At 53.4% G+C, this 230,686-nt stretch carries 178 protein-coding genes and 3 pseudogenes (2 of these 181 only partly in view); 88 read left to right on the top strand and 93 right to left on the bottom strand.

Annotated features, from left to right (window positions below; all coding sequences use genetic code 11):
- On the bottom strand, positions 1–269 hold the 5' end (the start) of the coding sequence (gene porT, locus RUDLU_RS0111295; protein WP_019988494.1) for a type IX secretion/gliding motility protein PorT/SprT. Its footprint begins 490 nt before the window's first position; only the first 269 of its 759 coding nucleotides appear in the window; its start codon is at positions 267–269; the stop codon falls past the left edge of the window.
- A 56-nt stretch (positions 270–325) separates the two neighbouring features.
- Positions 326–1,051, bottom strand: a complete 726-nt coding sequence (gene ubiE, locus RUDLU_RS0111290; RefSeq protein ID WP_019988493.1) for a bifunctional demethylmenaquinone methyltransferase/2-methoxy-6-polyprenyl-1,4-benzoquinol methylase UbiE — start codon at positions 1,049–1,051, stop codon at positions 326–328.
- A 184-nt stretch (positions 1,052–1,235) separates the two neighbouring features.
- On the opposite strand from ubiE, the gene RUDLU_RS0111285 reads away from it, so the two are divergent.
- Entirely contained in the window at positions 1,236–2,438 is a 1,203-nt protein-coding gene (locus tag RUDLU_RS0111285; RefSeq protein ID WP_019988492.1) for a dipeptidase, read from the top strand.
- Positions 2,439–2,527: 89 nt separating this feature from the next.
- Here the strand turns inward: RUDLU_RS0111285 and RUDLU_RS0111280 are convergent, their stop codons facing one another.
- The 4 genes from RUDLU_RS0111280 to RUDLU_RS0111265 form a co-directional block, all read right to left on the bottom strand.
- Complete coding sequence (locus RUDLU_RS0111280; RefSeq protein WP_019988491.1) at positions 2,528–3,574, bottom strand: adenylate/guanylate cyclase domain-containing protein; 1,047 nt, start codon at positions 3,572–3,574, stop codon at positions 2,528–2,530.
- A 15-nt stretch (positions 3,575–3,589) separates the two neighbouring features.
- Positions 3,590–3,967: a response regulator gene (locus RUDLU_RS0111275; RefSeq protein ID WP_019988490.1), complete on the bottom strand. Its 378-nt coding sequence runs from the start codon at positions 3,965–3,967 to the stop codon at positions 3,590–3,592.
- A 127-nt stretch (positions 3,968–4,094) separates the two neighbouring features.
- Entirely contained in the window at positions 4,095–6,218 is a 2,124-nt protein-coding gene (locus RUDLU_RS28750; protein WP_083940566.1) for a sensor histidine kinase, read from the bottom strand.
- A gap of 137 nt (positions 6,219–6,355) precedes the next feature.
- Positions 6,356–7,723, bottom strand: coding sequence for an ATP-binding protein (locus RUDLU_RS0111265; protein WP_019988488.1), 1,368 nt, complete (start codon positions 7,721–7,723; stop codon positions 6,356–6,358).
- A gap of 108 nt (positions 7,724–7,831) precedes the next feature.
- On the opposite strand from RUDLU_RS0111265, the gene RUDLU_RS0111260 reads away from it, so the two are divergent.
- Both RUDLU_RS0111260 and RUDLU_RS0111255 read left to right on the top strand, forming a co-directional pair.
- On the top strand, positions 7,832–10,957 hold the full coding sequence (locus RUDLU_RS0111260; RefSeq protein WP_019988487.1) for a cyclic nucleotide-binding domain-containing protein: 3,126 nt from the start codon (positions 7,832–7,834) through the stop codon (positions 10,955–10,957).
- A gap of 71 nt (positions 10,958–11,028) precedes the next feature.
- A complete protein-coding gene (locus RUDLU_RS0111255; RefSeq protein ID WP_019988486.1) occupies positions 11,029–15,117 on the top strand; it encodes a two-component regulator propeller domain-containing protein in 4,089 nt (1,362 codons plus the stop codon).
- Positions 15,118–15,169: 52 nt separating this feature from the next.
- Here the strand turns inward: RUDLU_RS0111255 and RUDLU_RS0111250 are convergent, their stop codons facing one another.
- Complete coding sequence (locus RUDLU_RS0111250) at positions 15,170–17,614, bottom strand: alpha-L-rhamnosidase-related protein (protein ID WP_019988485.1); 2,445 nt, start codon at positions 17,612–17,614, stop codon at positions 15,170–15,172.
- Between the two features lie 111 nt (positions 17,615–17,725).
- On the opposite strand from RUDLU_RS0111250, the gene RUDLU_RS0111245 reads away from it, so the two are divergent.
- The gene (locus tag RUDLU_RS0111245) at positions 17,726–19,387 is read left to right on the top strand and encodes a hypothetical protein (protein WP_245581664.1); all 1,662 of its coding nucleotides are present in this window, start codon (positions 17,726–17,728) and stop codon (positions 19,385–19,387) included.
- 83 nt (positions 19,388–19,470) lie between these two features.
- Here RUDLU_RS0111245 and RUDLU_RS0111240 read toward each other — a convergent pair whose 3' ends face one another.
- Both RUDLU_RS0111240 and RUDLU_RS27335 read right to left on the bottom strand, forming a co-directional pair.
- A complete protein-coding gene (locus tag RUDLU_RS0111240) occupies positions 19,471–20,475 on the bottom strand; it encodes a YpdA family putative bacillithiol disulfide reductase (RefSeq protein WP_019988483.1) in 1,005 nt (334 codons plus the stop codon).
- A 78-nt stretch (positions 20,476–20,553) separates the two neighbouring features.
- On the bottom strand, positions 20,554–24,198 hold the full coding sequence (locus RUDLU_RS27335) for an SdrD B-like domain-containing protein (RefSeq protein ID WP_083940565.1): 3,645 nt from the start codon (positions 24,196–24,198) through the stop codon (positions 20,554–20,556).
- A 238-nt stretch (positions 24,199–24,436) separates the two neighbouring features.
- Here RUDLU_RS27335 and priA point away from each other — a divergent pair, with 238 nt between their 5' ends.
- The 3 genes from priA (at position 24,437) to RUDLU_RS0111220 (ending at position 28,599) form a co-directional block, all read left to right on the top strand.
- A complete protein-coding gene (gene priA, locus RUDLU_RS0111230; protein ID WP_044130247.1) occupies positions 24,437–26,950 on the top strand; it encodes a replication restart helicase PriA in 2,514 nt (837 codons plus the stop codon).
- Between the two features lie 453 nt (positions 26,951–27,403).
- Positions 27,404–28,021, top strand: coding sequence for a glycine zipper domain-containing protein (locus RUDLU_RS0111225; protein WP_044130245.1), 618 nt, complete (start codon positions 27,404–27,406; stop codon positions 28,019–28,021).
- Positions 28,022–28,122: 101 nt separating this feature from the next.
- A complete protein-coding gene (locus RUDLU_RS0111220; RefSeq protein ID WP_019988480.1) occupies positions 28,123–28,599 on the top strand; it encodes a YybH family protein in 477 nt (158 codons plus the stop codon).
- 59 nt (positions 28,600–28,658) lie between these two features.
- Here RUDLU_RS0111220 and RUDLU_RS0111215 read toward each other — a convergent pair whose 3' ends face one another.
- Together RUDLU_RS0111215 and RUDLU_RS0111210 are read right to left on the bottom strand one after the other, a co-directional pair.
- Positions 28,659–29,237, bottom strand: a complete 579-nt coding sequence (locus RUDLU_RS0111215; protein WP_019988479.1) for an acyl-CoA thioesterase — start codon at positions 29,235–29,237, stop codon at positions 28,659–28,661.
- 156 nt (positions 29,238–29,393) lie between these two features.
- Positions 29,394–29,720: a HesB/IscA family protein gene (locus RUDLU_RS0111210; RefSeq protein ID WP_019988478.1), complete on the bottom strand. Its 327-nt coding sequence runs from the start codon at positions 29,718–29,720 to the stop codon at positions 29,394–29,396.
- Between the two features lie 149 nt (positions 29,721–29,869).
- Here RUDLU_RS0111210 and mce point away from each other — a divergent pair, with 149 nt between their 5' ends.
- Positions 29,870–30,271 (top strand): methylmalonyl-CoA epimerase, encoded by a 402-nt coding sequence (mce, locus tag RUDLU_RS0111205; protein WP_019988477.1) that lies wholly within the window; start codon positions 29,870–29,872, stop codon positions 30,269–30,271.
- A 98-nt stretch (positions 30,272–30,369) separates the two neighbouring features.
- Here the strand turns inward: mce and RUDLU_RS0111200 are convergent, their stop codons facing one another.
- The 7 genes from RUDLU_RS0111200 to galE all read right to left on the bottom strand — a co-directional run bounded on the left by RUDLU_RS0111200 (position 30,370) and on the right by galE (position 36,369).
- Positions 30,370–31,029, bottom strand: a complete 660-nt coding sequence (locus RUDLU_RS0111200; RefSeq protein ID WP_019988476.1) for a response regulator transcription factor — start codon at positions 31,027–31,029, stop codon at positions 30,370–30,372.
- Positions 31,030–31,042: 13 nt separating this feature from the next.
- A complete protein-coding gene (locus RUDLU_RS0111195; protein ID WP_019988475.1) occupies positions 31,043–31,852 on the bottom strand; it encodes a sensor histidine kinase in 810 nt (269 codons plus the stop codon).
- Between the two features lie 10 nt (positions 31,853–31,862).
- Positions 31,863–32,558: a hypothetical protein gene (locus tag RUDLU_RS0111190; RefSeq protein ID WP_019988474.1), complete on the bottom strand. Its 696-nt coding sequence runs from the start codon at positions 32,556–32,558 to the stop codon at positions 31,863–31,865.
- Positions 32,558–32,917, bottom strand: a complete 360-nt coding sequence (locus RUDLU_RS0111185; RefSeq protein ID WP_044129416.1) for a hypothetical protein — start codon at positions 32,915–32,917, stop codon at positions 32,558–32,560. Before RUDLU_RS0111185 ends, RUDLU_RS0111190 begins: the two co-directional genes overlap by 1 nt.
- Positions 32,918–33,239: 322 nt before the next feature.
- On the bottom strand, positions 33,240–34,097 hold the full coding sequence (gene rfbA / locus RUDLU_RS0111180; RefSeq protein ID WP_019988472.1) for a glucose-1-phosphate thymidylyltransferase RfbA: 858 nt from the start codon (positions 34,095–34,097) through the stop codon (positions 33,240–33,242).
- A 90-nt stretch (positions 34,098–34,187) separates the two neighbouring features.
- Entirely contained in the window at positions 34,188–35,252 is a 1,065-nt protein-coding gene (gene rfbB / locus RUDLU_RS0111175; RefSeq protein WP_019988471.1) for a dTDP-glucose 4,6-dehydratase, read from the bottom strand.
- Positions 35,253–35,334: 82 nt separating this feature from the next.
- A complete protein-coding gene (gene galE, locus RUDLU_RS0111170; RefSeq protein WP_027302965.1) occupies positions 35,335–36,369 on the bottom strand; it encodes a UDP-glucose 4-epimerase GalE in 1,035 nt (344 codons plus the stop codon).
- Between the two features lie 140 nt (positions 36,370–36,509).
- Here galE and RUDLU_RS0111165 point away from each other — a divergent pair, with 140 nt between their 5' ends.
- Positions 36,510–37,385, top strand: coding sequence for a transglutaminase-like domain-containing protein (locus tag RUDLU_RS0111165; protein WP_019988469.1), 876 nt, complete (start codon positions 36,510–36,512; stop codon positions 37,383–37,385).
- Positions 37,386–37,535: 150 nt separating this feature from the next.
- On the opposite strand, the gene RUDLU_RS0111160 is transcribed toward RUDLU_RS0111165, so the two are convergent.
- Entirely contained in the window at positions 37,536–38,315 is a 780-nt protein-coding gene (locus RUDLU_RS0111160; protein ID WP_019988468.1) for a 4'-phosphopantetheinyl transferase family protein, read from the bottom strand.
- Here RUDLU_RS0111160 and RUDLU_RS0111155 point away from each other — a divergent pair.
- The 3 genes from RUDLU_RS0111155 (at position 38,314) to folB (ending at position 40,630) form a co-directional block, all read left to right on the top strand.
- Entirely contained in the window at positions 38,314–39,216 is a 903-nt protein-coding gene (locus RUDLU_RS0111155; protein WP_019988467.1) for a WD40 repeat domain-containing protein, read from the top strand. The genes RUDLU_RS0111160 and RUDLU_RS0111155 overlap by 2 nt on opposite strands.
- A 151-nt stretch (positions 39,217–39,367) precedes the next feature.
- Positions 39,368–40,261, top strand: a complete 894-nt coding sequence (locus RUDLU_RS0111150; protein ID WP_019988466.1) for a DivIVA domain-containing protein — start codon at positions 39,368–39,370, stop codon at positions 40,259–40,261.
- Between the two features lie 18 nt (positions 40,262–40,279).
- Positions 40,280–40,630 (top strand): dihydroneopterin aldolase, encoded by a 351-nt coding sequence (gene folB / locus RUDLU_RS0111145; RefSeq protein ID WP_019988465.1) that lies wholly within the window; start codon positions 40,280–40,282, stop codon positions 40,628–40,630.
- A gap of 100 nt (positions 40,631–40,730) precedes the next feature.
- On the opposite strand, the gene ytxJ is transcribed toward folB, so the two are convergent.
- Positions 40,731–41,060, bottom strand: coding sequence for a bacillithiol system redox-active protein YtxJ (gene ytxJ / locus RUDLU_RS0111140; RefSeq protein WP_019988464.1), 330 nt, complete (start codon positions 41,058–41,060; stop codon positions 40,731–40,733).
- Between the two features lie 164 nt (positions 41,061–41,224).
- On the opposite strand from ytxJ, the gene RUDLU_RS0111135 reads away from it, so the two are divergent.
- Together RUDLU_RS0111135 and rsgA are read left to right on the top strand one after the other, a co-directional pair.
- The gene (locus RUDLU_RS0111135) at positions 41,225–42,502 is read left to right on the top strand and encodes a 3-deoxy-D-manno-octulosonic acid transferase (protein ID WP_019988463.1); all 1,278 of its coding nucleotides are present in this window, start codon (positions 41,225–41,227) and stop codon (positions 42,500–42,502) included.
- Positions 42,503–42,579: 77 nt separating this feature from the next.
- Positions 42,580–43,506 (top strand): ribosome small subunit-dependent GTPase A, encoded by a 927-nt coding sequence (gene rsgA, locus RUDLU_RS0111130; RefSeq protein ID WP_027302963.1) that lies wholly within the window; start codon positions 42,580–42,582, stop codon positions 43,504–43,506.
- Here the strand turns inward: rsgA and RUDLU_RS0111125 are convergent.
- From RUDLU_RS0111125 to RUDLU_RS0111110, 4 genes are read right to left on the bottom strand one after another with little or no spacing between them, the layout of a single operon-like run.
- On the bottom strand, positions 43,503–44,105 hold the full coding sequence (locus RUDLU_RS0111125) for a PDDEXK family nuclease (RefSeq protein ID WP_019988461.1): 603 nt from the start codon (positions 44,103–44,105) through the stop codon (positions 43,503–43,505). The two genes, rsgA and RUDLU_RS0111125, sit on opposite strands and share 4 nt — an antisense overlap.
- 39 nt (positions 44,106–44,144) lie before the next feature.
- Positions 44,145–45,521, bottom strand: a complete 1,377-nt coding sequence (locus RUDLU_RS0111120) for a cystathionine beta-synthase (protein ID WP_019988460.1) — start codon at positions 45,519–45,521, stop codon at positions 44,145–44,147.
- Positions 45,522–45,556: 35 nt separating this feature from the next.
- On the bottom strand, positions 45,557–46,129 hold the full coding sequence (locus RUDLU_RS0111115) for a hypothetical protein (RefSeq protein WP_019988459.1): 573 nt from the start codon (positions 46,127–46,129) through the stop codon (positions 45,557–45,559).
- Positions 46,126–47,211: an AAA family ATPase gene (locus RUDLU_RS0111110; protein ID WP_019988458.1), complete on the bottom strand. Its 1,086-nt coding sequence runs from the start codon at positions 47,209–47,211 to the stop codon at positions 46,126–46,128. The genes RUDLU_RS0111115 and RUDLU_RS0111110 overlap by 4 nt, the downstream gene beginning before the upstream one ends.
- Positions 47,212–47,799: 588 nt before the next feature.
- Here RUDLU_RS0111110 and RUDLU_RS0111105 point away from each other — a divergent pair.
- Complete coding sequence (locus tag RUDLU_RS0111105) at positions 47,800–48,198, top strand: response regulator (protein WP_019988457.1); 399 nt, start codon at positions 47,800–47,802, stop codon at positions 48,196–48,198.
- On the opposite strand, the gene RUDLU_RS27330 is transcribed toward RUDLU_RS0111105, so the two are convergent.
- From RUDLU_RS27330 to RUDLU_RS0111075, 6 genes are all read right to left on the bottom strand, one after another.
- A complete protein-coding gene (locus RUDLU_RS27330) occupies positions 48,195–49,166 on the bottom strand; it encodes a CPBP family intramembrane glutamic endopeptidase (protein ID WP_019988456.1) in 972 nt (323 codons plus the stop codon). The genes RUDLU_RS0111105 and RUDLU_RS27330 overlap by 4 nt on opposite strands.
- A gap of 133 nt (positions 49,167–49,299) precedes the next feature.
- On the bottom strand, positions 49,300–50,304 hold the full coding sequence (locus RUDLU_RS0111095) for a Hint domain-containing protein (protein WP_019988455.1): 1,005 nt from the start codon (positions 50,302–50,304) through the stop codon (positions 49,300–49,302).
- 57 nt (positions 50,305–50,361) lie between these two features.
- Positions 50,362–51,948: a flavin monoamine oxidase family protein gene (locus tag RUDLU_RS0111090; RefSeq protein ID WP_019988454.1), complete on the bottom strand. Its 1,587-nt coding sequence runs from the start codon at positions 51,946–51,948 to the stop codon at positions 50,362–50,364.
- A gap of 53 nt (positions 51,949–52,001) precedes the next feature.
- A complete protein-coding gene (locus RUDLU_RS0111085; protein ID WP_027302962.1) occupies positions 52,002–53,192 on the bottom strand; it encodes a pyridoxal phosphate-dependent aminotransferase in 1,191 nt (396 codons plus the stop codon).
- Positions 53,193–53,309: 117 nt separating this feature from the next.
- The gene (locus RUDLU_RS0111080) at positions 53,310–54,296 is read right to left on the bottom strand and encodes a glycosyltransferase family 9 protein (protein ID WP_019988452.1); all 987 of its coding nucleotides are present in this window, start codon (positions 54,294–54,296) and stop codon (positions 53,310–53,312) included.
- A gap of 169 nt (positions 54,297–54,465) precedes the next feature.
- On the bottom strand, positions 54,466–55,251 hold the full coding sequence (locus RUDLU_RS0111075) for an SDR family NAD(P)-dependent oxidoreductase (RefSeq protein ID WP_019988451.1): 786 nt from the start codon (positions 55,249–55,251) through the stop codon (positions 54,466–54,468).
- Positions 55,252–55,474: 223 nt separating this feature from the next.
- On the opposite strand from RUDLU_RS0111075, the gene RUDLU_RS0111070 reads away from it, so the two are divergent.
- The 4 genes from RUDLU_RS0111070 to RUDLU_RS0111055 all read left to right on the top strand — a co-directional run bounded on the left by RUDLU_RS0111070 (position 55,475) and on the right by RUDLU_RS0111055 (position 61,053).
- Entirely contained in the window at positions 55,475–57,316 is a 1,842-nt protein-coding gene (locus RUDLU_RS0111070) for a glycoside hydrolase family 2 protein (protein WP_019988450.1), read from the top strand.
- 151 nt (positions 57,317–57,467) lie between these two features.
- Positions 57,468–57,665 (top strand): DUF4177 domain-containing protein, encoded by a 198-nt coding sequence (locus RUDLU_RS0111065; protein ID WP_019988449.1) that lies wholly within the window; start codon positions 57,468–57,470, stop codon positions 57,663–57,665.
- A gap of 115 nt (positions 57,666–57,780) precedes the next feature.
- Positions 57,781–60,081, top strand: a complete 2,301-nt coding sequence (locus RUDLU_RS0111060; protein WP_019988448.1) for a S9 family peptidase — start codon at positions 57,781–57,783, stop codon at positions 60,079–60,081.
- Positions 60,082–60,165: 84 nt separating this feature from the next.
- The gene (locus RUDLU_RS0111055; RefSeq protein WP_019988447.1) at positions 60,166–61,053 is read left to right on the top strand and encodes a TolB family protein; all 888 of its coding nucleotides are present in this window, start codon (positions 60,166–60,168) and stop codon (positions 61,051–61,053) included.
- Between the two features lie 41 nt (positions 61,054–61,094).
- On the opposite strand, the pseudogene RUDLU_RS0111050 reads toward RUDLU_RS0111055, so the two are convergent.
- Positions 61,095–61,232 (bottom strand): annotated as a pseudogene (locus RUDLU_RS0111050) (transposase); the annotation flags it as partial.
- 137 nt (positions 61,233–61,369) lie between these two features.
- Between RUDLU_RS0111050 and RUDLU_RS29280 the strand changes: the two are divergent.
- Positions 61,370–61,483, top strand: a pseudogene (locus RUDLU_RS29280) (ATP-binding protein); the annotation flags it as partial.
- Positions 61,484–61,662: 179 nt separating this feature from the next.
- The gene (gene uvrB, locus RUDLU_RS0111045; RefSeq protein ID WP_019988445.1) at positions 61,663–63,684 is read left to right on the top strand and encodes an excinuclease ABC subunit UvrB; all 2,022 of its coding nucleotides are present in this window, start codon (positions 61,663–61,665) and stop codon (positions 63,682–63,684) included.
- Positions 63,685–63,929: 245 nt separating this feature from the next.
- Here the strand turns inward: uvrB and RUDLU_RS0111040 are convergent, their stop codons facing one another.
- The 3 genes from RUDLU_RS0111040 to RUDLU_RS0111030 form a co-directional block, all read right to left on the bottom strand.
- Positions 63,930–64,943 carry a zinc-binding dehydrogenase gene (locus RUDLU_RS0111040; RefSeq protein WP_019988444.1) on the bottom strand — a complete coding sequence of 338 codons (1,014 nt, stop codon included), beginning with the start codon at positions 64,941–64,943 and terminating at the stop codon, positions 63,930–63,932.
- Positions 64,944–65,025: 82 nt separating this feature from the next.
- Complete coding sequence (murQ, locus tag RUDLU_RS0111035; RefSeq protein WP_019988443.1) at positions 65,026–65,829, bottom strand: N-acetylmuramic acid 6-phosphate etherase; 804 nt, start codon at positions 65,827–65,829, stop codon at positions 65,026–65,028.
- A gap of 98 nt (positions 65,830–65,927) precedes the next feature.
- Positions 65,928–67,319 (bottom strand): Gfo/Idh/MocA family protein, encoded by a 1,392-nt coding sequence (locus tag RUDLU_RS0111030; protein ID WP_019988442.1) that lies wholly within the window; start codon positions 67,317–67,319, stop codon positions 65,928–65,930.
- A gap of 193 nt (positions 67,320–67,512) precedes the next feature.
- On the opposite strand from RUDLU_RS0111030, the gene RUDLU_RS0111025 reads away from it, so the two are divergent.
- From RUDLU_RS0111025 to RUDLU_RS29275, 3 genes and pseudogenes are all read left to right on the top strand, one after another.
- Positions 67,513–68,448: a PfkB family carbohydrate kinase gene (locus RUDLU_RS0111025; protein ID WP_019988441.1), complete on the top strand. Its 936-nt coding sequence runs from the start codon at positions 67,513–67,515 to the stop codon at positions 68,446–68,448.
- 116 nt (positions 68,449–68,564) lie between these two features.
- Positions 68,565–69,434: pseudogene (locus tag RUDLU_RS30610) on the top strand (fibronectin type III domain-containing protein); the annotation flags it as partial.
- A gap of 762 nt (positions 69,435–70,196) precedes the next feature.
- Positions 70,197–73,538 carry a fibronectin type III domain-containing protein gene (locus tag RUDLU_RS29275; RefSeq protein WP_245581663.1) on the top strand — a complete coding sequence of 1,114 codons (3,342 nt, stop codon included), beginning with the start codon at positions 70,197–70,199 and terminating at the stop codon, positions 73,536–73,538.
- Positions 73,539–73,639: 101 nt separating this feature from the next.
- Here the strand turns inward: RUDLU_RS29275 and RUDLU_RS0111010 are convergent, their stop codons facing one another.
- Positions 73,640–74,092 carry a hypothetical protein gene (locus RUDLU_RS0111010; RefSeq protein ID WP_019988438.1) on the bottom strand — a complete coding sequence of 151 codons (453 nt, stop codon included), beginning with the start codon at positions 74,090–74,092 and terminating at the stop codon, positions 73,640–73,642.
- A 96-nt stretch (positions 74,093–74,188) separates the two neighbouring features.
- A complete protein-coding gene (gene ffh / locus RUDLU_RS0111005) occupies positions 74,189–75,508 on the bottom strand; it encodes a signal recognition particle protein (RefSeq protein WP_019988437.1) in 1,320 nt (439 codons plus the stop codon).
- A gap of 186 nt (positions 75,509–75,694) precedes the next feature.
- Between ffh and RUDLU_RS0111000 the strand changes: the two genes are divergently transcribed.
- Positions 75,695–77,332, top strand: coding sequence for a hypothetical protein (locus tag RUDLU_RS0111000; RefSeq protein ID WP_019988436.1), 1,638 nt, complete (start codon positions 75,695–75,697; stop codon positions 77,330–77,332).
- Positions 77,333–77,581: 249 nt separating this feature from the next.
- Positions 77,582–78,355 (top strand): glycosyltransferase family 25 protein, encoded by a 774-nt coding sequence (locus RUDLU_RS27325; protein WP_019988435.1) that lies wholly within the window; start codon positions 77,582–77,584, stop codon positions 78,353–78,355.
- 92 nt (positions 78,356–78,447) lie between these two features.
- Here the strand turns inward: RUDLU_RS27325 and RUDLU_RS0110990 are convergent, their stop codons facing one another.
- The 3 genes from RUDLU_RS0110990 to bshA form a co-directional block, all read right to left on the bottom strand.
- Entirely contained in the window at positions 78,448–79,086 is a 639-nt protein-coding gene (locus RUDLU_RS0110990) for a sterol desaturase family protein (RefSeq protein WP_019988434.1), read from the bottom strand.
- 231 nt (positions 79,087–79,317) lie between these two features.
- On the bottom strand, positions 79,318–80,661 hold the full coding sequence (locus tag RUDLU_RS0110985) for an NAD(P)/FAD-dependent oxidoreductase (protein ID WP_019988433.1): 1,344 nt from the start codon (positions 80,659–80,661) through the stop codon (positions 79,318–79,320).
- Positions 80,662–80,819: 158 nt separating this feature from the next.
- A complete protein-coding gene (gene bshA, locus RUDLU_RS0110980; RefSeq protein ID WP_019988432.1) occupies positions 80,820–81,968 on the bottom strand; it encodes an N-acetyl-alpha-D-glucosaminyl L-malate synthase BshA in 1,149 nt (382 codons plus the stop codon).
- A gap of 170 nt (positions 81,969–82,138) precedes the next feature.
- On the opposite strand from bshA, the gene RUDLU_RS0110975 reads away from it, so the two are divergent.
- The 3 genes from RUDLU_RS0110975 to RUDLU_RS0110965 all read left to right on the top strand — a co-directional run bounded on the left by RUDLU_RS0110975 (position 82,139) and on the right by RUDLU_RS0110965 (position 84,254).
- A complete protein-coding gene (locus RUDLU_RS0110975; RefSeq protein ID WP_019988431.1) occupies positions 82,139–83,011 on the top strand; it encodes a geranylgeranylglycerol-phosphate geranylgeranyltransferase in 873 nt (290 codons plus the stop codon).
- Positions 83,012–83,091: 80 nt separating this feature from the next.
- The gene (locus RUDLU_RS0110970; protein ID WP_019988430.1) at positions 83,092–83,790 is read left to right on the top strand and encodes a TapB family protein; all 699 of its coding nucleotides are present in this window, start codon (positions 83,092–83,094) and stop codon (positions 83,788–83,790) included.
- Between the two features lie 86 nt (positions 83,791–83,876).
- Entirely contained in the window at positions 83,877–84,254 is a 378-nt protein-coding gene (locus RUDLU_RS0110965; protein ID WP_019988429.1) for a MerC domain-containing protein, read from the top strand.
- A gap of 79 nt (positions 84,255–84,333) precedes the next feature.
- Here the strand turns inward: RUDLU_RS0110965 and RUDLU_RS0110960 are convergent, their stop codons facing one another.
- Together RUDLU_RS0110960 and RUDLU_RS0110955 are read right to left on the bottom strand one after the other, a co-directional pair.
- Positions 84,334–84,735 carry a QcrA and Rieske domain-containing protein gene (locus RUDLU_RS0110960; RefSeq protein WP_019988428.1) on the bottom strand — a complete coding sequence of 134 codons (402 nt, stop codon included), beginning with the start codon at positions 84,733–84,735 and terminating at the stop codon, positions 84,334–84,336.
- 76 nt (positions 84,736–84,811) lie between these two features.
- Positions 84,812–85,588 (bottom strand): hypothetical protein, encoded by a 777-nt coding sequence (locus RUDLU_RS0110955; RefSeq protein ID WP_019988427.1) that lies wholly within the window; start codon positions 85,586–85,588, stop codon positions 84,812–84,814.
- Positions 85,589–85,883: 295 nt separating this feature from the next.
- Here RUDLU_RS0110955 and RUDLU_RS0110950 point away from each other — a divergent pair, with 295 nt between their 5' ends.
- The 3 genes from RUDLU_RS0110950 (at position 85,884) to RUDLU_RS0110940 (ending at position 88,734) form a co-directional block, all read left to right on the top strand.
- Complete coding sequence (locus tag RUDLU_RS0110950; protein ID WP_019988426.1) at positions 85,884–86,480, top strand: RNA polymerase sigma factor; 597 nt, start codon at positions 85,884–85,886, stop codon at positions 86,478–86,480.
- Entirely contained in the window at positions 86,467–88,029 is a 1,563-nt protein-coding gene (locus RUDLU_RS0110945; protein WP_019988425.1) for a hypothetical protein, read from the top strand. The genes RUDLU_RS0110950 and RUDLU_RS0110945 overlap by 14 nt, the downstream gene beginning before the upstream one ends.
- Positions 88,030–88,371: 342 nt before the next feature.
- On the top strand, positions 88,372–88,734 hold the full coding sequence (locus RUDLU_RS0110940) for a DUF2237 family protein (RefSeq protein ID WP_027302959.1): 363 nt from the start codon (positions 88,372–88,374) through the stop codon (positions 88,732–88,734).
- 311 nt (positions 88,735–89,045) lie between these two features.
- Here the strand turns inward: RUDLU_RS0110940 and RUDLU_RS0110935 are convergent, their stop codons facing one another.
- Complete coding sequence (locus RUDLU_RS0110935; protein WP_245581662.1) at positions 89,046–91,562, bottom strand: glutaminase family protein; 2,517 nt, start codon at positions 91,560–91,562, stop codon at positions 89,046–89,048.
- Positions 91,563–91,817: 255 nt separating this feature from the next.
- Between RUDLU_RS0110935 and RUDLU_RS0110930 the strand changes: the two genes are divergently transcribed.
- Positions 91,818–92,276, top strand: a complete 459-nt coding sequence (locus tag RUDLU_RS0110930) for a GNAT family N-acetyltransferase (RefSeq protein ID WP_019988422.1) — start codon at positions 91,818–91,820, stop codon at positions 92,274–92,276.
- A 5-nt stretch (positions 92,277–92,281) separates the two neighbouring features.
- Here RUDLU_RS0110930 and RUDLU_RS0110925 read toward each other — a convergent pair whose 3' ends face one another.
- Complete coding sequence (locus tag RUDLU_RS0110925) at positions 92,282–93,181, bottom strand: SdiA-regulated domain-containing protein (RefSeq protein ID WP_245581661.1); 900 nt, start codon at positions 93,179–93,181, stop codon at positions 92,282–92,284.
- Positions 93,182–93,223: 42 nt separating this feature from the next.
- Between RUDLU_RS0110925 and RUDLU_RS0110920 the strand changes: the two genes are divergently transcribed.
- The gene (locus RUDLU_RS0110920; RefSeq protein WP_019988420.1) at positions 93,224–94,129 is read left to right on the top strand and encodes a serine hydrolase; all 906 of its coding nucleotides are present in this window, start codon (positions 93,224–93,226) and stop codon (positions 94,127–94,129) included.
- A 3-nt stretch (positions 94,130–94,132) separates the two neighbouring features.
- Here RUDLU_RS0110920 and RUDLU_RS27320 read toward each other — a convergent pair whose 3' ends face one another.
- A complete protein-coding gene (locus RUDLU_RS27320; RefSeq protein ID WP_019988419.1) occupies positions 94,133–94,837 on the bottom strand; it encodes a hypothetical protein in 705 nt (234 codons plus the stop codon).
- Positions 94,838–94,931: 94 nt separating this feature from the next.
- Between RUDLU_RS27320 and RUDLU_RS27315 the strand changes: the two genes are divergently transcribed.
- The 6 genes from RUDLU_RS27315 to RUDLU_RS0110885 all read left to right on the top strand — a co-directional run bounded on the left by RUDLU_RS27315 (position 94,932) and on the right by RUDLU_RS0110885 (position 101,601).
- Positions 94,932–95,594 (top strand): acetoacetate decarboxylase family protein, encoded by a 663-nt coding sequence (locus RUDLU_RS27315; RefSeq protein ID WP_019988418.1) that lies wholly within the window; start codon positions 94,932–94,934, stop codon positions 95,592–95,594.
- Between the two features lie 251 nt (positions 95,595–95,845).
- The gene (locus tag RUDLU_RS0110905) at positions 95,846–97,573 is read left to right on the top strand and encodes a tetratricopeptide repeat protein (RefSeq protein WP_157580654.1); all 1,728 of its coding nucleotides are present in this window, start codon (positions 95,846–95,848) and stop codon (positions 97,571–97,573) included.
- Positions 97,566–98,471 (top strand): lipoprotein insertase outer membrane protein LolB1, encoded by a 906-nt coding sequence (lolB1, locus tag RUDLU_RS0110900; protein ID WP_019988416.1) that lies wholly within the window; start codon positions 97,566–97,568, stop codon positions 98,469–98,471. Before RUDLU_RS0110905 ends, lolB1 begins: the two co-directional genes overlap by 8 nt.
- Before the next feature lie 85 nt (positions 98,472–98,556).
- Positions 98,557–99,951: a peptidoglycan DD-metalloendopeptidase family protein gene (locus RUDLU_RS0110895; protein ID WP_019988415.1), complete on the top strand. Its 1,395-nt coding sequence runs from the start codon at positions 98,557–98,559 to the stop codon at positions 99,949–99,951.
- Positions 99,952–99,962: 11 nt separating this feature from the next.
- Complete coding sequence (gene panB / locus RUDLU_RS0110890; RefSeq protein ID WP_019988414.1) at positions 99,963–100,781, top strand: 3-methyl-2-oxobutanoate hydroxymethyltransferase; 819 nt, start codon at positions 99,963–99,965, stop codon at positions 100,779–100,781.
- Between the two features lie 82 nt (positions 100,782–100,863).
- A complete protein-coding gene (locus tag RUDLU_RS0110885; RefSeq protein ID WP_027302957.1) occupies positions 100,864–101,601 on the top strand; it encodes an RluA family pseudouridine synthase in 738 nt (245 codons plus the stop codon).
- Between the two features lie 96 nt (positions 101,602–101,697).
- Here the strand turns inward: RUDLU_RS0110885 and RUDLU_RS29675 are convergent, their stop codons facing one another.
- Entirely contained in the window at positions 101,698–101,880 is a 183-nt protein-coding gene (locus tag RUDLU_RS29675; protein WP_044129413.1) for a hypothetical protein, read from the bottom strand.
- Between the two features lie 283 nt (positions 101,881–102,163).
- Between RUDLU_RS29675 and RUDLU_RS0110875 the strand changes: the two genes are divergently transcribed.
- Positions 102,164–102,679 carry a guanyl-specific ribonuclease gene (locus RUDLU_RS0110875; RefSeq protein ID WP_019988411.1) on the top strand — a complete coding sequence of 172 codons (516 nt, stop codon included), beginning with the start codon at positions 102,164–102,166 and terminating at the stop codon, positions 102,677–102,679.
- Positions 102,680–102,797: 118 nt separating this feature from the next.
- On the top strand, positions 102,798–103,244 hold the full coding sequence (locus RUDLU_RS0110870; RefSeq protein ID WP_019988410.1) for a barstar family protein: 447 nt from the start codon (positions 102,798–102,800) through the stop codon (positions 103,242–103,244).
- 116 nt (positions 103,245–103,360) lie between these two features.
- Here the strand turns inward: RUDLU_RS0110870 and RUDLU_RS0110865 are convergent, their stop codons facing one another.
- The 3 genes from RUDLU_RS0110865 to RUDLU_RS0110855 all read right to left on the bottom strand — a co-directional run bounded on the left by RUDLU_RS0110865 (position 103,361) and on the right by RUDLU_RS0110855 (position 106,546).
- Positions 103,361–104,539: an acetyl-CoA C-acyltransferase gene (locus RUDLU_RS0110865; RefSeq protein WP_019988409.1), complete on the bottom strand. Its 1,179-nt coding sequence runs from the start codon at positions 104,537–104,539 to the stop codon at positions 103,361–103,363.
- Positions 104,540–104,641: 102 nt separating this feature from the next.
- A complete protein-coding gene (gene bioD / locus RUDLU_RS0110860; protein ID WP_019988408.1) occupies positions 104,642–105,268 on the bottom strand; it encodes a dethiobiotin synthase in 627 nt (208 codons plus the stop codon).
- Positions 105,269–105,397: 129 nt separating this feature from the next.
- Positions 105,398–106,546: an aminotransferase class I/II-fold pyridoxal phosphate-dependent enzyme gene (locus tag RUDLU_RS0110855; RefSeq protein WP_019988407.1), complete on the bottom strand. Its 1,149-nt coding sequence runs from the start codon at positions 106,544–106,546 to the stop codon at positions 105,398–105,400.
- A 125-nt stretch (positions 106,547–106,671) separates the two neighbouring features.
- On the opposite strand from RUDLU_RS0110855, the gene RUDLU_RS0110850 reads away from it, so the two are divergent.
- The 3 genes from RUDLU_RS0110850 to RUDLU_RS0110840 all read left to right on the top strand — a co-directional run bounded on the left by RUDLU_RS0110850 (position 106,672) and on the right by RUDLU_RS0110840 (position 109,878).
- Entirely contained in the window at positions 106,672–107,682 is a 1,011-nt protein-coding gene (locus RUDLU_RS0110850; RefSeq protein WP_027302956.1) for a WD40/YVTN/BNR-like repeat-containing protein, read from the top strand.
- A 52-nt stretch (positions 107,683–107,734) separates the two neighbouring features.
- Positions 107,735–108,913 (top strand): hypothetical protein, encoded by a 1,179-nt coding sequence (locus RUDLU_RS0110845; RefSeq protein WP_019988405.1) that lies wholly within the window; start codon positions 107,735–107,737, stop codon positions 108,911–108,913.
- A 62-nt stretch (positions 108,914–108,975) separates the two neighbouring features.
- Positions 108,976–109,878 carry an SMP-30/gluconolactonase/LRE family protein gene (locus RUDLU_RS0110840; protein WP_019988404.1) on the top strand — a complete coding sequence of 301 codons (903 nt, stop codon included), beginning with the start codon at positions 108,976–108,978 and terminating at the stop codon, positions 109,876–109,878.
- A gap of 86 nt (positions 109,879–109,964) precedes the next feature.
- Here RUDLU_RS0110840 and RUDLU_RS0110835 read toward each other — a convergent pair whose 3' ends face one another.
- Positions 109,965–111,158, bottom strand: coding sequence for a hypothetical protein (locus RUDLU_RS0110835; protein WP_019988403.1), 1,194 nt, complete (start codon positions 111,156–111,158; stop codon positions 109,965–109,967).
- 200 nt (positions 111,159–111,358) lie between these two features.
- On the opposite strand from RUDLU_RS0110835, the gene cysS reads away from it, so the two are divergent.
- From cysS to RUDLU_RS0110820, 3 genes are all read left to right on the top strand, one after another.
- A complete protein-coding gene (gene cysS, locus RUDLU_RS0110830; protein ID WP_019988402.1) occupies positions 111,359–112,849 on the top strand; it encodes a cysteine--tRNA ligase in 1,491 nt (496 codons plus the stop codon).
- 63 nt (positions 112,850–112,912) lie between these two features.
- On the top strand, positions 112,913–113,926 hold the full coding sequence (locus RUDLU_RS0110825; RefSeq protein WP_019988401.1) for a M28 family peptidase: 1,014 nt from the start codon (positions 112,913–112,915) through the stop codon (positions 113,924–113,926).
- A complete protein-coding gene (locus RUDLU_RS0110820; RefSeq protein WP_157580161.1) occupies positions 113,919–114,332 on the top strand; it encodes a hypothetical protein in 414 nt (137 codons plus the stop codon). The genes RUDLU_RS0110825 and RUDLU_RS0110820 overlap by 8 nt, the downstream gene beginning before the upstream one ends.
- 83 nt (positions 114,333–114,415) lie before the next feature.
- Here the strand turns inward: RUDLU_RS0110820 and nadD are convergent, their stop codons facing one another.
- The 5 genes from nadD to RUDLU_RS0110790 form a co-directional block, all read right to left on the bottom strand.
- Entirely contained in the window at positions 114,416–114,988 is a 573-nt protein-coding gene (gene nadD / locus RUDLU_RS0110815; RefSeq protein ID WP_019988399.1) for a nicotinate (nicotinamide) nucleotide adenylyltransferase, read from the bottom strand.
- Positions 114,989–115,262: 274 nt separating this feature from the next.
- Positions 115,263–115,502, bottom strand: a complete 240-nt coding sequence (locus RUDLU_RS0110805) for a hypothetical protein (protein ID WP_019988397.1) — start codon at positions 115,500–115,502, stop codon at positions 115,263–115,265.
- 27 nt (positions 115,503–115,529) lie between these two features.
- Positions 115,530–116,129: a guanylate kinase gene (gmk, locus tag RUDLU_RS0110800; protein WP_019988396.1), complete on the bottom strand. Its 600-nt coding sequence runs from the start codon at positions 116,127–116,129 to the stop codon at positions 115,530–115,532.
- A gap of 67 nt (positions 116,130–116,196) precedes the next feature.
- Positions 116,197–116,475 carry a hypothetical protein gene (locus tag RUDLU_RS0110795; protein ID WP_245581660.1) on the bottom strand — a complete coding sequence of 93 codons (279 nt, stop codon included), beginning with the start codon at positions 116,473–116,475 and terminating at the stop codon, positions 116,197–116,199.
- An 80-nt stretch (positions 116,476–116,555) separates the two neighbouring features.
- On the bottom strand, positions 116,556–117,266 hold the full coding sequence (locus RUDLU_RS0110790) for a sigma-70 family RNA polymerase sigma factor (protein ID WP_245581659.1): 711 nt from the start codon (positions 117,264–117,266) through the stop codon (positions 116,556–116,558).
- Between the two features lie 344 nt (positions 117,267–117,610).
- Between RUDLU_RS0110790 and RUDLU_RS0110785 the strand changes: the two genes are divergently transcribed.
- Positions 117,611–118,414 carry a Rossmann-like and DUF2520 domain-containing protein gene (locus RUDLU_RS0110785; protein WP_019988393.1) on the top strand — a complete coding sequence of 268 codons (804 nt, stop codon included), beginning with the start codon at positions 117,611–117,613 and terminating at the stop codon, positions 118,412–118,414.
- Between the two features lie 175 nt (positions 118,415–118,589).
- Here the strand turns inward: RUDLU_RS0110785 and RUDLU_RS0110780 are convergent, their stop codons facing one another.
- The 10 genes from RUDLU_RS0110780 to asnS form a co-directional block, all read right to left on the bottom strand.
- Positions 118,590–119,807: an AGE family epimerase/isomerase gene (locus RUDLU_RS0110780; protein ID WP_019988392.1), complete on the bottom strand. Its 1,218-nt coding sequence runs from the start codon at positions 119,805–119,807 to the stop codon at positions 118,590–118,592.
- Positions 119,808–119,861: 54 nt separating this feature from the next.
- Positions 119,862–122,477 carry an endopeptidase La gene (gene lon / locus RUDLU_RS0110775; protein WP_019988391.1) on the bottom strand — a complete coding sequence of 872 codons (2,616 nt, stop codon included), beginning with the start codon at positions 122,475–122,477 and terminating at the stop codon, positions 119,862–119,864.
- A 178-nt stretch (positions 122,478–122,655) separates the two neighbouring features.
- Positions 122,656–123,156: a DUF6702 family protein gene (locus RUDLU_RS0110770; protein ID WP_245581658.1), complete on the bottom strand. Its 501-nt coding sequence runs from the start codon at positions 123,154–123,156 to the stop codon at positions 122,656–122,658.
- A 64-nt stretch (positions 123,157–123,220) separates the two neighbouring features.
- The gene (rseP, locus tag RUDLU_RS0110765) at positions 123,221–124,537 is read right to left on the bottom strand and encodes an RIP metalloprotease RseP (protein ID WP_027302955.1); all 1,317 of its coding nucleotides are present in this window, start codon (positions 124,535–124,537) and stop codon (positions 123,221–123,223) included.
- 15 nt (positions 124,538–124,552) lie between these two features.
- Positions 124,553–124,801 carry a type II toxin-antitoxin system HicA family toxin gene (locus RUDLU_RS0110760; protein ID WP_019988388.1) on the bottom strand — a complete coding sequence of 83 codons (249 nt, stop codon included), beginning with the start codon at positions 124,799–124,801 and terminating at the stop codon, positions 124,553–124,555.
- Positions 124,802–125,017 carry a type II toxin-antitoxin system HicB family antitoxin gene (locus tag RUDLU_RS0110755; RefSeq protein WP_019988387.1) on the bottom strand — a complete coding sequence of 72 codons (216 nt, stop codon included), beginning with the start codon at positions 125,015–125,017 and terminating at the stop codon, positions 124,802–124,804.
- Positions 125,018–125,049: 32 nt separating this feature from the next.
- On the bottom strand, positions 125,050–126,225 hold the full coding sequence (locus RUDLU_RS0110750) for a 1-deoxy-D-xylulose-5-phosphate reductoisomerase (RefSeq protein WP_019988386.1): 1,176 nt from the start codon (positions 126,223–126,225) through the stop codon (positions 125,050–125,052).
- Positions 126,225–127,727, bottom strand: a complete 1,503-nt coding sequence (locus RUDLU_RS0110745; RefSeq protein ID WP_019988385.1) for a GH3 auxin-responsive promoter family protein — start codon at positions 127,725–127,727, stop codon at positions 126,225–126,227. The genes RUDLU_RS0110750 and RUDLU_RS0110745 overlap by 1 nt, the downstream gene beginning before the upstream one ends.
- 74 nt (positions 127,728–127,801) lie before the next feature.
- Entirely contained in the window at positions 127,802–128,881 is a 1,080-nt protein-coding gene (locus RUDLU_RS0110740) for a complex I subunit 1/NuoH family protein (RefSeq protein ID WP_019988384.1), read from the bottom strand.
- A 99-nt stretch (positions 128,882–128,980) separates the two neighbouring features.
- Positions 128,981–130,450, bottom strand: coding sequence for an asparagine--tRNA ligase (asnS, locus tag RUDLU_RS0110735; RefSeq protein WP_019988383.1), 1,470 nt, complete (start codon positions 130,448–130,450; stop codon positions 128,981–128,983).
- 217 nt (positions 130,451–130,667) lie between these two features.
- Here asnS and RUDLU_RS0110730 point away from each other — a divergent pair, with 217 nt between their 5' ends.
- Positions 130,668–131,357, top strand: a complete 690-nt coding sequence (locus RUDLU_RS0110730; RefSeq protein ID WP_019988382.1) for a murein L,D-transpeptidase catalytic domain family protein — start codon at positions 130,668–130,670, stop codon at positions 131,355–131,357.
- A gap of 138 nt (positions 131,358–131,495) precedes the next feature.
- Here RUDLU_RS0110730 and RUDLU_RS0110725 read toward each other — a convergent pair whose 3' ends face one another.
- Together RUDLU_RS0110725 and RUDLU_RS0110720 are read right to left on the bottom strand one after the other, a co-directional pair.
- Positions 131,496–132,587 (bottom strand): L,D-transpeptidase family protein, encoded by a 1,092-nt coding sequence (locus RUDLU_RS0110725; RefSeq protein WP_019988381.1) that lies wholly within the window; start codon positions 132,585–132,587, stop codon positions 131,496–131,498.
- 428 nt (positions 132,588–133,015) lie between these two features.
- On the bottom strand, positions 133,016–135,448 hold the full coding sequence (locus tag RUDLU_RS0110720; RefSeq protein WP_027302953.1) for a TonB-dependent receptor: 2,433 nt from the start codon (positions 135,446–135,448) through the stop codon (positions 133,016–133,018).
- A gap of 37 nt (positions 135,449–135,485) precedes the next feature.
- Between RUDLU_RS0110720 and RUDLU_RS0110715 the strand changes: the two genes are divergently transcribed.
- Together RUDLU_RS0110715 and RUDLU_RS0110710 are read left to right on the top strand one after the other, a co-directional pair.
- Positions 135,486–136,760, top strand: a complete 1,275-nt coding sequence (locus tag RUDLU_RS0110715; RefSeq protein ID WP_245581657.1) for a sensor histidine kinase — start codon at positions 135,486–135,488, stop codon at positions 136,758–136,760.
- A gap of 137 nt (positions 136,761–136,897) precedes the next feature.
- Positions 136,898–137,641 carry a LytR/AlgR family response regulator transcription factor gene (locus tag RUDLU_RS0110710; RefSeq protein ID WP_019988378.1) on the top strand — a complete coding sequence of 248 codons (744 nt, stop codon included), beginning with the start codon at positions 136,898–136,900 and terminating at the stop codon, positions 137,639–137,641.
- 13 nt (positions 137,642–137,654) lie between these two features.
- Here the strand turns inward: RUDLU_RS0110710 and RUDLU_RS0110705 are convergent, their stop codons facing one another.
- The 5 genes from RUDLU_RS0110705 to RUDLU_RS0110685 all read right to left on the bottom strand — a co-directional run bounded on the left by RUDLU_RS0110705 (position 137,655) and on the right by RUDLU_RS0110685 (position 152,631).
- The gene (locus RUDLU_RS0110705) at positions 137,655–141,032 is read right to left on the bottom strand and encodes a VCBS repeat-containing protein (RefSeq protein WP_019988377.1); all 3,378 of its coding nucleotides are present in this window, start codon (positions 141,030–141,032) and stop codon (positions 137,655–137,657) included.
- A gap of 11 nt (positions 141,033–141,043) precedes the next feature.
- Positions 141,044–144,484, bottom strand: a complete 3,441-nt coding sequence (locus RUDLU_RS0110700) for a VCBS repeat-containing protein (RefSeq protein ID WP_019988376.1) — start codon at positions 144,482–144,484, stop codon at positions 141,044–141,046.
- 5 nt (positions 144,485–144,489) lie between these two features.
- On the bottom strand, positions 144,490–147,735 hold the full coding sequence (locus tag RUDLU_RS27300) for a VCBS repeat-containing protein (RefSeq protein WP_044129412.1): 3,246 nt from the start codon (positions 147,733–147,735) through the stop codon (positions 144,490–144,492).
- A gap of 132 nt (positions 147,736–147,867) precedes the next feature.
- Positions 147,868–149,421 (bottom strand): RagB/SusD family nutrient uptake outer membrane protein, encoded by a 1,554-nt coding sequence (locus RUDLU_RS0110690; RefSeq protein ID WP_019988374.1) that lies wholly within the window; start codon positions 149,419–149,421, stop codon positions 147,868–147,870.
- Between the two features lie 126 nt (positions 149,422–149,547).
- Complete coding sequence (locus tag RUDLU_RS0110685) at positions 149,548–152,631, bottom strand: SusC/RagA family TonB-linked outer membrane protein (RefSeq protein ID WP_027302952.1); 3,084 nt, start codon at positions 152,629–152,631, stop codon at positions 149,548–149,550.
- A gap of 495 nt (positions 152,632–153,126) precedes the next feature.
- Between RUDLU_RS0110685 and RUDLU_RS0110680 the strand changes: the two genes are divergently transcribed.
- Complete coding sequence (locus RUDLU_RS0110680; RefSeq protein ID WP_019988372.1) at positions 153,127–156,114, top strand: FAD-binding and (Fe-S)-binding domain-containing protein; 2,988 nt, start codon at positions 153,127–153,129, stop codon at positions 156,112–156,114.
- Between the two features lie 164 nt (positions 156,115–156,278).
- Positions 156,279–158,243 (top strand): M1 family metallopeptidase, encoded by a 1,965-nt coding sequence (locus RUDLU_RS0110675; protein ID WP_019988371.1) that lies wholly within the window; start codon positions 156,279–156,281, stop codon positions 158,241–158,243.
- Between the two features lie 139 nt (positions 158,244–158,382).
- Here the strand turns inward: RUDLU_RS0110675 and RUDLU_RS0110670 are convergent, their stop codons facing one another.
- From RUDLU_RS0110670 to secA, 4 genes are all read right to left on the bottom strand, one after another.
- Entirely contained in the window at positions 158,383–159,321 is a 939-nt protein-coding gene (locus RUDLU_RS0110670; protein ID WP_019988370.1) for a 3-oxoacyl-ACP synthase III family protein, read from the bottom strand.
- A gap of 150 nt (positions 159,322–159,471) precedes the next feature.
- Complete coding sequence (locus RUDLU_RS0110665) at positions 159,472–160,608, bottom strand: glycosyltransferase (RefSeq protein ID WP_019988369.1); 1,137 nt, start codon at positions 160,606–160,608, stop codon at positions 159,472–159,474.
- Positions 160,592–161,686 (bottom strand): hypothetical protein, encoded by a 1,095-nt coding sequence (locus tag RUDLU_RS0110660; RefSeq protein WP_019988368.1) that lies wholly within the window; start codon positions 161,684–161,686, stop codon positions 160,592–160,594. Before RUDLU_RS0110660 ends, RUDLU_RS0110665 begins: the two co-directional genes overlap by 17 nt.
- 175 nt (positions 161,687–161,861) lie before the next feature.
- Positions 161,862–165,266: a preprotein translocase subunit SecA gene (gene secA, locus RUDLU_RS0110655; protein WP_019988367.1), complete on the bottom strand. Its 3,405-nt coding sequence runs from the start codon at positions 165,264–165,266 to the stop codon at positions 161,862–161,864.
- Positions 165,267–165,623: 357 nt separating this feature from the next.
- Between secA and RUDLU_RS0110650 the strand changes: the two genes are divergently transcribed.
- Genes RUDLU_RS0110650 through RUDLU_RS0110640 form a run of 3 tightly spaced genes read left to right on the top strand, consistent with a single transcriptional unit; the run spans position 165,624 to position 170,074 of the window.
- Entirely contained in the window at positions 165,624–168,041 is a 2,418-nt protein-coding gene (locus RUDLU_RS0110650; RefSeq protein WP_052316744.1) for an SLBB domain-containing protein, read from the top strand.
- A gap of 15 nt (positions 168,042–168,056) precedes the next feature.
- Entirely contained in the window at positions 168,057–169,115 is a 1,059-nt protein-coding gene (locus RUDLU_RS0110645; protein WP_019988365.1) for a GumC domain-containing protein, read from the top strand.
- Entirely contained in the window at positions 169,115–170,074 is a 960-nt protein-coding gene (locus tag RUDLU_RS0110640) for a GDP-mannose 4,6-dehydratase (RefSeq protein ID WP_019988364.1), read from the top strand. Before RUDLU_RS0110645 ends, RUDLU_RS0110640 begins: the two co-directional genes overlap by 1 nt.
- Here the strand turns inward: RUDLU_RS0110640 and RUDLU_RS0110635 are convergent.
- The 9 genes from RUDLU_RS0110635 to RUDLU_RS29265 all read right to left on the bottom strand — a co-directional run bounded on the left by RUDLU_RS0110635 (position 170,061) and on the right by RUDLU_RS29265 (position 182,441).
- Positions 170,061–171,215, bottom strand: a complete 1,155-nt coding sequence (locus RUDLU_RS0110635; protein ID WP_027302951.1) for a glycosyltransferase — start codon at positions 171,213–171,215, stop codon at positions 170,061–170,063. The genes RUDLU_RS0110640 and RUDLU_RS0110635 overlap by 14 nt on opposite strands.
- A 105-nt stretch (positions 171,216–171,320) precedes the next feature.
- A complete protein-coding gene (locus tag RUDLU_RS0110630) occupies positions 171,321–172,451 on the bottom strand; it encodes a glycosyltransferase family 4 protein (protein ID WP_019988362.1) in 1,131 nt (376 codons plus the stop codon).
- Positions 172,452–173,399: an O-antigen ligase family protein gene (locus RUDLU_RS0110625; RefSeq protein ID WP_211220205.1), complete on the bottom strand. Its 948-nt coding sequence runs from the start codon at positions 173,397–173,399 to the stop codon at positions 172,452–172,454. It lies immediately after the preceding gene.
- Positions 173,400–173,755: 356 nt separating this feature from the next.
- Positions 173,756–175,039 (bottom strand): hypothetical protein, encoded by a 1,284-nt coding sequence (locus RUDLU_RS28745; RefSeq protein ID WP_019988360.1) that lies wholly within the window; start codon positions 175,037–175,039, stop codon positions 173,756–173,758.
- An 82-nt stretch (positions 175,040–175,121) separates the two neighbouring features.
- Complete coding sequence (locus RUDLU_RS0110615) at positions 175,122–175,694, bottom strand: class I SAM-dependent methyltransferase (RefSeq protein ID WP_019988359.1); 573 nt, start codon at positions 175,692–175,694, stop codon at positions 175,122–175,124.
- A gap of 1 nt (position 175,695) precedes the next feature.
- Positions 175,696–176,250, bottom strand: coding sequence for an acyltransferase (locus RUDLU_RS29270; protein ID WP_083940560.1), 555 nt, complete (start codon positions 176,248–176,250; stop codon positions 175,696–175,698).
- 26 nt (positions 176,251–176,276) lie between these two features.
- Positions 176,277–177,521: an oligosaccharide flippase family protein gene (locus RUDLU_RS0110610; RefSeq protein ID WP_083940559.1), complete on the bottom strand. Its 1,245-nt coding sequence runs from the start codon at positions 177,519–177,521 to the stop codon at positions 176,277–176,279.
- A gap of 18 nt (positions 177,522–177,539) precedes the next feature.
- Positions 177,540–179,045 (bottom strand): glycosyl hydrolase family 28-related protein, encoded by a 1,506-nt coding sequence (locus RUDLU_RS0110605; protein WP_019988357.1) that lies wholly within the window; start codon positions 179,043–179,045, stop codon positions 177,540–177,542.
- Between the two features lie 57 nt (positions 179,046–179,102).
- Positions 179,103–182,441, bottom strand: a complete 3,339-nt coding sequence (locus RUDLU_RS29265) for a right-handed parallel beta-helix repeat-containing protein (RefSeq protein ID WP_083940558.1) — start codon at positions 182,439–182,441, stop codon at positions 179,103–179,105.
- Between the two features lie 244 nt (positions 182,442–182,685).
- On the opposite strand from RUDLU_RS29265, the gene RUDLU_RS27290 reads away from it, so the two are divergent.
- The 7 genes from RUDLU_RS27290 to RUDLU_RS0110565 all read left to right on the top strand — a co-directional run bounded on the left by RUDLU_RS27290 (position 182,686) and on the right by RUDLU_RS0110565 (position 192,840).
- Entirely contained in the window at positions 182,686–184,596 is a 1,911-nt protein-coding gene (locus RUDLU_RS27290; protein ID WP_245581655.1) for a bZIP transcription factor, read from the top strand.
- Between the two features lie 407 nt (positions 184,597–185,003).
- Complete coding sequence (locus RUDLU_RS0110590) at positions 185,004–186,362, top strand: bZIP transcription factor (protein WP_019988354.1); 1,359 nt, start codon at positions 185,004–185,006, stop codon at positions 186,360–186,362.
- A gap of 9 nt (positions 186,363–186,371) precedes the next feature.
- On the top strand, positions 186,372–186,926 hold the full coding sequence (locus RUDLU_RS0110585) for a T9SS type A sorting domain-containing protein (protein ID WP_019988353.1): 555 nt from the start codon (positions 186,372–186,374) through the stop codon (positions 186,924–186,926).
- A gap of 150 nt (positions 186,927–187,076) precedes the next feature.
- Positions 187,077–188,585: a capsule assembly Wzi family protein gene (locus tag RUDLU_RS0110580; protein WP_019988352.1), complete on the top strand. Its 1,509-nt coding sequence runs from the start codon at positions 187,077–187,079 to the stop codon at positions 188,583–188,585.
- Between the two features lie 210 nt (positions 188,586–188,795).
- The gene (locus tag RUDLU_RS0110575) at positions 188,796–190,175 is read left to right on the top strand and encodes an exopolysaccharide biosynthesis polyprenyl glycosylphosphotransferase (protein WP_027302949.1); all 1,380 of its coding nucleotides are present in this window, start codon (positions 188,796–188,798) and stop codon (positions 190,173–190,175) included.
- Between the two features lie 250 nt (positions 190,176–190,425).
- Complete coding sequence (locus RUDLU_RS0110570; protein ID WP_044130225.1) at positions 190,426–191,658, top strand: serine hydrolase domain-containing protein; 1,233 nt, start codon at positions 190,426–190,428, stop codon at positions 191,656–191,658.
- 231 nt (positions 191,659–191,889) lie between these two features.
- Entirely contained in the window at positions 191,890–192,840 is a 951-nt protein-coding gene (locus tag RUDLU_RS0110565) for an alpha/beta hydrolase (RefSeq protein ID WP_019988349.1), read from the top strand.
- 133 nt (positions 192,841–192,973) lie between these two features.
- Here RUDLU_RS0110565 and RUDLU_RS0110560 read toward each other — a convergent pair whose 3' ends face one another.
- On the bottom strand, positions 192,974–193,408 hold the full coding sequence (locus RUDLU_RS0110560; protein ID WP_019988348.1) for a DUF1573 domain-containing protein: 435 nt from the start codon (positions 193,406–193,408) through the stop codon (positions 192,974–192,976).
- A gap of 263 nt (positions 193,409–193,671) precedes the next feature.
- Here RUDLU_RS0110560 and RUDLU_RS0110555 point away from each other — a divergent pair, with 263 nt between their 5' ends.
- The 13 genes from RUDLU_RS0110555 to RUDLU_RS0110495 all read left to right on the top strand — a co-directional run bounded on the left by RUDLU_RS0110555 (position 193,672) and on the right by RUDLU_RS0110495 (position 206,569).
- The gene (locus tag RUDLU_RS0110555; RefSeq protein ID WP_157580159.1) at positions 193,672–196,047 is read left to right on the top strand and encodes an alpha-ketoacid dehydrogenase subunit alpha/beta; all 2,376 of its coding nucleotides are present in this window, start codon (positions 193,672–193,674) and stop codon (positions 196,045–196,047) included.
- A gap of 155 nt (positions 196,048–196,202) precedes the next feature.
- Positions 196,203–197,660: a 4Fe-4S dicluster domain-containing protein gene (locus RUDLU_RS0110550; protein ID WP_019988346.1), complete on the top strand. Its 1,458-nt coding sequence runs from the start codon at positions 196,203–196,205 to the stop codon at positions 197,658–197,660.
- Entirely contained in the window at positions 197,657–198,175 is a 519-nt protein-coding gene (locus RUDLU_RS0110545; RefSeq protein ID WP_044129410.1) for an NADH-quinone oxidoreductase subunit J family protein, read from the top strand. The genes RUDLU_RS0110550 and RUDLU_RS0110545 overlap by 4 nt, the downstream gene beginning before the upstream one ends.
- Positions 198,176–198,267: 92 nt before the next feature.
- Positions 198,268–198,570 (top strand): NADH-quinone oxidoreductase subunit NuoK, encoded by a 303-nt coding sequence (gene nuoK, locus RUDLU_RS0110540; RefSeq protein WP_019988344.1) that lies wholly within the window; start codon positions 198,268–198,270, stop codon positions 198,568–198,570.
- A 19-nt stretch (positions 198,571–198,589) separates the two neighbouring features.
- Positions 198,590–199,204: a 2OG-Fe(II) oxygenase gene (locus tag RUDLU_RS0110535; protein WP_019988343.1), complete on the top strand. Its 615-nt coding sequence runs from the start codon at positions 198,590–198,592 to the stop codon at positions 199,202–199,204.
- An 84-nt stretch (positions 199,205–199,288) separates the two neighbouring features.
- Positions 199,289–200,155 (top strand): SDR family oxidoreductase, encoded by an 867-nt coding sequence (locus RUDLU_RS0110530; RefSeq protein ID WP_019988342.1) that lies wholly within the window; start codon positions 199,289–199,291, stop codon positions 200,153–200,155.
- A 5-nt stretch (positions 200,156–200,160) separates the two neighbouring features.
- Positions 200,161–200,706 (top strand): gluconate 2-dehydrogenase subunit 3 family protein, encoded by a 546-nt coding sequence (locus tag RUDLU_RS27285; RefSeq protein ID WP_019988341.1) that lies wholly within the window; start codon positions 200,161–200,163, stop codon positions 200,704–200,706.
- Positions 200,703–202,298: a GMC family oxidoreductase gene (locus RUDLU_RS0110520; protein WP_019988340.1), complete on the top strand. Its 1,596-nt coding sequence runs from the start codon at positions 200,703–200,705 to the stop codon at positions 202,296–202,298. The genes RUDLU_RS27285 and RUDLU_RS0110520 overlap by 4 nt, the downstream gene beginning before the upstream one ends.
- A 43-nt stretch (positions 202,299–202,341) precedes the next feature.
- Complete coding sequence (locus tag RUDLU_RS0110515) at positions 202,342–203,676, top strand: family 1 glycosylhydrolase (protein ID WP_019988339.1); 1,335 nt, start codon at positions 202,342–202,344, stop codon at positions 203,674–203,676.
- 3 nt (positions 203,677–203,679) lie between these two features.
- Positions 203,680–204,492, top strand: a complete 813-nt coding sequence (locus tag RUDLU_RS0110510) for an alpha/beta fold hydrolase (RefSeq protein ID WP_019988338.1) — start codon at positions 203,680–203,682, stop codon at positions 204,490–204,492.
- Entirely contained in the window at positions 204,426–205,163 is a 738-nt protein-coding gene (locus RUDLU_RS0110505; protein ID WP_027302948.1) for an acyl-[acyl-carrier-protein] thioesterase, read from the top strand. Before RUDLU_RS0110510 ends, RUDLU_RS0110505 begins: the two co-directional genes overlap by 67 nt.
- Positions 205,164–205,214: 51 nt before the next feature.
- Positions 205,215–206,132 (top strand): DUF1338 domain-containing protein, encoded by a 918-nt coding sequence (locus RUDLU_RS0110500; RefSeq protein WP_019988336.1) that lies wholly within the window; start codon positions 205,215–205,217, stop codon positions 206,130–206,132.
- A 215-nt stretch (positions 206,133–206,347) separates the two neighbouring features.
- The gene (locus RUDLU_RS0110495) at positions 206,348–206,569 is read left to right on the top strand and encodes a Kazal-type serine protease inhibitor family protein (protein ID WP_019988335.1); all 222 of its coding nucleotides are present in this window, start codon (positions 206,348–206,350) and stop codon (positions 206,567–206,569) included.
- Between the two features lies 1 nt (position 206,570).
- Here the strand turns inward: RUDLU_RS0110495 and RUDLU_RS0110490 are convergent, their stop codons facing one another.
- The 4 genes from RUDLU_RS0110490 to RUDLU_RS0110475 form a co-directional block, all read right to left on the bottom strand.
- Positions 206,571–208,232 carry an acyl-CoA carboxylase subunit beta gene (locus RUDLU_RS0110490; RefSeq protein ID WP_019988334.1) on the bottom strand — a complete coding sequence of 554 codons (1,662 nt, stop codon included), beginning with the start codon at positions 208,230–208,232 and terminating at the stop codon, positions 206,571–206,573.
- A 148-nt stretch (positions 208,233–208,380) separates the two neighbouring features.
- Complete coding sequence (locus tag RUDLU_RS0110485; RefSeq protein ID WP_019988333.1) at positions 208,381–208,962, bottom strand: Uma2 family endonuclease; 582 nt, start codon at positions 208,960–208,962, stop codon at positions 208,381–208,383.
- Positions 208,963–209,028: 66 nt separating this feature from the next.
- Entirely contained in the window at positions 209,029–210,030 is a 1,002-nt protein-coding gene (locus tag RUDLU_RS0110480) for an MlaD family protein (RefSeq protein WP_027302947.1), read from the bottom strand.
- 345 nt (positions 210,031–210,375) lie between these two features.
- Positions 210,376–211,260 (bottom strand): N-acetylmuramoyl-L-alanine amidase family protein, encoded by an 885-nt coding sequence (locus RUDLU_RS0110475; protein WP_019988331.1) that lies wholly within the window; start codon positions 211,258–211,260, stop codon positions 210,376–210,378.
- Positions 211,261–211,481: 221 nt separating this feature from the next.
- On the opposite strand from RUDLU_RS0110475, the gene RUDLU_RS0110470 reads away from it, so the two are divergent.
- The 4 genes from RUDLU_RS0110470 to RUDLU_RS0110455 all read left to right on the top strand — a co-directional run bounded on the left by RUDLU_RS0110470 (position 211,482) and on the right by RUDLU_RS0110455 (position 217,244).
- Positions 211,482–214,328, top strand: coding sequence for a putative LPS assembly protein LptD (locus RUDLU_RS0110470; protein ID WP_019988330.1), 2,847 nt, complete (start codon positions 211,482–211,484; stop codon positions 214,326–214,328).
- A gap of 238 nt (positions 214,329–214,566) precedes the next feature.
- Entirely contained in the window at positions 214,567–215,055 is a 489-nt protein-coding gene (locus RUDLU_RS27280) for a response regulator (protein WP_019988329.1), read from the top strand.
- A 37-nt stretch (positions 215,056–215,092) separates the two neighbouring features.
- Entirely contained in the window at positions 215,093–215,887 is a 795-nt protein-coding gene (locus RUDLU_RS0110460; RefSeq protein WP_019988328.1) for a response regulator transcription factor, read from the top strand.
- An 82-nt stretch (positions 215,888–215,969) separates the two neighbouring features.
- On the top strand, positions 215,970–217,244 hold the full coding sequence (locus tag RUDLU_RS0110455; RefSeq protein WP_019988327.1) for a glycosyltransferase: 1,275 nt from the start codon (positions 215,970–215,972) through the stop codon (positions 217,242–217,244).
- Positions 217,245–217,549: 305 nt separating this feature from the next.
- On the opposite strand, the gene RUDLU_RS0110450 is transcribed toward RUDLU_RS0110455, so the two are convergent.
- Entirely contained in the window at positions 217,550–217,963 is a 414-nt protein-coding gene (locus RUDLU_RS0110450; RefSeq protein WP_245581653.1) for an SPW repeat domain-containing protein, read from the bottom strand.
- A gap of 592 nt (positions 217,964–218,555) precedes the next feature.
- On the opposite strand from RUDLU_RS0110450, the gene RUDLU_RS0110445 reads away from it, so the two are divergent.
- The 3 genes from RUDLU_RS0110445 to RUDLU_RS0110435 all read left to right on the top strand — a co-directional run bounded on the left by RUDLU_RS0110445 (position 218,556) and on the right by RUDLU_RS0110435 (position 221,957).
- The gene (locus RUDLU_RS0110445) at positions 218,556–219,245 is read left to right on the top strand and encodes a hypothetical protein (RefSeq protein ID WP_019988325.1); all 690 of its coding nucleotides are present in this window, start codon (positions 218,556–218,558) and stop codon (positions 219,243–219,245) included.
- Positions 219,246–219,580: 335 nt separating this feature from the next.
- A complete protein-coding gene (locus RUDLU_RS0110440; protein ID WP_157580157.1) occupies positions 219,581–220,129 on the top strand; it encodes a hypothetical protein in 549 nt (182 codons plus the stop codon).
- A gap of 598 nt (positions 220,130–220,727) precedes the next feature.
- Positions 220,728–221,957 carry an MFS transporter gene (locus RUDLU_RS0110435; protein WP_019988323.1) on the top strand — a complete coding sequence of 410 codons (1,230 nt, stop codon included), beginning with the start codon at positions 220,728–220,730 and terminating at the stop codon, positions 221,955–221,957.
- A gap of 140 nt (positions 221,958–222,097) precedes the next feature.
- Here RUDLU_RS0110435 and RUDLU_RS0110430 read toward each other — a convergent pair whose 3' ends face one another.
- Positions 222,098–223,387: a sensor histidine kinase gene (locus tag RUDLU_RS0110430; protein ID WP_019988322.1), complete on the bottom strand. Its 1,290-nt coding sequence runs from the start codon at positions 223,385–223,387 to the stop codon at positions 222,098–222,100.
- 491 nt (positions 223,388–223,878) lie between these two features.
- Between RUDLU_RS0110430 and RUDLU_RS0110425 the strand changes: the two genes are divergently transcribed.
- Both RUDLU_RS0110425 and RUDLU_RS0110420 read left to right on the top strand, forming a co-directional pair.
- Positions 223,879–224,367 carry a response regulator gene (locus RUDLU_RS0110425; RefSeq protein ID WP_027302944.1) on the top strand — a complete coding sequence of 163 codons (489 nt, stop codon included), beginning with the start codon at positions 223,879–223,881 and terminating at the stop codon, positions 224,365–224,367.
- Positions 224,368–224,462: 95 nt separating this feature from the next.
- Positions 224,463–225,431, top strand: coding sequence for a nitrilase family protein (locus RUDLU_RS0110420; RefSeq protein WP_019988320.1), 969 nt, complete (start codon positions 224,463–224,465; stop codon positions 225,429–225,431).
- A 50-nt stretch (positions 225,432–225,481) separates the two neighbouring features.
- Here the strand turns inward: RUDLU_RS0110420 and RUDLU_RS0110415 are convergent, their stop codons facing one another.
- Together RUDLU_RS0110415 and RUDLU_RS0110410 are read right to left on the bottom strand one after the other, a co-directional pair.
- The gene (locus RUDLU_RS0110415) at positions 225,482–227,893 is read right to left on the bottom strand and encodes a PAS domain-containing sensor histidine kinase (protein WP_019988319.1); all 2,412 of its coding nucleotides are present in this window, start codon (positions 227,891–227,893) and stop codon (positions 225,482–225,484) included.
- Positions 227,894–228,243: 350 nt separating this feature from the next.
- Positions 228,244–229,008: a M48 family metallopeptidase gene (locus tag RUDLU_RS0110410; RefSeq protein WP_019988318.1), complete on the bottom strand. Its 765-nt coding sequence runs from the start codon at positions 229,006–229,008 to the stop codon at positions 228,244–228,246.
- Between the two features lie 253 nt (positions 229,009–229,261).
- On the opposite strand from RUDLU_RS0110410, the gene RUDLU_RS0110405 reads away from it, so the two are divergent.
- Together RUDLU_RS0110405 and RUDLU_RS0110400 are read left to right on the top strand one after the other, a co-directional pair.
- Positions 229,262–229,582 (top strand): heavy metal-binding domain-containing protein, encoded by a 321-nt coding sequence (locus RUDLU_RS0110405; protein WP_027302943.1) that lies wholly within the window; start codon positions 229,262–229,264, stop codon positions 229,580–229,582.
- Between the two features lie 143 nt (positions 229,583–229,725).
- Positions 229,726–230,686: the 5' portion of an ABC transporter permease gene (locus RUDLU_RS0110400; RefSeq protein WP_027302942.1), read on the top strand. Its footprint extends 281 nt past the window's final position; 961 of the gene's 1,242 nt are visible here — the first part of the coding sequence; its start codon is at positions 229,726–229,728; its stop codon lies beyond the right edge, outside the window.

Below are 230,686 nucleotides of genomic sequence, written 5' to 3'. Positions count from 1 at the left end.
TTGGGCGAGTACAGCCGCTCAACCGTTGTGTTGTTCACATAGGCGGGGCTGTACTTCACATTGAACCGCGTAACGGGCATGGCGAAGAAAAACCCGTAGTGAATCGGCTTGTCGTCGTAAAATTCGAGATGCTTACGCTGATATCCGTAGCCCTGAGCGTGGGCACTGCTATTAATGAATAATGAACAATGAATAATGAACAGTGCACAGACAATGCTGTTGGTAGAAACCCGTAGCCCACGACCGCGGACCGATTTTTCATTATTCATTAAACATTGTAAACTGTACATTGTACACTCTTCATTATTCATTATCCATTTCAGAATCAGGCTTTTTGCCCAATGTAAATAGATGCAACGCCGAACGTCAGGGGTATCCATCGAGTTTTAGTAAATCCGGCCTGCTCAAAAATGCGGATAAAATCAGGACCATCGGGGAAAGCCTGCACCGACTCAGGGAGGTAGGTGTAGGCCGATTGATCGCGGCTGATAAGGCGCCCAATAAGCGGCAGAATGGTATTCGAATAAAAACCGTACAGTTGTTTGAACGGAAACGCGCGCGGATTCGAGAATTCGAGCACCACACAAACCCCTCCCTTGCGGGTTACGCGGTTCATGTCGGTGAGGCCTTTCAGCAGGTTTTCAAAGTTCCGTACGCCAAAAGAAACGATGACGGCATCGAATTCATTGTCTGTGAACGGCAATCCTTCCGAATCGCCGGACCGCATTTCGATCAGGTGATCCACACCCCGCTTCACCATTTTCTCCCGGCCAATCTTCAGCATTCCCTCCGAAATATCGACCCCAACAATTTTTTCGGGCTTCAGGGCGAGGGCTTCCAGAGCAAAGTCGCCGGTTCCGGTGGCAATGTCGAGGATTTTCTTCGGTGCATAAGGCTTCAATTCACGAATGGCTTTTTTGCGCCACAGAATATCAATACCTCCGCTGAGAACGTGGTTGAGCAGATCATACTTGGGCGAAATGTTGTCGAACATCTCGGCAACCTGCTCGCGCTTGCTGGTAGACTTGTCTTTGTAAGGAACGACGGGCATAACTAAAGAGCCAAAGAGTGATGGAGCGAAAGCGTTCTGGCATCGGGTAAAACCATCTTCTGGTGCCTACTTCCGCTCTTTCGTTCTTTATTTTTCTTTGCTAACGGTCTGATGAAACGGAAAGTTTGGCCGTCGGCGGGCAATTGATTAGTTTTCTGTGCCCCATCTAGGGTTCCTTTGTTGTATGAACGCTTCGTTTCTCCCGTTTACACTTCTGCTTTCGCTGTATTTTCAGCCTGCTACCGACGACCGGCTGGTAAAAAAAGCACTGGCTATCCATGCCCGTGTGCTTACACTCGACACCCATGCCGATGCACCCATTAACCTACAAAAAGACGGGTTTGACCTCGGTGTGGCGCATGAGGTAAAAAAGGGCGGTACCCAAATCGACTTTCCGCGTATGAAACAGGGCGGTATGGATGCTATGTTTTTTGCAGTGTACATGGCGCAGGGCCCGCGCACGCCCGAGGGACACGCCCGAGCGAAGGAAAAAGCGCTGGATATTTTCGACAGGATACACACCTCGTTGCGCAAATACCCGAACCTGGCCGAGTTGGCTACCTCACCCGCTGATGCCTACCGGATTGAAAAACTTGGCCGACGGGCGGTTTTTATCGGCATGGAAAACGGCTACCCGGTCGGGGAGGATCTGTCGTTGCTTAAAACGTACTATGACCTCGGGTGCCGGTACATCACACTGTCGCACTTTGCCAACAACGCTATTTGCGACTCGGCTACCGACCCCGATGGACCCGTGCACAATGGTCTTAGTGCTTTCGGGCGGGAGGTCGTGGCCGAGATGAACCGGCTGGGTATCATGATCGATGTGTCGCACGTGTCCGACAAAACGTTCTACGATGTACTGGCCCTTTCAAAAGCGCCCGTTATTGCCTCGCATTCCAACGCCCGCGCTCTGTGCGAGTTTCCCCGGAACATGTCCGACGAGATGATTCGGGCTCTGGCGGCTAAGGGTGGGGTCGTGCAGGTGAATTTTGTGAGCGATTACCTCCGTAAGCCCTCTGATGCGCATCGGCAGGCACTCAATAGCGTGCGTATGGCGGGGGTAGGCAAGGTGCTGACACCCGACGTAGAGGCCCGTATCGAAGCGAAAACGGATTCGATCAAGCGGGTATATGCCTCAGAGCGGGCGAGTGTGGCCGACGTAGTCAATCACATCGACCATATTGTAAAACTGGTGGGCATCGACCATGTCGGGATCGGTAGCGACTTCGACGGTGGGGGCGCGGTTAATGGAATGGAAGACGTCAGTCAGATTGAGAATCTGACGATTGAATTGGTTCGGCGGGGGTACTCCGAAGCCCATATTGCCAAAATCTGGGGTGGTAACCTGCTGCGGGTACTCGGGCAGGCGAAAACAAAAGAGTGAAAGAGCGAATGAGTGATTGGTGAGTGCCGAGATTGGTTCTTGCGTCAGCCAATTCGCTCAATCACTCAATCGCTAATTCGCTCATTAGATCAGGCAATAACCTGATACAGCACCACCGGAGCCGATTTGTTTTTGAGCTGGTAGGAGCCAACCTCTTCGCAACTGAATGACTCTTTGACGAGTTGGTATGATGCTTCGGTAATCAGAATTTGGCCGGCCTGAGCCGCTGACTGAAGGCGCTGCGCCGTATTGACCACGTCGCCAATAACGGTGTAGTCGAGACGCCGGAGCGTGGCTGACCCAATATTGCCCGAGACTACCTCGCCCGAATTGATACCAATAGAAACCTGCGGTTTATAATTGACATCGGCGCCGAGCGAATCGTGAATTTCTTTCATGCTGGCCCGAACACCCAGCGCGGCTTCGATGGCCCGATCGAGGTGGTAGTCGCCCTGGAAAACCGCCATTACGGCATCGCCCATAAACTTATCAACGTATCCCTGTTGGCTGATTACTTCCTTCACAATTACGTCGAAGTAGTTGTTGATCAACTGCACAACTGTGTCGGGCTTTTCTCGTTCGGCAATGGCCGTGAAGCCGCAGATGTCGACAAATAAAATCGACGCTTTAATCAGTTCATTGGCCGTAAGCGACTCTTCAAACTCAGAGCGGGTCATGAATTTGAGCACACTCTCGTCCACGTACATACGCAGGATGTTGTTCTCCTTTACAGCTTTGAGGGTTTCTCGAATCTGCTGCACATGCCGCAGGGTTTTTTGCATGGTCAGCTCAAGATCTTCGAAATTGACGGGCTTGCACACAAAATCGAAAGCCCCCCGGTTCATGGCCGTTCGGATGTTGTCCATATCGCCATAAGCCGAAACCATCACGGCCTTGATAACCGGGTTCAGGTCGGCGAGTTTCACGAGTAGGGTAAGCCCGTCCATTTCGGGCATATTAATATCACTCAGGACAATATCAATATCCGGAAATCGCTGTAATTGGCTGAGGGCTTCAAGGCCATTCTGGGCAAAATAGAACTCATACAAACCCTCACGAATCTGCCGCCGGAATTTCTGTTTAATGAGCAGTTCAAGATCTTGCTCATCATCAACAACTAATATCTTGGATTTCATGGAGGGATGGGCCCGCTATTGAAGCGTTTTAAGCTTGTTTTTCAGTTCGTTGAAATCGAGGGGTTTGGTCAGGAAGTCGTCGGCCCCCAGTTCCATCGCCTGATTGTAGCTTTGGGCATCGCCGTAGGCCGTAATCATCATGACCACAGGGGGCGGGGGCGATTGGTAGTCTGATTTGATTTGCCGCAGAAGTTCGAGCCCACTCATACCTGGCATATTGATGTCCGACAAAATCAAGACGGCTTCCGAGAGCAAATCTTTCAGGTATTCGAGGGCCTGCTCGCCCGATTCGGCAAACGTAAACCGAAACTCACCGTTTCGGATCTCGCGCCGGAAGCGCTGCTCGAACAGGGGTCGTACATCGGTTTCATCGTCAACTACGAGAATGTTCATGAGGATATGTTGGAGCAAGAAGTGGACGAGTAATTAGGTATCGGTTCAAACAAAAATAGGGAAAAAACAGCCTATAGACCGCTATTTGATTCTGTGGTGTACTCAAAGAGGCTTCCCGCGCAGGGGGCTAAGGTGGGGTAACTGGTAGCTCGACCACAAATTCGGTGCCTTCGCCTTCCTGACTGTCGACCGTAAGGGTGCCACCGTGCCCTTTGGTGATGATATCGTACGAGAGCGAAAGGCCCAGACCCGTACCCTCGCCCGTGGGCTTGGTGGTAAAAAAGGGTTGGAAGATCTTTTGACGAACGCTGTCGGGCATACCCAAACCGTTGTCGCGCACGCAGACCACCACCCGGCCTGGTTCCTGCCGGGTACTTACCCATAGCGTGGGTTTGAAGCCATCTAAACCGTGGAGTTTTTCAGAATTCGTGAAGTTTTTACCCTGTTCCTGTACGGCATAAAACCCATTGTTGAACAAATTCAGCAATACCCGGCCCACATCCTGAGCCGCTACATTGACCGTAGGTAAGTCGGTTGCGAAGTTTGTAATAAGCTGGCAGTTGAATGATTTATCCTTGGCCCGAAGCCCGTGGTAGGCCAGTCGAAGGTACTCATCGGCCAGGGTGTTGAGGTTGGTGGGCTGTTTCTCGCCGGTACTGGCTCGGGAGTGCTCCAGCATGCCTCGTACAATAGAACCGGCCCGTTTGCCGTGGTGGTTGATTTTTTGCAGGTTGAGTGTAAGATCGTCGGCAATAGCCAGCACATCCTCGGTGCGCCCGGCCTGGGCTTCTTCTTTCAGCTCGCTCACCAGCTCGGCGCTTACTTCGGCGAAGTTGTTGACAAAGTTCAACGGGTTCTGAATCTCGTGGGCGATGCCCGCCGTCAGTTCACCGAGGCTGGCCAGTTTTTCTTTTTGGATTAGTTGGGCCTGAGAAGCCTTCAACTCAGCCGTACGTTGTTCGACTTTTTCTTCCAGTACCCGGTTCTGGTTTTCAATGAGTTGCTGGTTTTCCTGCGTCAATCGAAGCTGTTCCTTGAGCGACTCTTCATGATTTTTTTTGAGCAGGTTTACTTTGTACGTAAGGCCCAAGATAAAAAAGACGGTCTGTATAAATCCGCCAACAACGGAACCGTTCCGATTCCAGAAAGTGAACGGAATAGCTCCGTACAAACTGGATACAAATAGGGCTGAACAAGACATAAATACGGCCTGTCCGATGGCATAGAACAAACCGGGTCGGTAGCCTCTTATAGCTACGGTGATACTTGCCAGTATAGAGAAAAGGCTGGAGGAAAAAGCAGACAGACCACCAAGCGCATTCTGTAATGATCGATCATCCTGACCCGATAAACGTACACCCGCTACGGCCAGTGATGCTACGGCAATAAGTACCCAGAGGCCTATCCCTATTCTGTACAGCCAGCGTGCCTGTTGCTTAAGTTGTAGAAGCGAAAAGGTAAACAGCAGATTGAGAAGACTATTGACTCCAACGTGAATGCCGTAATTATCCCTGAGAGTAATAGGCCAGTGACCAGGTACTTCGAGCAAGGCTCCTCGTGTACTCAGGCCAACCGACAAGCCAACGACAGTCGCGAGTGTAAACAGCAGGTTATCCCGGTCGCGTAACCGGACGCCCAGTATGAGACAATATATGGCAACGATAATCGCGAAACCATCGCCCAAACCGTTGAGCAGATCCTGATAGTGGATGTCTTTGGCCAGCCTTGGCGACGACATAGCCCCCATATGGAGCTTCGGAATACCCATACTGGGTACAAAAAAGTACAAGGTGTGGGTTTGTCCCTGTTGCACCTTCAGTGGCAAAATAGATTGGCTTCGCTGGAATAAGTTGTGTGTGGCAGCCCCGTGAAAGTCGACTTGCCCGGTATTGACGAGACTGTCTGCACCAACTTCGTACATCTCCACCAGCATGTCGCTGGCGTAGAAAAAACGCAGGAAGTAGTTGTCCGAAGTAGGGTTTTTCAATGCAACCTTGAACCAGTAGGCTTGTCCGACCTCCCCCTGAATCGGTGTTTGGGTAATTGGAACAAATGGGTACTTGTCGGGGCGAAGCAGCAAGGAATCAAGCGTGATTTTTTGCCCTGGATTAACACGTAGTGCTGCACAGCTCTCGAAAACAGGATATATTTTGTCTGAGTCGCTTAGTGTGACAGGCTGAGCATAAGTGGAAGAAAGAAACAAGCAGAAAAGGGTAGCCAGTAAGGCTACCGAGCGGTAATTGGCAGGCATAGGAATAGTGGCTAAAGAGGGTAGTTACCTTGTTGAAGGTCAGGCTCCCGCATTGCGCCACAATATACTGGTATCAGCCCGTCTGTGTGCACGTTCTATCCAATAAATACTCAGGTGTTTACTTGCTGACATAGGGGTTAGTTGGGTAGCTCGACCACAAATTCGGTGCCTTCGCCTTCCTGACTGTCGACCGTAAGGGTGCCACCGTGCCCTTTGGTGATGATATCGTACGAGAGCGAAAGGCCCAGACCCGTGCCCTCGCCCGTGGGCTTGGTGGTAAAAAAGGGTTGGAAGATCTTTTGCCGGACGCTGTCGGGCATACCCAGCCCGTTATCGCGTACCCGAATGCGCACCCGGTCGCCGACCCGTTCGGTCAGTACCGTCACCGTTGGCTGATACCCTGGCGTTCCCTGTTTTACGCGCTGTTGGGTTGCATAAAAAGCGTTGTTGTACAGGTTGAGCAACACCCGGCCAATATCCTGAGGAATTACACTGACAGTTCCCACCGCCGGATCGGTAAGGGCTTCAAATTTGGCGTTGAAGGTCTTGTCTTTGGCCCGGAGCCCGTGATAACTAAGCTTCAGGTACTCGTCGGCCAGGGCGTTGATGTCAACGGCTTCGCGTTGGCCGGTACTGGCGCGGCTATGTTGCAGCATACTGCGGATAATCCCCGACGCCCGGTGCCCGTGGTGCGCTATTTTCTGGAGATTCTGCGTCAGGTCGTCGAGGAGTTCGGCTTCCAGCCCTTCGTCGCGTTCGGGGCCACGTTGTCGTTCGTCGATCAGCTCTTTGACCAGTTCGGCGCTTACCTCGGAGAAATTATTGACAAAGTTGAGCGGATTCTGAATCTCATGGGCGATGCCCGCCGTCAGTTCGCCGAGGCTGGCCAGTTTTTCGCGCTGCACCAGCTGGTCCTGGGTTGCTTTCAGCTCGGCCAACGTCTGTTCGAGTTCTTCTTTCTGGCGGCTTATCTCGGCCGTACGTTCGGCAACCAGATGTTCGAGTTCGGCTTTGCGGACTTCGTCGAGCCGCCGACGTTCGGCTTCTTCGGCTCGTTCGGCTTCAATTCGGGCCCACTCTTTTTTCTGGCGGGAGGCAAAAATGAACGAAGCTGCCAGCCAAACGGTCATCACCGACGAAACGAGATCGAAAATATCGTCGTGCCGTTTGTAAAAACCCGGTGCTACTGCCTCAACAATTTTCGCGTTGACAATCACAAAGACATACGGCAGCAGCCCCTGAAACAGGGTTCGGGCGGGTTGCAGGTCGCGCAGGAGCCAGGCTGTGTAGGAGAGCGTAGGTATGGAGCATATCCAGAGTAATACAACCGGAAGTTCGCTTTTAAACGCGGTCGCCAGTCCGACCAGAATTCCAAACAGTCCCCAAAACAAGTTGAGACGCTTGTCCCAGAGCGGAATCCGTTTTTGAGTGTCGAGAAACCGACGGGTCCAGAAAACGATCAGGGCGCAGAATAAACCGGAAAGAACAGAATTGGTAACGTCCATACCAGAATAGGTGAGGGGGAATAGAGTTGGTAAAATACGGCCTTATGGCGTAAATCACCAACACGGCCTCAGTACAGAAACTGGCGGTTTTGTATTTTCTTTGCCAGTATGATTGGAAACCGCCCATCCGAACAGATCAACCGCTCACTTGGTATCCGTGCCGATGAAGGGCAAACCGTCCGGCTCTTTTTTCTGCATAACTTTTTGCTGGGCGTTGGCACCATGCTCGTTTATGTGGCCGCCAACGTCATTCTGCTCGAAAACCATCCCGAATCCAGCCTGCCCATTGCCTACGTGGCATCGGCGTTGGGGATGATGGCCATGGGCCGGGTCTACGCGCACTTTGAGCATCATCTGGCCCTCAGCCGACTGGTGGTGCGGGTTCTGTGGGCCGTTATTTTGCTCACGGCGATTATCGCGGCTCTGGTGGCCTTTGGGCACTCAGTGGCGGCAGCTGTAGCCATCATGGTTGGCTTCCGGGGAATTTATCTGCTCACCAATCTGGAGTTCTGGGCTATTTCGGCTCTGGTGTTTGATGTCCGGCAGAGTAAGCGTCTGTTTAGCATTATCAGTTCGGGCGATTTGCCGGCCAAGGCGTTGGGCGCTATTCTGGCCGCTCTTATCCATGGGCACAGCGATTTGCTGGCTCTGTTGCTGGTGGCCTTCGCCTTTTTCGGAGCAGCTCTGTACATCACGTCTCTCACCATACGGCTGCATAACGTACACGCCCCTCATGCGCCCACCCGCCCGATTAGGCGGGCACCTACGCGATGGGTGCAGCAGTTTTTTGGCGGTAGTGAACTAATCCGGGCGGTATGCCTGAGCCTGGTACCCGTTGCCATGATAGCCGCCGGTATTGAGTTCGCGTTTTTCATCAACGTAAAACACAAAGTACACCACCAGGAGGCCGTTATGACGTATCTGGGCTACGTGCTGGCGCTCACGTATCTGGTGGCTATGGTGGTGAAAGTGCTGGCGTCGCGCCGGACGCTGGAGCAATTTGGGATTCTCAATACACTGCGGCTTCTGCCGGGTGTAGCCCTGGCCTGGGTGGCGCTTTACAGCCTGATCTGGTTCTGGCCCGACGCTATTCTGGGCGATGCCGAAACAACCCTGATGGTCTACTATTGCGGCCTCTATCTGGTGTTTGAAGTGGTACGCCGGGCCTTGTTCGACCCGGTCGTGCTCGTTTTGTTTCAGCCGCTGCCCGCTCAGCAACGGCTCAAGGGACATACCCTGGCTAAAGGTTTTTTTGAACCATTGGGTATGGGACTGGCCGGGGTGCTGCTTTTCCTGCTCCGCAATGACCCGCCCTGGGCCGACCTGGCCCTGCTCACGGGCTTGGGTGTGGTTGGCCTGACCTTGTTGGGCTTGTTGGCCAAAACCTACCTGCAATACGTCAGTACGTTGCAGGATGCCTTGGGTCGGCGGTTTATTGCGACCGATGATCTGGCCATTCCGGCCGAAGGCACCGCTATTGTGCTCAAAAGTCTCCAAAGCAACCGGCCCGAGGAGGTGCTGGGCGCGTTGGAATACCTGCCCGATAATCAGCCCGGCCTGCTTGCCGACCGGGCCGAGGCATTGCTAAAACACGCCGATGGCCGGGTGCGGCTGCGGGTGCTGCAACTGGCCGCCGACCGTTCGGTACAGGTGCCCCCGGCTTTGTTGACCGAGCGGGTGCGGCAGGATACCGATGCGCCCGTTCGCCGAAAAGCAGCCGAGTTGCTGGCCGGGCAGTCGAAGGATGCCGTTGCGACGGGTTTGCTCAGTACGAGCGACCGGGCCGTGCGCGAGGGGGCTATTGTGGGTTTTTACCGCAATGGGTTCAGCCATGCGCCTGCGCTTGCCAGTCTGAACGCCCTGGCCCAAAGTTCCGACTCTACAGATCAGAAAATTGTGCTCAGTTGTGTGCGGGAGTTGCGGCTCACCGACCGGGCGGCTTTGGTAACGGCGGCTTTGAAAAGTACCGACGATAGCCTCGTATCGGCCGGTCTGCGGGCGGGTGGGGTACAAACCGACCCGGCCGTGTGGCAACAGATGCTTACGTTCCTGACCGACCGGCAACACGGCCGCACCGCCGTGCGGGCGTTGGCTACCGTTGGCGATCCGGTATTGAAAGTGTTGCCAACGCCCCTGGCCATGCTCGATAACCCGCTGCGGTTCCGCCGAACCATTGCGGTAGTTGATCAGCTACGCACCCGATCAGGCGGGCGCTGGCTACTGGAGCAGCTTCCTACCACGCCCATGCCCATGCGGGCGGCCTTGCTCCGAAGCCTGATGCACTACCCAGCTACCGACGCGGCCGAAAAACTGTACGAAAATCTGGTGGATGAGGAATTGCAGCTGGCACAGCGTCTGATTCACGGCCGGACTGAAACAACCGACCCGTTGCTGACCGAAGCGATTGCCTACGAGATGGATAGCGTAGTGGACCGGCTCCTGTTGTTATTGACGGGGTTGTACGACAAAGAGACCGTTAATAGCGTGCGGCAGAGCCTGGACCATCAGAGTGGTGAGCGCCGGGCCAATTCGCTCGAATTACTCGAAAACGTTATTCCCCGGCCGGTGTACAATACGTTGCTGGCTCTCACCGACGATCTGCCGCTGTACGACCGGTTGTCCCTCGTCGATGCTCATCTGGGGCCGCTCGATGCGCCGGTGCCGATCACGGCCTACATCAGTCAGTACGGTTTATCGCGTTTTACCCCCTGGACAATGCTCGTAGCCGGGCAGTTTCCGGGGGCTTCCCATACGACCGAGTCACATTCTTCTGTTATGGATCAACATTCAACATCATCCACGGGGGCCGCGTCCACGTCGGCCATCGAGCGGGTACTGGTACTGCGTAATAGCTCGCTGTTTGCCAGCACTCCCGCCAACGTACTGAGCAGCATTGCACCTATTATGCGGGAGGTTGCCTACACCGAGGGACAGGAGGTCGTTCGAAAAGGAGAAGTAGGTAACTGCATGTTCATAATCCACCGGGGCGAAGTAGGCGTGTACGATGGCGATCGTTTGTTGGCTACCCTGCGCGAAGGCGACGTGGTAGGTGAGCTGGCCCTGCTCGATGCTGAACCACGCTCGGCTACGGTAACGGCCCTGGTCGACACCGTCCTTTTCCGTATTGATCAGGCTGATTTTTACGATCTGATGGAAGAACGGGATGAGGTCATGCAGAATATCATTCGGATGCTGTGCCGGAAGATTCGGGTGCAGAATGAAAACGGAAAATGAGCACAAAATATCCATTCATGTAACTTAGTGTTACTGAAATCTGTGTAGTTTAGGTGCCGAAATTGCCTGCCATGCGCCTGCTATTCTTCCTCTTCCTTTATCCGTTCACCCTTTTGGCTCAACAGACCCAACAGCCTGCGAAAGGCTGGCAGGAGCTGACCATTTCGGACGGCCTTTCGCAGGGGATGATCTTCGACCTGGCGCAGGATCGGGCGGGCCTGATCTGGGTAGCTACCAAAGACGGCCTGAATCGTTTCGATGGGTATAATTTTACGGTTTTTACCCACGATCCCTACGACGAGTTCAGTGTATCGGATAATACCTGTAAAGCGTTGCTGCTCGATCGGAAGGGGCGGCTTTGGATTGGTACTCAGACCCAGGGCCTGAATTTGTACGACGACCGGACCGGGCGGTTTCACCACATTCATATCGGCGATCTGCTGAAACCGGCTTTCGGTAGTTATGAAATCAGTATTCTGGCCGAAGACCCCGATGGTAACATCTGGGCCGGAACGAGCATCGGTAAAGTGTTTAAGATCACTCTGCCTGCCTCGCTCAAAGAGCAGTTCCCGCAGGAGGCCGACTTCACGAATCAGATAAGCCTTACGCAGGTAGTACTGCCCGAAACCAAGGGCAACCTGCCCGCCTTTTATTTTAGCTTCATGCCCAACGGGCAGGCTTTTGTCTGTAACAGTTACGGCGCTTACGCGTTCAACTGGCGTCAGCCGAAGCCGGCTACCCGTTCGGAACTGCTAAGTCGGCAGTCGGCCGATTTCCACGCTATGTGCGCCGATGGGCGGCAAACGTACTGGTTTGCTGCTACTGATGAGCAGCTGGTAGCCTGGTACAACGGACAACGCAAGTCAATTGGGTTGCCCCAGAAGAAGTATCTACGGGTACAGGTGAAGGCCCTTGATGATAGCTTAATCACGGTTGCCACTACCGATTACCTCTGGATCATGTCGGCACGGGAGCTGTTTGCGCGCGATAGTCTTACGGTTCGGGATGCGTTTGCCCCGTTGCCGCCCTCGGTGTACTCAGTGCCCACCTTGCTCAAAGACAAAACCGGTAATATCTGGGTAGGTACGAGCGGGTACGGTTTGCGGAAGTTTAACCCGCGGGTACGGCAGTTTCGGTCGTACATTCCCAACACGACCCTGTCGAATCTATACGTTGATCGGCGGGGGCGTACCTACACCCGGGTTCAGTTTGCGTATGCGCAGCTCGACCGTTCGGGCAACCGCCTTCTACCGTTTCTGAATCCCGCCTTATCACCCGCCGATCGGCGGCAGCGCAATTTTATTCAGGCCCGGAATGGGCTGTTCTGGGTCTCAAACGTCAATTTTGAAACCCAGGCCAATACGCTTTTTAAATTCTCGGAAGAGTGGCAACTGCTCAAACGCTACCCGTTGCCAGCGCAGGTTGTTTTTGGCTTTACGGCTAATCAAACGGTTGAAGATAAAGACGGTAGCCTCTGGATTGGTGCGGCCAACGGTAAACTGCTCCGGTTCGACCCGGCAACCGAAGCGTTTCAGATATTCAGCTACGAAGATTTGTTGCCGGGCCGCGGGGCTGAGGCCGAAACCTACGCGCTCTTACAGGACAAAGGCAACACGCTTTGGATTGGTACCCAGAAGGGGCTCATAAAAGCGGAGGCCCTTCTGGGTACCAAACCCAAGTTTACGCTGTACACAAGTGATAAAGCAAACCGACAGAGCCTGAGCAGCAACTTTGTGTCGAGCATTATCCGTGACCCCAACCAGCCCGATCGGTACCTCTGGATCGGGACAAAAGGCGGGGGATTAGAGCGATTCGACAAGCAGTCGGGGCAGTTTGCCCATTTTACCGAAGCGCAGGGGCTTCCCAATAAAGTTGTGTACGGGATTCTGGTCGACGAGTTTCGAAACCTCTGGCTGAGTACCAACCGCGGTTTAGCCCAGTTTAACCCGAAGACCTACAAGTTTCGTAATTATACCAGGGCTGATGGACTGCAGGACGATGAGTTCAATACGGGCTCATTCGTCAAAGCGCCGTCGGGTGAGTTGCTGTTCGGTGGCGTCAATGGATTAACGGCATTTACCGCTGCCGAGATCGAGCGGCAACCGGGGCCAATCCCCGAGGTGCAGGTCATTGGCTTGCGCGTCAACAACGAACCCGTCAAGGTGGGTGGTCCCGACGGTATTTTGCCCGAGAGTTTGAACTACCTCAAAACGCTGGCTCTTTCGTACCGGCAGAATCAGTTGACACTGGAGTTTGGTTTGATGGATTACACCAATCCGGCCCAGAATCGGTTTCGGTATCGGCTCGAGGGTATTGATAAAAACTGGGTAGAGGCCGGTACCAACCGCTTTGCCAATTATGCCCAGTTACCAGCCGGTTCGTACACGTTGCAGGTAATGGGGTCGACGGATGGCGAGGTCTGGAGCAAACCCATTTCGCTCGAAATTGACGTTAATCCACCGTTTTATGCGTCATGGTGGGCCTACACGCTGTATGCGATTTTGCTGTTGTCTATTGCGTGGCAATTATACCGTTTCCAGACCCAGCGACTCTTACTTGAGCAGAAGCTGGTTTTTGAACAGAAAGAGGCCGGGCGGCTGGCGGAACTGGATGCGCTGAAAACCCAGTTCTTTACCAATATCTCCCATGAGATTCGGACGCCCCTTACCCTGATTCTGAGCCCGCTGAGCGATCTGCGAAAGCGTTTGCCGGCCGAAGGGACGCTCGAACTGATGGAGCGCAACGGGCAGCGGTTGCTTACGTTGATCAACCAGTTGCTGGACCTAAGTAAACTGGAAGCCGGGCAGCTAAAACCCGAACTCGAAGCGGGCGATGTGGCCGTGTTTTTTCGAACGCTGGCCAGTTCGTTCAGCTCGTTGGCCGAAAGCCGGGCTATTACCTTTCGGTTTCACCAGAACGAAGCGGGCCGGTGGGCTTGTTTTGATCGCGACAAGGTGGAGAAGATTGTGGTTAACCTGTTGTCGAATGCATTCAAGTTCACCCAGCCCGGTCATACCGTTGATATGGATGTGCAGTATGGATACCCCACCGCCGAGAGGTTGGTGGTTCGGGTGACCGATACCGGCATTGGCATTGCGCCCGCGCACCTGTCCCGGATTTTCAATCGGTTCTACCAGGTCGAGGGGCCCAAAGCCTACGAAGGAACGGGCATTGGTTTGGCGTTGGTGAAAGAACTGGTTCAGGTGCTGGGGGGAACCATCGAAGCCCGAAGCACCGAGGGGGCAGGCACCGAGTTTACAGTGACTTTACCCTTGATCGAAGCCAGGCAGGACTCTGAGCCAGAGTTTGCTCCGGTACCAACCTTGGTAAAACCGAACACCACACCGCCCGAACCAGCTTTGCCTGACGACGCTGCTCTCCCGGAAGCCGATTCCGAAAAGGTATTGCTCGTAATCGACGATAATGCCGATATCCGGGCCTACGTGCGGCATGTGTTTGCCACCCAGTACCGAATACTGGAGGCCGTTGACGGGCTCGACGGTCTGGAAAAGGCAGGTGACGCTATTCCCGACGTGGTGATTTGCGACCTCATGATGCCTCGTCTTGATGGCTTCGGGTTCTGCCAGCAGCTCAAAACGCAACCGGCTACCAGCCATATTCCGGTGGTAATGCTGACCGCCAAGGCCACCGTACAAGACCGAATTGGGGGATTTGAGGTAGGCGCCGACGATTACCTGACCAAGCCATTCAACGCCGATGAGCTGCAGGTGCGGGTGCGCAACCTGATCGAAAAGCAGACAAGATTGTACGCGTGGTTCAACGCGAAAACATCAACTCCTTCATCAGAAGCACCGATTGCCGGTTTACCCGTACCGGAGCAGGTATTTCTGAATCGATTGACGGAGGTTGTGACGGCCCAACTCGATAATGCGGCCTTTACTGTTGAGGATCTGGCCGAGACGCTCAACCTGAGCCGGGTGCAGCTCCACCGAAAGCTCAAAGCCATCACCAACAGCACCGCCACCCAGTTTATTCGGGATGTTCGGTTGGCCAAGGCTGCCGAACTACTGGTGCAGAGCGATCAGAACGTTACGCAGGTGGCCTATGCCGTGGGCTTCGATAACCTCTCGTATTTTGCCAAGGTATTTCAGGAGAAGTACGGCACGTTGCCCTCGCAATACGGAAAACCCGTTGCCTGATGGTGAGCGCACATGCTTACCGTCAGGCAACGGGTCAAAGCATACCAGCCTATTAAGGCAGAGTTAGCTCCTGACGGCCGCTTTTGAGGGGTAGGGTTTTTCCTTTCCAAACTAGCGATCCGGTAAGGCCGGCCGGCAGCACAACCATACTTTTCAGCCCCGTCGGGCCGCTTTTTTCAAACCGCACATTAATCTCGCCCGCGGGATGGGGCATCTGCCCTTCGGCAAACGCCAGCGAACCCAGAAAAGGCTCAATTCGAACTGTTCGGAAGCCGGGTTCGGCCGGGTTAATACCACACACCGTCGACAGAAATTCGTACACCGGCGAAGCACTCCAGGCGTGGCAGTCAGAGCGGGCCGAGGTACCATCGGGCCGGTCGGCTTCTTCGGCGAAGGTCGTCAGACCAAGGGCGAGCATATCGCGCCAGGGTTTGAGCTGCGGCACCAGCTGATCGCCCATCCCGGTTTTCTTCAAGGCCTGAAACAGATAGAATTTAAAGTAAAACGTCGCCTGCGTAAGGTCGGTACCAGCAATCGTTTTCTGGAGAACGTCGCGTTGCTGGGCAATGGGTACTGCATCGGTCAGAATCGCCAGAATATTGGCATGTTGGCTAAATGAGGTTTTAGACGGGCCCCGGCCGACCGGGGTGTCGGCCATGAGACCCCGGGTTGCGTCCCAGCAGGTTTCACGAACGGCTTTTTTGATTCGGGCTGCCAGTGCCTGGTACTGCGCGGCCCGGTCGTTCTGGCCGTAGTGGGCAAAAACCTCGGCCGCGCGCAGGTAGGTGTACGCCTGCTGGAGCGACAAAATCGACGACCCCTCACGGACGCCAGGCGTAGCGACGCCCGGAGGCACCCCGCCGATACGAGCCTCGGGGTTCCAGGGCCATGCCCAATCCACAAAGTTCCACCACTCCATCGGCCCATTCAGGTTGTTAGGAGCCAACCGCTGTTCGTGCCACCGCAACACGCTCTCTATACCGGGTAGCAGCGATTTGATGAAGGTATCGTCTTGGCGGTGCATCCAATAATCGTGTACCATGCAAACCCAAAACAGCGAAAAGGGTGGAATGACCTGGGGGTCGGCACTGGGGTAACGGCTCTGAGTGAGACCGTCGCTGATACGGCTCTGGTCAAATTCCTGGAGAGCTTTGCGCATGAGCCGGTCGTCGCCCGACACGTACAGCGAAATCATCGACTGCACCCGCGTATCGCCGATGTACTGAAGCTGCTCGTAGTAAGGGCAGTCATAATAGGTTTCGCCCGCGCAAAGTCGGGCCGTTCGCCAACCCACGTTCCAGATGTCGGTCAGGGTAGAATCGCTCGCGCGAAACCGGGCTTTCTCGGCTAACGGATACCCGGTGTACTCGCCCACAAGATCCTGCAAAATGAGGGGCTCGTCGGCTGTTTGTACTGTAATCTGTACGTACCGGTACGTACGGAACCAAAGCGGCCGAAACGTTCGGCGGCTTCCGTCGGCTACAAACTGATCTTCAAACCCAATCAACTGCCGCCCGTCAACCTCGTTGCGGTTGCCTTTTTGGAATTTATCGTTGACGAGTCCCTCAGCATAGGCCAGTGTCAGAGTTGCGCCCCGGCCCCGGTCTACCGTTAGTTCGGGATAGGCATTGGTCAGGTGGCTTTGGTCGAGCAAAAAGGTGGCTTTGGTCCGGGCCGGTATCTCGACCGGAGCCGTTCCGGCCAGAAACTCGTCGGTCATGCGGGCATTCTCGGCCCGGCGAACCGTTTTGAGTCGCTGCTTAAACGACTCCATGGCCGGAATCTGTCGGGGCACCAGCGCCCAGTTGCCATCGGTACCCAGCCCACGGGGCTTGGCCGCAAACCACAGTACCCGTGCCGACGGCCACCCGCTATCGTCGAACCCCGGTTGTTCCCAGCCCCAGGGGTAACGTTCGGCAAGCACCCGGTCGCCGTCGCCCACCACGATGTAGGCACGCAGGTTGGGCCCTTTGAAGGGTTCGTAGGCCTGATTTTGCGTCACCTTCCAGCTGGCGTCTGTATTTGCGATTTTCTCAATCTCACTATCGCCCTGGAGCAGGAACCCAACCTGATAGCTCATTTGGGCAAACGGGGCCGAGTCGCCCAGATACCATACCTGAGCCGCCAGCACATTGGAGCCAGCCTGTAAGTACGGGGCCAGGTCGACCGTTTCGTAGTTCCAGTGCATCAAATCGCTACGGGCCGGGCCGAAGGCTACAGGCTTACCATTGACAAAGAGCCGGTACCGGTTGTCGGCCGAGACATGGACAACGAAGCGGGATGGTTTCTGGGGTAGACTGATGGTTTTCCGGAAATGGTACACACCATACTGCCGTACGGGCGCGGTGGGGTGGGCCAGCCATCGGGCATCCCAAAACGTCGACTGCCAGCGGCTTACCGGCGCGCTGGTCGCGGTTGTGGTACTGGCGGGTGTCAGCTGGGCCTCTACAGACGCGGCCGAAACAACCAACAGGAACAGAAGAGCAAAACGAAACATGGGGTAAAACTACAAAGGATACGGCTATATAGCCCATTACTTACAAATGGCACAGATTTTGATAAATCACCTCCGCAGCCTCACTGTAACCACCACGTTTCACACAACCGTATGAACGCATTATACCGAATGCCCATTCGGGTATTGGTTTGTGTATTGCTCAGCGCTGCTACCATTCCACTAAAGGCTCAACCTCGGCCTAACCAAACAACCCTCACGCCCACGCCCCGGCAGTCGTTCGTGCCTACTCCGCAAGCAGTGCGGGGGTACTGGAATATTGATGTTGTAGGCGATTTCTACTTGCCCAAAACCAAATCGCTCACGTTTTGCGGAGCTGGGCGTAACCTTCACGTCAACGAAAGCTGGGACAAACTATTCCGGCGCGGGTTTTCGTCGATCGAGCGCGCCCGGATGACCGAAGATGAAATTGGGTTCGACCCAGACGCCTACAACCGGCACGACTATGAGGCTAAATACAACAAATCGGCAACCTGGAAGAGCCGGTTACGTCCCGATCAGCGGGCTCTGATTCTGTACCAAAGCTATTTTGCCGATCAGCCCTTCAACCTGCCCTGGGCCCGTAACAGCGAGTTGGCAAAAGATACGTACTTCACGCGCCCGGCCGGTGCGGCCAATGTGCGCGAGAGTATGGGTGTTGCCATGTCGGAGCTGGATGGCGGGTGTGTGGGGTTCAACGACTGCCCGCCGTCGGGCGAGATGAGCACCTATGGAAAAATATTCTTTGATATTGAGAATGAGGGTACAAGCTTCGAGAACCGGCAGGAGCACGCTAATCTGTACGTGTATAAAATCTGGAAGTTGCTGAAGGTGATCAGTCCCTTTACGGAAGTAGGCGGCATCGGCCCGGTGCCGCACAACAGCTATGGGTACTCGCGTTCGTCGGACTTTGCCAATATTAGTTCGCCCGACTGGCTCTGGGAAATGACCGCGCAGCACATCGAAGCTACCAACACCCGCGGCCGGGGTATGCCCGATACGATTGTTGGGAAGTCGTTTGGCGAACTGGTTCATTTTCAGATGCCCGGTACATACTATTTATCCTCCGACTTCGACTACGCGGCCCCGCACAATGGTGACGAAGACCGGCATTGGTTGGCCAGCCTGCTCGGCGAACAGGAGGTAAACATGAAACTCTCCCCTAAAAAGCGGATTGCCTGGCAGTGGCTGTTCAATACCCAAAGTTCGGAGCCGGGGCAGGCGAGTCGGGCGGAGTTTCCGGCACCACCCGCTATTGCCGAAGGAATGGCTATTTTTTACTGGTTTACGGGGGCGCACGGCGCTATTTTCTGGGACGATTGGAACCAGTTGACCCCTAATGCACCCGTGGTGCCGGGCCGCGAAAATCTCGATAATAACCGCAATTACAGCGTGTACGAACACTATCTTCACGGGCTTTGGCGGCTATTTAAGCACCACGGCGATCTGTTCAACGGAAAAGAGAAGTACCTGAACGAGAATACAGAGTGCTCGTACGACAACGGCCAAACCTGGGTTCGGATGAACTCAAACGCCCAGAAACGGAGTGGCAAGCCCTTTGCGCGGGCTATTGTCAATGGCGATCAGATTCTGATTGCGGCCACTCAGCCGTATGCATCGCCTGATAAAGAAAGCCAGATGATGGTTCGTTACACGGATGGGAATTACCAGTTCTACACAACGATCAATCTGAAAGGCGACGATATTTTCCTGGGCCGCGCCACCATGCCCAAGGTGTACACACTGGCGCTTGGCTGCAAAGGAAACTGTAAATAAAAACGGCGTAGGGCCCACGGTTTTGCCATGAGCCCTACGCCCGTTGTTTGGGTGAAAGCGCAACGTGCCCGCCTTGATTCGGTTTAGATCCGGTCGATGAGTTCTTTCACCGGCTGCACTTCTTTACCCATGATATGCTCCAGAATGGCACGGGCATGCTCACGACCATTCTCGATGAACACTTTCTCGGTGTAAATACCCGCGAGCACCGTTCCGCAAACGTATAGGCCCGGAACGTTCGTTTCGAATGTCTGTTTGTCGAAGGCAGGAATCTGGGTTTCGGGGTCCAGTTCAATGCCACACCGACGAAGCAGGCTGGCATCGGGTGTATAGCCCGACAGAATCAGCACAAAATCGGCCGGGAGCACTGATGTCTCGCCCGTTTCGACGTTTTCGAGGTGTACCTGATGCGGTTCAATCCGGGTCACCCGTGTGTTGAACTGCGTTTTTATCTTGCCCTCCTTCACCCGGTTCTTAACGTCGGGAATGAGCCAATACTTCACCGTCGGTTTGAAGTCTTCACGCCGGTGCACCACTGTCACGTCTACATCGTGCCGGTACAACTCCAGAGCCGCTTCTACGGCAGAGTTGGCCGCGCCCACAATCACGACCTTGGTAAACGAATACCGGAACGGTTCGTCGTAATAGTGCGATACGTGCGGGAGGTCTTCACCCGGAATGCCCAGTTGCCGGGGCTTGTCGAAATACCCCGTGGCCATAATCACCCGATGTGCCGAATAGGTATCGCCCGTGGTAGTAAACACGGTAAACAACTCGCCTTCTTTCTCAACCCGATCGACCTCCGTAAAGACCTTGGTGTTAAGCTTGTAATAGGCTGCTACTTTACGGTAATACTGGAGGGCTTCGTTGCGGGTGGCTTTTACGCCTGAGATCGGAAACGGGATGCCGCCAATTTCGATATTCTCGGCCGTTGAAAAGAAACGCATCAGTTTTGGATAGCGCCGAATTGATTCGGTAATGCTGCCCTTTTCCAGAATCAGGTGAGACAAACCATTTTTTGCGGCTTCGATACCCGCAGCCAGGCCGCAAGGGCCACCACCAATGATGATTACGTCGTAGAGTTGCATAGCCCCATAACACGAAAGAAGCCTTCCTTGGTTTGCACCGGGAAGGCTTTTTTGGAAGTTTAGCTGTCTGCAAATGGTCTACCGAATCCGGACCGAACTGATCGGTACACAAAGGGGATTATCGATCGACAATACAAACTGGCTAACCGGGCGGCAGGTAGGGTCGGCCGGGGTGGGCGACAGAACCGCGTACACGTACCGGCGTATCGTCTGCGTGGAGGTGTTAGTTGTCGGAACAGCCGTTGTGTTGAGCGTAGCTATCCCGTTGGTCGGTGTAACCGTATCCAGTAAGGTACCTGCGCCGTTGTAAGCGTCAGTCGGGTCGGTGAGTGGAGTGGCTGAGTAAACAAACGCGACCGAACTACCCGCATATATTCCCTCGGTAAGCACCGACACCGAGAGGGGCGGTACTGGATTCCCTGAGCAAAGTGTCAGTAATGAGCCACCCGTAAACACGGGGCAGGGCTCTTCGTTTAAGGGGGGCTGCACCTCGACCTCAGTGCTGGCTGTACAGCCGTTCGGGCCGGTTATGGTAAGTACGTAGAAGCCCGGCTCCGACACATCGACCGTTGCTTGGTTTGAAGTGAAACTGTTGGGGCCTTGCCAAAGCAGGGTTGAGTTGGCAGGCGTTACTGTTGCCGAAATCGTTACGGTACAGGTGGTACAATCTGGTACGCCCCCGTACGCATCGACAACAACCGGTTCTTCTTTGTCCTCTTCAACCAGGGCCGTAACCGTGGTAAAGGCGTCGGGGCAGGCTGCCGTTGCCGCATTGAGCGTGTACGTACCAGCTACTGTTACGACGGGATTCTGCTCGGTACTGGTGAAACCGTTAGGTCCGGTCCAGCGGTACACACCGTTAGCGATGGGCGTATTTTGGGCATCGGTCAGCGCGGCCGTGAGCGTCACCGATGGCTGAGTGCAGGTAATAAGGCCTCCTGTGGCCGTTGCCCGCGGTTTGGGCAGAATCGTAATCACAATGCCGTCGTAGGGTAAGCAGGTGCTCGGCATGGGCGATATCGGCTCCACAACCGCATACACATACTTGTAAGCAGTAACCGACGTGTTGAGATTAGTCTGGATGGCCGAGGCATCAATCGAAACCAGCACTCCACCGGCTACCGTCGACGATGAGCTGGGCGTAACAACACCGAGTACATTGGTGGCACTGTAAATAACCGTCGGGTCGGTTTGGGGAGTGTCGAAGCACACAAACTTTATCTTGTCGGTCAGGGCCAGCGATGCGGCTTTTACTGTCAGGTTGCCAACAGGTGCGCCCTGACAAACCGTAAGCCCGTTGGGTTGGGCCTCGATCGATGGACAGGCGTAGACCGAGAAATCGTAGTTCTGGTTATTCTCACCGGCATCGCCCGTCAGGACATTGATAAAGGCGGTGTTCCCGTCGAGCTGAGCGTCTGAATCCCGGATGCCGCTATCCGTACCGCTGCTTACCTGATAAGGTGAAATGAAGTAGGTCTGTGTGGCCGCCAGCCGCGCCCCGTTTCGAGTAACCGGCCGGATGGTCCGGGTGCTTGCCGTCAGGAGGTAGTTGGTCAGCTGCGTCATATCCATCCGAACCTGATAGTTGTATTTGAACTTCAGACCGCCGGGCACGTTGCTGTTGTTAAAATACCACTGTCCGCCGTTAGCGGTTGTTGTAGAGGCCACCTGGGTGTTGCCGTCGTACAGCATAACAACCAGCCCATCAATACCAGGTTCGTAGGCATCCTGAATACCATTACGGTTATCATCGAACCACACCCGGTTTCCAATTTCGACCGGAGCTACGTCGCAAATAGGTTTGTTATCGCCCAGACCGGACGCTTTACCAAACGAACCGGCATCATCAATGAAGACCACAAACCCCCGCTCGGCGGCACCGCTGGTGTTGTTATGCACCCGCCATCCGGCCGACTTGTAAATTTCGTTGATGGGGTCGTAGGCCGACGAGATAACCTCGTTTTTGCCGGGAATGAGGCTCAGGGCGCCATTATTAATTTCGTCGTGGGCCTTGTTGCCTAAAAATACCCAGGCATCGTCGCTGTAAAACTCACCACCACCGGGTCCCTGGTTATTGCCAACCCCGTTGAGGCTGGTCTGCGTGCCCACGGTGCCGTTGTTTTCGAGAGCAAATTGGTTATTGGTGACCGGAGCTGCGCGGAGTAGGTCACCTCCGGTGAAACCATCGTAATAGCCGTTGCCACTTGGGTCATGGTTAGCCACACCCGACAGGTGCCCGAACCGGTCGAGCATGCCGATAATCATGTGGCCGTTGACATCAAACTCAAGGTCGGTAACCATGGGCTGGGGCCACATCACAAAGTTGGCATTACAGGGCGCCGGAAACTGGTCGGTCCAGGGCTGCCAGTACTTAAAATTGATACAGTCGCCGGTAAGGTCGGCGGAGCCGCGTTCAAACGAAAGCGGGAACTCCAGTATGTGCTGGAACTGTCCGTTGGGCAGGCTGGGGTCGAGTTCGTACACATGTCCCGACAGCAGCGTGCTGCTGACCGCATTGGCGTAGGTAGAGGCATCGGTTGGGGCGTATTCGCCCGAACAAACTCCGCCTACATATACTTTGCCGTGGTGTACTTTGAGTGCCCAGGGCCGAAACTCACCCTGAGGGCAGCCGGGACCGTTGATAGCCCACGATTTGACGTCGGTAGCCGGATTGGGTTTCTGAGCAGGTACCCCAATTTTAACCCCGTACACCCGGCGGTCGAACAGGTTGACGACATAGAGGGTTTGGTCATCTTCCGACATATCGGTACCGCCAAAACCAACTCGCCCCATGGCCTGCATCGGGCCGGGGTCGTCGCTCGGAAATAGTTTATTGCCGGGCAGTCCGCTGTGCGGATCGGGGCCGGTCTGAATACCAAGATCGTTGGGGAAGCTTAAAAATGGGGTGGTCGGGTTTGGCGAGGTACTGGTAAGATCAGTCACATAAATACCGCCGGTGCCCAGTGGCCCAAAACCAGCGTGTCGTTTGACGACGGCCGTGCTGAATATGAGTTTAGTACGGCGTTGTAAAGCCAGCCCCCATACGCTGCCCGTTTGGCCTCCCAGGGCGAGATGATCGGCCGGGAACTGGGCTTTGTTACCTGAGCTGTTGCCGTCGCCTTTGACCGAAAACGCGTCGTAATCGAAAGCAACGATAGCATCAGCATTAGCCGATTGTAGTTCAGCCGGAATAGGTCCGTTGGCGTCGGTGGTTTTGAGCGGGTCGCCGTTGACAAAACAAGGCGTAACCAGGCGCACGGGGCCGGGTTGGCAGTAGTCACTTGGGTAATTGATGCCCGTATTGACGTCGGAAGCCGGAGCCCGCACAAACTGAACCGTAGTGCCACCGCCCTGTCCGTTGTGGGGGGCGGGGAAGTAGCCGCCTGGGTAATTGACAAATTCGAGACGCACCCGGCTGTTGGCTGGGATCTGAGCCGCCGAGAAGCTGTAAGCGCCGTTTGCGTCGGTAGTGGTTGTGATGGGAACTGTGCTTAGTTCGACATACGCCCGAACGGTAATGCCCCCAACCCCCAGTTCAACCGGGGCCGAGGTGCTCCGGGCACCGGTTAGGGTAGGGACCGAGGTACTCCGGGCACCGTCGTTGTCAAAGTCGCGGAATACACTTCCGCTAATCTGAGCAGACGCTAATGTGCCAGTCAGATAGAATATAATGCCGAAAAGCCAGACTCGGCCGGGCATCTTGAATACTATATTTTGTTTCATGAGGCTGTACGTTGGATTAAAAAGGAACGTTGAAAATCAGAGCATTCGGTCGGGGTTAAGAGGTTGAGGTATATCGTACGGGTTTCGGTCGGTAGCTAAGCGCCGGTATACCTATCGGTTTGTGCAGCTCTTACTTAGTTACATTTACGACAAGCAGTGACTTGCAAACATCTTGCCAAGCTATTTGCCCATATTTCGGTAACTTTACTTCGTGAGTGAGCCAGATAATCAACTTAGCCTGCCAGACTTGGTATTTTCCCATTCGCACGAAGAAGAGGTTACTTACTTCGCGGATTTAATATTGCCTTTGCCTATTCCAAACCTGTTTACATACAGGGTTCCGAGAACGATGGTCGAGGTCATCAAAATTGGTGCCAGAGTGATTGTCCCCTTTGGTAAAAAGGACGGTCGTGTACTAACGGCGATTGTCGCAAGGCTTCATAATACCCCTCCGCCCCGGTATCAGGCACGGTATATCCTTGAGCTTCTGGATGATTATCCGCTGATTACCAGCTATCAGCTCGAACTGTTTCGCTGGATGGCCGACTATTACATGTGCTGCATTGGCGAGGTGATGAATGTGGCTCTGCCTTCAGGGCTCAAGATTTCGAGCCAGTCGAAGGTGCAGTACAACCCCGATTTTGACTATCCGGAGTTGCTCAGCCCAGAAGAAGTCACCCTGCTCGAAGAGCTTAAAAAACACCCCGCCCTCACCTACGAAGAACTGGGGCGGCTGGTGGGCGAACTCAACGTGCCGACCGTGATTAAGGCGCTCGTTGGGAAGCGGGCGGTGATTGTTTTTGAGGAGGTGCGGGAGAAATACGTGCCGAAAATGATTCGGAAGGTAAGGCTTGGTGCCGCTTACGAAGATCGGGAAGCGTTGCTGGACCTGATTCGTAAACTGGACAAATCGCCCAAACAGCAGGAGGTGGTGATGCGCTACCTGCGCCACGTACCGGTGCTGCTCAATTCGGCACTCAACAGTCGGGGACTCGACAAAACGGTGCTGAATCAGGACGACGAAATCTCGCAGTCGTCGATGACTACTCTGATAAAAAACGGGATTTTTGAAACGTTCGAGGTCATTCAGCCTCGCTTTTCTGATAACCTCGCGCCCACCGTCGAAATTCGCCTGACCGAGGCTCAGCAACAGGCGTCTGAAGCCATTATGGCCAAGTTTGGTACGCAAAATATCGTGTTGCTGCACGGTATTACGGGTAGTGGCAAAACGGAGGTTTACATTAACCTGATTCAGCAGGCTCTCGAAAGTGGCTCGCAGGTGCTGTATCTGCTTCCCGAAATCGCCCTGACCACCCAGATTGTGGTGCGGCTTCAGCGCGTTTTTGGTGATAAAATGGGTATCTACCACTCTAAGTTTTCCGACAATGAGCGCGTAGAGGTCTGGAAAGGGGTGGTATCGGGGCAGTATCAGTTCGTGGTGGGGGTACGGTCGGCCGTGTTTCTGCCATTTGACAATCTTGGTCTGATTATCGTCGATGAAGAGCACGAAACCTCGTACAAACAGCATGACCCGGCTCCGCGCTATCACGCCCGCGATGTAGCCATGATGCTGGCCCAATGGCAGCAGGCCAAAGTATTGCTGGGATCGGCCACGCCCTCCCTGGAGAGTTATTATCAGGCTCAGCAGGGTCGTTATGGGCTGGTAGAGCTGTTTCAGCGGTTTGGAGATGCGACGCTACCCCAGATCACCCTCGTGGATACAAAGGTGGAGAAGAAGCAAAAGACGATGAAAAATGAATTTACATCGGCTTTGCTGACCGCCTTGGGCGATAATCTGGAGCGAAAAGAGCAGAGTATCCTGTTTCAGAACCGGCGTGGATACTCGCCCTATATGCAGTGCGAAGACTGCGACTGGACGGCCGAGTGCCCCAACTGCGATGTAAGTTTGACCTACCACATGAAGGTGGGCGAATTGCGCTGCCACTACTGCGGCTATAAAGAAGAGGTGCCCCGCACTTGCCCAGTTTGTGGCTCCACCAAAGTAAAAACAATTGGTTTTGGCACCGAAAAACTCGAAGACCAACTCCAGATTCTGTTTCCGGAAGCCCGGATTCTGCGCATGGACCTCGACACAACCCGGGCCAAAAATGCGTATCAGCAGATCATTGAGGAGTTTGAACAGGGTAACGTCGATATGCTTGTGGGCACGCAGATGATTACCAAAGGGCTCGATTTCGACAAGGTGAGTTTGGTGGGTATTTTTGATGCAGACCGAATCATCCATTTTCCTGAGTTCAGAGCGACGGAGCGGGCGTTTCAGATGCTTACTCAGGTGAGCGGGCGCGCGGGTCGGCGGGGTGGTCGGCAGGGGCGGGTACTGATTCAGACGAGCAACCCGCAGCAACTGATTCTCCAGAAAATTATCACCAACGACTACCGGGGGCTGTACGATGAAGAGATTCGCGAACGGCAGGATTTTAACTATCCGCCTTTCTCGCGGCTGATCAAACTGACGGTACGGCACCCGGAGCAGCACATCAGCAAGCAGGCGGCCGAACGACTGGCGGCCGAACTGACCGATACCCTCGGCAGTAGTCGGGTGCTGGGCCCCGAACAGCCGTTGGTGGAGCGAATCCGTAATCAGTTTCTGTACGATATTCTGATTAAGATTGAGCGCGGCCCGGTCAACATGAAGGCGGTGAAAGAATTTATCCGCGATCGGATCAACGATATTCTGACTGACAAAGGACTCCGGCAGGTATCTATCGTAGTCGATGTCGACTGTCTGTAAGGATCGGGGCCGGTAGATAATTATGACTGTCCGCCCGGGCGTGCAGAATTGTCGGCCCAACGAGTTCATTATTTGGCTACACATTGCCAGCTAAAACCAGCCCGAAATAGAGCCTGCCTTTTTAGATTATTCCGGGAAACGTAGACCGGGAAATGAATAAATTTTAAGGGAGATTATTATTTTTTTACCCCGTCGAGACTGGCCCGTTGGGTCGTTTTTGGCGGGGTTTCTATTTACGGCCCCTTGCCCCTAAAATGGGTAAATAGGGGTATTTTGGGCCAAAATCGCACGCTCAGATTGCCTAAGTACGGGCAATTCATGTCCAAACAAATTCGTTATTGCCGTGTTCAGATTAATTGACTTTCTCGGGTGATTAAATAAACCATTGGTCTGATTACCTGTCAAAGAGTCAAACAGTGACGCAGTACTCAATTGGACATGAACACTAGAGCCATGAATAACAAGCAACAAAAAATCGGTACCGGAACGACGTTCCGGACGATCTCGATACTGGCCTTATTAGCCATCGTTCTTTTCTCTTCATTTGCCGAAGCCCAGGTTATTCAGCCGCTACGGAGCCCCCGTCAGTGGAGCCCCCAGGCTAAGGGTGCCGTAATTGGTGGTGCCGCTGGTGCTGCAGCGGGTGCTATCATCCACAAGCGTAACCGCGTAGTGGGTGGGGTTGTAGGTGGTGCCGTAGGTGCCGGTGCCGGATATGCCATCGGTAAGCGGATCGACAACAAGCGCAAAGCGGCCGCTGCCCTCGCGGCTCGCCGGGCCGAAGAGGAGCGGATTGCAGCCGCCCGCCGTGCCGACAACGAATCGTACGGACAAGCCAACCGGGTGTTACTCGCTCGGGGTAAAAAAGCTCCCGCGCTGGCAGCAGCGGCTGGGGTAGGAGCGGGCGCTGCGGTGGCCGGGGCTGCGTACGCGGCCAATGGCACAACGCCCGCTACACTGGCACCGGCTCAGCCGACGTATATGACCAACACGGGCTACTTGCTCAACCCGACATTTGGCGACCCAACGTCGGCCTATCCCGACTCCGAAGTTCGTCGGAAGAGCTGGTAAGCCTCTCTATCGCAGGCAGAGCTGTCTGCATCCATTCTTAGTACGTTCACAAGGCTCGGCCCGACAGATGATCGGGCCGGGCTGCAAAACACACTGAAATCATGATACGGAATCTGAAATTTATAAAGGCATTTTTGCCGATCTGGGTGATGGTAGCCCTTTTGTCGGCCTGTACAAAATCAGGCGACGCCGTTGATGTAAAAGACCTAAACCGGCAGTTTATTGAGGCCTGGAATAGTAAAGACAGTGAGAAGATCACGAGTTTCTTGGCCGACGATGTTCACTTTTTGCAGGGCAATACCCACTTTACGGGTAAGGCCGAAGTGTCGCAGAAGTGGGTTCGTGAAACCCTCCCGACGCTGAGTGATCTGAAAACCTACGCGGTGACCTCAGCGGTAGACGTCCAAACGGCCTATGAAGCCGGTACGTACTCGGTCGATGTGCTACCCGATAGCCCGCAGGAACCGGGTGGTGTAGGCAAGGGTAATTTTATCCTGCTCTGGAAAAAAGCCGCCGACAACTCCTGGAAGCTAAGCTACGCGCAACTCGAAGGGTTGCCGGTGGTGGCTAAACGATAATAAGGCCATCAGGCCTGTACAGGGTCGGTCTTACTTCGGTAGGGCCGACCCTTTGTGTGTTATGGGTGTAGTAGCTGCTCCAGATCGGGCGATAACCGGCAGCGCTCGGTACTGAGGGCGTGTATATTTTCGGGGAGCAACATCCGGTTACGGGCGTTGTCGAAATGCTCGGCGAAGTCGGTCCGCATTTCGCGTCGTTTCAGGGCTTCCAGAAACCGGCGGGCGTCTTCGGCCGTTTCGAGCAGGAGCGGGGGCACTTCGGTCGGCTTGCCCGTTTCGTCTTTGGCCACCATCGTAAAATACGAGGTGTTGGTGTGTTTGCTAACGCCCGTTTTCACGTTTTCGGCTACCACCTTAATACCTACCACCAGCGAGGTGCGACCGACGTAATTAACCGACGCCATGAGCGAAACCAGCTCGCCCACCTCAACCGGTTGCCGAAAATTGACCCCATCGACCGAAACCGTCACGCAGTACTCGCCCGCGTGTTTAGCCGCACAGGCGTAGGCTACTTTGTCCATCAGCGACAGCAGGGTGCCGCCGTGGATTTTACCGCCAAAGTTGGCGTAGGCCGGGATCATGAGTTCGGTGAGGGTGGTCCGCGAATAACTCACGGGTTTGGCAGTCGATGCAGACATAGGTAGGAGCGTATAGGTAAACAGGATAGACAACGGGCGGCCGTTAGGGTGCATAATTACAAAATCCCGGCGCGATGGTCCATAAAGGCACAAAAAAAGACCGCGTCAGGGCGGTCTTTCATACCCGAAAACGGGCTTGTATGAGTTCGAAGTAGCCTACACCGAGAAGCTTTCGCCACAGCCGCAGGTACGCGAGGCATTGGGGTTTTTAAACTGAAAACCTTTGCCATTGAGCCCATCCGAAAAGTCGAGTTCGGTGCCTGCCAGATACAGCAGACTTTTCCGATCTACCAGAATCTTGATACCCTTATCCTCCACCAGATGGTCGGATGGCTGTTGCGTAGCGTCGAACTGAAGATCGTACATAAGGCCCGAGCAACCTCCGCCCTGTACACCTACCCGGATAGCGTGTTCGTCGGTCAACCCGTCTTTCTGACGGAGTTCAACAATCTTATTCTTAGCGCTTTCTGATACAGTTACCATCGCTGTGTCAATGAATTATGAAACGTGTAGACGGGATAAAGCTCCTGCCGGAATTCGTTATCCAGTCTCAAAATACTAACTTTTGCCCGGCTTGTAAAGTTCATTACCGAACGCACAGTCCGGTTTTATCTATTTTTTGAAAACGAAACATGCTGACCAACGTCGAACATATTGGCATTGCCGTCCGGAGTCTGACCCAGTCCAACGAACTCTTTCAGAAGTTGCTCAATGTAGCCCCCTACAAAGCAGAAACGGTAGAGTCAGAAAACGTAACGACTTCATTTTTTCGGGTCAACCAAACCAAGATAGAGCTGCTCGAAGCCACTGATCCCAGCAGTCCTATCGCCAGGTTTATCGAGAAAAAAGGCGAGGGAATTCATCACATCGCCTTTGAGGTCGATGATATTGTGGCTGAGATGGAACGGCTTCGGAACGAGGGCTTTACGCTGCTCAACGAAACCCCCAAGCTCGGAGCCGACAACAAGCTGGTTTGCTTTCTGCATCCCAAAGGCACCAACGGGGTGTTGGTTGAATTGTGTCAGGAAAGGTAGGAAGGGGGGAGGAAAGGAGGAAAGGGAGAAGGGAGGAAAGGGAGGAAGGGTTTGCCGCGCTTGCGTCCCTTTCCTCCCTTTCCCACTTTTCTCCCCCTTTAAACCAAATTATTCTTAAACGCGTAGGCAACCATACCGGCGGTGTTTTTGGTGCCTGTTTTTTCCAGAATGCGGAGCCGGTGCCCCTCAACGGTGCGGGGGCTGAGGAATATCTTTTCGCTGATTTCGGCGGTCGACAGGCCCTCGCAAATGAGCTTGAGAACCTCTTTTTCGCGTTCCGATAGGAGAATCTTGCTGTTGTACAGCGTAGAGGCTGGCTTGGCAGCAGCCGCTGCGTTGGTCATTTTGCGCAGCATAGCCCGCGACACAAACTCGTTCAGATAAACCCCTTCGTCGATCACCTTCCGAACAGCTTTCTCGACTTCTTCGGGGTCGGAGTCTTTCAGCAGGTAGCCGCTAACGCCCTTTTCGAGCAGGTGCAGCACCATCCGGTCTTCGTCGTGCATGGTAAGCACCACAATTTTAACCAGTGGGTGGTGTTCGCGCAGGTAATCGGCCGTAGCTGTACCGTCGAGAACAGGCATTTGCAGATCGAGCAGAACGACGTCGGGCATACGACGCGCAATCTTGTCGATCAGTTCCTGCCCGTTGGCGGCTTCCAGAATCAGGTCGAAGTCGGGGATTTGCGTCAAAATGGAAGCCATACCTACCCGAAACAGGTTATGGTCGTCGCAGAGCGCCAGTTTGATCTTACGCATTGGTTAAGGGTCGTTAAATAAGAAGGGAGGCCAATTTAGGATTTTCGAGCGGAACCTGTACAATGACACGGGAGCCCCGGCCGGGCGCCACATCAAACGTAACGTGCCCCTCAACTATGCTGAGCCGGCTTTCGATGTTACGTAGCCCAAGGCCCCGTTGCCGGTTTTGGAGCACCTCGTCGATGTCGAAGCCCCGGCCGTTGTCGAGTACAGCCACGCGTAGCTCATCATCGTGCCGGAAAAACTGAATCACAATCTGGCTGGCCCCCGAGTGCCGAATGGCGTTGGTGACCAACTCCTGCACAATACGGTACAGCATGACCTCCAGCGAGGGTGCTACAAACTCGAAGCTGTCGTGCCCTTCCAGCTGCACCCGCACCTGATCATTGGTGGCATTGCCGACCAATTCTTCCAGCGCGGCCAAAAGCCCGAAGCGTTCGAGCGTGGTAGGCACCAGGTCACGGCTGATCCGCCGGACATTCTTGAGGGTATCGTCGAGCAGTTGGCGGGTTTTGTAGGCTTGGGCGCGCTCGGGCGAGTACCGGTCGAGGCTGCGTTCGAGTTGGTTGAGGGTCATTTTGGCTACGGATAGCATCGTGCCAATGTCGTCGTGCAGATCCTGCGCCAGCCGTCGGCGTTCGGCTTCCTGCCCCCGAAACATGGCCGCCATCAGCTCCTGCCGGTGCCGCTCCAGCATTTCCTTCACGGTAAGCTGATGATGCGACTGCCGATGCTGATAGTAAGCCACGAAAATAACAATGAAGATAGCCATAATCAGCATAGCTATTGTCGCAATCAGCAGACCATCAGGGGGCGTTTCCATGGGTGGTTTGTTAAGGCGTTAAGCGTCGGGCATGAGACAGCGCAATGGCTAAACCAATATTTCGGGTAATTTCTACGCATTGTTCAATAATGACCATAACGGGAAGTTTGAAGGTGCCATTCCATACAAAGGTGTAGTGGATAAACGGGCTCAGAAAAACACTCCCGGCATGGGCAATCAGCAATCCGCAACAAATCCAGAATATGGGGTATTCCAGCAGATTGTCGACCGGTAACTCACGAACCAGATACAGAAAGAAACGCAATACCAGCGTGAGCATCAACACATTCTCGACCACGTACGAATACCGGTTGAGTCGGTGATTCTGCCAGTCGCTCAGAGCCGGATTTGACCAGACGAAATCAAATCCAAAAAATAGTGTAAACAGCACGCCAACAACAACAATTGCTCTCTTCTCATACGAGTACGGAAACGTGTGGTAAAACATCGCCAGCAACAACAACGCCCGTACGAGCAAGTCCGCGTTGAATAGCATCAGGTTATTGATGCGGTAACTGGAGGTCACAATGCTGGTGAGGTTACGAAACGTAGTCCAGCCAATAAAAATGACCACCCAGCGCAGGTAAGTCGGTTGACCTTTGTAGCCTCGCACAAATAGCAGAGGTAGCAAAATCGATAACTCGGTGGCTACCGTCAGCGGAAACTTCAGCGTATGTCGTAAAAGAGCTTCAACAAAACTCACCATTAATTCGATTGGTCACATTGATCGGGGCACCGGGCACCATCGCCGTATATTCCCGTTTGGGCGCCGTTGTCGGGCATATCATCCTTCAATCCTCTGGGGGCCCGATGTCTGTCGTTCCCCTGTTTGTTCATGCCCACCAGCAGAAGTCGGGGTTCGCCCTCGCAATGCCCATGGTAGATTCGGATACCCGTACAATCGTCGTCGGCTAATATTTTCAGCAGCAACTCTTTGCTGAAGGCTTCGGCATGAACGGGCTTCGTTTGTGTTTCGCATTGTTTCCGGTAGGCATCTACCCAAACCCGGGCTTCATCGTGGTTCATTTCTCGGCCACACTTCTCAAACGGAAACGGTTTTTTCATGAACAAATAGAGCAAGGTTCCAGATAGGCAAGTTAGCCTTTTTATAGGCTAGGCCGAATAGCCGATGCCCAAGAGATCCCCAAAATGGGGGCATCTACGGGCAAGAATACGTAGTTCTACGCTATCAGAATCCGCAACAATCCCCCATTTTTGCGATTGCGTAATTATGCGCTATTAACACTGGCTCACCTTGCAGACCTTTGTAAGGTCAATGCCTAACAGCACGACATTACGTTTTTCTCATCTCATAGGTTAGGTATGAAAAAGCCGGAGCATTGCCCCGGCTTTTCTTATTTTCACAAATAGTGGTGAGTAGTCGCCCTTAGGCAATCGAAAGCAGGTACTGACCGTACCCGCTTTTCACCAGAGGCTTGGCGATTTCGCAAAGCTGCTCCTTGTCAATAAACTTCATGCGGTAGGCAATCTCTTCGATGCAGCCGATCTTCAGGCCCTGCCGCTCTTCTATTACCTGCACAAACTGACCGGCTTGCATCAGCGAGGCAAACGTGCCGGTATCGAGCCAGGCGGTGCCGCGGTCCAATACGCCGACTTTCAGCTTACCGCGCTCCAGGTATACCCGGTTTACGTCGGTAATTTCCAGCTCACCCCGGGGCGAGGGCTGAATATTCTTGGCGATCTCGACCACGTCGTTGTCGTAGAAATACAGACCGGGTACGGCGTAGTTTGATTTGGGCTCGGTTGGCTTCTCTTCGATAGAGAGTACGTTAAACTGCTCATCGAACTCTACCACCCCGTAGCGTTCGGGGTCGTGCACCTGATAGGCGTACACCACGCCCCCGTCGGGGTCATTGTTAGCCTGCAATAACTTCGACAGGCCGGAGCCGTAGAAAATGTTATCGCCCAGAACCAGGGCCACTTTATCATCGCCAATAAACTCCTCGCCGATGATAAACGCCTGCGCCAGACCGTCGGGGCTGGGTTGTTCGGCGTAGCTGAACGAGCACCCAATCCGCGAGCCATCGCCCAGTAGTTTCTCGAAATGCGGCAGATCGTGCGGGGTCGAGATAATCAGGATTTCGCGAATGCCCGCCAGCATCAGAATCGAAAGCGGGTAGTAAATCATGGGCTTGTCGTACACAGGCATCAGCTGTTTCGAAACGGCAAGCGTCAGGGGGTGAAGGCGGGTGCCGGAGCCTCCGGCCAGGATGATTCCTTTCATCTTTAATTAAAGAGTGAAAGAGCGAAAGAGCGAACGAGTGAAAGTGCAAAATTCCAGTTGTGCACTTTCACTCGTTCGCTCTTTCGCTCTTTACCGGTTTGCGTACATGTCTTCGTAATACTTCTGATAATTCCCCGACGTAACGTTGTCGAGCCACTCCTGATTGGCCAGGAACCAATCCACTGTTTTTTCGAGGCCCTCTTCAAACTGAAGCGACGGTTTCCAGCCCAGTTCGTTCATAATCTTGCTGGCGTCGATAGCATAGCGCAGGTCGTGCCCGGCCCGGTCGGTGACGTAGGTAATCAGCTTGGCCGATGTGCCCTCTTCACGGCCCAGCTTGCGGTCCATGATGGAGCATAGCAGATGAACCAGATCAATGTTTTTCCACTCGTTGAAACCGCCAATGTTGTAGGTGTCTCCCAGCGTACCGTTGTGGAAAATGGTATCGATAGCCCGTGCATGATCCACCACGTACAGCCAGTCGCGCACGTTCTCGCCCTTGCCGTACACAGGCAGGGGTTTGTTCGTCTGAATGTTGTGGATCATGAGCGGAATCAGCTTCTCGGGGAAGTGATTGGGGCCGTAGTTGTTCGAGCAGTTGCTCAACACGACGGGCATTTTGTATGTATTGCCGTAGGCCCGCACAAAATGGTCCGATGCCGCTTTAGAGGCCGAATAGGGCGATTGGGGATCGTAGGGCGTTGTTTCGAGGAAAAAATCTTCGGGGTTGTGCAGTGAGCCGTACACCTCATCGGTCGAGACGTGGTAAAAACGCTTGCCTTCAAAGGCCGTTGCCGACTCTTTCCAGCAGTTTTTGGCCGCGTTGAGCAGATTCACCGTGCCCACCACGTTGGTCATCACAAACGACATAGGGTCGGTAATCGACCGGTCTACGTGCGACTCGGCCGCGAGGTGAATCACGCCATCCGGCTGAATTTCGGCGAACATGGCGTCGAGAAACGCAGCGTCCGTAATGTCGCCTTTGACGAATGTATAATTGGGCGCGTGCTCAATATCAGTAAGGTTGGCCAGATTGCCCGCGTACGTCAGCTTGTCGAGGTTGACAATGCGGTACTCAGGGTACTTGGTCACAAAAAGCCGGACTACGTGAGAGCCGATGAAGCCGGCACCGCCGGTAATTACAATTGTTTTCATGGTAGTAGTTTGTGGTTTATGGTGTATCGTTTGTGGTTTATTGGGCATAGGCTACCATAAACCACCAACAATGAACCATAAACTAACTCAAAGTTTGCTGCCAGCGCCAGGCATCCTGCAAGGCATTGGCCAATGATCGCTTGGCGGTCCAGCGGAGGCCTTCGGTGGCTTTACTGACGTCCGCATATATCTGCTCAATATCGCCCGGCCGACGGGGGCCCAGCGTGTATGGTAGCTTGATACCGTTGATTTCTTCAAAGGTATTGATCAACTCCAGTACCGAAGCACCCCGCCCCGTGCCGATGTTGAAAATGTCGTAGAACGAGTCGGTATTTTTCTGGCTGAGCAACTGCAGGGCACTCACGTGGGCATCGGCCAGGTCCATAACGTGAATATAGTCACGGATAGCCGTACCATCGGGCGTATTGTAGTCGTTACCGTGAATGGTCAGGCTTTCGCGCTGCCCGGCGGCAACCTGCAACAGGTAAGGGACCAGATTGGCCGGTACGCCCCGGGGTAGCTCCCCAATGAGGGCTGAAGGGTGCGCCCCGATCGGGTTGAAGTACCGCAGCGAAATGGCCTTAACAGGCATCACGGCCGCCACACAGTCGCGGATAATATCTTCGCACATGGCTTTGGTATTGCCGTAGGGCGACGATGCCGGTAGCCGGGGCGTAGCCTCGGTGACGGGGAGCCGCTCGGGTTGGCCATATACCGTGCACGACGATGAGAACACCAGATTGTGTACCTGATACTTGGGCATCAGTTCCAGCATAACCATCAGTGAGTTGAGGTTATTCCGGTAGTAGAGCAGGGGTTTCTGAACCGACTCACCCACGGCCTTGGAGGCCGCAAAGTGAATAATGCCGATGGGGCGCTCGCTGGCGAAGATCGTCTCCATCGCATCGGCGTCGTTGCAGTCGGCTTCGTAACAGGTAAGTCGGCGCCCCAAAATTTGTTCCAGGCCGTTGAGTATGTTCTTCTCGGAGTTCGAGAAATTATCAACGATAATTGGTTCAAAACCGGCTGCAACCAGGGAGACAGCTGTGTGCGAACCGATAAAGCCGGCACCGCCTGTCACCACAATTTTCGACACTGTATTGTCTGCGGGAGTCAAATCGTTTTTTGTAAAATTTTGTTCTTAATTTAGGGTAGCGCCCAGCAGAGCGACCCAAAAATCGGACAAAACTATAAAATTCAGTTTCTTTCTGAAAGGAGTATTTATCCTGTGTCAGACAGACTGAGTACCAAACGTATATGAACGACAGCGAGATTAAAGCGCTTATATCCCTTCTGGACGATGAGGACCGCGAAGTGGCCGATCATGTAGAGCAGCGAATTCGGGAGTTGGGCGGTCGGTTAATCCCGTATCTGGAATCGGAATGGGAAGGTAGCTTTAACCCGCATTTTCAAAAGAAGATTGAGGAGCTGATTCATGATCTTCAGTACCAATCGGTGCTTGAGCGCATCCGCGACTGGCGTAACGGGGGCGGTATGGACCTGCTCGAAGGTCTCTGGATTGTGGCTACGTATCAGTATCCTGATCTTTCGCTTGAAAAGTTGCGGCAAGACCTCAACCAACTGTATTACAAAGTGTGGCTCGACGTGGGTACGGATATGCACCCCGTGGATCAGGTAAAGGCCCTGAATAATGCCTTTTTTAATACCCTCGGGTTTGCACCCAACTCGAAGCATTTTCATTCGCCTGCCAACTCGATGATCAACCAGGTGCTGGAGTCGCGCCGGGGTAATCCTATCTCGTTGTGCGTGATTTACATGCTGATGGCCCGTAAAATTGGCATGCCCATTTACGGCGTAAACCTGCCCAACCTGTTTGTGCTGACTTACAAGCAGCCCAACGGGGTGCAGTTTTACATCAATGTGTTTACGCGGGGGCTGGTGTTTTCGAAAAACGACATCGATCACTACATAGGTCAGCTGAACCTGAAACCGAACGAGATTTTTTACCAGCCCTGTTCCAACATCGACATCGTCCGCCGGACGCTCCGCAACCTCATGCTGGCGTTTGAGAAAAAAGGCGATTCTGACCGGGTCAAAGAGGTCGAAGCTATTCTGGATGCCGTACAGGACGAGGGCGATGGTATGCCCCTGTCTGATTATTCGCAGCGGTAAACGTACGCCGTGCAACTTTAACCAAACGGGCCTACGTGAATGTACAATGTAAAATGCATGATTCAGGATTGTGTTATCTGTTGATAATCAGGGTTTTCATTATGCACTTTACACTGTTCATTGTACATTCATCTGGGCCCGTGCGTTGCTTTACGGACAGGCCACGGCCAGCAGGCCCGGCCCAATGGCCCAGCAGTGAATCTGTAAGGTTTCTTCATGGTCGGGCAGGCGCACATGTCCCGTCAGGCGCTCGGCCCCGTCGGCGAAGGGCTCAATGTGGAGATGCTCGCGGAAGGTAAGCTGCCGTTTCCCGTAGAGTTTGTAGAGGCACTCTTTGGCGCACCAGTACACCGCCAACCGGTCGGCGCGGCCGGCTGCGTGCTCAATTTCGGCTTCCGACAGTACGCGCGGCACTACCCGGGTAAACTGGGCCCGGATGGGCTCAATGTCGATACCCACGGGGCGGTTTTGGTGCCATACGGCAGCCGCCCAGCCGCCTGTATGCGAAATAGAAATATGCGCCGGGCTCCCCGCCGATTCGGGCTGGAGGAGGTGCGGCTTGCCGTATTCATCTTTAACCAGACCCCGGTACAGATAATGGTGTGCCTGTGCGAGCGTCTGAACTGCCACCCGGCAGGCAAGCCACTCGACCCGCTGATTGGGGTGGGTGATGCCGTCCAGATCGGCCTGTTCGGGGGCAGTAAGCACCAGATGAGCGCGCAGCGTGGGCTCATCTTCCTCAATGCGCCAGAGAACCACCCGGCAGTCGGGATTGAGGGCAAACGTTGTGTGGAGGGGCATGGGGCAAAAGTCGGAAGTCTGTATGGGAAAAAGAAAGGTTTGCCGACCTTTGTCGGGTAAGTCGTTCGGGAACGGTAGCAGAAAAAAGGAGAGAAGGCTCCGAACGACCGCATCGCGCAGATTACCCATGAACGTTCATAAACTTGATACATTTGGCGGCCACCGCGATGGGGTGTATGCCCTTGAAGCGGGACCAACGGCCGACAGTTTTTTTTCGGCGGGCGGAGACGGCATGGTGGTGCGCTGGCAGCTCGACCGGCCCGATCTGGGTAGCCTGGTTGCGCAGGTGCCCGCGTCGGTGTACGCCCTGCATTACGAGCAGGAGCGTAACCGGCTTTGGGTGGGGCAAAACTACGAGGGCCTGCACCTGATTGACCCCGCAAACCGCGTGGAGGTAGGATCGCTGAAGCTGACCAACGCAGCTATTTTCGATATAAAGCAGTATGCCGATACGGTTTTTGTGGCCCTGTCGGATGGGGTGGTGGTGGTGCTCGATGCCAATCAGCTGGCCGTGCGTCGGCATTTGAAGGCCTCCGACCAAAGTGCGCGTTGTATGGCCATCAATCCGGTCGAACGCGAATTGGCCGTGGGCTACAGCGACCATCAGGTCCGCATTTTCGATCTGCATACGCTGGCGCTCAAGCAAACACTATCGGCGCACGTCAACTCGGTGTTTACGGTGGCCTACACCCCCGATTTTCAGACACTTATCACGGGTAGCCGCGATGCCCGGCTCAAAAGCTGGGATGTGGAAAATGGGTACGCGCTTCGGCAGGAAGTCGTGGCCCATATGTTTGCCATCAATCATGTTGCCTTCAGCCCCGACGGTCAGCTGATGGCCACGGCAAGCATGGATAAATCGATTAAGATTTGGGATACGCCGACTCTGCGACTGCTGAAAGTGGTAGATCGGGCGCGCCATGCCGGCCACGGCACCTCGGTAAATCGGCTGCTGTGGAGTGCGTACCAGAATACGCTCCTTTCGGCAAGCGACGACCGGACGATTTCGGTCTGGCAGGTCGTAAAGTAAGGTAATCTGGATTTCAGGCCGACCGGCGGTCTTGTGGGCGGGCGCGTTCCTTTGGCACATTTTATGCCTAATACTTTTCAATTACGCGTAAAGAACTTTACTTTCACGCTGACACAATTGCTTTCGACCCTACATCAATTAGGCGCATCGTATGAAAATCACGCCCATAGAGATTCGGCAACACACCTTTGAAAAGGGTTTACGCGGCTACCGTACCGACGAGGTAGACGCTTTCCTGTCGTCGCTCTCGCAGGAATGGGAGCGGGTGGTTGGCGAGCAGAAGATGCTGAAAATGCAGCTTGAACTGGCTGAAAAAGAGCTCAATAAGTTAAAAGAGGTAGAGCTGACCCTGTTTAAGACGCTCAAAACCGCCGAAGATACCAGCAGTCAGATTACCGATCAGGCCACCAAGGCGGCCGAGCAGCATCTGGCCGAAGCCCGCCGAAAAGCCGACGATATGCTGGCCGATGCGAAGAAAAAATCATCCATGATGATTCAGGACGCGCAAAATCAGGCCCGGTATCTGAAAGACAACATTCTGAACGACCTCAAGGCTATGGAGCACGACTTCAAGGCCATGGAGCGCTACAAGGACACCCTGGTGGCGCAGATCAAAACGCTGTCGGCCAACGCCATGGATAGCGTTGATCGGTTTGAGAAGAAGTTTGCCAAGCAATCGTTTAAGGGTAAAATCGACGAGGTGGCTACGCAAATTAAGGAAGAACAGCGCGAAGCCGAAAAACAGGCGCAGGCTGCCGAGCCCCAACAAGCCGCTGACGGACTCGCTGCCGACACCGAATCAGGTACGCCGACCGCTGCCTCTGAAACCGGGCGGGAAGCTATTGCTGAAACGGCGGATATGCCTACCGGCGACGAGCTGGTAGAGCCGCCAACGTCGCGCGGGCCGGAGGTTGAGCCCTCTGCCGAGCTGGTGCAGCAGGTAGATGAAGCCGTACAGATCACCGCTGCCGAAGTGACACCCGAAACCACCCCGCAACCACCCGCCGAGACCAAACAGGGCGGATCATTTTTTGACCAGATTTAAGGCCTTTGGGCCACCCGCATGGGAACCATCGCGTTAGAAGGACTTGAGTTTTTTGCCTACCACGGCTTTTACGACGAGGAGCAGAAAATTGGAAATAAATACTCCGTCGACATTGTTGTTACCGTCGACTTTTCGGAAGCAGCCCGGCAAGACCGGCTCAGTGCAACCGTCAACTACGAGGAGTTGTACCGGATTACGACCCGGGTGATGCAACGCCCGGCCCGTTTGCTGGAGCATATTGCCCACAGTATCATTACCGAGATTCGGCAGGTGTACCCAACCGTGGCCGATGTGGAGGTGAGTGTCTCTAAATTCAACCCGCCGGTTGGGGGAGTCTGTCACCGCGCCCGAATTACCCTGAGGGGATAAAGGGAAAAAGGAGAAGGGAGAACAGGGAAAAGAGAGGAAAGGAACGTTGTATTACAAACCTTTTCTCCCTTTTCCCTGTTCTCCCTTCTCCTTTCAGATATTATACCGCCTGTTGCAGCGCCTGGAATGAAATAGCCATGTGCGAGGCATCGTACACGCATTCGCCGTTGTGGATCAGCAGCGCCTGGGGCGACTCGTGTTCGACCCCAAATTCACCCGCAATCTTGTTGGAGATGGCCCGGTACTGGAGCAAATCCAGATAGTACGGCTTAATACCGGCGGCATCGTTCCAGTTGCGTTCGAGCCGGCTGTAAGCCATGGCACTGATGGAGCAGGTTGTACTGTGCTTGAAAATCAGCACCGGCTGCTGAGCCGATTCTTCTTTGATAATGGCTAATTGACTTTCGTCGGTTAGTTTATTCCAGTTCATACGAACGTGATGCTTATTTGCACTAAAAAAGGTTTTCGGGCTTGAAAAGTTCGACGGTCGAGCCACCGGGCCAACTGGCTGTTATCGGTTTCGTTGGTGGGCGTACTGTCGGGGAGTCTGATTGGTGTACCTTTGTCGCTTCATTAACCAATCGGATTTGAGGCTTGTTTTCTCCTCTTTATAACACATCGATTCGGCTGTATGCCGGTTTGTTGCGGCTGGTGGCCCCCTTCAACCCCAAGGCCCGGCAGTGGGTAGTAGGTCGGCAGGACTGGCGGGCGCAACTCGCGCAAAAACTGGCCGGCAACACGGCTTCGCTGGTGTGGTTTCATGCGGCCTCGCTGGGTGAGTTTGAGCAGGGCCGCCCTGTAATTGAAGCTTTTCGGGCGCAGTATCCGGCCTACAAGGTTTTGCTTACCTTTTTTTCGCCTTCTGGCTACGAAGTGCGGAAAAACTACGCCGGGGCTGATTTTATCCTGTACCTGCCCGCCGATACGCCTGCAAACGCCCGCGATTTTGTGCGGTTTGTACAGCCCAAAATGGCGTTTTTTATCAAATACGAATTTTGGGCCAACTACCTGCACGAGTTGCGGACGGCTGGCGTACCCACGCTGTCGTTTTCGGCTATTTTCCGGCCGAGCCAGCTCTTCTTCAAATCATGGGGAGTGGAATCGGCGCAGCGATTTTACCAGAAGATTCTGACCTGTTTTGACCATATTCTGGTGCAGAATGAAGAGTCGGTGCAACTGCTCCGGCAAATCGGAATTACGAACGTGACACGGGCGGGCGACACCCGCTTCGACCGGGTAGCGCAGGTCGCGGCCGCCCGCAAAGCGATTCCGTTGGCGGCAACGTTTAAGGCTGGTCAGCCGCTGTTGGTGGTGGGGAGCGCGTGGCAGGCCGATATGCAGGTGCTGATTCCGTTTCTGAACGCGTTTGAACAGCCGCTGAAGGTGATTGTAGCCCCGCACGAAATCCACGAAGACGAGATTGAGCGGTGGCGGGTACAGCTCAAGCGGCCGTCGGTGCGGTACTCGGCTTTGCTGAATCAGACGGCCGATGCCGCCGACAACACCGTGCAAACGCTTTTTATCGACAACATCGGCTTGCTTTCGTCGCTGTACCAGTACGGCGAGTTTGCTTATATCGGCGGGGCATTCGGCAAGGGGCTGCATAACATTCTGGAAGCTGCCACCTTTGGCGTGCCCATCTTTTTTGGGCCTAATTACCGCAAGTTTCAGGAAGCTGTGGATCTGGTTGCCGAGGGCGGAGCATTTTCAGTGACAGACACCCCAACCCTGACCGAGGTCTTTGCCCGTCAATACGCCAATCCATCGCAGGCGGCTCAAATCAGCCGGGCCTACGTGGAGCGGAACATTGGCGCTACGGCGAAGGTTATGGAGGTGGTCGCTACCATAATGCGCAAACGGGCTAACGAGTAACACGCACCTTGCGGGCTATCTGTTCACGCTGTCGCTCGACGTTGGCGGCTTCATTTCACTTTTTTACTCTTTCGCACTTGCAAAAAGGATTAGTAATTCGCTCAACGGGCTCGTGGTATGACATCCGCAACGAGGATGGACATGTGTATCAGGGGCGGCTGAAAGGGAAGTTTAAGATCAAAGGTCTCAAAGTAACTAACCCCATTGCCGTGGGCGATCGGGTGCAGTTTGAGGTTGAAGATATAACTGAGAATACGGCCGTTATTCTGGACATCGACCCGCGCGAAAACTATATCATCCGGCAGTCGGTGCACAAAACGGCCCACGGGCATATTCTGGCGGCCAATATCGATCAGGCCGTTATGTTGGCCACGCTCACGCTGCCCCGCACCTCACTTGGTTTCATCGACCGGTTTCTGGTTACGGCCGAGGCTTTCCGCATTCCAACCACGGTGGTGTTTAACAAGACCGACATACTGAACGATGAGGGGCTGGCTTACCAGCAGGAAATCATGGATATGTACGAGTCGATTGGGTACCGTTGTATGGCCACCTCGGCCACGGAAGGAGATGGCGTAGAAGCTTTTCGGCAGTTGCTCGACCATAAAATCACGCTTCTGTCGGGGCATTCGGGGGTGGGTAAGTCGTCGCTTGTCAACGCTATTGCCCCGGACCTGAATCTGCGTACCAACGAGGTGTCAACGTTTGCCAACAAAGGGGTACACACAACCACCTTTGCCGAGATGTTTGAGCTGGCGCCCGACACGTTTATTATCGACACGCCGGGCATTAAAGAGCTGGGGCTGGTCGATATGGCGAAGGAAGAAATAAGCCATTATTTCCCCGAAATGCGCGACCGGCTCAATCAGTGCCGCTTTAATAATTGCCTGCACGTGAATGAGCCGGGTTGCGCGGTAAAAGAAGCGGTTGGCGAAGGCGACATTGCCGAATCGCGCTATATGAGCTACCTCAGTATGCTCGATGGCGGAGATAACCGGCGTTAAAGAATCCCTTCGTCGGTTAGTAATGCCAGAACGTTTAGCGTGAGGCCATCCATGACCGGAACCGTAGCATCCCAATTGAACGTGAGCCAGGGTTCGTTGGGGGTGGCCACCAGCACCTTGCGGGTTTTGGTAGTGATCCAGATAACGCGTTCGGTGCCAAAGGCCAGCATGGCTTCGGTTTTCTCGTAGATATACTCCTGTTCTTTGCCGGGGTAAGCCTCCGGGTCCACTTTGATGTCGACTTCCACAACAACTTTGGGGGCTACATCGAAAAACTTACCCCGGATGGTTACCTTCTCTTTTTCGTAAAAGGCAATGTCGTTGGCCAGATTATCGCCCAGTTTCAGGTGTAATCCCGGCTCATTTGTCACAACCCAGTAGACTTTTCGGTTGGTTTGATTGTACAAATACGCAAATAAGGCTGAGACAATAATGGCCTGAAGGTCGCTGCACCCCATAATCTCACTGGCGGTTTTTCGCTTGGCTAATACATCCTTATAGCCCTTCCGATACAGAGGGCGGCCGTTGAGTGTTTCGTAAACCAGGTAAGACGGTATCGACTCAGTCGGCGTGTCGAGCGCTTGCGTTTGGATGCTCATAACCGGGTTATTTTCAGACAAGATACGAAATTCTTCGGGTCAGTTGGTCATGGCTGCCAGCAAATCGGCCTGCGTAATGATGTGTACCTGCTGGGTTTCGTCGCGCACGAGCAGGGCCTTATTCTCGCGGTCGATAAGCGACGAAAGCACGTCGACCGTATTGTCGAGCCCCACAAATTTGAATGGCTTATCCATCACCTCGCTCACGGCTTTGTCTTTCACGGCCGGGTCGTCGATGAGCCGGTTCAAAATGGTCGAGTCGGTCAGGCTACCCACAATATGGCCCTCGGCGTCGGTAACCGGAATCTGCGAAATGCCCTGCCGGTTGAGCACCTGAATGGCCTGCGAAACGGTAACGTCGCGTCCCAGAGTGGTTAGTACGCCAGCTCCATTTTTACTCGTGATAATATCGCGGGCGGTTTTAAACTGGCGATTTTCCAGAAAACCGTGGTCGTTCATCCAAGTGTCGTTATAGATTTTGGCGAGGTAACGGGTGCCGTGGTCGGGCAGCAAAATAACCAGCACATCGTCGTCGGTCAGGTGCTCGCGGGCCCATTCGAGCGCGCCATGCACGGCTGTCCCGCACGACCATCCTACAAACAGACCTTCCTCCCGCGACAGTCTCCGGGCCATGATCGCAGCGTCTTTGTCGGTGACCTTGATAAACTGGTCGATCACGTCAAAATCGACGTTCTGGGGCAGAATATCCTCGCCGATGCCCTCGGTCAGGTAGGGATAAATTTCGCCCGTATCGAAAACGCCCGTTTCCTTATATTTTTTGAATACTGAGCCATACGTATCCAGGCCGAGTGTAAACAGCTGCGGGTTTTGCTCTTTCAGGAACCGCGATGTACCACTAATGGTACCGCCCGTGCCGACCGAGGCTGCAAAATGCGTAATGCGGCCGTCGGTATCGCGCCAGATTTCGGGGCCGGTGCCTACGTAATGCGCCTGGGTATTGGCTAAGTTGTCGTACTGATTGGGGTAGAGCGAGTTCGGAATTTCCTGATTGAGCCGTTTGGCCACGGAGTAGTAGGAGCGGGGATCGTCGGGGGCCACGTTGGTGGGGCACACAATGACCTCGGCACCTACAGCCCGCAGAATGTCCATTTTCTCTTTAGACTGTTTGTCGGCCATCGTGAAAATGCACTTGTAGCCTTTGCCGATAGCCGCCAGGGCAAGGCCCATGCCGGTGTTTCCGCTTGTGCCCTCAATAATGGTGCCGCCGGGCTTCAGGATGCCCCGCTGTTCGGCGTCTTCGATCATGCTCACGGCAATCCGGTCTTTGACGGAGTTGCCGGGGTTGAAGTATTCCACTTTGGCCAGCACGGTGCCCCGGATGCCTTTGGTTACTTTGTTGAGCTTAACCAGGGGCGTGTTGCCGATGGTGTCGACGATAGAATTGTAGTATTTCATTGGGGATGGTTGATGAAGGATTGGTTTTACATCACTCACGTTTTTGCGTACTCACTCAGAAACGCTTGTACTTGTTTATGAAAATGGTTGAAACTAGGAGAGCGGGTAGTTAGCCAGTTAACATCCAGATGTAGCAAAATGTCATTCGCTAACGCTATTTGTTTAGCTACCACTTTTGTGTTGTCGTAAACGGCCCGTTTGGCAGTTGCTCGAGTTTGCGATTCCAAAGGTGTATTTTTCCCCGGTTCCTCGTGGTGTCGCTTGATATACCAGAGCCAGTACTCAATACACTGAACGGGTAGCATTACAATAGCAGGGTGTCCCTGACAAGTTTTGGCAAAGTCTGCCTGTTTTTCTAAAATTTTGGGCGTTTGATCGGTGTCAATGTCCCGACTAATAAACAGAACATCCAGCTCGAGCAACCTGATTTGCCGTAATGCTTCTGGTAGAAGTTTATCTACCTGCTTATCGTTCGTTGCTTTGAAACGCCAACGCTCATTTTCGTCCTCAATGAACGTGTCGGGGAATTCCTGGTGCAGGTATTTTTCTAGAAAGTTGCGTTGAGCGTCGTCTTCTCCGAAAAAAGCGTAGGTAACAATCTGGCTCATTTTGGTACTCCCCCTAGAAAGCCAACCGTCCAGGCATCGCCAAGAGAGTCGGTGTAGTGCGGTGGTTCAATGCCTAACTCTTTACTTCTCTCTGTTTCCGGTTCGATTACATCATGTAATAAATTTTTGACGTGCGTTGCGCCTTCTTCATCCTTATCGAAGATAAAGACCGATTCCGGCATGTCTTTAAACATATCAACGATTGCGGGACTGTGCGTGGTCATAATGACCTGCACATCTTTCTCTTCAACCAGCGTCAGGATAAACTGCATTACCTCAAATAACCGGCGTGGGTGAATGCCCTTCTCGGGTTCCTCCAACAACAGCAGCTTGGGCGGGTTAGGCTGGTTGATGATACAGAGCAGAGCGAGGAAGTAAAGCGTACCCTCGGAGAGTTCGTCAGCCCAATACGTGATACCCTGTTTGCTATTGCTCAAGCCTAGGCGTTTGAAGGACTTATCGCCATACTGTTTTTTGAGTTCTTCAGTAGCCGGAGCATCGTCGAGGTTAATCTCGTCAAACTCAGGAATACAGGTGTGTAAATCATTTTCAGTACGATTGAAGACAGATTTTCTATACTTCCCGAGCATCAAATCCAAAAATCCGACAAGGTTCGAACCATCAGCGCTGACAATCTCCTCTCCAATCCCAACAGGGCCTGGTTGGGCTAACTTGTTCGGGTCGAGTTTATAAATTTTTAGAGAACTATATTGATAGCGTTGAAAATCAGGTATTGAGACTCGTCCCGTGATTATTTCATCTGGTAAATCATTTTTGAAATATCCGGTAGCACTTGTTAGTGTATTCAAATCATAATAGAGTTTGAATATCCGCCAGTCAAATTCCTCTCTGTCGGACGGCCACAGTAGGTTAACGCTGATTTCTTTTGAAAGGCGTTTCCCAAATGCTATTTCGTTCGGATTGTAATTTGGTTGATTCTCACCTTCTCGTATCAACTCCAGCGCCTTCAAAAAATTCGTTTTACCGGAGTTGTTTGGGCCAATGAGCAGGTTCACCTTCTGAAGATCGAGGGTGACGTCCTTAAGGCTCTTAAAATTCTGAATCGAAACACGCTTAAGCATGGCTGTTGGCAGTCGGTAATGGCGCAATACTACGGATTTTTGGTCGAGTACGGCTAATGGTATCGGGTGTACTGGGTAAACGGTATCCGGAAAGCCAGCGGTATGAAATGATTAGGAAAACGCGCCGGGTTTGGTTGGCAATTAAAACACGATTTAGATTCTATGTAACGTCAATCTGGATAGTTGTTGCTAACTACATGCCCGATATAAACAATCTCTATAGCGAAGGAGGGGTTGTTTTGTGCCTGATGCTGGCTGGTGGTCCAGATGGTAATTTTATAATACTTTGAAAGTCAATTGTTTGTGTTTTTTGTCGTGTAAATTATTTAAGATTTTAATAAATATGGAGCCTAATCAATACGATATTTAGCCCTGTAAAATACAGTGCCTACGTTCTAAAGTAGGATAGAGGTACCGGTCTGTTAAATAACTTTTGTACCCAAAAAGGCTTGTAACTATAGTTGAAATGTGCTGAATTTGTAGTAAGCTTGTCACCTTTCGCTATAAAGTCGTCTTAACCCATATGGCGCATTGTAGTATAGTTTAAAAGCCACCCAAACCTTATTGTTTGATAGACGTTTTACCTGAATGACAGCCCTAAAAACCACTGTATGGTTAGTCGATGACGATGACGATGATTTGATACTCCTTGAATCCGCCTTTCAACGGGTCGATGAGTCGGTTCGTTTGGAAACGATGCACGATGGCGAGGAATTAGTTGACCGACTCAACAACAGTCCCGAACGTCCGAGTTTTGTTGTCCTTGATCTCAACATGGATCGGCTTAGTGGTATGCAAGCCCTGCGGGAAATCCGCCAGCATTTTCCGCAGCGAGAACTCAAAATTGTGGTCCTCACTACTTCGTTTAACCCCGACGATCGGTTCCGCTCGGAGATTATGGGCGCCAATGAGTTCTACGTAAAACCGAGCGATTTTAAAGAAATGGTGGAGCTGGTGCGTGGTATGCTACAACGGTGGGCGCACTAAGGAGTTACTGCGGCCGGTTGTTGCACCCACTGTTGTACAAAAGCGGCCCCATCCATGAGCCAGGCTATGCTCAGATGAATCAGCAGACCACCCCAAATGCTCTGTGTGGAAAGGGCCAGTACACCCAATAGATAACCGCCTAGTATCGACGAGAGGGTTTCGCCCAGAGGCTTGCCAAAGTGAATGCTGGCATAGGCCACAACCATCGGCAAAATCACACCCGACTGGTTCTTGTCAGTGGCTGTAATTCGGCTTAGCCCAATGACCATAAATCCGCGAAACATCAGCTCCGTCGGTACAAAGTCCCAGCCGTAGCAAAGTTCGTAAACCAGGGCCGTGACCCATTCTGGCACCCCCAAAAACTCATTGGCCGTGGTGTCTTTGTAGGTTGGGTAAAAGTCGAGAAAATGGGGCTGAAACGACGCAAAGGCAATCAAAGGTACCATAACTAACAGCAACAGGGCGTACACCGCCAACCCGTCGCGCTTGGGTTTCAGGCCGTAAAAAGGTTCGGCCCCATTATCAAAGAATCGGTAGTACAGGTACAGAGGCAACACCAGCGTCACCAGTGAATGCAGGTTGCTGAGGCAGTAATAAGCGAACAGGTAAATTTGTCCATCGAGCAGTTGCTCGCTCCAGCGGTTGTACCCGTAAAATCCCGCATAAAACCCGTACGTTACCCAACCAACGCTCGTATGGAGCCAAAATCGGCGATTGCGCCAGAGGTCGGGCCGGTGGTGGTAGTACGTCCAGAGTCCCATAGCCACGTAATATACCGTTGTGTACAGAAGTATATACAGAACCGGTCGTTTCCAGCTACCCCGCAATGAGTCGATGTACACATCTTCGAAGTCGAGTGTGTAATTGAGTATAATCAGAAGCCCAAGCCACATGGCCGTAGCCAGATACAGACGGGGGTGAAAATCGGCACGGAGATACTCGCGCAGGCTCTGAATCAGTGACTTCATGGGTTTCGGGCAAAGGGCTGTGCTGTAGAGGGATAGTGAAGACAGTGCAAATAAGCAGGGTACTAAAAAGGCCCCAATGTACAAGGTAGTACACGGGGCCTGAAAAAGGATTCGGGAATAGTGAGGTCGGGTGCTATTTATCGAGCACCAGCGTATCGTCGATCAGAAAAGCACCCCGATCGGTAGAAAGCGTATATACAGTATCGGCAAACCGGGTGATTTTGCTCGTACGTACGACGCGGTAGGGAACCAGCGCACCTAATTCGTGGCGGTAGAGGGTCTCGCCGGTATGTACCTCGGCCAGGGGTTTACGACCCGTAGCTGTCAGGACCGGGTGGTTGGGCGTGGCTTCAAAAAGCATTGGCTCAGGAAGGGTGCGGGCGGCTGTGAGCCCTTCGGCCGGGGTAAGCCATACCCCGCTCAGGCCAATTTGCGTGGCCGGTGCTACGGGGGCATGGGCCTGCACGCCCGTAATGCGGGTAGGGACAAGGGTATGCGTGGGAGCGTCGTAACCCAAAATCACATCCCCCACGTTCAGCTCGGCAATGGCTTTGGTCGTGCCGTTGGGGAGTGTTACGGGCGCTTCGGGCGCAAAGCAGAAGTTATACTCCTCTTTCTTTTTACCGTCGTCGGTTTTGGCACCGGCTCCACCGGCCAGTAGTGTGGCCATTTCACGAGAGAGCACAAACCCCAGCGCCGACATCAGGCCGGGTTCTTTTTCGCCTACGTACTTCAGGTCGTCGATGTACAGATCCCAGGCTTTACGGTCGGCATTGGCACCCGGAATCACAAAGGGTTTCAGGTCGCCTGTTTTGCCGTTCTGGTAAACGGCCAGCAAACCCAGCTCCCTGGTGTCGGCAGCGGCATACACCTTGTAGAGGTATATTTTCCGACTGATACCGTCGCTGTAATTGAACACATAGGGCGGGCGTTCTTCGTACCGATCCAGAATAAAGTTGCCCGATTTGAAATACGTGTCTTTGTCGAGGTTGCCAATCTTGATCGATTTGATGGTGGCAACGTCGGTTGCCGTCATAACGCCCGGAGCCGGGGCCTGCGCCCACACGCGCTGCGCAAAAAAGTTGGTGGCTATGGCCGAAGCCAGCACAAACAAAAAGGAGAGAAAATGACGATTCATAGACATTCAGGTTTGCATGATTGGACGTAAAATATGGGAGGCCGCCGAAGCGTAGCCTTACTTTTGGGTATATTGGCCCACCCGGCTGTGAATAGCATCGACAGCGCGCCGGGCCGAGGTAAAGGCCCCTGCCATCCAGGCCGTGAGGTAGGTGGTGTGTTCGCCGGCAAAGTAAATGTTGCCGTCGGGTTCGAGCAGGGCGGGGTAGAACTTCCGGCGCGATGCATCGTCGTACAAGGCCCAGCCTCCTTCGCTGTACGGAATCCGGTGCCAGGCCAGCGAAAAACTGTTTTCAAACTCGGTAGGGTACTGCGGGTGGATTTTGGCTCCCTGCTCCAGCGCTATCTTTTGCCGCTCGGCAACAGACAAACTGGCTACGGCTTCGGCACGGCTATAAAAGTTGTAGTACCCGATCAGCACGCCTTTGCCCCCCATAAACCCAAACGACGGGTACCAGATCTGGTTGATGTCCATGTCGGTGCGCGAGATGCCGCCGTAAATGCCATCGTCTTCTTCCCAGAACCGGCGCTTAAACTGGAGCCCGATCTTGCCGGTTTTGATGTACGGTACAAAATCGGCGGCTCGCTTCACCGGCCCCGACAGGTCGGAGTCGATGTTTTTCAGTACGGGTAACGGAATGGTACATACGCAGAACTCGGCCGTTAGTTCGGTGGGTTTGCCGTCGCGTTCGTACACTACCCGCACGCCGGTTTCGGTTTTGCGCAACTGCTTCACGGGTGCATTGAACACCAGTTTGCCCGCCAGCTTCTTTTCGAGGGCTTTGGCTATGGCATCCATCCCCCCCACGGGTTGCAGCAGCGTCGTTTGCTGCTCGTAGGTGTACTCGCCCACGTTGTAAAACACGGGCTGCATAAAGCCCGACCGGAGCAGATCGGTAAGGCCGTAAGGGTCGGTGAGGGTTCCGGGGTTAGCACCGGCACCGGGGCCGCCGTCGGCATACACGGGGCGGCTGGGATCTATTTTGTAGCCGCGCCGGTTGGTGCCTTTGTACAGATGCGCTGTGTTGAGATCGCCCTCGTTCTTTAGGAAGTCGATCAGCTTTTCAATGTCCTCTTTCGTTAGCTTCTCATCCAGCGCCGACTGGTCAAGGGCTTTGGCCAGCAGCTCGGAAGTATAGCCGCGCATGTCATTGTGGTAATCCCGAATCCGCATCCGGCGGTTGTTGAGCGGGCCCTGTGCTTTTTCGTTGAACAGGTAAGCGGCTTCGTTGGCACCCACAAACACTTCGAGCGGCACCCCCAGCTCCCGGCAGTACTGGAGTGTGAGCTGGTGGTTGTGCGGAATGCGGGCTGCCCCTCCGTTGAAATAGAGGCCATTGGCAAACTGACTGGTTTGGGTAGGGCCACCCTGTTCGGTTTCGGTGGTGCCGCCCCGTACCGTCCAGACCCGGCCGCCCGAACGTGCGCGTGCTTCGAGTACGGTACAGTCGTAACCCAGTTTGCCGAGTTCGTAAGCGGCCGATAAGCCCGCCAGCCCGGCTCCCAAAATAAGCACTTTTCGCCCCTGTGCCGAGTCGAGGGGAGGAAGGTCGAACGCCTGAGCGGGTGCTGGTTGCAGCAGGCCCCAGGCCGACAGGCCCGCGTAGGCAGCGCTGGTCCGATTGATAAAGTCGCGTCGGGTCATAAAAAAGGGGTAGGGGTCTGACGCGAGCCCTAACGGCCCGCGTCGGACCGGGGTTAACCAACTACTTTCTTAAACTCTGCCAGAAAAGCCTCCATTTCGGCCTGTGTGCCAATGCTTACCCGGCACCAGGGTTGCCCGCCAAATTCGCGGGTTTGAATGCCAATACCGTTTGCCCACATCTGGTTCTCAAACGTTTTGGGCTTCATACGGATCGGGAATAACAGGAAGTTGGCGTACGATGGAATTACCTCGTATCCCATGCCTTTGAGGGCTTTGGTGGTGTAATCGCGCACTTTCGCGTTTTCGGTGCGGCAGTAGGTTTGCCATTCGCGGTCTTCGTAGGCGGCAATCCCGGCCATGAGGGTGGTGATGCTGACCCCAAAATTATTGTTGGTGTACTGGCGTAGGGCTTTGAGCACCTCGGGTTGGGCAAGGCCATATCCCAGTCGTAATCCCGCAAACGCGTGAATCTTGGAGAACGTCCGGGCTACAATCACGTTCAGGCCCTCGGCAACCAGCTTGCCGGTGTTTGGGCGTTCGGCCGGGGCCAGAAAATCAATGTACGCTTCGTCGAGAAAGACCGGCACTTTGGGCGCTACCTCCCGCACAAACGCTTCGAGTTTCTGCGGATTCACAATGGTGCCGGTTGGGTTGTTGGGGTTCACGATGTACACCATTTTGGTATTGGGTCCAATGCGGGCCTTCATGGCGTCGAGGTCGTACTCGTACTGAGGGGTAAGCGGAACGGCTTCAATGTTGGCCCCGAAGGCTTCAGACCGTTCCAGCAGATCGTCGTACGTAGGGCGGCAGGTCAGAATGGTTCCGGGTTTCGATGGGTCGCCGTTTTGGGTGTAGTATGCAGCCGCAGCCATCAGTATATCCGACGAGCCGGGGCTGAACAGGATGTTCTTGCGTGCCACCCCTTCCTGCTCGCCAATGCGGTTGGCCAGTTCGCCAAACTCCATCCAGGCGTAGCGGTTGCTCAGGTCTACGGCTTTTACCAGAGCTTCGCGGGCTTTGGGCGATATGCCGTAGGGATTTTCGTTGGCCATAAGCCGGGCTTTCAGCTTCGGCATGGTCTCGGGCGGAGCCGTCAGGTAGAACTCCCGCGCGAAGGCCTGCTGACTACCCGCGAGGGGGGCGGCCATGCTGAGTGGGGGCCTGCCGAAGCTGGTCAGACCGGCTGCCAGTAGGCCACTGGCGCGTAACCAGTCGCGCCGACTGATAGAAGATAGTTTTGTCATGGCGAATAATACTGGTACTATGTATGGTCAAAAGTCTCATACAAAGTATAAAATTTTACGCCACAACGTTTTTATCCGCCTGTATAAACGGTAAAATTGTTAGATGAATTCTATTCTCTATCGGTTAGAGGCTATTTCGATAGTAGTAGCACACCGGAAATGCCCCAGTGGGCAGGCTCGGTACCCGTGAAGGCCACACGGCCGGCAGTCGAGGGGTTCGGGGGTTTGCACAATCCGGGCATCGTCGGCGAGCGGCCCGAACCCAAAGGCCGGAATCGTGGAGCAGAAAACAGCCGTGGTGGGGGCATTGACGGCCGAGCAGAGGTGCATCGGGGCCGAATCGTTCACGTAATTCATAATGGCCCCCTGCATCAGTGCGGCCGACTGCAAAAACGAAAGTTTGCCCGCCAGGTTCTGCACATGGGGGTGGGTAGCAAGCACCTGCTGCCGAATATAGGCACAGGCGTCGATATCGGTCGGGGCGCCGAGGAGGTAGATGGTTGTATCGGCGGGGTTTTGCCGGATAAATTCAACCCATTTTTCGGCTGGGTATTGCTTGGTGAACCAGACCGAGGTAGGAGCAATGCAGAGGTAAGGCTTCTCCTGATACGGCGCAACGGCCTGCCGGTCGGCCGGGCTGGGGTACAGGCGGGGCCGGGGTGCCACAAACGTGCCGATACCCATGGGACCAAGCAGGGCGGCATTGCGGTCAACTTCGTGAATACCTGGCTCAATGCGGTGTTCGATGCGGTATTTGAAAAACCGGCTGAACGGATTTTTGTCGTACCCAATTGTTTGGCGCGCTCCTGAGAGGGCCGTAAGCAGGCCCGTTGCGCCAAACCGCTGCAGGTTAATTACCACATCGTACTCGTTTTGGCGAATTTGCCCCAGCAGGTTCCAGAGGTTTTTGTATTTGCCCCCTTTTTTGTCCCAGATCAGAACCGAGTGCAGAAACGGGTGATTGGCCAGCAGGCTTTCATTGCCTTTTCGCAGCAGCATGTCAATTTGAGCTTCGGGCCGTTGCTGCCTGATCTGTTCCAACAGGGCAGTGGCCAGAATTACATCACCAATAAAAGCGGTCTGAATTACCAGGATACGTGTCATTCGATAGTTTATGCCCGATCGTTTCTTGCTGAGGTTGTCGGTTTCTTTTGATGGAGTAGTTGGCGGTGCGTCATTAGTTATACGTAAATTGGGGCGCTCCGTCATCCTGCCGCCCCAAATAAACAACGAACAACGGGTCGGTTTCGGTAAATGGGCGTTGGGTTAGTGGCTAATACTGGCCTTCGCTGAGGTCCCAGCCGCCGTCGATGGTCAGAATCTGCCCCGTTGTAAACCGCGATTGATCGGAAAGAAAATACACGGCAGCCCCGTCGAGGTCGTCGGGTTGGCCAATGCGGCCCCCTTCCAGCGGCTGCTTGGTTTTTACGAAGGACATGATGGCGTCGTCGGTAGTGGCTCGCTGCGACATGGGGGTTTCGACCAGGGCGGGCAACAGGGCATTGACCCGAATATTGTCGGCGGCATAGTAGGCGGCTATGGACCGGGTGAAGCCAATAACAGCCGACTTGGCCGCTGCGTAGGAGTGTGTTACGAAGTGCTTGGGCGAAGGCGAGTAACCCAGCACAGAGCCCATGTTCAGAATAGCCCCCCCCTGACCCTGCTCCCGAAAGGCCCGCACGGCGGCCTGATTAGACAGCATGAGCGAGGTGATATTCAGTTGGATGGTGGCGTTCCAGCCCTCAATCGTCAGCTCGTGGAGGGGGCCGTCGCCGAAGCGCCGACCGCTGCCCCCGGCTACGTGGTACAGCCCATCGAACCCACCGAAGATATTCTGGCAGAGGTCGATAGCGGTAACGGCGGTTTTGGGGTCGGCGGCATCGCCCGACATGGCCAGTCCGTTGCCATCCAGTTGTGCTTCGGCGGCCGTGCAGCTTTCGGGGTTGCGCCCAACCACCACCACGCGGGCGCCTTCGCGCACAAAAGCCTGAGCGGCCGAAAGACCCATGCCGGTGGTGCCACCAATGATTACAATTCGTTTGTCAGTAAGCCAGTTCATACGGGAAAATAGGGTAGTGGTTGGGTGGCAGGCCGATTGACGCGCCACTCGTTCACCAAAACTAAAAACGATACCGTTCTTATCGGCTACCGGACCCCGAAAAGATTTGCCAGCCGAACGAGGTAACGGGGGCAAAAGCACATTCAATCAGTTTTTGGTCAATTGATAAACTGAGGCTCCGATAGGGCGTTAAACAAGGCATACTGCTCAACCAACTGAACCTATGCACCCGACCTATTGTAATTTCAACCTCACCGAAAGCCATACCGATGCCCATCGGGCGCAACCCATCAACCCGTTGCCCAGGGCGGTGCTGCGGCCCAATACCTATATGCTGCTCGATGGCGAGTGGCGGTTTGCGCTGGATATCGACGACCGGGGGCTGCGCGAAAACTGGCACCTTGGGCATACGTACGCGCACATGGCCCATTGGCCCGGTTCGGTGGAAGAGCATATCCGGCAGGCGCATGAGCAGGTGCAAACAACCTCCTGGCACGATAAGGTGGTGGTTTGGTACGAGCGGGATTTTACCCTGCCCGAGCGCGACCAGAACGGAACGGGCCTGGCCCAGACCCTGTTTCAGATCACCTTCGGGGCCTGTGGCTACGAAACCCGGGTATGGCTCAACGGACAGCTATTGCGAACAGTTGAAAACGAAGATATCCACTACGGCGAATACACCTCGTTTTCGTACGAGTTGGGCGACAATCTCCTGCGCACCAATAACCGGCTGACGGTGCGCATTGCCGATACGATGGATGCCGACATACCTCGAGGTAAGCAGGAGTCGCTGGTGTACAAGCGCGGGGGAATCTGGTACCAGACGTACACGGGTGCGGTGCGGTCGGTTTGGCTCGAAACCGTGGAGCGAAACCGGCTGCGGTCGCGGGTGGGGGTGGTGAGTATTGTGGAGGATGAACTGGTGCGGTTCAACCTGACCACCCGGATTCATGACCCCGGTTTGTACACCCTACGGCTTCGGGTGTTTGAAAAAAATGGTACCGATACCGACGCTCCGCTGGCCACCGAAGACTTCCCGTTACGGCTCGAAGCAGGCCAGAAAAACCAGCGCGTGGTGGTGGAGCTGCCCAAGGCCCGGCTTTGGTCGCCTGACGACCCGCACCTGTACCGGCTGGTAGCGCAACTGATCGACGAAGCGGGGCATACCTCACAGATCGAAGCGCATTTTGGCCTGCGCAAAGTGGAGGCTCGGGGTTGCTGCGTGTATCTCAATGGCAAGTCGGTGTATCTCGACGGGATTTTGTACCAGCCCGGCACCTCTACGTTTGAGGAGATCGAACGGCACTTTTACGCCATGCAAAAGCTGGGGTGTAACCTGGTCCGGGTGCATATTGCCGGTATCGACCCCCGCCTTTACAACCTCGCCGATGAGCTGGGCCTGCTATTGTGGGTAGAAGTACCGAGTCCGCACCGCTCCAATCCGCAAAGCCGGCAGAACCACCGCGCCGAACTCGACCGGATGCTGGCCCTGATCGAAACACACCCATCGGTGGTAATCTGGAGCCTGTACAACGAAGACTGGGGGGCCGAAGACATTGCCACTAATCCCGACACCCAGCGGTATATTATTGATACATACCACTACATGCACATTAACCACCCGCAGTTTCTGGTGGTCGATAACGATGGCTGGAAGCACATTTCGCTCGAAGGACGGCTGAAGTCAGACTTGCTCACGGCGCACCTTTACACGCCCGAAATCGACCATTGGCGTACCCTGCTCGACCGGCTCGAACGGGGCGACAATGAAGGCGTAGCCGTGCATCCGCTGGTAGTGGGCGACCCGTTCTTTTTTCGCAAACAGGTGCCCCTGATTGTGAGCGAGTGGGGCGGCTTTGGCTTTGCCGATTATGGCGGCCCAACCGATTCCGACGATCGGGCCGACCGAATCCGGCAGTTTAAAGAAGAGCTCCGGGCAAGGTCGATTGCGGGCGATGTGTACACGCAGGCCACCAATATCGAGGACGAACGCAATGGGCTCATTGACCCGCACACGGGCGAGCTGAGCGTACCCGAGGGGTTGTTGCGCTCGCGCCCCCGGTAGGATAATGGATAATTAGTAATGGATAGTGGATAATGAGGCATTTGCCTGATTACTCATTATCCACTGTTCATTGTTCACTGTTCATTGTTCACTGTTCGTTGTTCACTGTCCACTGTTCATTGTTACATTGGGTGTTCAAAACGATCGTACAATGAAAAAATTTGAGTACCGTATTCTGGACGTAAAAGCCGGTGGCTTTTGGGGTGGCCGGGTTGATGAGCAGGCGCTGACGAATAAACTCAATGAGTTGGGCCGTGAGGGCTGGGAACTGGTATCGACCGTTGATACCGAAATTTACGGGGGTGGGTCGCGTGGTTTGCTGCTGATGCTCAAGCGCGAGCTGGAGTAAGGAGGGCGTCGGTCGTTGGGGCGGCTGGTTGCCCGATAATGAACGGAACAAGGCGGAGTGAACCGGGTAAATTCTTACTTTGCCAGATGTTACGCAACTCTGCCTTGTTCCGGTTATGACACGTTTGTTTACTTGGCCCTTTCTGTACACGGGCTTACTCTGTTTATGGGTTGTTTCCATTGCTCTCGCGCAGGGTCGGCTGGTAGACTACGCGCGGGCCAACCGGCTCAGGGCCGCCATGAACAAGCTCTATTACGCACCGGCAACGGTAACCTGGTCGGAGAGTGGGCAGTTGGCCTGGTATTCGATGCAGACCCCACGCGGTATGGAGTTTATGGCGGTCAATCCGGCGCAGAAGACCAAAAAGCCCGCGTTTGATCAGGAGCAACTGGCCCGCCAACTCGCGCAGGCGATCAATAAACCGACGGAGCCTTATCAATTACCTTTTTCGACCTTTGTGTACGGCCCCGGCGACCGCAACATTCGGTTTCGGGCGTACGACTTCAATTGGTCGTTTGATCTGACCACGAATACCCTGACTAAAAACGACCCGGTGCCGGTTCTGCGGGAACGTTACTGGGGCGAACGAGGGGGCGACCAAACCGACCGACCAGTGCCGTCGCCGGATGGCAACTGGCAGGCATTTATCAAAAATCATAATCTCTACATCCGGTCGGTCAACACGAAGGAGGAAATACCCTTGAGTTTTGATGGGGCCGAGGGAGAGTACTACTCCGGGTACGTACAGTGGTCACCCGACTCGAAAAAGCTGGTAGCTAACAAAGTACGCCCTGGGCAGAAGCGACAGATTTATTTCGTGCGCTCCTCACCCGACGATCAGCTGCAACCCAAACTCGAAAGCCGGGAATACCTGAAACCGGGCGATGCCCTGCCCGTGCGAACACCCCATCTGTTTCTGATTTCGGAGCGGAAACACATCGTGGTCGATGATGCGCTGTTTAAGCAGCAATACGAACTGACCCGCCCCGAATGGCGGGCCGATAGCCGGGTGTTTACGTTCGAATACAACCAACGGGGGCATCAGGTGTACCGGGTGCTGGAGGTTGATGCCGTAACCGGCAAGGCCCGGGCTATTATCGACGAACAGCCCAAAACGTTTTTCTACTACCTGCCGGTGGGCAATGATGGCAAGCGGTTCCGGCAGGATCTGGCCGATGGGCGCGAGATTATCTGGATGTCGGAGCGCGATGGCTGGAATCATCTGTACCTCTACGACGGAACGACCGGTACGGTCAAAAATCAGATCACCAAAGGCGAATGGGTGGTGCGCAATGTGATTCAGGTGAATGAGCAGGCCCGCACCATTCTGTTTGCGGCCGGGGGCGTTGATCCGAAGCTGGACCCGTATTTCGTTCAGTATTACCGCATCAATTTCGACGGCACCGGCCTGACCGCCCTTACACCCGAAAACGCCAACCACATAGCTACCTTCTCACCCGACAGGCAGTATTTTATCGACAGCTACTCGCGGGTCGATATGGCCCCGGTTACCGTGCTACGCTCGGCGCGGGATGGCTCGGTTGTGATGAACCTGGAAAAAGCCGACATCACGGCCTATGCGCAGGCAGGCTGGCGGGCCCCGGAAGTATTCACGGCGAAAGCCCGCGATGGCAAAACCGATATTTGGGGGGTAATTGTTCGGCCCACCCATTTCAATCCCAAAAAGAAATACCCGGTCATTGAATACATCTATGCCGGTCCGCACAGCGCGTTTGCCCCAAAATCATTTATCACCGGCGAACGCGCCCGGGGTATGTTCGAACTGGCCGAGCTGGGCTTCATTGTGGTGCAGCTCGACGGTATGGGCACCTCGCACCGTTCCAAAGCCTTTCATGACGTTTGCTGGCAAAACCTGAAAGATGCCGGTTTCCCCGACCGGATTCGGTGGATGCAGGCTGCGGCCCGCAAAGACCCGGCCATGGACCTGAGCCGCGTGGGTATTTACGGCAACTCGGCGGGCGGGCAGAGTACAGTGGGGGGACTGCTGTTTCACCCGGAATTTTACAAAGTAGGGGTGTCGTCGAGCGGATGCCACGATAACCGGATGGACAAAATCTGGTGGAACGAACAGTGGATGGGCTACCCCATTGGTCCGCACTACGCCGAGTCGTCGAACGTGACTCATGCCGATAAGCTTCAGGGTAAACTATTGCTGATTCTGGGTGAAGTAGACGACAACGTGGATCCGGCCTCGACCATGCAGCTGGTCAATGCGCTTGTTAAGGCAAACAAAGACTTTGATTTTCTGATGGTGCCCAACATGGGGCATTCGATGGGCGGTGAGTACGGCGAACGCAAACGCCGGGATTTCTTCGTGCGGCATCTGCTGGGTGTGGAGCCGCCTGCCTGGTCGGCCCAGCTAGTGAGTACGAATGGGCAGTCAGGAGGCCGTTGAGGGCTACTTGATGGCGCTCTGCTCATTCGGACAATGCACGTAAACTGCCCTACCCTCGAAACCGCTAAACGTATCCCCCCGCTCATGCATAAACCGGTACTCACCTCTTTTCTTTGCTTACTGGCAGTGGCGGCTCTCGCCCAACCCGGCACCGACATTTATCTGCTCGACCTGAGCGAGCAGGCGGGTCGGGTTACCCTATCGAATCCGCGCAACATATCGGCGAAGCCCGGTTATGATAATCAGCCGTTTTTTCATCCGACGCAATCCCGGCTGTATTACACCTCGATGATGCCCGACGGGCAAACCGACATTTGGGCGTACGATGTGCCCACCAGCACCCGTACCCAAATCACCCGCACGCCCGATCTGGAGTATTCGCCTACGGTGGTGCCGGGGGGCACGTACCTGTCGTGCATTGTGCAGCGCAAAGCCAACGGCGATCAGGATCTGGTACGCTATACCCTCGCCGACCCGACCAAAGAGGCCCTTATTCTGGCGTCGCAGCAAACAGGTAAAATTGGGTATCAGGCCTGGCTGAGCCCAACCGAGGTGGCCCTGTTTGTGCTCGCAGCCCCGCGCCCTGGCGAACCAAACACGCTCCACTACAAAAATCTCAAAACCGGGCAAGATACCGTTCTGGCCACGCAAATTGGCCGTTCGCTGCACCCGGTGCCGGGCCGAAAAGCCCTGAGTTTTGTGCAGCAGGTGGGCCCGAAATGGCTGATCCGGCTGTACGATCCTACCCGCCGACAGGTGCGCGACCTGACCGAAAGCGACCCCGACTGCGAACACTACAACGCCTGGACAGCCACCGGCACCCTGCTCGAAAGCCGGGGCACCGAGCTCTGGTCGTTCGACGCTAAAACCAGGCAATGGCGCGAGGTACAACTCCCCGACAACCTGCCCCATCGGAAGGTATCACGCATGGCCGTAAAAGGCGGGCTGCTGGCTCTGGTAGTCGATGAGTGATGCTTTTACTTAAGTTTTATACCTTTAGAGTGTGTGGACAATCAGAGCAACAAAATCATACTTGAAGCCATATGAACAATCGCCAAGAAGCTGCCGGCTGTTTTTTCGTAGCGAGTTGCTACCCGGCGATACTGTTTTAAGCGGTTAAAATAGCGTTCAATCTTGTTGCGATCAGCGTACAAATTCTCATCGATTACCCGCTGCTCCAGCTGATTGCCCTGATTCTGTTCCGAAACAATCGACACAAACAAAAAGCGAATGGGTTGCTTCAGAAACAACGTGACGAGATCAGCGCGCAGCGGCAAAAAGCCGAAACGGCCTGGGCCTGAGTTTAAGCTATGATATTGTGACCAAAGGGCACGGAGGCACTATGGATGTAGAAAGCACCGCCGGGCAGGGGACCACCTTTACTATTTGTTTACCCGTCTGATGCCAATGCGCGTCGGCAGATGGGTTGGTTCGTCGAAAATAAGGTTTTGGTAAGGAAGCCAGGCCACTCGGTACGGTGCCCGTATTTCGAAAACCCCTTTGGCAAAAAAGGGGTTTTTTCGTAAATTAGCCAGATTCTCCCCGCGAACGAAAAGCGGGGCTGAACGACAACCAACGCTGATGAACTTTGAACTAACTTCTGAATTTCAACCCACCGGCGATCAGCCCAAAGCAATTAGCGAACTGATCAAAGGGATTCGGGAAGGTGAACCCGCTCAGGTATTGCTGGGGGTCACGGGGTCGGGCAAAACATTTACAGTAGCCAATGTGATCCAGCAATTAAATAGACCTACGCTCATACTGAGCCACAACAAAACCCTGGCGGCTCAGCTCTACGGCGAATTCAAACAGTTTTTTCCCAACAATGCCGTCGAGTACTTTATCTCATACTACGACTACTACCAGCCCGAAGCGTATATCGCGACCACCAATACGTACATCGAGAAGGACTTGGCCATTAACGAGGAAATCGACAAGCTGCGGTTGGCGGCTACGTCGGCTCTGATGAGTGGCCGGCGCGATGTGGTGGTGGTGGCGTCGGTGTCGTGCATTTACGGTATGGGCAACCCGGAAGAGTTTAAAAACAACGTGGTTCGGATCGGGGTGGGCGAGACCATGAGCCGCAACCAGTTTTTGCATAAGCTCGTCGAGATTCTGTATAGCCGTACCGAGGGCGAATTTCAACGGGGTAACTTTCGGGTCAAAGGCGATACCGTCGACGTATTTGTGGCCTACGCCGATTTTGCCTACCGCATTATCTTCTTCGGCGACGAAATCGAAACTATTCAGCGGATCGACCCGGCATCGGGTAAAAAAATCTCCGAAGAGCGGCTGGTGACCATTTTTCCGGCCAACCTGTTTGTGACCGGCCGCGACACGCTCAATGGGGCTATTCATGAAATTCAGGACGATTTGGTGGCGCAGATTCGGTATTTCGAGAGCGAGTTTCGCGAGCAGGAGGCTGAGCGTATCAAAGAGCGTACGGAGTTCGACCTCGAAATGATGCGCGAGTTGGGCTACTGCTCCGGCATCGAAAACTATTCGCGTTACTTTGACCGGCGCAAACCCGGCCAACGCCCGTTCTGTTTGCTCGATTATTTCCCCGACGATTTTCTGCTCGTGGTAGACGAGAGCCACGTGACCATCCCGCAGATCCGGGCCATGTGGGGGGGCGACCGCTCCCGCAAAACCGCCCTGGTCGACTACGGCTTCCGGCTGCCGAGCGCCATGGATAACCGACCGCTGACGTTTCAGGAGTTTGAAGATCTGGCCGGCCAAACCATTTACGTGTCGGCTACGCCATCGGACTACGAACTCCGCAAAAGTGAGGGTGTAGTGGTTGAGCAGCTCATTCGACCAACGGGACTGCTCGACCCCGAAATTCAGGTACGCCCCAGCCTGAACCAGATTGATGATCTGCTCGAAGAAATCGACGCCCGCATCAAACGGCAGGAGCGGGTGCTGGTGACCACGCTTACCAAGCGTATGGCCGAGGAGCTGAGTAAGTACCTGGAGCGGGTGGGTATCAAAACCCGCTACATTCACTCCGAGGTCAAAACCCTCGATCGGGTCGAGATTCTGCGCGACCTCCGGCTCGGTGCGTTCGATGTACTCGTGGGGGTAAACTTGTTGCGCGAGGGTCTCGACTTACCTGAGGTGTCGCTGGTAGCGATTATGGATGCCGACAAAGAAGGGTTCCTGCGCGACATCCGGTCGTTGATTCAGACTATCGGCCGGGCCGCCCGAAACGCCAACGGTAAGGTGCTCATGTATGCCGATACCATTACGGGCTCCATGCAGAAGGCCATCGACGAGACCAATCGGCGTCGGGCTATCCAGATGGCGTATAACGAGGAACACGGTATTACGCCGACTACGGTGCTCAAATCGCGCGAGTCGATTCTGGGTCAAACCAAAGTGGCCGATTCGAAGCCGAAGCAGTTTTATGTGGAGCCCGAAGAAATTCGGATTGCCGCCGACCCCGTGGTGCAGTACATGGGCAAAAGCGATTTGGAGCAGCTCATCCGCGAGACGCAAACCCGCATGGAGAAAGCCGCAAAGGAACTCGACTTCATGGAAGCGGCCCGCCTGCGCGACGAGTTGTTTCAGCTACGCGATAAGTTGAAGAAGGAGAAGGCCTGAGTCTGACTCAAGGTGTTAAAATGACAGCCGCCCGGCTCCTCAACAAAGGAGCCGGGCGGCTGTCTTGTATAGCAACGCGTTTGGCGGCAATATGTTTTGGCAGGGTTTGCTCCTACAAGTGTCCGTACCTTCATTGATGGTGCTTAATCTCCTCTATTTCCATAGAAAATGGCAGTTATCCACAGGGTTGATGTGGATAACTGCCCATTATGTGTACAACTCATACAAAAAAAGTAGGCAAAACCTTACTCGGTGGCCAGAATAATTTTGCCAAACTGCTTACCCGACTCCATTTTTCGGAGGGCTTGCTCGGCATCGGCTAGGGCAAACACCTCATCTACGGTAGGTTGTAGCCCATGTTGATTGACAAAGGCAAGCATGGCGGCAAACTCGGCGTCGCTGCCCATGGTGCTCCCGAAAATGTTCAGTTGTTTGAAGAAAAGCTTTGAAGGCGGCACGTTGGTAATGTTACCGGTGGTGCCGCCAAACACGGCAATGCGGCCGCCCGGCGTAGCGGTGTCGAGCAGCTTGGCGAAGTCGGGTCCTGAGGCACTGTCGATGGTCACGTCGAAGTAGCCTGTTTTGCCGCCCCCGGTGGTTTCCATCAGGGTTTTGTGCCAGTTGGCGTCGCGATAGTTAACGCCCCCCTTTGCACCCATAGATTGGGCCCGCGCCAGTTTCTCATCCGACCCCGACGTGACCCACACCTCGGCCCCGGCCGCTACGGCCAGTTGGAGAGCGTACAAAGCAGCCCCGCCCCCGATGCCCGTTACCAGAACCCGCTCGCCCGGTTGCAGGGCAGCCCGCGTCATGAGGGCCCGCCAGGCCGTAAGGGCCGCCAGAGGGAGGGCAGCCGCTTCGGTAAACGACAGGTGTGCGGGTTTCGGGTACACATATTGCGCGGGTACGGCGATGTACTCGGCAAAGGTGCCGTCGTCGGGCATACCCAGAATCCGAAAGTCCCGACCGTAAAAATGGGGATTGTTGCCCCAGTTGAGACCGGGGTTAATCACCACCGCCTGACCAACCAGTTGCGCATCAACCCCGTCGCCCACGGCTTCAACCACGCCCGCCCCGTCGGAACCGGGCGTTACGGGGAGTTTCATGCCGGGGTAAAGACCCTGTTGCACAAACACGTCGCGGTGATTAAGGGCAGCCGCTTTAAGCCTGATCAAAACCGTACCCGGCCCCGCTTCGGGCGTGGGCAGGTCGGTCAGTGCTGCGGGCTGATGAACTTCGGTCAGTCGGATGGCTTTCATGCTGAATAGTTTGTTGTTGGGGGAATACAGAATGGTGACTCTCTAACCAAAAACCAAAAACGATAAACTACAAACTTTTGACTTACCCTTGCTGATACCCTTCAATAGCCCCCCGAACGTTGCCAAACTGGGCCAGCAGGGCTTCGGCTTCGTCGCGCGATACGCCCAGCTCGTTCTCGACCATACGGGCGGCCCGGTCCTGCAGCTTATGGTTGCTCAGCTGCATATCAATCATTTTGTTGCCTTTCACGCGGCCAAGCCGAATCATCACACTTGTCGACAGCATGTTGAGCACCAGTTTCTGAGCCGTGCCCGATTTCATGCGGGTGCTGCCCGTTACAAATTCGGGGCCTACTACCACCTCCACCGGAAACTCGCAGGCAGCTGCCACCGCCGAGCCCGGATTACATACCACGCAACCCGTAACGCAACCGGCCGCACGGGCCTGCTGCAACCCGCCAATGACGTAGGGCGTACGGCCCGAAGCCGCAATACCCACCACCACATCCTGCGGGGTCAGGTTGTAAGCCTGCATGTCGTGCCAGGCTTGTTCGGGGTCGTCTTCGGCAAATTCAACGGCTTTTCGGATGGCACCGTCGCCCCCGGCAATCAGGCCAATGACCATGTCGAACGGTACGCCATACGTAGGGGGGCACTCCGATGCATCGACCACGCCCAACCGGCCGCTTGTACCTGCTCCGATGTAGAACAACCGCCCTCCGGCCCGCATCCGTTCGACGGTGGCGGCCACGAGTGCTTCGATCTGCGGAATGGCTTTCTCAACGGCTAAGGGTACCGTTTTGTCTTCGTTGTTGATCCCAACCAGCAGGTCGTGTACCGACATCTGCTCCAGGTGGTCGTAGTGGGAAGGGGTTTCTGTGATCATAAATTGAGCGGGTAACGTTGCGGCTCTATTGGCTTTATCAGCCACCACAAAGTTACCCGCTCCTGTTTACAAACCCACGTTCAGTTGTGAAAACCCGTTTACACCCGGTTGGGGTCGGGGTGCTGCCAGGGCTTGCGGTAGGGGCGCTGCAACATAGCGGTAGCCTCTTTGTCGCCCACAACAACCCGCTTTTTGGGGTCGTACACAAGTGGCCGACCAGCCAGATTCATCGAAATATTGGCCAACAGGCAGCTTGCCGTTGAGATGTGCCCTTCTTCAATGTCGGCTACTGGGCGGCTGTTGTTCTCAATGGCCTTGATAAAGTCGAGCATATGCAGGCGGGTGGCCGGGGCCGCATTGAGCTCAATACGCTCTTCTTTCAGGTCTTCTGGGTACTTTTCCTTTTCGTACACTACGTCTTTGTGGATCTTCTCACCTTTGGTGGGGCCGTTTTTATCGACGGGCACAAAGTCGTACTGCATGGTGCTGGCCCAGAGCGTACCCTTGTCGCCGTATAGTGTAAACGACCAGGGGTACTCGGGGTTGTTCGGGGTGCCCCAGCTACGGTGCTGCCAAACACAGTTGAGGTTGTCGTATTCAAATACCGCCGACTGTGTATCGGCAATGTTCGACTTGCCTTCTTTCTGCACAAAAATGCCACCCGTTGAGGTAATGCGCTTGGGCCAGCCGAGCTTGAGCATCCACCGGACGGTATCGAACATGTGAATGCACATGTCGCCCATAATCCCGTTGCCGTACTCATTGAAGGTACGCCACCAGCGGATGTGCGGTAGCCCATCGTAGGGGCGCATGGGAGCGGGGCCGGTCCACATTTCGTAGTCGAAAAAGGCGGGAACCGGCTCGGTAGGAGGGTTGCCATTGGCGCGCATGTGGAAGTAGCAGCACATTTCCACGTGCGAAATGTTGCCCAGCAAACCGGCATCTACAATGTTCTTCTTAGCGTCGATCAGGTGAGGAGTGCTTTTCCGCTGCGTACCCACCTGCACTACTTTGTTGTATTTGCGGGCTGCGGCTACCATGGCCTCGCCCTCGATCACGTCGACGCTGATGGGTTTCTGCACGTACACGTGCGACCCGGCTTTCACGGCATCAATAGCCTGAAGGGCATGCCAGTGGTCGGGTGAGCCAATCAGGACAATGTCGGCGGGTTGCTCGGCCAGCATCTTGCGGTAGTCGCCGTAGAGCTTGGGTACTTTTTTCGATGCCTGACGCTGACTCACCAGCTCGCCCGCCTTTTCGAGCTGATTCCGGTCGGGGTCGCAGAGGGCAACTACCTCAACGGGTGCTACCTGAATCAGGCGGAACAAATCACTTTTTCCGTACCAACCGGTGCCGATGAGCGATACCCGGTAGGTTTTGGCATTGGGTGACAGGGGCATGGCTGGGCCATCGAAACCCAAGGCCGTCAGGGCCAGGGAGGCCGATGTTCCCTGTAAAAACTGACGCCGGTTAAACGAGAATTGGGGCATAGGAGAGAAATAGTTGAGGGGCCGTGGGGCACCCGTAGGTTGTGAACGAAAAAGAGGATTGACCACCGGAAATACTGACAACCGGCGGGCCTTTATACGGGTTGGAGACACGGCTGCCAACCGGCTCCTAAACGGGTGTCGGTGAACAGGTTGATTCTATCCCTATCTTTGTCGCTTTAACAGCAAGAAACGGATGAGTTTACTAACGGTCGGGTCCGTTGCGTTCGACGCACTCGAAACCCCTTTTGGCAAAACAGATAAAATCATTGGCGGAGCCGCCACCTACATCACCCTCTCGGCTTCGTACTTTGTGCGGCCCAATAATCTGGTGGCCGTTGTGGGCGACGATTTCCCGCAGTCGATGATCGACATTCTCCAGAGCCACGGTGTAGATACCGAGGGCCTTCAGATTCGGCAGGGTGAAAAAACGTTTTTCTGGTCGGGCAAGTACCACAATGACATGAACACCCGCGATACGGTGGAGGTGCAGCTGAACGTAATGGGTGATTTTGACCCTGTTATCCCCGCAGCTTACCAGAATTGCGAGTACCTGATGCTGGGCAATACCTCGCCCGCTATTCAGAAAATGGTGGTTGACCGACTGACCAAGCGACCCAAGCTGATTGTGCTCGATACCATGAACCTCTGGATCGACATTGCCAACGACGACCTGAAGGCGTTGCTGCCCCTGGTTGATGTGCTGGTGTTGAACGACGAAGAGGCCCGCCAACTCACCGGCGACTACGCGCTGGTACGGGCGGCTGCCACCATCCAGAAAATGGGGCCTAAAACGGTGATTATCAAGAAAGGTGAGCACGGTGCCCTGCTGTTTCAGGACGACCCAACCCAGAGCGGCCGCATCTTCTTTGCACCGGCCCTGCCGCTCGAAGAGGTATTTGACCCCACGGGCGCGGGCGATACGTTTGCCGGTGGCTTTATCGGCTACCTCGCCAAAACCGACGACACCTCGTTCGACAACATGAAGCGGGCGGTGATTTATGGCTCGGCTATGGCGAGCTTCTGCGTAGAGAAATTTGGTGCCGAGCGTATCATTGACCTCACGCCCGAAGAAATTCAGGACCGGGTTGGGCAGTTTGTCAAACTGTCGGCCTTTTCGGTGGATTTGTAAGTAGACTTTATTTTTACCTAAAGAGCACGAATGGTTGAATGTTGAGAAATTAATTCTCAATTTTCAGCCATTCGTGCTCTTTCCGTATAGCTACTACAGTAACCGAACCCTTCTGCATGCAGAAACTTTTTACACACCTGACATATTGCTTAATTTTAGCGTTGGTCTTGCTCCGTCTGGAGCACACATCAGCGCAAAGCTCTCCACACAATCCGTTCACGAGTGCTATCAGTTCTACCTCAGCCCAGCTAAACTGGACGGCTGCGTCCTCGCCAACTACGTACGACATTCGCTGGCGAGAGCAGGGGGCCTCCATTTGGATTATCACGTCCGAAATCCCTACGACTACTTTCGGCTTAACCGGCCTGAGCGACGGGCAGGCTTATGAATGGCAGATGCGTCCGACCGGGTCAGCAACGTGGTACGGTGGCCCCGTGTCATTCACAACTACCTATAGTTGTTCGCCCCCTTCTCTCAACACGCCCTATAGTGTATCCGTTACGGCAGCTCCACTGAGCTGGTATTTTTACAGTGGCTCAACAGGAACTACGCAGTTTACAGTGGACCTGAAAACGAGTGACTCGGCATCGTGGTCCAGTGTGAGCGGTATAACGGGCTCCTCTGGGTCTACCACTTACTACACATTATCGGGTCTGACACCGGGAACAACCTACACATACCGGGTTAGGTCGGTTTGTTCGCCCTATTCCACAACCGCTACGTTTGCCACACCAGCCTGTACGATATCGAACCCCCGGCAGGAACCGCAGCCGACGCAGGCTCTGTTACGCTGGCCAGTAACGCTCGGTGCGTCCTATACGCTGCAATGGCGGCCACAGGGAGGAGATTGGGCAACAGTTCCGGCGTTACGGCCGGAGCCGTATGCTTCCACAATGAGCTATTCGTTGACCGGATTAACACCTAACTCAATGTATGAATGGCGGGCTCAGGCCGTCTGTGGTAGTACGACAGGCTCGTTTACAACCCCACTCTCATTTACGGCAAGCTGCAACCCGCCCGGGTCTCTGAGTTTGCTGGCCTCTTCGGCCACGCAGGCTACGGTGGTTTGGAAAAGCGCCTATAATCTGGCTGATTACGGATACGCCTACCAGACGCAGTACCGACGAAAAACACCGGCTGATTCTCCCTGGATAACCTCCTCGTCGTTCTACAACCCCAGCTACAACACGCTTTACGACTATTCAATAAATCTGACTGGGCTTACACCGGAGACTGAATATGAAGTTCGTGTGCAGACTACCTGCCAAAATACAAGTGTATCTGGGTACACAAATCCCCCGGTTAGTTTTGCAACGCAAAGCTGCACAAACACAGCTACTAACCTACGGTCGTCGGCAACCTATACTTTTAAGGCTGCTTACCTTAGCTGGAATGCCGCTTACGATCATTACTACGCTGTACAAATCAGACCCTCTGGAGTTGCCTCCTGGAGTACGATTGGGCCATCTGTCTATGCTGGTAATTCGTCGCAGGAGATACAGAATTTAAAACCGGAGACCGTTTATGAGTGGCGTGTGATTACCTACTGTACGGTTTCAACCAGTGCTTCTGCACCCTCGAGCACCGAGAGTTTCACAACGGCTGCCTGTGCGTTGAACCGAATTGTGAACCCATATACTGCGCAAGTAGAAAATACATCGGCCCGATTAAACTGGTCTGAGATCAGTCCGGTGGTTGGTCTGTACTTGGTTCGCTACCGCCCGCTTGGAACGGCTACTTATACAACCTTGCCACCGCAAACTAGTCAATATCTGAGCCTGACGGGATTGCAGGAAAAAACAGGGTATGAATGGCAGGTTTCGCCTGTTTGTAGCGAATCGCCTACGTCCTTCTCGTACACGGCTCCGCAGACATTTACCACAGCCTGCCCGAATCCAGCCTCGTATTTGCGGACAAACAACAATACCATGCAGTCGATTGAGTTGCGCTGGGACAATTACTATTCCAGTGACTGGTTCGTCCGTACTTATACGGTGCGCTACCGACCACAGGGGGCCGAATGGACTACAGTACCGATCAGTACTAACTCGTACTCGCCAGTTGTGAGTCTGACAGGATTACTGTCGAATACGGTGTACGAGTGGGGTGTGGCCTACCAGTGTTCGGCGAGTAACAGCAGTACATTTACCAGTGGTAGTTCGTTTTCAACAACCTGCCGAAATGGACTTTACGGGTTTGCCAGCCAGAATGTTACGCCTACCCGGGCCGATCTGAATTTTTCAGACAGTGACTATCGGTACAAATATCAGATTCGATATCGGGTAGTAGGAGCTGCTGACTGGATTTTGGTTCCTGCTTTTGCCTACCAGCCGTATGCACTCACGGGTTTAACGCCATACACAGCTTATGAATGGCAGGTGGCTTCTTTCTGCTCAAGCGACGTGATGAGTGATTTTTCTCCGAGCCAGCGGTTCAATTCTGATTGTTTTGTGCCTACTGACCTGAACGTTTCTACCGGTGGGACATCGACGTATTTTTATTGGAAGGAGAACCGGAATGTGGCCGGATTTACGTTGCAATATCGATTGCAGGGGACAACCAACTGGAGTTCGGTTGCGGTTCCGGGGGCGTCGTCGATCAATGTAGCCGGATTGGCAGGTCGCTACGAATGGCGGGTGGCCACTGGCTGTTTCGGCGGGCTCAACTCAGATTTTTCTCCTATTCAAACCTTTAGTACGTACTGCTCTACCCCGACGGTTACGTCCATAACGGCCGGTAGCTCATATGCTGCCACAATCGCCTGGAATCCCAGCGGGGTAACCAATGCCCGTTACACGTTGCAATGGCGACCTGCCGGTGGTACATTCTGGAATACCGTAGCAGACCTGCCGCAGTCACCCTACATTCTGACCGGATTAGTCGACAATACATCGTACGAGGTGCAGCTACAGGCACAATGCAATAATCTCCAGTCGGGTTATTCTTCTGTTAGTTCGTTTCAAACGATATGCTCGGCCCCAACGGGTTTGTCGGCTACAGGGTTTTACAGCTACGAATCGGTGCCATATCAGAATTTTTCTTGGACCACCGCACAAAACACAAGTTACAATCTTCGTTGGCGACCCATTACGGCCGATAACAAGAGCCTAACAGAATGGCAGGTAGCCAACGATGTTCAACCCAGTTCGCGGCAGTTTTTTGCTACTGCCGGAACGTACGAATGGCAGGTGCAGTCGGTGTGTGTCAACGGGACAACCAGCCCTTTTGTTGGCGGCAAATCATTCACAGTAAACGACTGCGAAACGGGCTATATCAGTTACAAAACCGTTGCCGAAGCGAATCGGGCGTTGCTGTCTTACTCGGCATTCGTTAACGCAGACGTACGCTGGCGACCGGCAGGGGCATCGGTCTGGAATACCATCGCTAATGTGAACGTCCAAAGCGTTGTCAGTCTGGAAGGCTTAACCGAGAACACGGCCTACGAATGGCAGGTTGCGGTACACTGTCTGAGTGGTCAGGCTCCATCGTATGGGCCGCTGCAATCGTTCACCACGACCTGTGCGCCCCCGAGCCGACTAAGTACCCTTTGCGTGGGGACAAATCAGGCCTCGGTAGCCTGGGCGGGCCCCGTAGGCGACTTTGTGTATGGTCAGTATGAAGTAAGCTGGCGCGCTATTGGGGCGGCTAACTGGTCGAGCACACAAGTCGAAACATACATCCACTCGCTGACGGGCTTAGCGCCGGCTACCAACTATGAATGGCGGGTACGGGCGGTTTGTTCGACGTCGGCCAACGCGGCCTTTAGTCAACCGCAAACCTTTTACACACAGTGCAGCCAGCCAACAGCACTCACGGCTCGCTCAGATTGTAATTCTACTGCCCTTGAATGGCGAGGGGGCTGTTCGCCCGGAACCACGTATACGGTTTGGGTTCGGGTAAATTATGGTCAATGGACAGCGTATTCAACACCGTACAATTCGTACTACCTGTATAACCTGCCCTCTGGGGCCTGGATTGAGTATTATGTGCAGAGCAATTGTAATGGTATCAGTTCCAGTACGTCAAATACGTATCAGTTTCCGGCCTCAGCCTGTCCGGGGCCTGCTTCCTGTACCTTGGTCAGCGATCTGGATCAAACAGTGTCGGTTAATCAGGCGGTGCTCAACTGGCGCACTACGAATGCGACATCAGAGCTGCAATGGCGGGTGATAGGCGGGAACTGGAACAGGGTTGTGGTGTCGGGCACGAATTTTACACTTGGCGGGCTTGCCAACAATAGTCTGGTTGAATGGAAAGTGCGCAGCACATGTGCTGGTTCAAATGACTTTAGTCCTGTCTCATTCTTCCGGACACGCTGTAGTGGAACTGTTTTCATTACATCCATTCAGGCGCTGGCCGATACCATTAAGCTGTATATCGCGCAGCCCAATACATACGAAGTTCGGTATCGGATTGGCAGGGATGCGTGGGCAACGCGGGCGTTTACAGGGGCTGTTAATAGCTTAGCTGGGCTGATGCCCAACACGACCTATGAGCTCCAGTTTAGAAATGCCTGTGGTAATGATATATATTCAGATTGGTCTCCGTCGCGCTATGTAACAACGTCTTGCCCGGTTTTAAACCGGGTATATGCGGATAGAATTAGTGAAACAGCCGCTCGGTTAACCTGGAGCCACGCCAGTTCGCCCCGGCCAACGGGTATTCTTCCTGTCATTAAATATCGCGTTGCCGGGAGTGGTTCCTGGACTACTGTACTCGTTTCGAGCCAGGCTACGTACGACCCTGTTTCTTACACATTAACTAATCTGAGTCCCCGAACTACCTATGAGTGGATGATTTTCTATGATTGTGCTAATGGCAACGTAGCGCCCAGCAACAATCAGTCTCTTACCTTCCGTACCTTGGGCGTTGCTCCTCCGTGCAACGGAATGGTAACCATTCAGGCTGGTGATTGGACAAACCCTGCCATCTGGTCATGCGATCGGGTACCTCTCGTTAGTGATCCAGTGTTGATCCGGCACGCAGTCATGATTCCGGATCGTGGGGTGGGCGAAGCGCTTCAGATTCGGTATGAAGCGGGCGGGCTGCTACGCTTTGGAAGTGGAGCCAAACTCGTGCTGGCTCGTTAAGGAGACCGCTTCAAACGAAACCCGCCCGAAGTCAGCCTGTTAACTGACTTCGGGCGGGTTTATCGTATCAAACGAAGCAGATCGAATGCTCAGCCCGGAGTTTATTGGTTTTTTACCCGTTTGTTAAACTGGTAGGCTACCCCCAGATAAGAATAGAAAATACCGCTTTTGAAATTAGACCGGGCAAAGGGCGACAGCTCAAACGCTACCCGAACATTGGGCAGAATCGTAAGGGGCACTACCCGCACACCCACGTGCAGGGCATAGCCTTCGAGCACGTCGGTATCAGCCAACGAATTGAGGGCGTTGAACCGCGCGCTGGCGCCAACGTAATAATTGGCTGTGGTGGTCCGCCGAACGTTGATCATGGGCGCCAGCGTAGTACTCAGCGAACCAAACAAGGTGTTGGTTTGCACCCGCGCATCAAACCAAACCGGCTTGTTCGGATTGCTGCTCACCGACAAAAACGAGTTGAACGGATAGTACGCAACCGAAGCCTGACCAAAGGCGATGAATGGGCAAAACAGAAACAGGGAAAGGGCGATTGATTTCATATCGAAAGAGCGAAAGAGCGAAAGAGCGAAAGAGTGATGCAAGCCTGTCAGTTACTGCCTAATCACTCTTTCGCTCTTTCACTCTTTCACCATTAATTATTTCATCATCTTATTCAGCTTGCCAGACGCCTGCATGGTGTTCATTTTCTTCATCATCTTTCGCATCTCGTCGAACTGCTTCAGAAGGTTGTTTACCTGCTGAATGGTAGTGCCGCTACCGGCCGCAATCCGCTTCTTCCGGCTTGCGTCGATCAGGTCGGGGTTCGAACGCTCCTTAGGAGTCATGGAGTTGATGATGGCCTCGATGGGGGCAAACGAGTTGTTGTCGATGTCGAGGTCTTTGATCATCTTACCCATGCCCGGAATCATGCCGAGCAGATCTTTGATGTTACCCATCTTCTTGATCTGCTGCAACTGCGAGAGAAAGTCCGAGAAGTCGAATTTGTTCGCCCGCATTTTGGCGTTGATCCGCTTGGCTTCGTCTTCGTCGAACGCCTGCTGGGCTTTTTCAACGAGCGAAATCACGTCGCCCATGCCCAGAATCCGGCTTGCCATCCGGTCGGGGTAAAACACGTCGAGGGCTTCCATTTTCTCGCCCGTGCTGATAAACTTGATCGGCTTCTCCACCACCGACCGAATCGAGAGGGCAGCCCCACCGCGGGCGTCGCCGTCGAGTTTAGTCAGCACCACCCCGTCGAAATTCAGGCGGTCGTTGAAGGTCTTGGCCGTATTCACGGCATCCTGACCCGTCATCGAATCCACCACAAACAGAGTTTCTGAGGGGTTGATGGCCGCTTTTACGTTCTCAATTTCCTGCATCATCTGCTCATCGACGGCCAAACGACCGGCGGTGTCAACGATGACGATTTTCTTGCCGGTTTTCTTCGCGTGGGCAATGGCGTTGCGGGCAATTTCGACTGCATTTTTATTTTCTGGCTCGGCGTACACCTCCACACCAACCTGCTCACCCAGCACTTTGAGCTGATCGATAGCAGCCGGGCGGTAAATGTCGGCGGCTACGAGCAGCACACCCCGGCCCTGTTTTTTGAGATAAGCCGATAGTTTGCCTGAGAACGTGGTTTTACCCGAACCCTGCAAACCCGCAATCAGAATAACGGCGGGGTCTCCTTTGGTATTGATCGACTCCGCCTGACCGCCCATCAGTTCGGTCAGTTCTTCCTGTACGATTTTAACAAACAACTGCCCCGGCTCCACGGCAATGAGTACCTTGCGGTCGAGGGCTTTTTCCTTTACCCGGTCGGTTACTTCCTTGGCTACCTTATAGTTTACGTCGGCATCGGTCAGGGCCCGGCGCACCTCTTTGATGGTGGCGGCTACGTTGATGTCGGTAATCCGGCCTTGCCCTTTGAGGGTCTTGATGGCCTTATTGAGTTTATCCTGAAGATTTTCGAACATGGTCTTTGCGACAATAGACACTGGACATTAGACAACAGCGAGTCTAACGTCTATTGTCTGACTATCTAACGTCTGTATTTCTGCAAAGATAACCATTTCTGTTGGCACCTTGTGAATAGGTGGCACTTGTCTATTTTTGAGGCCTGTCTTTCCCGAACAGGTATCTGTTCAACGTTTCAACAACTCATGCTCCGTTATCTGCTTTTCATCTGGTTACTGGCACCGGCAGCCTGGGCTCAGACCGACTCGGTTCTGATTTCGGGCCGCATCCGTAATCTGACCCCTCAGCTCTACCGGCAGTCGCCCAATGTGCTCATCAGCCGCAACAATATGCTTCGGTCAGAGGCCGAGCTCATCCGGCCGGCTCCGCTTAACCCCGACGGTACGTTTGCCGTAAAAATGCCCCTCATTTTAGGTCAGGAAGAAATGTCGCTCGCATTTGGACCGGTGCGCACGGCGTTTCTGGCAGCACCCGGTACCCTGACCATTACCCTCGACGCTGACTCGCTCTTCCGGTCGGCGGTGCCGTTTACGTTTGGGGGTGTCAATGCGCAGGTAAACCGGCAATTTGCCCGCTACAAAGCCTTCGAAGCCCGGCAGAACCCGGTCGATGCCACGCGGCTTTCCGAGCAGGTATCGGGGCAGTCGCCCGCGTCGGTGTTCAGCCGGGTGTACACGGCCTATGCGGCCGCGTTCCGGAAGTTTCGGCAGCAGGGGGGCGAGGCCGTGTTTCCGCTGGTGGAGCAGTGGATCGGCAATACCAACCGCTACAACGCGGCTTCGTTTGTGTACGATATGGCAAGCGCCGAAAACCGGAAGCTACCCCCAACGCTAACCGATAGCCTGCGCCCGGCCGCTGACCCGATTCTGACGGCAGCCCGCGCTGTGTCGGTGGGTCGGTTGGCGAGTTACGTGGTGCAGCACGACCCGTTTCAGACCTACTCGCTACCGGTAGGGCGGTTGGCGTCGCTTATGTTGCGGTACGGCCGTGACCTGACCGCCGAAGAAAAAAGCCGCCTGGAAGGCTGGCAGGCGGCTAACTCAGCGCGGGCTTCGGATATGCGGTATCTGCAACGGATTTTGCAACGTAGCCCTGATACCCTGCAACGGCTGGTCAGTTTTGAGACCATGGCCGACAAAGCCCGGAGCCTCATTGATACGCCATCGGTGCAGATGGTGATGGCTACCTGGCTCGCTAACGGGTTTCAGACATCGAGCATCCGAAACAGCCGACTTCTGTACGAGTATGGTCGCCCGCAGCTCACGGATACGCGGGTGATTCAGTCGCTCGATGAGCTGTACACCCTGGCCGTAGCCGACAGCGCCCGGTTTCGGCGGGCCATTGCGGGGCTCAACCCCAAAACCAACGACAATGCCGAACTGGCCACGGGGATTCTGATTTCGGAAAACAGCACGCAGAAGGGTGGTGCCCTGCTCGATACCTGGCTTAGCCGCAACCGAAGCCGGTTGGTGTATGTATTTTTGTGGACGCTTAGCGACGAAGAAAACCGGCGGCTGGCGGCTTTGGCTCAGCAACTGCGTGAGCAGTACGCACCGAGCGAACTGTCGCTACTGTACGTTACGGCTCAGGGCGATGCCGCCGAGCGTGAGCAGTTGCTCGAATACCTGATCCGAAACAACCTACGGGGCGACCATATCCTGGCTACCGCCGGTCAGCTTCAGGAGCTAATGATGCGGCTGGGTGCCGGGCAATTTACGGGGGCGTTTCTGCTAAATCGCGACGGAAAAACCGCCCGGGCGAATACGTTTCTGCCCGACGACAACGCGCAACTCACCAAATTGATCGACCGACTGCTGCGGTAGTTCGAGCCAGGGTGTAGGACAAGTTCTTTGTGATAAGCTCGACGGAAGGTCTTTTCGACAGGATTACAGGATGTACAGGATTTTCTTCCCTATAAATAATCCTGTACATCCTGTAATCTTCCGGGCCGCCGGGCGGTCGAAAAATTAAACTTGTCCTACACCCTGTCGTACATGGTTGAGTCGAGAGTTTAGAATGATCCGCGCCAATTGTCGTAAGTTTGTCGGTTACACTCTATCAAAAACGCTCTAATGGCTGTTGAATCTGTTGCGTCTGAAACGCGTGATGCCTGGGCGGCATTGAACGATTATTTCGACAAAATATACGTGATTAGCCTGCGTCGGGCTACCGACCGGCACGCTCGTTTTCGGGAGCTTCTCCGGGGGCTTAACTACGATATTTACTGGGCTGTCGATAAGCTGGATATCGACCGAGACGATATGATCCGGCAGGGGCTGATTGACGATGTGACCGTGCGCGAACCCCGGTACATTCATCCCGAAGGGCTGATGACGGGTGAAATTGCCTGTGCGCTGTCGCACCGGGCTATTTACGAGGAGATGGTTCGGGAAGGGTATGAGCGGGTTTTGATTTTTGAGGACGATGTGGTGCCCTGCATTGACCGACTCAACCAACTGCCCCGGGTGCTCGAACAGCTGCCCGCCCGTTGGGACCTGCTTTATTTGGGATACACCAAAAACGAAGAGCTAAACACGGCGCAACGGCGCAAGCAGTGGTTTTATAACCTGGTGAGTCCGCTGGGGGTGCTGCGGTGGTCGCGCCGGGAGGCCCGTAATTACCTGCCCCGGACGTACTCGGCCAATCTTCGTCGGGCGGGGCTGCATGATTGTACTCACGCCTATGCCGTAACCCGAGCCGGTGCGCGCAAGCTGGCCGACGCCCAACGGCCTTTATTGGCCAGCGCCGACTCGATCATCAGCGTACTGGTGCTCAATGAGCAACTCGACGCGTACGTATCGGTGCCGGTTCTGTTTGGGCAGGCAGGGGAGTCGTATATAAATTAAAGGGCGAAGGGGGGAAAGGGAAAAGGGAGGCTGACGCAACATATCCAGTGTGTCAGCCTCCCTTCTCCTTTTATTGCTTTCTCCTTCCTCCTCTATTTCTGATACGTCCCGAAGATGTGGTCCCACAGGGGCGATGATACCCCGTAGTTGCTATCTTCGTTCTTGTAGTGGTGGATGCTATGGTTGATCCAGAGCCACTTAAAGAAGTTTTTAGGTGGAGCGTAGGCGTGCACAATGAAGTGGATGGCCAGATAACCCGAGTAGCCTACCAGAAATCCCGGAAAGAACGCATACGAGGCCTCGCCCATAATCAGGAAGAAAAAGCCGAAAAAGGCCAGCCACATAAAGATTGCCAGCGCTGGAGGCATGGCCAAACGGGTTTTATCCTTCGGGTACTCGTGGTGTACGCCGTGAAACGTGTACTGAATTTTAGCCCGCTGCGGAGTTTTCGGCTCCAGGTGGTACAAAAACCGGTGCAGAATGTACTCGAACAGGGTGAAGATGAAAAAGCCACCGACAAACAACCCGCCAATGGCGCCATTCGACATATCGGTGTAGGTGAAGGCATACCACATCAGTACGGCCGACGAAACCAGCCACATGCTGATGGGCACCATAATGTGGGTGCGCGAAAGGGCCTCCAGAATGGGGTTGTCGAAAAGTTGTTTGGTACCGTTGTTTTTAGGACGGGCATGGTAACCCGGGCGGAAATCGTCTATTTTAGCTTGCATAATAAGGTTGTTGTTGATTCGTATGCAGGCTGGTCGATAAACGAGGCTAACCGGTTGAACAAGAGGTTGTAACACGGTTATGCGCTCGCAACGGCCCTTCTGCACATGCTTGGTACAGTAGAATAGTGCGCAAAACTATGTGGTAAACTCACTTGACCACCTCTGGGTTCAGCTAAGATTATGGAATGGGCAGAACATACAAACAGAACTTATTTTAGTGAAAAAAATAGGTTAACTCTGCTTGTTGACAACCAAGGTGTCGGCTACCCTCTCTTGCATATTGGAAAAATTTCCGGCCGGTAGTTTTTGCCGGATGATGAGCCGGAGCGAGTTATCGTAGGTGAGGTAGTTCCACATCCAGTTGATCAGGATCAGGAGCCGGTTTTTTACCCCCACAATGGCCATCAGGTGAACCATGAGCCAGGTAAGCCAGGCCAGAACACCGCTAAATTTCAGGAAGGGCAAATCGACAACCGCTAATCCGCGTCCGATGGTCGCCATCGTGCCGAGGTCTTTGTACGTGAAGGGTTCGAGGGGTTTGTTTTTGGCGAGCCGCATCAGGTTTTTGCCCAAATGTTTACCCTGCTGAATAGCCGGCTGGGCTATTTGTGGGTGTCCGTTGGGCCAGGCTTCGCCCTCGGCCATCAGCGCGACATCGCCCAGCGCAAAAATATCCGTGAAGCCTTCGACCTGACTGTACCGGTTTACCAGTACCCGGCCCCCGCGCCCCATCACTTCGGGCGGCAAACCCGCTAAGGGTGTTGCTTTCACGCCCGCAGCCCAAATCAGGTTGTTAGTCCGCAGACTGGTGCCGTCGTTCATATACACCGTGCGGCCGTCGAAGTCCTTCACACGGGTATTCAGGCGGACATCCACGCCCAGCTCGCGCAGGTACTCTTCTGACTTTTTGTGTGAGTTCTCCGACATGGGCCCCAGTAGCTCCCCACCCGATTCGATGAGGAAAATCTGCATCATCTCAAAATCAAGCTCGGGGTAGTCGCTGGGTAGTACCGTGCGTTTCATTTCGGCCAGAGTGCCGCAAAGTTCCACCCCCGTGGGGCCACCGCCTACTACCACTACGTCCATGAGTCCATCGCGCTCATCGTCGGTTTCGACGCTCAGTGCATCTTCAAAGTTTTGCAGAATCCGGTTGCGGAGGGCAATTGCTTCAGACACCGACTTCATCGGGAGCGCTTTCTCAATGATGTTCTGCTGCCCAAAAAAATTGGTGTCGGCACCGGTTGCCATGACCAGATAATCGTAGGCAATGGGCCCCAACTCGGTGTCGATTTCTTTGTCGGCCGGGCGAATCTGCGTGACCGTTGTGACCCGGATATGCACGTTTTTACAACCCCCAAACACGGCCCGCAGCGGAAACAGAATGGAGTTGGCTTCGAGACCGGCGGTAGCTACCTGATAGTACAGCGGTTGAAATTCGTGGTAGTTGGTCCGGTTGACCAGCACCACCTGAAATTCGCGCCGATCAGCCAGCATCCGGGCCAGTCGGAGCCCACCAAAACCCGCGCCAACGATCACGATGCGCGTCTGTCCGGTTTGAGGTATGTTTGGATTCATAAATTCAGTTATGGGTGAACAATGAACAGTTACCAGTGAACAACGAACAGGTATCAGTTAACAACGAACAGTTAGCGGTGAACTGCAGATAGTTATTAACTGTTCGTTGCTGGTTGTCAGTTGTTCGTTGTCAGTTGTTCGCTGCTCGTTGTTCGTTGTCAGTTGTTCGTTGTCAATTGTCCACTGCTGGTTGTTAAAACGCGCTCGTAATGTTGCTCATACAAAGGCAGAATTTTCGACAGTTCGAATTCGCGGGCGCGGGCCAGAGCATTTTCCTTGAAACGGGGCAGATTCTCGTCATCAAGTACGTACAGGGCGTTTTTGACCATGTCGGCTACGTCGCCTACGGGGCTCAGAAAACCCGTAACTCCCCCAATGTTCAGCTCCGGCAGACCCCCCGCGTTCGACGTGATCAGGGGCACCTCGCAGGCCAGTGCTTCGAGAGCCGCCAACCCGAAGCTTTCGTTTTCGGAAGGCATCAGAAACAAATCGGCCACCGACAAGATCTCCTCGACGGCATCGAGTTTACCCAAAAACCGGACATCGTCGCTGATACCGAGTTCGCGACACAGTTGCTGAATACGAGTCCGCTCGGGGCCGTCGCCGGCCAGGAGTAGCTTCACCGGAATCTGCTGACGGAGGTGGTAAAACGTCATCACGGCATCGTCGATACGTTTCACCCGCCGAAAGTTGGAGGTGTGCACCACCAGCTTCTCGCCGTTGGGGCAAATGGCCGTTTTGAAATGGTCTTTGTTCTGCCGTTTAAACCGGGTCAGGTCAATGAAGTTCGGAATTACCTCCACCTCGCGGGTGATGTTGAAGTGGGCGTAGGTGTCTTGCCGCAGATTTTCGGAAACCGCCGTGACCCCGTCCGATTCGTTGATACTAAACGTTACGACCGGTTCGTAGGAGGCATCTTTGCCCACCAGCGTAATGTCGGTACCGTGCAGGGTAGTCACAACGGGCACATGCCGCCCCTGCGACCGCAGAATCATTTTCGCCATGTAGGCCGCCGATGCGTGCGGAATGGCGTAGTGTACGTGCAGCAGATCGACGTTCTCGTTCAGCACCACATTGACCATTTCGCTGGCCAAAGCCGTTTCGTAGGGTGGAAACTGAAACAGTGGGTACGAGGGAATATTGACCTCGTGGTAGAAAACGTTCTCGTTGAAAAAATCCAGCCTGGGGGGTTGCTGGTAGGTAATGAAGTGAATCTGGTGGCCATTCTGGGCCAGCGCTTTACCTAATTCAGTGGCGACAACGCCACTGCCCCCAAACGTGGGATAACAGACTATACCTATTTTCATGGAGAACGAATGGGCCGCTTGTGCGAACGGTTTTACACGACAACATCGTTTCTCCCGCAAATGATTTCCCGCAACGGGCAAAACATTGTGTCCAGCTAATAAAACGGGGTTTACCAACGTACCGAAACTTTCTACCTTTGATGCCCTTAACGAGCCCTTATAAACCGATCATGACCCGTCGTCTGCCATTTTGGGCGTTTTTGCTGGGGTTCGTGCGCCTGATCCGCGTCCGAAACCTGCTGATTATCGTGCTGACCCAGTATCTGGCCCGCCTGTGCATCATTGCCCCCACCGGGGCCCCATTGCGGGAGGCTCTGCTCGATCCGGTCATTCTGCTGCTTTGTTTCTCCACGGTTTGCATTGCCGCAGCAGGTTACATTATCAATGACTATTTCGACATCAAGATCGACATCATCAACAAGCCGGAGCGCGTAGTAATCGGGCGTTACCTGAAGCGACGGGTAGCCATGGGGGCGCACCAACTGCTCAATCTGGCGGGATGCGCTGTAGGTCTGTACGTTGACAAATGGGTGTTTGTGGTCAACGTATTATCAGCTACGTTGCTCTGGTTTTACTCGGCTCAGTTTAAGCGGCAACCGTTTATTGGTAACCTGATCGTATCGTTTCTGACGGCCCTGTCGTTGCTGGTGCTGGCGGTTTATTACCGGCAAAACGTAGATCTGTTGCTCATTTATGCGTCGTTTGCGTTTGTGATTACGCTCGTGCGGGAAATCATCAAAGACATGGAAGATGTGCGGGGCGATGCTCGTTTTGGTTGCCGAACCTTGCCTATTGTTTGGGGCATCCGCCGAACCAAAGCGTTTTTGTACGTACTCATTGCCAGTTTTATCGCTACCCTGTTCATTGTAGCCGGTGACCTGAAAAACCCCAACCTGAACGTTATCTTTTTCGTCATGCTGGTGCCCATTACGGGACTGGTGTACCGGCTGGTCCGGGCTGATACCAAACGCGACTTTGCGTTTCTGAGCCAGCTCTGCAAGGCTATCATGCTTATGGGCGTGAGCAGTATGATCTGGGTTTGAGGCCGTTGGCTCAAAGCTTTACGTTCCATTCGGGCGGGTTGTATAGCTTTAGCTATTTAAACGCAAACCCGTACTGTATCGTGAAAAATCTACTTCTGCTGCTGCTGGGATTGTTGCCCCTTCGACTGCTGGCGCAAGACTGCCTCGGCCTGACGTTTAAGCCCGGTATGGGTTACGAAATGCAGAGCTACACGGCCAAAGACAAGCCGAATGGCCGCATGACGTACCTCGTGAAAAATGTGCGGAAAGAAGGGAGCAGCACCATTGTCGAGCTGGAGTTTCAGTCGCTCGATGAGAAAGGTAAAAGCCGACAGGCACCCAGCTTAGTCAAATACACCTGCACCGGCGACCAACTCGTAGCCGACCTGTCGGGTATGCTGGCATCAGGACAAAATCAGGCGTTTAAAGACGCCGAAATGCGGATGAAAGCCAATCAGTTAGCGTACCCCCGGCAGATGAGTGTTGGCCAGAAACTGACCGATGGGCAAATGGAAGCCGAATTTTATACCAACGGCTCGCTCATGATGGAGTCGAGCCTTCAGATGACCAATCGGCAGGTCGACGGGAAGGAGACGCTGACCACCCCGGCCGGTACGTTTGAGGTGTACAAAGTGTCGTCGGATTTCGACATGAAAAACCGGGTCATGGGTATCGGTATTCCGGTGAGCCTGAAAAGTGTAAATTACCGCAGCGACAAAACTATTTTCGATGTTCGAACAGAGACATACAACAAAAGTGGCAAGCTGATGGGGTACACCGTTCTGACAAAGATATTCTGAATTGTGCGTAAGTTTTTGCAACTTTGCTGCAACAATTGTGGTTAGACACCTACACGTCTGACCAAGCTGAACGCAATTTGTTGTCCATGAAAAGCAGTCTTACCTCCCATAGAGCCGATTACGTTGGTATCACCGGTTCGGTGCTCTGCCTCATTCATTGCCTGATTACCCCGGTCTTGCTCGTTACGTCGTCATTACTAAAGAACGATGTTGTTCGAACGAGCTACCTGAGCTTAGATTACATCTTTATCGGCGTCAATATTGTGGCGGTTTTCTTTGCTACCCGGCACGCACCCGTTGGGGTACGCCGGGCCCTGTGGGGCTTTTTAGGCCTGTTTGCCGTTTGTATCATTCTGGAAGATGTGAGTGAGTTGTTCGAATACGCAGCGTACGTAGCTTCACTGGGTTTGGTGGGCTCGCACCTTTACAATATCTGGAACTGTCGCACCCAGCACAGTCACTAATTCTATCTGCCTGTTTAACCAGAAAACCCGCCAATTGGCGGGTTTTTGTATGAATAGTCAGTGCTATCGGGCGGGCCTGTTACGAATGAATACGCAGTAAGTTGCCTTTCTGCTCAATCGAATACACGGTCAGGCCGCGTTGCCCTTCTTTATTCAAGCCTTTGCCGCCCGTATCGAAGCGGGCGCCGTGCGCGGTGCAGTAAAATTCGCCGTTTCGCCAGGTGACCTGCTCGCGCCCTTCGTGGCTACACGTATGCGTGACAGCCACAAACGTATTGGCTGATGTATGCGCTACGACCACGCCATTACGAACAATGAATCCGCCAACGCGCGCGAGGGGCAGGCTGTCCGGATCGTTCAGATCAACCTCAAAATCAACGGGTCCGACCGGGGCAACTTCGCCGGTTTGGCAGGCTGCGAGCGCTGTCAGCAGGGCGGCTCCGGAAAGCCCCAGATGTTTTAAAAACTGGAATCGGTTCATGGCACAAGTGAGCGATTGGGTAATACGATCAAGCCATGTTCCGGGTTCGACGGTTCGACGGTTCGACGTGTCGACGTTAATGCTGTCGTGGGTGGCGCTTTGAGCGTTCCGGCAGCAAGGCGTTGATCTGAATAAATTCGTACAGAGCTTGTCCCAGCAGGTCATGAGCTACCGAGCTGAGGTTCCCTCTGGTATTGTCATCAAAATATTCGGCCCGTTCCTGAATCACGCTCGCTGAGTCGAACACTGAAATGAGGTGTTGCCGACCCAACTGCCTGAAGAGCCACCGGCCTTGCCGACGGAGCCACCCGCTAATGGGGTGCAAGTGCGGCATGGGTGTCATGACCACTAGCCGACGCCGGAACGGTTCGAGATAATACAGCAGGTCTTCGAGTCGGGCTTCTACCGTTTCGAGTGGTTGCGAGCGGTTTAGTGCTTTGCGGAGCTTTAGTTTTCCGAGCGTTGCCCACTCGACCCACGGCGACCACCAACGGGGTTGGGCCGCTACCGGGGCCGATGCAAAACCATACTGCGAGGCCATTGTATTATCGGCATATACGCCCGAAACGGTAGCGGGTGTTGCAGCCGTGATGGCTTTCTGGGTAATTGGGTGTTGCAGGGTCGCGTGGTCGAGCTGTAGTATAATTAAATCAAATCGATTCAGGTTTAAACGGTACAGTAAGGGCAGTGCCGTGTCGAGGCTAACGGGCGTGTGTAATTCGACCCGAGCCTCCCAACCCGCCTGTTGCAACTGATGAACAAACCGGGAAACATAGCCCTGCCGCGATTTCAGGTTGATCGCGGCTGAGGCATCGCCCCCGATTATTAAAATCGACACTGTTTGCTGTTTCATTCCCACGTGTATTTGGCGATGCTCCCATCTGCCCGATTGTTTATACGCCGGGGCGATAAACTACGTTGCAGTCCGGTGCATTTATAGTTAGTCAATCAAATCGAAAGAGTAAAGGTACTAATAATGAAGCCTTGTGCATATCTGTTCGGCCATGTCTTTTCCATTGTGTTTATTTCAAATTAAAAAGACCATACGCTGCAACATTCGGCTAAGCTTCCACGTACCTTAGTTTATTAAGTAGTTTTCAGGTAAATCGAAAATTACTTGTGGGTTCAACTCTCTAACTAATAAAACGTTGCTGTTCAGGAAGCGATCTTTCTCGGACGACGATTTGCTGAGCATCGTCGAAGCCTGCCGCTTACAGGATCCTCAGGCGCAACGGGTGTTGTTCAAGAAATTTTTCAGCTACGCCAAAAGCATTTGCCTCCGGTATTCGGCAACTACCGAAGAAGCCGAAGAGGTGCTCAACGAAGGGTTTCTGAAAGTATTTCAGCATCTACACCAGTACGACACGAGCCTGCCCTTTAAGGCCTGGTTACGGACCATCATGGTCAATACGGCCATTAGCAATTACAGACGGTATCACAAACATCAGGCCAATCTGGCGCTGGAAGACGTACCCGAAGCTCCTTTCGATGATCAAATCGTGGATCGGATTACGGCTGACGAAATTCTGGCCATTGTTCAACAGCTACCCTCTGCCTGGCGTACCGTATTCAACCTGCATGTGGTAGATGGCTACAGCCTCCGCGAAATCGCCGAAATGCTCGACGCCAACGAGGCTACCATTCGGTCGCACTTCCTGCGGGGGCGTCAACGGCTCCAACAACTCATTAAACAGCACTATCCACAAATAACTTCATCTAATCTTGGCTACTATGAAACCCGATAACTTCTCCGACCGCATCAGGCAGAAGCTGGAAGGTATCGAGCCTGAGTTTCGGGAAAAAGACTGGACCCGAATGCAACAGGTGCTTGGGCACTCGACACCCGTGTATGCCATTGGGACCAAAGCCGGCTTAATGGCCGCTGCCAGTGTGGTGGCTGTGATGGCGTTTGGGGGTGTGGCGTACCAGCAATACCGGACCAATCAGGAACTGCGCGAAGAGGTGAAAACCCTTACTCAGACCGTGAAGGTGCTCCGCGAAACCGGCCCCGAACGTACGGTGGCTGCGGCTCCATTGCCGCCCGATACCGTGTACCTCACCCGCGACGTGGTGCGGTATGTAGCGGTGCCGGTAGATCGCGTTCGCCCCGGTGAGCCAGCCCCGGATGGGGTAACCCCACCGACCGAGCAAGTAGCCGGAACGGCAACGGAGTCGGCAGGGAATGCCCATGCCGAAACCGCCCGTACCACCCCCGAGCAAGCTGATTTGGCCAGTACGCCCGCATCGGCCCAGAATACCACCAACTCACCTACAACGCCTTACGCTACCGAAACAACGACTACTTCAACCCATCGCCTGTTGGGCGGTAAAACCCGGACTAATCGGCCCAATCGTTCAGCTACTCCGACTGGTGTGTCTGATTCGCAGCGGCCTAACCGTACAGACTATGCGGTTGCCGGGCAAAACAACGTATCCGGCCCAGCGGGTGCTGGTGTCGGTAATGGGCAGACCCCGTACGTAGGCGCCCAGCCGACTGCGGAGGCCAATGGGCCATCAGCGAGCCGGGTTGTGCAACTGGAGTATCTGGAAAGCCGCCCGTTTGTACGCGATACGGCTTATTATCAGGAAGGTATGGCCCGCGCTAACCGTCGGATCCGCCGGTTGTTTGGCCTGACCGCTCCTACACCCACGGCTGTGGCAGGTGTGATTGCCGACCGCTCCGACAACGACTGGAAGGTACGCGTGGGCACTGGGGCCAACGTGGGCTGGCGGCAGTGGGGTGCTGGCTTGTTTGGCGAACTACGGCTCAACAACCATTGGCGGGTTGGTCTGGGCCTGACGGCGCTCGATTTGCAGGGGGCTTCGTTTTTGACCGATGTTGATTACGGTCGCCGGATGAAACAGGATTTTCGGAGCAAGTTCGCGCCCGGTATCGACCCGCGTCACGATATCATGAATATCCAGCTGAGTGGCTCCGCCTGGCAGGTACCTATCAGTTTGAGTTACCGAATCGGGCTGGCTAAGGGGTGGTCGGTGGTGCCGTCGGCGAGTGTTGCCCTGAGTGTCAGCAACCGCGAAGAAACCCGGTTTACGTATTTGCGCGGTCCTCGTATGGTAGAGCCCGTCACTACGGTTTGGCGACCTGCCCAGCAGATGATGCACGCCGGTTCGGTGGCGATCTATCTGGAAAAGAACTGGGGCGATTGGGCGTTGCAACTTGGCTCCTATGCATCAACCCCAATGAGCAGTATGCCGAGTCGGCTCAACGTAACAACGGCCGGTGCGGGTGCCCGGTTGTTCTACCAGATCGACTGGAAAAAGAAAAAGCAGTAATCTCAGGTGTGGAACAAAAAGGCCCGGAATCGTTGATTATTTACGATTCCGGGCTCTTTTTTGTGTATCAACGCGACACAATTGATAGTTCATAGTTTATCGTTTCTGGTGGTCGAGGCTGCGAGTAGCAGAATGAGGCTTACCAACTATTCATTAATAAGGTTCGTTTCAGATTTGGCTGTCCGAAACAGAGTGCCGACCGCAAAAATTATGAACGCTAACCTCAGTACCGGACATTAGACGTTGGACATTAGACTTACTACCATTCTGTAAAGAAGTCTAACGTCTGGTGTCTGAAGTCCGAATGTCCAGTACGGAGAACGCTAACCCTAAAACTACTATATGCCTAAAAATGTACTCGGTGGCCCTTTGACCTGTTGCTGCACTAATCCCATGACGGGTTTCTACCGGGATGGTTTTTGCCGTACCGACGAATACGATCAGGGTCGGCATGTGGTCTGTGCGATCATGACCGAACCGTTCCTGCAATTCACCCGCTCGCGCGGCAACGACCTTTCAACTCCTCGGCCTGAGTACCAGTTTCCCGGCCTCAAACCCGGCGACCGTTGGTGCTTGTGTGCCCTGCGCTGGCGTGAAGCCTACGAGGCAGGCGTGGCTCCGCCTGTGTTACTGGCCTGCACGCATGAGCGGGCTCTGCAATACATCGAGCTGGATGCGCTGATGTCTATTGCCTTTGAAGAGTAAAGAAAAAAAATGACATCTCGTTCAGAGAGATGTCATTTTTCGGGTCCTAGCAAATTCTGCTTGGTTATCTAGACTCCCAAATTTGGATTTGTATCCTGTTTCGGGACGCCCCGGCGCCATTTTTGGGCTACTCAACCGGCTGCCGGGTCGGCTTCGGGTATAGGAAAGTTCATTCGAACAGGTTTGCCAAAAACGTTTTTCTGACCGCTCGTCGGCCCGGAGGATTACAGGATAAACAAGAATTTTTTTGGCTTTAATAAATCCTGTTCATCCTGTAATCCTGTCCGAAAAGAAACTTGTCCTGTAATCGTTTACTTCAGCTTTTTCTCCAGCATCTTGATGAAATAGCCACCCACAACTGAGCGAGCCCGGAAGCCAACGTGTCGTCCGTCGGTGGTTTCGTGCCAGTCGGAAAGGGGAATCCGGTCGGGGCTTTCATTGGCAAAGCGCAGTACGGGCTCAATCAGGGTATCAAACTGAGTAGGCCGATCGGCGAGGGTAGCCGTCCAGATAATCCAGTCCGATTTGGTATAGGTCCGGCGGCTGTCGAGCGGCAAGCCAAACGGCATTTGTTTGAGCAGGTAGTACGAAACCTCGCGCTGGGCTACCTCTTTCGGGAAGATTGACTCGCCCGAACGGTCCAGCTTCAAGAGTTTATCCCAGACCAGATTGTACTTCTGGCTCCAGGTGTTGCCCCCGTTGGGGTTAAAGGTCAGCGCGTAATGGTCGCCTTTATCGGCCAGCACCATCCATTTACGGGCCAGCTCGCGGGCCAGGGCCAGATACTCTTTTTCAACTTGCGGCTCACCCAGCTGCCCGGCCAGGTACCCGTAGCTGGCAATGCCTAGAATCGCCTTTACCGAGAGGTTAGCATTGCGGGCGAGGTGGCCGGCAAAGTCGTCGGTACAAAGCTGATTTTCGGGGTCAAACCCGTGCTCCTTCAGGTAGTGAACCCAGGTGGTGAGTACTTGCCAGTGTTTGCGGGCGTAATTGGGGTTGCCGTCAACGGCCGCGAGTGCCGCCGTCAGAATAAGCATATTACCGCATTCTTCCACGGGCATATCCTCGCCGTAGGTTTGCCCATTGGCCAGCGGATAGGTGCCTACATCGTGGGCGGCAAAGGGTTTGGTCCAGCGGCCGCTTTCGGAGTATTCAAAAATAGGCTCCATCATACCCTTCAGCAGGATAGGGTTGTAGAGCAGAAAGAGCGGGGCCGAGGGGTAGGTCACATCGACGGTGCCGATGGAACCGTTGGAGAAATTCTCTTTGGAAAAAAACAAGGGCGTACCATCGGCGCGGGCGACGAGTTTGTGCGCGGCAATAGCCTGCCGATAAGCCAGCACGCATAGTTGGGCGTACGAGCGGCCACCTGCCTGCCGGGCGTCGGCATAGAGTTGGGCGTCGAATTTGTCGCATTGGTTCCGTAGCTGCCGGTAATCGGCTTCGGCAGCCTGCAACGCCCGCTCAATGGCCGCTTCGGGTTCGTCGGCGTCTTTGCTGTACCGACGCCACCACGCTCGCAAGGGTTGCCCAAAATATTCGACAGACTTTAGGTCGTCGTAGGCCAATAGCCAGTGCCGCTCTTCGGCCTTGGCCGTCACCGTGCCCAGATCAAACGCCAGCGCGAGCACCGTGGGGTTGTTGAGGGCAATAGTCGGGCGGCCTTCTTCGGGCGTATCGCTCACCCGGCCTTCGCGTTCAAATTGGTTCAGTGCCCCTGCCAGCGAGCCAATCCGGTTGCTGGTTTGGCCGTTAGCCTCGGCGGCTACGTACAGATGTCCCCAGTCGATGCGGACATTATCGCCTTTGCGGCCCAGTACGTTTTGCGCGGCCGAACCTACCCGCATCCAGTTGAGCGTAGGGCCATTTTGGGCGGTGCGGCCCCGACGCCAGACCACCGGTTGATCGGGTGAGTCGACGGCAATATCGGTGGAGGCATCGCTGTAAAGCTGTACCGAATGCGCCTTGCCATCGGTGGCCCGCACGGTGTACGTAATGTACTGCACCGGCCGCGATAGCACGTCGAGGTTGTCCATCAGCAAAGGAGCCGTAAACCGGACTGTCAGCTCTACGCCCCCGGCCGCAAACGTAAACGTCGACTGCGTAGCGGTCATCTGCTGACCCGTTTGCTCGGCCACATCCATGTTTAGTTCCCGCTCCGAGAGCAGGCCCAGATCCACAAAGCCGGGGCCACTGAAATTCTGGCTGTGAAACGCAATCAGGTTCAGGCCGGGCCGCAGCACCTCCCGAATCCGGCGTTGGGTGGCCGTAACCTCGTAGTTAGGCGACACCCCACCGATCCCGGCGATGCGCTGCCCGTTGATAAACAGTTCGTAGTTGTCGTTGTAGATGGCACTCACCAGCAGATTACCGTCGGGAATGGAGGGCAGGTCAACGACCCGACGTACCCAAATATCCGACGAGGTCCAGTGGGTGCGGTCGGTATCGCGGCTGCCAAACGTGCCCGCTCCGGCCGACCACAGGCTGTCGTCGAAATCGGGCGAGGCCCAATTGTCGGCGGGGTGTTTTGTGGTGTACCGGGCTTCGTACGGTTGCTGCAAGGCCGAGGGAACCAGCGTATCGCCCGGAAACGTAGGCTTCCCCATAAACCGAAACACCCGCCCATCGACCCGAATCAGGCCGTTGAGCTGATGGGCCCGGCCGGTCCAGTGCCGGGTTGGGTCGGCGTTGAGTTTGGAACCAAACGACCAGATGCTGGTGTACGGATCAATCGTGATCAGCGGGGTGGCTGGCGGATTGAAGGCTAACGTCGAGGAGGTACGGGTGCGGTCGGTTGCCGGTTGTGCCACACCAGAAAGCGTATTCATCAGAAATAAACAAGTTACGGTGAAAACGGTATATCCAAAGTTACGCGCCGAGATCATCCGATTGTATTTATAGGACATATCTTTTAACTATTTTAGTGTAAATTTAATATGAACGGTCGTTCAAGTGTGTTTTGGCGGCCTAACGACTTCTTGTAGCGTTTCAAAATCCTTACTTTGTGTACGCTGCCCGGCACTCGGTTACGCATCTTGTTGTATCTTGAAAGAGAAACGGAGACGCTATCTATTCACCTGCTTATGCAACCAACCGCATCGGTCAGTATCCGGCCTGCCACCCTCGACGACTGCCCGGTCGTGTACCGGTTCCTTTGTGATCTGGAAGAGACAACCCTCGACCCGGTGGCGTTTCAGGCCGTTTTTGGGCGTAACCTGGCCAACCCGTCGGTTTGGTACCGGGTTGCCGAATCGGGAGCCGAGGTGGTCGGGTTTGTGAGTTGCCACACGCAATGGCTGTTGCACCATACTGGGCAGGTGGCCGAAATTCAGGAGCTGTACGTTCGGCCCGACTACCGAAACCGGCGGATTGGGCATCAGTTAGTAGCCGATGTGGCCCAGATAGCCCGGCAGGAAGGGTTCATTAATCTGGAAGTGACCACCAATGCCCGCCGGACCGATACAATCCGGTTTTACGAACAAGCGGGCTTTCGGGCCTCCCACCGAAAACTGGTGATGGAGCTGGCACAGGGCGACCAATAGCTGGTTTAGCGATTGGCAAATTGAAGCAGTACGCCTTTTTTGCCTTCGCTCGCTATGTACAGCGTGCCATCGGGTGCGAAACAGATGCCTTCGGGCTGAGGCATGAGCTCCGGATCGAGGGCGGCCGATGAGCGCAGTTTACCGTTGCGGTCCATCACTACCATCCGGTGCCCGTTGGCCGCCAAAACGTAATAGTCACCGGTTTTGGGGTGCACGGCAATGCCCGACGGCTTCACCGGCTCGGTGGGCTTATCGCCGGCCATATCGGCCAATACGGCTTGCCGCAGCACGGGGCCGCGCCAGAGGGTGGCCCGTTTGAGGTCGTAGAAATAAATGGGTTTGTCGTTGCCTCCCCCCGGCTGCACCTTGGCTGATGGGTCTTTGGTTGCCAGCAGTAAGGCATTCAGTTTAGGGTCGTACCCGAGTCCTTCCACATCATTTTTACCGGCTAACTCGATTTTGATATGGTGAATATCGACGCCACCGCCCAGAATTTTCACGCCATCGGTCGGCTTAAAGTGGTAGAGTTCGCCATCGGAGCGGAGCATATACAGAGTGCCATCCACAAACTCAACCCCTTCGTAATCTCCCTTGCCGCCAAACACGTGCTCGTCGGTGACGGATTTGCGCTTGAGATCATAGATAAAAACTACCGCCAGCTCGTCCTGAATCATTGCCAGCTTACCCGGCTTGTAATAACTCAGCCCCGACACCTCGCGTAGCGCTTTGGGCAGTGCGTAGCGTTCGGTTGGGTTGGCCAGATCGTACGGAACGGCCTCGTTGGGTAACGACGAGGTTTCGGCCGAATCAGTCTTTTTTTTCTGAGGTCCGCAGGCCAACAGGAGACTGCCGATGAACAGCGTGAGAAAGGTGCATCGCAACAAGGCGTGGGAAGAAGCGGGCAAACGCATACGAACGATTATCTTTCGGGCAAGTAACGCAAATTCATGAAAAAAGCCATTTTACTCAGCCTGTTCTTATTGGGGGGCTTCGGTACGGCATGGGCTCAGAAAACGGCCATCCTCGAGCGCGACCTGCGTGCCCTGCTGGGCGCGTTTCGGGGCGATGTGGGCCTGTATGTCCGCAACCTGCGTACGGGCGAAACTGTCGCCATCAATGCCGATACCTTGTTCCCAACGGCCAGTACGATCAAGATTCCGATCCAGTGCGGTTTGTTCGATAAAATTCACCGGGGTGAACTCAAATACAGTGCGGAACTGGTGTACAAAGACTCGCTGCATTATGACGATGGTATTGTGGGTCAACTCAAAGACGGGGCTCGGTTACCGCTCTCGCAGGTGGTGATGCTCATGGAAACCACCTCCGACAATACGGCCAGCCTGTGGTGCCAGGCCATGGCTGGGGGCGGGGCGGCCATCAACGCCTGGCTCGATGCCAACGGCTTTGCCCAGACCCGTGTCAACTCGCGGACACCCGGCCGGGCCGCTTTCCAGAAACAGTACGGTTGGGGCCAGACCACCCCGCGCGAACTGGCCGAGTTGCTGGCGTACATCCGGGCGGGGCGGGCCGTATCGCCCGATGCCAGCGACCGTATGTACCGCAACCTGTGCCGGCAATACTGGGATGGCGACGGGCTTTCGCAGGTACCGCCGGAGGTGAAAGTAGCGAGTAAAAACGGGGCCGTCAACCGGTCGCGGTCGGAGGTGGTGCTGGTGCACGCGCCCCACGGCGAATACGTGTACTGCCTGATGACCAAAAATGCGCAGGACGAAAGTTGGGAGCGTACCAATGAAGGCTTTGCGCTTTTACGTGCCGTGGGGGCGCGGCTCTGGAAACATTTCGAGCCGAAGTCGAACTGGAAACCCGTGGCCGGTTATGAAAAGTGGTGGTGAGCCTCACTTGCGGTTGCGCCAGAGCCGGAAGTCTTCGTAAAAACGGTCGAGGAAAATAGCCGGGCTGATGGAATAGTAAAATCCGTTGAAGGTGTTCGGGTTGCTCGGCACCCGTTGCTGAATGGTCCAGCGGTAGCCAGTCATAAAATTGATACCAAACCAGCGGGTGGGTTTGAAACCCCATAACGGAGGAAACTTGACCGAGAACGAAGCCCCCAGCCCGAGTGGAAAGGCCAGCATCCGCCGGATTTCGGTTGGTTCTTCGTCGGCTGGCCCGCGGTCGAGTTCATAGCGGGCTGTGCCAGCGCCTATTTCGAGCGGAGAGCTCAACTCCCAGTATTTGCGCCGAAAATAGTACGGTTCAATATACAGGGTGCCGTACGAAAGTCGGCGGGCGCGAAGGTTGTAGCCGTCCCAGTTGCCGTGAGTACGCTGATTAGTGAAGTAGTAGCCAACACCTACCTTCACGTTGATGGGCAGCAGAAAGCCCGCCCGTGCACCCCATACGTTGGTTTGCGCCCGTACGTTTGTGGCAGGATTTTTAAAGAAAAAGAACCGTTGGTCGGTTTCGGCAATGAACTTCGGCTTTTCAGGATGTTCGTTTTCTCCCGGTTGCAGGGTGTCGGCGGCCGACGGAGGTGGCTCCGATTGACCGAACCCCCTCCCGGTGATGCCGGTCAGCAGAATAAAGAAGAGAAAAGCGCGCATAACGAGTGTTGAGTAATACCTGTATAACCCACGACCTGCACATTGGGTTTAGGGATCAATGGGCAGTTTAGCCGCGCCAAAATCAGTCTACCCCATGACAACGTCTGCTCAAATAGCCCCTCCTCCCTGGACCCTGCACGGTGAGGGTATCGTAATGGTTGCCCATTTCCCGGAATCGTTTGTCCGAAAACACGGGTTTCTGAATCAGGCCCAACAAAGTGGGTACCGGGGATACGCGGGGCTGGTGATGCTGGTCGACTACCGAACATCGGGCGTGGGACCGTACCGCGAGCTGCTCTTTATTCCCGGTTTGTTTCGTCTGAACGGGCAAACGGTATTTTCGATCTCTAAAATCTACGTTTCCACCTACGACAGCGTCTGGAACGGTATCCAGAATTGGGGAATTCCGAAAGAATTGGCCGATTTTGAGCTGATTACCCGGCCCGACGGCACCCGGTATTTTGCCGTAAGTCAGCAGGGCAAACCGATCTTTTCGGCCGAGGTAAAGCCGTGGGGACCGCGCTTACCCGTTACCACCCGGCTGTTGCCCCCGTTTCGGATTATGCAGCAACGCGACGGGCAAGTCTGGTTGCTTACCCAGCCCGAGGCTACCGGCCGCGCCCGGTTGGGGTCGCTCAAAGGGGTAGCGGTGAGCCCGGCGTATTTCCCCGATATCAGGCAGGGGCGGATGCTGAGTACCGTTGTGGTCGATGATTTTACCATGACGTTTCCGGTGCCCCAAGTCATGCCGGTATAGCAACACCAATACGCCCTGCAGACTACCTGCGATCGAGCGGGTTAGGTACCAATGGCTATGAAACCTAAGTGAAAGCTGACGGTTTGTATTACCTTTGTCTATTGCGCCAAAATGGGTCGTTTCTGGCAATAGAACGCCAGTGGAAACGTTTCAGGTAATAAATTGATATGCAACCGATTCTGTCCCTTCTTCCTTCGCCAAGAACCCACTCCGGGCGGTATGGTTTATGGTTTGCCGGGCTGTTGGGCACGATGGCAAGCCTGGTGCTGACACCCGTGCAGGCGCAGAACCCCGCACCCCCACTCTCGCTTACTGCCCCGGTTCCCGTCGACGAAACCCGTGCCCGGCTTGAAGAGGAAACGCTCTTTGCCGATGGTATGAAGTATATGATGACCGACGAGCCAACCAAAGCCCTGGCTCAGTTTGAGAAACTACTTCAAAAAAAGCCTAACAACCCGGCTGCCCGGTATGCAGCCGCGCAGGCCCTGATGAAAACCGGCAAGGTGGTTGAAGCCATCCCGTTTGCCCTGAAAGCCTACGAAGCCGACAAAACAAACAAATACTATAATCTGCTGCTGGCCGAACTGTACGTAAAACAGAAACGCTACGCCGAAGCCGAACGCCTGTACGAAGACCTGCTCAAGCAAAGCGCCGACAATATGGAGTACGGGGTGGAGCTGGCAGCTATTTATCTGTTCGACGAAAAGCCCGACAAAGCCCTCGAAACGTACAACCGGGTGGAAAAAGCCCTGGGCCTCAACGAAGAAATTACGCGTCAGAAACAACGTATCTATCTGAAGCAGAATAAAATAGATAAAGCTGTAGAGGAAGCCGAAAAACTGGTGGCCTACGAACCCGGCGACCCCGACTACCTGCTCGAAGGGGCCGAGCTACTCATGGCCAACGACCGCGACGATCAGGCCATTGGTTGGCTCGAACGCGCCCTCAAACTGAGCCCCGAACTGCCGCAGGCGCACGTGTTGCTGGCCGAAATCTACCGGAAAAAAGGCGATATGACCCGGGCCCGAAAAGAGCTCGATTTTGTGTTTGCCAACCCCAACCTCGAAGCGGGTCTGAAAGCCCGGATTCTGTCGAGCTACGTCGGGTTGTCGGACAACAGCGCCAATGCGCAACAGGATGCCCTCAAACTGGCGCAGGAGTTGGCCAAAGCGCATCCGAACGATGCCCGCTCGCAACTGATGCTGGCCGACCTCTTGGTGCAACAGGGCAAAAAAGCCGAAGCGCGCGATTTGTACGCCAAAGCCGCTCAGCTCGATGGCTCTACGTACGAAATTTGGGGAGCTTTGCTGCAACTCGATGGCGAGCTTAACCAGGTGGATAGTTTGCTGGTACACTCCCAGAAAGCCCTCGAACTGTTTCCAAACCAGGGTTTGTTCTGGTATTCCAACGGAACGGCCAACCTGTACAAACGTAAGTACCCTGAGGCTGTTGAGTCGCTCGAAGAAAGCCGCAAGTTGCTGGCCAATGCCACCACCGCCGAGCTGGAAAGCCTCATGAAAGCCGTGAATGCGCAGCTGGGCGATGCTTACAACGGGCTCGGTGACCATGCCAAGTCCGACGAAGCGTACGAGCTGGTGCTCAAAGACGACCCCCGCAACGAGCACGTTCTGAATAACTACAGCTATTTTCTCTCGCTCCGTAAAGACAAACTCGACCGGGCACTGACCATGTCGACAATGCTCATTGAGCGCAATCCCAACAGTCCGACCTACCTCGACACGCATGCCTGGGTGCTGTATGTTCGAAAGGAGTATGCCAAGGCCCGCACGTTTCTGGAGAAGGCCGTTGCGGCTGATCCCAACGGTGTGAGTGGCACCATCCTCGAACACTATGGCGATGTGCTTTTTCAGTTAGGTGAAAAAGACAAGGCCGTTGAGCAGTGGAAAAAGGCGAAACAAAAAGGTGAAAACAGCCAGCAGCTGGATAAGAAAATCGCTTCTGGCAAACTATATGAATAAAGTACTCTTGCCCGGCTTGCTCCTGCTGTCCCTTCTGAGTTCGGAAGGGTGCCGCCGACGGCGAATGTTACAGCAAGCTCCTCCATCTTTGTCGGCCGACTCGGTAGCCATCGCCCGTAAGCCAATCCCGCGCGATACAGCCGTTGCTCGCCCGGACTCGGCCCGTGCCACGGCACCCGCGAGCGCGTCGGCGGCCGAGACACCCCGGCCCCGGCCCGGTATTGAGGAGGCCCGCGCCAATGTAGCCGAAATCGATTTCAAATACCTGACCGCCCGCTCGAAGGTGAGCATCAAGAGTCAGGATGAGAATACCGACAATGCTAACATGAATATCCGGGTTCGGAAAGACAGCCTAATCTGGTTTTCGGTGCAGAAACTCGGTATCGAAGCGGCCCGGGGCATTGCCACTCGCGACAGCATCATTATTCTGGACAAGATTCACAGTGAGTACTCGGTGTACGATTTCCCGAGCTTGAGTCGGCAGTTTAACTTCGACCTGAACTTCGATCTGCTTCAGGCATTGATTGTGGGCAACCTGCCACTGCCCAAACGGCCCGCGCAGAAAATCAAAAATGAGCGTGACTACCTCCTGTTGCGGCAGAGTGAAGGCAAGGTGATGCTCGAAAATTACATTGGTGAGGAAGATCGAAAACTCAAAAAACTGATGGTTACCGAGCAACCCACCAAGAATACCCTCCGGCTCGATTACGCGGACTTTAAAGCCCTCAACAGCTTTCTGTTTCCGTACACCAGCCTGATCACCTTAGATTATAAATCGAATGCCGATGGGCAGTTTTACCAGAAATTGCTGCAAATTCGGCATAACAAAGTAGAACTGGTAGACAAAGACCCCGGTTTTCCGTTTAGTATCCCGCCTAAATACACCCGGCGGCCCTGAGTGCTGTTTCTGGTTTGATGCGGTTGGCAGGGGGCTGTGTTCCCGCCATCACCCGGAACCTACAAACCCTAAACTATAGACTATTTTGCGTACGTTGCGTTTTTTCGTTCTTGGCTTATTTCTCTTGCCGGCAGTGGTGTTGCCTGCCCGGGCGCAGCAGCGGAATCGGCAGGCATTAGAGCGGGAAAAAAAGCAGAATCTGGAGCGAATGGCCGAAATTCGGTCGGTGTTGAAAAAGACCACGTCGGAGAAAGAAGTGACGTTGGGGCAACTGAAAGCGCTCAACCAGCAGATAAAGGCCCAAACCGAACAAATTGAACTGCTCAACGAAGACCTGCAACTGACCGATTCCGAAATTAGCGAACTCCGTCAGCAAAGTCAGAAGCTAACCGGCGACCTCACCCGGCTGAAAAAACAGTATGCCGAGATGATTGTCCGCGCCGACCGGCGTCGACAGCAGCTAAATCCGCTCGGTTTTCTATTTGCAGCCGACAACTTCAATCAGCTGATTGCCCGCTACCGGTATCTCAAGCAATATTCCAACGCCCGGCAGGGGCAGGTAAAACAAATTGAAGAGGTACAGGCTCAGATTAAGGGTAAGCAGGTAGCCACCGAACGCAAACGACGCCAGCAGAAAACCACGATTACCGCCAAAGTAAGCGAGTCGAAAAAGCTGGAGAACCTCAAAGGCGAGCAGGATAAGGTAGTCAAACAACTGAGCCAGAAAGAAAGTCAGCTCCGCGACGAACTGGCCGAGAGCCGCCGGTCAGTGGCGCGTCTGGAGAGTATGATCACCCGCATCATTGCGCGGGAGGCCCGCGAGCGAGCCGCTCGTGAAGCCCGCGAACGGGCCGAACGCGAACGATTGGCCCGGGTCGAAGCGGCCCGTAAAGCCGCCGAACGCAAGCGTGCCGAAGAGGCTGCCGCCAAAGAAAAGCCAACCGAAGATCGCCCGATTGCCAAAGCCGAACCTGAACCGGAGAAAGAGGTAGCCAAGGTCGACGTTCCCGAAAAAGCCGAGGTTGATACCCGCCGGGACAATAATCTCAACGATGCCGAAATGGCCCTTGCGTCGTCGTTTGCGGCTTCGCGTCGGCGGTTGCCGTGGCCGGTACAGCGCGGCTTTGTGTCGGATCGGTTTGGGGTGCACAAACACCCGGTGCTGGGCATCAATATCTCAAATCCGGGGATCGATATTCAGACCAATGCCGGAGAAACCGTGCGGTCGGTGTACGAAGGGGTAGTTATGAACGTCGAGTACGTGATGGGAAGTAACAACGTAGTAGCTATTCAGCACGGCGATTACTTCACTATTTACGCCAAGCTCAAAAGTGTGTCGGTACGGGTGGGGCAGCGGGTTAAAGCGCGCGAGCCAATCGGCGTGGTCGCTACCGACGCCAAAGGCATTTCAGAGCTTCAGTTTCAGGTCTGGAAAGAGTTTGCCAAAATGAACCCCGAAACCTGGCTGGCACCCCGGTAAACCTCACTACAATGTCCATTCACAACCCCGATATCAAACGCGTTACTACGCACACCATACAGGAACTGAAAAACCGTGGTGAAAAAATTACGGCACTCACGGCCTATGATTATTCCATGGCGCAGGTGGTCGATGCCGCCGGGGTCGAGATGATTCTGGTGGGCGATTCGGCCTCCAACGTTATGGCTGGGCACGAAACAACCCTGCCCATCACCCTCGACCAGATGATCTATCACGCTAGTTCGGTCGTGCGGGCCGTCAAGCGGGCGTTGGTGATTGTCGACTTGCCGTTCGGGTCGTATCAGGGCAATTCAGAAGAGGCTCTTCGGTCGGCGATTCGGATTATGAAAGAATCAGGAGCTCATGCCGTCAAACTCGAAGGTGGGCAGGAAATTCAGGAGTCGATTGTGCGGATTTTGAGCGCGGGCGTACCAGTTATGGGCCACCTGGGTCTTACCCCGCAGTCGATTTACAAGTTTGGAACCTACGCTGTGCGCGCCAAAGAAGACGCCGAAGCCGCCAAACTGATGGAAGACGCCCTGATGTTGCAGGAGGTGGGTTGCTTCGGGGTGGTCCTCGAAAAAATTCCGGCGGCCCTCACCCGGCAGGTGTCGCAGGCGCTTACCATTCCGACGATCGGGATTGGCGGTGGCCCCGACGCCGACGGGCAGATTCTGGTGTTGCACGATTTGTTGGGCATCACCAAAGAGTTTAAGCCCCGGTTTCTGCGTCGGTATGCCGACCTGAACACGGTGATGACCGAGGCCATCGCCCATTATGTGGACGATGTAAAGGCCAAAGACTTTCCGAACGAAAAAGAAGCCTACTGAGTTAGTGAATAATGCGTAATGACGAATGAACTCTTCGGGTGCGTTAGCTCCGTGTGTCATTACGCATCACGCATTTCGTATGATGAAAAAGAAACTGCCTCCTTATCAGGTCGTTTATGAAGATAACCACCTGCTCATTGTCAACAAGGAGCCGGGTATTCTGGTGCAAAGCGACCGCACCGGCGACGCATCGCTGGTCGAAATTCTGCGCGACTATATCAAGGAGAAATACAACAAGCCGGGCGATGTGTTTTTGCACCCGGTGCACCGACTCGACCGGCCGGTGAGTGGTTTAGTGGTGTTTGCCCGCACCTCGAAGGCGCTGGAGCGGATGATGGAGATTTTCCGGAAACGGCAGGTGCAGAAAACGTACTGGGCCGTGGTACGGCGCAAGCCCCCTGAGAAAAGCGGTAAACTGGTGAGTTGGCTGGTGAAAGACGAAGCCAAAAATCAGGTGACTACCTATACGCACGAAGTAGCTGGCTCGCAGCGGGCCGAACTAAACTACCGGGTACTGGGCAAAATCAATGAACACTATCTACTCGAAGTAGACCCGATTACGGGCCGCCCGCATCAGATTCGGGCGCAATTGGCCGAAATGGGCTGTCCTATTCGGGGCGATATTAAGTACGGTTATGACCGCCCTACGCCCGATAAGAAAATTTACCTGCACGCCCGTCGGCTTTACTTTCAGCACCCGGTTAAGAAAGAACCACTGATTTGCAAAGCGGGCCTGCCGCGTGATCCGTTCTGGGAGGAGTTTCTGGAACTGGATCAGGAAGAAATCAAAGACAAGAATATTGATTTCCTGTACGAGTAGGCGACCGAGTCGTTGATACATGCAAAAAGGCCCAGGCTGTACCAAGTGGTAAAAGCCTGGGCCTTTTGCGTACTGTATGATTCATGTCTTGTAAGTTTACTCCAGCGAAGTACTCGTTTCTGTCTGCTGCGAATCGGCAACATCGGTCATCATTTGGTTAAACACCCGCTCGGCCATGTTAACCGCACCTTGAATAGCTCCAAAAGCGAGACAGACGGGAAGAATAATGGGCAGGAAGAAAGCCCATTGAAACAGCATATACAAGCGAAACTTTCTCATCTTTAAGTTGAACCCTTTAATAATGGTTGAAATTACTCTCTCAGTTAGGATCAGAGAATAAAAAGAAGAAAATAGATCATAGATTATTCCTCTTTTTTGTTCTCATGATATTCAAAGTTAAACTTGATATTATACAATGACAAGTTCACGTCGGGATTTTTAATATAGCTTTTAGCTATTTATGTCCCTTAAACAACCCAGATGCGTAATTTTCAAACAGTAAGCCCTATTTCTCTGATTGGCCAATAGACTTAATGTTCACTTTTTAATCTAGATCTAACAGATGCCAAAATCGTTTGCCCGATTTTTTTACCTGCTTTTAGTTTTACTCTGTTCGGCTTTCACATGTTGCAAAAGCGAGGAGCAGAATCAGTCCCGAACCCAGGAGCCTTCCCGAAACTGGCAAGATCGGAGGGCTCGAAAAGCCGATGACCGATACAATAATTCCTTCGACAAATACCATGCCAGGGAACATAAAAAAGCAAAGGGACAACGTGATGAGTATCGCTCTTCGAAAGCGCAGACTGGGCGGATTCCCCAAAAAGCACTGGAGGTACTGGCTCATATCCGGCAGTATAACCGGGCGCCCGAAGGCTATGTGGGTGGTCGACGGTTTGGGAATTTTGAAGGGCATCTGCCCCGGCAAAGCCTGGAAGGCGGCCGAATTGACTACCGCGAATGGGACGTAAACCCGCGGGTAAACGGCCGGAACCGGGGTGCCGAACGACTCGTAACCAGCTCCGACGGACGAGCCTGGTACACCCGCGATCATTATAATACGTTTACCGAGATCAAGTAATACCTGTTTGTTTACAATGCGTTTATCCGTGCGGAGGCAGTATAGAGCAGCCCTGTGGACGTAGTTATGCAGACTTGGCCTGTTTCTAAAGGATAAACCCAAAACTTAAAACCCATACATGGCCTCAACGCCTAATATTTGGCTTAGCCGATCGGAAGACGACCTGGCCAAACGCTTCGGAAGCGACGATTATTTTATTGCCCATATTGATGGGAAGAAAGTGATTACACTGCGCCAGTTTTACGAAGAAATAGCCGATGTGCTGGAGTTTCCGGTTTCGGGTTATAATCTGGATGCCCTCAACGACTCCCTCAACGACCTGCAATGGCTCGAAGATGTAAAAATTGTGCTCTACATAACCGCTACTGACCTCTTTGTGAGCAAAGAGCGGGACCCCATCAAGCTGAGCAGTATTCTGCAAATATTTGATGCCACCGCCGAAGACTGGAAGTGGGTGGAAGACGACGAGCTGATGGAGCGCAAAGAGTTTTACGTGGTGCTTGAAGATAGCCCCCGGATTCGGGAGGTGCTTCAGCGCGACGAAATCGCCTTCGGTGAATTGTGAAAAACAATTAGCCCCTCTGATTGTGAAGGACTCACTTCACAATCAGGGGGGATACAGATATGGCGTTGGTTTCGAGTTTAATGATAAACCCAAAACGAGAAACGCTTAACTCGTTTTTAGTTGAGTCGCTCAAAAATACCGGCAACACCCTGGCCACCACCTACGCAGGCCGATACCATACCGTATTTCTGGTTGCGCTCGGCCATTTCGTTTAACAGTTGCACTGACAAACGGGCCCCGGTTGAGCCCAGGGCGTGACCAAGAGCAATGGCTCCGCCGTTGGGGTTGATAATTTCGGGGTTGAGATCGAGCTCTTTGATAACAGCCAGCGACTGAGCGGCAAATGCCTCGTTCAGTTCGATCTGATCAATATCGCTTTGCTGCAAACCGGCCTTCTGGAGGGCAATTGGGATAGCCGCCACCGGGCCAATGCCCATGATGCGCGGTTCTACACCCGCCGATGCGTACGATACCATCCGGCCCATCGGCTTCAGGTTCAACTCATTCACCAGCCGCTCTGACATGACAATCACAAAAGCCGCTCCGTCGGAGGTTTGCGACGAGTTACCGGCCGTAACCGATCCGCCAGCCGCAAATACCGGCTTCAGGCGGGCGAGCCCTTCGGCGCTTGTGTCGGCGCGGGGGCCTTCGTCTTTGTTTACCGTCCACTCACGGGTTTTCTTCTTGCCACTGTTGGCGTCGAAGTAGGTTTCTTTTACCGCAATCGGCACAATTTGCTTATCGAACCGGCCCGCAGCCTGAGCCGCCAATGCCTTCTGATGCGATGCGTAGGCAAACTGATCCTGCTCGTCGCGGCTAATGTTGAACTGCTGCGCTACCTGCTCAGCCGTAAGCCCCATGCCAATGTAGTAATCCGGATTTTTCTGGGCAATGTCGTAATTGAGAGCCGTTTTCCAGCCCATTACCGGCACCAACGACATCGACTCGGTTCCTCCGGCAATAATACAGTCGGCCAGGCCGGCGTGAATTTTAGCCGAAGCAATAGCAATAGCCTCCAGACCCGAGCCACAGTACCGGTTGATGGTTAAACCCGGCACTGTTTTGGGCAGCGAAAGCAGGGCAATGTACCGGGCAATCTGCATGCCTTGCTCCGCTTCGGGTACGGCATTACCCACAATCAAATCTTCTACGCGGGCGGGGTCGAGTTGCGGCACCTGCGCCAGCAAATGCTTGATGACCTCGGCCGCCATATCGTCGGGGCGAGTAAGACGAAGGCCACCGCGCGGAGCTTTACCAACAGCGGTACGGTAGCCAGCAACAACGTATGCGTCCATGTATATGGGGTTTTTAGAATGTCAATAAAATAGATCCGGCGGGCGAATGGCTATACCTAAAACCAATTTTCTGCCGGAATAATTACAGACAAATATAAGATGTTATGCACGCATACTATTAAGGCTGGGTAAAAACTTTTCGGCATAGTGCCGAATTTGGGCTGGGGTCAGCTCGGGTTCCTGCGCTACCCGACCGAGGCATGATAGGCCTGTAATGCCTAAAATGACCGATTCGGAGGCCTGTACGGTCGGTCCGCTGAAGATCAGCCCCAGGATAGGAATGTTGCGCGCGCGCAGGGCTTCAACCGAAAGCAGCGTATGATTTATGCTGCCGAGGTAGTTTCGTGAGACCAATACAACGGGTAACTGTTGCTGCTGCACCCAGTCGATGTTGAGTTGCTGATGATTGAGCGGTACCATGAGCCCGCCCGCCAGTTCGATTACGAGGTGATTGTCGGTTTGGGGTACTACAATCTGTTCCAGTTCGATACGCACCCCGTCGATGTCGGCTGCTGCATGGGGTGATAAGGGCTCGCGCAGGCGATACGCTTCGGGGTGAAAGCGCGAGCGGGTGTTGCTGATTAAACTCCGGACGGTTTCGGTATCGGAGTCTTCGAGGGCACCCGACTGCACAGGTTTCCAGTAGTCGGCCTGTAACGCTTCGACCAGAACGGCCGAAATAACCGTTTTTCCAATTTCAGTGCCGATACCGGCTACAACAATTTTCATAGTACTATGGTAGTTGATGATTTGCGAAAAATAAGAGGGTTGCTCAACAGCAAACGGGAGTAGGATAAATTTCTTTGACCGCCCGGCGGTCAGAAAAGAAACATGTCCTATACCCCAGCAAACTGTAAACTAACCGGGTGTCAGTGAATCGAGCAGGTGCGTGATCTGATCTTCGGTGTTGAAACTATGCAGACAAATGCGCAACCGTTCCTGTCCAACCGGTACCGTGGGGCTCAGAATAGCCCGCACATCGAACCCGGCCTGCTGGGCGCGGTTGGCAACCAGTCGGCACGCTTCGTTGCCTTCTACCAGTAAGCACTGAATGGGGGAGGGGCTATCTGTCCAGCGGGAATGAGGTAGCTTCAGGGCGGCCTGTTGCCGAAATAGCCCGATGCATTCATGCAGGGACCGACGCTCGGCCTGTGCCTGCGCCACCTGCTCGTGCGCGCACCCGATAGCCAGCAGACTGTGGGGTGGCAGGGCCGTGGTGTAAATAAACGACCGTGCCGTATTAATCAGGTAATCGCGAAGCAGCCGGGGGCCAACTACAGCCGCTCCGTGTACGCCAAGCCCTTTGCCAAAGGTATGCACGCGGGCCAGTACCCGCGCCGACAAACCCAATTCTGCTACGCGCCCGGCTCCCGTTGGGCCGTAAACGCCCGTCGCGTGGGCTTCGTCGACAATCAGATGGGCTTCGTACTGCTCGCAGAGGGCCACCAGTTGTGGCAAAGGGGCCAGGTCGCCATCCATCGAGTACACCGACTCAACGGCCACAAAAACCTGTTGGGTAGCCGGGGTTTGCGCCCGCGCATGCCGAAGCAATTCGTCCAGATGGTTCAGGTCGTTGTGCCGAAACCGGTGGCGTGTAGCATACGAGAGCCGCGCTCCGTCGATCATGCTGGCGTGAATCAGCTCGTCGGTAATGAGTACATCGTCGCGACTGGGCAGAGCCGAAAGCAGGCCAAGGTTAGCGTCGTAACCGGAATTGAAAATAAGGGCGCTTTCGGTTTGGTAGTATGTGGCCAGTTGGGTTTCTACGGCCTCGGCCAGCAGGGTGTGCCCGGCCAGTAGCCGCGAGCCCGTGGCCCCGTTGGCTAAATCGGGCGACTGCCCTTCGGCTTTACAGATCGCTTCCCGTAGCGTAGCCGAGCGCGCCATCCCGAGGTAATCGTTGGAGCAAAAGTCGATCAGGCCGCTATTGGGGCGCAGGGTTCGCAGGAGCCCGGCCTGTTGACGCTGGCCCAATCGGGCATCCAGAAAAGCGAGTTTGTCGTGCATGGAGGGACAAAAATAGGCACGATGTGAACGGGCTCGGCACTCAGTTTGAGTTTCGGGCTCGATTTGCTGGCGAAGTCGGTCCTTTTTCGTTTTTTCGCTCTGTAAATATCCATTCAGCTACGCCTATGCGCCTTACCCTGCTTCTGCTTCTTTTGGTCTCGCCCGTCTGGGCTCAGTGGACTCTTCAATCCGTCGGAACAACGGCAAGTTTTCGGGCGGTTAGTGCCGTGAGCGAGCAGGTCGTTTGGGTGGGTGGGTCGGGCGGTACGTTTCTGCGGACCACCGACGGGGGCCAAACCTGGCATACCGGACGGGTACCCAGTGCCGAAGCGTGCGATTTTCGTGATGTTGAGGGCATCGACGCCCAAACGGCGGTTCTGATGAGTGCTGGCCCGGCTGAGCAGGGACAGGCGCGTTTTTACCGGACTACCGATGGCGGCAAGACCTGGACACTGACCTACCAGACCAGCCAGCCGGGTGTGTTTTTCGACGGTATGGCTTTTTGGAATACCCGGCGGGGAATCGCCTTCAGCGACCCTGTTGCGGGGAAGTACGTGCTGCTTCAGACGAGCAATGGGGGGCTATCGTGGCAACCGATAACGGCTCCGCAGGGGATGACCGTAAATCAGGGCGAAGCGGCCTTTGCCGCCAGCGGTAGTAGCATTGCCGTACACGGCAGCCGGCACGTCTGGATTGGGTCGGGTGGTGTGGGCGGTGGGCGCGTTTTCCGCTCAGTCGACGGTGGACAATCGTGGGCTGTAGCCGCAACGGGCCTCCCCGCCGATTCGAGCCGGGGCGTGTTTGGAGTCTATTTCAAAAACGAACGCGAGGGTATGGTTGTCGGGGGCGATTACCGCAACGAAAAAAAGCCCGGTCTCAACGTGGCTCTTACCCGCGATGGTGGCCAAACCTGGGCCGTAAGCTCGACCGGCCCGGCGGGCGGGCTGAAAGAAGGGGTGATCCGGTTGGCAAACGGCCATTGGGTGCTGGTAGGCCCATCGGGCACGAACCTCTCGACGGATGAGGGTAAAACCTGGCAGCTTCTCGACACGGAAGCCTTCCACGCCCTCTCGTGCCGGGGCAACACCTGCTGGGCGGTTGGGGCCAACGGGCGCGTGGGTCGGCGTACATTTTAGGGATGATTTTTCGTTATCTAACCAAAACGAAATCATCACTCTTTTTGTGGCTATGCGGATGCTTCCTTGGTTGGTAGTAGGGTTGGTTAGTGCCGGAAAACTGTTGGCCTCCCCCTCGTCTCACACCCCTCATTCAGACCACCCCTCCTTTACCTGCAACTATACCGGTGCCCGGGCTCCGCAGGTAGTTTGCGATCAGCTCATCAGCCGCTCCAACGGACACGCCGAGCGTGTAGTCGACCGAATTCTGAAGCCGATTGGGCTCATGCGGAACTTCAAGATTATGGAGTGTACCAATACGCAAAACTGCTTTGCGACGGTGTTACAGGGGCAACGATTCATTATTTACGACGGTGCGTTTATGCAGCGCATCGAAACCGTGACCGACACCGACTGGTCGGCCATTAGTATTATGGCCCACGAAATCGGGCATCATTTGCAGGGGCATACTATTGACGGTAAGGGCGGGCAACCCCAGAAAGAAATCGAAGCCGACAGGTTTTCGGGCTTTGTGCTGCATCAGCTTGGAGCCTCGCTCGAAGACTCGTATGCGGCTATCCGTGCGCTGGGTAGTGAGCACCCAACCCCTACGCACCCGGCGCGGGCGGCCCGCATGGAGGCTATTCGGAAAGGTTGGCTCGAAGCCGAAGAACTGTATCCGAGACTTACGGGTTCACACGCCCTGAACCGGCCTTCTGAGCCGAAGGCCAGCCGACCAGTGGCGCAGCGTCCGGTGGCTGCACCAACAACCAACGCGCCCTCTGTAGCAACCCGTAACCCCGATGCCTCGGCCCCGGCGGTTCGGCCTGCCCTCGCCAAACCGGCCGCGTCGGCCGCGAGTCGAGTGGGTTGTTTGTCGGGCAATTGCCAGAATGGGTTTGGCGTTTTTGTCAGCACCACGCGCGAGAAATACGTGGGCGAGTTTGCCGAGCGGGCCCGGCATGGACAAGGCATTGAGTATTATCCCGATGGAAAAATAAAATACAAAGGTGCCTTTGCCGAGGGCGAACGGGCTGGTTTCGGTACATACTATTTCCGCAACGGCGACCGCTACGTGGGGCAGTTTTCCGATAGTGCCCCCAATGGCAAAGGCACGTACTATTTCTCGGATGGCGACCGGTTTGTGGGCTTGTTTCGCGACGGGAAACGCAACGGTTTTGGTGTGCTGTATAATGCCGATGGTCGCCGGCAGGAGTCGGGTGAGTACGAAGATGATGAGTTGACCGACTGACGGGGTGGTTAAAACGCCATCCCTTCCTGCTTATAGGGGCGAACGTCATTATTGACTCAGCCATGTTTTTACGCCCTATATCGACCTTTGTTTGTTTGCTGATTGCTGCCCAATCTCTGCTGGCGCAAACCGATTCAACCGGACTCATTGCCCCCGGTGCGACCCTCCAGAAAGTATCGGGGCAGTTTGCCTTTACCGAAGGCCCGGCCGTCGATAAAAAAGGAAACATCTATTTTACTGACCAGCCTAACGACAAAATCTGGCTGTACGATACCGAGGGTAAGCTGTCGATGTTTATGGATAAAGCCGGGCGCTCCAACGGCCTGTACATCGACCGGAAGGGCAATATTCTGTCGTGTGCCGACGAGAAAAACGAGCTTTGGCGTATCCACCCCAAAACCAAAAAAGTAGAGGTACTGCTTACCGACTATGAGGGCAAAAAGCACAACGGCCCCAATGACCTTTGGCCCGACCGAAAAGGGGGCATCTATTTCACCGACCCGTTTTATCCGCGCCCGTGGTGGAGTCACAAGACGCCTTTTCTGACGGCTCAAAACGTGTATTACCTGCCCAAAGGAGCCAAACAGGCCATTCTTGTCGCCACCGATCTGAAACAACCCAACGGGATTGTGGGTACGCCCGACGGCCGCTACCTGTACGTGGCCGACATCCGCGATAGCAAAACGTATAAGTACACCATCAACCCCGACGGTACGCTCTCTGATCGGCAACTCTTTGCCGCGCAGGGGTCTGACGGAATCACGCTCGATAAGCGCGGCAATCTGTACCTGACCGGGCGCGGAGTTACCGTGTACGACCCTTCTGGCAAAAAACTAACCAATATTCCGGTACCAGCTGGCTGGACGGCCAACGTTTGTTTTGGGGGCAAAGACCGCAAAACACTCTTCATTACCGCGTCGGAATCAGTATTTGTCTTGCCAATGCAAGTGCAGGGAGTGGAGTGACAATGAACAACGAACAATGAACAACGAACAGTGAACAGTTGCTCGTTATAGCTACTTGTTCGTTGTTCACTGTTGGTTGTTCACTGTTAAATAATCGGGTGGCGCTTGAACTCTTTGGTGCGATCGAAGAGGAAGCGATAGGTAATGTGCCGTTTGCCCACGACGCCCCCAAGCATTTTAGAGAACCGGATCATCTTCACGTTGAAGTCGCCAATCCAGTTTAGTTCGAGGTCTTTGTACGGATGTTGGCTGTTCCAGCCGACCCGCGTAGGGTATGACAAGGCAATGGCCGACTCGACACCTTTGCCCTGAAACTCCGGGATAACCCCGAAAATGACGCCAAAGGCTTTGCGCGTTGTCCGAAACGTCTTGTGGTACAGGAATTTTAGCTTGCCCCACAAGTTCATTTTGCCGTTCACGTATTTGAAGTACTGGTTCAGCTCAGGGAGCATCACAAAAAAAGCCACCGGTTGCTTTTCGGGGCCGTGGTATCCAAACCAAACGAGGGTTTCGTCCATAACAGGCTTCATCTGCTTCATCAGCTTCAGAGCCTTTTCGTTACTCATGTCGGGCGTACCCAGAATTTTTGTCCAGGCCTTGTTATAAATCGTAGCAAAATCACCGGCAAACTTCTCGAGCTGATTTTTGCGGATATGCTCAAACGAAAAAGCCGGATCGTTCAGGATTCGGTCGGCCCGGTCGAGTACGGCTGGGTTCATACCGGCCAGTACGCGGTCTTTTTCGATGGGTAGAAAAAACGTGTGCTGCTCGAAGTACGTCTGGAAGCCGTATTGCTCAAAAAACGGCACATAATAGGGTTTGGTGTACGGCATACCGTAGTTGGGCTCGTACTGAAATCCCTCCACCAACAAGCCCCACCAGCGGTCGCGGTCGCCGAAATTGATCGGGCCGTCCATGGCCTCCATCCCGCGCCCGGCGAGCCAGTTCCGGCAGGTGTCGAACAGCAGAAAGGCAGCCTGCTGATTGTCGATACACTCAAAAAAACCCATGCCCCCCGTAGGCTGATCGTTTTTCTTATCGTTAACCGTCTTGTGGTTGATAAAGGCCGCCACCCGCCCGATGGTCTGCTGCCGGTCATCGAGCAGGAGCCAGCGGATGCACTCGCCCTGCTCAAAAAGCTTGTTTTTGGTCGGGTCGAAAACGTTCTCGATATCAGCGTCTAATGGCCGAATCCAGTGCGTGTCGTTTTGATAGAGCCGAACGGGAAACTGAATAAACTCGGATCGGTGAGCGGGGGAGGTTACTTCGATTACGTGCATAGGGCAAAGATACGCTACTCTTTCAATCGACCATCGAACCAAAACGGCTCGGTGCTGCGGAGCCGGATGGTGCTAAAGTCAGAACAGCCCATTTTCCCTGCACTCGTTTCCCACAAGTTTCTGTAATTTCGCGTCCACAAAATGACCCGCAAGCGTTTGAAAAAGGCCTACTTGCCCGCTTGCGCAGTGCTGCAACGATCATGACGCAACCGCTCAAACTATACAACACGCTTACCCGCCAGAAAGAGGTTTTTCAGCCCATCAACCCGCCTTATGTGGGTATGTATGTCTGCGGACCAACGGTCTACAATTATGTTCACCTGGGCAATGTCCGTACGTTCCTGACGTTCGATACCCTGTTTCGGTACCTGACGCATATCGGCTACAAAGTCCGCTACGTGCGTAACCTCACCGATGTGGGGCACCTCGTTGGCGATGGCGACGATGGCGAAGACAAAATTGGGCGGATGGCCAAGCTCGAAAAGCTGGAGCCGATGGAGATTGTGCAGCGCTACACACTCGATTTCCATCAGGTGATGGCTACTTTCAACGCCCTGCCGCCCAGCATTGAGCCCTCGGCTACGGGGCATATGGTGGAGCAGATCGAAGCCGTAAAAACGCTCATCGACAAGGGGTTGGCCTACGAATCGAACGGGTCGGTGTATTTCGATATTCTGAAATATAATGAGCAGGGGGGCGGTTACGGTAAATTGTCGGGCCGGATTCTGGACGATCTGCTAAACGAAACCCGCGAACTCGACGGGCAGGCCGAAAAGCGAAACCCGCTCGATTTTGCGATCTGGAAAAATGCTTCACCTGAGCATATTATGCGCTGGCCCTCGCCCTGGGGCGACGGGTTTCCCGGCTGGCACTTAGAGTGTTCGTGCATGAGTACCAAGTACCTGGGGGCTCAGTTCGATATTCACGGGGGCGGCATGGACCTCAAGTTTCCGCACCACGAGTGCGAAATTGCGCAGGGCAACGGCCTTACCGGCAAAGATCCCGTGCGCTACTGGATGCATGCCAACATGCTGACCGTAAACGGGCAGAAAATGTCGAAATCGCTCGGTAATTCGTTTTTGCCGGGTGAGCTGTTTACGGGCAACCACCCCTTGCTTGAGCAGGCTTACTCGCCCATGACGGTGCGGTTCTTTATGTTGCAGTCGCACTACCGCAGCACGCTCGACTTTTCCAATGAAGCTCTGAAGGCCGCTCAAAAAGGTTACCGGCGGCTTGTAAATGGGTTGCGGGTGGTTAAAACACTGTCGTACACAGCCGATGAGTCGGTGGCAGTCGATGCCAAAAAACAGGCTGATATTCGGGGGGCGGTGCAGGGTTTCCACGATGCGCTCAACGACGACCTCAATACCGCCGTGGGTATCGCCAACCTGTTTACGTTGCTCAAGTACGTGAACATGCTCTACATGAATCAGCTCCAACCGGCCGCTCTGGGCGAAGAAACCTTCGAGCTGTTGAAGCATTCATTTGTCGATTTTACGGAGAACGTACTGGGGCTGCTCGAAGAGAAAACCGAAGGCCACGGCGTAGTGGAGGGTATGCTGGCGCTCTACCGCGAGTACAAAGAGCAAAAGCTCTACGACAAAGTAGATCAGGTTCGGGCCTATTTTAAGCAGCAGGGTTTGGTGATCAAAGACATGAAACACCGAATTGACTGGGCGTACGAAGAATAATTGGCCTCATTTTCGTTTAGTCTACAAACGCTAAAAGCCCGGTCGGCAACGGTCGGTCTATGCATGAAACACATCCTTATTTTTGCGTGGGCATTGGTGATGGGCACCGCAGCCTGCAAAACCGATAAAAAAACGGAGTCGGACACGACGACCGAAACAACGCAAGCGATGGCCGCAGCCCCGGCTTTCAACGCCGATTCGGCTTACGCCTACATTGCCCAACAGGTAGCCTTCGGGCCGCGTGTACCCAACACACCCGCCCATGTCCGCACCGGCGATTATCTGGTGGCTAAGCTGAAAGCATTTGGGTTCTCTGTAACTGAGCAAACCTTTCAGGCCAAAACCTGGGACGGTAAAACCCTCAACGCCCGTAACATTATCGGGAGCTTTAATCCACAGGCTACCAAGCGGATTTTGCTGGCTGCGCACTGGGACTCGCGCCCTCGCTCGGATCAGGATAGTGTAGCCACCGACCGTACCGATGCTGTACCGGCCGCCAACGATGGCGCGTCGGGTGTGGGTGTGCTGCTCGAACTGGCCCGTACCGTTCAGCAGGCACAGGCCAAACCCAACGTCGGGATCGACATTATCTTTTTTGATGCTGAAGATTGGGGCGATGGTGAAAAAGCCGTGGGTGATAAAGAACCCGGTACCGACTTTGATTTTATCGGTTTCTGCCTGGGCTCGCGGTATTGGTCTAAAAACCTGCATGTACCGGGCTATAAAGCCTATTACGGTATTCTGCTCGACATGGTAGGGGCCAAAGGAGCCACGTTTGCCAAAGAAGGGCTCTCGATGCAGTTTGCGCCGAGTATTGTGAATCAGGTGTGGCAAACGGCGAGTCAGTTGGGCTACAGCCAGTACTTTGTGGATACGCCGGGCGGTCAGATCACCGACGACCATGTGGCTCCTAATGTGATTGCCAAAATTCCGATGATCGACATCATCCACACAAACCCCCAAACGGGCGGTTTTTTCAAAGACTGGCACACCAACGACGATACAATGGCCAACATTGACCGGAATACGCTGAAAGCGGTTGGCCAAACTCTCGTACAAACGCTTTACAATGAATAGGGGAGACGCGAGAACGCAAAACGGCAAACGAGCTTTGGGCTTTATGGTGTTGCTGCTCAGTTTGGCGGGCTGCTACGCAAAGCCTGATACGTTCGGCAAACTCGATGTTGCCAAGTGGCGCTCCGACCGGGGTGGTTGCAATGGCGTGCGGGCTACGCTGCTCAATGATTTCAACACCAGTCGGCAGGAGTTTAAAGGCGTACATGTGAACGATTTAGGCGGCATATTGGGCCGGCCCGATGTGAACATGATTGCCGACCGCAACCAGAAATACTACGTTTACTTTTTAGAGAAGGGTATCCACTGCGATGATCCTAAGCAGCCATCTAAATCTCGTTCGGTAGCGTTTCGGATCAGTGCCATCGGGCTCGTTACAGAAATCACATTCCAGAACGGAACACCGTAAAGACATAATAAGTAATGCATAATGAGGAATGAATAATGTGTAATGACGAACGGGTCGACACATTATTCATTCCTCATTATGCATTATATGTAGTACTTCTTGCGCTCGATCATTTCTTCGACCACTTCGGGCACCATGTACCGGATAGATCGATTGGCGCGTACACTATCCCGGATAAACGTAGCCGAAATGTCGAGTAAGGGGGCTTCAACCAGCCTAACGCTTGGGTGTTCCCGGAAGGGGCTGGCCACCGCCCGCGGGCGTGGGTACACGTACAGGGCAAATTCGTTCAGAATGGTTTCGTACGATTTCCAGTTGGCAAACTGCTCCAGATTGTCCTCGCCCATGATAAGCGTAAAGCCATGTTGCGGGTATTTTTCCTGAAGCTTGCGCAGGGTATCAATGGTATAGCTCGGCCGGGGCATACTGAATTCCACATCGGTTGCCTTCAGGCGGCTGTTGTCGGCAATGGCGCGCTCCACCATATCGAGCCGGTCAAACTCATGGAGCAGGCTCTTTGTCTTTTTAAATGGATTCTGCGGAGAAACCACAAACCAGACCTGTTCGAGGTCGGTAGCGGTAGCCATCGTGTTGGCAATGATCAAATGCCCCACATGAATGGGGTTGAACGAACCGAAAAAAAGACCGATTTTCATTAACTTAATTGATTGCCACGTCTGGAATCTAACATATTGATTATACAGACCTGCTGTTCGATAACGCTGTAATACAGAATGTTGTAAGGACCAATAGGGAGTTTGCGAACACCCGGCAACGCGCTCAATCGCCGACCAATAAAGGGAGAATGTTCAAGTATGCGCAACTTGTCGTTCACCATATCCGTGAATCAGTCAGCTACGTCAAAACCAAACTCATCGAGCAAATAAACCGCGATAGTACGGTAGTTTTGTTTAGCATCGTCGCCCCATACTACCGTGTAATCCATTGCTTCGATTCGGTAATAACCTGATCGTGAGGAGTAGAGTGACCGTTGGTCACTGCGGTCAGGGCTTGCTTCAGGTGCGCTAATAATTCAGGGCTTTCCTGCTGATTCTGAACACGAAACTGAATAAACTCCGAGACTGTCAGTAACAAATCCTGCAAATCTTCCTCTTTCTCAACCAAGTCAATTTGATTGTGCAGTAGGGTTTTAAGGTCTGTTGTTGACATGGCCTGTGCGGTTTGTATGTATGCAATTTACAAAATTGCTCCCTTAGGCGGAACCTTGTTTTCCTTCGTAAAGTCGTCGACAAGCTGCTGAGCTTTCTGGTACGACGTTTCGAGGTCGTCGTTGACCAGCACCACGTCGAATCGGTCCTGAAAGCTCATCTCAAAATGCACCTTAAACAGGCGTTTTGAGAGGCTGTCTTCGGTTTCGGTACCGCGCCCGATCAGGCGTTGGCGCAGCGTTTCCTCGTCGGGAACCCGTACGAAAATCGCCAGGGCCTTGTCGCCATAATATTCTTTCAGTTTGAGCCCGCCCTGCACATCCACGTCGAACAAAACATGCTTACCGCTGGCCCAGAGCCGTTCGATTTCTGATTTGAGCGTGCCGTAGAAAGCCCCGACGTACACCTCTTCCCACTCGACAAACTCGCCAAGGTCAATTTTGTGCTTAAATTCCTCGGGGGTCAGAAAGTAATAGTCTTTTCCGTTCTCTTCGGCGCGACCCCGGCGGTCGCGGGTGCAGGCCGAAATAGAAAAGCCGAGATTGTTGTTCTCGGCTAATAAATGTCTGACAATGGTCGTCTTGCCCGATCCGGAAGGGGCAGAGAAAATGATAAGCTTACCGTCCAAAGTATCTTAAAAATAAAAACAGAGAAAACCGGGCTTTCAGGGCCGACCTTCTCCGCTTTTCAGGTTACTAACTAAACTGTGAAATCCGTGCTTTAATGCTGGCTATCAACTGCTCTGGGCAGCATTTTTTCTCCATTTTGCCATTTAGCAATTGCTTGATTTCTTTCTCCAGATTATACATCCGGATGCAGGGCTGACAGGTGTGGAGGTTATTTCTCAGCCGCTCGATTTGCTGCTCAGTAGCTTGCCCGTCGAGAATGACTTGAATCATTTTGAGGCAATCTACCTGATGGTCACAGTGCTCTTTCATACTGCCCGGAGATGACGATGGCAACGACGTTTGCATTGGAAAAATTCAATTTATTCCAAAAATATTAGTACGTTAAGTTGATAGGAGAACCGTTATTCGGTTCAGAAAAGTTCGGGCTACTCTTCATTTTGTTCCCGATACCCCATCGAAGCGGCATAATCCCGCAGCTTCTCTTTCAGCAGATTGCGAGCGCGGTGCAAACGCGACCGAACCGTGCCGATTGGAATATCCAGAATCTTAGCCATCTCCTCGTACGTAAAGCCTTCGATGTCGCAAAGGATGATTACCGTCCGAAAATCAACCGGCAGCGAATTAAGCGCCGTGGCCACCTCATCACCAATTAAGTCAGAAACCGATTCGGCCCGGAGGTCAATCGTGTGTTCGGTCTCGGCATCTTCAGAGTTGTAGGTCGTTTCAACGTCCTGGTAATCTACTTTTGCCGGTTCCTTGCTTTTCTTCCGATAATCGTTGATGAAGCTGTTCTTCAGAATGCGGAACAACCATGCCTTAGCGTTGGTTCCTTGCTCAAACGACGAAATAAATCGAAATGCCTTCAAATAGGTATCCTGCACGAGGTCGTTGGCGTCGTCCTCGTCCATCGTTAACCGAAAGGCAAAATTGTACATGGAGTCGATGTGAGGCATAAACTCCTTGTTGAAAACCGCGTATTTCTGCTCGTCGGTGTACCGACGTACCGGCGCTTCCGTCGGCGTGCCATCGGCAGAAACTCCTTCTGGCAGCGTTTGGTCTGGTCCTGTAGGGCCGTTGGGACGGTCCTGTTCGTCGCGAGTCGGCGTATCTGACATAACTTCGTGTATGGTCGCCATAAAATTAAGGAGTTTTTGTCGTTTACTGTCAGCGCCTTTCTGATAAACTACTATTCAATCGCTATAGTGATTGTGTAGCTTCCGAGTAGTTGCCTGATTGTAAGTAAGATAAAATTCTGCAAGCGTGCGCGGGACTTTACAAATGGTGTAGCAACAAGTTTTCTAAGAGGTACTGCAAAAATTAATCCTTTGTTCAAAATTTACACCATAAAGCAAGGCTACTGCCATTTCGGCAGACATTTGGGCGAAAACGCCCTTGCTTTGCGGGAAGCATCTTATCTTGTCGACTGGAACAATTAACGGACCAATGCCGACCCGGTAAGTGGGTATAATGGGTAAACGTAATGGAAATAACCTTTATTGGGGCTGGCAATGTGGCCTGGCATCTGGCGCCTGCTCTCGAAAACGCTGGTCACCATGTCAATGAGGTTGTAAGCCGTCAGCTGAGTCACGCCCGGCAGTTGGTAAGTAATGTATTGTACGACGCCCGGCCGCGCTCCGATTTTAATCTGGCGCAAAGCGTATCACAATTATTCATCCTCACTGTCCCCGACGATGCCTTACCCGACGTATGCGCTCGTTTGGTACTACCCGAAGAGGCAATTGTGGTGCATACCTCAGGTACCCGTTCGCTGAACGACCTGACCCAACTGATGCAGGTTTACAGCGATGTGCCTGTGCATACGGGGGTATTTTACCCGCTGCAAACGTTCAGCCGACAGCAAAACCTGCTCGATTTTGAGGAGATTCCGCTGTGTATTGAAGCCGCTGACCCCGAAACCGAACGCCAACTGGTGGCGCTTGGGCAGGAAATCAGCTCGATTGTGTACCTCGTCGACTCGGTCGAACGCCGGGTGCTTCATCTGGCAGCCGTGTTCGCCTGCAACTTTACCAACCATCTGTTTGCCATTGCCAAGGACCTGACCGACGCACACGACCTCGAATTTGACCTGCTCAAGCCCCTCATCCGCGAGACCTTCCGAAAAGGTATGGCGGCCACCGACCCGGCTACCGTACAAACCGGCCCGGCCCGCCGGGGCGACCAAAAAACCATCGACACGCATCTGGACATGTTGCGGCATCAGCCCCGCCTGCAGGCTATCTATGATTTGCTCACGGCGAGTATCCGGGCGGGGGAGAAGGGGTGAGGATGGGCGTATCTGTTGCGGCTTGGCAATCCTTCTGTAAGGTATCTCGCGCTTCATGGGTGAAAACGGTAACAGGCAGAGTTAAACGGTTTGAAGACTGTATTACAAGTATAAACTCGCCTAAACGTAACCTATTTACGTTGCTCGAAATAGTATAGGTAGCCACGTTCCACCCCTACATCCCCCCAACGCGCAGACCCCGGCCGAAGCTGCCCATGGGCTGCATCTTGGCGCATTGTTCGGTCATGTGCCAGGTATCAAGCAGGGGTTTTATGAGATCACCAGCTCCGCAGGTGAGGGTGGCTTTTACCGGGAACAGAGGTTTACCCTGCCGGTTGAGGGCCAGGTGCCAGCCACCGTGCTGAGGATCGGGAAAGTGCTCGATCGTGTAGTTGTGTACGCGCCCAATCCACTTAGGCGCGTCGGGGTGGCGGGTGTAGAAATAGGCTTTGGTCAGAGCCGCCAGACAATCGAGATGAACCGGGGCCCAGCGTTGTTTCGAGTCGGGGAAAGGCAGGGGTTGGTTCTTTATGTCGACCCAGAGATCGAGCCCGCCAACGGTATCGTCCCAGGCCCATTCGCAGAGCCGGATGGTCCAGTTTGCTACCTGTAAAGCTACCTTTCGGTTGCCGGTTTCGCTCGCTAAATCGTGCAGGGTAGCGGCTGCCCGGAACGTCAGGCCGGGGCTGAGTCGCCGACCTTCGGGCGTGTTCAGAAACGCCCCCTCAGGCTGAATCCATTCGCGCAGGATATCCTGACGTTTGTCCAGAAACTCGTCCAGCAACTCATCGAGCAAGGCCTTGACGGCATCTTTCCAGTCTTCTTCGTTGAGTAAGGGTTTGGCTTCGAGCAGCGCTTGCAGTACGGCTACGGGCTCGCTCAGGTGCAGAAGTTGCCGATAACCATCAATGGTGCGGCTAAGTGCGGCCCTACGTTGCTCCCGGCGTTGCAGCAGACTTGCCAGGGTTTGTTTGGCCAACATGGCCCACTCGTCGTTGCCGGTGGCACGGTGCATCTGGCAATATGCACCTACTACCGTTGCATCGGTGCAGACATCGGCCGTTGGGGTTATCGGGCGGCCCCGCCGGTCAACGGTGGCGTAACAGCGTAAGGTTTCGTCGTGCCCAAACTGGTACAGAAACGAAGCGCCCCGGAGGGCGTGTTCGAGCCAGGCATTGCTGCCGCCGAGGGCATTGTACAGGCCCGCATAGGCCCAGACATGCCGGGCCTGTTGCTCAACCGATTTGTCGGATTCGATGGGGAGACCGTTGTCGGTCAGGTTGTTGAAGTATCCCCCGCACCGCTCGTCGGCGCTATGCCGGAGCCAGAAGGGTACAAGACTCCCCAACAAGCTATCCTGATACACGGCAGACAGGTTGCGGAAGTCAAGCATGGGTGGAAAGAGGTTTATGGTTTCGGGAGAAACGCCCCCGAAACCATAAACCAGTTAATAGGTAACTACACCGCGCGGCTCCGCTTCGCGATCGCGCCGGTTGTTGTCTTCATCGGGAAAAACGAACTTCATGGGCTTACCCACCTGATTGGGTAGCAGGGCAATAGCCAGCACCTGTTCTACATTATCGACATAATGGAACGTGAGGTCCTTGATATAGCTGGCATTGATCTCATCGACATCCTTTTTGTTTTTCGAACACAGGATAATCTCTTTCACTCCCGCCCGGTTGGCCGCCAGAATTTTCTCTTTAATGCCCCCCACCGGCAGTACTTTGCCGCGTAGGGTAACCTCGCCGGTCATGGCCAGAAACGGCTTCACCTTGCGTTGGGTGCAGATCGACGCCATCGACGTGACCATGGTGATACCCGCCGAGGGGCCATCTTTCGGAACGGCACCCGCCGGTACGTGTACGTGCAGGTCGTAATGGTTGAAAAGCCGGTAGTCGATGTTCAGGTCGTCGGAATGGGCTTTCAGGTACGACAGCGCCGTGATCGCCGACTCTTTCATGACGTCGCCCAGCTGACCCGAGAGGGTAAGCGTACCGCGCCCCCGGCTCAGGCTCGACTCGATCAGCAGAATTTCGCCCCCGACCTGCGTCCAGGCCAGGCCCGTTACGATACCCGCAATGTCGTCGTCGGTGTACAGGTCCTTGTCGAAAATTTCGGCACCCAGCAGCTTCCGCACATCGGCAGCTTTAATCGTGCGAGGATACTCTTCTTCCATCGCAATCGACTTGGCAATTTTTCGAACCAGTGCGCCGATTTTCTGCTCCAGATTCCGCACGCCCGATTCCCGCGTGTAGCCTTCGATGATACGCAGAATGGCTTTGTCCTCAATCTGCAGGTCTTTCGGTTTGAGGCCGTGGTCTTTGCGTTGCTTTGGAAACAGGTACTTTTTGGCAATCTGTACTTTTTCTTCAACGGTGTACCCGGCAATGTCGATAATCTCCATCCGGTCGCGGAGGGCCGGGTGAATGGTATCGAGCGTGTTGGCCGTAGCAATGAACAGACATTTCGAGAGGTCGTACTCAACCTCCAGATAGTTGTCCATAAACGTGGAGTTTTGCTCCGGGTCGAGTACTTCGAGCAGGGCCGACGACGGGTCGCCCCGGAAATCGGAACTCACCTTGTCGATCTCGTCCAGAATAAACACCGGGTTCGATGAGCTACACTTCCGAATGTTCTGCACAATCTTACCCGGCATGGCACCGATGTAGGTTTTGCGGTGGCCCCGAATCTCGGCTTCGTCGTGTACACCCCCGAGCGCCATCCGGCTGTATTTGCGGCCGAGCGCCTTGGCAATCGAGCGACCGAGTGAGGTTTTACCCACCCCCGGAGGGCCGTACAAACACAGGATTGGTGCTTTCAGCCCTTCGGCGTGATTGTTTTTAGCTCCGCCCGTAGCCCGGCTATTGCCCGCTTTTCGGGAAGCCGGGGTTGCTTCGGCTGTTGGCACAGACTCCTCGTCGGCCCGGCGGTCGTTCTGAAGCTTCAGTACGGCTAAGTACTCAATGATGCGCTCTTTTACTTTCTCCAACCCGAAATGGTCGGAGTCGAGAATTTTCTGGGCGCGCTTGAGGTCGTAATTGTCTTTGGTGTATTCGCTCCAGGGCAGGTCGACCAACAGCTCAATGTAGTTAAGCGTGACCGGGTACTCAGGGGCCATTGGGTTGATTCGCTGCAGCTTGGTCAGCTCTTTGTCAAAATGAGCCCGCACCTCGGTCGACCAGCGTTTTTGATCGGCTTTGACCCGAATCTCTTCCAGGTCGCGGTCGGGGCTGTCCATGCCCAGTTCGTCCTGCAACACCTTGATCTGCTGACGCAAAAAGAAATCGCGCTGTTGCTGATCGAGGTCTGAGCTGGCTTTCGACTGAATCTCGCGTTTGAGTTCGAGCAACTGAATCTCCCGGAGCATGTATTCCAGCAGCAGTTGAGCCTGCGGGGCCCCTTCCAGGGTTTCGAGCAGGCGTTGCTTGTCGGCTACTTCGGCGTTGATATTCGACGACAGGAAGTGCAGCAGAAACATGGGGCTCTCGATGTTGTCGAGGGCGATACGAGCCTCCTGCGGGATCTCGGGGTTGAGCCGGAGTGTTTTGTAGGCGGCATCTTTCACCGACTGAATCAGCGCTTTCCCCTCCCGCTTGGTGGCATTGGGAAACGAATCGTCGATTTGCCGGACGGAGGCCGTCAGGAAAGGCTCATCCTGGGTAATCTGGTTTATCTCAAAGCGCTTCTTCCCCTGAATAATGATGGTAATGTTGCCATCGGGCAGGGTAATCATTTTGATGATGTACGCTACCGTACCCAGCCGGTAGAGGTCGTCGGCGGTAGGTTCATCTTTATTTTGATTAAGCTGGGCAACAACGCCAATAATTCGGTTCCCCTTGTACGCCTTCTTAACCAGTCGGATCGACTTTTGCCGACCTACCGTCACGGGGATTACCATGCCGGGAAACAGAACTGTATTGCGAACGGGGAGTATAGGTAGATTTTGAGGAAGTTCGTAATCGTCATCGATTCCTTCCGGCGAGCCCAACGGCACGATCTCCAGATTATCGGAGTCGAAGTCAGCCAGCAGTAATCGAGTTGCTAAATCGTTTTGTAACATAGGGGAGACTGCCAAACTGACAGCATTTCATGATGCTTGTGGGTACTATTAAGGCTTAGGAGCAGAGTACTATACCTGTACAAGGCGCGTGCCAGCGTGTATAGGACGGCGCAGCCCGTGTGTAGTAACAACCGCAAAAGTACGGCGCAACCCGCGAATCGCTTCTGAAAACTTATTATCAGAAACTAATATCCTGAACGGTTTGATTTTTTTTAAACAAAAAAGTCTTTTTCTGTCCGTTATAGCTGATAGTCACCAGATTAACCTGGTCATCGAATAAGTCGGTCAAAACGCTTTGCTGCATCTGGCCACCGCGGAACGCTTCCGCATACGGTAGCTCCAGATAAATCCACTGGGCATCGGCTTCAGTTTCGTGACCAATATAGTCAAATGATTTTCTTTGTTTCTGCGGAGTCAGGACGGCAAAGTGTCTGCGAACGTATTTTTCGAGTATTGGGTCGTTTTTTGTTGTATTCGCTGCGCTAAACACCACCCGTTGGCCCCCGTTTTCTTTGGTGAGCGCTTTTTCGAGATCATCGGTAAACATCCGAACGCTGATCTCAAACGAGTGCTCTTTGGGGTTGTACTGCATATTGGTGACGCTCGCATGGTACTCATGCGCCGAACGGCTGGCAATCAGAAAAAGCGAAAGAACAAGAATCCCGATTCGTCCAAGCATGGGTAGCGGAAAGAGAAAACGGCGGCCCATGCCGAAGCCGGGCCGCCGGTAATGACGTTGAAACTTAAAATACGGCTTTGAATACGTCGTTGAAAATGGCAAAGGCCATCAGTCCAAGCAAAATAACCATGCCTACTTTCTGAGCGGCTTCGAGGAAACGATCCGACGGCTTACGGCCCGATACAATCTCGTACATCAGAATGGTCGCATGGCCCCCGTCGAGGGCCGGAATCGGGAGGGCGTTCATAAAGGCGAGTGCCATGGATAGCAGACCCGTTACGGTCCAGAACCGATCCCATACCCAAACTCCGCCAAAGAGATTCTGCGCAATCCCGATAGGGCCGCTCAGGGCTTTCGAAGGCGATACGTCGCCCCGGAAAATCTTGCCAAACCCTTTGATGTTGTCATACACCACGCCAAACGCCCGCTTGGTACCCACGCTGAGTGCTTCGCCAAACGTGTACTCTTCGGTTACGGTTTTTAGCAGAAACTCGGGGTAAAAACCAATGGTGCCTTCGGCGGTAGTTTTTACGTTGAGCGTAACCGGCTGCCCGGCCCGGTTGATCGACAGTGTCAGATTCTGGTTTTTCAGGGGCTTGGCAATTTCGCCGAACTCATGGTAAAACCGGACAGGCTTGCCGTTGATCGCCGTGATGACGTCACCGGTTTTCAGGCCAGCCTTCACGGCTGGCTGATCGGGCACCAGTTCTCCCACTTTGAAAGGCTGAATAGGCTCAATGAACGGACCCGCGCTTTTCTTATCGGCCAGTTTGTCGATAAAATCGTTGGGCACATAAATGTCTTCGAGCTTGCCGTTGCGCTCAACTGTATAGTAGCTGTTGTCGTTCAGGAAAACGTCGGTGCTGCGGATGTCGTTGAAGTCTTTAAACTCCTTCCCGTTGATCTTGACAATTTTGTCGCCGGTGCGCAACCCGATTTGCTTAGCCAGGTCGTGAGCCACAATACCATATTTGGCTTCGCTGGCGGGTAGGTAGGTGTTGCCGTTTTTGTAAGTGATCGATACGAAAATGATGATTCCCACAATCACGTTGACAATAATACCACCGAGCATCACAATCAGGCGCTGCCAGGCGGGTTTGGCCCGGAACTCATACGGTTGCGGCTCGGCTTTCATCTGCGCCGTGTCGAGCGACTCATCAATCATGCCCGAAATCTTCACATAGCCACCCAGCGGAATGGCCCCCAGGCCGTACTCGGTATCACCTTTCTTGAAGCTAAACACGCGGGGCGGGAAGCCAATGAAGTACTGCTCTACGCGCATGCCAAACATCCGGGCCGCCAGCAGGTGACCCAATTCATGTAATCCAACTAACAGAGACAAGCCCAGAATGAGCTGTCCGGCCATTATTAATACTTCCATTCTCGTGTTTTTAAACTATTTGCGGGTCATCAATCGCTTCAGTAATTCTTGCTTATCAAGTCCCAGATGTGCCGCTATGTCATTAATAATACTGTTCAATGTGCCAACCTTCAAAGGTTTGTGGTTGGGAATACTCACCGAGTGTTCGGAGGGTTCTCTGGTTCTTATAATAAGATGGCTCCCTGTTTGATGATGAACTACGTAGCCATACTTTTCTAATCGTTTTACCAGCTCGCTTCCGTTGAGGTCTCTGGGAACTTTCATTCAGGCGAGAGCGAATGTTTCATTAATCTGCAACCGGACTAACCGGGGCATCTCGTCTGGTTTATCGAAAAAGTAGCCTTCTATAGCATCCTTTATCATTTCTTTTAGCTCATCCATCGTATCACCTTGCGTGATGATAGACCCTGTCGCCAGTTTTGAACTCGCCACATATCCTCCGTCCTCATCGGGTTCTACCTGAAAAGTTAATTCGTTCATGATGACAAGTTATTGACACAATGCTAAAACAGTTAAACCAAACTTTTAATTCGCTCGGAGGCCAACCGGCGGGTTTCGGTGTCGGTGCTGACATAGTCATCGTAGGTTGGCGCGGCTACAAACGTTGCTGTGGCCAGGCACTCCGCAATAACGTCGGAAATTCCCAGAAAACTTAACCGTTCGTGTAAGAACGCGTCGACGGCGACTTCATTGGCCGCATTAATGATGCATGGGGCATTGCCGCCTTGTCGGAGGGCATCAAATGCGAGCTGCAGGTTGCGGAAGGTTTCGAGGTCGGGCTGCTCGAAGGTAAGCGACGGAAACTGCCTGAAATCGAACCGGGGAAAGTCGGACTTGAGCCGGTTGGGATAGCCCAGCGCAAACTGAATCGGCAAGCGCATATCGGGCAGACCCATTTGGGCTTTTAGGCTACCATCTTCAAACTGTACCAGCGAGTGGATAATGCTCTGCGGGTGCACAATCACCTCGATTTGTTCGGGCGTGAGGCCAAACAACCACTTGGCCTCGATCACCTCCAGCCCTTTGTTCATGAGCGTAGCCGAGTCGATGGTGATTTTGGCGCCCATGCTCCAGTTGGGGTGTTTGAGGGCCTGTGCTTTCGTGACGGTTTCGAGAAACGCCCGGTCTTTGCCCCGGAAAGGCCCGCCCGAAGCCGTGAGTACAATTTTCTCGATGGGGTTATGAAACTCACCCACCAGACACTGAAAAATAGCCGAGTGCTCCGAATCGACGGGGTAGATATTCACGCCTTTTTCGGCCGCCAGCCGGGTAATCAGCTCACCGGCAACCACCAGCGTTTCTTTGTTGGCGAGGGCGATATGTTTGCCCGCTTCAATGGCCCGGATGGTAGGCAGCAGCCCCGCGTAGCCGACCATGGCCGTGAGCACCATGTCGATGCTATCCATTTGTACGACGGAGGCTACGGATGCGGCCCCGGCGTAAACCTTGATATCGAGTGGATCGAGGGCCGCGAAGACCTGCTCGTACCGCGATTCATCGCAGATCACGACGACGTTGGGCCGCACGAGTTCGGCTTGCTGAATCAGGAGTTCGGCGTTGGCGTTGGCCGTGAGCACTTCGACCACAAATTGATCGGGGTGTGCGCGAACTACGTCGATGGCTTGGGTCCCAATCGAGCCGGTGGAGCCCAGAATGGCAATATGGCGTTTGTTGGAGTCGGTGTACATTATCCGTTATTCATTACAGCTAGCAACCCGTCCGCGATTTTGCGGTCGTTGGCCAGCCTTGGCACTTTATTTTGTCCGCCGAGTTTGCCCTGACTTTTCATGTATTGCTGAAAAGCGCCCCGGGGCAGGCTCGTGAGCCGGAGGGGTTGCAGAATAGCCCCCGTGATGAGGTCGTCGTAATACACGTTTAGTTCGATCAGCCGGGTGTCGAGGTCGCGGGCGAAGCGGGCGGGGTCGTGTGGGGGCGTGGCAAACTCCACGAGCCACTCGTGGTAGGGGAGACCCTCAGCGGGTGACACCATCGGGGCCACCGTAAACTCCACAACCTCGGTTTCGGGCTGCTGCTGCATGGCGTACTGAAGCGCTTTTTCTACTTCTTCGCCAATAACATGCTCCCCAAAGGCCGAAATAAAATGCTTGATTCGGCCCGTAACCAACAGCCGGTACGGGTCGCGGCTCACAAACTTGACCGTGTCACCAATGGAGTACCCCCACAAGCCGGCGTTGTTGTTAATCACGACGGCGTAGTTTTTGCCCAGCTCAACCTCCTCAATGGTGAGCCGACGCGGGTTTTCGGCGAAATACTCCTCGGCCGGGATAAACTCGAAGAAAATACCGCTGTCGAGCAGCATGAGTAGCCCCTCTTCGGTTTGGGTGTCCTGATAGGCAATGAAGCCCTCCGAAGCCGGGTAGGTCTCAATCGAGTCGATGCGCTTGCCGATGCTTTCGAATAACTTGGCCCGGTACGGCTCAAAGTTGACACCCCCGTACACGAACACCGAAAAGTCGGGGAAAACATCCTTGATTTTTTTGCCGGTGCGGGCCTGAATCCGGTCGAAGTACATCTGCACCCAGGGCGGAATCCCCGAAATGAGCGACATCGGCTGATGGATGGTTTCGTCGATAATGGTTTCGAGCTTGGTTTCCCAATCGTCGATGGTGTTAGTTTGGTACGACGGCAGCTGATTCGTTCGCAGGTAGGCTGGTACGTGGTGATTCACTATACCCGATAACCGACCGACGTGGATGCCGTTTTTCTGAGTCAGCTCGGGGCTGCCCGACAAAAAAATCAGCTTGCCGTCCAGAAACCGACTGTTGCCTGTCTCGTGGACGTAATTAAGCAGAGCGTCGCGGGCCGAGTTGATGTGGTTCGGAATTGACTCCTTCGTGAGCGGAATGTATTTGGTACCCGATGTGGTACCCGATGTTTTGGCGAAGTAAACGGGTTTGCCCGGCCACAGGATATTCTCCTGCCCATCGACTACCTTCTGAATGTACGGCTTGAGGTCTTCGTAATCGCGGACAGGAACAGCCTGCCGGAAATCGGCCACGGTGTGTATATCGCGAAAGTGGTGATCCCGGCCAAACTCGGTGTTTCGGCCTGCTTCGACCAAGCGCGTAAACCAACGCTGCTGTGCCGCGCCGGGCTCATACATCCAATCCTGTTGCCGTTGCGCGACCCAGCGGGCCAGCGGCTTACTCAATACCGAACGAATTCCCATAACGGGACAAAAGTAAGGGATTGGTGGCAATACAAGACCATCTGAACCGGGAAGCTGTGGTTAGGGCCGGTTGGCTACCCAAGTAACCGCCATACGCCGGTAATGAGCAGCAGAATCAGGGCTGCCGGAGTGAGCACTTTCCAGGCCAGAAACATCATCTGATCGACCCGGACGCGCGGGAACGTCCAGCGCACCCACATTTGCCCCAGTACGGCCAGCAGGGCTTTGGAAAGAAGCCAGAAAACGGCCGTTACGTTGCCCCAAATGGTACCGGGTTCGCCACTCGTCCAGTCGGCGAGCCGCAGTGGCCCCAGGTTAGGCAGGGGGGTGTTCCAGCTGCCCCAGAACAGAATCACGCCCAGCATGGACACGAGCAGCATCATGGCGTATTCGGACAGAAACAGCAGGGCAAAGCGCATCCCCGAATACTCAGTCGCGTAGCCCGATACAATCTCTGACTCGCCCTCGGGTAGGTCGAAGGGGGCGCGGTTGGCCTCGGCTAGGGTACAGATAAAGAAAATGACGTACCCCACCAGCAACAGCGGGTGGCGCACCACGTTCCAGGCAAAAATGCCGCCCCAGCCCGTTACGTCGATACCCAGCCAGCGTTGGCCAAACAGGTAGGTGGTTTCGTACGTGTAAATACCCTGCTGAAAACTGATTTCCTGTAAGTTGAGTGTCTGACAGAGCATCACCACGCAAAGCACAACCAGGCCCAGCGGGATTTCGTAGGAGATAATCTGCGCTACCGACCGCATGGCACCCAGCAGCGAGTACTTGTTGTTGGAGCCCCAGCCCGCCATCAGAATCCCGACTACGTCGAACGAGATAATGGCGAGCAGGTAAAAAACACCCACGGCCGTACTCGACCCCAGCAGATCGGGGGTGAGTGGAATGACGGCATAGCCCGCAAAAATCGACGCGAAAATGACGGCCGGTGCCATCAGAAACAGGCGTCGGTCGGCAGCGGCCGGTACAATGTCTTCTTTCTGAAGCAGTTTCAGCAGGTCGGCAATGAGCTGAAGCAATCCCCATTTACCCACCTCCATCGGCCCGAGCCGATCCTGGATAAACGCCGAGATTTTGCGTTCGAGGTACACCCCAACAACCACAAAACCAGACGATATAGCGAGAAAAATAGGGAGAGCGAGCACAGCGAACAGGTATCAGTGAACAACGAACAGCGAACAACCAACAGGTATTAGTGAACAGTTGTTCGTTGCTAACTGCTCGTTGTTCACTGTTTGTTGAATTTAAAACTCAGCAGATTTTGGCGTGCGGGGGAATGGAATCACGTCGCGGATGTTACCCATGCCCGTGACAAACAGCACCAGCCGCTCGAAGCCGAGGCCAAAGCCTGCGTGCGGAGCTGATCCGAACCGGCGCGTATCGAGGTACCACCAGATGGCTTCGGGTTCGATACCCACCTCGGCCATGCGGGTCGTGAGTTTGTTCAGATCGTCTTCGCGCTGCGAACCGCCGATGATCTCGCCAATGCCCGGAAACAGCACGTCCATCGCCCGAACCGTCGGCCCGAATACCTCGCCCCGGCTGTTGGTAGCCGGTTCGCTGTCCTGTTTCATGTAGAAAGCCTTGATCTCACGCGGATAGTTGGTCAGAATAACCGGCTTCTTGAAGTGCTTCTCGACCAGGTACCGCTCGTGCTCCGACTGAAGGTCAATACCCCACGACACCTCGTACTGAAACTGCCCCTTTTTGGCGGGCTTCGAGTTGCGCAGAATCTCGACGGCCTCGGTATAGGTAAGCCGCTCAAAATCGTTGTCGACCACAAACCGAAGTTTTTCGAGCAGGCTCATTTCGCTTTGCTCTTCCTTCTTTTTGTTCTTCTCTTCTTCTTTTTGCCGATTGTCGAGGAAGGCCAGGTCATCGGCGCAGTTGTCGAGCGCGTACCGAATCACCGACTTCACGAAGTCTTCGGCCAGCGCCATGTTGTCTTCGAGTTCGTAGAAGGCCATTTCGGGCTCAATCATCCAGAACTCGGCCAAGTGGCGCGTGGTATTCGAGTTTTCGGCCCGGAACGTGGGTCCGAAGGTGTAAATCTTACCCAGAGCGAGGGCACCCAGCTCGCCTTCCAATTGCCCCGACACGGTCAGGTTGGTTTCGCGGCCGAAGAAATCCTGGCTGTAGTCAATCTTGCCGTCTTCGGTTTTGGGCGGATTGATGGGGTCGAGCGTCGACACCCGGAACATTTCCCCAGCCCCTTCCGCATCTGAAGCCGTGATGATGGGCGTGTTGAGGTAGAAAAAACCGTTGTCGTTGTAATACTTATGTACGGCAAACGCGAGCGCGTGCCGAATCCGCAAAATAGCACTGAACGTGTTGGTACGGGGGCGGAGGTGGGCAATTTCGCGCAGGAACTCCAGCGAGTGCCGCTTGGGTTGCAGGGGATATTTTTCGGGATCGGCGGGGCCATACACATGCACCCCGGCGATTTTGATTTCTACCGCCTGTCCGCTACCCAACGATTCGACCAGTGTGCCCGTAATGGCTACGCAAGCCCCCGTCGTGATGAGCCGGAGCGTGTCGTCGGGTAACTGACCGGCCTCCGAAACAGCCTGAAGATTATGAATGGTTGAGCCGTCGTTGAGAGCGATAAAAACCGCGTTTTTGCTTTCGCGCTTGGTCCGAACCCATCCTTTGACGGTTATCTCCTGCCCAACAGTGGGGGCCTGTAGAATCTGCTTGATTGGTAAATAACTCATTACTGACTCCTGGCGGCTAAAATTTGTGCCGCAAAGGTAGGGTGCCCAGCTGTGAATTACCAGATTAAGCGTAACAAGCCTGCAGTTGCGGGAGGAGTATCTGACTGAATCGGTAAAATAAACCTCGTTTTGGGGTCGTTTGTCTACAATAGCGAATTAAATTGGTAGAGTTTTGGTTGTAAAGATTCCGGCAGTACTCAACCCCTTTTTGATGTCTATGAAACAAGCACTGGTTGTCCTCTTTTCCCTGCTTAGCCTCACGTCGATTGGTCATGAGAATCACCTCTCGGCCCGGATGAACGAAAAAATCACGGCACCAGACCGAGCCGCCACTTACGCGAGTGTATTTGATGAGTTAGGGCTCGAAATGCGCGGTCTGAGCCGTTCGGTGTATGAATACGCCCTGCGCGGCATGCAGAAAATGCCCGGTGCCCGGCCTGTGCTGTCGATTGTGGATATGAGCCAACCCTCCAACCGGAAGCGCCTGTACGTAATTGATCTGGAGAGCCGCAAACTGCTTTTCAATACGTACGTTGCCCATGGCCGTAACTCGGGTGTGTTGCTGGCCGAGAAATTCTCCAATACCAACTCGTCGTATCAGTCGAGTCTTGGTTTCTACAAAACATTGGGTACCTATTCGGGCAAGCACGGCCTGTCGCTGCAATTGCAGGGGCTCGAGCGGGGCTTCAATGATAACGCCTTTTCGCGGGCCATCGTGATGCACGGTGCCAGCTACGTTTGCGAAGACATTATCAAAAATACCGGCCGACTGGGCCGGAGTCAGGGTTGCCCGGCTATTTCCAACGCCGAGAGCAAGCCGATTATTCAGGCCATCAAAGGGGGTTCCTGCCTGTTTATCTACTATCCCGATCCTACGTACCTGAAAACGTCGTCGTTTTTGGGTTGAGATGACATCTTTCTCAAGAGTAAAACAGCACGCGGATGTCGCCGATTGGGCGGATCGACACAGATTTTCTTTGCTTAAAATCTGTGTCGATTCGTTCAGTCTGCGTCATTCGCGTACCATTTTTTATCTCCGTGCTGTTTAGTTAGCCGCCAGGCGTTTCTCCAGTCCGTAAATGTCTTTGTAGTAAACCAGCTTACCACTTGCGTCCAGATCGGCAATCTGGTAGGTCACAAAAACCGGGAACGGCTTAGGGAGCTTAAACGACTGGGGTTTTTGGTCGACCAGACAGCGGTCGTAAAAGCCCTGATCGAACTTGGTTTGCCCCAATACATAATTGGCAAACTCAACGGGTTTTTCGAGCCGTACACAGCCATGACTCCGCCAGCGGTCTTTCGTGACATCGAACAACTGCCGGGCATTGGTGTCGTGGAAATAGATGGCCGGTGGTCCGTCGAGCGTAAACTTGATCAGGCCGAGTGAGTTGTGGCAGCCCGACGTTTGCCGGAACCGGTAGGGGAAATTGTCGGCCGAAATAGTAGCCCAATCGACGCTGTACGGGTCGACGGGTCTATTTTTAGCATCCAGAATTTCCATGTTCTGACTATCCAGAAAATCGGGGTTTGCCTTCACTTTGGGCAGAATTTCTTTGAGCCCGATGCCCTCCGGTACGTTCCAGTACGGGTACGCTACAATATCGGTCAGGTAACAGTTGAAGCGTGGGGTTTGCTTATCGGCTTTTCCGGCAATCACGTCCATTGGCATATCCCGTCGGCCTTCTTTGTCGAACACCGTCAGTCGGGCAGCCGGAATATTGACCACCACAAACTTGTCCATGTCGAATCGGCTCAGGTAGCGGTAAAAATTAAGCGTTTCGCGAACCGCCCGGAGCTGATCGGGGGTGGCCGTGTTCCGAATTTGGTTGTACTGCTGCACCAACGCCCGGTACGGCGCAAACGGGCTGGCCGAGGCCGTCAGTGCTGTCATGACCGAGTCGCTCTGGGCCGTTTGGTTTACCCAGGCCGTATCGACCTGCTCGGGCAACCGGCTCACCGACTGATCGGCGGGGCGGTGCCCGTACCGAAGCTCAACCAGCAGCTTTTTCAGTTGTTCGGCAGCTACTGGCTCGGCCGTTTCGGGCGATTGTGTAGCGCTGGCGGGCAACACATACCGCGCCGTGTCGATGCCGAGCGAGTCGGCAAAACGCCGGGTCTGGCCTAGTTTTTCGCTCATGCTGACCGTTTTAGGCGCTTTCCGGCATTGCGTAAAGGGCACGGTCAGTAGTAACAGGGAAAAGAGTCTTACCGCGTAGGTAATTCGTTCATGTCGTTGAGTCATGGCAATTGATACTGAATGGTAATCAGAGCGTATGGTTTTACGTTTATGGTTCCTGGTTGAGTCCCCCCCCTGCCGGGGCAGCATTGAACCCAAACGCTAACCTGTAAACGGATTCTACCTATACAACGACTACGACTGGGTCTGGGTTGCACAAATCGATGTTTCGGGCCGGAGGGGTTTGGGTTTATCGTTTTTGGTTTAAGGTTTGTAGTTTATGGTTTATCGTTTTTTGTGTCGGGCGGTTGGGCGTTAAGTGGGTACGATCAGGTGAAACATCTGTTTTAACCACAAACGATAAACTACAAACCATAAACCCCAAACCGCTACAACCGCTTGCTTTCGTCATCGAGGCCGGTCTTGCGCTGGCTGGCGGCTTTGATTTTCTTGCTCCCGAATGCGTAGGTGAAGTTGATTCGGGCCTGCCGACTCTCCCAGCCTCCGCTCGCGTCCATGTATAGCCCGCCAAACTGGCTGATTCCCCGCCACTGCTGGCTATTAAACGGGTCAGTTACGGTGAACACCAGCGTACCTCGCTCGGCCAGTACCTTGCGCTGCACGCCCACGCTCGACCCCCAGAACCGCCTGTTGCGGAAGGTGCCGCCCCAGATAGACGGCGAGGTGTAATACGCCGATACTTCGAGGTTCCACCCGCGGGGTAGGCTGATGGTGTGCTGGGCGTACAGACTCAGCACATTGGCCGACAACCCAATGAGTCGCCCTTCCAGATTGGCCCGGTTGGTCGACCGGTACGCACTCACATTCGCGAATACGCTCCACCACTTGGCAATGTTAAACGGGTAGCTGACGTTCAGCGACCACACATCCTGACTGCTCAGGTTGCGGGTTGTGATGTAGTTGCGAGGCCGGTTGTCGGGGTCGCGCTGGGTGGTGTCGGTAATTTCGGTGAAAAAGTCGCGGGTATGGCTGTAACTGATCGAGGTTGTCAGCTTGTACTTGTACGTATGCGAAAGCTGCACTGTGTTGGTGTATTGAGGCTGTAAAAAAGCATTGCCCTTTTGATAGGTCAGTTCGTCGAGCTTCGACTCAAATGGGTTCAGGCTCTGGTACGTGGGCCGGTCGATTCGGCGGCTGTACGTGGCGGCCCAGCTGTGGTTGGGCGTTGGGTTGAACGTCAGCCCCGCACTCGGAAACAGGTTCAGGTACCGGCGACTTACGTTGGCGTCGGTTTGGGTCTGGGCACTGCTCAGCTCTCCCCGCGACAGTGTCTGCTCGGCCCGGAGCCCGAGTTGGGTTTGCCATTTTTTCCAGCGTTTCTCGTAAGCACCGTACCCCGCCCGAATCACTTCAGTGTACACAAACTGGTTGGTGCGCAGGGGGTTTAGTTTGTCCTGCCCGTCGATCTGATCGAAAAAATCGAATCCATTACCCGTCTGCACCGACGATAATTTTACCCCAACACTCAGCATACCACCCAACCACGGCTGGTTGTAGTCGGCCTTAATTGTTTTGAGGTGAATGTCCGTAAAGGTGGCCATGCGGTAGTTGCGTTCGTCCAGTAAGGCCCCGGTAGTCGGGTTTACGTACCGGTTGGGTTGCAGGGCGTTGCTCTGGTTCTGAAAGAGACCGTAATCGGCATCGATGGTCAGCTCACGGCCGGTTGTATCGCTGTACCGATAGTTGAGGTTTGCGTTGCCGTTGAGCCGCTCGCTCTCTCCCCGGTTGTTGGCCAGAAGCAGACTGGTCGGGGCCGCTCCGAGAGCGCCAATGGGCGTGCGGCCGTCGGTCAGGTTGCGGGCGTCGCGTAGCGAGCCACTGACCAGCACCCCCAGCGTGCTGCGGTTGCTCAGGGTCCAGTCGGCCCCGGCGCGGGCGTTGTGGTTGGCCGACCCGGCGCGGGTCTGGCTGCGCTGATCGAAAAACTGCCCGCTTTGTTCGCGGTAAAGATTGATAAACGACCAGTCGCGGCCGGTACGCGCGCTGTACGTGCTGAACAGATTGAGCCGATTACTGCGGTTGTTAAGGCTTACCGAGCCGTTGTACTTCGGATAGTAGGCCCCAGCAGCCAATCCTATGGCTACGTTGCCGTTGGTGCCGTAGGTGCGGGCGTTTTTCTGAAGCCGGATGTTGATGATACCCGCGTTGCCCTGGGCATCGTAGCGGGCCGAGGGTTGCGTAATAACCTCCACCGCTTCGATGTCGGTGGCCTGCAACGTGCGCAGATAAGCCGCCAGGTCGGCGGGGCCGAGGGGTGATGGCTTCCCGTCGATATACACCCGAACGCCGTTTTTTCCTTGTACAATGAGGTTGTCGTTTGGGTCGAGCAACACGCCCGGTGCCTTTTGCAGGAGCTCAAACGCCGAGCTGCCGGCGGCTGTCAGGCTGGCCTCCACATTGAGCACCAGCTTGTCGGGTTGTACTTCTACGAGGGGTTTGCGGGCCGTAACGGTCACGGCGTTGAGGCTTTGGTTAGCCTCAGACAGTACGGCAGTAGGTATAAATGTGGTTTGGCCGTCGGTGAGTGTCACCGGTTCCGATACCGACACCGCGTAACCAAGACTGCTGAGCCGTACCCGATACGTACCGGCGCGCACCCCGCTGAAGGTGTACAGTCCGGCGGCATCGGCTACGGCGGCTTTGGCAACGGTTGAGTCGGTGCTGCGCAGGAGGGCGGCCGTAGCAAACGGAATGGGCTGGCCGGTGGCATCGGTGACGGTGCCGCTCAGGGTAGCGGTCTGGGCGAGTGTGGTGCCGAGGGTGGCGGTCAGCAGAAACAGGAAATAAAGGATCGTTTTCATCGGATTGGCGCTTTGATGAACCAAAACTACCGGGCCGATGGGGCGTGGCCCAGCGCAATCCGACGAGTTGTCGATTCGGTCGCCCAACGGAAAAGCGTATGTCATTCGTCGGCGTATTTGTCAATTCGTCGGAGAAGACGACCGCCGGGGGCATAGATTCCGTAAGTTTATCCCACGTACTGCCCCACTCTGCATGAACTGGAACCGAACACTTCTTTGGGGGATTACCCTCCGGCAGCTGGCGCTGATTCTAAGCTTTTATAGCGTAGCAGCCCTGCTCTACAATCTGGCTCTGTGCATCAGCGAGCGACCCTGGAGTAAGGATTCGCTTTGGGTTGATTTCTGGCAGGGGCTTCCCCGCATTGGGCTCGACTACCTGTGTAAGCTGGCGTTTACATTACCGGTCTGGTACGTCCTGTTTGTGCGGCTTCGGCACGTGCCGCTGGTTCGGCGCGTGGCCCTGCACCTCTTGTTTTTGCCCTTGTACATCATAGGCTGGCAGGTGGTGTATTACACTATCTCGGATGGGGTGGGCCTAGGTCGCCTTCGAGGCAACGGGATTGTCTGGGACACGTATATCTCGACGCTTTTCTACCTCGTGCAGTTCGGTATTTTTCATGCCTATACCTACTACCGGGATTACCAGCAACAGCGGATCCGCGAGGCCGAGCTGCGTGAGCTGGCTGTGCAAAGTGAACTTTCGGCCCTGAAAGCCCAGCTCAACCCGCATTTTCTGTACAATGTGTTCAATACGATTAGTGCGTCGGTGCCGCCCGAGCAGGAGCATACCCGCGAGTTGCTGGCCGATTTGTCGGATATGTTCCGGTATCAGGTGCGGGCGTCGCGGGCCGAGTGGGTGCCCGTGCGCGATGAGCTGACGTTTGTGCGTAAATACCTTGATCTGGAAACGGCCCGCTTCGGCGACCGGCTTCAGGTGCGACTCGACGTGCCCGATGAGGTGCTTCACCTGGCTATTCCGCCCATGTTGCTGCAACCCATCGTCGAAAATTCGGTTAAGCACGGTATATCCCCCCTGATTGAAGGGGGCGAGGTGCGGGTAAGTATTGCACAGCAAGCCGATGCCCTTCTGGTCGAAATAGTCGATACGGGCGTGGGTATGAGTACGTCGGCCGGGTCGGGGCAAGGGGTTGGGCTGGCCAATACCCGGTTACGACTGGAGAAAATGTTTGGTGGCGAACTGACCGTGATGGCCAACGCCCCTCGGGGTACTCGGGTAGCGTTTCGGGTGCCTCTCCGGTCGCTGTCGGGTGACGCCCCGAAAACCGCCGGGCCGCTGGCAACCCATGTTTAACCCCATTGGCTAAGTGAATGAATAATGTAAAATGAATAATGAATACTTGTTTCTCCTGCTGATAATCAACTATTTCATCGTACATTTTACATTGTTCATTATACATTTTATCCAGTCTGACTACTTAACAGACATCGATGCAAAAAGTCATTATCATAGACGATGAGGCCGCCGGGCGCACGCTTATCCGGCAGTATCTGACCGATTATCCCGCCCTGGTGGTGGTGGGTGAAGCCAACAACGGGGTCGATGCGGTGCGGCTGATTCGGGAGTTTCGCCCCGATCTTATTTTTCTGGATGTGCAGATGCCGGGCCTCTCGGGATTTGAGGTGTTGGGGCATCTGGACGAAATTCCGCAGGTGATTTTCTCCACGGCTTACGATCAATACGCTTTGCAGGCTTTTGAGGTGCACGCGGTCGATTATCTGCTCAAACCGTACACCCGCGAGCGATTCGCGCAGGCCGTACAGCGCGTAACCCGGCCCGATTCGGTCAATATTCAGCGGCTTCAGCCTTTAGCCGAAAGCCTGCTTGCCCCGGCCGTAGCTGCTGAGCGCTACCCCGACAAGGTGCTGGTGCAAACGGGAAACCGGCTCGTAACGGTAGCCGTGGCCGATGTCATTCGGATCGAGGCCGAGGGCGATTACGCCACGCTGGTAACCGCCCAAAACCGTCATCTGAGCAATTACGGTATTGGCGCGCTGGAGGCCCGGCTCGATCCGCGTCAGTTTATCCGGGTACACCGCTCCGATATTGTGAACCTGCACTACGTCCGCGAGATTCAGAAATACCCGTCGAGCTACGATGTTATCCTGCAAAACGGCGACGTAGTCCGGGTGAGCCGGTCGTATATGGATAAAATCCGGGAGCTGACGTTTTGAGGATATTCGGAGGCTACTGTTTATCAGCAGAGCGCAAAGGCCGGAAAACCTGCATAGGGGCCCCGTTGCGCGCTACCAGAACCAACGGCCCCTGCCCCGTACGGACGTGGTTGATCGCCCGGATTTCGCCCCGGAGTACCAGACCGCTTTCGGTGGGGAGCACGGGTGTAAACTTGCCTTTACCGTGGTTGCGCAAGAGCAGACCGTAACTGGCGTCGTAACGCCCCTGATAGGTGCTCACACTGTAAAAATTCCCACCCAGCAGCACGTCGACCCGACCGTCGCCTGTAACATCCTGCACATCAAACGCAAAAATGGGCGCGGTTTGCGCCAACACGGGCAGCTTGTGTATCCGAAACCGCAGCGACTTGTCCGACTCGGTGCTCAGGTTCTCAATCCACACCGACTCAAAGGTATTTACCTCCCGCATTCCGTCTTCGGGCAGTTCCGATGACTCGAAAATCTCCTCCAGCGTTTTGCCCGAAAAATCGCGGTAATTGTCGAAACGTTTGTTCAGAAACGGCAGCGACTTCCCCAATTCATCTTTGGTGGCTACCGGATACCACTTGTTCTGATACCGGTAGGCCATCACCTGATCGAAACGAGCACCTGAGTTGGTGTAGTCGCGGGCGTATAGCCGCACGGCCCCGTCGGTTCCGCGCCGGAATTTGGTGTTTTGCCCCAGGTTTCCGGCCAGAAAATCCATATCACCATCGCCGTCGAGGTCGGCGGGTTTGAGCGTTTGCCAGAACCCCACGGCCTGCGCCAGTCCGGTATCGTCGGCTTCGGTCAGGTTGCCGCCCTCATTTTTGTACACCCGAATTGGCCCCCAGTGCCCGGCCGTAACCAGGTCGGGGTCGCCATCGCGGTCGAGGTCATGCCAGAACGCGTCGGTGAGCATACCGCCCTGTTGCAAAGCCGGGGCCCGCCGGGCGGTTTGGTCCGAAAACCGCACGCGGCCATCGCGCCCTTTGCCTTCGTTGATCAGCAGAAACGACGGGGGCGACTGCCCGTACCGGAAGCCCACCACCCGGCCCGCCACAAACAGGTCGAGGTCGCCGTCGCGGTCAATGTCGGCGGCTGCCACACTGCTTTTGTTGGCGTGCAGGGAGGGCAACGCGAGCGAATCTTTCCGGAACCGGCCCGCCCCATCGTTCAGGTAAAGCCGGTCGAGCAGTTCGGGGCTCTGCCCGGTAAACTCATTCCCCCCCGAAACCACGTACAGGTCAGCATCACCGTCGCCGTCGGCATCAAAAAACAGGCTCCCTACGTCTTCGCAGTTGGCGTCGGCCCTGAACGCGCTCGAATCAGCGCGGAAGGTACCGTTCGGTTGCTGCACAAACAGGCAACTCGTTTGGTGGCGGGCCCCACCCACAAAGAAATCGTCGAGCCCGTCGGCATTGACGTCGGCTACCGATAACCGAGGCCCCTCGGTCGACACTTTGAAGGGCAGCAGGGGCTCGCGCCCGAAATCGAAATACATGTTTTCAGCGTGCCGGAAGGCCACCTGCGCGCTGTCGCCCTCGGCAAACAGAGGTTGGGCCGGGGGCCGTACTGGGTTGGCAATACCCGGCCGGGCGTTGGTTTGGGCGAGCGTCAGGGTTTGATTGGCCTTTACACCGGTCATAATCTGCCCGGTACCATCGGGCCACAGCACCCACAGCGAGTCCACGGTATTCTGACCGCCCAGCCCGAAGGTCAGGCGTGGCTCCACCGACGACATAAAGCCGCGCGTCGGGCTGTTCTGTTGCAGCAGCAGTCCTGTTTGGGTTTTCAGCACCACTTTGGCACCTACGCCAAACCGATTGGCGCCGGTGCCGACCAGGTTTATTTGCAGGAAATGGTTGCTTGTGAGGGTATTGGCGCGGTTCTCAAAAATGCCTGCCGGGCTGTTGATATTGTTGGTGATTAGGTCGAGGTCACCGTCGTTGTCCAGATCGGCGTAGGCGGCTCCGTTGGTGTAGCCTGTTTCGGCAAAGCCCCAATCGAGCGACTTATCCACAAATTGCAGGCTATCTGTGCCTTTGTAGAGGTACGGATGCACACGGCCGTCGGGCATTTGCGCCAGGGCTTCGCCGGAGGCATTTTGCCCAAACGTTTGCGACGAAATGTACTTGAGATATTCCAGGTCGTTGGGTCGCCGAACAATGCCGTTGGAGATAAACAGGTCTTTGATTCCATCATTGTCGAAGTCGGCCAGCAGGGGAGCCCAGCTCCAGTCGGTAGCGGCTATTCCGGCCATGAGCCCGATGTCGATAAACCGCTGCCCGGCCATACTCAGTTGCAGGCAGTTGCGGGTGTACTGGTTCATGTACCCGTACGTGAGCTTGTACTGGTAAATGTCGAGTGGGTCTTCGCCGTTGGAGGCCTTCTCTACGGCCGGGTCTTCGGGGTACATATCCACCGAAATCACATCCTGAAACCCGTCGTTGTTGATATCGGCTACGTCGTTGCCCATTGAAAAACGGCTCGTATGCCCAAACGCTTTCCGCACTTCTTCCCGAAAACCGCCTTTCTGGTTGTTGACATAGTAGTAATCGTCCTCGTGGAAGTCGTTGGAAATGTACAGGTCCTCCCAACCGTCGTTGTTGATGTCGGCCACGGATACCCCAAGGCCGTAGCCCATCACGGTAGCAAAGATCCCGGCCTGTTCGCTGACGTCGGTGAAGCCATTGGTGCCTCCGTTGTTCCGAAACAGGTAATCGCCCGATTCGCGGTTGCGGATGAGCCGCGTGCGCACATGGTCGTAACTGCGAGAGGTGTGTACGGCGTGATTGAGCAGAAAACAGTCGAGGTCGCCGTCGTGGTCATAATCAAAAAAGGTCGCCTGTGTCGAGAATCCGGCAAAGTCGAGCCCGTACTCAGCGGCCCGTTCGGTAAACGTCGGAATACTCACTCCGTCGGGGCCTTTGGGTCCGGGGCCGTTGTTGATGTATAGCTGATTGGTGCCCTTCAGCCCTTTGAACTGACTCACGGCACAGACGTAAATATCCAGCCAGCCATCGCCGTTTACATCGGCCACGGTGACACCGGTTTGCCAGTCGGCCTTGCCGTTGTCGGCATTGGCCTTCTGGGTTACGTCGTCGAACCGCATTCCGCCCCGGTTCAGATACAACTGGTTGGGCTGTTGGTTCGAGACAAAATACAGGTCGGTCTTGCCATCGTTGTTAAAATCCCCGGCGGCTACCCCCCCTCCGTTGTAGAAGTAGAGGTAATCCAGAATCGAGAGGCTGTCGGTTTCGTGGAGCTGATTTTGGAAACGGATGCCGGTCCGGGTCGAGTCGAGCCGGGCAAACAGGCTGTCTTTAGCCGGTTCGGAGCCGCCTGAACAGGCCGACAGTAGAACTGGCAGCCCGACGATTAACCCGAGAAAAATGCGTAGTTGGGTCATTTGGTTGAGTCTTACTTCAGCCGGGAGATAAGTTGGGCCCGGTCATTGTTTTTGGCCAGTGCAATAAACTGCTTGCCATTGGCCCCGCGCACGGGCAACATCTGACGCACTTGGCCGCGCACCATAAAGCCGGTTTGCTCAGGTCGGGTGGGCTTAAACTGAAGCTTGCCGTTGCCGAGCAACAACAGGCCGTAGTTGGCATCGTACCGGCCCAGTTCGGTCAGCACATCGAAGAAGTTGCCGGTCAGCAGGAGGTCGAGGTGGCCGTCGCGGTTGTAGTCGTCGACCAGAATCGCGTGGATGGGCGAGGTTTGGGTCTCCAGCGGCAGGGCCTGTAGTCGGAACGCACCGTTACCGTCATTGATAAGCAACGAGGTAGCCCCGGTATGCACTGTCCGGACGGTCATGCCTTCGCGTTGGCCCGCATTGAAAATGGCTTCAAAGCTGGCGTTAGCGTAGTCGGTGTGCTTAATGTACTGCGTTTTAATGGAGGGGATACGCTTCTGCAAATCGGGTTTCTGCACCATCACGCAGGGTCGGCGTTCCCCGTCCTGCGTGGGTCGGTAGCAGGTCATAATCTGCTCATAAGCTCCGTTACGGTCAAAATCGTTGCCGTAGAGTTGGGCGGGCTCGTCGAGGGTAGCCGTTAGTCGGGAGTTAAGCCCGAGGTTACCCACCACAAAATCCAGGTCGCCATCGCGGTCGAGATCGGCAGCCTGAATGCTGTTCCACCACCCACCCGATTGATCCAGCACATCGCTCTCTATGCGTTCGAAGCCCTTGCCTGCTTTGTTTTTCAGAATCGTGATGGGCATCCAGTCGCCCACCAGCACCAGATCGGGGAAGTTGTCTTTGTCGACATCGGCCCAAACGGCGTCTTTCACCATCCCGATTTCGTCGGCAAATGGGATCAGCGTGGCTACGTCGTTGCGGAAATTGCCTTTGCCGTCGTTCACCAGCAAAACCTGCGGTGGATTTTTGCCGTACTGACCGGGTACCTGCCGCCCGCCCACAAACAAATCGAGGTCGCCATCGCGGTCGAAGTCGGCGGCTTTCACACAGGAGTTGGCTACCTGCGTGCGGGCCAACCGGCGGTCCCAGACAAAGTTACCGGCCCCGTCGTTGATGTACAGTCGGTCGAGTAGGGGGCCGGGGTCATCGAACTCGTTACCCCCCGTGGCTACGTACAAGTCCAGGTCACGGTCGCCGTCGGCGTCGAAAAAGGTCGCGGCTACGTCCTCAGAGTAGAGCGCATCGAGCAGGAAAGGCTGTTTTTGGGGTTCAAACGTACCGTCAGGTCGTTGGCGCATGAGCACACGGGGCATATCAACGGCCCCGCCCATAAACACATCGTCGAGGCCATCGCCGTTCACGTCGCCCACGGCCAAGGCAGGCCCCTCGCGCGACAGCATCTGTTTCAGCAACCCGTCGCGGTTGTAATCGACAAACTCATTTTCGCGGTGTACGAGGCTGAACCGGGCTGGCTCGGTTACGTCAGCAAACCAGCTTCCGCCTTTTTGGGGCGCTACCTGAAGCGGTACGGCGGGGGCTGTTTGATCGGCATTCGTGTAAGCGAGGGTGAGAGTTGTGTTGGCTTTGGGTTGCCGGATGACTTGCTTCCGATTGTCAGGCCAGATCACCGTCACCGAGTCAATGGCGGGGGAGTCGCCTAAACCGAACACCATTGTCAAGTCGACCGACGACTGGAAACCCCGGTTGGGCATTTGCTGTAGATACTGGGTTTGGCCGGGCTGATGAAGGAAGACCTTCGTGCCGATGCCGTTGGGGTTGCGGGCGGTACCAGCCAGTTTTACGCGCAGAAATTGCTTTTTGAACTGCTCCACGGCCCGGTTTTTGTAAATCGAAACGGGCGCATCGTTGTTGTTGACCACCAGGTCGAGATCGCCGTCGTTGTCGAGATCGCCATAGGCTGAGCCGTTCGAGAACGAGGGGGTGTCGAGGCCCCAGGCTTTAGCTTCGTTGGCAAACTGCAACCCGTTGGCTCCCAGATTCCGAAACGCGTAGTTGGGCAGGGGCGTGGAGCCCATTTTGTTGACGTACTCTTTGTAATCAAACTTTTTGGTGCCCTCAATCATGCTCTGCAAGTCGGGGTTGTCGGCCAAAAAGGCGATAAAATCCTGATCGGTCAGGTCTTTCAGAATCCCGTTGGCGACAAACACGTCTTTCAGGCCGTCCATGTCCATGTCGAACAGCAGGGCGCCCCAGCTCCAGTCGGTCGCGTAGGTGCCCGTCATGCGCCCGATCTCCGAAAACGTACCGTTGCCGTTGTTCAGGTGCAGCATGTTGCGCGAGTCCTGATGGTAAAAATCCCGCGACTCTTTCAATTGGTTCAGCTCGTAGCTATCGAATGACGTGGTGGTTTTGAGTCGGTAATCATTTTCAGGCATCATGTCGGTCACGAAGATGTCCAGATTCCCGTCGTTGTTGATGTCGGCTACATCGGCACCCATTGAGGCCAGACTGATGTGGCCCATCTGGTTCTTGCTGTCTTCCTTAAACGTGCCGTTCTGCTGGTTGATGTACAGGTAGTCGCGCTCGTAGAAGTCGTTGGAAATATAAATGTCGGGCCAATGGTCGTTGTTCACATCGCCAATGGTAATACCCAGCCCGAAGCCAATGAGCGAACCGTAAATGCCAGCTTCCTCGGAAACGTCGACGAAAAGGGGCGATGAGGGCGCTTCGGGCGATGCGTTCTCCTTGCCTCCTTTCTTTCGTTCCTCCAGCCTATTTTTGAACAGTTTATCGCCCCCCAGCCGGTCGCGGATGTCGCGGGTGTTGGCAAAACCGAGCCGGTCCATGGGGGTAAAACTGTTGTTGAGCAGGTACATATCGAGGTCGCCGTCGCGGTCGTAATCGAAGAAGGCCGCATGGGTCGAAAAGCCCCCATCCAGTAGCCCGTACTCGGCGGCTTTCTCCACAAAGGTGGGCATGGCTACCTCGCCGGGTTTGGCCGGGGTTTTCACGCCCTGATTGATGTACAGCTGATTGCCGCGCTCGTCGCGACTGCCCGAGTTACACACGTAAATGTCGAGCCAACCGTCGCCGTTCACGTCGGCCAGCGTTACCCCCGTCGACCAGAATTTCTTGCCGCTGATGCCCACCGATTTGGTGGCGTTTATAAACTTGATGTCGCTTGTACCGGGTTGGGTATTGTTGAGATAGAGCTGGTTATCTTCAAAGTTTGACGTCAGAAACAGGTCGGGTCGCCCGTCGTTGTTCACGTCGCCAATGGCTACTCCGCCCCCGTTGTAGAAGTTACGGTAGTTGAAGATGTTAAAGTTTTTGCGGTCTAAGCTCCGGTTGGCAAAGTCGACGCCGGTTTGGCCCGCGGGCAGGCTCTCAAACAGCGTTGGCCCGTCGGTTCCTCCGCATCCGATCAGTAGGGTGGTTAGGGCTACTACGCCAATCCATTTAGGGAATGAAGTCAACATGGGTTTTACTGTCCTTTGTTCAGTACGGTGATTCCTTTGCCGTGTGTGCTAATAAAGAGTTGGTTACCGGCTTGTTTGGCGTCGCGCACGTCGCCCTGCACAAACAAGCCGGTTTGGGTCGAGGGCAGTTCGGCAAACTGCCAGTTTCCCCGGTTGGTCAGTACCAGACCCCGGTTGGCATCGACCTTACCAATGCGCAACCGAAACTGACTGTTGTTGCCCACCAATAGTAGGTCGGTCTTGCCGTTTCGGTCGAAATCGTGGGCTACAATCCCGTACACCGGTGCCGATTGCGCCAGTATGGGCAGCGCATGGGGTACCAGCTTGCCGTTGTTGTTTTCGAGTACGAGGGTCTGTACCGTTGTGAGTTGTTTTTGCCCACTCTGCTTCAGTTGTTCGGGGTCGAAGCAATCGGCAAGGGTAGCCCCTGCGTACAGTTTGTAGCTTGTAAATTTCCGGCGTAACACGGGCAGCTGCTCGCACAACTCATCGCGGGAGTAAGCCGGGTACACCCCGTTGCCCACGGCGTAGTTCATCACAAAATCGATGGTGCCGTTGGCGTCAAAATCGTTGTAAACCAAGGTGGCAGGCTGCTCGCTAGACGCCCGGATGGGTGTGTTCAGGCCCAGATTGCCCACAATCAGGTCGTCGTCGCCATCACCGTCGAGGTCGGCCTTTTCAAGGCGGTTCCACCAGCCAGTCAGGTCATCGTACCGTTGAGCCGCTTTCGGGTCGAACGTGCCGCGTTGGTTGAGTAGCGTCGTTACCGGCATCCATTCGCCCACCACCACCAGATCGGGCCAGCCATTGCGGTCTAGATCGGTCACGGCAATGTCAGAAACCAGACCCAGGTCGCCCAGCGATTGCTTGCGGAAGCGGGCTTTGCCGTCGTTGATGAGTAAAAACGTTTCGTCGGATAGCGGGAACCGGTACGGCTGAATCGACCCGCCCACTACCAGATCCAGGTCCCCGTCGCGGTCCAGATCGAGTGCTTTTACGCAACTGCTGTTGGCGGTTTCGGCCGGTAACGGGGCCGGTACAAACTGCCCCCGTTGGTTGAGCCAAAGCTTATCCTGCCGGCGTTCGGGCTCGCGCACGGCATACCCGCCGTTGACCACGTACAGGTCGAGCGTGCCATCGCCGTTCAGGTCGGCCAGCAAGGCATCCTGATTGGTGTTACCCTCCAGTCCCGGACTGGCGAGTCCCGAAATCGCAACGGGTTTGAAGCTGCCGCCCGATTGGCGAAACAGTTGCCCCGGTTGCCGTGCGTTTCCGCATACAAACACGTCAGGTTGACCATCGCCATCGATATCGCCGGTGGCTATTCGTGGGCCGTTGGCGCTGTACTGCATGGGTAGCAAGACCTGCCGGTCGAACGCGTTGATAGAATCGGGGCGGTGCGTAAAGGGTACAGCCGGACCGGCCGTAAACAGGGGCGCTTGGGTTGGGGCCGTGGGCTGCGGGGCCGTGGCTGCTTTAGTGTACGACAGGGTCAGCGTTTGGTCGGGCTTGACCGCCGGGAGGGTTTGCGACCGGCCGTCGGGCCAGCGCACCGTCACCCGAACCGGCTCACCCGAGTTGCTCAGACCAAACAGCAGTTTATCGTGGCTACACGATTCAAACCCCCGCGTTGGGAAATACTCCTGCACCTGCGTTTGCCCGGCCCGCTCAACCGACAGGCGGGCCCCTATGCCAAACGGATTTTGGGGTGGCCCCTGTAGCCGAATGCTCAGATAATGGTTTTGGGTGCGCTCCCGGGCATGATTGCTGTACACGCGGGCCGGTTCGTTGATGTTGTTGGTGATCAGGTCGAGGTCGCCATCGTTGTCCAGATCCGCGTAGGCGCACCCATTCGATACGGTGGGCTCATCGAACCCCCAGGCTTGCTGCTGATTACTGAATGTCAGGTCGCCGTTGTTACGAAAGATGTAGTTTTTTGAGCGGGTACTGGGCATCTGCTTAATCTGCTCCAGCACCGGCATCGACTTACCTTCGGCATCATCCGAGAATTTGACAAAATCGGCGTCAGTAAAGTCGCGCAGCACCCCGTTGGTTACAAATATATCTTTGAGGCCATCCAGGTCGTAATCGGCCAGCAACACACCCCAGCTCCAGTCGGTAGCGGCTACCCCCGCCAATTGGCCCAGTTCGGCAAAGGTGCCGTTGGGCTGTTGAATCTGGAGCATATTCCGCATATTCTGATGCCAGAAGCCGTTGCGAAGTTGAGCCTGGTACACATTCCAGTTATCGGGCCAGGGTAGGGTTTTCTGACGCTCGTTGCTCTCGGGCATCATGTCGAGCGTCATCAGATCGGGGCGGTTATCGTTGTTCAGGTCGGCCACGTCAGCGCCCATCGATGAGTACGAGGTATGCGCAATCCGGTCCCGGAGTTCGTCGCGAAACGTAGGGCCATTGGAGCCTGTTGCCCCCTGATTGATGTAGCAGTAGTCGTCTTCGACAAAGTCGTTGGTGACGTAAATATCGGGCCAGCCGTCATTGTTCAGGTCTGATACGGCGCAGCTCAATCCAAAGCCGAGTGGATTGCTCCGGATACCCGCCTGTTCCGACACATCCACAAAGCGGCTGCCGTCGTTTCGGAATAGTTTGTCGCCCGCGTTTGCGTCGCGCTTATTGCGCATCACGGCGGCCTCCTGCCGTTGGTAGTTCGAGAGGTTATGATTGATCAGGAAACAGTCGAGGTCCCCGTCGCGGTCATAATCAAAAAAGGTAGCCTGTACCGAATAGCCCCGGTCGTCGAGTCCGTATTGGGCTGCCTGTTCGGTAAAGGTAAGGTCGTGATTGTTGATGAAAAGCTGGTTTGGCCGCTCGGCCTCGGGGCGAGGTCCTGAGTAGCAGACGTAGATGTCGAGCCAGCCATCGGCATTTACATCGGCGAGGGTGACGCCGGTTTTCCAGCCGCCGGGCCGCCCGGCGATGCGCGCTTTGTCGGTTACGTCTGAAAACGCCAGTTGATTGGAGCCGGGTTCGGTCTGGTTGAGGTATAGCTTATTGCCAACCTGATTGCCCGTAAACACAAGGTCGACCCGGCCGTCGTTGTTCAGATCGCCAGCGGCCACACCGCCCCCATTATAGAAATACTCAAACGCAAGTACGTTTTCCCCCTCTGTTTCCTGTAGTTGATTGGCAAACGTGATACCGGTCTGTGCCGGGTCAGTTTTTTCAAATAACGGTGTCTCCGTCGAACAGGCGCCCAAAGCGAGCAACGCACTCAACAAACATAGGTTTTTCATTACCCGTTAGAACGTCTATCGCCCATGATAAGTGCAGCCAACCGGGCAGATTCTTGCCCTCCTCGGTTAGGTTAGAATGCAAACAGCAGCCCTTAACGAGCTGCTGTTTGCGAGAGTACAGATTCGTTACGCTTAGTAACCGAAGTTCTGCTTCAGGTTCGGGTTGGTATCGATGGCCTGCTGCGGAATCGGGTACACTACGCGGTGCGGGGGTGTAGCCGTTGGCTTCTGGTCGAACGGGTTCAGGAAGGTACCGAACCGGATCATGTCGTTCCGGCGCCAGCCTTCCCAGTACAGTTCGCGACCACGCTCAGCCAACAGAGCCGCTTCGTTCACGCTCGTCAGGTTCGAAGCACCCCGAGCTGCCCGAATCTGGTTAACCAGACTGGCTACCGTAGCACCACCTGTAGCCGTACCACCACGCAGGATAGCCTCAGCTTTCATCAGGAGTACGTCGGCGTAACGGAACATAACGTAGTCGTTACCGCTGTTATCGATGTCGGTTGGATCGGGGAAGTATTTAACAACCCGGATACCCATCCGCTCGTTAGCATACAGCAGGTTTACGTCAGGCGTAAACGCCAGCGGAGCACCACCTCGGTCGGTCAGCGGACGGCCAGCGCCGTTTGTCTGCTGACCTGCGAGGAAACCAGCCCGAAGACCCAATACATCGGTCATACCAGGGATGGTAGCACCCCGGCGCTGGTCATTGGCTTCGAAGCTGTTGTAGAAATCAGCCAGAGTCGTAAAACCATTCCAGCCCGATGGGTTCTGGTTGTAGTGCAGCGTCATGTAGAACCGGTTCCGGGCGTTGGCCGGAGCAGCTCCTTTGTCGTTCCGCAGGGCAAACACCAGCTCCCGTGAGAGTGTTGTGTTGTCCCAGTGGAAGTTGTCGAAATACTGGCCTGATGGCTCCAGCGCGAACGTGCCTGAGTTGATGATCGCATCACAGTTAGCAATCACCGCGTTCATATCTCCCTGAGCGAAGGTGTAAGGACCCTGTGGCTGCTGGGGGTTCTGCACAAACACCGCTTTGTTCAGCATCACTTTGGCCATCAGGAACTGACCGGCGGCCCGTGTTGCTGTTGTCTGCGACGCATTGGCTGTGGTAGGCAGGCCTGGAATAGCCGCAGTCAGATCGTCAACGATAAACTGTGTGGCTTCAGCCCGCGAGAGTACCCGTGGGTTGGTGTCAAAGCTGGCGTTTGCTTCACGGAAAGGTACCTGACCGTAGAGGTCTACAATGTGGTACATGAAGAACGCCCGCAAGAACCGGCCCTGTGCCAACACCGAAGGGTTGCTCTGGGCCGCTGCGATCAATTCCGTTGCCCGGAAAACACCCGTGTTCAACGTGTTCCAGGTAGCTACAACCTGGTTGTGGGTAGCGTCCCAGGTGTGCTGGTGCAAACGACGCCAGGTACCAAAGTCGTCCCAGTCAGTACCACGGGTTGGTCCCATCATCTCATCCGATGAGTGCTCACCCATGGCGTAGGTGTTTGCCTGGTCGGCCAGGCCATTCAGCTGACCGTACACACCACTGAGCAAACTGGTCAGATCGACCTGAGCGCCCGGACGTTGTGTAACGTCAACAGGCTGACCAATTACTTTATCTTCCAGGTCCGTACAGCCTACAGCAGTAAACGCCAAGGTAGCTGCAATGACAAGAGTCAAGTTGGAGGTTTTCATTTTTTGTTGTCGTATTTGAACAAAAAAGTTAACAGTTCCTTGTACAAGCAAGAATTGTGTGTTGAACTAAATTGTTATACTTTTTCTTGAAATCTGTCTGGTGACAAATTCTGATGAACAAACAGATTAGAAGCCTACGCTAACACCAAAAGTGAAGGTACGGGCCGTCGGGAAAGCACCATAGTCAATACCGAGCGAGGGAATACCATCAATTGACTTGCTAACGTTCACCTCTGGGTCGATACCCGAGTAGCCCGTGAACAACAACAGGTTCTGACCGGTCACCGAGAAGCGGATGCTCTTGGCAAACGTAGTAGACTTCAACGGGAGGCTGTAACCTACCGTCAGGTTCGACAGACGTACGAAATCGCTCTTCTCCAGGAAGCGGGTCGAAACCAGCGGTGGGTTGAGGGCGTTTTCGGCGCTATTGGCTTCTTCGCGGGTTACGTTACGGCCATTACGCAGGTTACCCTTCGTAAATACAGCGTTGGCGGTGTTGTTGTAGATGTAGCCACCGGTTACCCCGTTGAGGAAGATGCTGGCGCTCCAGTTGCCATACGTGAAGTTGTTCGTCAAACCGAAGTTGAACGTCGGAATGGCGCTTCCCTGATAAACCAGTTGCAGCGAGGGGTCGGTGTACTGACCAAAACCGTTGTTATCATACCCTGCGAACGTTGGCATGAAGAACGAGAACAGCGGCAGATCGTTTACAATCCGTTGAGCAAAAGCACCTGTCAGACCCTGACCGTTGATTTCACCCGTGTTGTACAGACCTGAGAAGTTCGATACGCGGTTGCGCAGGAAGGTAGCGTTGGCCGATACGTCCCAGCGCAGTTTGCTCTGTGGCAAGATGTCGTAGTTAACAGCCACTTCCAAACCGCTGTTGATTACGTTGGCAGGCAGGTTGATCCAGCGGGCACGAGCCGGTGCCGGCGCAGCGTAAAGGGCTTCAAACAATAGGTCTTTGGTGTTCCGGTTGAAGTAGTCAACCGTAGCTGACAGACGACCGCCGAAGAAACCAAGGTCAACACCCGCACCATACTGCATGGTTTGCTCCCAGCGCAGGTTGTCGTTCGGCGTAATATCGCGGGCAACCCCTGAACCACTGTTTACAAACGCGAAGCGGTTACGAGTCAGCGTAGATGGGAACTCCTGGTTACCGGTGATACCCCAGTTACCACGAACCTTGATGTCTACACCCAGGTTTTTAGCAAACTCTTCCTGCGACACTTTCCAGGCGGCTGCGAATGCAGGGAACGTACCGTACTTGTTGTTAACACCGAATTTCGAAGAACCGTCAACCCGTACAGTAGCCGTCAGGAGGTACTTGTCCTGGATGTTGTAGTTCACCCGACCGAAGTATGACTGAAGCTCGCTCTGATCCCGGTCCGAACCACCTTCGTACGCTTTGTTCGTACCCAGGTTGTTGGCACCACCCAGGTTGTTGGTGTAGGGGAACAGCAGATCGGCCTCAGGAATGAAGCGGCTGGCGGCTACGAAGCTACCCAGGTTTTCAAACTTCTGGTACGAGAAACCGGCAACGGCGTCTATGGTACCAATACCCAGTTTCTTGTTGTACGACAGCGTATGCTCGATCAGACGTGACTGACGAGTCCGGTTCTGGATGAATGCTGATCCGGCGTTGTCCGTAATGTCGAAGCCAGGAATGTTACGGAGGATGTTACCCCGACGTTCGGCCCGGGCGTTGTCCAGACCAAAGTTCATCTTGTACGACAACCCTTCGGTAATCTTCCAGGTTGCACCCAGGCTGGCGAGCGTACGAACGGTTTTCTGCTGATCGTCGATCATCTCAAGCAGAGATACCGGGTTACGGAACGTGTTACCGTTCGGGCGGCCGGCGCTGTTGTAGCCATCCGGGTTGAAGAAACGGCCCTGCGCATCACGAATTGGATACGTTGGGTTAGCCTGGATAGCCGCCGTGATCAGGTTACCCTGGAAACCAGCGTTGTCACCGTTAGGTACCAGAACGTCGGTCAGGCCCGACGTAGTCATCGACAGGTCAAGAACCACCTTATCGTTGAACAGCTCGTGTGAAGCATTGATCCGGCCAGTCAAACGACGCAGCGCGGCTTTCTTAATAACACCTTGCTGATCGGAGTAACCCAGCGACATCTGGTAGCGCGTGTTGTCGTTACCACCACCGTAGCTGATGTTGTAGTTTTGCGATACACCCGTGCGCAGAATAGCGTCCTGCCAATCGGTGCTGGCACCACCATTTACAGATGGGGTAGTGGGGTCGCCACCCGCCCGGCGAACAGCGTCAGGATACTCGCTGGCATTGAGCAGGTCATACTTGCGCAGTACGCTTGAGATACTCGTGTTAGCCGAGATGTTCAGGGTCTGAGCGCCTGCCTTGCCTTTCCGGGTCGTGATCAAAACAACCCCGTTGGCACCCCGGGCACCGTAGATAGCGGCAGCCGACGCATCTTTCAGAACTGAGATGTTCTCGATGTCGTCGGGGTTCAGGAAGTTCAGCGGGTTACGCGCAGGCTGACGGCCCGTACCGAAGTTCCGGTCACCGTTCGACACATCGCCACCGTCGAGAGGCACGCCGTCAACAACGAACAGAGGGTTGTTGTTAGACCGCAGCGAAGCCGTACCACGGATACGAATGTTGATACCTGCACCTGGCTCACCACTGGCAGGCGTAATCTGGATACCAGCCGCCCGGCCCTGGAGGAGTTGCTCAGGCGATGCAATCACCCCTTTGTTGAAGTCTTTCGAGCCGAGTGCAACTACTGAACCGGTTGCATCTTTCACCTTTTGCGTACCGTAACCAATCACGACAACTTCGCTCAGCGTTTTGTTGTCTTCGGCCAACTGTACGTCAACGGTAGTGCGGTTACCAACAGCTACTTCCTGTGAGGTGTAACCAATCGAGCTAAAAATCAGGGTAGCGTTGCCACCCACATTGTTCAGACGGTAGTTACCGTCGGCATCGGTCGTGGTTCCCCGCGACTCACCTTTAACCTGTACCGTTACGCCGGGGATCCCCACGCTGCTGGCGGTTACCTTACCCGAAACGGTTTGGCCCTGAGCCCAGGCTGACTGTACGGTTACCAGAACCATTAGCGTCAGCATGGCTATAAAACTAAGCCATGTGGTGCGTCCAGACGACTGGAGTTGGCGGTTGCCAACCTGACCTACGTTGCCAACAAACTGGCTTCTTGTGTAGGATTTGTCCATCATAGGTTTTTGAAAAAGTTTGAAAAATAGTTGGGCGTTTTGTGGCTTGCGAAGGAAATAATTAACCACTCACGGTAAAACAGGCAAGTAAATGTCATAATTACCATCCTTTGAGTAGTAGCACGTGGCCAACTGATCTTGAGGTAACTTAGCATCTTTGCCTGATGGAGTAGAACATTACCGGCAAACCATTAAGCAAATTACAATCTGTGATTCTTAAAATACAAATGAGTGCCTGCTAAAATGCAGTAAGAGTAGGTTAAAATGGTATTAGTTTGTAAAATAGTCGTGACAAAGGTTTTTGCACTATAGTTATATAATTTCGAGAATTTTGTAGTCATTCACAATTACTTAGCCTTATAAAAAAGGCCGTAGAATATAATTATTTGTAGTCCCGATAGGTCTGAATTTGAGAGCTTCCATATCTAAAAAAATGTTAATTTTGGGGTGCATTTTTTACGAAAAAGAGGTCTCTTTTCGTAGTACATTCCTACTCCAATGGCTTATATGCGACCGCAGCTCGACGGCGAGTTTTTCGACGATGATACCATTCGTATAGTATACGCAACAGATGCTTCGGCTTACCGGGAGAAGCCAGCCGCCGTGGCAATGCCTAAAACCATTGCTGATTTGCACCGGCTCATCGAATACGCTCGCTCTAACAAGCTGTCACTCATTCCACGTACGGCCGGTACATCACTGGCGGGGCAGGTGGTTGGCAACGGTGTTGTAGTCGACGTATCGAAGCATTTCAACCAGATTCTGGAGATTAACCCGGCCGAGCGTTGGGTACGCGTGCAGCCGGGGGTAGTTCGCGATGAACTGAACCTCTTGCTAAAGCCCTACGGTCTGTTTTACGGCCCTGAGACCTCAACGGCCAACCGGGCTATGATTGGCGGGATGGTGGGCAATAATTCCTGCGGCTCCAACTCGGTCGTGTATGGATCGGCACGGGAGCATTTACTATCGGTAAAGGCCATTCTGGCCGACGGTTCGGAGGTGGAGTTTTCGGCCACCGAGTCTGCTCAGTTTAGTGAGCGCGTACAGCAGGCAGCCGGAAAAAATGGGTCGGCCTCGCTGTTAGACAAGATTTACCTCCAAACAAACACTATGCTGTCGGATTCGGCCAATCAGGCCGAGATTCGCCGGAACTTCCCAAAGCGCAGTATCGAACGACGCAACACTGGCTATGCCCTGGATATGTTGCTCGATTGTGCACCGTTTACCCCCGACGGTGAACCGTTCAACTTCTGCAAACTCATTGCTGGCTCGGAAGGAACGCTCTGTTTCCTGACCGAAATCAAACTTAACCTGGTACCGCTACCGCCCAAAGAGTCGGGTTTGGTGGCTGTGCACTGCCAGTCGATCGACGAGGCCCTGCGCGCTACGCTGGTTGCCTTGAAATACCGGCCGTATGCCGTAGAGGTAATCGATGATATTATTCTGGAGCGGGCCAACACCAATGCCGAGCAGCGCAACAACAGCTTTTTTGTGCAGCGTCGGCCCGTAGCGGTACCCGCCGAAAACGAAGCTACTCCCGGTAGCAGCGAAGCAGGGGCTTTCCCGATTATTCTGGTTGTTGACTTATCGCGCGACACCCGCGAGGAGGTGGCCCAACTGGCCGCCCAGATGGAAGCCGAAATGCGGGCCGCCGGGATGGGCTATCACTTTCCGCTGCTGTTTGGGGATGACAGCAAGAAAATCTGGACACTCCGCAAGGCCGGGCTGGGTTTGCTGGGCAACCTGCCGGGCGACGAGAAGGCGGTAGCCGTGATTGAAGATACAGCCGTGGACGTGCATGATCAGCCCGACTACATCCGCGACTTCAATGATATTCTGAAAAAGCACGGCATGACCTCGGTGCACTATGCACATGCCGGCTCGGGTGAGCTGCACCTGCGCCCGATTATCAACCTGAAAACGGCCGAAGGGCACCGGCAGTTTCGGATGATTGCCGAAGAAATTGCCGCTCTGGTGAAAAAGTATGATGGTTCGCTCTCGGGTGAACATGGGGATGGCCGCCTGCGGGGTGAGTTTATCCCGAAAATGGTGGGGCCGCACAATTACGAGCTGATGCGGCAACTGAAGCATACCTGGGACCCTGAAGGTATTTTCAACCCCGGCAAAATTGTAGAAACGCCCCCGATGGATACGTTTCTGCGGTACGAAGCTGGTCAGCAAACGCCGGCTTTTCAGACCTATTTTCGGTACAAGGATCAGGATGTTCTGCAACATGCCGAACAGTGCAATGGGTCGGGCGATTGTCGCAAAACGCACCTTTCGGGCGGAACCATGTGCCCCAGCTACATGGCTACCCGTAATGAAAAAGATACAACCCGCGCCCGGGCCAACATCCTGCGTGAGATGCTCACCCGCTCGCCTAAAGAGAACCGTTTCGACCATCACGAGATCAAGGAGGTGTATGACCTCTGTCTGTCGTGCAAAGGCTGTAAGTCGGAATGCCCCTCGAATGTCGACGTGGCCAAGCTGAAAGCCGAATTTTTGCAACATTATTACGATGCCAACGGTGTGCCGGTGCGGTCGCGGCTGGTGGCCAATTTTACCCGGTTGGCGGGGCTGGCAAGCTACGTACCCTGGGCCTGGAATGGGGTATTGGGTACACCGGCGCTCCGGCGGATAGCCAACGGACTCGTTGGGTTCCACCCCGACCGGTCGATGCCTTTACTGAGCAAACAAACGTTGCGCAAGTGGTTCGGTAGCTCGTCGCGGCACGTACATCGCGGGCCATCAAATGGCCGTAAGCTCTACTTCTTTTGCGACGAGTTTACCAACTTCAACGATGTTCAGATTGGGCAGAAAGCCATTCAACTGCTCGAACGGCTGGGGTATGAGGTGATAATGCCCCAGCATGGCGAAAGCGGCCGGGCAGCCCTCTCAAAAGGTTTGTTGAAGATGGCCCGCAACATGGCCGAGACCAACGTGCGGGCACTGGCCGGGCTGGTAAGCGACGAAACCCCGCTGGTGGGTATTGAACCCTCGGCTATTCTGACCTTCCGCGACGAATATCCCGACTTGGTGGGTGAGGAACTGGCTGCCGATGCCCGCCGATTGGCTAAGCAGGCGCTCACGTTTGAGGAGTTTATGGCCCGTGAAATCGACGCCAAACGAATCCGGTCGGAGCAGTTTACAACCGATACCCGCCTGATCAAGCTGCACGGGCATTGTCAGCAAAAGGCGGTATCGTCGTTGGTACCGAGCAAAAAAATGCTGTCGTTACCTCAGAATTATTCGGTACAGCTGATTCCTTCGGGTTGTTGTGGTATGGCAGGCTCGTTTGGGTACGAGAAAGAGCACTATGACATTTCGATGCAGATTGGCGAGTTGGTGCTGTTACCGACGGTTCGGCAGCAACCGGCCGATGTGCTCATTGCTGCGGCTGGTACCTCTTGCCGGCATCAGATTCACGACGGTACTGGCCGCACAGCCCAGCACCCGGCCGAAATTCTGTACGAAGCCCTGCGATAGATGACTAAACCTCAACCTGTATTCGTTAAGTAGTTTATGGTTTGTGGTTTTGGGTTTACCGTTTGGGCGGAGGGTCTGTGCCGGTCGCTCTGAGTTTAAAGCGGTGAATTATTTGATTACAAAGACGTAATACACGTTTCTGCCTACGGCCTAACAATCAATCAATGAAGAACAAACTTCTGGTGGCAGCCTGCCTTTTAGCCGGGCAAGTGCTGGCTCAGTCCACCTCATCAACAAGTACCTCGAAGTACGACCCGAAGGAATTATTCCACCCGCTCTTTAACATGCAGCCGGGCAACGATTTTCGGTCCAGCAGTGGAGCTCCCGGACCCCGTTACTGGCAAAATCGCGCTGATTACAGGATCAGCGTTACCCTCGATGAAAAGCAGGATTTGCTGACGGGTGAGGTAGAGATTACGTACAAAAATAACTCGCCTGAGAGCCTCCCTTTTTTGTGGCTTCAACTCGATCAGAACGCGTTTAGCGATACCTCACGGGCCGCCAAAACCACACCCGTTACCGGCGGTCGGTTTGGTAACCTGGATTTTAACGGCGGCATGACCATTACGTCGGTCACGGTCGATCAGGGAAAAGGGAAGGCGGCTCCCGTACCGTATTCCATCACTGATACCCGCCTACAGGTGCGGTTGGCCGAGGCTCTGAAACCCGGTGCCGATGCTATTAAAATCCGGCTGTCGTATGCCTTTAAAGTGCCCGAATACGGCTCCGACCGAATGGGACAGCTCAAACGCAAAGACGGGATCATCTATGAAATTGCGCAGTGGTATCCGCGCATGTGTGTATTCGATGATGTGGAAGGCTGGAACGTGCTGCCCTACCTCGGAGCGGGCGAGTTTTACCTGGAGTACGGCGATTTTGAATACGCTGTTACCGTGCCCTGGGATCATATTGTGGTGGGATCAGGCGAGCTTATCAACCCCGATGAGGTGCTGACCAAAGAGCAGATCCGCCGAATGGCTCAGGCCCGGCAGAGTGATAAAACGGTGATGTTGCGTACCAAAGAGGAGGTAACCAACCCTAATTCACGACCGAAGCAGTCGGGCCAACTGACGTGGCGTTTCCGTTGCCTCAATAGCCGTGATGTGGCGTTTGCTACCTCGCGGGCGTTTGTCTGGGATGCCGCCCGGATCAACCTGCCCAGCGGTAAAACCGCCCTTGCCATGTCGGCCTACCCCGCCGAAAGTGCCACCAACGACTCGTGGGGCCGCTCTACCGAATATGTGAAAGGCTGCATTGAGTTTTACTCCAAATACATTTACGAGTATAGCTACCCCGTAGCCACCAACGTAGCGGGTGTAGTAGGAGGCATGGAGTACCCCGGCATTGTGTTCTGCGATCACCGCGATAAAAAAGACGCACTTTGGGGCGTTACCGACCACGAATTTGGGCACAACTGGTTCCCGATGATTGTGGGTAACAATGAGCGCAAGTTTGCCTGGATGGACGAGGGTTTCAACACGTTTATCAACCTGCTGTCGACGGCCAACTTCAACAATGGCGAGTACAACCGCGAGCGAGGAACCATGCACGACATTGCTCCGGCGTTGTTTGGCCCTACCGAGCCCATCATGAGTATCCCGGATGTGCAGCAGAGCCGGAATCTGGGTATTCTGGCGTACTACAAACCCGGTATGGGACTGAAGTTGCTGCGTGATGTGGTCCTTGGCCCCGAACGGTTCGATTACGCGTTCAAGACGTATGTAAACCGTTGGGCCTTTAAACACCCAACGCCTTACGACTTCTTTCGGACGATGGAAGATGCTGCCGGTGAAGACCTTGGCTGGTTCTGGCGGGGGTATTTTTACGAAACCTGGAAACTTGACCAGGCTGTGCGGGAAGTGCGTTATATCGACAACAACCCGCAGCGGGGCTCGTATATCACCATCGAGAACATGGAGAAAATGGCCATGCCTGCCACCATCGAGCTAACCGAAACCACCGGTAAGAAGACGCGGGTAAACCTGCCCGTTGAGATTTGGCAACGGGGCGGCACCTGGACCTTTAAAGCGCCAACAACCGCTAACCTGCGTTCGGTAGTCATCGACCCCGATGAGAAGCTACCCGACGTAAATCCACGCAACAACACCTGGAAGCCCGACGCGCAGTAGTAGAACGGGGTGAAAGCAGACGGGAAAAAGGAAAAGGAGAAGGGCAACAAGGCAGCTTCCCACCTTTTTTCCGTCTCCTTTTTCCTTTTGGAGATGACATCTTGTTTCGGGAGATGTCATCTCTGCTTTATTTTCTTCCTTATTTCCGAATCACCATGGCTCCGTACGAGTAGCCACCGCCAAATACGGTAACCACAATATGCTGCCCCGGCTGGAACATCGACCAGTTTTCGGAGAGGGCAATAGCGCAGCCCGCACAACCGGTATTACCCAGCCGCTGAATGTTGGAGAGGAGTTTCTCTTCGGGAAGCCCGAGCGTATTCATCACGTTGCGTGATATACGTAAGTTGGCCTGATGAGGCAGTACATAATCAACCTGATCGATCGTAAGACCACACCGCTCCAGCGCCTGTTGGCTTGCTTTGGGCATGTACGTACAGGCATTGATAAACACGTCGCGTCCGTTGGGCATAATCACGCCTTGTTCCAGCGGTTTCAGTACCACGGCTTCGGTCGCTTTGCCGGTATGGGCTGCTCCGCCCGTTAGGAGGCTCAGTACCTCGAAATCCCCTTCGGCCCCACGTTCTTTCGTAATCAGCAGGGCCGATGCGCCGTCGCCCCATAAGTGCCCCGATACTTTATCCTGATCATTGTTGTAAGCTGTATTGTGTTCCGATACCACGACCAACGCTCGCTTGGCCTTGTTGAGGGCGAAATACCCCTCCACAATCTCGATGGCATTCAGCAGCGACGAGCAGGCCGATGAAATCGAAACGACCGGTATGTCGGCAATACCCAGGTGATGCTGTACCACGTGGGCCAGCGTGGCGATGGTGTCGTGTGGGGTATAGGTAGCACCCACAATCAGATCCACATCTGAGAGGTCGGCCTGCTCTTGAAGGCGGGTCACGGCCTCAACCGACATCGTGTTGGTGTTTTCGCCGGGGGCTGCCTTGCGCCGTTCGGCTATACCCGTTCGCTCAATAATCCATTCGTTCGATAGACCGTTGAGTTGAGTAAAATGTTCGTTACCAACTACCTGCGTGGGCAGGTAATGACTAACTGCATGAATATACATCCTGTCCAAAACTAAACGTATCTGGTACTAAGCCGTTGGTGACTTTTAATCCCCAAATAGCTTAACCAGCCATTGAATCCGAAAGTTAAGTGTTTCTAAGGGAACATATCACTTTTTGCTAAAAGAATACTATGGTATCTTATTAAAAGTCTATAATTTGTACAATTCCAGTAATTTTTTGGCTTCTGTAGACCAACTATAGTGATCGTATGCGGCCCGTTGTCCATTTAGACCTAGCTGATTGGCCTCACCAGGGTTCGAAACAAGCCGTTGGATGTGTGCGCAAATAGTCCCAATATCGGTCGGATCAACACAAAAGCCGCACTCGTGTCGCTCAACAACGGACCGGTACAAAGGGAAGTTAGACGTGATCACGGGAAGCCCCAGGCTCATGTACTCAAAAAGTTTGGACGGATAGGAGCCGGGATAGTCGCCAAGGGGCTTGAGCAGCGCCAACCCGGCCGTGCATTGTTGAAGTATCGGGAAGGCTACCGACTGGGGTACATGGCCGTAAACAATCAGCTCCGCAGCAACGTCATTGTAGTAGGGGAGGGCGTGAAGCGTAGCCTTATCAACGGCCATTCGCCCAAACAGGTGAAGATTTACGGTCAATCCGTTCTGCTTTAAGTGGGCTACCACCGCCAGCATGGTGTCGAGCCCCCGGTCGAGGGTAATCAGGCCCAGATAGCCCAGATGGATCGTTTGAGGTGATAAAGCTAACTCCATAGCGGGTAAGCCGGTTAGCGGTTGGGTTGTTTGGGTAGCAAGGCTCCGTTCCGGAAAGTTGTGCACAATAGCATACGGAAGCCGTAACGAGGTGTACTCGGTCAGGTAGCTATCTTCCGTAAACACAAACGAGCAGTACCGCCGGGCCAACCGGTCGAATCCGTTGAATAAGACTTGCAATGCCGGATGATTATTGCGGGGTTTCCGCCCAAATTTCAGCCGGAGATTTTCCTGAACTTCGTAAACGACCCGCCCGCCAAAGCACCGAAACAGGAGTGCCACTGGCAACAGTTCGGGCATGAAAATGTGCAAAATCCGGGGTCGTAAGCGCAGCAGATACCAGCAAACAACCGGATGAACCAAGAGCCCCCGAACCAGTAACCTTGGGTGGGTAGGCAACACACCGGCCGATGTACGTGTGCGCCAGGGCAACAGGCTATGCACGTCGTAGACGTCGGCCAGTGTTTCGATTGTTTTCAGAATCCGCGGATCGCCCGGCGGGTGGGCCGGACTTACGCAAAGAACCCGTGCGGGAGCAGGCTCCTTACTTTTTGATGCCATACATTTTCAGGTCAGCATCGATGCGGGCATTCCAGCGCTCCTGAGCCGCTACGTTCAGGCCGTGGTTGGTTTCGCTGTCGTACAACTCCTGCAAGCGGCTCATTTCGCGGTACGATTCCAGAAACTGGTACTGAATGTTACTGTTGTAGTCTTCAATGCTCAGGCTATCCGGGTGGAGCTTGCTTTTGAACCGCTCCGTAATGATCCGCGCAATGTCGAAGTGCCGTTGCTCGTGGTTCAGGCTATAGGCATTCAGGGCCGGGGGTTTTACCCATGAGCTGCTTTTGAGCATAAACGTTTTCATGGTCAGGGTAAGCTCCACAGTCCCGTTGACAACTTTGCTGCGGCCCTCGTAGGCAAAGTTGGGGTTAATTTCGGCCGCGTACCGGCTTGCCGTACGGGGTGGGGCCTGAAAATCGGCCCAGGTTAGCGGCCGGTCCAGACTGTAAAACACCGTGTCGTTGTCGCGGTTGCGTACGTAATCCTGAAGCACCAGATTGATTCGGGTTGCCAATCGACTATCTGAGAGACCTTCCTTTTTAATGTATGCATCAAAAGCCCGGAGCGAGGCCACTACACTTTGGCGCAGGCTCTGCTCTACGACCTGCGTCTGACTGGCCGGGCGCGTGTATTGCCCCTTCGTTCTGAACTCATTCAGCTTAACCGGAATGGCTTCCCCGTCGGCGTTGCGCAGAAGTTCAAACGTAACGGCAAAGTTGAGGGTACCGCTGATTCGGTTACCCTGAGCGGTTTCTACTACTTTACATTCACGGAGCCGCATGGCCACTGCTCGCGTGCTTTTGTTTTGTTTCAGATTTTGTCGGATAAACTGCCCGATCCCGGCTGCCGTGCCACCCGGCAAATCGACACTCGTAGCGGGTTGTCCCGCGGCCGTAAACCACCGCCCGAAACCGGGGGTTGGGCGGGCGTCGGTTACGGTAGCTATGTAGTAGGTAGCCGGTGTAAACCCGAGTGATTCTGGCTGAAGGGTAAGGATATCGCCCGACGGCCGTGCCGAGAAAAACAAGGCAAACAAACTGATAGAGAGGGTTGTAATCACCCCAAGGCGGTTGTTCATTGTCTGGCTGTGCGAAGTAAGCCCGGCTTACTAACGCTAAAACAGGTAGTGTGTCCGCATTGGTTCAGAAGCAAAGAAACCGGGCAGATTCTGGAAATCTGCCCGGTTTCGGAAGGTTGTTAAAGCAATAGACCTTGCAGGTTTCTAAAACCTGCAAGGGTTTGAAAAACGCTTGTTAGTCAATCAGCATGGCCCGTCCGGTCATGATGTCGTTTTCAACCGTCTTATATTTTACGTCACGCTTCACAGAGCCGTCGGCATACTGAACGTTTACGCGGGCGTTGCGATCAACCTTGTTCACACGCGTCGGCATCTGCCGGGGCATGGGTGGCGCACCTGCACCCATGGCTTCATTCTGGGCCATGCGACGGGCGTACTCTTCGGGGCCCGTTGCCAGATGGTCGTCGTCGAAATCATCCATGTTGGTGTACAGCTCGGGCTGAGGCTCCGGATAGCGTTGCTCAGGGGCCTGCCGTACCTCCTGCTCAATCTCCTGCGGGTCCTGCGCCGGAATGTCGGCCCGTGTCAGGAAGCTGATCGTATCGAAGTTGACCTTGCTCAGGAATCGTTTGAACAGTTCGACCGATTCAAATTTGTAGACAAGCAAGGGGTCTTTCTGCTCGAAAACGGCGTTCTGAACGGACTGTTTCAGATCGTCCATCTCGCGCAGGTGCTCTTTCCACTCTTGATCGATAATCGACAGCGACACGGCTTTTTCCATCTCGGTCGTGAGCAGTCGCCCACCCGAAGCAACGGCCTCGCGTAAGTCGGCTACTACCTGCAACTCGTGCAGACCATCCGAGAACGGCACCACGATGTTACGGATCTGATGGCCCTGATGCTCGAGTACCTGCGTCAGTACGGGCAACGCCTTTTCGGCAATGGCACTGTTTTTATCGGCATAATGGGTCTCGGCTTCCTCGTACAGCCGCCGAACCTGATCGGCTTTCTTCAGTTTCACAAACTCGTCGCGGCTGAGGCCGGTTGTCACGCCGAGTGACGTGAGCATTTGAAGCTGCACCTCATCGAAATTGCCTTCGGCATTGGTCACGATGTCTTCGCAAACGTCGTACATGATGTTGGCAATATCGAGCGACAGACGGTCGCCGAAGAGGGCATTGCGCCGACGTTTGTAGATAGCCTCCCGCTGGTAGTTCATCACGTCGTCGTACTCAAGCAGCCGCTTCCGAATACCGAAGTTGTTTTCCTCGACTTTCTTCTGGGCGCGCTCTATCGACTTGGTAATCATCGAGTGCTGAATCACTTCGCCTTCTTCGAGACCCATCCGGTCCATCACGCGGGCAATCCGGTCGGAACCGAACAGACGCATCAGGCTATCTTCGAGCGAGACAAAAAACTGCGACGTACCCGGATCGCCCTGACGACCCGCCCGGCCGCGCAACTGCCGATCGACCCGGCGCGACTCGTGCCGCTCCGTACCGATGATGGCCAACCCGCCCGCTGCTTTCGACTCAGGCGTAAGTTTGATGTCGGTACCCCGGCCGGCCATGTTCGTGGCAATGGTTACGGTACCCGGCTTACCCGCTTCGGCCACAATTTCGGCCTCGCGTTGGTGATACTTCGCGTTCAGAACCTGATGCGGAATTTTGCGGAGCGTGAGCAGGCGGCTGAGCAACTCGGAGTTCTCGACCGACGTAGTACCCACGAGTACCGGGCGTCCTTTCTGTACGAGATCGTTGATCTCATCAACCACAGCGTTGTACTTCTCCCGCACCGAACGGTACACTTTATCTTCCTCGTCTTTGCGGCTAATGGCCCGGTTGGTTGGGATAGCCACTACGTCGAGTTTGTAAATCTGCCAGAATTCAGAGGCTTCCGTTTCGGCCGTACCCGTCATACCACCCAATTTGTGGTACATCCGGAAGTAATTCTGGAGGGTGATTGTGGCGTAGGTTTGGGTGGCATCTTCTACCTTCACACCCTCTTTGGCTTCAACAGCCTGATGCAAACCATCCGACCACCGGCGACCTTCCATGATCCGGCCTGTCTGCTCGTCCACAATTTTTACCTTGCCGTCCATGATCACGTATTCCGTGTCACGTTCAAACAGGGTGTAGGCTTTCAGCAGCTGATTTACGGTATTGATCCGCTGCGTTTTGACCGAGTAATCCCGAATGATGGCCTCTTTGTGCAGAATCTTCTCCTGATCGCTCAGCTCGCCATCTTTCTCGACTTCATTGAGGTCGATCGACAGGTCGGGCAGGATAAAGAAGTTGGGGTCTTCGCCCGAGCCGGTGATGTAGTCGATGCCTTTTTCGGTCAGGTCGATGTTGTTGTGCCGCTCATCAATGGTGAAATAAAGCGGAGCATCGGCCTCGGGCATCAGTTTCTGGTTTTCGGCCAGATAGATCGATTCGGTCTTTTGCAGAATCTGCTTTACGCCCGTCTCGCTCAGGTATTTGATGAGTGGCTTATGTTTGGGCAGACCCCGGTACGCCCGGAACAAGGCCAAACCGCCTTCTTTATCGTCGCCAGCGGCAATTTTCTTTTTGGCTTCGTTGAGCAGGTCGTACACCAGCTTCTTCTGAGCTTCTACCACACGCGATACGCGCGGCTTCAGTTCAATGTAATCCTGCTCGTCGCCACGGGGTACCGGGCCCGAAATAATCAACGGAGTCCGGGCGTCGTCGATCAGGACCGAGTCGACCTCATCGACCATCGCGAAATGGTGCTTGCGCTGCACGAGCTCATCAATACCGCGCGCCATGTTGTCGCGCAGGTAATCGAAGCCAAATTCGTTGTTGGTTCCGTACGTCAGGTCAGCGAGGTAAGCGTTTTTCCGGGCTTCGGAGTTAGGCTGATGCTTGTCGATGCAATCAACGCGCAACCCGTGGAATTCGAAGAGTGGCCCGTTCCATTCGGAGTCGCGCTTGGCCAAGTAGTCGTTTACGGTAACGATATGCACCCCGCGCCCGCTCAGGGCATTCAGAAACGCCGGGAAGGTCGAAACAAGGGTTTTACCTTCACCTGTTGCCATTTCGGCAATTTTACCCTGATGCAGTACAACCCCGCCTATAATCTGCACATCGTAATGCACCATGTCCCACTTAATGCGGGTACCGGCGGCATCCCAGGTGTTGGCCCAGTAGGCTTTGTCGCCCACGATCTGCACGTTACTTTTCCGGAACGACAGCTCCCGGTCGTACTCGGTAGCGGTCACTTCAAGTTGTTCGTTCTGGGCAAAGCGCCGGGCGGTTTCTTTCACCACGGCAAAGGCCTGCGGTAGAATATCGAGGAGTACCCGTTCCAGTTCTTTATTCCGGTCGGTTTCGAGCTTATCGATTTGGTTAAAGATCCGCTCTTTAGCGTTGACGTCCATGTCGGGTTGGTCATTAATCTGCCCCCGCAGGCCATCGAGCTGATTGTCAATCGGCTGCAACTCCTGAGCAATGTGCGCCTTCAGTTCGGCGGTCAGCTGACGGAGTTCGTCGTTGGAAAGGTCTTTCAATCGGGCAAACTCAGCGTTCACTTTCTCGACGTAGGGCAGCAGTTCTTTAATGTCCCGCTGCGACTTGGTGCCGAAAAATTTGGTAATGCCCTTGGTGATGAGATTAATCATTTCGTTGGATCAAAAGTCAGAGGTATGCTGGTCTACATCGGCTAGCCTGTAACAACAAAACAAACGATTGGGGTCCGGTATTTGCCTCCTGACGTAATTTTCTACAAAATTAGTTTATTAGACGGGTACTGCAAGAACCGCTCCGTATCGTCTTTTTACCCGATTTGGCAGAGAACGTGACAGGATTTGTGAGGAGAGCCGCTGAGGTGACAATACGGCGTTCTCTGCCTATTGGATCTAGAGAATAGGATCAAATTGGATTCCATTCACTAAGAGCTCACACAACGGTACGTCATTTTAGGATTTTTCCGCTACTTTTGCCCTTCCTAATGAGGCATCTCATTAGTCCTTAGTTTCATGACTGTTTCCGACAAATTGTCAGTACATACCCATTCCCTACTTCGAAGTGCCCGCCTGATGCTGGTCTTCGTTTGTTTGTGGGGGGCCTGTGTTTCGGCACTGGCGCAGCAAACACCCTCCCGTGTTGATCAGCTTACCGATGAGCAGGTGGCCGAGTTCTACCGCCGGGCTCAGGCAAGTGGTTTATCCGAGATTCAGATCGAACAGGCGGCCATGAGTCAGGGCTATACGCTCGACGATATTGCCAAGATGCGTCGACGCATTGCGCAGATTCGTTCGCAAACTGCTAAACAAAACGGGCAGAGTGTGGCCGATACAGGTGTGGTCCGGTCCTTGCCGGGCGACCTCTCGCGGCCGTACCGGACTGGCCGTAACTCCGGGCGCAATATGGGCGTTCGCGACACGTCGTTGCTGCTGCCCAAACTCGATACCCTGAAACGCCCCGTCGTATTCGGAGCGTCGCTTTTTCAGAATGCCGACAAGGAAAACACGGGTAGCATTTTCGAGCCAAACCTTCGGATAGCCACTCCGCGTGGGTACATCGTTGGCCCCGACGATGAGATCATTATTGATATTTACGGAGCTTCGGCCGATAATTATAAGTTACGGGTTAGCCCCGAGGGAACGATCAAAGTGCAGAATCTGGCGCCGATTTTCGTATCGGGCCTAACCATTGAGCAGGCCGAACAGCGGATCATCGGCCGCTTGCGGCAGGCATATCAGGGATTGAACCGGCCGGGCAGCGGTACCTACGCTAACATATCGCTCGGTCAGATTCGGAGTATTCGCGTAACGCTCGTTGGCGAAGTAGTGCGACCGGGTACCTACACGATTTCGTCGCTCGGATCGGCTTTCAATGCGCTTTATCTGGCCGGAGGGCCCAACCCCGAAACGGGCTCATTTCGGCGAATCAGTGTTATTCGGGGTAACCGGGTCGTTCGGACCATCGATCTGTACGATTTTCTGCTCCGGGCCGACCAACGCGATAATATTCGACTCCAGGATCAGGATGTGATCCGCGTGGCTGACTACGAGGTGCGGGTGGAATTGGCCGGTGAGGTACGCCGTCCGGCTATCTACGAGGTATTGCCCGGCGAAAACCTCAAAACTGTTCTGGGGTTTGCGGGTAACTTCACCGACGAAGCCTACACGGCTTCCATATCGTTACGCCGAAATACGGCTCGTGAGCGTAAAATTCTGACGATCAGTCAGGAAGAGCTGGCCACGTTTGTGCCGCAACGCGGAGATAAATACACAGTAGGCCGGATTCTGGAGCGATACGAAAACCGGATTCAGATCACAGGTGCGGTAATGCGCCCCGGTGAGTATGCGCTCACGCCCGGACTGACAACCGTTCGGGAGTTGCTTCAGAAAGCGGAGGGACTTCGGAAAGATGCGTTTACCAACCGGGCGAATATTTACCGGGAGCGCGACAACATGGACACCGAGAACATTCCGTTCGATGTGGGCCGTTTGTTGAAGGGAGAAATTGCCGATATACCGTTACTGCGGCAGGATAGTGTGGTGGTGCAGTCGGTGCGTGATTTACGCGAAGAGTACACCATTCGGATCGAGGGGGCCGTGAATCGCCCGGACATTTACCCATTTGTTAATAACCTGAGCGTGGCCGACCTGATTGCACTGGCGGGTGGCTTTCAGGAGGGAGCATCGGCCTCTCGTATCGAAGTGTCCCGTCGTATCCGGCAGGATACCGTGTCGGGCAGTAGCCCAAATACAGTCAAAATTTTCACGTTTACGGTCGATAAAGACCTTAAGATTAGCGATGGGGCAACGCAGTTTGTACTTGAGCCCTTCGATATTGTGGCAGTTCGGTCGGCTCCTTTTTACGAGCGGCAGCAGCGTGTTTTTGTCGATGGAGAAGTCATGTACCCAGGCAACTACGCTATCCTGAACCGTACCGAGCGGGTAACGGATCTCATCAAACTGGCAGGTGGCTTGAAAAATGCCGCTTATCTGGCGGGCGCTCAGTTCAAGCGAAAAGGGAATCTGGTAGCTACCGATTTGCGCCAGGTACTGGAAAACCCCGGTAGCGAGCAGAACATCCTGTTGGAAGATGGTGATAGTTTGTTTGTCAGCCGAAAGTCGGAGGTAGTTAGTGTACAAGGCGCCGTGCTGAATCCTGTCCTGGTCAATTTTGAGCAGAAGTTCAGTATCAATGATTACATTCAGCAGGCTGGCGGTTTCACTGAAAATGCCCGGCGGAAAAAGACATACATCACGTACCAGAATGGCCGGAAAGATGTAGGTCGTTCATCAAGAGTAGAGCCCGGCTCGACAATTGTGGTGCCCTTCAAGCCCATGGAAACGAATAAACTTAGCGCTGTTGAGCGGGTGAGCATCTTCTCTATTGTGGGTACATTAGTTATTACAGCACTCAGTCGAATTCAGTTTTAAGCCCTATCTCTTGTCATGACGCCACAGGATCCTGTTAAACCGCAGCAGCGTGAGTCGGACTCCGATGAGATCGAGATCCGATTGAGCGATATAGTTTATTTTTTGAAACGTAACAGATTATTAATTGCAGTTGGTGGAATAGTAGGTGCGTTGCTTAGCGGAATAATTGCGTTTTCGCAACGCAATGAGTTCACCTCTGTAATCACTGTTATGCCCGAGGTTCAACAGAAGGCGAGTAACATAGGTAGCTTGGGCTCTCTTGCCGGGCTTGCGGGGATTGATGTGACTAGTCTGGCCGGTTCTTCGGACGCAATCAGGCCGGATCTCTACACCAATGTGACACAGAGTGTCCCGTTTAATCTAGAATTACTCCGGCAGAACGTCAAATCTGTGGAATCGAATAAACCAGTCTCATTATTGAACTACATAGATGAGACTGAGAAAAGCTGGTTCGAATTTGGCAATGAAGCTAATGATGATCTGCCCCGAAAGGCAAGTGGAGAGCTTTTGCAGTTAACCAAAGACCAGGAAGAAAAGGTTAAAATACTCCAGAAGAGGATAGCTGTTATTTATGATAAGAAGTCTAGCATCGTTACAATTCAGTCTGTTATGACAGACCCAATTGTGGCAGCCATGACAGCACAGTACACGCTACAGTACCTTACTGACTATATCACCAGTTACCGAACAGAGAAAGCACGCAAGGAGGTTTCATTTTTAGCCGAACAGATGAAACAAGCCCGAGAGCGTTATCAGGCTGCTGAATTTGCATTGTCCAGTTACCGAGATCGCAATAGAAGCCTGTTCCTGAATACAGCTAAGATTGAAGAGCAACGTATTCAGGCTGATTATATGTTGGCACAAGACGTATATAACACACTATCTAAGCAGTATGAAACTGCTAAAATTAAAGTTGCAGAAAGCACACCTATCTTTAAAGTATTAGAACCAGCTAGGGTTCCATTAAAGAAGAGTGGCCCACAACGATCAATCATGATTTTAGCTGGTTCGATCATTGGGGTTTTTACAGTTATAATTGTTCAATTGCTTCGCCACTTGATGGCACGTCAATAATGAAGAGAGCTCTAATATGTGGTGTCTCAGGGCAAGATGGTGCTTACCTGTCTCAATTGCTCCTGCAAAAAGGATATGAAGTATATGGAGGATCTCGTGATGCGCAGATGTCCTCTTTTCAGAGTCTTGAGCGATTAGGAATTCGTAAGCAAATTAATCTCTTATCGGTCAGCATCAATGACTTCAGAAGTGTCCTACAAACTATACTGAAAGTAAAACCCGACGAGATATACAACTTGGCCGGTCAAAGTTCTGTGGGTTTATCGTTCGAACAACCAGTTGAGACATTAGAGAGTGTCAGTGTAGGAACTTTAAACCTACTTGAGGCAATACGTTTTAGTGGCCTTCCTATCCGCTTTTACAATGCAGGTTCGAGTGAATGCTTTGGGGATACGGGTACGCTAGCAGCTGATGAAACAACTCCTTTTCGGCCAAGAAGTCCCTATGGGGTAGCCAAAGCGGCAGCCTTCTGGCAAGTTGCAAATTACCGTGAAGCGTACAATATTCATGCAAGTACTGGCATCCTTTTTAATCACGAATCACCGCTTAGGCCCGAACGTTTTGTGACACAGAAAATAGTTTCTGTTGCCTGTAAGATTGCTCGGGGGAGTAACGAGAAACTAGTACTCGGCAATATTGACATTGCTCGAGATTGGGGATGGGCACCAGAATATGTTGAGGCTATGTGGCGGATGCTTCAACAGGACATAGCTGATGATTATGTTATTGCAACGGGCAAAACCTCAAGACTAAGAGATTTCATAGCTGCTGTCTTCAAGGCCCTAAATCTAAATTGGGAAGATCACGTAAGGTCTGATGCTCAGTTATTTAGACCGACTGATATTGCAGAAGGACACGCGAACCCTTCAAAAGCCCAAGCTTTGTTATCATGGAAGGCAAAGCTGTATATGGAAGAAGTCGCAGAGCTCATGGTAGATCATAAGCTCAAACTGTTTTAGCTGAAAGATCTTTGTTTCCGTAAAACTCATAGAATCTTCCTAAAACATACTCTTTGATTTTTTTAATAAATATCGATTCATCAAATTTTTCAGCATGTCGCCGTATAAATTCTGGATCGAACTCACTCTCTATCTTCTCGAATCGAATTACAGCATCTTCAAGGCTCTCAGAGGTTTGATCATCAAAAAAAAGAGCAGTTGATTCTGCGACCTTACCTATCAATTCTATTTGTGTTGTTAAAACTCCTCCTGCCTTGAATGCGATCACAGGCCTACCTGCTGCATTTGCTTCAAGGGGCGTGATGCCATAATCTTCATGTTGAGGAAATATAAAGGCTCTACAATTTGCATACAAATCAGATAATTGTTCTGCATTAAGATCACTCATAAATGTAATATTCTCTTTTGCCAATGCTTTGATCTCGTTTGCTTGAAGCCCCTTTCCTACAATCACTAAGGGATAGCCCAATCTGTTAAAAGCTTCTATAACCAGGTCAACTTTCTTGTAATACTCAAGCCTTGAAACAACTAAAAAGTATTTTTTTGGGTCGGGTGATGGTTTGAACTTAGCAACATTTACGGGTGGGTTAATAATCGATACGCTGTTTTTGATTTTATATGCATTAATTAAACGGTTTGCTGTTTCGTCTGTCATTGCGATATAATGATTTGGACGCTGCGCTGCAGCGAAATCGGTAAATCTTAACTGACGAACCACATATTCGAATAGTTTTTTCTTCCAACCTGTAGCGTTCAAATACTGTGAATAAGATGAAGGGTCCCAAGCTAACCGAAAAGGGGTGAAGCTGTAGCTTATTACTAAAGCTGAATCTCGAACCTTTACATACTTGGCACAGTGGGTTCCAGACATCAAAACAACATCAAACTGGCTCAGATCGTGTGACTGCATTGCCAAGATACCAAGAGGAAAAAATAATTTCTTCATGGTATCATCGGTTTTAACAAAGTGTTTTAGCCAAGAGGATCTGATATCACATGACTCAAATTCAGGGAAAGTTAAGTCGCTTTTATAGCAAAGAGTATATATAGGGGCTTGTGGAAAAGCTTTATGAAAACATAGAGCAACTTGTTCACCACCTCCTCTACACATTAGCCCGTCTTGTACTAGCGCAATTTTCATATACAGTAACTTTACTTTAAGTCTGCAAAGGTAGGGCTAAAATTATACTGTTTCCAGTATCAAGCAGTACCCATAGCCTACTCTGTGATGAGAGCAACTCGTTAATCAGGCAAGTCGATAAATTATATCCTCGAAGCAGGCTTGGGACTCTACCCAATTATATTCTTTGACTTTCTTTATACCCTTATATATCATTTCTGACTTTAATGCTGGATCAGATAAAACAGTAACAATACTTTTTGTTATTGAATCAGAGTTTAACGGGTCAAAGTAGATAACCGCATCTCCACATATTTCAGGTATACTGGCACGATCCGATGCTACCACCGGGCAACCGCAAGCCATTGCTTCAAGAGGAGGGAACCCAAACCCCTCATACAATGATGGAAAGGCGAATAAAGAGGCCATTGAATAGATTACAGGTAGATCTTTTGTGTCAACATACCCTGTGAAATGGACTTTTTTACGAATATTTTCATTCTGTTCGAGGGCTAGAAAAAGAGAGCTATCCTTCATAATAAATCCCTCTTTTTTTCCCACAATAAGGAGGTCAAGTTCGGGGAATTGATGATTTAATTGTGGAAGAATATCGACTAGTGCTTTTAAATTTTTGTTCGGCTTCACATTTCCGACAAATAAAATGTAATCAGTAGGCGTGTTGTATTTAACAGCTATCTCATTCTTTCTGTTAGCTCCGTAAGTAGCATTATATAAGCTTGTGTCAATTCCTAATGGGATTGTAATTATCTTATCAAGCCTAATTCCAGTGTGTTTAGAAATTTCTTTTTTTGAGAAATTTGAAATTGTAATAATCTGGTCAGAAAGATGTACAGCTGCATTAGTCATAATTTTTGCATACACCTTTTGAGCAGCTGTGAGAGAGTCCATATGTGCTAAGTGATACACATCGGGGACGGTAACCAATCTTTTCCTGGCCTTGATTGGACCTAATGGAATATTATAGTGAGGTGACCAAAAGACATCGCAACTTGGAATAAGTTTAGGCAGAGAAATCTGTTCCTTGATGGAGTAAATTGGAAAGCTTGCCTCAATATGATCCCATTTTTTATGTTTTCCGAAATGAGCTATACATTCTGAGTATTGTCCAATCAAAGTAACCGAGAATCGATCATTTGATATTAAATTCTTTATATAGTTATGAATATAAACACCAATTCCAGAGTTGTTTATCATTCTCACATCAGCGCATATGCGAACTTTTTTGTCAGAGCTCATTTAACCCTTTTTATTGTTTATGGAAGGAACTACTTCATTTCGTATACAAAAGTACACCCCGTTCAATAAACCGATGTGTACCCATAGATACGCTCTCAGTACGTTTTGATTAAAACACAAAATTAAGAACTCGAACAACAGGCTCCATACAAGGGCATTAATAAGTGTACAATCGTTAGTGTTTGTATTTCTAACATTAATCCTCCTTTTCACTTTTACTGTTGTAGAATAAATATAGTATACAAAGAATAGAAAGCCGATGGCACCACTGGCTGTCAGAACCTCCAGAAAAATATTCATACTAATATCATAGGGTTTTATCGTCTCCTGGGATATGGTGGTCACCCCTTTTTCAAAGGCAATTGCTTGAGACACACCCCCTAAGCTATAACCTTTCAGTGGGTTTTTAGCGAGTATATCAACTTGAGTCATAAAGCCATCCAACCGCTCGAGACTTGAATGTGCTGAGCCCCCCATTATACCCAATCCAGCAAGAAGAAAAGCAAGATTCTCGTTTTGAGCTATATATATAAATGCACCTGCTGTAATGCTGAAAAAAGCTATTATAAAAAGTGAAAGTTGTTTAATTCTCTTACGATTGAAAATAAGCTCATAAATGAGTAGTTGTATTGCGACAACTAAAATCCCCATACGAGAGGAACTTAAGAAAATGGCTAAAAAGGAGCAAGCACATGTATAAAATGGGAGCTTTCCATATCTGTCAAGATTACTTCTATATAGATAATAACTGAGTGAAAAGCCTATAAGTAAATAGGTTGAATAATAAGAGGGCTCATAGGAAAACCCGTTCAAACGAGGTAGTCGACCCTCTATCCACCACTGCTCAACTAATAAACTATACCCGAAGACACCAAATAAGAGTTGTAGGAAACCGAACAAGCTACAGCCGATGAATGAAATTAAGTAGAGCCTAATTGCAGCGTCCATGTCAAGTTTGGTTCTGATGAAATAGCCGCAACAGATAATAAAAACAAAATGAATATATAACCAGAGCAAATACCCAATACTTCGGCCGATAAGAGGCATATTGGGTATAAAAATGATTAATAAAAAAGACCATATTATGAAGGGCATTAATCCAACGACTCTTATTTCGATACGTCTTTTTACTATAGTTTCAACAACATAAAGACTTGCTAAAAACAGGATCAGTACATAGACAAACCGGAAAGAAAATCCCCCAAGGCGTAAATTCAAAAAAACATCAAAAGACGAACTTTGAAATATTACATAGAGTATAAAGTATACAAAGTGACGATATTTTATAGTGTAATCCTTCATTGCTACACATTAATGTATCGATTCTCATTAACAAAGGAGGGTTTAATCTTATCTTGTTTTAGTAAAAAGAGTTGGTTCTCTGGCCGTACGTACCGGAACATAAACTTACAAAGTAGAGCGTACCTCTCAAACCCAAGTATCTTCTTTGTAATTTTTGCCATAGTATTGATATAAGCTATCTTTCTGTCAAATCCTTTGAAATTAATTTCATTCAGTTTATCAGATGAATCATTGTAGACAATGAGCCCACTCTTTTGCAAAATATTGAAGAAGGAGTCTTGTGGCTCTGTTAAAAATGGATCTTCAAAAGAGACATTCATGTCCAATAACTGTCTTAGAAAACGTCTGTGAAACTGGGTGACTGGCATGTTGTTATCGAACGTCGAAAATGAATATTTAAGAATAGAAAGCTTGCTACTGATGTTTTCTTGTACAAGAAGATTAGCATAAAACTCGCTAATAGTTTTAATATCAGGAAAACGGTTAGAGTTTACCGGAATAAAGTTTTCAAATGAGTTAGCAAGTTTGAATTTGTAATTAGAATAATGGTAGAAAATGACTGGCTCTTCTGCTCCCCCTGTGATTCGATTTTTTACCCAATATTTATCATCATGATAGGATATTTCTCGCTCATGCCAATTCCAAATAGCGATGTTATACCCTAAGCCGCGCTCAACATGAACGTGAGAAAATAGGACTGGAATGAAGTCTACCCATTTCTGATCTACATGCAACCCATCAGTCCGATCAGCGTAGCAGTGCGATTGTAGCCGTTGACACCACCATTCGATAATTCTATTACCCTCTATTGTATTGCTTATTCCGCAGAAGCCCAAATTAAAGATGCCTGCAAACAAAATATTGCCTTCTCTGAATATTCCGGAATAAATAGGCTCAGGCGTTTGATAATGAGGGGTTATCACCATCGAGGCTGAATCTAGCTCTCCGTATATCTTATTTAATGGGCTAAATACATATATGTCAGGGTCAAAATACAATACCTTATTGTAACCCTTTTGAAAAAAATATTTGTACGCAAATGGTTTAAGAGCTGTACAGAATTCTGTCACATTATACTTAAACGCCAATTCCTTCATTGAGGGAATAGATAAATCTTCTGAAGGAATAATAGGATAAGCTTGATTTGAAAAATCTATTAGCCCATCTGCGGTATCAGCAACAACAATGTAGAATGGAGTGTCTGGATGGTGCTTACAAATCGAGTCACCTAGTACTTTAGCTAGGGGAATGTAGTTTTTGGCAACTATTGTAAATATGGCTTCCACTTATTGCTTCTCTTTTTTGCTGACAACTATATTTTGTGGAGCCAAAATCGGGTCCAATAGCCCAAAATGAACTGATCTAAACTTACCTTGGAGCAATGAAATAATTTCCCTGCGACTTGATTGGCTTCAATTCAGGTGTAGTAAGCATTTCTATCATATCCTGCATACAAAAAAAGCGTAAATGGGTTTTATCCATAATACCACTTTGCTCGTAATGGAAACTACCTTTAAGTAGTATTCGGCTCCAGTTTGTTATCTCTCTGATATTAGGACAAGAAGCAATTATTACCCCTCCTTGTTTAAGGTACCGTGATAGTTTTTCAACAGCTGCCCAGGGGTTGACTAAATGTTCAAGTACATCCCCACACATTATTACATCAAAGTAATCTAATGGGAAGTCTGGTGTTTGGTTTTCGATGTCGCCTATAAATAGTTTATCAATGATTGGGTTGTTCTGATTCGAATTGGGAATAGCGAATAGTTCAACGGCATAGACTTCTGAAGCAATACCACGCTCTTTCAAGGCTAGCAACGTATCGCACCCGCCCGCACCAATATCTAAAACTCGATTCCCGTCTCTCGAAGGGATTTGAGCAATCAAATCTTCGCGTATCTGAGAGAAGTAAATGGGCTTTTTATTGTTATACAGCTGCATGTTAGCAAGGGGTATTTTGTTTAATTAATCTGGCAGGTGAGCCAGCAATGACTGAGTAATCAGGAAACGATTTGTTTACTACCGAGTGTGCGCCTACTACGCAATGCTTTCCTAGCTCTACACCGGAAAGAATAGTAGTTCGATACCCTAAAAAAGAATTTTCACCGATTATCACAGGGCCTTTGCTGAACAATGGCTGTGTGGCAGGAGGATGCCCATTGGCATCAGTTCCATGACCATGATCTGAGATGTAAACATATTCACTAAGAAGACAACCTTGTTTTATCTCAACTTTGTCAATAGCGGTAATGCAAAGGTGATTCCCTATTGAAACGTTTGAATGAATAATTATGGATGGATCGAAGCGTTGTTCCAAATAAGTGTCAAAGGCACCTAACCAAGCATGCTTGCCAATAGTGGAATTTTGCCCTATTTGAATATACTTTCCTCCCTGTAATCGCAAATATGGGATTGACAGATAGCTTCCTTTTGCAAAGTTTATTCCCGAAAGTATCGAAACTATACTTCTGATACTGGATTTGAGCGCCCAAAGCATGTCAAATACTTACTAGTAGTTGCAGGCTACCAAATCGAAAATGATGTGTGCCGCTTGTGTAGTATAAGATGAAGCGCCAAAGTTACGCCTATTTGTGTAATTACAGCTGCCCAAGCTGCTCCTATTGCCCCAAATAGAAAGACCATTAACATTGTCAATCCTATACTTAGGGCAGCTGACCAATTGAAAATCAAAGCATTGTCGCGCTGTTTTCCGTAAGCTAAGAGTAGTTGGTATGCTGGGACATTCAGGCATATGGCAAGTGGAAGGAAGCTCAAAATCTTAATTAAACTACTAGTGTCTTCTTGATATGATCCCGAAATGATGTATATTATATTGTCCGAAAATATGAATAGCCCGAAGCAGATAGTAGAGACAAGAGCAATGAACGGGGGATAATATTTCCGTATAAATTTTAGTGATTCAAAGTGTGATATTTGAGCTAGTCGGCATAGTACAGGGTATGTAACTTGTGAGAAAACACCAATCAATTGCCATACAGCAAAAGATATTTTTTCTGCAATACCATATTTGCCCACTATATCATCGGTTACAAATAAGCCTAAGATCAGGATGGTAGTATTACTGAAAAGTGTAGCAGCAATAAGTGATGTAAAGTAATACCATCCGGTTTTCAATTCGCCGTAAATCGTTGAAATTGGCTGAAGTTGTAAAACAATATTATATTTCACCTTGGCATACCCTAAGCCAATTATACCTGAAACAAGGTTGGCTAATCCTAATAATCCTACTGTATATACGTACTGGCTAGGCTCATTGATGACAATGATCACTAACAATATTGAAACAATTTTTGCAACTAAGTTAATCCAGGTCAGATGCTTCATGTCTTCTAAACCTTGGAATAGCCATGTTGGAATAAGGGCATTACCCAACATATAGATCGAGCCAAATAAATACAAAAATACTTCTTGAGATAAACGAGGAATTAGAAAAACTAGGCAAGCAAAGAACAGACTTGAGAAGAGAAAAATAGTGACCTTAGTTTGAATAACAGAGGAGACGACTACCGAAATAACTCGTATATCGCCCTGGTTAACAGCAATGTTACGAGGTGCTGTAATGTTGAACCCATAGTCAATAAATGCACTTAGGTAGAGCATAATATTGAGTGCATACATTACTGTTCCAAAAGGCGTTGCACCCAGTGTCCTGAATAGATAAGGATATATTAAAATTGGAATAACAAAATTGGTAAGCTGTACTGCTCCTACTGAAACGAAGTTGCTAAATAATTTTGATTGACTCATTTAGGGATCAGTGACTCTTTAATAAGAATTTTTCGGAGTATTTCCAAAAAATACATCGCCAATTTGTGTGTAGGTAAGCCAAACAGTAACCTTGTTGTTCTTAAAGTTGGGATTACTAATAACTAGTCTACCATCAGCATCACAAGAGAAAGAAGGTGGACCCCAAGACGTACTATTCAAAGACCTTGGGTTCGAGAGTATGCTTACGAACCCGCTATTACCCCCTCCTTCATGTTGTAAAATTAGTGAATACCGGTAATCATAATTCGCACCTGATAGATAAATTGTGACTAAATATGTTGCCCCTTTTGTGGGTACGTCTACATGTGTAGTTGAGCTGTTTAGTACCATCTGCTTGTTGTAACGAGCGTCCTGAGTAAGTACAGTACCATTTGGTTGATAACTTACGTTGCGGGCAGATACAAATTGACCGCTTGTTACTCCATCGCCAACACTTGATATGTTACCACAAAAGAAGGTTGGTAAATTTCCTGTAGACAGAGTAAGATGCCCATTGGGCATCTTTTCTAATGTCAAGTTACCTATAAACGTCGGCTTGTTTGACGTCGTATTCTGATTTTCTACTAAAATACTATTGGATCCATTTATCCAAATCTGCCCATTCAGTGGACTATTGTAAGGTAAGCAACCATCTTCAACAACAATAACAGAGCCTTTTGTATTGATCAAGTTGTTTACTGCCATGCCTGTCCCGTTAAAAGATTCATTTCCGTTAGTACGTCGATAGCGAATAGCCGTACTACATTCAGAATCGAATACACAGTCATCTGCTACTGAATATTCTGTAAAACTACCTCTGTTCCTGTTGTGAAAAATGATACCAGTTTTATTGGTTTTGAAAGTGCAGTTACGAATTTTTTGACCGCATTGTCCGCTTATCTCAACCCCGGTACTATTATCACTACCAATAAAAGTGATGCCTGATACTACTGAGCGACATAGCACTCCTGAACCTCCGATAATGTTGAGACAAGCAGTTCCGTCTTTGATATCTTTGTAGTTGAAAGTGACTGCGCCTTCTATTCCTTCTATGTTCAAGCCAGTGAAGCTCTCAGATTTGTAAATAGATTTGGTGATCCTATATATTCCTCTCGGGACCACCAATGTTAGGCCAAACTTTGTGCTATACTCAACAGCATTTTGAATCGCTTTTGTGTCGTCAGCTTTGCCATTTCCAACGGCCCCAAAAAAATGTAGGTTGACCCGATTGTCTGCATTGGTCCTTTTGTACCGCTTACCGTCAATAGTTTGGATTACAGTAGCATCATTATCAGGAGTATTTTTATCGTCAAGGTCCAACTCAAAAAGCCCAATCTTACCTGGATTTGTAATGAAAATAACAGTAGGCACTGAATCGCTTTTAGAGCGTCTTAAATCTTCGATTGTGTATGTATTATTTTCGATCCCTTTGCCTACTTGTTGAAAAGCGTGTTTGTCTCTGTCTTTTGTTTGGCTACATGCTGAGTAACTCATCAAAAGAAGTAGGAAAAAGAACTTTTGCATGTCGCTTGTTTATTTGGTGACATAATTGTTGAGGGATACTGTCTAGCCAGTGATTAACTATCTAACTAATAAAGTTAACTGGTGCTGGTCATCTTCACCGTTTGAGAAGCCATTATTAGGCACAGAGTCTGTATCAATTGTAGAAGAAGCCACAACTTGAGAATTATTTATCCATTGTCCTCTTGAAACCGCCCTTGCTTGAAACGAAAGTGATATCGATTCCCCCGCATTCAGGTTAGGTATAGTTGCTGTTAATATATTTCCATTCTGGATCCAATTGGCGCCTGTTGAAAACGCCAATCCCGTAGGAAGGACATTTTGTAACTGTATATTCGAAGTATAGGCGCCACCTCTATTCACTATGACTATCGTGATGGTGACTGTCTCGTTTATCGAAAGGCTATTTTTGTTACTGAAAGTACGTAAACTTAGGTCACACTGTGAGGGCACTGGCACAGGTTCATTTGTTATTGGGGCTGGTACAGGTCTTTGTAATGGATTTGGAGAAGCATACACTTGGCCAACTAAATCTTTTGTTCGAATTTCCGATTCAGCCATGTCATCTTCACCATCAGCTATGCCTGAGTTAGGTGTGCTATCAGGATCAGGATAAGAGCTAGATGCAATCTGCGCACTCAATCTAAATATCCCATTCGTCGTCGGCTGAACAGAGAAAACAAAAGTCGTATCAGTTAATGGTCTTAAATCTCTGACGGTACCGGACAAAATATTATTTGTGAATGATAGGCCCGTGCTATTGATAACTTGTAAAGAACTTGGAATTCGCAGTGTCCATTGAGCTCCTATTGATGGTAATGAACGATTGGTATTATTGCGTATTTTCAATCTGTAAGAGAGAGGTTTATTGACTGTTTGGCTCCGGACATCAGAATAGAGAGTCAAGTTTAGATCAACGGGATATGTTTTACTGGCATCGTCTCGAAATAAAACTAGCGACTTATATGCTGGTAAGCTCACCTGACGACTGTAAACTTGATTTCTGGCATCACGGAATGTGCCTCCAATAGCTATTATGCTATCTCTTGGCGTTGGATTGTATATTAATTGTATTACATTATTCGGATCAAGAGTATTTACATCAACTTCACGAAAACTTAAATTATCAATAAATAACGGTTCCGAGTTCTCAAAAACTCGAAGTATTGAAAGGGCATTCTGCAGGTCTCTATTTGGCCGGACAACAACTTGATAGTGTTGGGGTGTAGTCCCTACTACAACTGCAGGACGTGTATCGACAAGTGGTGTGAATGGAGCAAATTGAGGTTGAATATAAACCTGAACCAACCTATTGGGAACTGTGCTTACGGCATCGAACTCAATGAGATAGTCTTTTTGTGCCGAAACAGAATTGATAACCTGAGCAGCATATAAAGAAGCGCCCGGGTTGTTAGTTATTGTGGTAAAATTTAGATTTAGACTACCACCATCAATGCGGTTACTGTTATCCCATGTTCCCTGACCGTTGTTAAAATCACTAAATATAAAGGGGCCCCCTGAACCATAACCTGTGCCTGTGGTAAAATTGCCACCTATAACTCTTTCCGGGCCAGTGTAAGCATTAAAAAAGAAGTTCTTATATGTGATCGGTGAGCGCGTTGAATTCAAATCTTTACCATATAAATTTTGCCACTCTGTCAGTGATTTTGGATCGAAAAGTGTCCCATTAGGTGGGCGGTATGACAATCTAAGCGTTTGAACATCTTCAATTGGACGTGCGTATACATTATTTGTGAAGGTTCCAAATGAGCTTAGATCCGAAAAGTAAGAATCATAAATAGCTGTATATTGATTTACACCCTTAGCGGTAAATATATTGTTTTGAATACTGTTACCTGTAGTGGGGCAGATACCAGTGTAGTCCATTACAAACTGACCACTCTTATTGTCATAGGCAATATTATTTTCAACAATCGAATTTTGGGTTCCGTGTAGGTAGATTCCATAGAGTCCACAATTAAATGTGGTATTTGATCGCACAATTACACTATTTATACATTCATCAAGGTATATTCCATTTGCACCAAGAAAGCCATCAGGTGATCCATCTGGGGCCCCTACTCCATTAAAAACTAAATTATCCTGTAGGATAACATTGCCCATTGTTTCCTGAGCGTTGTTTGTTACATAAAGGCCTCCGCCGTCGCTTTTAACAAGGCAGAAATTAGAAATGACGTTGCGTTGTATAGTGGCATTGTTTTTAGGAAAGTTAATAGCCGTATAACCCACACTGTCAACTTTGTTGTCCTCAATTGTAGCTCCAGATATTGTGTTTGCAATAAAGCCTATATACTGAGCATCACCTGACTTGCCTCGCCCTGGTGAGGTACCTATTTTACGAAGAGTGTTTGCTCTAAAGATAAAGTTACTGTAGCCATCAATCTGAAACCCATTATTATTACAATCTACAATTGTATTACTCTCAAGGAGTATCGAATTGCCACTACCTCCGAAGTAGATGCCATTCTCGCCAGCGTTTGTGATCTCACAATTTTTTATACTAATGTTGGAGTTATTTGCTCCTACAATACCATGGTTCAAAGTCTCAGTAATAATTAAATCTTCGAATGCTATATACGTACAACCTCTTAAAATTATGCCGTTACTAGCTGTTGTGACACTTATAGATTGTGTATTTGGGTTAGCCTGGGATGAATAATAACTAATTTGCTTGTTAGCCGGATTGTAATACCACTCACCTTGTAGATCTAGTGTTGCTGGATGGCTTTGTATAAAAAAACCAAACTGATCGCTTAAGTCATAAGTTGACGTATTGCTAAGAGTAAGTGTATTTCCTGATTGTTGAGTGATAAGGGCTCGATCGATGATAAAGTAATTTGACCGGACTACAACCTCACCTCCTGTCCAATTACTTGTAAGAGGCTGAAGACTCGTTAGTGAGTTTTTTCCTGAATGGTTTTGTACTGTTAGGTACCCTTTATTACCTGTATTCGAATTTGGAAATCTCCCTAAAGGCTGAGATATATTGTTGACATATAGGCCAGTAGGTGCAATAGAACAGCTTGAGCATGTAGTTTGCCAGACAGAGTTGCCACTATTAACCCAGTTTGTTAATAATGTGGAACCGGCTAAGACTGGTTTATTCCCTGAACCGTAAGCTCCAAATTTAATCTGGCTATTGGCATTACCTGAGCGGGTCAAATCTAATGTTCCTCTAAATGTATCTCCTCTTCTGAATAGTATTTGATCTCCAGGAACTAAGGGTAAGGAACTGACTTTGGCAAGTGTTTGTAGTGGACTACTAATAGATAGGCCGTTGTTGGCATCGTTACCATTTGCTGCAACATAGTATATTTGCTGGCCTGTTGCAGATTGAGCAAAAACAAGGAGAATAGTTAACAGTAGAGTTAGTCGCATAGCTTCACAACAAATTAAAACAGGTGCTACCGTATTTTTAATAATTTAAGGCACACTTGCAGAAACGTCCCCTTGGGAACTTTTGCAATTTAAAATTATCATAAGGTATAGAATGTTGTGATAGCCATTCAATTAATTTAATAGACGAAACGGAGTTATTCTGAATTTAGTAGATATGTTATTAATAGAGAGTAGTGTAGTTTTGTTAAAACACGGGGGCTACGACGTTTTAAATCATCTCACAATGAAAATATGTTTACTTACCGCTATTCTACTTATTACATGTGGAGAGCTGATAGCACAAACTAATTTGGTGCTCACCAGTCCTAGTTCGATTTCAACAGGAGGATCGGACAATACTCTAGTTGGTATTGGGGCTGGTAACCAAAACATGAGCGGCAACGGAAATTTAATGGTTGGCCGGTCTGCTGGTGTGCAGAACTCTTCTGGAGCCCAGAATTCATTTATAGGAAGCTTTTCGGGACGTCAAAACTCATCAGGAAGTTATAATGCTTTTGTGGGCTATGAGGCTGGCTTTAATAATACAACAGGTAATAATAATGCATTTATAGGGAATGGCGCTGGATACTCTAACACAACGGGCTTCAGTAACTTCTTTGGTGGTTATAGATCGGGGTATTTTAATACAAGTGGTCGAAATAATGTTTTTGTTGGATCAGGATCAGGATACGGTAATATATCAGGAGCTGATAACACTTTCGTTGGTGCAGACGCAGGTGGAAACAATCAGACCGGCATTGGTAATGTTTTTGTGGGAACTTTGTCAGGCTCTGTAAGTACATCCGCACAACAAAACACATTCATAGGAGCACGTTCAGGACTAAATACGAGCAGTGGATCAAACACGTTCATTGGCTTTGAAAGTGGATTGAGTAACACGATAGGTACTGACAATGTGTTTATTGGTGTCAACGCTGGGAAGTCAAATACAGATGGCAGTTTTAACCTGTTCGTGGGCGGAAATGCTGGGCAGGCCAATACGACGGGCCGGGAAAATCTTTTCTTTGGTGCTGGTTCTGGCTTTTCTAATATTGGGGGACGCTTCAACACGTTCATGGGCCTCAATTCAGGCTTTGCTAATACAAGCGGAGAGAACAACGTATTTGTAGGGCAGCGGGCTGGCTTTTCCAACACGACAGGTAGCTTCAATCTCTTTGTAGGAGCCGAGACGGGTCGTGCCAACGTGGGTGGAGTGTTTAACACGTTCATTGGCAACGGTGCTGGTTACAGCAACCTCAACGGAGGTAGCAATACGTTTGTGGGTTTGAATAGTGGTTTTAAGACAACTGGTTCTGAGAACGTATTCTTAGGACGCGACGCTGGTTTGGAGAATCTTGGCGGTCAGCAGAACACGTTCCTGGGTACGGGGGCGGGTGTTGATGCTGGGGTAACAGTAAATAACGCAGTGGCCATTGGCTACAACAGCCGGGTAAGTGTATCGAATGCAGTTGTGTTGGGCAATAACGCCAATGTGGGCATTGGCACCTCGGCCCCATCAGCCAAGTTGCACGTGGTATCGTCAACGACCAACACGTCGGGCTTGCGGTTGCAGAACCTGACGTCATCATCGCCGGCGACGGCGTTGGCGCAGACGAAGTTTCTGACGGTGGATGCGAGCGGGAACGTGGTGCTGGGTAGCCTGAACAACTCGGCCCGTGAGGCCTCTGCGTCAGTGGGGGAGAGCTACTGGCAGCTGGCGGGCGGTCGTTTGCAGAACAGCTCAGGCGAAGCGGTGGTGATTGGTCAGGGGATCAACAAGCTGAGCGGGAACTACGGCTTGTACGTGGAGAAGGGCATCCTGACCGAGAAGGTGAAGGTGGCTGTGAAGAACAGTGCTGACTGGAGTGACTATGTGTTTGCGCCGGAGTACCGGTTGCGGAAGCTTTCGGAGGTGGAGTCGTTCATCAAGGCGCACGGTCATCTGCCCGACGTGCCGAGTGCTACGGAGGTGGTACGTGAGGGTGTAGACATGGCCAAGATGGATGCCACCCTGCTCCAGAAAATAGAAGAACTCACACTCTACGTAATTGCTTTGGAGCGAAAAACTAAACAAATTGATCGGCTAGCGAAAGAGAACGATAAGTTGAAAGGGCAAGTAAAAACTCTAACAAAAAAGTTGCGCCGTTTAAAATGAAAGTAACGTTGGCGTATTGTTTGCTCAGAAAAATAATAACCAAATAATAAACTGTCACTCAACTGAAAGCGTAATTTTTGAAGATACGTTTTGGAGTGTTAGTTTCACAGCAATATTCGGGTTCGGAGTATAATTCTGGCATGGCGAGGATAAACTTCAGTATGTAACCTCAGACTGCTTTCTTTGAGTTTTAAATTGTAGACCATTAATTAGCCACCAGCAACACGCATTTAAACTTTTGGCATATGAAGAATAAACTACTACTTTTTCTTGCCTTTTCTGGCATGACTTCTTTAGCGCAAGCTCAGAGTATCGAAACACCTGCTAATACCGCATTAACTATTGCGAGTGATATTACACTGCCATCTGCCAAGGCGATACGTGTTGATGGGAACCCTTTCATACGATTGACTACTCAAGCTAGTGGTAATGTTCTGGTAGGTTTTGGTGTAGGTCAATCAGGTAGCAATAACACGTTTATTGGCAACACGGCGGGTTCTGGTAACACGATAGGTACTGACAATGTGTTTATTGGTGTCAACGCTGGGAAGTCAAATACAGATGGCAGTTTTAACCTGTTCGTGGGCGGAAATGCTGGGCAGGCCAATACGACGGGCCGGGAAAATCTTTTCTTTGGTGCTGGTTCTGGCTTTTCTAATATTGGGGGACGCTTCAACACGTTCATGGGCCTCAATTCAGGCTTTGCTAATACAAGCGGAGAGAACAACGTATTTGTAGGGCAGCGGGCTGGCTTTTCCAACACGACAGGTAGCTTCAATCTCTTTGTAGGAGCCGAGACGGGTCGTGCCAACGTGGGTGGAGTGTTTAACACGTTCATTGGCAACGGTGCTGGTTACAGCAACCTCAACGGAGGTAGCAATACGTTTGTGGGTTTGAATAGTGGTTTTAAGACAACTGGTTCTGAGAACGTATTCTTAGGACGCGACGCTGGTTTGGAGAATCTTGGCGGTCAGCAGAACACGTTCCTGGGTACGGGGGCGGGTGTTGATGCTGGGGTAACAGTAAATAACGCAGTGGCCATTGGCTACAACAGCCGGGTAAGTGTATCGAATGCAGTTGTGTTGGGCAATAACGCCAATGTGGGCATTGGCACCTCGGCCCCATCAGCCAAGTTGCACGTGGTATCGTCAACGACCAACACGTCGGGCTTGCGGTTGCAGAACCTGACGTCATCATCGCCGGCGACGGCGTTGGCGCAGACGAAGTTTCTGACGGTGGATGCGAGCGGGAACGTGGTGCTGGGTAGCCTGAACAACTCGGCCCGTGAGGCCTCTGCGTCAGTGGGGGAGAGCTACTGGCAGCTGGCGGGCGGTCGTTTGCAGAACAGCTCAGGCGAAGCGGTGGTGATTGGTCAGGGGATCAACAAGCTGAGCGGGAACTACGGCTTGTACGTGGAGAAGGGCATCCTGACCGAGAAGGTGAAGGTGGCTGTGAAGAACAGTGCTGACTGGAGTGACTATGTGTTTGCGCCGGAGTACCGGTTGCGGAAGCTTTCGGAGGTGGAGTCGTTCATCAAGGCGCACGGTCATCTGCCCGACGTGCCGAGTGCTACGGAGGTGGTACGTGAGGGTGTAGACATGGCCAAGATGGATGCCACCCTGCTCCAGAAAATAGAAGAACTCACACTCTACATGGTAGAGATGCAGAAAGAAGTAAGCTCACTGCGTAAGGAAAACGAACAACTGCGCCGGAAAAGCAGTACTATGCAGCGTCAGATCAAGCAGATTCGCCAAACGTCTAAATAAGTGTCAGCTATGATAAAAGTAGTACTGTCGGTAGTGGCTCTGCTCGCTGTGGGGGGAGTAGCTATGGCTCAGGAATATCCCGTTCGGCAGGAGATTGCCCGGACGATGCAGGCTGGCGCGACGATTGAAGAGCGAGCGGTTGAGCATATTGTGGCCCGGAATGCAGTTACCCAACGGGCGACGGTTCTGTACGAGGCTGGTCGGTCGATTACGTTACAACCGGGTTTTACCGCGGAGGCAGGCGCTGTGTTTGAAGCCAGTATTGCCAACGTGGTTTCGCGGACGGTGAGTAATCCTGAAAATCGGGTGATGACCGTATCGGCGGCTCCCAACCCGTTTGCGGATCAAACGGTTGTTGATTATAACCTGCCAAACGCTGCCCGTGTAACCCGTACGCTGACTGATGCGCAGGGGCGGGTGATGGAGCAAACCAACGAAGATGGTGTTCAGGCAGCCGGTCAGTACAAAGTGAATGTACGCGGAGGCCATTTGCCGGCCGGTTTGTACATTTATCAGATTCAGACCGACAACGGCTCTAAGTCGATTCGTTTGATTAAGCAGTAGGAATTCAAATAGTTTATGAAGGGGAGATACACCGGGTGTATCTCCCCTTTTTTGTTTTACTACAACACCTGGGCTAGGCTTATCTACAGGTTAGGGGCTGTTGACCAAAAGGTGTAAGTTTGTAGCTTGTTTATCCCGACCCATTAAACTATGCTGTCGAGTCGTAAAGTGCTTTTGGTGGTTAGCTTGTTCGCGATTCGCCCATTGTACGGACAATCCGTTAAGCTCCCCGGGCAGTACGATACCGAGATTGGCGGCTATACGTCGTCGGCTGGTCAAACGCCTTTCTGGCAGCAATCGAATCAGTTTGGCGTTGTCCCCACCCGCACACCCGCCCTCACCCTCCGGGCCTCGGCCCATGCTGAGTACGATACCAGCAAAGCCCGAAAAAGTAAGTTTGACTATGGCTATGGTGCACGCGTTGTGGTCAATGCCGTAACGGACGGAAGAGTACTCTTGCCTGAATTATATGCCAAGGTTCGGTTTGGAGCCCTGGAGGCATCCGTAGGGCGCCGACAGAGGATATATGGCCTGGTTGATACTACACTAAGTTCGGGATCGTATAGCTGGTCGGGCAACGCGCTGCCTATTCCGCAGATCGAGCTGTCGGTACCCACGTTTACACCTATCCCGTTTACCAAAGGATGGGTGTCGTTTCAAGGCTCCTACGCACACGGGTGGATGAACCCGACCGGGTTTGTGAATCATTCGATGCTGCACCAGAAAACGCTCTATCTGCGGATTGGGCGGCCTGATGATAAAATCCGGCTGTACGGTGGCTTTACCCATCAGGCTGTTTGGGGAGGAGAGATCAATGACCTGTCGCTGATCAATAACCCGGCCATTGCCAAAGAGAGCCAGCTACCGGCCCGCTTTCGCGATTATGTGTACGTGGTGACTGGCTTTCGGTTAGGCCGACCCGACGACGAGGATCGGCTGGCTAATTTTGATTATACCAACCGGATCGGTAACCATTTGGGCTCAGTTGATGTAGGGGCTGATGTCAATCTGGGTGCGTTCAATCTGTTTGCGTATCGGCAGCAGCTTTTCGACGATGGTTCTCTGTACTATTTCATCAACATCGCCGATGGTCTCAACGGGCTGCGGCTTCGTCAGCGTAATCCGCAGGCTAAGGTCCGCGAGATCCTGATCGAATTTCTAAACACAACGAGTCAGGGGGGAGACGTTTTCGATCTGACTACGTCTAATCCTCAGAGCCGGGGCCGCGACAATTATTTCAATCACTCGCAATTTCGGGATGGTTGGTCGTATCGGCAGCGGGGTATCGGTACGCCGTTTATTACGCCGGCATTGGGGCCCAATGGTGAATGGCCGTTCGGAATTTTTACCAATAACAACCGGGTGCGGGTTTTTCACGTAGGTATGGCAGGGAGTTTATCCGCCGGGCAAATTCTGGCATGGGCCGGACGGGTTAACTACCAGGCCAAGTTTTCGTTTAGCCGGAACTATGGTACCTACAATGACCCTTTTTCGGCGCCACTCGATCAGTTTTCGGGGATTTTGTCGCTGTCGATACCGTTTGGCGGGGGATTTGCCGTATCCAGTTCGCTGGGCGTTGATTCGGGCGAATTGTATCCTTCCAACATTGGATTGTATCTGGGGCTGCGGAAAGTCTGGCACAAAAAATCTGTAGACTAAGTGCCTGATAATTTGAGGAATAAAAAAGTACGATAGTGGAAATATCCACTATTTTTGTCGAATGCATTTTGTGCACCGTTCGGTAACTTTCTGAACGAAGGCCTGTAGATGGCCCGTATATTTAAGGCTTAGGAGAGTTTGGAACGTGCTGGCAAGGTAAGCCTGATAAGGTATGCAGTTGATTAGCTTCTATTTATGACCTAAGTTTTAATGAGACACAGGTATTCTGTTTTTTTTCTACCCTTGCACATTCTGGCTGATTTCTTTTGCCTGAATGCCGCGTTTGTATTGGCGTATAATGTAAAGTTTGGGTCTGTTAGTGCGGTTGCTGAGCCACCTTATGCTACGCTGTGGCTCGTGTTTAACTTGGTATGGCTGGTCATTGCGATCACCCTGAAGCCTTATAATTTTCCCCGTCAACTTTTCAAGATTGACCACCTGCTGAAAAAGCAGGCGATGGTTATTGGCGTGCACGTCGCTGCGATTGCGGTATATTGGGTTTTTACGCAGGCATACTACTACTCGCGCGATCATCTCTTTTACACGTATATACTGTTCTTTTTTCTGGGGGCTGCGTACCGCATTGGCGGGTTGCTGTTTCTGCGCGAATATCGGGCAAGGGGTTACAATAACCGGCGCTACGTAGTGGTTGGGTATGGTAAATTGTCAAAAACGATCACCCGTTTCTACGATATTCACCCCGAGATGGGGTTTCGGTTCTGTGGGTTCTTTGACCATAGCTCATCTGAAAACAGATTGGCCCTTAAAGGTGGGTACGAAGATCTGGCAACGTATATTCGTGATAACCAGATTGATTGCGTGTACTGCTGCCTGCCCTACATCGACAACACGTACCTGCGCCAAATTGTGGATAATGCCGATGACCTCGACTATCAGGTAAAACTTCTGGTCGACTTCCGGGGCTTTCTATCACGTGGGACTTCGGTCGAATACCATGATTTTCTGCCCGTTCTGAATCTGTCATCCCAAATCCTCGAAGATTTCCGGGTCAATGCGCTCAAGCGGGCTTTCGATATTCTATTCTCTTTGGGCGTTATCGTGCTGGGTTCGCCGATTTTCGTTGCTGTAGCTTTGGCTACCCGCCTATCGTCGAAAGGTCCAATCTTTTACGCGCAGGAGCGAGTCGGCCGGGAGGGGATTCCGTTTACGATCTACAAGTTTCGGAGTATGTACGTCAATTCGGAGAAAGCCGGTCCATCACTCTCTCAGGGCTTACAAGACAACCGGATTACACCCTGGGGCCGATTTATGCGCCGGACCCGGCTCGATGAGTTACCGCAGTTTTTTAACGTGCTTAAAGGCGATATGTCGGTAGTAGGCCCCCGGCCGGAGCGGCAGTACTTCATTGATCAGATTGTGGAGATTGCTCCTGAGTATCGCGATCTGCTGAAAGTAAAGCCAGGTATTACGTCTATTGGGCAGGTGAAATTTGGGTATGCAGCCAATGTAGATGAAATGGTGAAGCGGCTACGCTTCGACCTGCTCTATCCCGAACGCCGTTCGTTTGGTCTGGACATTTGGATTATTGTTCAGACAGTGCGCGTCATGATGCAGGGGCGCGGCCAATAGCTGCGTCCGTTTGATTTAAACCACTGGAAACCGATCTGTAAACCGGCTTCCAGTGGTTTTTTATTGGCTTTTAATTATCTTGACGTTGACCTCCTGTGGGGTTCGTGTTTACATTTGCATACCTTTAATACTCATTTTACACTATAGGTAATTAAGACTTCGTATATAAGCGGAGAGCGTAGGCGATAAGTGAGTTTATTTTAATCCATTCAACGTATTGAAAGCCGGGGAGATCGTGGTGAAAAATGTAATGAGTAGTGTTGTCCAACTTGTGTGTCTTGTCTGGGTATCGTTTTCCTGCGGGCAGAGTCCGCAACAGAAACTGAAACGATCGGCTAGTGAACTGCATAGTTGTGCCGAAGAGCAAAAGCTATCTGCTGGGGAGTTGAGCCGAATCCGACAGGAAATCAATGCCGATGGGAAAACGCGCCAAATTGAGACGATTATCGAACAGAAGTTTCGGGCGGGTTTTAACGGGAACGTGCTGATTGCCCAGAAAGGGATTGTGCTGTACAAAAAATGCAATGGCTTTGGGCATTTTGAAAAAGGAGCCCGCGACACCCTGATCGAAGAGTCGAAGTTTCAGCTCGCGTCGCTTTCCAAAACATTTACGGCCGTTGGCGTACTCAAGTTGGTAGAAGCGGGCAAGCTGCATCTGGAGGATACCATCCAAAAGTTTTACCCGGAATTCCCCTACAACGGTATCTCCATTCGGGATATGCTTTGCCACCGGAGTGGGCTCCCCAACTATGCCTATGCCTTCGACGACAGTATGAAGGTGAATTTTTACAAGCGGGAGAAACCGTACCCAAACAACCAGACCATTATGCACTGGTTTGCTACGGTGAAACCGACGCCGAAGCGGTACAATATTCCGGGTCGTACCTTCAGCTACTCGAACACCAATTACATGGTGCTGGCGTCGATCATTGAGAAGGTAACGGGGCAATCATTCGAAGCCTTCATTCGGAAAAATATTTTCCAGCCAATTGGTATGCACAACACCTTTGTGGCCACCACCAAAAACGATTCGATTAACCTGTACCGAACTGCTGGCTATCAGTGGAACCGGCGTATCCCAAAAGATTATTACGACGATGTTGTGGGTGATAAAGGGGTGTATTCGACCATAGACGATCTCTTTAAATGGTACCGGGCCCTCAATGGCGACTGCCTGTTGAAACGCCGGACGCTGGCCGAGGCTTTTCTGCCCCGTAGTTTCGAACGGAAAGGGCTCAAGAATTACGGCTACGGGTTTCGGATGATGCTCGACTCAGCCAATCAACCTGAGTTCATCTACCATACCGGTTGGTGGAAAGGATACAACACCATGTTCTGGTTTAGCCCCAAAGATGAGTACGTGATTATCATGCTGGGTAACCGCTACAACACCAGTGTGTACCGGGTGAAAGAGCTGGTTGATGTATTGCACAGCGGCAAAAAGCTTACAGATACCGACGTGACAGGCGAGGTAGAGATTTAAGAAGCTGTTTGAGTTAATCCCTTTGGCCCGTAAGGGCAGCTTTTGGTCGCTGTCTGCGCCACTTTTTTGGGTCGTAGCAATAGCTACGACCGGCAAAAATTGGCTTGTCAGCAACCAAAATATGCTCCCTACGGTCTCAAATCGCTAACTCAAATAGCTTCTAAACAGAGCACCCGGTAAACAAGCCGGGTGTTTTGCTTTTCTACAGCAGTTAACCGGCACACGGCCTCTATGAAATCAACCTTTCTTGCCACCACGCTTTTGATCGGCACCCTGTCTTTGCCAGCCATGTCGCAATCCAGTAAGCCAATCTGGCCCCAAAATGCCATTCCCAACGCCTTGCCTGGGGCTACCCTCACCGAAAAGGTAGTAACCACCGATGTGGAGCGAATCAGCAACGTAACTGTCCCAACCCTGACGGCCTATCTGCCCGCTAAAGACAAAGCGACGGGGGCTGCGGTTATGATTTGCCCCGGTGGAGGGTATGCCATTCTGGCGTCGAGCCACGAAGGGTCGGATATAGCTCGTTGGTTTGCCGAACAGGGTGTAGCGGCCTTTGTGTTGAAATACCGGCTGCCCAACCCGGCCATCATGACCAATCAGCACGAGGTGCCGCTCATGGATGCCATGCAGGGTATTCGACTGATCCGGCGAGATGCGGCTAGTTACGGTATCGACCCGAATCGCATTGGGGTTATGGGTTTTTCGGCCGGAGGGCACCTGGCGTCTACACTATCGACCCATTGGAATGGGCCTGAACCGGCCACGGCGCGTGTGGGAGGTAATGAGTCGGTACAGTCGACCTCGGCTCAACCGAACTTTGCTATTCTGATGTATCCGGTTATCACGTTTGGGGAGAAGGCACACGCGGGCTCGCGCAACAACCTGCTGGGGACGCTCAAAGACGATGCGGCCAAAATCGCTTATTACTCCAACGAATTGCAGGTGACAGCCCAAACACCGCCCACGTTTCTGGTCCACTCTATGGACGATAAAGCCGTACCGGTTGAGAACAGTATCAGCTACTATCTGGCCTGTCTGAAAAATGGTGTTCAGGCCGAAATGCACCTGTATCCGAAAGGGGGGCACGGCTATGCGATGCGTACCGCCGATAAAGGGTCTGTGGCTAATTGGCCCGATGCTTGTAAGGGGTGGCTGAAAAGTATTGGGGTGCTTAAATAGGGCATAAAAAAAGGCATCCGGTAAATAACCTGATGCCTTTCGGCACTACGCGATCAATTAACCCTTAGCGTGTTACCGTAGTATATATTGTATAAACGGCACTCCGTTGGGAGCGCCGTTTATGTAAGGTAAATTACTTCGTACCTTTCTTCTTGTCGGCAGCTTTAGGAGCGGTTCCGGCTGTTTCCAGGGCTTCTTTAGTTACCACCTCTCCTTTGAGGTAAAGCACTACGGTTGGAGTCTCCGCGTTGCTGGTCACCGTAACCGACTTATTGAAACCACCCATAGCGGCAGCATTGTAAGTAGCTGAAACCGTGCCGGTTTGGCCAGGCATTACAGCCTCTTTCGTCCAGGTTGGTTTGGTGCAACCGCAAGAAGCCGCTGCGTCGGAGATGAAGAGAGGCTCTTTGCCCGTGTTTTTAAACTTAAAAACGTACGTAGCTGGTTTGCCTTGCTCGATCTTACCAAAATCGTGGGTCTCTTTTTCAAATTTGATTACACCTTTCTGAGCATAACCAACTGCCACGAGTACAAACATGGCTACGAAAAGTGAAAAAAACTTTTTCATTGGACTTGTGTAAATTATGATTTGGAGATTCAGTTATTGTGCCTTACAAAGTGTGGTACAGCAAAATTCTTACCAAATAAGCTTGCTCAGACGAAGGTCTAACAAAGAAAGTCATAAAATCGTTTTTTTGAAAGCTTAATTGTTTTATCTTATTTTTACTTCCACTGAGCGGAAACGGTCAGCACTTCATCAGCTAAATTAATTACTCAAGCTTAATCTGTAAACGTCCCGTGATTGCCAACGAACAAGTACGCGCAGCAGATATGCTGACTCGTGAAAAAATCCTATCTGACTACCGCCTTGCCTGCGAGAGCCGACAGGCAAGTTTACTGGGTCGGCGTGATGTGATGGGAGGACGGGCCAAATTTGGCATCTTCGGAGATGGAAAGGAAGTGGCCCAGATAGCCGCAGCCCGCGCTTTCCAGCGCGGTGACTTTCGGTCGGGTTACTACCGGGATCAAACCTTTGTGGCGGCCCTCGGCGAGCTGCAATGGACTGAATTTTTTGCGCAATTGTACGCCCATGCTGATGTAGAGCATGACCCTAACACGGCCGGGCGATCCATGAACGGACACTTTGCCACCCGCTGGCTCGATGAGCAGGGGCTGTGGCGCACCCAAACCGATTCGTACAATTCAGTTTGCGACATTGCCCCTACGGCCGGGCAGATTCCCCGTTCGCTGGGGCTGGCGTATGCCTCGAAACTGTACCGCCATAACCCACACCTGCAACATATGGACGGGTTTTCGCGCCGGGGCAACGAGGTTACGTTTGCCACCATTGGCGATGCCTCTACCTCGCAGGGTATGTTCTGGGAAACGATGAACGCTGCGGGTGTTTTGCAGGTGCCCTTGCTGGTATCAGTTTGGGACGATGGCTACGGTATTTCGGTGCCCGTGGAATATCAGACCACCAAAGCGAGCATCTCGAAAGCATTGGCCGGGTTTCAACGCGACGCCGATGATAAAGGCTTCGATATCTTGACGGCTAAAGGTTGGGATTATGTGGGCCTGCTCGAAACCTACCAACAGGCGGCCCGTACCTGCCGTGAGGAACATGTGCCCGTGCTGGTGCACGTGCAGGAGGTAACCCAGCCGCAGGGCCACTCGTCGTCAGGCTCGCACGAACGTTACAAAAGCAAAGAACGGCTGGCCTGGGAGGCCGAGCACGATTGCAACCGACAGTTCCGGGGCTGGATTCTGGCCAATGGCTATGCCACCGACGAGGAGCTGGAGCAGATTGAGAAAGAAGCCCTTCAGGTTATAAAGAAAGCCCGTACCGACGCCTGGAACGCGTTTCAGCAATCGATGCAGGCTGATCTGGAGGAGGCCTCAGAGCTGATACAGCAGGCGGCCCGGCACCATACTAAAGCGCCGGTGCTGATGGGCATTCGGGAGGAGCTTCGCAAGGCGGCCCCATTGCTGCACCGCAACGGAACCATGGCTGTCAAGAAAGCGCTTCGGGTGCTACGGGGCGAAAACACCCCGGCCCGCACCGCGCTGGTAAACTGGCTCACGCGGACGTCGGCCGAAAACGCCGACCGATTCAGCTCACACCTGTACAGCCAATCGCCCGAATCGCCGATGCGGGTACAGGCCATTGCGCCCGAATACACCGACGACAGCCCGATGGTTGATGGCTATTTGCTGATGCAGCACTACTTTGACAACCTGTTTGGCCGCGACCCACGCGTGGTGGCCATGGGAGAGGATGTGGGCCATATTGGTGACGTAAACCAGGGGTTTGCCGGCTTACAGGAAAAGTACGGAGAGCTTCGGATTACCGACACGGGCATTCGCGAGACAACCATTATCGGGCAGGGGATTGGTCTGGCGATGCGTGGCCTCCGACCCATCACCGAAATTCAGTATTTCGATTACATCTTTTATGCCCTGGCTACCCTGACCGACGACCTGGCTACGTTGCTGTATCGGACTAAGGGTGGGCAAAAAGCTCCCTTGATTGTGCGGACGCGCGGTCACCGGCTGGAGGGTATCTGGCATTCGGGCTCACCCATGGGCGCTATGCTCAACAGCCTGCGGGGTATGCACGTGCTTGTGCCGCGTAACATGACCCAAGCCGCCGGTTTTTATAATACGCTCATCAAAAGCGACGACCCCGCCCTGGTGGTTGAGTGCCTCAACGGCTATCGGCTCAAAGAGCGCCTGCCGCAAAATCTGGATACGTTCTGTGTGCCGCTCGGGGTTCCCGAAACCCTGCGGCCCGGTACAGACGTAACCGTGGTAACCTACGGATCGATGTGCCGGATTGTGCTCGACGCAGCGGCTCAGCTCGAAGAGTTTGGAATCAGCATTGAGGTGATCGACGTACAGTCGTTGTTGCCGTTCGATGTGACGGGTCAGATTGTCGAGTCGATTCGGAAAACCAACCGGGTGGTGTTTGCCGATGAAGATTTTCCGGGTGGCGCAACAGCCTACATGATGCAGCAGGTGGTAGAGGGGCAGCAGGCGTATCGATACCTCGATTCGGCTCCGCGCACCCTCAGCGCCAAAGCCCACCGGCCCCCGTATGGCTCCGACGGCGACTATTATTCAAAGCCAAGTGCCGAAGACGTTGTCGATATCGTTTACGAAATCATGCAGGAAGCGGAACCAAACCGGTTCCCTGCACTTTATTGAGTGAACGAATGGTTTGTAGTTTATGGTTTTTTGGTTGTGGTGGATGTCGCTCCGATTGGTAGGTAAAGAAGCCGTTGCAGGCGCTTTGTCATCAATGAGTTTTGCAGGGGTTGGCGGGCCAAAAACGAAGAACCATAAACTATAAACTCCTTACAATGTCGTACTTTCAGGATATAAAAGACGGAATTCGGACAACACTGAAGGGGTTGAGCATTACGGCCCGGCACCTGCGCGAAGCTACGGAAAGCCGTAAGCCGCTGGCTGTTGCAAGTGACAACTACTTTGAGCAACAAACGGGCCTCGTAACGGTACAATATCCGCACGAGAAGCTTCCGATTCCCGATAATGGCCGCTACCGGTTGCACAACGAAATTGACGACTGTATTGTCTGCGACAAGTGTGCCAAGGTGTGCCCCGTCGATTGTATCACCATCGACGCCATCAAGGCCACCGAAGAGGTCGGCCGCGCTTCCGATGGGTCGCCTATCCGGTTGTATGCCGCCACCTTCGACATCGACATGGCCAAGTGCTGCTACTGTGGACTTTGCACGGTAGTGTGCCCCACGGAGTGTCTGACGATGGAGAAAACGTTTGACTACAGCGAGTTTGAGCTGGGTAAACTGACCTACGGCTTTGCCAATCTGACGCCCGAACAAGCTGAAGAGAAGCGCACCCTGTATGAGCAGTTTGTGCAGGAAAAAGCAGCTCAGAAAGCACAGCAGGCCAGTAAGCCAGCAGCCCCGGCCGCATCCGACGAAGCACCCAAAGCGGCCCGGCCGGTGTTCCGCCCGACGGCCAAGCCCAAGACTTCCGATGTGCAGCCTTCGGAGGTAGACCGGCCCGCAGCCGAAGCCTCCCCGGCTATCATTACATCGGGAACTGACCCGGCAACCCAGAAAGAACATACGGTTCAACCAACCGAGGTGCCGGCGGCCGACGGTTCGGCGACCGACGGTTCGGCGCCCAAACCGAAACCGGCTTTCCGGCCAAGCATGAAGCCACCGGTGGCCAAAACGCCCCCGGCAACGCCCGCCGATTCCGCTGTGGAGCCGCAGCCGGCCGCTGAAAACACGCCAGCGCCCAAGCCCGCTTTCCGGCCATCGATGAAGCCTAAACCAGCTGCGTCTGATCCAACCGAAGCGACAGCGTCACCCATTGATGCTACGCCCGCGCCTAAGCCTGCGTTCCGGCCCACGATGAAGCCTAAGCCGGCCGACCCACAAACCGCTGGGCCTGCGGAGGCAGCCTCGCAACCGGAAACAGATGCTCAAAAGCCAAAACCCGCGTTCCGGCCGACGATGAAACCGAAATCGGCCCCGACTGACCCAACTGAGGCAACGCCAGCACCGGTTGATGGTACGGCTAGTGTTGAGGGAGATGCGCCGACCGCACCTCAATCGGACACGCCCAAACCTGCGTTCCGGCCGACGATGAAGCCCAAGCCGGCGGTATCTGAGTCGACCGCGCCGGAAGCGAGTACGGAGCCGGTAGGCCCGAAAGAGGCCGAGTCTGGCCCGTCTGATGCTGCACCGGATGCCGAGCCGCCAGCCGCCCCTGAGCCACCGAAGCCCAAGCCCGCGTTCCGGCCAACCATGAAGCCCAAAAACCCGTGATACAACTCGTAATCCTCTTGTTTTCGGCCCTGGCGCTGGGCGGTGCGGTTGCCATTCTGCTGACCCGAAACGTGCTGTATTCGGCTTTTTTTCTCTTGCTGACCCTGCTGGGCGTGGCGGCCTTGTTTGTACTCGCCAGTGCTGATTTTCTGGCTGTGGCACAAATCATGATTTATGTGGGCGGGGTGCTCGTGCTGATTGTGTTTGGGGTAATGCTCACGCACAAAGCCGACCCTCTGCATCGAAATAGCCAACGCCCCAACGCCGTGCTGACCAACCACCGGTCGTGGTTGTGGCCGTTGCTGTTGGCGGGTGGTACGTTTACGGTCTTGTATCAGGTGCTAACCCGAGGCTCGTTCATTCTGCTGAACCGCGAGATGAAGTACCAGACCACCGTCGATACGATTGGGCGGCAGCTGATGACTGAATACCTGATTCCGTTCGAAATAGCGGGGATTCTCCTGCTGGTGGCGCTGATCGGAGCGGCTTTTCTGGCGAAGCCAAACAATGTATAATGTACAATGTGTAATGCATAGTGTATAAGCTTTGGGCAGGCGTTCATCACTAGCGTATCCATTATACACTATGCATTCTCCATTAAAAAGATATGGAAACAACCACGATGCTCATTGTAGCCGCTTTGCTGTTTAGCCTTGGACTGGCCATTGTAGTCGTAAAACGCCATGCCATTGTGGTGCTGATGGGCGTTGAACTGATGCTGAACGCGGCCAATCTGAATCTGGTTGCGTTTAGTCAATACGACCCCGACCGCTTACAGGGGCAGATGATGACCCTCTTTGTGCTGGTAGTGGCAGCCGCCGAAGCCGCCGTAGCCCTGGCCATTGTGTTGCAGGTCTACCGCCATTACCGAACGGTTCAGTTAGACGAAATCAACGATCTGGAAGGGTAGCCCAAACTCTTTTTTACCTATGACAACCGCATTGGAAACCCAGTTTGATACGCTGATCGACGGTATTCTCGAGCAGGGTTACGGCATTGCCGACGATTTCCTGACCCCCGACGAGGTGAAGGCGCTGGCCACCCGGCTTCGGGAGCGCCGGGAGCAGGGTCAGTTTCGGGCGGCTGGTATCGGAAATCAGCATACGACGGTCGAAAAGCAGATTCGGGGCGATGAGATTCACTGGCTCGACAGGGCAGAGGCTACTCCCGAAGAGTTGACCTTTCTGGACCGGGTCGATGCCTTTGTGCAGTACGTAAACCGGACGTGCTACCTCGGTTTGCGCGATTATGAGTTCCATTTTGCCCTGTACCCCGCTGGCACGTTTTATAAGCGTCACCTCGATCAGTTCCGTACCGATTCGCGCCGTCGGCTGTCGGTAATTTGCTATCTCAACGCCAATTGGCAGGAGTCCGATGGCGGCCAACTGGCGCTGTATCTCCCGGCCGAAGACGGCACCGAACAAACGCTGAAGGTTGCACCTGTTGGGGGGCGGTTAGTTTGTTTTGAAAGCGGTAAACTTGAGCATGAGGTGCTGCCTGCTACCCGCGAGCGCCTGAGTGTAACGGGCTGGCTCAAAAATTAACCTGCACAGCCAGACAGTCGGCTTTTTCCAACAATTGTAGTAGAGTACAGGTTACTTTTTCGAAAGTGACACACTCAACGCTACATGGAAAATACGGAATACCGCCCCGCTGCGGACGAAATCAAGGCGCAAAAGTTGCCGTACCCCGCCCGGCAGTCGGACATGAATCAGCAGCCTGACAGCGACCTCTCCAATTATAAACCAGCGGATAAACTCGCGGGTAAAGTAGCCCTCATTACCGGTGCCGACTCAGGCATTGGTCGGGCCGTAGCCATTGCGTTTGCTATGGAGGGTGCTAAGGTGGCGATCCTCTACAACGAAAATACCGACGATGCCCGCTACACCCAGCGCCTGGTGGAGAGCAAAGGGCAGCCGTGCCTGGTGATTCAGGCCGATGTCCGGCAAAAAGCGGCTTGCGAGGATGCCGTGCGCCAAACAGTGGAGCGGTTTGGCGGATTGAATATTCTGGTGAACAATGCCGCTTACCAGATGGCCCAACAAAAGCTGGAAGACATAAGCGAGGAGCAGCTTCGGCGGACGTTCGAAACCAATATTTTCGGGTACTTTTTTATGGCGCAGGCAGCCTTACCCCACCTAACCGAAGGCGATGCCATTGTGAACACGGGGAGTATTGTCGGGCTGGTAGGAAACCCCATTCTCGTCGATTATACCGCCACCAAAGCGGCTATTCACGCCTTTACCAAATCCCTGGCCATTCAGCTGGGCGAGCGCAAAATTCGGGTCAACGCCGTGGTGCCCGGCCCGGTCTGGACGCCCAATATCCCGGCAACCATGCCTCAGGATGAAGTAAAGAACTTCGGGTACGAAGTGGCATTGGCCCGACCCGGACAGCCCGAAGAACTGGCCCCTGCTTATGTGCTGCTGGCGTCGTCGGACGGGAGCTTCATGACGGGTAGTCTGGTGGAGGTTACCGGAGGCAAACTCGGGTAGGAGCCATGCAACATCAGAATCAATCCTACTCGGTGCTCGACCTGATCGGCTCAGACCGGGTAACCCCGGCTACGCGCAAAGCGTTGCTCACCCGCCTGGCCGAACCGCCCGTAACCGAGCCCCAGTTTTTTTCGGCCGTTGAGTTTGGGCGGCTCCAACAGGTGTGCGCCCGCTTGCTTCCTGGGGCAGCAACCGATGCTATCGATCTGGCTGGCCCTATTGATGTACGGCTGGCCGGGAAAAATACCAATGGTTGGCGTTACGATGATTTGCCGAATGACGGCGATGCGTACCGCCTTTTTCTGGCCGGCATTGACCAAACGGCCCAAGTGCGTTTCAACCTCTCTTTTGATACCATTACGCCCGACGAGCAGGACGCTGTACTGCGGGCCGTGCAGCAGGGTGAGCCTCCCGGCGATCTCTGGGCTGGCTTTGCTGCGGATCGGTTTTTTGAAGAATTACTGGCCGAAGCTGTCGAGGTGTATTACAGTCACCCGGTGGCGCAGCAGCGCATCGGCTATACCGGAATGGCAGATCAACGAGTGGAATGAAAACACACCCAACTGAAGACATCCTCGACGCCGTGGTCATTGGCACCGGCGCGGGGGGCGCCCCCTTGCTGGCCCGGCTGGCTATGGCGGGCCTGAACGTAGTGGCCCTGGAGGCCGGAAAATTCTGGAAAGCTACCGACGATTTCGCCACCGATGAGCGCACTCAGGACTTTTTGTTCTGGAACGACGAACGGCTCAGCGCCGGGCAGGACCCGATCGCATTTGGCCGCAACAACTCGGGCACAGGTGTGGGTGGCTCTACACTGCATTACACGGCCTACACGCCCCGTGTACAACCCGACGACCTCCGGTTGCGCACCGACTTTGGCGTGGGCGAAGACTGGCCCCTCGACTACCATACCGATATTGAGCCGTACTACGACGAGCTGGAGTCGTTTCTGGGCGTGTCGGGCCCGGCCTCGTATCCTTGGGGGCCAGCCCGGAAAACATCGTATCGGTATGGCCCTCTGCCGGTCAACGGCGCGGGTCGACTGATGGAAAAGGGGTGTAAGGAGCTGGGTATTCGTACCTCACCGGCGGCCAACGCGGCTCTGTCGGCTCCGCAGTTTCAGGAAGGTTACGGGTGGCGGTCGGCCTGTACCAATCGCGGTTTTTGCCAGGCTGGCTGCAACAACGGAGCCAAAGCGAGCATGGACGTGACGTTTATCCCGCTGGCTATTCAGCACGGGGCCGAGGTGCGGGCCGAGTGCCTGGTTACCCACTTCGAGCGCGACAGTCAGGGGCGTATCACGGGCGTGGTGTACGTGCAGCATGGCGTACAGAAACGGCAGCGTTGCCGACACGTGTTTTTGTGCGCGGGGGCCGTCGAAACGCCCCGGCTGCTTTTGCTCAATGATCTGGCCAACCGGAGCCAACAGGTGGGCCGCAATCTGATGGCCCATACAGCCCTGCAAATCTGGGGGGAGTTCGACGAACCTGTGTTTCCATGGCGGGGCATACCGGGCGCTGTTATTTCCGAAGATACCCACCGGCCAACTGACCGTGCGGGTGGCCCGGCCGATTTTGTGGGCGGTTATCTGTTGCAGTCCATCGGGGTAATGCCGGTCACCTACGCCAGTCAGATGGCGCGGGGGCGCGGTTTGTGGGGGGCGTCCATGCAGGAGGCTATGAGCCGCTACAATCATGTGGCGGGCATCAATATTCTGGGCGATTGTCTGCCGTACGCCCACAACTACCTCGAACTTTCCGACGAAAAAGACGGTCGTGGCCTGCCCAAGCCGCGTGTGTTTTTCTCGATGGGCGAAAACGAAGAGCGGCTCACGTCGCACGCCAACGGCCTGATGCGGGCCATTTGGGAGGCTGCCGGTGCCCGCAACGTCTGGGCGTTTCCGCGGAGTGCCCACGTGATTGGCACGGCCCGTATGGGTACCGACCCCGACCGGGCCGTGGTGGATGCCAATGGCCGGTCGTTCGACGTGCCCAACCTGTACATCTGCGATAATTCAATCTTCCCGAGTGCCCTCAGCGTGAACCCGGCCCTGACTATCATGGCCCTTTCGTTACGGACAGCGGACAAGTTTTTAAAGAGTGAAAGAGTGAAAGAGCGCGGCACTCCCACACTCTTTCACTAAGTACTGAGACTCATTCACTCTTTCGCTCTTTCACCCATTATCTATGAAAGACTTCCTATATCACATCAAAAAGAAATACGGCGACGGTAATTACGACGGCGATCAGTTTGGGGGGGCAGCGGGCCATAACGGCAGCGGTTTCCCGGATGGCAATGCCGGTAATTTTATGTTTGCTACGGGAATCGAGTGTTCGTACCCAACCATCGGCAACGGCACCGTTCGGCGCGATCAACTGCGCGAGTGCGGACATTATGAGCGATGGAAAGAAGACCTGAATCTGGTTCGGGAAATGGGGCTTAAAGTGCTGCGGTATGGCCTGCCGTACTACCGAATCCACGAAGCGCCGGGCAAGTTCAACTGGGAATTTGCCGATCTGGCCATGGCCGAAATCAAGCGGCTGGGTATTACGCCCATTCTGGACCTGATGCACTTTGGCGTACCCGACTGGCTGGGTAATCTGCAAAATCCGGAGTTTCCGATTCACTTTGCCGATTACTGCCGGGCCGTGGCCGAGCGGTATCCCTGGGTGCGGTACTACACACCCGTCAACGAGATTTACGTGACGGCCCGCATCAGTGCCAAAGACGGCGTCTGGAACGAGCAGCTCAAAACCGATCAGGGCTTTGTCACGGCGCTGAAGCATTGTGTGGCCGCCAGCATTATGGGGACGCAGCAAATAGCCAGTATCCGTAACGACTGCGTGATTGTGCAGAGCGAAAGCGCCGAGTTTATTCACGAATTGTGTGCCACGCCGTCGGCCGCTACCCGGCTCGAAAACGAACTCCGGTTTTTGTCGCTCGATTTGCTGTATGCCCGCGCGCCGTCGGCAACGGTAGCCATGTATTTGCTCGATAACGGCCTGACCCGCCAGGAATATGAGTGGTTTATGAAAGGCAAGCCGCCGGGCTATCAGATCATGGGCAACGACTACTACGGCCGTAACGAACGCATCCGGCTACCCGACGGGTCGATGCACCTCTCAATGGATGTGCTGGGCTGGTATCAGATCACAAAAGAATACTACGATCGCTACCGAATGCCGGTGATGCATACCGAAACCAACGTGTTTGAGGAGGCCGACGCGCCTATGTGGCTCTGGAAACAGTGGATCAATGTGCTCCGAATCCGCAAAGACGGTGTACCCGTGCTGGGTTTTACGTGGTACAGCCTCATCGACCAAATTGACTGGGACACACAACTCGGCGAGCAGAACGGGCGCGTACAGGCCTGTGGGCTCTACACCCTCGACCGGAAGCCCCGTCCCGTAGCACAGGCGTACAAAGACCTGCTGCACGAGTTCGGGCAGATTACGATTGTACCCTACGGCGAAATGCTTGAAATGACCGACCGGCCCGCCCGGCTCAAAACCCAGGTTTAACGTATGAAACTCCACACCAACTCTGAAGGCCACGGCGAGCCTACGTTTGTTTTATTACATTTCTTTGGCAGTTCAGGCCGCGAATACGCCGGGGTCATATCGGCGCTGGCCGGTAGGTATCGCTGTATTGCGCCCGACCTGCGGGGTTTTGGCGATTCGGCTACGGCCCCCGATGGCGACTATTCGGTAGACGCCATGACCGACGATGTGCTTAGTTTGATCGAACAGACGGTAACGGGGCCTTTTGTAGTGGTGGGACACTCGATGAGCGGTAAGGTGGCGTTGAACCTGGCCGCCCGCCAACCCGCCGGTTTGCTGGGGCTGGTGTTGTTGGCTCCCTCGCCCTTATCGCCCGAACCTATTGAGCCTGATGAACGGCAGCGGCTGCTCACCACCCACGGGCAGCGGTCGGCCGCCGAACAAACCCGGCAGAATATCACGTCGGCCCCGTTAAGCGAAGCGGCTCAGGAGCAGATTGTAGCCGACGACCTGCGCAGCTCCGACGCGGCCTGGCAAGCCTGGCTGACGCACGGAAGCCGGGAAAATCTGGAAGACCGGGCTGGCCGCATAACGCTACCCGTGCAGATTGTACTCGGGGCCGACGACGAACACATTACCCGCCAGCTCATGCAGGAAACCCTGTTGCGGGTGTTGCCACAGGCCCGGCTCACCCTACTCAGCGGGGCGGCTCACGTGTTGCCCCTCGAAAAACCGGTGGAGGTAGCCGACATACTCGGTACCTTTGCGGCATGGCTTTTATCCAGACAGATACCTACACCGTACGCGGCTACGAAGCCGACGCTACTGGCCGATTGACCCTGCCCACCCTCATGAACTGGATGCAGGAGTCGGCCAATCGGAATGCGCTCGATTATGGTATTGGCATGGCCGACCTGGCTGGGCATGGCCTCGGCTGGATGCTCATGCGGTTCCGGCTGACAGTACACCGATACCCGGCGTATGGCGAAACCTGCATCGTATCGACGTACCCGACCCGGGTTGAGAAATACTTTATCTACCGCGATTTCAAGGTGGTGAGTGCGTCGGGGGAGTTGCTGGCCGAAGCGGCCAGTACATGGGTTACGTTTGCGGTTGAACGGCGGGTTATGGTGCCCCTGCCTGAGTTTATCCGTCGGTTGCATCCGCCCGCCGTGGCCGACCCGCTCCCGGCATTGCCTTTAAAACCCGATTTTTCTCCGCCCGAAACGCCTGCTCAGGTGCATAACCGGCTTATTGGCTGGTACGACCTGGACGTAAATCAGCACACCAACAATGTGAGTTACGTGCAGGCGTTACTGGAGTCGATGCCGGAGGAATCTCTGCGCCAAAAGCACCTGTACGAACTGGATCTGTTTTTCAAGGCCGAGAGCCATTTGCACGATGAGCTGGCGGTGCATACCTGGCTCACCGATGGGATAGGGTTACACCGGCTCGTGCAGGAGTCCGACGGACGCGATGTGCTGTGGGCCCGTAGCGTTTGGCATTGACCATTTGCCCAAAAATTCGACCTTTGTTTTTTGCTAAACCATACAATGCGTATGACAACTTCATCAAATAAGATTGACACCCTCCACGCAGTTCTCGATGGCCTGATGCGCCGGTATCGGGAGCGGGTTCCCGATGTAAGCGGAATTATCGACGCCATGATCGATGAGGAAATTATCGATTCGGCCGACGAGATCGAAAATGACCATATCGCCTTCCGAACCATGGGCGTACCCAACCTCGGTATCGCTTCGTTCGAGAAGATATTTACCCATTACGGCTACCAGAAACGCGACGCGTACAATTTCACCGAGAAAAAACTGTCGGCCTACTGGTATGCCCCACCGGCAGGCACCGAAAATCTGCCCCGTATTTTTGTCAGTGAGCTGCGCGTGCACGAACTGTCGGAAAAAGCGCAGCAGATCATTCACAAGTACACCGATCAGGTGACGAGCGACCCCGTTGATGCACTTGACCTGGACGATGCCGTGGCTGTGGATGCGTTTCTGCACCAGCCACTCTGGGAAATGCCCACTGTAGACGATTACCAGACGCTACTCGCCGAAAGCGAGTATGCCGCCTGGGTGATTTACAACCGGTATTACCTCAACCACTTCACCATCAGCGTACACAACCTCGAACCGGGTTATAACACCATCGACGAGTTTGTGGAGTTTCTGAAAAGCCGCGAGTTCAAGCTCAATTCGGCGGGGGGAGTGATCAAAATTAGCCCCGATGGTGGTTTGCGTCAGGCGTCGACAGTGGCGCAGATGATCGATGCCGAGTTTGCCAATGGCCAAACGCTCCGTATTGCGGGTTCGTACGTGGAGTTTGCCGACCGGCGGGTATTGCCCGAATTTGCCGGTTTGCCAGCGAGTCAGATTGGTCGGCAGCATCGGCGTGAAGGCTTTGAAGCGGGCAATGCCGACAAGATTTTCGAGAGTACCTTCACTACCCAAACCGGGCGGTAGAGACTCATAATTTACAAAAATGAGAAGACCCCATTCCAACCGTTTCGGTCAGAATGGGGTCTCTGTTTGAGAGGCTGTACTAGTTCTTAAACAGATAAGTAGTCAGGCCGAATTAATGTATAACGAACAATGTAAAATGTACAATGAAATGGTTGGTTATCAGTAGGTAAACCAATTATTCATGACTCATTTTACATTGTACATTCACGTATTCCATGAAAGCTTTTTTGACCATTGTGCTTTTGGCCGGTTTGTTAAGCTGCGAGAAAACCGAGGACGTTCAGGCCGACTGTGTGGCCCGGGTTAACCCCGACTGTTTTTGCACGCAACAATACGATCCCGTTTGCGGCTGTGATGGTAAAACCTATGGCAACGCCTGCATGGCCGCCTGCTCGGGTATTCGGGTAGTGAGCAATGGCGAGTGCGGGGGGAAGTAAGCTACGTCTGAATAACGCCGACTGAGAAAGACCGCTCAATGGGCGCGTGGTTGGCGGCAGCAATTCCCTCCGATAGAACCGTCCGGGTCTGAAGCGGGTCGATGACCGCGTCGACCCAAAGCCGGGCAGCTGCGTAGTACGGCGACAGTTGCGCGTTGTACTGATCGGTGATTTTACGGAGTTGGGCCTGCTCCTCTTCCTGCGTCATGGGTTGCCCTTTCGCTTTCTGGGTAGCCACCTGAATCTGCAACAGGGTTTTTGCGGCCGATGCCCCGCTCATCACGGCCATTTGGGCTGTGGGCCAGGCTACCATCAGGCGTGGGTCGTAGGCGCGGCCACACATGGCGTAGTTGCCCGCGCCGTAGGAGTTGCCCACCACCACCGTGAATTTGGGTACTACCGAGTTGGCCATGGCATTGACCATCTTGGCACCGTCTTTAATGATACCGCTCTGCTCGGCCCGGCTCCCAACCATGAAGCCCGTTACGTCCTGAACAAACACCAAGGGCAGGCGTTTCTGGTTGCACACCATGATAAACCGGGCAGCCTTGTCGGCGGCATCGCCGTAGATAACTCCGCCCATTTGCAACTCAGCGGCCGGCGTTCCGGCGGCCGGCGCTCCGGGGCCCGACGAGCCCGCGCCGGTTTTGCCTTTTGCCTTTACTACTTTGCGCTGATTGGCCACAATGCCCACCGCCCAGCCGTCGATACGGGCGTACCCGCACAACAACGACTGCCCATAGGTCGGCTTGTACTCATCAAACTCCGAGTTGTCTACAAGCCGCTCCAGAATCTCGCGCATATCGTAGGGCTTCACGCGGTCGGTGGGGAGTAGCTCGTAAATCTCGGCGGGATTTTTGGCGGGCAGGGCGGGAGTCACCCGGCTGAATCCGGCGTTGGCGGGTGTGCCCATGCGTCCGAAAATGCGCTTGATGGCGTCGAGACAGCTCTGATCATCGGGGTAACGGTTGTCTACTACGCCCGAAATATCGGTATGGGTTACGGCTCCGCCCAGGGTTTCGGAGTCGACGTCTTCGCCGATACTTGCCTTAACCAGATACGGACCCGCGAGGTAGATACTACCCGTGCCTTCCACAATGAGGGCTTCGTCGGACATGATGGGCAGGTACGCGCCCCCGGCCACGCAACTGCCCATGATAGCGGCTACCTGCAACACGCCCATGGCCGAGAGTTTGGCGTTGTTCCGAAACGTGCGCCCGAAATGTTCTTTGTCGGCAAATACTTCGTCCTGCAAGGGGAGGTACACGCCCGCACTGTCGACGAGGTACACAATGGGCAGGCGGTTTTCAATAGCGATTTCCTGGGCGCGGAGGTTTTTCTTGGCTGTTATCGGAAACCAGGCGCCGGCTTTCACGGTCGCGTCGTTGGCCACAATCATGCACTGTTGGCCCGAAATGTATCCGATGCCCGTAACCACCCCACCCGATGGGCAGCCGCCATGTTCGGGGTACATGCCCTCGCCCACAAACAGGCCGATTTCAACAAACGGGCGGTCGGGGTCGGTCAGGTACGAGATGCGTTCGCGGGCGGTTAGTTTGCCTTTACGGTGCTGATCGTCAATTTTTTTGGGGCCACCGCCGAGTTGGGTTTGGGCGGTGCGGGTCTGAAGGTCGTCGATGAAGTGTTGAAAGGTATTCGCCATGTACTGTCGAATGGTTTGTTGTATTGCATAAACCTACGACATAAAGCGGTTGTTACCACATCGCCCGGGCCTCGCGCTTGCCGGTGTGTTAGCAAGCGGGAAGTCCGGGCGAGTTAAAGGCTGCCTCTTCGGGCGGGCCGACGATATTTCAGGGAATCAGATCAATGGTGCGGGCGTAGGCTTGCCTGAGCGTAACCGTGAGCCCGATGGATTGAATGGTGAATTGCCCGGCGGGGTCGGTGGTTTCTTCAATCAAGGTCCACTGCCCCCGTTCGCTCTTTGTCCAGACCTCTACGCCCACCCGCAAAGAGTCGATGAGGATATACTCGCGCAACGACGGAATGCCTCGGTACCGGTGAAATTTGCGGCCCCGGTCGTAATCTTCGGTGCCTTCCGACATCACTTCCAGTAGCACCGTAGGATTGAGCAAGTTATCAAACTGATCGGGCATGAGCTGGGGCTCCCCGCACACAATCACGATATCCGGGTAAGCGTACAGGCCCGATTCGGGCAGGTGCACCCGCATGTCGGATGAAAACGATTGGCAAGTGGCTTCTTCCAGATGCTGGATTACCTTACCATTTACATTGTCGCGGATTCGATTGTGATTACGGGTTGCGCCAGCTATTGGAATAATTTCTCCGTCCAAAAACTCACTCTTTTCGAGTGCCTGCCGTTCGGCGGTCAGGTACTCTTCGGCGCTGACACTTTGTTTTTCTGCAACTACCATACCGGTTGGCCGAGTTTGTTTTTGGGAAATTACGCAGCGATAGGCTAAAAGTCAACCTGTTAGCCCCTACGGTTGCTGGGTCGAGTCGGCGCGGGTAGTAATCACCGTGGTGGTCGTGACCGAACCGGGCCGGGCAGGCTGCGTTTTGTCTTTACGCCCAAACAGAGAGAAATGTACGTACCGTTTGGGGTTCTCGCGTAGGTCGGTGAGGAGCTTTTCGAGGCTGGCCGTGGTGGCGTTTACGTTGGTGTACAGAGCCTCGTCGGAGGTGAGCTTACCGAGCGAGCCTTTGCCCTGCTGCACACCAGCCAGCAGTTTCTGCAAATTATCGACGGTGCGGTTGGCGTTGGCGAGCGTAGCCCGCAGCTCAAGCACCCGCAGCGAGTCGGCCACGTTGTCGACCTTGGCCAGAATGGGTTTCAGTTGACGCTCTGTTTCGATGAGCGAAGCCGAAAGCCGGTTTACGTTGCCGAGGGTAGTACGCAGAGCGGCCCGGTTTTCCTGAACGGTCAGATCGAGGGTGCCGGTTACGCGGTTGGCACTGGCCAGGGTAGCGTTGAGGGCGGCCCCGGTCTGATCAAACGACTTCACAATCACGTTGAGGTTGCGGGTGAGCGAGTCAACGTTGTTCAGTACGGGGAGCGTTTTTTCGCGGATGAGTGCCTGCAAGCCTTGCTCTTTGGCAGCTACGAGCATTCCTTCGTTTTCGAGAGGGCCGTTTTGGGCCGGAATCTGCAACTGAATCACCTTGCCACCCAAAAGCCCACCGTCGGCCAGAATAGCCCGCGTGCCTTTGGCAATCTGAATTCGTTTCTGAATGGCAACCGTAACCATCAGCTTGTTGCCCTGATCCTGAAGGATTTCAATTTGCTTGACCCGGCCTACGGCCAAGCCGTTGAGCGTAACGGCATTCGACGCCGTGAGGCCATCTACATTGTCGTAGATGACGCGGTAGTGATTATCAGAAGAGAAAAAATCGGAACCTTTTAAATACTGGAATCCAAAGTAAAACATTGCCAGAGCAACAACCGCAAGGATCCCTACCTTTACTTCCTGGGAGATTTTCATGGATGGCTGACCGAGGAGTCAAATTTGCTTTCGTATATAACCCACGTAAACCGGGTTTTGTCCCGCAAAAGTACAAAAGATAGAGAACTGTACCCGCCAATACATGATGAGTGGGCGTAAGGCAAGTTTGCCAACGGTTCTTTCAACCACCCCCCGGCCCCCTCCTTGAACTAAGGAGGGGGAGCAGAAAAGGGGCCTTCATTGGCTCCCCCTCCTGTTTTTCAGGAGGGGGCCGGGGGGTGGTAAATGGGCAACGGATGGTTGGTCGGCACAAACGTGTCCTACACCCATGATGAGTGGGCGTACACCGTGTGTACAAACCAGCTCATTGTTCTTCACGCACCATTAATTCGCCATCTCAATTTCCGATTTGTACGAAGCGAAGGCCTTGAAAAGCGAGGTCGATATGGCGTCCTGCCCTTCGGCCGAGGCCAGGTACCGTTCTTCGTCGGGGTTGGTCAGATACCCTGTCTCGACCAGTACGCTGGGCATGGTGGTGCGCCAAAGGACCACAAAGCCTGCCTGCTTTACACCGTGGCTCCGGCGTTCGGCGTTGTGCTTAAAGCTGCGTTCTACCTTCTCGGCAAAGTTGATACTGCTGGCCATAAATGCGTGCTGGTAGTTGGCCAGCATAATGTGGGCCAAAGGCGAGTTGGGGTTGAAACCTTTGTACTTTTGCTCGTAGTTTTCTTCCTTCAGGATAACGGCGTTTTCCCGGCGGGCTACCTCCAGGTTACCTTCGGTTTTATGCAACCCTAACGTGTAAGTCTCGGTACCGTGGAGGGTCTTCGATTTGGGGTGAGCGTTTACGTGAATCGAGATAAACAGGTCGGCCCGGTTGCGGTTGGCAATGGCGGCCCGCTCGGCCAGGTCTACGAAATGGTCGCTGGCCCGAGTCAGAATTACCCGTACTTCGGGCATGTCGGTCTTGATCTTTTTGGCCAGTTGCAGCGCAATTTTGAGCACAATCCGCGATTCACGGTTGCGCGAGGTCATACAACCGGGGTCTTTGCCGCCATGACCGGGGTCGATCACCACGGTACGTAGCTGATTGCCGCGGCCGGCATCGGCGGTAGAGGCCGGAATGGTATCCTGCGGAAGCAGGGCGGGTTTGGGCAGGGCCGTCATGGCCAGCAGGGGCCAAACGATAACCGAAGCTTTCACCGTATCCTTAATAATTTTTAACAGACTGTTCCGTTTCAACGCAATGATGGGACTCACGTTCGTCATACCTTTGTGCAATGGGCTTATTCCCCGCGTTTGACAGATTACTTCCATTGGTAGAACTAAAAAAAGCATACTTTATTTTACCATTCAGCCGCTTGCCGAAGCTGGTGCCGTACCTTACTATCCTATGGCTTTGCTTAGGTAGTTTGGTGGCTGTGGCTCAGCAGGTTCCGGTATTACCGCCAAAAGGTGGATTGCCTCCGGCTACTGTTCCAACACAAACCGTGCCGGATCGGCCCACGCCAGCGGGGATAAATTCGTTACCGGCGACACCACCCGCTTCGGCTACGCCCACGTCGGGCACGGCCGTGCGGAGCCGGCGTTCGCTCAACCTGCGTACCCGCACCGGAGCCCCCGGCGACACCACCGGGTTGGCCGCCGTTCGGGACTCCACCTTGCAGGATTCGCTCGCGGCCGATCAGGCGTTTAGAACCACAGTGAAATACTCCTCAAAAGATTCGACGATTTACGCGGCCGATGGGCAGGTGGTCGAACTGTTTGGTGATGCTAACGTGGAGTACGGCGACATTTCGCTCAAGGCCGACTATATCCGGCTCAATTACACCACCAACGAGGTGTTTGCGCGGGGTCGCTACGACTCCACGGCCCGCAAGCTCATTGGGCAACCCGTATTTAAAGACGGGGGCGATCAGTACGATGCCAAGGAGATCCGGTACAATTTCCGGTCGAAGAAAGGCAAGATTCAGGGCGTAGTGACGCAGCAGGGCGAGGGCAATATCCGGGGGAATAGCGTGAAGAAGGATGCCGAGAATAACATGTACATCCGGGGGGCTATTTACACCACCTGTAACCTGGCTACGCCCCACTTCCATATTAACGCCAGCAAGCTGAAGGTGGTGCACAATAAACAGGTAATTGCCGGGCCGTTTAACTTGGTTATCAATCAGATACCATTGCCGATTGGCTTGCCGTTTGGGTTCTTCCCGTTCCCCAAGAAGAAAGATATTGGTGTGTCGGGGGTGCTTATTCCGCAGTATGGCGAGGAACCCAACGGGCGCGGTTACTACCTGCGCGATGGGGGCTACTACTGGGCCGTGAACGAGAATATTGGCCTTCAGTTTAAAGGCCAGATTTACTCGCGGGGTAGTTGGGGGGTGGGCACCACCGGAGCCTACAACAAACGCTACCGCTACAGTGGGGGCTTCGACCTGCGCTTTGCCCGTAACCGCTCCGGCGACCGGGTCGATAAGACGCAGTCGCCCCGTAACGATTTTGCCGTCACCTGGTCGCACACGCCCCAGAACTTGGGCAAGCGGAGTACGTTTTCGGCCAACGTCAACATCAGCAGCAACAGCTTTAACCAGTTCAATACCGCCGATGCACAACGGTACGTGTCCAACGTGGCGGGGTCGTCGGTGCAGTACAGCCGTCAGGTGGGCCAGTATATCCGAACCAGCTCCAGTTTCCGGGTCAATCAGCAGTTCGGGCAAACCGACCCGCGCACCGGCATTCGGCAAAACGGTAAAACCGACGTAGCCACCGATGTTTCGTTTGGTCTGAACCAGATTGCACCGTTTGCTCTCAAAGGTGGCTCGGGCAAGTGGTACGAATCGTTTCGGGTAGGTTTTGATTTCAACGGGGCCGCTACGGTCACCAACTCGGTCAATACTAACCGGATTGATACGTCGGGTTTGGGCTTTCGGATTGTGGGTACGGGGGCACGGCTTCGGCCACGGGGCGATATTGTTCGCGATAGCCTTGCCCGCGCCGATAGTATCCGGCTGGGTCTGATCCGGCAAAACGGTGCGCTCATTTCCGATCCCAACCTGGTAGCTTTCAATCTGGCCAATATGCCCGCCCTGTTGCGCAACGCCCTCGTTACGGGCCGGTACAGCATCCCGATTTCGTTGCCCAACATCAAGCTTGCCAAATACATTAACCTGACGCCCGGTTTCTCGTTCAACGGAGATATTTATCGGAAAAAGCTCAATTACACCTACCTGGGGGGCGACTCAGTGCGGATTGATACGCTCGCTGGCCTGTCTACCGTGTACAACTTTGCCACAAGCGTGAGCATGAACACCCGCGCTTACGGAACGGTGTTTTTCAAAGGCAAACGGCTACAGGCCATCCGGCATACCATAGCGCCTTCGGTATCGCTGGCGTACGTGCCTAACTTCTCCAACCCGTCGTTTGGGTTTACGCAGTACCTGCCCATTCCGGGATTGCCTGAGTATCGGCGGTACGTGTCGCGCTACCGGGGCATCGGGGGGGCATCGTCCGGCGGCACCGGCAAAGCCAATGCGATTGTCTCCTTCGGGATTGTCAATCAGCTCGAAATGAAGGTCAGGGCGCGCAACGACTCGGCGGGGCAGGAGTTTAAGAAGGTGTCAATTTTCGATAATATCAGCCTCAACGGTAGCTACGACCTCAACGCGCCGGTGTTCAACCTGTCGAATATATCGTTGAGCGCCAATACGCAGATTTTCAAGAATATCAGCTTCAACTTTGCGGCCAATTTTGACCCCTACGCCTACCGTGAAATCAACAAAACGACCACCGGCGCCCGGCAGTTCGAGCGGATTCCGGTGTACGCCATTCGGCAGGGGCAGGGGCTCGCGCGGCTCACGAGTGCGCAGGTGTACGTGAGCGGTCGTATTGTGCCCAAAGGGGCCGATAAGCCCAAGAAACCCGTACCCGGCACCAACGATGTGACCATGCGGGCCATCAACGCCAACCCCGACCTGTACGTTGATTTCAATATTCCCTGGTCGCTTAACGTGAGCTATTCGTTCGGCTATACCCAAATTGACCCGTCGCAGTCGAACATCATTCAGGCCGTTACGCTCAATGGGGATTTCAGCCTGACGCCCAAGTGGAAGTTTACCGTGCAGTCGGGCTTCGATATCAAGGCCAAGCGGCCCTCGCTGACTACGGTGGGTATCAACCGCGACCTGCATTGCTGGGATATGGCGTTCAACTGGACGCCGTTTTCGGGCAGCGCCCTCCGCAGCGGCAACTACTCGTTCGACCTGCGGGTGCGGTCGGCCATTTTGCAGGAGCTTAAGCTGAGCCGTCGGCGGAGTTTCTACGATCGGGGCGGCTTCTAAACCAGCGCTGTACACCACAACCAACCGGCCGACGGGATGCAAAACCCGTCGGCCGGTTTTGTGTTTAGGGACCGTTGCCTTGCTACCCTATCGCGCGGGTCAAACATTTGAGTTCTGTTGAAGTACCGTTTTTAGTATAGTGTAATTGTAGAATATTCGGTATGGGTTGCTATGTACGAGCGATCCGCCCCCTGTTCGATTCCCGATAATGGGCAGGGGCTTGAACAGATCAGATAGTATGAACAAAAAGGCTGATGTTTCGACCCAACCATCGCCCAGGGTGTATATCGTGGATGATACGGCCGACTACCGGTTTCTGGTCCAACAGATTTTCGATCGGTTTCTGACGCAGTACAGAGTGGCGCTTTTTCCGGGCGGAGATGCGTTGCTGACCCATTTACGTCAGATTCCGGCCCGATCGCCAGAGGCCGAGGCTTCTTTGCCGGCCTTGATTCTGCTCGACCTGCATATGCCCTATCTGGACGGGAAACAGACCCTGGCGCAACTCAAAGACGATCCGGCGCTCAAAAACATACCGGTAGTGATTGTCACGAGTTCGTCGTCGGCCGAAGAAATCCGGGCCTGTTACGAAGCCGGTGCCAATTCCTGCCTACCCAAACCGATCGGGATAGAGGCCATGCAGCAGCTGCTGGGGCTGACCTGCCACTACTGGGTCGATACCAACTGGCAGCTTGTGCCCGCCGTATCGAGCCCCAATCATTCCTGAACTCGTTTGTCCACCTTCTTCAACTCTTCTTTCGTACGTGCAATTCATCCATGATCTTCTCGAACACCCGTCGCTGCTCGCTTACTTTTCCGGGGCCAACAACTATACGTGGTTGCAGTTTCGGAACGGCGAGCGACGCTTGCTGGCTAAGCCGCTGACTTATTTTGAGGAGCGATTGCCGGGCTTTGTGCGGATTCATAAAACAGCCTTGATCAACCCGGTTTTTGTTGACGAAGTACAGTCGCCACCGGGCCCCAAGATGGCGGGCGCGGTGCGCATGAAAGACGGTACCCAATTGCCTGTGAGCCGCCGACGCTGGCGCGATGTGCAGCAAACGCTGTGTCGGCCCGGCCCGGCCTTGCCCGAGGCCCCTTCGGTAATGCCCGAACCCGCCGGGCGGGCTACGCCTTACCGACCCCCGCTGCCCCGGTTGCTGGCTCTGATGACTGGCGACGCCCTGTTGCTGACCCGCGAGTGCATCGAAACGGCAGACATAGCCTGTACCCTACAGGCTCTTGAGCAGGGGGCGGGGCTGGCCAATGCGCTGTTGCTTAAACCCACGGCTACCTGGCCTTCGCTCATTCTGATCGACGCCCGGCTGAATCGCCCCGACCGAGTGCTTACGTTACGAACGCTTAAAACCCATCCGCAGCTGCGGGCCATTCCGGTGGTGTGGCTGGCAGGGTCGGAGCAGGATACCATGCAGGCCTATCAACTCGATGCCAACTCGGTGGTGGTGGTTCCCGACGACCCGGCCTCGTTTACGCGGCTTGTTCGGCAGTTGTGTACGTACTGGCTCACGGTAGTGCAGCTACCACCCGAAGAGGTGTAGCGGGTAGGCCGCCTGTCTGGCGGACCGTTACCTCATTCAGCGTCTTCGACTTATGACTACTCCTTGATGCTCGCCCGTTGTCATGTACAGTAGTATCCATGGCCGCGCCCGGCGCGCACTCAACGGTTTCAACATGAACAGCAGCAACGACATACTCTCTTCTGCCACCACCGCACCCAATACCATCCCGAAGGGGCTACGAATCAGCCCCGACTTAACTACGCCGGGTGCCCGCGCGGCCACTTCGGCGACTCCCGACGATATTGACGATCTGCTTTGCTTTTCGCACCTGCGCTGGAATTTTGTGTATCAGCGGCCTCAGCATTTGCTGACACGTGCCGCCCGGCGTTGGCGGGTGTGGTATGTGGAGGAGCCCGTCTGGAGCGATACGCCCGGCTTGCGGGTGCGGTTGGCGGGGCATCAGCTATACGTGGTAGAGCCCCATTTGCCCCACGGTACTACCCCCGACGAGGCCATCCGACTACAGCGGGCGATGGTGGATCAGTTGCGGGCCGATCACCGGATTCAGAACTACGCGGTCTGGTATTACACGCCCATGGCCATGCTCTTCAGCGATCACCTGCATCCGCGCCTGACCGTGTACGATTGTATGGACGAACTGTCGGCGTTTATGGGCGCACCGCCCTTGCTTATTGAGCAGGAGCAGCGACTCATGCACCGGGCTAATCTGGTGTTTACGGGCGGCTACAGCCTGTACGAAGCCAAACAGAAGCACCACACGCGGGCGTACCCATTTCCGAGCTGTATTGATTACGACCACTTTGTACAGGCGCGGGCAGGCTTGCCCAACCCGGCCGATCAGCAGGGCATCGTAGGCCCCCGAATTGGATACAGCGGGGTTATCGACGAACGGCTCGATCTGGCCCTGATTGACCAGCTGGTGCAGCACCGGCCCGACTGGCAGTTTGTGTTTCTGGGACCGGTGGCCAAGATTCACCCCGACCAGTTACCCAGGCACCCGAACCTGCATTTTCTGGGTATGAAGGCCTACGATGATCTGCCCGCTTATTTCAGCAACTGGCAGGCCGCGCTTATGCCCTTTGCCATCAATGCCGCCACCAAATACATCAGCCCCACCAAAACGCCCGAATACCTGGCGGCCGGGTTGCCGGTTCTGTCGACCCCGGTGCGCGATGTGGTGCGGAGTTACGGTGGCTGGGAGCGCGTTTGCATTGCCGGGTCGGCCGAGGAACTGAGCACCCGCCTGGCGTCTCTGCTCCACCGGTCCGACGATAGCGATGGCCCCCAGCTGGAGCAGTTTCTACGCGAGCAGTCGTGGGAGAATACCTGGCAGCAGATGCAGCGCATCATGAAAACCCAGCTGCTGGTGGGGTAGGAGGCCGCTATAAGAAACATGAGTCATCCCGAATTTTAGGGTAGTCTAGGCCTCGACCCAACCCAACGCCCCGTTAGGGGCCCAATGTTGCTAGAAAAGACGTCTCTCAAGAGAACCAGAGCCCCGAAGGGGCGTAACTCGAATCAAGTTACGCCCCTTCGGGGCTCGGCTATTTGGATCATTTTCCCCGTTAGCTACAAACATTAAGCCCCTAACGGGGCATGCAAGGGGAACTTGGGCCTGAACCATCAAGATGTTGAAAATTCGGGATGACTCATGTTTGTGTTGTAACAGAGCTGCGTTTATCAGACATCGGCGGGTTTGCGCCGGGTCAGCAAGCCAGCTCCCACTTCGAGCAAACCAAAGGCCAGATGCGGCCAGTATTTGCGTTTCGCGAAGCCAAATAGCCAGGGCGAAGCTGCCACCAGCACCCCGTTAAGCGTATCGACGTTGAGGTGCGTACGCATGGGTATCTGCCGCGACAGGCCAGCTTCGTAATTTGTTAGTGCCGACAAACCGAGCACGGCAACACCCGTGCCAACGGCCACCCGCCGGGCTGCTTTGTTATCGGCAAACTTGAAAAGCCAGGGCGACGCAATAAACAAAGCCCCGCTGGCATAGTCCAGCATGCCGTGGACTTTGGTTGGAATGGGTTTCCGGCTCATGTACTCCATCGTTAATAACAACAGCACCCCGAAGCGGGCTGGTTGTTGGGTCACCTGATGTGTTTTTAACAACCTACAGCCGGTACGTGCCGGGCATCCGGCGACTGAGTGAGGCAACGGTGCGTATGTGCCCGTTGGCTCAGGTTCGCGAGACGGTTATTGGCTGATACAGTTGCTTGGCGGCCTCGAAGAGGTAATTAGGATGACCGTCGATGTCCTAATACCGGATAATAAATTGGGGGTCAACAACTGCGCGATTCATGAAGCAAACGTAAGTAACTCATTTGGAAATAAGGAACCATTCGGTTTATTTTAGGCAAATAGGGTAACCTATTCATGGGACCAGTCATAAAGTCCGTCGCAGAACGACAAACGTGTCAGTATAAAGCCTTTGTAGTTCCGCGAGTTTACGTACAATAGTGTGTTGGGTGCAGGGTCAAGCCGTGGCTTGTTTGCCGTCGTCTCGGCGACAATGCGAACGCCCCGGTTATGGAAGTTGGGGCTTGCGGGGCGGATTCTGGCTGACAGGGCGAACGTCCCCTGCGGTCAGGTTGTGATCCGTAAGGCAGCTTCCGGCTTACAGCGTGAACGCCCAAGTTGGATGAGTTAGGCAAACTGAATTATCGACACATAACTTTTTAAAATAATGACGCTTAATGACATACTTTTTAGGTACAAAAACGAAGAATTTTCATTCTTTAAATACAACGATAGTGATGGAGAGCCTATCAATACAGTTTTTGTACTTGAATCACAAGCGGATTATTTGGATAAGTATCTGAATTTTTACAAAGAACTTCCTAATCTTACAGAGGTAATTGTTTTTGCAGCAGATGGGACATTCAAAATCACAAATAGAGGAATGGCCTACTTTATTAGACATGGTCACCAAGATGTCTTTACTGACAAAGAAGGGAATACACGAGGAGTTTCAAAAGAAATTACAAAACTGGTCAGAAACAATCTGTTAACCAGATTTAACGATTTAGAGAATGCTACCACCTTTGACCAGATTATGAAAATAGTGACTGAATGTAAGGTTAGGGGGTTTGGTGAATTATCAATCTATGATACCAGTTTAAGGATTGCCGCTTACAAGAATATTGAACCAGATAAAGTCTTTCTTTGTGCTGGTACAAGAGCGGGTTCTGAAATATTAGAGATGAAAGGTTTTGTAAAAGAAGGTACTTCTAAAAAGAGGTTCGTTTCGGATGAAGAATTACCTTTAGAATTCAGAACACAATCAGGATTGTCAAAAAAAGAAATTCACAATATTGCGTGTTTGTACAAGCTATTGTTTCGACAACTACTTGCAAGAATTTCTCAGAGTAATTGAATAGTTAGTAAATTATTCGCTCCGTGTGGGCAGCTCTCCATCGACAAGTAGTACGTTCCTGGGTTGAGCGACAACCCAACATGAACAGGGGTTTAAAGGTTACAAGTCTCTCGCGTTCAGTGAAATAACTTTTTTATTCATTAACCCCCGTGGGCGTTGGGTGATTCCAAACAAGATGTGAGTGCAAGGCAGGTTCCCTGCGAAAGGATAACGAGTTGATAGTAAGTGTTTATTGATGGTGTTTCGCGTTCCGGCCGACAGGTCAAGCATCACTGTACAGAACGCAGATGCTAGGTCTCAGTTTTCAAAAGTATATCCACAACCTACTGATTGCTATGTATGACATTAATTTTGAGCCGTTTGTAGGCAAAGATTATTATTCTCAATCGCCTAAAATCCTTGTATTAGGTGAGTCGCATTATGCAGGCGAAGGCGATCAACAAAGCGACTTCACTCAAAAGATAGTTCAAGAAAACGCTCAAAGGCAGAACGGGCAAAGTCACCGCTTCTTTACCCTTATTGCCAAGTCCATCGACAAGCAGCTTGACAATCTAACCGCTCCAAGCCTGTGGGACAGGGTGGCTTTTTATAATTATGTTCAGGTTATTGTTGGGGCAAGGCCTGGAATACGTCCGACCAATACTATGTTTGCTAATTCTGACCAAGCTTACCGAGCTGTGTTAGAGCGGTTGAAGCCTGATCTTGTCGTAGTAGTAGGGCGTCGCCTTGCCAGTCATTTAGCTTGGCACAAAAACTATTTTGGCCCCGCTTTCCCCAATTATATTGCCTGCAATTGGGCGCACCCCGCTTCATATGGTTCGTTCAAAATTCAGGAAGCTACTCAAGCTTTTGAAGCTGCTTACAACCAATTTATGGGTGATTAATTTCTGTTATGTATTTGGTTGGTTCGCTCTGCGGGGTCCACTTACCTGGGACAAGCATCACTCGACGTAGGCCAGTGCGGCAGCCCAACTTGAATGAGGTGTAAAGGTAGCAACGTACCTGAGTTTTAGCTTATCTTGCCTTCATCTATCAACACCCGTTGGCGTTGGGGGCAATGGCCAGTTTGAAGAAAGACTACGCAGTCTCTTAGCCCAATAGAAATTTGCTAAATCTTAAGCAGCATCCATACAGTTCAGGACCTCAATAAGCGCAAGGCTCCCATTGGGCGTACTGCCCCTGCTCTGTAGGAGTATCGTAGCAAAGTACGCTTCCCCGAAAAATTGGCGAAGGCGCGATGAGATGCGCAAAACAGCGAAGTTACCGAGTCGGAAATGAGGGGCTAATTAAGCGTCAGGTGTACGGCTCAGCAGTACGCAGCTGACAGCCGAGTGAGGCAACGGTGCGGGCGGTACCGTTTGCTCAGGTTCATGAGCCAATCCCCCGGCTCGATGGTATAGTTTTTACCCCTCCCTTTGCCAGACTTCCTCGTTTTGTTGCTTCACTCTGACGAGCCCTCTGACCGGGTGGCTCCGCCTGCGAATGACCAAAAACCGCCAACTGCTGCTTATTCTTTGTATTGCCTTGCTCGATGTGACGGCCGCCAATGGCCTGGGTGCTCTCATCAGTGATTACGTCGTCGACCTGCCCGCTAAATCGCTCATGCTGACGGGCGGGGTAGCCGTGATGCTGAGTATTCAGCTGGCGTTTTCGCCCGCTATCGGTAACTGGTCCGACAAAAAAGGCCGCCGACGCGTGATTCTGGCCACTACACTGGCATCGTTTCTGTCGACATTACTGCTGCTACAGGTGCAGGCAGGCACCTACGTGGCCAATCGGGTAGCCAAAGGCGGTACCAACGGACTCTACGCTGTGCTGCGCTCGTCCATTACCGACCTGACCGACAAGCAGGAGCTGGTCAGATGGTCGGGAATATTGAGTTTTATTGTCGGCTCAGGGCCGGTAGTGGGGCCGATGGTAGCGGGCCTGTTTCTGCTCTCGACCAGTGCTGTGCGCTTCGACCCTGTGCCAACCGTCTTGTTTCTGCTGGCGGTGGGATTACTCAACATAGGGCTGGCTTTGACCTTCCGCGAAACGAATCCTAAACGGGAGGAACTCGACCCCGATCAGATCAAAGAGAAGATGCTCAGTTCCATTAAGGTGGTTACCCTCTGGCAGCAGCTCAACGAGTCGGAAGAGAAAGTGCCGGGTATTAAGCCGGTGTTTATCCTGAACATGCTCGGCACGCTGGGTATTGGCTATTACACTTTTTTTGTGGCTTTCCTCACCCAGAGCCAATTGCTCATGTCGACCCGGCAAACGGCAGTTTTCTTTGTTTATTTCGGTGCGCTGGCCCTGCTGGCCAATGTGGTTTTCTTCCGGTTTCTGGCCCACCGGGTGCACAAGCGCAAGGTGATAATCGGGCTGGCGTTGCTGGGTATTGTGTTGCAGATGTTGTATGCGTTTATTGGCCCGTCGGAGACCATGTTGTACGTGGTGGGTGGTATTGATGCCTTGACGGTATCGGTGCTGAGCGGGCTGATTGGCAGTATTTTGTCGCAGATCACCAAAGCCGGTGGCGGGCAGGGCGAGGTGTTCGGCAATATTCAGGCGCTGGGCGGGCTGGCCAGTTTCAGTACGGCGTTAGTCAACAGTTTGTTGTCGTCGGTGAGCCCACAGGCTCCGTTTGTGTTTTGCGCCCTCAGCCTAATGGCCGTAGTGTTCTGGAGCCTGCGGTTGCCCGATACGGCCCGTCAGTACACCGATGCCTGAGACGGGGGCCTCTTAAATACTCTCTGATTAAGTCCCTTGGTAAAAGGCCATTCTGCACCAAACCCTCTCCGTGTTTGATGAAACAGCCCAACGAGCTTCTATGGTAAACCGGACTCGCGAAGGTGCTTTGGTATCCAGCCTCACCGTTCTGCTGAAGGAGCCTCCTGATGCGTGAGCATGCTGATACGCACGAGCGTACCCCCTTCGGCCGACGACTCGATCTCCATCGTCGCTTTCAGCTGTTCGCACAACTGTTTCACGATAAACAAGCCAATATCCTCGCCCTGCTTTTGGGTGGAGCGCGCCGGGCTTTTGGTGTTCGGTATGGGTTTGCTGAGGGCTTTTTCGGTTTCCGTCAGTCGTTGCGAGCTGGGCACCTCAATCTGCGGGCTTAGTTGTTCGGCGAGCAGGGCCGCCGGGCCATGCGTCAGGCCGGGGCCTGAATCCTGCACGCTGAGGGTCCAGCGGGTATCGCTTTCGGGTGCCCACGAAACATTGACCCAGCCCCGCTGCGTATGGCGCAACGCGCTCAGGAGCAGATTCTGGATGATTCGCTGCACTTTGCCGGGATCGCTCAGTACGGGTAAACTGTCGGGGCCGTCGGCGCGGAGCACAAGCTGCCGTTCAGCCGATATGGGCTGAGCCTGTTTGACGAGGTCGCGCAACAGGTGGGCCGCATCGAAGGGTTTGAGCGTGAGTTGCTCCTGCCCGGCCTCAATGCGGGCAAAGTCTGTCATTTGCAGCAGCACATGCTGGATAGACGACAGGTTCCGGTTCAGAATCTCGATGTACTGCGTTTGTTCGGAGGGGGTGCTGGGTAGGGTGAGTAGGTTGGCCGCTCCAAACAGAGCACCGAAACTACTACGCAGGTCGTGTGAGGTTTGGCGGAGGTGCTCACCGCGCTCCCGGGTTATCTGATTCAGCTGGTTCAGGGCCGACTGGAGCTGTTCGGCCCGTTCGGCGGCACTGGTCTGGCGGAGCGAGTCGTAATACATCACGCTGCCCCGGTTTATTTCGCGGGCAAGTACCAGCACCTGCCGGTGGGCTACGGCCGTCACGGGGGCGGGGGTGTCGGGGTACAGGGTCAGGTAGGTGTCAATTTCGTCGGACAGCGTCTCGTACAGCTTATCGAGTTCATTAAGGAGTTCCTGTAGGGAGTAACCGCGCTGCCAGCGGTGCCAGCCGTGTTCGCTTGCCGTTTCGGTCGGGTCGGCCGAGATCGGTTTATCCAGAAGCCGGTCCTGAAGTACATTGAGTAAAACCGGGACTTGGTCAATAAATTCTTCACGCGATAGGCTCAGGCGTTTATGGAGATCACTGTCCGCAGCGCATTGGGTACGCCAGCTATTCAAAATCGTTTCCCGACGAGTGGCCAAATAGTCGGCAAGATGCTTTACCTGACCCAAAAAGGGACGACTTACTTTTGCCATAGGGGAGAATGGTTGCGTGTAGTGAATTAACCCGGTTGTGGGGTGAAGGTTTGCGCCACCGATCCCGACCCCGCAGCCGGGACCGAATCCTCACTCGGAGCTGGTAGAACCGATAGGAATTGGCTATAAATGGGTTTAATGAGTGCAAGTTCTGGTAAAGAAAGTATTTAGCAGAGCTTCCCGGTAACTCCAACGTCAACCGCCAACGGCTTTACTACTCAGCCGTATCTTCCTCCTCGGGCATGGAGTTGGGGTTATCAGAAACTGAAGCGTGCAGGGCCGGTTTGGTGGCTTAAACCATCAATCCGGCTCTCCGCTTTTTGGGCCTATTTCTTACCTGTAGGCCACTGATCGCAACCGTCCCGGTGGGTCGATTTAATATCACTATCTACTTAAGTATAGGCTTTCCTGTATCAAAATAGATTAATTTAACAATCGAACAAAAGCTATAGACTTTGTTCTTTCCTCTTGGTGTTACTTAATTCATCCGCATGAATCCTCTATTAACCAGTGAGCTTACGTCTCGTCGGAATTTCAAGAATGCGAAGCTGCTTATTGTGGAAGATAACCCCGATCATGGGTTTATTATCAGTAAGGCTATGCAGGAGCGTTTGCCCGAAGTGAAGCCGGTTTGGGCCAAAACCAAAGAAGAGGCTCTGTGCTACCTGAATCAGTGTGAACAGGAGGAGTGGGAGTCGCCTAAGCTCGTGTTGCTGGACTTATACCTGCCCAACCGGCATGATGGCTGGTATGTGCTCGAGAAGATCAGGGCGATGCCCGATGCGCTGGGTAAGGTGCCGGTAGTGCTACTGAGCCACTCCAACGACCGAAACGATATTGCGGAAGCCTACGAACGAGGCTGCTCGTCGTATCTGGTGAAGCCCATCAAGTACGATGATTGGCTGGAGTATTTCCAGACCCTGCGCGTGTACTGGTGGGAAACTGTGACTCTCCCCAAGGTAAATGTTGCCTTGTTTTAAGATCGGCTTGCTAGTTGGGCCGGGACACTTACCCTCTGCCGGAGCGGTGGTTGTCCCGGCTTTTTGTTTATTTAGCCGTTCCGAATCATTTTCGTATGCAAACCTTGAAGATAGCAACGGCGCAGTTTGAAAACGCCAGTGGCGACAAAGCGTATAACCTAAGCGTGATCCGCCGATTGGCCGGGCAGGCGGCCCGGCAGGGCGCGCAGGTGGTGGCGTTTCACGAATGCTCCGTAACAGGCTATACCTTTGCCCGGCACCTCTCGCGGGAGCAGATGCTCGACCTGGCCGAGTTGATCCCGGATGGTGAGAGCACACAGGCTCTCATCCAGATTGCCCGCGAGCATGACATTGCTATTCTGGCCGGGCTTTTCGAGAAAGACGAGCAGGACCGGCTGTTCAAAGGCTACGTATGTGTCGATAAAAACGGGTTGGTGGCGAAGTACCGAAAACTGCACCCGTTTATAAACCCGCATCTGTTGCCGGGCGACGAGTACGTGGTGTTCGACCTGTACGGCTGGAAATGTGGTATCCTGATTTGCTACGACAACAACGTGGTTGAGAATGTGCGGGCTACGGCTCTGCTCGGTGCCGACATTATTTTCATGCCGCACGTAACCATGATGACGCCTTCTACCCGGCCCGGTGCTGGGTTTGCCGACCCCGCTCTCTGGGCCAACCGGCACAACGACCCGACCTCGCTCCGGCTGGAGTTCGACGGGCTTAAGGGCCGGGCCTGGCTTATGAAATGGCTCCCCGCCCGCGCCTACGACAATGGGGTGTATGTGGTCTTTGCCAACCCCATCGGCATGGACGATGATCAGCTTAAAAACGGTTGCTCGATGATTCTGGACCCGTTTGGCGACATTCTGGCCGAATGCCGTCAGCTCGATGATGAGATAGTTGTGGCCACCTGTACCCCTGAGAAACTACAGCAGGCTGGTGGTTTCCGGTACCGCAAGGCCCGGCGCCCCGACCTCTACCGCGACATTCTGGGGCAAGAGCATCAGCCCGAACAAAAGGTGGTTTGGCTAGAGCCAATGAGTGAAAGAGCGAAAGAGTGAATGACTGAATGAGTACGGCCTACACTCTTTCGCTCTTTCACTCTTTATCTCTACACCAGACTACTGATTCCGCTGGGGCTTTGCGGCAGGTAGAGCGTAAACTCGGCCCCTTCGCCGGGTTGGCTGTGGGCCTCAATCAGCCCTCCGTGATTTTCGGCGACGCGCTTCACCAGCGCGAGCCCAATGCCCGAACCGGCGTAGGCGCTGTTGGGCCCGTGCAGACGCTGAAACGCTTCAAAAATGCGCTCCCTGTAACCTTGGTCGAATCCGATACCGTTATCCTTCACCTGAATTTGCCAGAAATGCTCCACATCAGCCGGTAGCATAGTCAGCGCGTCGGGATCAATTTGGGGACGGGGTGCGGGCTGGCAACGGATAGTTACCGCGGGCCGTTCGTCGGGTTTGTTGAACTTGAGCGCATTAGACAGCAGGTTCTGAAACAACTGCCGCAATTGCGACGGGTTGCCCTGTACTACCGGCAATGAATCAATCGTGACCAGGGCCTTTTTGTCGGTTATTACCGCTTCCAGATCCTCCAGAATCCCGGCCATTACCTCGTTTAGATCAACGGGCTCAAACGACTCGGTTTGGTTCGACAGGCGCGAGTACGCCAGCAGATCGTTGATCAGGGTCTGCATCCGCTCGGCCGCTTTCTGCATCCGGGCAATCAAGTCGACGCCATCGCCCAACGATTCGGCGTAGCGGCTTTTGAGCAGACTGCCAAACGAATGCACTTTCCGCAGGGGTTCCTGTAAATCGTGGCTGGCAATGTAGGCAAACTGTTGCAGGCTGTCGTTGGAGCGCTTCAGTTGTCGGTTGGCCTGTTGCACCAGGGCGGCTTGTTGTTGGCGTTCCAGCTCGGCCCGCTTCCGGTCGGTTACGTCGTACAGAACGAGCAGAAAACCGTCGCCCAGCTTCGTGCCCGACACATCGAGCCACTTGTTCAGGTGCGGGTAAAACCGCTCCCGGCGGAACGAAAGCGACTGCTCCGTTACGCTTTTGTAGAAATTGAAGAGCTCCTCGGTGTTGACCGTCAGGGGGAGGTTCACTACCGACGTAAACCGCTCCAGAAACGTGTGGTTACGCACCACTTCTTCGGTCGAATTGAAGATTTTTTCGTAAGCGTGGTTGAAGAAGATCGCCCGGAAATCGACAATCTCACCAGTCGCGCTACCCGTACCGCCTGCCTGAGCGGGTGTTTTCCGAATGGCCTCGTAGGCAATAATGCCCATGGGTGAGGTTTGCAGCAGTTGATTCAGAAACTCGGTTTGCTGTTCGAGCACTTGCTGAGCCTGCTGGGTTTCAGTGATGTTCATGTACGTCACCACCACCCCGTCGCCTTGTTTGGCGGCCGACACCTCGTACCAGCCATCCTGTTGCGTGTCGTCTTTGTACGAACCGATCAGGTGTTCGGGCTCGCCCGATTCGGTGACCCGCACGTACAGGTCAAAGAACCCGTTGTCGCGGTTGCCCGGAAACACCGTCAAGAGTTGCTTGCCCTCAATCTGGTCGGGCGTCATGAAATTGCTCCGAATCACGGCCTGATTGGCCGTTACCATCAAGAAATCAACAATTTTGCCCGCTTCATTGCGGATAGCGGTCATGTACAGAATGCTGCTGATAGACGAATCGAATATGTTGCGCAACTGACTCGACTGCTCTTCGATCAGCAACGACGCCTTTTTGCTTTCCGTAATGTCCGAAAAGGTCAGCACAATATGTTCCTCGTCGAGCCGGGCCCCCGACAGTTCAATCCAGATCTGCGCGGGTTCGAAATAGTACTGGGTCTGTAGGGGTTTACCGGCCGTCAGCAGATCAACGTACTGGTCGAACAGACCGGCTGAGCGCAATGTTGGGTCCAGTTGCATGGAGGTACGCGTGCTCAGCGATTGGTCGGGAATACCCGTAATCTGAACAAACGCCCGGTTCCAGCGCACCGCCTTCAGGTCGACAATTTGACCGTCAGAATCACGGACAGGCCGAAGCACGACTAAGCCATTGGCCGAGGTCGTAAGAATATTGTCGAGCAGATGATTTTGCTGCTCAACCTGTTGCTGCGTTTGTTTCTGGGCGGTGATGTCGATAAACGAAAGCACAAACCCTTCCTGCAAGGGCTGGGCCGAAATCAGATACCAGCCGTTGTAGCCATCGCCCTGATACGGAAATTCAAACGAATCGGGCTGACCCGTTTCTACCACCCGCCGGTAAAGGTCGAACAAACCTATTTGTTTCACCGAGGGAAACAGGCTCGTCATGAGCTCGCCCAAAATCTGGTGACGGCGACGGCCCGTCAACGTTTCAACCCCTTGATTTATGATTCGGTAGCGAAAATCGATGAGGTCTCCATCGGCATCACGAACGGCCTCACAGTAGGCCGTCATGCTTTGTTGAGCGTCCAGAACCGCCTGTAGCAGGGCTTCGCGGTCAGACAATGATTTGGCGTGGGGGGGTAAGTCGTTCATAACCTGAGTGTCCTAAAAGTCAGGTTTAGAAGCTGTTTGAGTTAGCGATTTGAGCGGATAATGAGTGAATTTTGGCTTTTGGCAAGGCGATTTTTGCAAGTCGTAGCAGCGCTACGGCTCAAAAAAGTGACGATGGCAAGAGTCAAAAGACGCCATTAGCGGCCAAATCGATTAATTCAAATAGCTTCTTAACTTCCAGGGGGTGAGTTGGGCAAAAATAAGGAATGAAAATAAGATTGGCCCTGCCCGGGTCATAGGGCCCAGAATTTGTTAGGTAGTGGGTCCCAGACAGACAAAAACCGGAGCCGCTAACTAGGTGGTCGGCGGCTCCGGTTTTATCCTTTGGCGAATCAACGTCTGACTCCGTCCCGGCGCGCGCGGTCCCGAATGCGTTGGGCTCGTTTCTGGCTATCGGGGTGGCTCGAAACAATCTCGGCGACACGGCCGCCCCCGCTACCTCCGCTCAGTTTGGCCAGCTTCTCAAACGAGGAGGCCAACGCCAAAACGCTGTAGCCGTTCTTTCGCAGAAACGTGTAGCTATAATCGTCGGCTTCGGTTTCCTGCCGACGGCTAAACGACGCACTGTAGAGGCCGTTGGCCAAAGCCGTGGCCTGCGACCGCGACAGTGCCCCGATGGCTCCCCCCTGCGAAGCCCCCAGATTGATAAACGCCGACCGGCGCAGGGCGCTCTTCATGGCGTCGCGGGTATCTTTATTGACTACGTGGCCAATTTCGTGGCCCATGATGGCCAGCAACTCGCTGTCGGTCATGATATCCATGAGACCCTGAAATACCCGCACGCTACCATCGGCCGTGGCAAAAGCATTTACGTCTTTTACTTTGTACACTTTATAGTTGATCGGGATGCCGCTCACGGTGCGGTGCCGACGGACAATCCGGTTCAGGCGCTGCGTGTACGGGTCGTTGGGGCCCGCCACCGGGTTTTGGGCATCCATTTGTTGTACAGCCTGCTGCGAGAGCTGGGCTACCTGTTGATCAGAGAGGGTTATGGAGGCTAAACCTTCCATAACGGCCTGCCCCACGCTCTGAGCGTAGGTGGCCATGGGCGTAGCTACTACTAGCCATCCCAACAAGATATAGGCTTTGTTTTTCATAACTCACGTTGTTAGGACAAAAACGCAACCTACTGCGTGGTTTACGTTTATCCTTTGACAAACAAACGGCCTAAAAGTTTACTCGTACGCTAAGTATTGCCGTTCGGAGCCGGCGTTGAACCCCGTTTTCGACCCTTACAGCCAGTCTGTAAACCGCTCATACAACCACACAGGCGGTTTTTTTGCAAAACGCGCAACGCGCCCGTTCTTTGCGCCGTTTCTTAACCGGGCCATCGACTCCAGTATACACTATATGATTATCACAACTACCCCAACCCTCGAAGGTAAACGGATTACCCGGTACATTGGGCTGGTCAACGGTGAGGCCATTATCGGGGCCAATCTGGTTAAAGACTTTTTTGCCGGGATTAGCGACATTGTAGGCGGGCGTTCGGGGGCCTACGAGCAGGGGCTCCGCGAAGCCAAGAGCATCGCGATCAAAGACATGATGGATCAGGCCCATCGGTTGGGTGCCAACGCCATTGTGGGCGTTGATCTGGATTACCAGACCATTGGGGGCAACGGGTCTATGCTCATGGTGAGTGCCAACGGCACGGCCGTGATCATCGAATAGCAACCGATTATCCGCCATAGCGGGCGTTGGTGTAAAAGTGAAAGAGCGAAAGAGCGAAAGAGACAAAGAGCGAAGTAAATTCGCATGAGCGGAAGAAAAGCGGGTTGGCCAACTCGCTCTTTCAGTCTTTCGCTCTTTCGCCATTGAAATTTATCCGACAAATACTCGAAAGCTTTCGCTTTGCCTGGCAGGCGCTGCGGTCTAACCTGCTGCGTACCACGCTCTCGCTGCTGGGCGTAACCATCGGTATCTTCGCCATCATTGCGGTGTTCACGATGGTCGACTCGCTCGAACGCAACGTAAAGGAAAGTCTGAACTTTCTGGGCGATCGGGTCGTGTACGTACAAAAGTGGCCGTTTGAGTTTGGGTCGGAGTACCGCTGGTGGAAGTATTTTCAGTGGCCCGAACCGACTTATAACGACTACCGGGCTCTGGCCGAGCGGCTGGAGAATGCCGAGGCCATTTGCGCTATGGGAGGACGGGGCAATGTGATCGTGAAAAACGGGAACAACAGTTTGCCCGTTCGGATCTCGGGCGTCACGATGGACTACAACCAGATTTCGGAGGTACCCATTGGCGAGGGCCGCTACTTTGCCCCGCAGGAGCAGGAGTCGGCGCGTAACGTAGTCATTATCGGCTCCGAAGTGGCCGAAACCCTCTTCCCGAATCAGTACGCCGTTGGTAAAATGATGAAGATCAACGGGCTGAACTTCCAGGTGATTGCCGTTCAGGAAAAGAAAGGCTCCGGGGTGCTCGAAATTGGTGGCAACCCCGACCGGCGGTGCCTGATTCCGTACGGCACCTTTGCCAAACTGTTCCAGTCGATCCGGCCCAGCGTAACCATTGCCGTAAAAGGCTACCCTGAAGACGAAGGGCTGCAAAACCTGGAAGGCGAAATTCGGGGGTTGATGCGGGCCCGCCGGAGTCTGAAACCCACGCAGGACGACAATTTTGCCATCAACCGCCCCGAGGCCATTGCCAAAGCCATTGGCGGGGTATTTGCCGTGCTCACCATTGCGGGTTGGGTTATCGGCAGCTTCTCGATTCTGGTCGGTGGGTTTGGTATTGCCAACATCATGTTTGTGTCGGTAAAAGAGCGAATCA

The organism is Rudanella lutea DSM 19387 (assembly GCF_000383955.1).
Lineage (GTDB): Bacteria > Bacteroidota > Bacteroidia > Cytophagales > Spirosomataceae > Rudanella > Rudanella lutea.
This window is presented reverse-complemented; position numbering and strand designations above follow the sequence as displayed.

Coding starts and splice junctions, on each gene's coding strand:
- RUDLU_RS0110675 (WP_019988371.1), top strand. CDS start 156,279: ATGAAGAACAAACTTCTGGTGGCAGCCTGCCTTTTAGCCGGGCAAGTG.
- RUDLU_RS0111165 (WP_019988469.1), top strand. CDS start 36,510: ATGAACGACAGCGAGATTAAAGCGCTTATATCCCTTCTGGACGATGAG.
- RUDLU_RS0110990 (WP_019988434.1), bottom strand. CDS start 79,086: ATGCAAGCTAAAATAGACGATTTCCGCCCGGGTTACCATGCCCGTCCT.
- RUDLU_RS0111085 (WP_027302962.1), bottom strand. CDS start 53,192: ATGACAAAACTATCTTCTATCAGTCGGCGCGACTGGTTACGCGCCAGT.
- RUDLU_RS0110475 (WP_019988331.1), bottom strand. CDS start 211,260: ATGACGAACGTGAGTCCCATCATTGCGTTGAAACGGAACAGTCTGTTA.
- RUDLU_RS0110865 (WP_019988409.1), bottom strand. CDS start 104,539: ATGGACGCATACGTTGTTGCTGGCTACCGTACCGCTGTTGGTAAAGCT.
- RUDLU_RS0110405 (WP_027302943.1), top strand. CDS start 229,262: ATGATTATCACAACTACCCCAACCCTCGAAGGTAAACGGATTACCCGG.
- cysS (WP_019988402.1), top strand. CDS start 111,359: ATGACGCAACCGCTCAAACTATACAACACGCTTACCCGCCAGAAAGAG.
- RUDLU_RS0110535 (WP_019988343.1), top strand. CDS start 198,590: ATGACAACCGCATTGGAAACCCAGTTTGATACGCTGATCGACGGTATT.
- RUDLU_RS0110565 (WP_019988349.1), top strand. CDS start 191,890: ATGAAATCAACCTTTCTTGCCACCACGCTTTTGATCGGCACCCTGTCT.
- RUDLU_RS0110835 (WP_019988403.1), bottom strand. CDS start 111,158: ATGCACGTAATCGAAGTAACCTCCCCCGCTCACCGATCCGAGTTTATT.
- RUDLU_RS0111200 (WP_019988476.1), bottom strand. CDS start 31,029: ATGCGTAAGATCAAACTGGCGCTCTGCGACGACCATAACCTGTTTCGG.
- RUDLU_RS0110790 (WP_245581659.1), bottom strand. CDS start 117,266: ATGGCGACCATACACGAAGTTATGTCAGATACGCCGACTCGCGACGAA.
- nuoK (WP_019988344.1), top strand. CDS start 198,268: ATGGAAACAACCACGATGCTCATTGTAGCCGCTTTGCTGTTTAGCCTT.
- RUDLU_RS0110500 (WP_019988336.1), top strand. CDS start 205,215: ATGACAACTTCATCAAATAAGATTGACACCCTCCACGCAGTTCTCGAT.
- RUDLU_RS0111075 (WP_019988451.1), bottom strand. CDS start 55,251: ATGAACTGGCTTACTGACAAACGAATTGTAATCATTGGTGGCACCACC.
- RUDLU_RS0110605 (WP_019988357.1), bottom strand. CDS start 179,045: ATGCAAAAGTTCTTTTTCCTACTTCTTTTGATGAGTTACTCAGCATGT.
- RUDLU_RS0110440 (WP_157580157.1), top strand. CDS start 219,581: ATGTATGACATTAATTTTGAGCCGTTTGTAGGCAAAGATTATTATTCT.
- folB (WP_019988465.1), top strand. CDS start 40,280: ATGGGAACCATCGCGTTAGAAGGACTTGAGTTTTTTGCCTACCACGGC.
- RUDLU_RS0110965 (WP_019988429.1), top strand. CDS start 83,877: ATGAAAAGCAGTCTTACCTCCCATAGAGCCGATTACGTTGGTATCACC.
- RUDLU_RS0110940 (WP_027302959.1), top strand. CDS start 88,372: ATGCCTAAAAATGTACTCGGTGGCCCTTTGACCTGTTGCTGCACTAAT.
- RUDLU_RS0110795 (WP_245581660.1), bottom strand. CDS start 116,475: ATGCAAACGTCGTTGCCATCGTCATCTCCGGGCAGTATGAAAGAGCAC.
- RUDLU_RS0111030 (WP_019988442.1), bottom strand. CDS start 67,319: ATGCCCCAATTCTCGTTTAACCGGCGTCAGTTTTTACAGGGAACATCG.
- RUDLU_RS0110425 (WP_027302944.1), top strand. CDS start 223,879: ATGAATCCTCTATTAACCAGTGAGCTTACGTCTCGTCGGAATTTCAAG.
- RUDLU_RS0110955 (WP_019988427.1), bottom strand. CDS start 85,588: ATGAAACAGCAAACAGTGTCGATTTTAATAATCGGGGGCGATGCCTCA.
- RUDLU_RS0110690 (WP_019988374.1), bottom strand. CDS start 149,421: ATGAAAACCTCCAACTTGACTCTTGTCATTGCAGCTACCTTGGCGTTT.
- RUDLU_RS0110920 (WP_019988420.1), top strand. CDS start 93,224: ATGAAAAAAGCCATTTTACTCAGCCTGTTCTTATTGGGGGGCTTCGGT.
- RUDLU_RS0110720 (WP_027302953.1), bottom strand. CDS start 135,448: ATGAAAACGATCCTTTATTTCCTGTTTCTGCTGACCGCCACCCTCGGC.
- RUDLU_RS0110785 (WP_019988393.1), top strand. CDS start 117,611: ATGGAAATAACCTTTATTGGGGCTGGCAATGTGGCCTGGCATCTGGCG.
- RUDLU_RS0110625 (WP_211220205.1), bottom strand. CDS start 173,399: ATGGACGCTGCAATTAGGCTCTACTTAATTTCATTCATCGGCTGTAGC.
- RUDLU_RS0111120 (WP_019988460.1), bottom strand. CDS start 45,521: ATGAAATACTACAATTCTATCGTCGACACCATCGGCAACACGCCCCTG.
- RUDLU_RS0110760 (WP_019988388.1), bottom strand. CDS start 124,801: ATGAAAGTTCCCAGAGACCTCAACGGAAGCGAGCTGGTAAAACGATTA.
- RUDLU_RS27285 (WP_019988341.1), top strand. CDS start 200,161: ATGCAACATCAGAATCAATCCTACTCGGTGCTCGACCTGATCGGCTCA.
- RUDLU_RS0111260 (WP_019988487.1), top strand. CDS start 7,832: ATGATTGGAAACCGCCCATCCGAACAGATCAACCGCTCACTTGGTATC.
- panB (WP_019988414.1), top strand. CDS start 99,963: ATGTCCATTCACAACCCCGATATCAAACGCGTTACTACGCACACCATA.
- RUDLU_RS0111080 (WP_019988452.1), bottom strand. CDS start 54,296: ATGACACGTATCCTGGTAATTCAGACCGCTTTTATTGGTGATGTAATT.
- RUDLU_RS0111065 (WP_019988449.1), top strand. CDS start 57,468: ATGAAAAAATTTGAGTACCGTATTCTGGACGTAAAAGCCGGTGGCTTT.
- RUDLU_RS0111090 (WP_019988454.1), bottom strand. CDS start 51,948: ATGACCCGACGCGACTTTATCAATCGGACCAGCGCTGCCTACGCGGGC.
- RUDLU_RS0111060 (WP_019988448.1), top strand. CDS start 57,781: ATGACACGTTTGTTTACTTGGCCCTTTCTGTACACGGGCTTACTCTGT.
- RUDLU_RS0110495 (WP_019988335.1), top strand. CDS start 206,348: ATGAAAGCTTTTTTGACCATTGTGCTTTTGGCCGGTTTGTTAAGCTGC.
- RUDLU_RS0110665 (WP_019988369.1), bottom strand. CDS start 160,608: ATGGCATCAAAAAGTAAGGAGCCTGCTCCCGCACGGGTTCTTTGCGTA.
- RUDLU_RS0110825 (WP_019988401.1), top strand. CDS start 112,913: ATGAAACACATCCTTATTTTTGCGTGGGCATTGGTGATGGGCACCGCA.
- RUDLU_RS27300 (WP_044129412.1), bottom strand. CDS start 147,735: ATGAAAAACCTATGTTTGTTGAGTGCGTTGCTCGCTTTGGGCGCCTGT.
- RUDLU_RS0111280 (WP_019988491.1), bottom strand. CDS start 3,574: ATGAAATCCAAGATATTAGTTGTTGATGATGAGCAAGATCTTGAACTG.
- RUDLU_RS0110985 (WP_019988433.1), bottom strand. CDS start 80,661: ATGAATCCAAACATACCTCAAACCGGACAGACGCGCATCGTGATCGTT.
- RUDLU_RS0111255 (WP_019988486.1), top strand. CDS start 11,029: ATGCGCCTGCTATTCTTCCTCTTCCTTTATCCGTTCACCCTTTTGGCT.
- RUDLU_RS0110670 (WP_019988370.1), bottom strand. CDS start 159,321: ATGTATATTCATGCAGTTAGTCATTACCTGCCCACGCAGGTAGTTGGT.
- RUDLU_RS0110870 (WP_019988410.1), top strand. CDS start 102,798: ATGGCCTCAACGCCTAATATTTGGCTTAGCCGATCGGAAGACGACCTG.
- RUDLU_RS0110855 (WP_019988407.1), bottom strand. CDS start 106,546: ATGCACGACAAACTCGCTTTTCTGGATGCCCGATTGGGCCAGCGTCAA.
- RUDLU_RS0110555 (WP_157580159.1), top strand. CDS start 193,672: ATGCTGACTCGTGAAAAAATCCTATCTGACTACCGCCTTGCCTGCGAG.
- RUDLU_RS0110550 (WP_019988346.1), top strand. CDS start 196,203: ATGTCGTACTTTCAGGATATAAAAGACGGAATTCGGACAACACTGAAG.
- nadD (WP_019988399.1), bottom strand. CDS start 114,988: ATGAAAATCGGTCTTTTTTTCGGTTCGTTCAACCCCATTCATGTGGGG.
- mce (WP_019988477.1), top strand. CDS start 29,870: ATGCTGACCAACGTCGAACATATTGGCATTGCCGTCCGGAGTCTGACC.
- RUDLU_RS0110630 (WP_019988362.1), bottom strand. CDS start 172,451: ATGAGCTCTGACAAAAAAGTTCGCATATGCGCTGATGTGAGAATGATA.
- RUDLU_RS0110660 (WP_019988368.1), bottom strand. CDS start 161,686: ATGAACAACCGCCTTGGGGTGATTACAACCCTCTCTATCAGTTTGTTT.
- RUDLU_RS0110680 (WP_019988372.1), top strand. CDS start 153,127: ATGGCTTATATGCGACCGCAGCTCGACGGCGAGTTTTTCGACGATGAT.
- RUDLU_RS0110780 (WP_019988392.1), bottom strand. CDS start 119,807: ATGCTTGACTTCCGCAACCTGTCTGCCGTGTATCAGGATAGCTTGTTG.
- lon (WP_019988391.1), bottom strand. CDS start 122,477: ATGTTACAAAACGATTTAGCAACTCGATTACTGCTGGCTGACTTCGAC.
- RUDLU_RS0110510 (WP_019988338.1), top strand. CDS start 203,680: ATGAAACTCCACACCAACTCTGAAGGCCACGGCGAGCCTACGTTTGTT.
- RUDLU_RS0110415 (WP_019988319.1), bottom strand. CDS start 227,893: ATGAACGACTTACCCCCCCACGCCAAATCATTGTCTGACCGCGAAGCC.
- RUDLU_RS0111070 (WP_019988450.1), top strand. CDS start 55,475: ATGCACCCGACCTATTGTAATTTCAACCTCACCGAAAGCCATACCGAT.
- RUDLU_RS0110770 (WP_245581658.1), bottom strand. CDS start 123,156: ATGCTTGGACGAATCGGGATTCTTGTTCTTTCGCTTTTTCTGATTGCC.
- RUDLU_RS0110585 (WP_019988353.1), top strand. CDS start 186,372: ATGATAAAAGTAGTACTGTCGGTAGTGGCTCTGCTCGCTGTGGGGGGA.
- RUDLU_RS0110725 (WP_019988381.1), bottom strand. CDS start 132,587: ATGAGCGAAAAACTAGGCCAGACCCGGCGTTTTGCCGACTCGCTCGGC.
- RUDLU_RS0111010 (WP_019988438.1), bottom strand. CDS start 74,092: ATGAAATCAATCGCCCTTTCCCTGTTTCTGTTTTGCCCATTCATCGCC.
- RUDLU_RS27330 (WP_019988456.1), bottom strand. CDS start 49,166: ATGAAGTCACTGATTCAGAGCCTGCGCGAGTATCTCCGTGCCGATTTT.
- RUDLU_RS27290 (WP_245581655.1), top strand. CDS start 182,686: ATGAAAATATGTTTACTTACCGCTATTCTACTTATTACATGTGGAGAG.
- lolB1 (WP_019988416.1), top strand. CDS start 97,566: ATGAATAAAGTACTCTTGCCCGGCTTGCTCCTGCTGTCCCTTCTGAGT.
- RUDLU_RS0110960 (WP_019988428.1), bottom strand. CDS start 84,735: ATGAACCGATTCCAGTTTTTAAAACATCTGGGGCTTTCCGGAGCCGCC.
- rfbB (WP_019988471.1), bottom strand. CDS start 35,252: ATGAAAACAATTGTAATTACCGGCGGTGCCGGCTTCATCGGCTCTCAC.
- RUDLU_RS0110420 (WP_019988320.1), top strand. CDS start 224,463: ATGCAAACCTTGAAGATAGCAACGGCGCAGTTTGAAAACGCCAGTGGC.
- RUDLU_RS0110905 (WP_157580654.1), top strand. CDS start 95,846: ATGGCAAGCCTGGTGCTGACACCCGTGCAGGCGCAGAACCCCGCACCC.
- RUDLU_RS0110560 (WP_019988348.1), bottom strand. CDS start 193,408: ATGAAAAAGTTTTTTTCACTTTTCGTAGCCATGTTTGTACTCGTGGCA.
- RUDLU_RS0110530 (WP_019988342.1), top strand. CDS start 199,289: ATGGAAAATACGGAATACCGCCCCGCTGCGGACGAAATCAAGGCGCAA.
- RUDLU_RS29270 (WP_083940560.1), bottom strand. CDS start 176,250: ATGCTTTGGGCGCTCAAATCCAGTATCAGAAGTATAGTTTCGATACTT.
- RUDLU_RS0111275 (WP_019988490.1), bottom strand. CDS start 3,967: ATGAACATTCTCGTAGTTGACGATGAAACCGATGTACGACCCCTGTTC.
- murQ (WP_019988443.1), bottom strand. CDS start 65,829: ATGATCACAGAAACCCCTTCCCACTACGACCACCTGGAGCAGATGTCG.
- bioD (WP_019988408.1), bottom strand. CDS start 105,268: ATGAAAATTGTTGTAGCCGGTATCGGCACTGAAATTGGAAAAACGGTT.
- RUDLU_RS0111115 (WP_019988459.1), bottom strand. CDS start 46,129: ATGAGCCAGATTGTTACCTACGCTTTTTTCGGAGAAGACGACGCTCAA.
- RUDLU_RS0111105 (WP_019988457.1), top strand. CDS start 47,800: ATGACAGCCCTAAAAACCACTGTATGGTTAGTCGATGACGATGACGAT.
- RUDLU_RS0110480 (WP_027302947.1), bottom strand. CDS start 210,030: ATGAAAATCTCCCAGGAAGTAAAGGTAGGGATCCTTGCGGTTGTTGCT.
- RUDLU_RS0110490 (WP_019988334.1), bottom strand. CDS start 208,232: ATGGCGAATACCTTTCAACACTTCATCGACGACCTTCAGACCCGCACC.
- RUDLU_RS0110445 (WP_019988325.1), top strand. CDS start 218,556: ATGACGCTTAATGACATACTTTTTAGGTACAAAAACGAAGAATTTTCA.
- RUDLU_RS0110935 (WP_245581662.1), bottom strand. CDS start 91,562: ATGAATACGCTTTCTGGTGTGGCACAACCGGCAACCGACCGCACCCGT.
- ytxJ (WP_019988464.1), bottom strand. CDS start 41,060: ATGAACTGGAATAAACTAACCGACGAAAGTCAATTAGCCATTATCAAA.
- bshA (WP_019988432.1), bottom strand. CDS start 81,968: ATGAAAATAGGTATAGTCTGTTATCCCACGTTTGGGGGCAGTGGCGTT.
- RUDLU_RS0111000 (WP_019988436.1), top strand. CDS start 75,695: ATGCTCCGTTATCTGCTTTTCATCTGGTTACTGGCACCGGCAGCCTGG.
- ubiE (WP_019988493.1), bottom strand. CDS start 1,051: ATGCCCGTCGTTCCTTACAAAGACAAGTCTACCAGCAAGCGCGAGCAG.
- RUDLU_RS0110750 (WP_019988386.1), bottom strand. CDS start 126,225: ATGTACACCGACTCCAACAAACGCCATATTGCCATTCTGGGCTCCACC.
- RUDLU_RS0110945 (WP_019988425.1), top strand. CDS start 86,467: ATGAAACCCGATAACTTCTCCGACCGCATCAGGCAGAAGCTGGAAGGT.
- RUDLU_RS28750 (WP_083940566.1), bottom strand. CDS start 6,218: ATGCCTGCCAATTACCGCTCGGTAGCCTTACTGGCTACCCTTTTCTGC.
- RUDLU_RS0111055 (WP_019988447.1), top strand. CDS start 60,166: ATGCATAAACCGGTACTCACCTCTTTTCTTTGCTTACTGGCAGTGGCG.
- RUDLU_RS0110515 (WP_019988339.1), top strand. CDS start 202,342: ATGAAAGACTTCCTATATCACATCAAAAAGAAATACGGCGACGGTAAT.
- RUDLU_RS0111195 (WP_019988475.1), bottom strand. CDS start 31,852: ATGGAAACGCCCCCTGATGGTCTGCTGATTGCGACAATAGCTATGCTG.
- RUDLU_RS0110645 (WP_019988365.1), top strand. CDS start 168,057: ATGACGCCACAGGATCCTGTTAAACCGCAGCAGCGTGAGTCGGACTCC.
- RUDLU_RS0111095 (WP_019988455.1), bottom strand. CDS start 50,304: ATGAATCGTCATTTTCTCTCCTTTTTGTTTGTGCTGGCTTCGGCCATA.
- RUDLU_RS0110745 (WP_019988385.1), bottom strand. CDS start 127,727: ATGGGAATTCGTTCGGTATTGAGTAAGCCGCTGGCCCGCTGGGTCGCG.
- RUDLU_RS0110850 (WP_027302956.1), top strand. CDS start 106,672: ATGCGCCTTACCCTGCTTCTGCTTCTTTTGGTCTCGCCCGTCTGGGCT.
- RUDLU_RS0110885 (WP_027302957.1), top strand. CDS start 100,864: ATGAAAAAGAAACTGCCTCCTTATCAGGTCGTTTATGAAGATAACCAC.
- RUDLU_RS0111040 (WP_019988444.1), bottom strand. CDS start 64,943: ATGAAAGCCATCCGACTGACCGAAGTTCATCAGCCCGCAGCACTGACC.
- RUDLU_RS0110755 (WP_019988387.1), bottom strand. CDS start 125,017: ATGAACGAATTAACTTTTCAGGTAGAACCCGATGAGGACGGAGGATAT.
- RUDLU_RS0110705 (WP_019988377.1), bottom strand. CDS start 141,032: ATGACCCAACTACGCATTTTTCTCGGGTTAATCGTCGGGCTGCCAGTT.
- RUDLU_RS27335 (WP_083940565.1), bottom strand. CDS start 24,198: ATGAAACAAAATATAGTATTCAAGATGCCCGGCCGAGTCTGGCTTTTC.
- secA (WP_019988367.1), bottom strand. CDS start 165,266: ATGATTAATCTCATCACCAAGGGCATTACCAAATTTTTCGGCACCAAG.
- RUDLU_RS0110635 (WP_027302951.1), bottom strand. CDS start 171,215: ATGAAAATTGCGCTAGTACAAGACGGGCTAATGTGTAGAGGAGGTGGT.
- RUDLU_RS0110575 (WP_027302949.1), top strand. CDS start 188,796: ATGAGACACAGGTATTCTGTTTTTTTTCTACCCTTGCACATTCTGGCT.
- RUDLU_RS0110730 (WP_019988382.1), top strand. CDS start 130,668: ATGAAACAAGCACTGGTTGTCCTCTTTTCCCTGCTTAGCCTCACGTCG.
- rseP (WP_027302955.1), bottom strand. CDS start 124,537: ATGGAAGTATTAATAATGGCCGGACAGCTCATTCTGGGCTTGTCTCTG.
- RUDLU_RS0110650 (WP_052316744.1), top strand. CDS start 165,624: ATGACTGTTTCCGACAAATTGTCAGTACATACCCATTCCCTACTTCGA.
- RUDLU_RS0111225 (WP_044130245.1), top strand. CDS start 27,404: ATGAATAACAAGCAACAAAAAATCGGTACCGGAACGACGTTCCGGACG.
- RUDLU_RS27280 (WP_019988329.1), top strand. CDS start 214,567: ATGAACAAAAAGGCTGATGTTTCGACCCAACCATCGCCCAGGGTGTAT.
- ffh (WP_019988437.1), bottom strand. CDS start 75,508: ATGTTCGAAAATCTTCAGGATAAACTCAATAAGGCCATCAAGACCCTC.
- RUDLU_RS0110820 (WP_157580161.1), top strand. CDS start 113,919: ATGAATAGGGGAGACGCGAGAACGCAAAACGGCAAACGAGCTTTGGGC.
- rfbA (WP_019988472.1), bottom strand. CDS start 34,097: ATGAAAGGAATCATCCTGGCCGGAGGCTCCGGCACCCGCCTTCACCCC.
- RUDLU_RS0111220 (WP_019988480.1), top strand. CDS start 28,123: ATGATACGGAATCTGAAATTTATAAAGGCATTTTTGCCGATCTGGGTG.
- RUDLU_RS0111285 (WP_019988492.1), top strand. CDS start 1,236: ATGAACGCTTCGTTTCTCCCGTTTACACTTCTGCTTTCGCTGTATTTT.
- RUDLU_RS0110615 (WP_019988359.1), bottom strand. CDS start 175,694: ATGCAGCTGTATAACAATAAAAAGCCCATTTACTTCTCTCAGATACGC.
- RUDLU_RS0110930 (WP_019988422.1), top strand. CDS start 91,818: ATGCAACCAACCGCATCGGTCAGTATCCGGCCTGCCACCCTCGACGAC.
- RUDLU_RS0111210 (WP_019988478.1), bottom strand. CDS start 29,720: ATGGTAACTGTATCAGAAAGCGCTAAGAATAAGATTGTTGAACTCCGT.
- RUDLU_RS0111240 (WP_019988483.1), bottom strand. CDS start 20,475: ATGCAACTCTACGACGTAATCATCATTGGTGGTGGCCCTTGCGGCCTG.
- RUDLU_RS0110430 (WP_019988322.1), bottom strand. CDS start 223,387: ATGGCAAAAGTAAGTCGTCCCTTTTTGGGTCAGGTAAAGCATCTTGCC.
- RUDLU_RS0110640 (WP_019988364.1), top strand. CDS start 169,115: ATGAAGAGAGCTCTAATATGTGGTGTCTCAGGGCAAGATGGTGCTTAC.
- RUDLU_RS27320 (WP_019988419.1), bottom strand. CDS start 94,837: ATGCGCGCTTTTCTCTTCTTTATTCTGCTGACCGGCATCACCGGGAGG.
- asnS (WP_019988383.1), bottom strand. CDS start 130,450: ATGAGTTATTTACCAATCAAGCAGATTCTACAGGCCCCCACTGTTGGG.
- RUDLU_RS0110410 (WP_019988318.1), bottom strand. CDS start 229,008: ATGAAAAACAAAGCCTATATCTTGTTGGGATGGCTAGTAGTAGCTACG.
- RUDLU_RS0111250 (WP_019988485.1), bottom strand. CDS start 17,614: ATGTTTCGTTTTGCTCTTCTGTTCCTGTTGGTTGTTTCGGCCGCGTCT.
- RUDLU_RS0111110 (WP_019988458.1), bottom strand. CDS start 47,211: ATGCTTAAGCGTGTTTCGATTCAGAATTTTAAGAGCCTTAAGGACGTC.
- RUDLU_RS0110875 (WP_019988411.1), top strand. CDS start 102,164: ATGCCAAAATCGTTTGCCCGATTTTTTTACCTGCTTTTAGTTTTACTC.
- RUDLU_RS0111155 (WP_019988467.1), top strand. CDS start 38,314: ATGAACGTTCATAAACTTGATACATTTGGCGGCCACCGCGATGGGGTG.
- RUDLU_RS0110685 (WP_027302952.1), bottom strand. CDS start 152,631: ATGATGGACAAATCCTACACAAGAAGCCAGTTTGTTGGCAACGTAGGT.
- RUDLU_RS0111215 (WP_019988479.1), bottom strand. CDS start 29,237: ATGTCTGCATCGACTGCCAAACCCGTGAGTTATTCGCGGACCACCCTC.
- RUDLU_RS0111160 (WP_019988468.1), bottom strand. CDS start 38,315: ATGGGTAATCTGCGCGATGCGGTCGTTCGGAGCCTTCTCTCCTTTTTT.
- RUDLU_RS0110700 (WP_019988376.1), bottom strand. CDS start 144,484: ATGTTGACTTCATTCCCTAAATGGATTGGCGTAGTAGCCCTAACCACC.
- RUDLU_RS0110570 (WP_044130225.1), top strand. CDS start 190,426: ATGAGTAGTGTTGTCCAACTTGTGTGTCTTGTCTGGGTATCGTTTTCC.
- RUDLU_RS0110610 (WP_083940559.1), bottom strand. CDS start 177,521: ATGAGTCAATCAAAATTATTTAGCAACTTCGTTTCAGTAGGAGCAGTA.
- RUDLU_RS0110710 (WP_019988378.1), top strand. CDS start 136,898: ATGCAAAAAGTCATTATCATAGACGATGAGGCCGCCGGGCGCACGCTT.
- RUDLU_RS0111265 (WP_019988488.1), bottom strand. CDS start 7,723: ATGGACGTTACCAATTCTGTTCTTTCCGGTTTATTCTGCGCCCTGATC.
- RUDLU_RS0111150 (WP_019988466.1), top strand. CDS start 39,368: ATGAAAATCACGCCCATAGAGATTCGGCAACACACCTTTGAAAAGGGT.
- RUDLU_RS0110455 (WP_019988327.1), top strand. CDS start 215,970: ATGTACAGTAGTATCCATGGCCGCGCCCGGCGCGCACTCAACGGTTTC.
- RUDLU_RS29675 (WP_044129413.1), bottom strand. CDS start 101,880: ATGAGAAAGTTTCGCTTGTATATGCTGTTTCAATGGGCTTTCTTCCTG.
- RUDLU_RS0110435 (WP_019988323.1), top strand. CDS start 220,728: ATGACCAAAAACCGCCAACTGCTGCTTATTCTTTGTATTGCCTTGCTC.
- RUDLU_RS0110580 (WP_019988352.1), top strand. CDS start 187,077: ATGCTGTCGAGTCGTAAAGTGCTTTTGGTGGTTAGCTTGTTCGCGATT.
- RUDLU_RS0110485 (WP_019988333.1), bottom strand. CDS start 208,962: ATGGTAGTTGCAGAAAAACAAAGTGTCAGCGCCGAAGAGTACCTGACC.
- RUDLU_RS0110840 (WP_019988404.1), top strand. CDS start 108,976: ATGTTTTTACGCCCTATATCGACCTTTGTTTGTTTGCTGATTGCTGCC.
- RUDLU_RS29265 (WP_083940558.1), bottom strand. CDS start 182,441: ATGCGACTAACTCTACTGTTAACTATTCTCCTTGTTTTTGCTCAATCT.
- uvrB (WP_019988445.1), top strand. CDS start 61,663: ATGAACTTTGAACTAACTTCTGAATTTCAACCCACCGGCGATCAGCCC.
- RUDLU_RS0110520 (WP_019988340.1), top strand. CDS start 200,703: ATGAAAACACACCCAACTGAAGACATCCTCGACGCCGTGGTCATTGGC.
- RUDLU_RS0111025 (WP_019988441.1), top strand. CDS start 67,513: ATGAGTTTACTAACGGTCGGGTCCGTTGCGTTCGACGCACTCGAAACC.
- RUDLU_RS0111245 (WP_245581664.1), top strand. CDS start 17,726: ATGAACGCATTATACCGAATGCCCATTCGGGTATTGGTTTGTGTATTG.
- RUDLU_RS0110975 (WP_019988431.1), top strand. CDS start 82,139: ATGACCCGTCGTCTGCCATTTTGGGCGTTTTTGCTGGGGTTCGTGCGC.
- RUDLU_RS0110805 (WP_019988397.1), bottom strand. CDS start 115,502: ATGTCAACAACAGACCTTAAAACCCTACTGCACAATCAAATTGACTTG.
- RUDLU_RS0111190 (WP_019988474.1), bottom strand. CDS start 32,558: ATGGTGAGTTTTGTTGAAGCTCTTTTACGACATACGCTGAAGTTTCCG.
- RUDLU_RS0111125 (WP_019988461.1), bottom strand. CDS start 44,105: ATGAGCATCCAAACGCAAGCGCTCGACACGCCGACTGAGTCGATACCG.
- RUDLU_RS27325 (WP_019988435.1), top strand. CDS start 77,582: ATGGCTGTTGAATCTGTTGCGTCTGAAACGCGTGATGCCTGGGCGGCA.
- RUDLU_RS27315 (WP_019988418.1), top strand. CDS start 94,932: ATGACAACGTCTGCTCAAATAGCCCCTCCTCCCTGGACCCTGCACGGT.
- RUDLU_RS0110845 (WP_019988405.1), top strand. CDS start 107,735: ATGCGGATGCTTCCTTGGTTGGTAGTAGGGTTGGTTAGTGCCGGAAAA.
- RUDLU_RS0111185 (WP_044129416.1), bottom strand. CDS start 32,917: ATGAAAAAACCGTTTCCGTTTGAGAAGTGTGGCCGAGAAATGAACCAC.
- RUDLU_RS0110715 (WP_245581657.1), top strand. CDS start 135,486: ATGGGGCGTGGCCCAGCGCAATCCGACGAGTTGTCGATTCGGTCGCCC.
- RUDLU_RS0110505 (WP_027302948.1), top strand. CDS start 204,426: ATGGCTTTTATCCAGACAGATACCTACACCGTACGCGGCTACGAAGCC.